Here is a 161,540-nt window from a genome sequence, read left to right as displayed (position 1 = left end):
ATACATGATTTAAGGCATTCTCATGTTTCACTCTTAATTGAACTAGGATTTTCTGCAACTGCAATAGCTGATAGGGTTGGACATGAATCGATTCATATTACCTATAGATATGCTCATCTCTTCCCTAAAAAGCGCAGTAAGTGAGTACACACTTACAAAAAAATCAAAAAATCAATAGCTTTTAAGGCTATATAATTTTATGAATCTTACCTTATTAGGGAGAACCCTAAGACCCCAAAATAAGTGCAAAGGAGAAGAACATGTATAATAGAACAAGAAAAAATCAACTAAAAATATATTTAACAGATGAAGAAAAAGAAATATTTGAAAAGAAAATGAAATTTGCAAATTGTAAAACCATGTCCCAATTTTAAGAAAATGTGCATTAGAAAAAGAAATTTATATTGTAGACCTAGAACCATTTAGAGATCTCCAATGGCTACTTTCAAGTGCAACAAATAATATAAACCAGATCGCAAAAGCTACTAATACAACTGGTGTTATTTACAAGAAAGATATTGACTATATGAGAGAAAAAATAGAAAAATTGGCAAAAGAAATATGGGATATACATTCCCTTTTATTAAGAAAATAATTATTTAATCAGTTCGAGATAAGAGAATAAAAGCCTATTAAAAGAATGGTTTTAATGGTATAATTAAGACAATATAGATAAATATAGGGAGTTGTTTCGAATATCTTATGTTGAAATTTAGTTATAAAAAATTGTTTAAAAAACTTATAGACTTAGAAATGAAAAGTACTGAACTTATGGACAAAGCACAAATAAGTAAAAGTACATTTTATAAAATAAAAAATGGACAAAATGTTACTACAGATGTCCTTTTAAGAATTTGTAATACATTGAATTGTGATATATCAGATGTTATGGAATGCATAGAGTTTGAAACAGAGGAGATAAAAGATGAAATTGATTAGTTTGTTTTCAGGAGCAGGTGGACTTGACTTAGGATTTCAAAAGGCTGGTTATGAGATAGTAGCAGCCAATGAATTTGATAAAACCATTTGGGAAACATATGAAAAAAACCATGAAGCAAAATTGATAAAAGGCGATATATGTAAAATTCCATCAGATTTTTTTCCAGAATGCGATGGTATAATTGGTGGACCACCTTGCCAATCATGGAGTGAAGCAGGTGCATTAAAAGGAATTGAAGATCCAAGAGGACAGTTATTTTATCAATACATTAGGATTTTAAGAGATAAAAAACCTAAATTTTTCCTTGCTGAAAATGTAAAAGGAATGATGGCGAAAAGACATAATAGTGCTGTTCAAAATATTATTTCTCAATTTGAAGATGCGGGATACGATGTATTTATTCATTTGTTAAATGCTAGTGATTATGGTGTTCCTCAAGATAGAAAAAGAGTTTTTTATGTTGGTTTTAGAAAAGATTTGAAAATAAGTTTTGACTTACCACCTAAACCTTATGATTACAAATTAACTTTTAGAGATGCCATTTATGATTTAAAAGATAATGCAATACCAGCATTAGAGAAAAATAAAACTAATGGGAATAATTGTAAATTTTTAAATCATGAATATTTTATTGGTGCGTATTCCCCTATATTTATGAGTAGAAATAGAGTGAGAGATTGGGATGAACAAGCTTTTACTGTGCAGGCATCAGGTCGTCAATGTCAATTGCACCCTCAAGCTCCAAAAATGATTAAAAAAGAGAAAAATAAACAGATATTTGAACCAGGTAAAGAAAAATTATATAGAAGATTATCAGTTAGAGAATGTGCAAGAATACAAGGATTTCCAGATGATTTTAAATTTTATTATATAAATTTAAATGATGCTTATAAGATGATAGGCAATGCTGTGCCTGTAAACTTGGCATATGAAATGGCAAAAGCCATTGACATAGCATTGAATAAACCTAATATGTTTTCTTGTCCAAAACAATTACAAATGGTTTAGAGGTGTTCTTATGAGTAATAAAAGTAATAATCAAGGTAGAGCTTATGAATTTGCATATCTAAACACTCTACAAGAGGAAATATCAAAATATAGAGTTTCAAAAATCGAAAAAAACTCTAGCTATAAGGCTGCTGAAAAGGCATGGAATACTTTAAAAGAATCTGAAAAAGATATGTATAAAGTAAGTGCTTTGGCAGGAACTAATGCTATTTTAGAATTAGAACCTTTAATTTTAGACGATGGAGAAGATGAGTTAGAATTAAAAATTCAAACTGATGATAAAGGAAAAGATGGAGATGTAAGGGACGTATTAATCATTAGGAAGGGAATAGAATGGGAAATTGGTCTTAGTGTAAAGCATAATCATTTTGCCGTTAAGCACAGTAGATTATCTAAAGGATTAGACTTTGGAGAAAAATGGTATGGAATTAAATGCTCTGATAATTATTGGAAGGATATAAGACCTATTTTTGAGTATTTAGAAGAAGAAAAATCAAAAGGATCAAAATGGAGAGATCTTCCTAGCAAAGAAGACGATGTCTATTTACCACTTCTAAATGCTTTTAAGGATGAAATTGATAGACAAAATAATGTTTATGGTAAAGATATTCCAAAATTAATGGTTGAGTATCTTCTTGGAGAGTTCGATTTTTATAAAGTAATTGGTATTGACAGTAAACAAATGACACAAGTTCAAAGCTATAACCTGAGAGGTACTTTGAATAAAGAGGGTAATGTACGAAAAAGAAGTGCCAAGCTACCAATAGCTTCGTTACCAACAAGAATTGTAAGCTTAGAACTTAGACCAGGAAGTAAAAATACTTTGGAACTATACCTTGATAGAGGTTGGCAATTTAGCTTTAGAATACACAATGCAGCAACAAAGGTAGAAACAAGTTTAAAGTTTGATATACAAATAATAGGTATGCCTACCACTATTATTTCTATAGATTGTAAGTGGAAGTAGAGAGTTTTATGAATAAAATAGCCGAAGAATTAAATAGATATCCTCAAGATTATTGGGACTTCAAAGGGACAACTAAATCAGGCATACACAATATTGGCAAATACCCTGCCACTATGGTTCCAGATATGCAGTATCAACTACTCAGCATTATAAGTGAGCACTTGAATAACGAAAATATTACTTTACTAGATCCTTTTTGTGGTTCTGGAACAACTTTAGTTATCGCACAAGAGTTAGGAATTAATTCTGTGGGGATCGATATAAATCCCTACGCTACATTATTGTCGTTTGTAAAAACTCATAAATATAATAGAACGGATATTTATGATGCTATTTCAAAAGTTAAGAGTAATTTGGGAAAGGAATCAAATTTTCCAATATATGATTTTTATAATATTAAAAAGTGGTTTAGAGAGGATATAATAAGATCTTTGAGCCAAATAAGGCATTGTATACTATTAGAAAAAAATCAAGATATTAGAAAGTTTTTTTGGATTTGTTTATCTGAAGTTATATTCAAATTTAGCAATGATAGGACTAGTACATTTAAATTACACGCCCTTCCAAAGGATAAAATAGATTTAATAGAAGATAGATGTATAGAATATTTCATCAAAATTATTAACGATAATTCAGAATATTTAAATTATAGCAATACAACTAGTTCAAATATAATATACGGTGATTCAAGTAGTATCATCAATAATAAATTAAAAGGGGAATTTGACATTATATGTACTTCCCCACCGTATGGTGATAATCCGACAACAGTAACATACGGACAAGCTTCTATTTTATTCTTAAAATGGATTGACTCAAAAGACTTATATTGCAGTCAGGAGTTATTAGAAAAATATACAACTATAGATAAGATAAGTGTCGGTGGAGAAAAAAGAAAAATAATTAATACTAAAGATATAAAATCATTGAAAGATTTCTTAGACAAAATTTCATTAAAAAAGCAAGCAAAAGTAATTAATTTCTTTGAAGATTATTATATATCACTTAAATGCATGAAGAAATGCTTATCAAAGAGTGGCTATTTAATAATGACGGTTGGCAATAGGAGTGTAGATACAGTAAGGCAACCTTTAGATAACATAACGATAGAAATAGCGGGTAAAATGGGATTACAAGTGGTTTCTAAATTTAATAGAAATATATTATATAAAAAAACACCACTTACACTTTCTATGACTGAGAATGAAAAGGTCGTAAAATCTATATCCGAAGAAACAATTTTAATATTCACAAAGTAGGAGGTAATAATGAGATTATCAGTATCTGGAAAAATAATTAAAGAAATTTCTGAAAAGATTCCGAGTACTACTTATTCGATGGTTGAGTTGATAAAGAACGCTTATGAAGCTATGGCTAGTTATATTGAGATTAATATATATGATGAAATGATTGAAATCATAGATGATGGCGAGGGAATGGACTTAAGTGATATTCGTGATTTATTAATTGTCAGTCACAGCAATAAAGAATATGGTGTAATTAAAAATGGAAGAATTATTTCGGGAGAAAAGGGATTGGGATTTTTTTCTGTTTTTAAATTTGGAAGTAAGGTTACTGTACATACTTCAAAGCAAGAATTAGATTATTCTTTTTCAATAGATATGAATGAGATTGAAAACTTGAAAGATATTTATGATTCAAATGTTGATATCTCTAAAAGTGCAAGTGTTGATGTGAAAAAACACGGAACTAAAATAGTTATTGAAAATTTAAATAGTGAGACTATGGAGATATTTTGCAAGGTCTTAAATAATCCATCGAATTTTTTAAAATTGCAGAATTCAATAATTGATGATTCATTTGAAATAAAATTGAACAATCTTATGAAAAATTCAAAAAACATAAATTCTGATATTAGTAATTTATCACTTAAAAATAAAATTATAGCGGAAGCGTTTTTTGATAGCGACAAAAATTATGCAAATGATTGCTTTTATTATAGGATATGCATAAATAATTCATGGTACGACATAGATATTGATAAAAAATATAATAGAATATTGAAAAATAATAAATTTGGAATTAAATTTCAAATAACGTATTTCAAATTGAGTAAAGGAGGCGTTAAAAATGTTTCTGATTATTATAAAGATCAAAATCTAAAGAAAATTTCACCATTAGTTTATTTTAACAATGTTTATTTTAGTAATGAGCTGTATAATGTTGAAGTTAATGCATCTATGAAATCTAGCAAAGTAATACGACAGCAAGTAGGTATTATTAATGCTTTTTTGATGGAAAAGGGAATTTTGGATTTTAATTCCGATAGAACTATGTTAATAGAATCAAAGAACCAGCTTTTATTTCAGGATTTCCTGAATTACATTTCTTCTGATTCTCAGGTTAGGATAAAAGAAATAGAAGAGTTAGAGATTCAACAAAAACCAAAAAACAGAAATATAAAGATGCTAAAAGGAGAATCGCTAAAAGATAATGAAATAGATGATACAAATATTAGAACAATATATTATCAAAATAATGTTGAAAAAATTTTCAACTCAATGAAGATTGGCGATTGGAAAATAGAATATAACAATGGTGATACAACTAATATAAGTGTACTAGACTATCCTGATGCAAAGATGAGATTTATTTTAAATGAATTAGAAGTAGCCAAGGAGTATCGTTTAGATGATATTTTAGAAGCCACAGATTGTAAAGGAACTAAACAAATAATACCACAACATATAGATATTCAGCCAGCAAAGAATATATCTTTTGATTCAAAAAATGAGAAGCTTATTGTAATGAGTCCTTCAGATATTGTCTTTAATATTAAGTTTATTGATAAAATATCGAGTAAAGAATTTGATTTTAATCAATCAATTCCTTGTGTTAAAAAAACAGTTGATATAAAGGTTAATAAAACAGGATTTTTACATCCATTTATTAAGTTAAATAAAACTTCTGTATTAGATAGAGACTTAGTAAATTTTATAAATGAATTTAATCAAGTTTATGATAATGATAGCTGTAAAATGTTGAGAGTAGCATCTATAAGAACATTGATAGAAGTAATCTGTTGTGAAATTTTGGATTCACTTAATGAAGACAAAAGTGAATATTTGAAAGAAAATTTTAAAAAAATATTTTTTGAAAATGGTATAAAAAATAATTTGTTTTCTAAAGTAACGGATGATAGAGATAGGAGAGCGTTGACTAGCATATACGAAGCAAACAAGCATAGTTTAATAACAGGAACTTTTGTAGATAAATATAACTATTCAACTCATGGATTAACGCGTATTGTTAATGAGGAATTCTATAAAGGGGATCAACCTATATTTAATTTACTTTACTCTTACTTATTGTTTGTATCTCAAGATAAGATGTAATTAATTAGAATGTTTTGCATTAGCAAAAATTTATTTACTTACTTTTTGGATAAATTGTATAGTGAAACATTTATTGAGTTTTTTGGTTAGTTTATTTTTTTGAATCGATATTGTTAATAATAATGGGTATATCTGAAAATTAAATACTGAAATTAAAGATTTATATTTATAATATTAAAAAATAAATTATAAAAACTATCCAATATATTTTGATAAAGATTGAGTGAAAAAAGTTAAATAAAAAATGCCTGATCTAATTGGGAGACTTATAAAAAGACTTAATGAAGTAAATGACGGTTCCTTCGAGATTGATGATAGAGAAACGGAGAGAATTAAAAACTTATAAATTTTTCTCCGGTACTGGGACTGGGACGGGACTAAAAATCTGAAAATGTCCTATAATTAGATGGATTTAGTGATACAAGAAAAATTAGAATGTAGTATTTTGAATGGTTTGGTATATACTGTACGTTTGGAAAAGAAGAATGGGAGTAAAACTCCCCTGTGTGGGAGTTTTACCCGAAAAATAGCGCAGAGCGCGGAGAGTAGTGAAACTGCGATTTTCGGTAGTCGCAAAAAAACAAAAAACCTTGTAAAATCAACGGTTATAGAAGATGAAAAACTGTAACTGGGATTAAAATGGAAACATTTGTAAAAAGAATAAATTGAATAATAGTTCCAAGTGGTTTACATGAGGACAAAAAATAAAGTGATGTTGCAGAATAGAATTATCTATTCTGCAACATCGCCTTAAATTTCTGGATAGATTTATTGAAAACTATTTTTTATAATATAGTTTTATATTTGGTCTAATGCTTGTTTTAAATCTTCTATTATGTCCTCTGCATTTTCAAGTCCAACAGAAAGTCTAATTAGACCTTCAGAGATTCCTGCAGCGGCTCTTTCTTCAGCTGTGTAAGGAGAGTGAGTCATTGAAGCAGGATGTTGGATAAGTGTTTCTGCATCACCAAGTGATACTGCTAATGTACAAAGTTTAACGCTATTCATAAGCTTTGCACCGGCTTCTTTTCCTCCTTCAATTTCAAAGGCAATCATTGCGCCTGGGAGTGCCATTTGTTTTTTAGCTATATCATAGTATTTGAAGGATTTAAGTCCTGGATATTGAATACTTTTAACTTTTGGATTTTTTTCCAAAAATTCTGCAACTTTCATTGCGTTTGAACAGTGTTTATCCATTCTAATTTGTAGAGTTTTCATTCCTCTTAGGATTAGATATGCATTAAAGGGTGCAAGTACAGCACCTGTACAGTCCTTAATGCCAACTAGTCTAACTTGGTCAATTAGCTCTTTTCTACCAATTGCAAAGCCAGCAATAACGTCGCCGTGACCGTTCAAATATTTAGTTGCAGAGTGAACTACAATATCTGCGCCTAGTGTAAGTGGTCTTTGAATATAAGGTGTACAATAAGTGTTGTCTACGATTACTAGACAGTCTTTATTTTTTTCGTGAACTCTCTTAGAAACTTCTTCTATGTCACAGATATCCATATTAGGATTTGCTGGAGTTTCTAAGTAGATAATTTTTGTGTTCTCCTTCATTAAGTTTAAGATATTATCGACATTGGTAATGTCTACAAAATCTACTTCAACGCCCATTTTTGATACTGAGTGTTCTAAAAATGCAAAAGTACATCCATAAAGTGTTTTTGCAGCTATCATGTGATCGCCACATTTAATGAAAGGCCAAATTGATGAAGTAATGGCACCCATTCCTGATGCAGCTGAAACGCAAGCTTCACCTTCTTCTAGAAGAGCAACTTTTTCTTCTACTTGTGCATTAGTAGGGTTTCCAAGTCTTGAATAGATGTAGCCATCTTCTTCTAGTGCAAATCTTCTTCCGCCTTGTTCTGCATTGTCAAAGATAAATGTAGATGTTTGATATATTGGAGTTGCTAGAGCACCATATTTATTTTTTTCGTATCCACCGTGAATTGCTTTAGTTTCAAAATGCATTTTTTTAAGTTCGTCTTTACTATTCATAATTTTCTCCTTTTTAAATAAAATTAAATTCTTTTAATAAAATTACTTTCTTACAATTATTTTGCGTTTATATTATTTTCACTTAGGGGCACGTCATTTTCAAAATCCCATTTATCTTTAGGATCTGCAAATCTAATAAAGATTGAAAGAATTGCAAATACAGCAAGTAGTGCTTGATACCATAAAAATGGAATTATTTGAACAGGGGATACAGCTAGTGTACCAAGTTCTTTAGTAAGTCCAGCTGCGATTAAAATTTGTGCACCATAAGGAATTATACCTTGCATTACGCAAGAGAAGGTATCTAGGAAGGAAGCAGATCTTCTTGGATCAACTTTAAAGTCTCTTGAAATTTCCTTTGCAACAGGACCATCTATAATAATTGCAACAGTGTTGTTTGCAGTAGCGGCATCTGTCAATAGAGTTAAAAGAGCAATTGAAATTTCAGCAGATTTAACATCTTTTGCGAAGCTTCTAATTTTTTCAACAAGCCATTCAATACCACCGTTGCTAGAAACCATATAGGAAAGCCCTCCAGTTAATAGTGATAATAGAAAAATTTCAAACATTCCACTAAATCCTTCAAAAATATTTTGAGCGAAGGTCATCATAGTTAGTCCACCAGTGAATATTCCAATAATTCCTGATAGCACAATTCCACTAGTTAATACCAAAAATACATTCATTCCAGCAAGAGCTGAGATTAATACGAAAAGATATGGAACTATTAAAATAAAATTATAATTCAAATCGTCAAGAACAACTTCGCTTTTAGGCTTTCCTACAATTAATAAAATTACAAAAGTAATTACAGCTGCAGGAATGGCAATTTTAATATTTGCTCTAAACTTGTCTTTCATACCTACATTTTGAGTTCTTGTTGCGGCAATTGTTGTATCAGAGATAACTGATAGATTATCGCCAAACATTGCTCCGCCTACAAGTGCTCCGAGCACAAGTGGTAGAGGAAGATTTCCCTTTGCAGCAACGCCAACTGCGATAGGGCCAACTGCTGAAATAGTCCCTACAGAAGTTCCTGTAGAGATGGAAATAAAACAACTGATTAAAAATATTCCAGCTGTAATATATTGAACAGGAATTAAAGAAAGTGCAAAGTTTACAACAGAGTCAACTCCACCAGATGACTTAGAAACTGTTGCAAATGCTCCAGCTAATATGTAGATAAGACACATTATGATTATGTTTTCGTCTCCACAACCGCGAACAAAATCGTTAAATTTGTCATCAATCGAGCCTTTAAACATAATAAAAGCCAAAATAATAGCTGGCAAAATACATACTGGTGCTGCTACTTGGTAGAATGCCATTTCTACTCCCATTGAATTTAAAATGATTCCAGTAGCAAGATATACAAGCACAAAAACTATAAAAGGAAGAAGTGCTGCACCATTAGCCTTAGGTTTTAAATTTTTGTTTTCCATAAACGCCTCCTTAAAATAAACAAAAATAAAACAAAGATAGTTCTTAAAAATTAATTTAATATCAACCTCCTTTAGGAACTTTAAAACGAGCGATAAGATCGTTTTCAAAGTTAGACAAAAATAAAAAACAAAACTTGATTTATCCTCAGCTTCATTATACTCCAAATAACAAGCTTTGTGAAGATTTTTTATATTAAATTATTAACTAAATAAAAAGATAAAGAAAATAGTAATAACGATTTCATACTAATAAGATATACTAACTTTAATTTATAGAATAAATTTTACAACATGTCTAAATCTCACTGGATTTTGCAGAGAATAGGAAATTATTGTTGATTCATTAAAAAAAATTATATAAAAATTGATTTTTCTTAATATTTTTTAAAGCATTGATGTTATATTATATTTGAGGTGAAATATGAAGGGTTTTATGAATAGAAAATTTTCATACGCAATGTTGATTTTATCCATTGCTTTTATTTTTTTTGGATCTTATAGGTCAGAAGTTGATACTGTGCTTTCAAAGGCTATTAGGATATGTTTGGAGTGTGTTGGGATTGGGTAAACTGAGTAACCTCCTTGAAAAATTTAGAGATAAAAGAAATCTCACACAGGGATTTTTTGCTCTCATTACAAATATACATATTCCAAATTTTCTTAAGGGAACTATTTATACGGGCAAGTTAAAGAGTGTTTGTGTGCCAGGACTAAATTGTTATTCTTGTCCAGGTGCTGCTTTATCTTGTCCAATTGGTTCTTTTCAAGCAGTAGTTGGGTCTTCTAAATTTAATTTTGCCTATTATGTGACAGGTTTAATGCTATTATTTGGGACTATATTTGGTAGATTGATTTGTGGATTTTTGTGCCCCTTTGGATTTTTTCAGGATCTCATTCACAAGATTCCATCGAAAAAATTTAGCACTAGAAGATTTAGTTTTTTAAAGTACACTAAGTATTTTATTTTGCTTTTTGTGGTTTGGCTATTTGGAGTATTTTTGACAGATAAATTAGGTGCAGCTTCTCCATATTTTTGCAAATACATTTGTCCTCAGGGAATACTTGAGGGTGGGATTCCTCTATCATTGGCAAATAAAAGTATTAGGGCTGCACTTGGCAATTTGTTTTTGTTAAAGTCAATTATTCTTATGGCAATAATAATACTTTCCATATTTTTATACAGACCTTTTTGCAAATATGTATGTCCACTGGGTGCATTTTACGCATTAACTAATAAATTTTCTTTTTATCAATATCATGTGAATGACAATTGCATTTCTTGCGGAAAGTGTAAAAGAATTTGTAAGATGGATGTGGATATGTCAAAGAATCAAAGGGCTTTAGAGTGTATAAGATGTGGAGAGTGTATAAAGGTATGTCCAACATCTGCGATTTCCACTTCCTTTAAAAATAATAATTTAGAAGAAGTGAAATATGAATAGAATAAAAAATCTAGTAAGTTTGCACTTTGCTTTTAGTGCTTTAATTCACTCCTTGTGATAATATAATTAAAAATTTTTTTGGAAATCTTATAAAAACTGTTGCAAATGCAACGGAAAGGATATTGTTATAATACTAAAATATTTATAGAAAGATATTTGATTTTTACAAACAAAGGAGAGGAAGAATATGAGTATGTTTTGTTTTCAATGTCAAGAGACATTTAAGAATAGCGGTTGTATAAATAATGGGGTATGTGGCAAGACATCTGAAGTTGCAAACTTGCAAGATTTTTTAATTTGGATTTCAAAGGGTCTATCTGAAATTGCAGTTAAAGGAAAAGATAAAGAAAGTGAAGTTGTTGATAGAGTTATTTTAAATTTATTTACAACTATTACAAATGCAAATTTTGACAACACTGCAATAAAAGAAAGAATTGTTAAAACTGTTGAGCTTATGAATTCTCTAAGAGAAGATAAAGATTATAGCGAAGCGGCAAGATGGTCTTCGGTGGATTTTTCTGAAATCAGTGAAAAAATAAATTCTCAGGAAGTTTCTATTTTAAGTGAAAAAAATGAAGACATAAGAAGTTTAAAGGAACTTATAACTTATGGGTTAAAGGGAATGGCTGCTTACACAAGACATGCAAAAGTCCTTGGCTATGAAAGTGAAAGGGTAAATAATTTTATTATAAAGGCAATGGCAGAACTATTGAAAGAAAAAACTATTGATGAATTAATTTCATTAACACTTGAGACTGGATCTATGGGATATGAAGCTATGGCTACACTTGATTCTGCCAACACTAAAACTTATGGAAATCCTGAAATTTCTGAAGTTAATATTGGAACGAGAAAAAATCCTGGGATTTTAGTTTCAGGGCACGACTTGAAGGATTTTGAAATGCTTTTAGAACAAGCTAAGGACTCTGGAGTTGACATTTATACTCACTCAGAAATGTTGCCTGCAAATTATTATCCAAAGTTTAAAAAATATGAAAACTTTGTTGGAAATTATGGAAACGCATGGTGGAAACAAAGAGATGAGTTTGAAGCCTTTAATGGACCAATCCTAATGACTACAAATTGTATAGTTCCTCCAAAAAATTCTTACAAAGATAAACTATTTACTACTGGGGCAGCAGGTTATCCGGGATGTGAATATATTGAAGAAGACAAAGATGGGTACAAAGATTTTTCAAAAATTATTGAGATGGCAAAAAAATGTGATGCACCAGAAGAAATTGAAAAGGGAAGTATTGTTGGAGGTTTTGCACATAGTCAAGTTATGGAACTTGCCGACAAAGTCATTGAAAATGTAAAAAATGGCGATATAAAAAAATTTATTGTCATGGCAGGCTGCGATGGGCGAATGTCCGATAGAAATTATTATACAGAGTTTGCAAAAAAACTTCCTGATTCAACTATTATTTTAACTGCGGGATGTGCGAAGTATAGGTATAATAAATTAAATTTAGGCGATATTAACGGAATTCCAAGAGTTCTAGATGCAGGTCAATGTAATGATTCCTATTCACTTATTCAAATTGCTCTTGCTCTTGTGGATGCCTTTGGGGTAGAAAGTGTAAATGATCTCCCTATTGTATATAATATTGCTTGGTACGAACAAAAAGCAGTTATAGTTTTGCTTGCACTTTTATCTCTAGGGGTAAAAAATATTCACCTTGGACCAACTCTTCCAGCCTTTCTTTCAGCAAATGTTGTGAAAGTTTTAGTTGATAATTTTGGAATTTCTGGAATTACAAATGTAGAAGATGATTTAAAAACTCTTGTAATGAAATAAAAAATAGTTGACTTTTAATTTAATTACTAATATAATTATAAACAATTCATAAATAAACTTTTGAAAAGAAGAGTACCTTAAAATTTTGAGCAAAGAGAGCTTCGTTGTGGTGAAAGAAGTGGATGAGTTTTTTGGGAACATGGCCTTTTTTAGGAAATACTGATATTAGGTATTTACGGGACTTCCCGTTATAGAAGTAGAGTATGATTGTACTTGAAGAGGTTGCTTTCGTGAGAAAGCGATAAATTAAGGTGGTAACACGAGCTTTCGTCCTTATGGGGCGGAAGCTTTTTTATTTGTAGTGGAGGAAAAATGATAGAAGTAAGAAACTTGGTTAAAGAATTTAAAACTGAGGAGGGAACTTTTAGAGCTATAGATGATATTTCTTTCAAAGTAAAGAGGGGAGAAATTTTTGGAGTAATTGGTCTTTCTGGTGCAGGAAAGTCTACTCTCGTTAGATGTATAAATAGGCTAGAAGAACCTACAAGGGGAGATATTTTAGTTGATGGGAAGTCTATTATAAATTTAAGTGAAAAAGAACTTAGGAGTGCAAGAAAAGATATGGGAATGATCTTTCAACATTTTAATCTCTTTATGCAAAAGACTGTAGCAGAAAATATTGCTTATCCTCTGGAAATCTCTAGTAAAGATAAAGGTGAAATTGAAAAGAGAGTAGAGGAGCTTTTGAATTTCATTGATTTAAGGGAAAAGAAAAACTCCTATCCATCAGAATTATCTGGAGGGCAAAAACAAAGGGTAGCAATAGCAAGAGCCATTGCTACAAATCCTTCTATTTTACTTTCAGATGAAGGAACATCAGCACTTGACCCAGCAAACACAGAATCTGTTTTAAATCTTTTGAAAAAAATTGTAAAAGAATTTAATATGACAATAGTTATGATCACCCATCAAATGGAAGTGGCAAAAGAAATTTGCGACAGAATCGCAGTAATGCAAAATGGAAAAATAATAGAAGAAAATGAAACTAAGGAACTTTTTAGAAATCCAAAATCTTCTGTTACAAGGTCTTTTATAAAAAACTTGGAAGATGAAGTTGAAGAGGGATATGTAAATAGTGATGACTATAAGGGAGATGTTTTGAGACTTTCCTATGCAGATGATAATTATGACAAACCAATTCTTTCAAAATGCGTAAAGAAATTTGATGTAGATGTTTCAATTCTTTCGGGAAATATAAATAAGTTGAATATTTCAAGTGTTGGTTATCTTACAGTTCAAATTCTTGGAAAAGAAGAAGAGAGAGTTAAAGCCATTGATTATTTAAAGGAAAATAATGTAAATGTGGAGGTGCTTTAGATGGATAGAATAATCGATATAGTTTTGCCGGCAATTCCACAGACTCTTGTAATGGTAATAGCATCTACAATCATTGCTCTTGCAATAGGAATTCCACTGGGAATAATTTTGACTACTACAAGACCAGGTGGTCTAACTGAATCAACAAAAATTTATTCGGCATTAGATGGGATAATAAATGTTCTTAGGTCCTTTCCTTTCGTAATCTTAATGATAGTTGTATTTCCTCTATCTAGGCTTATAGTAGGTAAATCCTACGGAACAGCAGCAATGATAATTCCACTTTCACTTTCAGCTGCTCCCTTTGTGGCAAGGTTAATGGAAGGATATTTTATACAAGTGGATCAAGGCGTAATCGAAGCAGCAAAATCTATGGGTTCAACTAAAGGAGAAATTATTTTTAAAGTTTTAATACCAGAAGCAATGCCAATGATCGTTGCGGGAATAACTATGACAATTATTAATGTAATAGGTTATTCAGCAATGGCGGGTGTCATGGGTGGCGGTGGATTAGGAGATATTGCCAACAGATATGGATACCAAAGAAATGAACCATTAATACTTTGGGCAGCAGTAATTGTAATAATAATTCTCGTACAAATTGTACAATTTATTGGAAATAAAATAGCAGATAAAATAGACAAAAGATAGGTGTTTTTTCTAATTTTTTAGAATTAATATAAATAAAAAAATAAAGGAGAGAAAAAAATGAAAAAAGTTATTTTAGCACTTTCACTAGTGCTTGCTCTAACACTTACAGCTTGTGGCGGAGCAAAAAAGGAAGACACAAAGGCAGAGGGCAACAAGGCTGTTGCTGAAGAAGCAAAGGATGGCGATAATAAAATTGTAATTGGCGTATCACCTACACCTCACGGCGAAATAATTGAAGGATTAAAGGATGAATTTGAGAAACAAGGACTTGATGTTGAAGTTGTAAATTTTGATGATTATGTTCAACCAAACCTACAACTTGAAGCAGGAGATCTTGACGCAAACTACTTCCAACACAAACCATACCTTGATAGTTTTGTAGAAGAAAGAGGAATCAAAAATCTTGATGTACTTGGATATGTTCATATCGAACCAATGGCTTTATATTCAGAAAAATATAAATCAGTGGACGAAATTGAAGATGGCTCAGAAATTATCATACCTAATGACCCAAGCAATGGAGCAAGAGCATTAATACTTCTTGAAGATGCTGGTCTTATTAAATTAAAAGACAAGACAAATCTTAATTCAACAGAGAAAGATATTGCAGAAAATTCAAAGAATTTAAAATTCACAGCAATGGATGCACCTTCAATTGTACAAGTTTATAAGGATTCTGGAGCTGCAGTTATAAACTCAAACTTCGCAATTGGAAAGGGTCTTGACCCAACTAAAGACTCAATCTTCATAGAATCAAAGGATTCACCTTATGCAAATTTAGTGGCAATTAGAAAAGAAGATGCTGAAAAAGAAAAATTCAAAAAATTCATTGAAGTTTTAAATTCTGATGCAGCAAAGAAATTAATCGAAGAAAAATTCAAGGGAGCAGTAATTCCTGCCTTTGGAAAATAATTTAAAATAATTTTAGAGACCTTTCGAGGTCTCTTTTTAGTTAGTTGCATGAAAACTGTAAAAACTTTAAAAATTGTTTTAACTTTTCAAAAACCTTTGATAATAAAATCATTAATTTTTCACAAAAAAACTTTAATATATATATATAGAAAGAAAGGAGGAAAATATGGATAATAATAGAAAGGGAAAAAATAAAGGCATGGGAAAAATAATTGTGATAATAGCTTTAGTTTTTTCACTAATTGGTGGAATAATTGGTTCAGCAATCACAACTTATAAAATATTGCCTAATGTCACTTCATCTACATCAAATGAAGGAAATTCTAATATAACAATTTCTGCAAAGGACAATGTTAGTGTTGCATCTGCTGTTGCAAAAAAATCAATGTCTTCAGTTGTAGGAATTACAACTAAGGGAGTACAACAATCTTTCTTTGGTCAAGTTGAAGTTCAAGGTGTGGGCTCAGGTGTAATAGTGGATCCAAAGGGATATATTCTTACGAATGCTCATGTTGTAAAATTAAACAACAAAGTAGTTGAAGATGTAACAGTTAGACTTAATAATGAAAAGGATATTCAAGGTAAAACTATTTGGGCAGACGAAAATGTGGATCTTGCCATTGTAAAAGTTAATACTAATGAAAAATTAAATGTAGCAACTCTTGGAGATTCCGACAAGCTTTCCATTGGAGATGCAGCAATTGCAATTGGAAATCCAATTTCATTGCAATTTTCGCAAACTGTAACTCAAGGAATAATATCTGGACTTGACAGATATGTTGGTGCAGTAAGTGGCGGCGGATACATGACAGGACTTATCCAAACAGATGCATCAATTAATGGTGGTAATTCTGGCGGACCGCTTTTAAATTCAGAGGGCGAAGTCATAGGAATAAACACTGTAAAAGTTCAATCAGCAGAAGGACTTGGATTTTCAATTCCAATTAATTTTATAAAACCAATTGTAAAACAAGTTATAGAAACGGGAAGTTACAAAGAAATGTCAATGGGAATGCTTACGATGAACTTAAATGTTGCAGCACAAGTATTTAATGGAAAAACTGATGTAGAAAAGGGAATTTTTGTATATAAGGTTTATGAAGGGTCACCTGCATCTAAAGCTGGACTTGAGGCTGGTGATATTATTACAAAAATTGGAAAAGACGAAGTAAGTGACAACAATGCTCTAAAGTCAATATTGTACAAATATCAAGAAGGAGATAGTGCTGAAGTTAGCTATGTGAGAAAGGGAAAGGCACAAACTACAGAAGTTAAATTTTCTGATTATTCAATAGAAAATGACAAGGAAGCACAAAAGGATATTAAAGCTCAAGAAGAAGCGAGAGCTAAGGAATATCAACAAAGACAACAGGAACAACAAGATTTATTTAATAAATTTAGACAAGAATTTGAAAATGGATTTTAAACAAAAAGGTAGGTGAAGTTTTATATTTCACCTACTTTTTTGCGATTTTTTCTAATTTTTCTGAATTAATTGAATCAAAGTATTCTTCTAAAAGTTCTACAAATCTCTTTGCATACTTTGTAATATATCTATTTTTATTTTTTATTGCATAGATGCCAAGAGTTACGGGCTTATTTTTTGAATAAAGAGGGAAGATATTAATGTCGTCATCAAATTCGGACATCCATCTTTTTATATTCATTTGAGAAATAAAGACTGCGGCAAGAGCTTTATTACAAATGGAAAGGGCAATTCGTGAATATGCAGTCTCAATATAGTCAATTGGTCTGACACCGGAATCTTTAAAGCTTTTGTTGATCAAGGCTCTTATTCTATTGTCTTGAGTATAAAGAAGGAAAGGAACTTTTTCAAAATCCTGCAAGTTGATTCTTTCAAAGGATTTTTCTTTTAAGGAATCTAAGTTGGGAACATATTTTTCCAAAAGTCTATCACTAACACATAAGTACAATTTTTCGTCTAAGAGAAGGCGAGATTTTAAGTTTTCATTTTTATAATTTTCGTCAATGCTTATAGCAATGTCTATTTTATTTTCTACACACATTTCTTCAAGCTCGTGGGATTGCTTCTCGTGAAGCACTAGACCAACTTGTGGAAATTCTTCAGTAAATTTTTCTATAATTGATGGAATAAAAATATCAGCTCTAGGTGAAGAGGCACCTATTATTAATCTGCCCATATTTTCACTTTCCATATCTCTAATTTTATTTATCATATCGGATTCAGATGTAAGGAGTTTTTCTGCATACTTTAAATATTCCTCGCCAATTGGAGTTAGCATAAGTTTTGGTCTTCTAAAAAATAATTTTGTGCCATAATAATCTTCAAGTCTTTTTATGTGATTAGACAAAGTTTGTTGTGATATGTAAAGTTTGTCGCTAGTTTCATTCATGTTTAAAGTTTTAGCTAGCTCTGTAAAATAGTAAATACTTTCGAAATTCATGTTTTCTCCTATCAAATAAATTTTGTTACAGATACAAATTTTTATAAATTTATTTTATAATAAATTTATTATATACTATGTACAAGATAATTGTGAAATATTTTATTAAGAATCCTTATAGTTTACCAGCTTTTTTCCTTAATATCACAATTACCGGAATCCCCTTGCACCCACCTCCTTGGGTGCATTTTTATTGCAAAATTTTTTATAGCAAGAATGCAGTAATTTTAAAGATGAGCTTTTAATTTTCATAAATTTAAAAAATCAAAAATTTTAAATAAATTCTCGTAAAATAAAAATGATAAAAACTATCAAAAAGACTTTACAAATTAACAAAGACATAATATAATAAGGACAGTTAATGATAGTTAATGTCATTTAACAAAATACTTTGATTTTGGGACACCCCATAACTCCTAAGATTAATAATAAATTATACCAATCTTCACTCTGAAAAGAGAAACTAAGGCTGCTTCGGCAGCCTTTTTACTTTAAGTGAAATTTATTAAAAAGGAGTTAATCAAGTAAAATAATTTATGTTAAAAATATTTAATATAATGGCTAAATATAAAAAGTTTTCAAAAATTTTACAAAAACTTTACGATATATTATATAATAATGCACTAGAAGGTGATTTTTTGTTTAATAAAGAAAAAAATAGTGAAGTTAGAAGCTTTAATATTATAGATTTAGTAAGTCAAATTTTATTTTCTTTGATAATAACTCTCGCAATGTTACTTCTTGCCCCAAGCGATGCGGGAGTTGTTGGAAAAATCGTAAGAAGTCCCGTTGTATTGATTTTGAACTTTCTTCCAGTTTTTCTAACAGGAATTTTATTTCAAGGGATTTTTGGCAGGCGAAGATTTGCACTAATTTTTAATACGATCTTTTACCTAATATTATTTACAGTACATAGGACAAAGGTCTTTTATAGAAGTGCACCCTTTAGAATGTCTGATATAGGATTATCTTTAGAAGCTTTTAAGATGTCCCAAAACTCCTTTCATCCCGATGTTATTTCTATAATAATTTTTGTAACATTTTTTGTTTTTGCAATTTTTATTTCACATTTTTTTAAAAGTGAAAAGTTAAAAGTGAGAGACAGATTATTATCAATTCTTTCTATATTAATTGGATCGGCTTTACTATTTAATTTTGTATATTCAAAGGATACAATATATAATAGCTTGCCACTTATGGGAAATGAATATAATTTAATAGATCATTTTAACTCCAAGGGTTTTAATTTTGCATTTATATTTAATCTAAAAAAATCCTTTGTAAGGGCGCCAGAAGGCTATAATAAAAAGGAAATGGAAAAAATAGATAGAGTTGATCATGGAGAAGAAATTTCTGTAATAAAATACAATCCTCGTCCAAATATTATTTGGATAATGGGAGAGGCCTTTACAGATCTTTCGGAAAATCCACAATTTCATTTTTCTAAAGAAAATGATCCAAACTATAATTTTAAAAGATTAAAGAATAACTCTGTGATGTATGGTAGAATTGTAACTCCGTCCTTTGGTGGAGGAACAGGAGATACTGAATTTGATGTGTTAACAGGTGCCCTTACTATTGATTGTGCACCTGATGAGAGTTTTGCTTTTAATGCAATAAAAAGAGATGTTTCATCACTTCCAAGTATTTTAGATAAAATTGGATACAAGACTATGGCCTTTCACCCAGGATATGCATGGTTTTACGGAAGACAAAATGTATATCCAAAATTATGCTTTAAGGATAATTATTTTTTAGAGGATATCGAAAATCCTGAAATAAAAGGTGGCTATGTTTCTGAGAGACAATTTTCAGAAATTTTTATAAATAGATTTTTAGACGCTGTAAATAATTCAGATGAGCCGATTTTTAGCTATGGATTAGATATTCAAAATCATGGGCCATATTTTTACGATAAATATGGGGAAAATTTGCCTTACGAATGTGATTCTACTTTGTCAAACGATGCTGCAAATAATTTTGGCTCTTATTTTCTGGGAGTAAAGGATATGGACATAATGCTTGGCGAAGTTTACGATATGATGATGAGTTTAGAAGAACCAACTATTATGGTATTTTACGGCGATCACTTGCCAGGACTTGGAAATGATCCAAGTGCCTTTGATGAAATTGGGATAAAACTATCAAATGACGATTTGGGGAAGGAAATTGAATTTTATTCAACGCCCTATGTAATAGTTGCAAATGAAAGTGGAAAGGGATTTTTAAATAGAGAAAAAGTTGAAGTTAAAGATGGCAACGCAATTTCTGCCAATTATCTTTCTTCAATTGTCCTCGATATGTTAAACTACAATAAAGTGGACAATTTCTTTATATACAATTCAGAACTTAGGAAAAAACTTCCAATTATTTCTAGGAATTTTATATTTGATGGAATTAATACTTATCCAAGAAAAGATGTAAAAGGTGAAGCAAAGGAGCTTTACGAAAATTATAAAAAGTACGAGTATTATAGAATAAATGAGTAGGTGAATTATGGAGATATTAAAAAAAGTTGAAGAAATTTCAGAGGAATTAGATGAGCTTAGAAAATTTATTTACGAAAATCCAGAACTCGGATTTGAAGAGTATAAATCTTCAAAGGCACACATTGATTTATTAAAGAAGCATGGCTTTGAAATAGAATGTCCCTACATGGGATGTGAAACTTCTTTTAAGGCTGTGTATGATTCAAAAAAGAAGGGGAGGACAGTTTCCTATTTATCAGAATACGATGCACTTCCAGGTATTGGTCATGGATGTGGTCACAATATTTTGGGAGCAACTGCAACGGGAGCAGGCATTGTCCTTTCTAAACTAATCGGTGAAATTGGTGGAAGAGTAATAGTTTTTGGAACTGCAGCAGAAGAAGTTGGAGGCACGAAAATTGAAATTGCAAATTCAGATGAATTAAAGGATGTAGATGTTGCAATTGAAATGCATCCAGCCTCCTATAATTCACTTACGCCAAATTCACTTGCCCTTTCTACAAGAAGATTTGAATTCTTTGGCAAAACTTCTCACGCATCAGATGCACCTGAAAAGGGAATTAATGCACTAGATGCACAAATAGTCTTATTTTCTGCAATAAATGCTTTAAGACAAGAGACTAAAGACGGCACGAGGATCCACGGAATAATAAAGGATGGTGGCAAAGCTGCTAATATCATCCCAGATTACACGGACTCAAGATTTTACGCAAGAAGTCCAGAGAAAAAAGACTTACTAGAAATTTTAGAAAAATTAGAAAATTGTGCAAAGGGAGCAGCCCTTGCTACTGGTTGTGAAGTTAAAATTTCTGAATACGAAAAGGGAAATGATAATACAGTTAGAAATAATGCCTTTAATGCAGTTTTAAAAGAAAAATTAGAAAAATATCTCGACGAAGAGATAAAGGATATTGAACTCAACAAGGGTTCTACTGACGCTGGGAATTTTTCTCACGAAGTGCCAACTATTCATGGATATTTTAAAATTGCAGATGAAAGTGTAAATGGACATACAGTGGAACTTAGAGATGCAACTATGACAGATTATGCTTTTAGCCAAATGAAGAAAGTAATTGCTGCCATAGTTGAAGTTGGAATTACAATTTTAACTGATGATGAAGCCTTTGAAAAAATAATGGAAGAATTCAAAGAAAATGTGAAAAGTGGAAAAATTATCCCACACAGCAAATTAAATAAGGATTAACTATTAAAAAACACTTCTCTTCTTGGTATAATGTAAAAGATAGAGGTGTTTTTTTGAAAACAGATATTATTAAATTTAAAGGAAATGCAAAAGATAAAATTTATTTAAAGAAAATTAGTGAAACTTTAAGTGATGGAGGTCTAGTTGTTTTCCCAACGGAAACAGTTTATGGACTTGGAGGAAATGGACTCAACAAGAGAGCTTGCAGAAAAATATACGAGGCAAAGGGTAGACCAAGTGACAATCCACTAATACTTCATATTGCAGAAAATTCACAACTTGAGGAATTAGTTTTAGAAATTCCCGATGTGGCAAAAAAGTGCATTGAAAAATTTTGGCCAGGACCTCTTACTATTATTTTTAAGAGATCTGAAATTATACCAGATGAAGCAACTGGTGGACTTGAAACTGTTGCAATAAGAGAGCCTAATAATAAAATTGCTCATGATATTTTAAAATCAGTAAATTTTCCAGTGGCAGCTCCTTCGGCAAATTTATCAGGTAGGCCATCCCCAACTAAAGTTGAACATGTTATAGAAGATTTGGAAGGTCGAGTAGATATAATAGTAGATGGTGGTCATTCTGTAGTTGGAATTGAATCCACTGTGCTTGATGTAACAGTTGATCCGCCAATGATTTTAAGACCAGGGAAAATTACTTTAGAAGATTTAAGAGAAATCGATAAAAACATTACAATAGATAATGCGACAATTGATTCGAAAAGTGGAGTAATCCCAAAATCTCCAGGACAAAAATATAGGCATTATGCACCAAGGGCAGAGGCAATTTGTTTTGGAGGAAGGCTAGATAAAGTTGTAAATGAGATCAAAAAAAATATTGGAGAAAATAAGGACAAAAAGATTGCAGTTCTTGCAACTGATGAAACTTATGACCAGTACAAAAATCTAGATATAAAACTTTTAATAAACCTTGGATCAAGAGAACATCTTGAAGAAGTGGCATCAAATTTATTTGACGCATTAAGAAGATGTGATGAAGAAAATGTAGACATAATTTTTGCAGAGGGTTTTGAACTTAGAGGGATTGGTCTTAGTATTATGAATAGATTATTGAAGGCTTGCAGTGGAAAAGTTGTCATGAGAATTTAGGAGAAAAAATGAAAATAGCAATAGGTTCTGATCATGCAGGATTTTATTTAAAAAAAGATGTAATAAAACACTTAGAAGAAAGAAATATTGAAGTTAAAGACATGGGACCTTTTGATGATAATCGTGTAGATTATCCAGATTATGGGCATGCAGTTGGACACGCCGTTATAGACAATGAAATGGACTTTGGAATAGTTATTTGTGGTTCAGGAATTGGAATTTCAATTTCTGCAAATAAAGTTAAGGGGATAAGAGCCGCACTTTGTTCTGAGCCCTATTCTGCTAAACTTGCAAGGCGACACAATGATGCAAATGTGCTTGCAATGGGAGCAAGGTTAATTGGTCACGACATGGCAATAGAAATAGTAGAAGCATTTTTAAATGAAAAATTTGAAGGTGGAAGACATATCAACAGAGTAAACAAAATTGAGGAGGAATAACATGGGATATACAATAATAAAGCACCCACTTATCGATCACAAGATGACAATAATTAGAAAAAAAGAAACTAGTTCCATGGAATTTAGACAAATTGTAAATGAAATTGCAACATTAATGGGTTATGAAGTAACGAGAGATTTAGAAACAGAAGATATTGAAATTGAAACTCCCATTGGAAAAGCTATTGGAAAAAGAATTTCCGGCAAAAAAATTGGAATAGTGCCTATATTAAGAGCAGGTCTTGGAATGGTGGAAGGACTTCTTACAATAATGCCAGCAGCAAGAGTTGGCCACATTGGAATGTACAGAGATCCCGAAACTTTAAAGCCAGTTACTTATTATTCAAAATTACCTAAAGATGTAGCATCTAGACAAATGATTATTGTCGATCCAATGCTTGCAACAGGCGGATCACTTATAGAAGCTATTGACGAATTAAAGAGAAATGGTGCAAAAAATATTAAATCAATAAATTTATTAGCTGCACCAGAAGGGCTAAAGGCAGTGCAAGAAGCTCATCCTGATGTAGAAATTTATATTGCTGCACTAGATGAGAAATTAAATGAAGATAAGTATATAGTACCTGGACTTGGAGATGCAGGAGATAGATTATTTGGAACAAAGTAAGAGGTAAATATGTATAATTATTTAGTTCCTTTTTTTGCAGCTTTTATTTTGACTTTTTTACAAATGCCCTTTGTTATAAAAATTGCAAAAAAAAATGGGTTTTTAGATGTGCCAAAGGATACAAGAAGAGTTCATAAAAAGCCAATTCCAGTAGGTGGTGGCATTGCAATGGTAATAAGTGTAACTATTTTAATGCTTGTTTTTTTACCTATAAATAAAACACTTATCTTTACTATAATTAGTTCTCTTGTGATCGCATTTTCTGGATTATATGACGACAAATATGACCTTAGTCCAAAATTAAAATTTGGTTATCAAATTATTGCAGCCATAATTCTTGTGGCAGGTGGCATGAAAATTGAATTTTTAACAAACCCCTTTGATTATGAGGATGCATTACTCATTTTAAATATGCTTTCCATACCAGTTACAATTTTTTGGGTGTGTGGAATAACAAATACAATAAACTTGATAGATGGATTAGATGGACTTGCATCGGGAGTATCAATGATATGTGCCATTTCCATGTTTTTTATAACATATCAAATGGGTAGATTTGATGTTAGTTTAGTATGTGTCCTTGTTGCAGGTGCTTGTCTTGGGTTTTTGCCTTATAATTTTAATCCTGCAAAAATATTTATGGGAGATACGGGAGCATTGTATCTTGGATTTATGCTTTCATATATAAGCATTTCCGGATTTTTAAAACAAGCAGCAATACTTATGATTTTTGTGCCAGTATTAATTTTAGGTGTGCCAGTATTTGACACAGCTTTTGCAATGGTAAGGCGTAAACTTTCTGGTAAGTCAATGGTTCAAGCTGACAAGGGACATCTCCATCACAGACTTTTAAAAATGGGCTTAAACCAAAGACAAACCGTTGTGATTTTATATTCAATATCGGCGATATTTGGGATACTTGCAAATGTAATTTCAAAGTTTCATTCATCAATTGCACTTATTATTTCAATAGCAGTTATTTTAATAATACTCCTAACGGGAATAGCTGCTGGAATGCTAAAAAATAAGGAGGAATAAATGAAGGTATTATTTGTATTTGGTACAAGACCTGAGGGCATTAAGATGGCTCCAATTATAAAAGAGATTGAAAAAAGACACGATCTTGAGAGCTACACTTGTGTAACAGGTCAGCACAGAGAAATGCTGGATCAAGTGCTAGAAATTTTTGATATAAAACCAGATTACGATTTAAATATTTTTAAAAAAGGTCAATCCTTAACAGATGTAACAACAAAAACACTTTTGGGACTTGAGGATATTTTAGAAGAATTAAAACCAGACATACTTATGGTGCAAGGGGATACCACTACAGTATTCGCCGCAGCACTTGCAGCTTTTTACAAGAAAATAAAAATAGGACATGTGGAAGCTGGACTAAGATCAGGAAATTTGTACTCACCTTATCCTGAAGAGGCAAACAGAAAACTCACAGGTGTACTTGCAAATTATCATTTTGCACCAACAGAGTCTAATAGAGAAAATCTTTTAAAAGAGGGTTATGATGACAAAAATATTTTCATTACTGGAAACACTGTAATTGATGCACTGAAGTATTCTGTTAAAGAAGATTTTGTATTTGACGATGAAATTTTGAATAATTTAGATTATAATAAAGAAGTAGTATTACTTACTGCACATAGGAGAGAAAATTGGGGAGAACCAATGGAAAATATTTTTTCAGCAATTAGGAGAGTAATCCTTGAAAGAGAAAATGTTGAAATTGTATTTCCAATTCACTTAAATCCAATTGTTAGAAGTACTGCAAAAAAATATTTTTCTGATTTAGACAGAGTTCATCTTATTGAACCACTTTCCTATATGCCTTTTTCAAATTTAATGGCAAGGGTAAAATTTGTAGTTACAGATTCTGGTGGCGTGCAAGAAGAAGCTCCAGCTCTTGGCAAACCTGTTTTAGTTCTTAGAAATGAGACTGAAAGGATGGAAGGAGTAGAAGCAAAGACAGCTAAACTTGTGGGTACAAATTCACAAGATGTCTATGATAGTATAATTAATTTATTAGATGATAAAAATTTGTACGAAAAAATGTCAAAGGCTATAAATCCTTATGGAGATGGTCATGCTGCAAAAAAAATCGTTAATATTTTAGAAGGGATGGATTAATTTTAAAATATTAATTATTTTGTAAAATTATGGGTATAGTTTTACAAAAGGCTTGAGGAGGTAGATCACATGGGAAAAACTATTAAAGAAATTAAAATTGGCGATACAGCTGAATTTACAAAAACAATTTCTGAGTCAGATGTATATCTTTATGCTGGTATTACTGGCGATTTGAATCCTGCCCATATAAACGAAGTTGAAGCTGGAAAGGGCAATTTTAAAACTAGAATTGCACATGGAATGCTAACAGCAGGACTTGTTTCTGCAGTTCTTGGCATGAAACTTCCTGGTCCAGGCACTATTTACATGGGTCAAGAAATGAAATTTACTAAACCTGTTTATTTCGGGGATACAATTACAGCTAAAGTTGAAGTGATTGAGATAATTAAAGAAAAAATATTGAAGCTCAAGACAACTTGCACAAATCAAAAGGGAGAAATTGTTTTAGACGGTGTGGCTACTGTATTGCCACCACGCGATTAATGAGGAGGAAAAAATGGAAGATAGAATTGTTATAGCATCAGCTGCAAGAACGGCTGTAGGAAGTTTTGGAGGTCAATTTAAGACGGTTTCAGCAGTGGAACTTGGAGTAGTGGCAGCAAAAGAAGCACTTAAAAGAGCAAATGTAAAATCTGACATGGTTGATGAAGCTTATATTGGCAATGTTCTTCAAGCAGCTCAAGGACAAAATGTTGCAAGACAAGTTGTTCTAGGAGCAGGAATTGACATTAAGACTCCAGCAGTTACTATTAATGCAGTATGTGGATCTGGTCTTCGTGCAGTAAGTTTAGCAGCTCAAGTTATTAAAGCTGGAGATGCTGAAATTATACTTGCAGGGGGAACAGAATCAATGTCAATGGCACCATACGCTCTTACTAATGAAAGATGGGGAGCAAGAATGGGAGACAAAAAAGTTGTTGACACAATGATTAAAGACGGTCTTTGGGATGCTTTCAACGATTATCACATGGGTATTACAGCTGAAAATGTGGCTGAAAAATATGGTATTACTAGAGAAATGCAAGACGAACTAGCTACAAGATCTCAAAACAATGCAGAAAGAGCAAGAAAAGAAGGAAGATTTAAAGACGAAATCGTTCCTGTAGAAGTTAAAGATAGAAAAGGCAATGTAACAGTTGTTGACACAGATGAACATATTAGAGAAGGAGTAACAGTAGAATCTATAGCAAAATTAAAACCATCTTTCAAAAAAGATGGCGGTACAGTTACAGCAGGTAACGCATCTGGAATCAACGATGGAGCAGCAATGCTTGTAATAATGAAAGAATCAAAGGCAAAGGAACTTGGAGTAGAACCTCTTGCATATATTATTTCTTATGCAACAGCAGGTGTTGATCCTAAGATCATGGGTACGGGACCTATTCCATCATCAACTAAAGCCCTTGAAATTGCAGGACTTAAAGTTGATGACCTTGACTTAATAGAAGCTAATGAAGCTTTTGCAGCTCAAGCTTGTGCAGTTAACCAAGTTATGAAATTTGATATTAATAAAGTAAACGTAAATGGTGGAGCTATTGCAATTGGACACCCTATTGGAGCAAGTGGAGCTAGAATTTTAACAACACTTTTGTTCGAAATGCAAAAGAGAGATGCTAAAAAAGGTTTAGCAACACTTTGTATAGGTGGAGGAATGGGAACTGCTCTTATCGTTGGAAGGGACTAATATGGATTATAAATATTTAATTGTAGAAAAAAAGCCTCATGGAATTCTTCTCTTAACACTTAATAGAGAAAAAAGTCTTAATGCTTTAAATTCTGAAATGTTAAAAGAACTCCATAAATTCTTTGCACGTGTAGAAGACGATGTGAGATGTATCATTGTAACAGGTGCAGGAAAAGCATTTGTAGCTGGTGCTGATATTGGCGAAATGGCAAACTTTTCTGCCAGTGAAGCCTATGACTTTGCAAAACTTGGCATGGACACTTTTATGGAAATAGAAAGATGTAGAGTTCCAGTAATAGCAGCTGTAAATGGGTTTGCACTAGGTGGTGGATGTGAAATTTCCATCGCTTGTGATATTAGACTTGCGTCTACAAAGGCAAAATTTGGTCAACCAGAAGTAGGCCTTGGAATCACACCAGGATTTGGTGGAACACAAAGACTTTCTAGGACAATTGGACCTGGGTATGCAAAGGAATTGATCTACACAGCAGAAACTATTGATGCTAAAAAAGCTTTAGAAATTGGTCTAGTAAATAGCGTGTATGAACCAGATGAATTAATTGACAAAGCTATTGAAATGGCAGAAAAAATTGCTAGGAATGCACCAAAGGCAGTAGAATATTCTAAACAATCAATTGTAAATGGATCTCAAACAGATATTGACACAGCAATGCAAATCGAAAAAACTCACTTTGGATTATGTTTTGCAACAAATGACCAAAAAGAAGGAATGAAGGCATTTTTAAATAAGGGAAAAACTGAATTTAAAGGAAAATAAGGTGAATAAAATGAAAATAGCAGTAGTAGGATCAGGTACTATGGGAGCAGGAATTGCTCAAGTGCTTGCACCATATCATAAAGTAATTGTTAGAGATATTGCACCAGAAGCTCTTGAAAAAGCTATGGAAAAAATAAAAAAAGGTTACGAAAAAAATGTTTCTAAAGAAAGAATGACTAAAGAAGAAATGGAAACTGCTCTTTCTAATCTAACTACATCATCTGACATTAAAGATGTAGCAGATTGCGATCTTATAATAGAAGCAGCAACTGAAAATCCTAAGATTAAAAAAGCGATTTTCACAGAACTTTGTGAAATTTGTGAAGAAAAAACAGTTCTTGCATCAAACACTTCATCTCTTTCAATAACTGATATTGGTGCAGCTACTAAAAGACCTGAAAAAGTTATTGGTATGCACTTCTTTAATCCAGTTCCAGCAATGAAGCTAGTAGAAGTTATTTCAGGAAAGAAAACTGATCCAAAAGTTAAAGATATGATTATTGAACTTTCAAAAGAAATTGGAAAAACTCCAGTAGAAGTTGATGAAGCTCCAGGATTTGTTGTAAATAGAATTTTAATTCCTATGATTAACGAAGCAATTGGAATTTACGCTGAAGGAATTGCATCAGTAGAAGATATAGACACAGCAATGAAACTTGGTGCAAATCACCCAATGGGACCTTTAGCTCTTGGAGATTTAGTAGGACTTGATGTAGTACTTGCAATAATGGAAGTTCTTAATACTGAATTTGCAGATCCTAAATACAGACCACATCCACTTCTTAGAAAAATGGTTAGAGCAGGACTTCTTGGAAGAAAAACAGGCGAAGGATTTTACAAATATTAATTTAAAGAGATTAAGGGAAGGCAATAGCCTTCTCTTTTTTATAAGGTGACGAGATGAATTTTATAAAAATAAAAAATATTTTAATTTCATTTTTAATTTTGTTTCTTAAATTGCAATATCAAATTGAACTAGTTGCCCTAAGTTGTCCATAAGTCCTAAATTATTTAGTTCCTCCACAAAAACCTCTAAAGGGGTTTTGTAATTTAAGATTTTCCTCGGTAAATTATTCATCCAATTCATTATTTTTATATAGTGGTCTTCACAATAGTCTAATAGTGATTTCCCCTTTGGCAGGAACCCTCTTATTAGACTATTGTGTTTTTCATTACTTCCTCTTTCTTGTGGGTTATTAGGATGGCAATAATAAACATCACCAACATATTTTCTTTCTAGTTCTGTTAAACTAGCAAATTCTAATCCATTATCACTTGTTATACTTCTAAATATCGATGTGGAATCCTCTAATTTGCCAAGTAAGTTTTCTAAACTAGCATTAACTAATTTAGATTTTTTGGATTCTATTTTTAGTATGATTTCCATTCTAGTTTTTCTTTCTGTTATAGTGATTAAAGAGGGTTCTTCTTTATTCTTCTTTTGAACTACTGTGTCTATTTCTCAATTTTCGAATGTTGTTTTACTTTCTATTTCTTTTGGCCTTTCTTCTGTGCTTTTACCTAATTGCATTCTATTTCTTTTGACTCTTTTATTAGAAGTTTTTCTTCTTACCTTTAATGGCAGGTCGATTGACTTTATTTTTAATAATCCAAGATCTACATAGTTATATAAAGTTTTTGTACAAAGAGTTTTATTGGGAAAAAGATTATGCCTAATAGCGTATCCGCAGCAAGCGTCCAATGACCATTTTTCATTTATAAATTTATCTATTACATATTCTAAAAAATCAGCGCACTCTAAAGCTTTATATGACTTTTTTTTAGTTTTTTCTATTTTTTTCGTATACGGTTTTTCCTGTATCAGGATAATATTATTTACACCATTTTTTCATTTTTAATTTGAGAAACAGTTCCTCTTTCTAATTCATTTCTAATAGTATTTGCAGCACGTCCGAGTTCTTTTGCTATTCTGTATGGAGAATAACCTTTGTTGTATAAAAGTTCAATTTGTCCTCTTTCAAAATCGTTTAAGTGTTTATTTTTTCTTGAATTTGTTGTAGTATTATTATATTTCATAGTTATCACCTTTTGGTTTTGTTTTGTGGTAAATCAATTATACCAAAGGTGATAGGCTATGGATTTTTTTAGTTCAATTTCATTATACAATTAACCTAATTTTTATATTTTAAATAAATACTATAAATATCTTTTAATTTTATTAATTTTGTAGTAAAATATAGATAACAAAATGAACAATGTTCAAAAAGTAAAATTAAAGTTTTAATACATATAATATTAAACACCAATTCAATATAAAATATTTTGATATTTATAATTATGGAGGTATTAAGTGACTACTGCAATTAAGGAAAGAAAAAGTGAAAAATTATTCTCAATGGCTGTAAATCTTGCCTATAAGAGATTAAAAAAAGATCCACAAAGAGGAATGGTGGAGATAGTAAATGTTTTTGACAAATATTTAATGCCTGAATCAAGTGAAACAAATAGTGGCAAAAATGGGTTGGAAAGAGTAAGAAATGAACTTAATGATCCAAATTCAAAATGGGTTTCTTTTGGGACAGATATTGTAAATGGAATCGACGAAAATATTGTAAAGACCTCTGTGAGAACTATTGGATATAACGCTGCTTACAAGGGAAATGCTCTTCGAAATAAATTACAGAAAGAATATAATTGTAATATTCCTTGGATAATTTTATTTGACCCAACTTCTGCGTGTAATTTAAAATGCACAGGTTGCTGGGCTGCTGAATATGGACATAAAAATAATTTAACTTATGATGAAATGGCAAGTATTGTAAGACAAGGAAATGAACTTGGCACATACTTTTTTATTTTAACTGGAGGAGAACCTCTTGTTAGAAAAGATGACATCATTAAACTTGCTAAAGAATTTAATGAAAGTGCTTTTCATATTTTTACAAATGGCACTTTAATCGATGAAGAATTTTGTGAAGAAGTAAAGAAAGCGGGAAATATTTCTTTTGCACTTAGTATTGAGGGTACTGAAGAATCTACTGACCTTAGAAGGGGCAATGGAGTATTTCAAAAAGTTATGAAGGCAATGGACTTAATGAAGGAACACAAGCTTTTATACGGGGCTTCAATTTGTTACACAAGTCAAAATTATAAATATGTTACAGATGATGACTTTATAAAAATGCTCGTGGATCATGGATGTAGACTTGCTTGGTACTTTCACTACATGCCAGTTGGAAAGGATGCTGATTTAAGTTTATTACTTACCCCAGAAGAAAGGGAGTATGTTTATCATAAGGTTAGAGAAATTAGGTCAAGTGAATATCCACAAAATATTTTTACAATTGATTTTCAAAATGATGGTGAATTTATAAATGGTTGCATTGCTGGAGGCAAAAATTATTTTCACATAAATTCTCTTGGCGACATGGAACCTTGCGTGTTCATTCACTATTCTGATTCAAATATAAGAGAAAAGACTATCAAGGAATGTCTAATGAGTCCACTTTTTATGGGATTTCACAATAATCAACCTTTTAATAAAAATTTGTTGAAGCCATGTCCAATGTTGGAAAATCCTGGTAGACTTACTAAGATTGTAAGGGATTCTGGTGCTAAAAACACAGATATGATTGCACCTGAAAGTGCTGAGGAATTGCAAGTCAAGACTACACCTTATGCAAAAGCATGGAATAAAAAGGCAAATGAACTTTGGGAAGTAAGTAAAGAACAAAGAGAAAAAAGAAGCTTGTAATTAAAAAGGAGGACGCAAAGTCCTCTTTTTTAGTGAAATTTTAAGCTTTTAATAAATTATTGGTTTAAATTTTTATTATTTAATTTTGATGACTATTTTTTTACAAGATATTTAAAATCTCGCTAATGGAATTTATTTTGTAGTCTGCGTTTTTTCCTTCTTCTTGACTGCCAAAGCCATAGCTGCAAAAAATGCTCTTAATATTATTTTTCCTGGCAGCTTCCATGTCGTGATGTCTATCGCCGACAAATATTATTTTTTCTTTTATATAATGCCTTTCTTTTTTTAAAATTTCATCCTTTGGTATGAAGCCAAAAGTTTCTGCGGCAAAACATTTATTGAAATATTTTTTTATTCCATAAACTTTTAACGCTAAGTCAAGATAAGATTCACGACAGTTGGACAAAATGTATAGGTCATAATTTTTAGAAAGCTTGTCAAGAATTTTTATAGAATCATCATAAAGTTCTCCAATGCCATTTTTCATATTTTCATCCATTTTTCTGCCAACGTGTTGCATTACTTTTTCTTTTAAATTTTTGTCTGAACCCTTTGCGATGAGATCGTAGGCAAAATTTGGTTTTTCTCCTAAAAATTTTGACACATTTTTTTCGGTTAAGTTAAAATCTTTTGCAAAGCCATATTCTCTTAAAATTTTAACACCAGATGTAAAGGCAGGATAATAAATTTTTATTGTATTGTGAAGGGTGCCGTCAAAGTCAAAAATTATGCTTTTAATATTTTTTAACTCTTCTTTTTCATTAAAATTAAAATCTTTTTGCTTGCTTAAATTATCCACGGATTTCACCTAGCAAGTTTGCCATTTCAATTGCAGCTGTTGCTGCATCAAAGCCCTTGTTGCCAGATTTTGAGCCAGCTCTTTCAATTGCTTGTTCGATATTTTCTGTTGTGATTACTCCAAAAATAATTGGTACACCAGTTTCAAGTGAGGATGATGCGACTCCCTTTGCAACTTCTGTTGAGACAAGTTCGTAGTGAGTTGTAGCACCTCTTATAACTGCTCCTAGAGCAATTATTGCATCGTATTTTTTTGTAAGAGCGAGAGATTTTGCTGCAAGTGGAATTTCAAAACTTCCTGGAACCCAAATTATTTCTATTTCTTCGTCTTTTACGCCATGTCTTTTTAGTCCATCGATGCATCCATCTAATAATTTTGAAACTATAAATTCGTTAAATCTTGCCAAAACTATTGCGTATTTTTTCCCATCGGATTTTAAATTTGCACTGTAAATTTTCATATTTCCTCCAAATTATTATCTTAAATAAGATATTATTTACTAAATTCAGATAAGATGTGATTCATCTTTTCAGCTTTTGTTCTCAAATAAAATTCATCATGCTCAGTTGAATGAATTTCAATTGGAACTCTTTCTTTTATGATCATTCCAAATTCTTGTAGTGAATAAACTTTGTCGGGGTTATTTGTCAAAAGTCTAAGTTCTTTAACGCCAAGATCTTGTAAAATTTGTGCACCAGTGGAATAATCTCTTGCATCTTCAGGAAAACCAAGTGCCAAGTTTGCCTCAACTGTATCCATACCTTTATCTTGTAGGGCATAGGCTCTAATTTTGTTCACAAGTCCAATACCTCGACCCTCTTGACGCATATAGAGAAGAATTCCCCTTCCTTCTTCATCAATTTTTTTCATTGCAAGGTGAAGTTGATTTCCACAGTCACATCTTGATGAGCCAAAGCAATCTCCAGTTAGGCATTCTGAGTGAACTCTTGTAAGGACATCCATGCCATTGCCAATTTCGCCTTTAACTAGAGCGATGTGGTGTTCACCAGTAACTTTATCGATGTAAGCATGTGCTCTAAAGTCGCCAAATTTTGTTGGAAGTTTTGCTTCGGCAACTTTTTCTACGATTTTTTCATGTCTTTTTCTATAAAGTAAAAGTTCTTCTGTAGTTGTAATTTTCATGTTCAATTTCTCGGCGAGTTTAAATAAATCTTCACCTCGCATCATATGACCATCATCTTGCATAATTTCGCAACATAGTCCAACTTCTTTTAATCCAGCAATCTTTAAAAGGTCAACAGTTGCCTCAGTGTGTCCTCGTCTTACAAAAATACCATCTTTTTTTGCAACTAGAGGAAACATATGACCAGGTCTTCTAAAATCTTCTGGTTTTGCATCATCTTCTGTTAGTTTATAAGCAGTAAGGGCTCTTTCCCAAGCTGATATTCCAGTAGTTGTGTCCCTATGATCCACAGAAACTGTAAAGGCAGTTTCATGATTGTCAGTGTTGTCGGCAACCATTTGATTTAATTTAAATTTTTCGGCGTAGGCCTTTGACATAGGCATACAAATTAGTCCCTTTGCAAGAGATGCCATTGTGTTTAGACTATCTCCAGTAGCAAATTCTGCAGCTTGAATCATGTCGCCCTCATTTTCTCTATCGGGTTCATCTGTTACGATAATTATTTCGCCTTTTTTTAAAGATTCGACAACTTCTTCGATTGTGTTAACTTTCATTTTTTCTCCTCTTAAATTAAAATCCATTTTCTATTAAAAAATTTTTGGTTATTTTGTTTTCGCTTTTTGTATTTATAAAATTGTAGACGTAGCGACCAATTATATCGGTTTCTATATTTATTTTTTCGCCAATTTTTCTGTCTATAAGATTTGTGCATTTTATTGTCGTTGGAATAATTGAAACTTCAAAATAATTTTCACCAACCTTGGAAACTGTTAGGCTAATGCCATCAAGGGCAATGGAACCCTTTTGGACAATGTATTTAAAATTATCTGAAATAAATTTTATTCTATAGACAATTTCATTACCTCTTTTTAAAATATTTATGATTTCTCCAACTCCATCCACATGACCTTGTACTATGTGACCGTCAAGTCTTTTTGATGGACTAAGTGCACGCTCTAGGTTTAAACTTTTACCACTTTTTAAGTCTTTAAAAGTTGTGGAATTTATTGTCTCTACCATGACTTCCGCTTTGTAAAAATCACTTCCAAGTTCTGTTACAGTTAGACAGATGCCATTTGTTGCAATGGAGTCACCTATTTTTGTGCCTTCCAAAACTTTTTTACAAGATACTTTTAGTGTAAATAGGTCATTTTCCTTTTTTACATCCTTAAGTTTTCCAATTTCTTCGATTATTCCCGTGAAAATTTTAATCACACCTTCCAGTAATAAGTATGTCATCAAATAATTTTTCGCATTTCATGTCCCTTATCTTTATCGCATCCTTTAAATTTTCAATTTCTAAATCGCCAATTGCAGGGATGCCCTTTGAACCGAGTAAAATTGGAGCCATGAAAATGTAAAATTTATCCACTAAATTATTTTTTAGCATTTCTGCTGCTAAAGTCCTTCCACCTTCAAGAAGGATGGAGGAGATGTTAAATTTCTTTAACCTTTCCATTAAGTCAATTAAATCAACTTTATTATTTTTTTCTCTGCAAATTAAGACTTCAACATTTTTCATTTTCTTTAGTTTTTCAAATTTTTCTCTATTGAAATTTTTTGTAGTTGCAATTATTGCAATAGAATCTAAATCACTTGACAGCACCTTTGCATCTAGGGGGATTCTAAGTTTTGAATCAGTAATAATTCTTATTGGATTTACCCTGTATTTTCCGTGGCGAACATTTAGTGTTGGATCGTCTACAAGAACTGTTTCAATGCCAACCATTATGGCGTCAAGTTTTCCACGAAGTTCGTGGGAATAGGACCTAGAAAATTCTGATGTAATCCATTTTGATTCACCTTTTTCAGTTGCAATTTTTCCATCGAGGGACATTCCAGATTTAAAAACAACAAAGGGCCTTTTCTTTTTTATATAAGTAAAAAACCTCTCATTTAAACTTAGACATTCTTCAAGACATACGCCTTCTGTTATGGAAATTCCAGCATCTTCCAAAATTTTTATTCCCTTGCCAGAAACTTTTTCAAAGGGGTCTGTGGTTCCAATTACAACTCGCTTGATGCCTTCTTTCACAATTCTCATTGCGCAGGGTGGAGTCTTTCCAAAGTGAGAGCAAGGTTCTAAATTTACATATAGAGTTGCACCTTTTATGTCTTCACCACGATTTTTTGCATCTTCTATTGCATTTATTTCTGCATGGTTTTCGCCAAACTTTAAATGTGCACCTTCTCCAATTATTTTTTCATCTTTTACAATTACACAGCCGACTAGGGGATTAGTTTTTGTATGACCAATGCCCAACTTTGCAAGCTCTATTGCACGTTGCATATAAAAGCTGTCGTTAAAATTTTCTATATACATATTATCTCCTACAAAAAAAGAGCCCACGCAGGGCTCAAAAATTTTAAAATTAATCTTCTTTCATCCAGACTATACTGTCGGTATTGGAATTGCACCAATTCAGCTTTCGCTCGCGGACTTTACCGCCGGTGAGGAATTTCGCCTCGCCCTGAAGAGTTTTATTAACTTATGAATTTATAATATCACTATGAATGCATTTGTCAAGGAAAAGAAAATCACTTTAATACACTATGTTTTTTAATAATTTTTAAAACATCACTTAAAACTATATCCATATCTTTGTCGCTGTCGATTATATAATCCGCATACTCATCTAAATTTTCTAAAACAGAGAGCCTTTTTTCTATAACACTTTCATCTTCACATCTCTTAATCATTCTTTTTTTCAAAATTTCCTTGGAACATTTTAAATAAATTGCAATAACATTTTTAAATTCTTTTTTTATAGCAATGATTCCCTCTTTGTCTACAACAATTACACAATCACTTAAATCATTATTATTTTTTTCTAGGTCTTCTTTTAATGTAGAATAAAAATTTCCAGCATAGCAAGTTGAACCGATAAATAAATTTTTTTCTTCCATTTTTTTAAATTGAGATTTATCAATGAAATTGTAATCTACTCCATTAATTTCCCCTGGTCGAGGAGCTCTCGTGGTATAAGTTATTATTTTATTTAAGCCCTTTTTTGTAAGTTCCTCTCTAAGAGTGCTCTTGCCAGAGCCTGAATGTCCAAATATTAAATAAATCATAGCTTCTCCTTTAAATTTTATTATTACAAGTATAACATATATGTCAAGACACTTTACAAATTATAATTTTTGAAGTAATATAAAAAGGATAAAATATTAGATGGAGGTCAAGATGAAACATTTAATAGAGCCACTAGATTTTACAACTGAAGAATACGAAGAAATTTTTAGTCTGGTTGATGACATTATCGCAAATCCTATTCACTATTCCCATTTTTGCGAAAATAAGTTATTAGCCAGTCTTTTTTTTGAGCCATCGACTAGAACTAGACTTTCCTTCGAGACTGCAATGTTAAGACTTGGAGGAGGAGTAATTGGATTTTCTGACGCAGGAGTTAGCTCATCAACAAAGGGCGAAACTCTCCTTGATACAATAAGAGTAATAGAAAATTACGCCGATATATGTGCTATGAGACATCCCAAAGAAGGTGCTTCCCTTTTGGCATCAAAGGTAGTTACAAAAATGCCAATAATAAATGCCGGAGATGGAGGTCACTTTCATCCAACACAGACATTAGCAGACTTAATAACAATCAGACATTATAAAAAAACCTTTGACAATTTAACTGTGGGACTTTGTGGAGACTTAAAATTTGGAAGGACAATTCACTCACTTGTAAGAGCCTTAAATCGCTACGAAAATGTTAAATTTGTATTTATTTCTCCAGAAGAATTAAAGATGCCAGAGCCTTTTAAAAATTTTATAGAAAAAGAAAATTATTATGAAACTAGAGAACTTACAAGTGCAATTTCTAATTTAGATATTCTTTATATGTCAAGGGTGCAAAAAGAAAGGTTCGTTTCATCAGATGAATATGAAAGATTAAAGGATTACTATGTACTTACAGAAGAAAAATTAAAATCAGCAAAAGATGACATGATAATTCTTCATCCACTTCCAAGAGTAAATGAAATTGCACCTGAAGTGGACAAGGATCCTAGAGCAGTTTACTTTGAGCAGACAAAATTTGGAATGTATGGAAGAATGGCACTTATTATAAAACTTTTGGAGGATGCAAAATGATAAATGTTTCAAAAATAAAAAAGGGCATTGTCCTAGATCACATTGAAGCAGGACGTGCTCACGTACTTTACAAAGCTTTGGAGCTAGAAAAAGTTACTGATGCAGTTGTTCTGATGCAAAATATCTTTTCAACTTCCATGGGCAAAAAAGATTTAATAAAAATAGAAACAGATTACAATTTAGACTTCACAGTATTGGGACTCATTGCACCTCACACTACTGTGAACTTCATAGAAGATGGCGAAAGAGTAAAAAAATTTCGCATGGAAATGCCTAAAGTTGTGGAAGGTGTTTTGAAATGCAAAAACCCAAGATGTATTTCAAATAGCGAAAGAGAATTGGCAGGACATAAATTTTATCTATACAATAGAGATAAAAAGGAATACAAGTGCGAATATTGTGATACAGTAACCATTTATGGAGAGTAAAATGGCAAAGATTTTAGAAAATAGAAGTATATGCAAAGATTATTTTATACTTAGAACAGATTTAGATATTAAAGTTTATCCAGGACAATTTTTTATGATAAGAGCTTGGGATAATTACCCAACACTTTCCAGACCAATTTCTATCTACGATTTTACAGATGGAGTAGATTTTTTAATAGAAAAGAAGGGAATTGGCACAGAAATTCTTGAAAAACTAAAAGTTGGAGACGATATAAAACTCTACGGCCCCTTTGGGAACATTTTTTACACAAATGTCGATGAAGTTGCCTTAGTTGGAGGTGGCGTTGGAGTTGCTCCTTTTCATTATTTAATTAAAGAAATTCAAAAATTAAAACCAAAGTCAAAAATCACATTATATATTGGAGAGAGAGAAGAACTTGAACTTGAAAAGTGCTTTGAAGATGTAAATTGCGACATAAAAGTGAAAAAGGGAAGCTTTATAACTGATATTATTAATTTCGAAAGCCATAAATTAATTTACGCTTGTGGACCAGAAATTATGATGAAAAAAGTTGTAGAGCTTGCAAAAGCTCGCCACATTAAGGCTTATGTTTCTCTTGAAAAAAGAATGGGATGTGGCGTTGGTGCATGTCTTTCTTGTAGCTGTGACACAAAAGAGGGAAGAAAGAGAGCATGTAAAGAAGGGCCTATTTTTGAGGGGAGTGATTTAATTGACTTCTAGAATGGAAATAAATTTAGCAGGTATAAAATTAAAAAATCCAATAATCATGGCAAGTGGAACCTATGGATACGGCGAAGAATTCAAAAATTTTTATGAACCAAAAATTCTCGGAGCAATTTCATCAAAGGGCATTACTAGGCATCCAAAAAGGGGAAATGAAGGCATAAGAATTTGGGAGACACCTTCAGGAATATTAAATTCCATTGGACTTGAAAATCCTGGAGTTGAAGAATTTGTAAAAGAAAAAATTCATTCAATGCAAAAACTTGGGACAGAAATTTTTGTAAATCTAGGTGGAAATACCATTGAAGAATATATTGAATCTACAAAGATCTTAAATAACTATGAATTTGCAGCAATTGAACTTAATATTTCTTGTCCAAATGTAAAAGAAGGCGGAATGGCTTTTGGAATGGATAAAGATTCAGCAGCAAAAGTTGTAAGAGAAGTCATGAAAGTAACAAATAAAAAAGTTTTTGTAAAACTGTCTCCAAATGCAGGCGATATTGTGGGAATTGCAAAGTCTGTGGAAGCGGAAGGTGCAACGGGACTTTCACTTATAAATACAATTCTTGGCATGGCAATCGACTTTGATAGAGAAGAAATTGTATTTAAAAACACTTATGCAGGGCTTTCGGGTGCAGCAGTAAAACCAATTGCACTGAGAATGGTTCACCAAATAGCAAGAGCAGTAGATATTCCAATAATTGGCATGGGTGGAATCACAAATTATAAAGACGTACTTGAATTTTTAATGGCGGGAGCAACAGCAGTTGAAATTGGAACTTATAATTTTATGAATCCAAATGCAGGTGCAGAAATAATAAGTGATCTTGAAAAATATTTAGAAGAGAAAAATAAAAATATAAGGGACTACATTAAAAAATTAGTTTAAAAGGGACTTTCTAGAGTTTAGAAAGTCTTTTTTTGGGTAACTATTTAATATATTAAAGGAGGTGCTAATATGTTTGATTTGTATAAAGATATATATGATGCTCAGATTAATTTATTAAAATCTTTTAATCAGGGAAAGGAAAAAAATGATAAGGAAAAATTAAGCCTTGAAGATTACTTTAGAGAAATGGCAAGAATAAATGAAAAAATGGTAGATAATATTTATGATATCCCTAAAAAATACATGGATGAAGTAACAAAGTTTAATCCTTTTAAAGATAATTTTAGTGAAAGCATGAAGGGACTTTTTGAAGTCAATCCATATTTCGAAAACTTTATGAATTTTCAAAAATTTTTTGCCGACAATTTAAAGGATCCAAAAAAAGTTTATATCGATTTTATGAATAACTTTAAAAATTATTTTCCAATGTTAAGTGCAAATGGAAAATTTATGGAAGATTATAGTAGCGCTGCCAAAGAACTATTTAATAGTTACAATAAGTATCAAGAAAATTATATGAATATTTTTATGCCAGAGTCTATGAGGGAAAGAGCAAAGGAAATTATGAACTTTAACCAAAAGGTTTTTGGCAACTTTAACTTTATGATTCCTAAATTTGGAAACATGCCTTTTATGATAGAAGGCTTCTTTGGTAAAATTGATTATTTCAAAAACATGGAAAAATTTTCTAATCAAATGTTGAAAAATTTGGAAGAGTATGAAAAATTATTTGGCGACAATAATTATTTTGCAAGCACTTCAGGCGTTATAAAATTTCAAAAAGCTTTCATAGAAAAATCTATGAAGTATTTCGAAGTTTATATTAATTATTACAAGGATATTTATACTGAAATCGCAAAAATTTCTGAATTTACTTTTGAAAAATATAGAAGTGATCTAGAAGAATTGGCACTAAAGAAAGATCCACAAGAAGTTTATGACTTTTTTGAAGAAAAAACTAAGGAACAATACAAAAAATTATTTGATGTAGACAAATTTAAAGAAATTTATAAAAAAGCAGAGGAAGACACAAAAGAACTTCGAGAAGAACTATTTAAAATAAATATGGATTATATGAATTTTGTAGAACCATCAAGCAAAGAAGATGTAAAGGATTTAAAAGAACAAATAACAAAAATGTCCAATAAAATTGACAGTTTAAATAAAGAAATAGAAAGACTAAAGAGCGAATAAAGCTTAAAAAACCAACAATAATTATTAAAAATAGATATTTAGTGATCTCGACTTGTGTCGAGATTTTTATTATAGCACAATCACGGAAAAACAAAAAAGTACAACTTAAATAAATTAACAATCTATTTTACTAAAATATTGTTTTAATTTTAGTGAAACTCCGATATAATATTGTCATCTAGTAAAGATTTTTTGGAAAATTTTTATAAGAAATAAATATTAAAAAGGAGATGATTTTATAGATTTATTAGGTATTTTAAATTAAATTATTTTATCTATCGATAGGTGTTTTGCTATTATTTTTTGTAGGTGTATCTTTTTATAAGAGAAAAATAATAGAACTAAGGAGCTAAATATTTTACAAAATAGGCCAATTTACTAATGAGATCTTGTGTTATTTTTTTAATTAATTATTTGCTGCTATAATTTATTTTATTACAATACTGTATAGATAATTATAGTATATAGCTCTAGACTTTAAGTAACAAGCTAGTTTCATTATAAATTTAAAGCCAGCTAACGTATAGTTAAGGGGCTTAATTTATTAGAGTATGAAGGCTTTTGAAATTATAATATTAAGCGTTATTGGAGCAATAATATTTGTCATTAATATTGCAATTATAGCTTGAATTTTTTAAGGTATTTGCACTAAAAAGAATACATACAAACATGCTAAAAGCAAGAAAAAGGGCAAACTTTTTTGACAATTATTGTAAGTATGCTAATAAATGTTATTTGTTTAAAATTAGCTTTAAGTTAAATATAATATTGTTAAATACTTTATCTCGAGCTTTGCACTTGTAGAAATAATGGCAGCAGTTAAACGATGGAAAATTCAAGGGAGCTAGACTTAAATATTTATTAAAAATTAAAAGGAGGAAAATTTATTATGACAGGTGCTATGTTTACAACACTATTTCAAAGCATATGCTTTCTATCACTATTTTTATTAATAGGATTCTTTTTGAGAGCAAAGGTTAAAGCTTTTCAAGAAACATTTATACCAGCAAGTGTAATTGGTGGTTTTATACTTTTATTACTTGGACCTATAGGTTTTGGAATACTCCCAATACCAGAAGAATGGATTAAGATTTGGTCACTTATTCCGGGCATTTTAATTGTGCCAGTTGTTACAGCGACACCACTTGGTTTAGATCTTGGTGGAAAGAATGCGGCGAAGAAATTTAAGCCGGCAATACCATTATTTTTTATAATGTTTGCTACTTATTATCTTCAAAATGCAATTGGATTCGGGACTAATAAATTATTTAGATCAATGGGTCAAGATTTATACGACACATTTGGTTGGGAACTTTGCATAGGTTATACTGGTGGTCACGGAACTGCGGGTATTCTTGGCAATATGCTTAACGAACTAAATATTCCTTATTGGGAAACTGCTCAAGGAGTTGCAGTAACTATGGCAACTTTTGGTCTTGTTGGTGGGATCTTAATAGGTATGGTTTTAATTAACTGGGCAGCTAGAAAGGGAGAAACTGCAATATTAAAAGAGCCTGGAGATATTCCAAAGGATGTTAAAATAGGTTATGAAAGAGATGTAACAAAACAAGGTTCTATTGGTAGAGAAACGACAAAATCTGCATCTATGGATACAGTAACTTTTCACGCTGCAGTAATTTTTTTAGGTTGTCTAATTGCTTATGGAATATTAGCTGTATCTAAAAAATATAATATTCCTGGGCTTAAATCTATTTCAGTTTGGGCATATGGAATTTTAGTAATGTTTATTATTTGGGCAATTATTAAAAAATTAAATCTGGACTTTTTAATCGATAGCAATGTCAAGGGTAAAATTACAGGATCTCTTACTGAATTTGCAGTTATTGGAGCTGTAGCTTCACTTCCACTTAAGACGGTTTTCACATATTTTGTTCCAATAATGGTAATGGTAATCTTAGGATATATTGGAACTGTAGGCATCCTCATGATATTATGTAAGAGATATTTAAAAGTTGATTGGTTTGAGCATATGATAGCAACTCTTGGAATGAGTACTGGTGTATTTTTAACAGGATTATTGCTATTAAAGATTTGTGACCCTGATTCTGAAAGTACTGCACTTGGAAATTATTCAATTTCCTTCTCAATAATTTCAGCTGTTACATTTGCTTTAATGCCATTAGTATTAAATATAATATTAACTAAAGGACCAGGAACTGCATTTATATTAACTTCTGGTCTAACAGTTGTTGGAATAATAGCAACAATGATTTCATCAAAATTACTTTTAAAGGATTGATGAATTGGACTAGTAAAATTTTAAGGAGAATGATATGGATAAATATAACGACGAGCTTATTAAACTCGCTAAAAACATTTGGGAATTTGCGGAAATTAAGTGGAAAGAATATAGATCTGTTGAAGCTCAAAAAGAAATTTTAAAAAAACATGGATTTAAAATAAAAGAAAATTTGGCTGATTTGCCAACTGCTTTTAGTGCAGAATTTGGCGATGAAGGCGGAATAAGCATTGGACTTTTGGGAGAATTTGACGCATTATCTGGTCTTTCTCAAGTTGAAGACTTGGCTGAGAGAAAAGAAAAAGTAAAGGGAGAATGTGGTCACGGCTGTGGTCATCATCTTTTGGGAACGGCATCTATTGGTGCTTCCTTAAAAATTAAAGATTATATAGAAGAAAACAATTTTAAGGCAAAAGTAATTTACTTTGGTTGTCCAGCTGAAGAAGGTGGAAGTGGAAAAGCATTTATGGCAAAGGCTGGTTGTTTCGATGCTCTTGACATTGCAATTACATGGCATCCTTTCACTGGGAATGCAATATTTACTGGTTCGCTACAAGCTAACAAACAAGTGTATGTTAGATTTAGAGGTAAGGGAGCTCATGCGGCAGCATCACCTCATCTTGGAAGATCTGCCCTTGATGGACTTGAACTTGTAAATATTGGAGTTCAATTTTTAAGAGAACATATGCAAAGTTTTGAGAGAATTCACTATTCAATAGTTGATCCAGGTTCTGCGTCCCCAAATGTAGTTCAACCCTATGCAGAAGGATTATACCTAATCAGGTCAAAAAATACCGAACATGTAAATAGACTTTACGAAAGATTTGAAAAAATTGTTGAAGGTGCAGGTCTTATGACTGAAACTGAACCAGAAATAATTTTTGACAAAGCTTGTTCCAATGTAATTCCAAATCCTGTAATCGAAGAAGAACTTTATAAAGCTTTTTTGGAAGAAGGACCAGTTGAATTTACAGAAGAAGAAATAAATTATGCAAGAAAGTTTAGAGAAACTTATCCTCAAGAGAATATTGAAAGCGAAAATACAATTGGCTTTGCTGAGGACAAAAATGCTGAATTAAATTATCTAAAAGAAAATATATTATATGACAAAATTTTAGATTACAAACATTCCAACGAAATAGTAATGGGTTCTTCAGATGTTGGAGATTGCTCTAATGTAGTGCCAACAGCACAAGTAATTACAGCTTGCTTTGCTATTGGAACGGCTGCTCATTCATGGCAAGAAGTAGCTCAAGGAAAATCTTCTATAGCAATGAAAGGAATGCTAAAGGCTGCTGATGTAATGGCAAGGGCAGCTATTAGCTTCATTGAAAATCCTGAACTTGTTAAAAAAGCAAAAGAAGAATTTATAAAGGTGCGTGGAGAAAAATTTATTTCACCAATACTTGATGGATCTAAACCAAGGATGGATTAAGATGAAAAATATTTTAAAAAAGTCAGAAGAAAATCAAAAACTTTTAGTGGATATTCGGAGAGAACTTCATATGAATGCTGAAACCTCACAAAATGAAGTAGAAACTTCAAAGATAATTATGAAATATCTTGACAAGTTTAATATTCCCTATATTAGTGAGGTAGGGGGACATGGCATTATCGCAGAAATTACTGGTTCTGAACCTGGTAAAGTTGTTGCATTAAGAGCCGATATGGATGCTCTTGAAATGGAAGAAGAAAGAGATATAAGCTTTAAATCCAAAAATAAAAATGTAATGCATTCTTGTGGTCATGATTCACATATGACTTTTCTTCTAGGTGCTGCAAAATTGTTAAATGAAAATAAAGATAAAATAAAGGGAAAGGTGAAACTTGTATTTCAACCGGCAGAAGAGTTATCGCCAATTGGTGGTGCACCAAAAATTTTAGAATCAGGTTTATTAAATGATGTCGACGCTATTTTTGGATCTCACGTTTGGCCAGATCTGCCCTTTGGGAAAATTGCAATAAAAGAAGGAGCCATGATGGCAAATTCTGATCACTTTACAATAAAATTTATTGGAGCATCATCTCACGCAGCAAAACCTCACGAAGGTGTCGATGCTATAGTAATGGGTTCCCAATTTATAAATGCTATGCAGACTTTAATTTCAAGAAATACTGATCCAATGAATTCCGTAGTTTTAACTGTTGGAAGATTTATTGCAGGAACTAGATATAATGTAATGGCTGAAGAAGCTTTGATAGATGGTACTTGTAGAACTTTTTCAAAGGAAGATAGAACGAGAATTTTTAAAGATATGGGAAATCTTGCTAGAGCAATTGCTGAAGTTAATCATGGAAATTGTGAATACAATTATGGGTTTGGATATCCAGCTGTTATGAATGAAAAAAATTCTGTGAAATTAGTGAAGAAAAGTGTAGTTGATTTATTTGGAGAAGATTCGCTTTTAGAAATTGATAAACCAGCAATGACAGCAGAAGATTTTGCTTTTTATCTTCAAAAAATTAAAGGAGCTTTCTATTGGGTAGGAATTGGAAAAGAAGGAGAAAAGAATTATCCTCTTCATAGCAAAAAATTCTATCTAAATGAAGATATATTATATAGAGGCGCTGCTCTTATGTGTGTAATTGCATTAAACTTCTTGAATGAGAATTAATATTTTATTCTTTCAAAAAGCTTTAGGTCTCCTTGGAGACCTTTTTATTAATGTAATTTATAAAGGCACTTATATTTTACAAATTTACTGTAGAATATTATAATTTAATAAAGAGTATTGAATTTAAGGTGTTTTACAAAGGAGAAAAAATGGACTACAGAAATGGATATAAAGAAACTATTAAGGCGAGAGAGCGAATAAGAGATTATGTGTATGATACACCTCTTGTAAGGCTTGATTATATTTCTGAAATTTTAGGCACAAGTGTTTATGCAAAGTTAGAAAATATGCAAAGAACAAATTCTTTTAAAATCAGAGGTGCGTTAAATAAAATTAGGAAACTTTCGCATGAAGAGTTACAAAGGGGAGTTGTTACTGCTTCTAGTGGCAATCATGGTAAGGCAATAGCGACTTGTGCAAAGATGCTAGGGATTCCTGCAAAAATTGTTCTTCCAGATACTTCTACTGATATAAAGAGACAGATGATAAGAGATCTTGGTGCTGAAATTGTTATTTCAACTGTGGAAAAAAGATTTATTGTTGCAAAGGAAATTTCTGAAAGGGAAGGAATGACTTTTATTCATCCCTTTGATGATTTAGATGTTGCTGAAGGTCAAGGTACTATTGCTGTTGAAATTTTAAATAAAATGGATCACTTGAAGATGATCGTGCCTATTGGAGGCGGCGGACTTATTTCCGGAATAGCTATGTACACTAAGGGAGTAACTAGATGGGCAAAGGTAATTGGTGTCGAGCCAGAAAATGTAGCAAGATATACAAATTCTTTAAAGGAAGGGAAGCCAACTGAAGTTAATAGAGGCGAGACTCTCGCCGATGGATTGTTATCAGTTAAACCTGGAGAAAGTGTTTTTCCTATTGTAAGAGATTTGGTTGATGATGTTGTAACTTGTGAAGATAAAAGTATTAAAAAAGCTTTGGATTTGTTGTATAATAAAGAAAAATTAATTGTTGAGCCGTCTTCTGCTATTGGACTTGGAGCAATTTTAGAAGGGAAAATAAAATACGATGAAAGAGACAAATTAGTTTTAATCATCACAGGTGGCAATGTGGAAGGTAGCGTAATTGAAAAAATAATCAATTCTTAAGGAGGAAGCTATGAGGGATTTTATTTGTAGTAAATTTAGTAATGTAGAGCCATCTGGAATTAGAAAAATTAACGAAAAAACTCTTGAAATGGAAAGAGAAGGAAAAAAGATCTACCATTTTGAAGTTGGCAGACCTGATTTTGATACTCCAAAGGTTATAAAGGATGCAACTATAAAAAGCATTGAAAGGGGAGATGTTTTTTATACTTCAAATTTTGGAATTATGCCACTGAGAGAAGCTGTTGCTGAAAAATTAAGAGAGGATAATAATTTAGATTATTCTGCAAAGGAAATTCTAATAACGGCAGGTGCATCTGAAGCAATTTTTGACACTTATTCATTAATTTTAGAAGAAGGAGACGAAATCCTAATTCCAAATCCATGTTGGCCAAATTATGTAAATACGGCTCATATCATGAATGCAGTGCCAGTTAGATATAGTTTGTCAGAAGAAAATGATTTTCAAATTGATTTTGATGAGTTAGAAGAACTTGTTACAGAAAAAACTAAGGCAATTGTAATTATCACGCCATCAAATCCAATTGGATCTATGCTTTCAAAGGAAACTTTAGAAAATCTTGCTGATTTTGCAAAAAGGAAAGATATTTTAGTAATTTCTGATGAAATTTATGAAAAAATTGTCTACGGAACTAAGAAGCACTATTCTATAGCATCCTTTGATGAAATGAAAGAAAGAACTATTACTATTAATGGTTTTTCAAAAACATATTCTATGACTGGTTTTCGTCTTGCATATATTGCAGCACCAGAGGAATATATTAGAGTTTTAAATATTATTCACCAACACAATACATCTTGTGCAACATCCTTTGTGCAACATGCAGGTATCGTTGCTCTAAAAGAAGGGCAAGAAGGTGCACAAAAAATGTTGAAAGAATACAAGAGAAGGCGTGATTATATTGTTGAAAAAGTTAATTCAATAGATGGGCTTAGCTTAAATAATCCTGACGGGGCTTTTTATGCTTTTATTAACATCAAGGGAGTTGGAGTTAGTGCAGAAGAATTTTGCAAGTATTTACTTGACGAATTATGTGTTGCACTAGTTCCAGGTAATGTATTTGGAACAGCAGGAGAAGGCTTTGTAAGACTTTCCTATGCAAGTAGTTATGAAGACATTGTTGAAGGTCTAGATAGGATAGAAAAAGCTTGTAAACATTTTATGAATAAGTAGAAAGTTTTTGTCAATATAGAAAAATGGAAAAATTTTTTGTTATTATTTTAAATGTAATTATCTTTGGACTAATGTCAATTTTACTTTCTAGGATTGGTAGAGAGGGGAGTCTACTATTAAAATTGATTTATTCAATAATTTTAGTCATGGCAGGATTTAATATAGCAAATAAAATAGAGTAGGCATCATTATGAAGCCTACTCTATTTTATTTGCGTAAGTTTTTAAAAATATGCCAACGACTTTATGAAATCTTGCGATATTAGTAATATAAGCGTAGTCGTTGCCATAAATTTTTTTGATGTTTAAGCTCTCCGATTCTTCGCCAGTGAATACTCCAAAGGTATTTATGCCCATTAATCTTGTCAAGAGAACTTCCTTTGATGTGTCCATGACTGCTTCGTCATCTTTATAATTTTCGCCGGGAATTTTTGATGTACCCACAACTCCTATGTCAATTTCATCAAAGGGAAGCCCATCAGTTAAAATTATTAAAAATCTCCTTGAATCATAATTTTTTGAAATTAAATGTCGCATGAATTTTATTGCAAGGCCATCTCGGTTAGAGCCACTGGGTGAATACTTGAAGATGTTCATGTTTTTAGTTTGAGGGTCATTGTAATCTCTATATTTTTTTATGACGAGGTAATTGTAAAAATTATTATAAGAAAAAACTCTAGTTTTAATATTCAAGTTTGTTAGAGCTTCTGCAATAATGTAGCTTTCTGTTGCTACAATTTCTTTTCTTTTGTTTTGGGATGCAGAGGAGTCAAGCAGGATGTCGACAAAAATTTCGTTGGAATCCTTGTGATTTATTTTACTAAAAATCTTATACTCGTTAAGTGCCTTTGACTTCCAAATTTCAGAGGCAATAATGTTTCCTTCCTTTGATTTTACTGTTTCATCTTCAGATTCTCTCAGTAGAGAATTTTTTATTATGCTTGAAAGTTCACGAGCTGCACGTTGATTTTGGACTTTGTTGTCTTCGTAAAACTTTAAATTGTCTAGATAATTATTTTTTTCTTCTTTGGCAAAATAAGAATTTTTATTTTTAAATTCGCCACTGGGAAAATAAATTTTAATATCACTGTGAATGTCTGTTGCGATTTTTGAAGCAATTTTATCGGCAACATGCCTTTTTATTTTTTCTATGCCATAGTGTTTTTCTAGTGCTTCGTAAATATTTTGGTCGCCAAAATTATTTTTAAAATTGTCTTCTTTTACATTTATATCTCTGTAATCATCGTTAAAAAAAGTAAATTCAGCAGATTCAATATTGTATCTTTCTAGAAAAGTGTTGTCTACAAATTTTTTTCTATTGTAAGGGCGATTTTTATTTGATGAGGAGTTGGACTTTGCTTCCCTTTTAAAGTCCTCATAACTTTCGTCAATATCATGAGGAAGATTTTTATTAATGTGAAAATACTTTTCAAATAAATATTTTAAAAATTCTAAATATTGGAAGGTGTCTAAGCTTTTAAAAGCATAAATTTCATCTAGCATTTCTTCTAAAACTTTTTGAACCTTTGGGAATTTTCCTCTTTCTTTTCTAATGTATCCAATTTTTAACTCTGTTGTTAAAATTATTTTTTGTCTATTCAAGTGTTTTAAAATTTCTTCATCGTGAGATTTTTTGAAATCCAAAGTGCCAGGTCTTTCTAAAATCATTTCATGTGAAAAAATATTTTCAATAATTAGTTTTGAAATTTCCCATAAATCTTTTTTATTGTTTAAATTATTTATATATCTTTTGAAAAAGTCATCAATTGTATAAAAATAAAAATATTTCGACGCATAGCCAAGGATTGCAGCTTCGTAGGAGTCCTCTGGTTTTAGCGAGAATTTAAAAATATCGAAGTTATAAAGATCTGAAACAGTCCAAAATATATTTTTTAGTCTATTTTTATCCTTCAAATAAATCAGCTCTTTCAATATTTTTTATAAAGAGAGTGTCTATTACATCTGTAACGATTTCTCTCTCGTAGGAGTCAAAGGTTTTATCTACAATTCCAAGTTCAAGGGAATCTCTAATGCCTAATCCTTTATTCATAAGTTCAATGCTAGAAAGGAGTCCGCGAAGATCAATTGCCTTTGAAGAAATTTCTGAGTTAAGGGATTTCTCTTGCAAGTCCAAAAATAATTTTGTGAAAATTTTTATTGCATTTTTATTTAAATTTGTATTTTCTTTAAATAATTTTTCCAAATCGCTTTCTGCTATTGTTGGCATATCAATTACCAAAAACCTTGATACCAAGGCTTCGTTTAAATCACGAGTGCCAATGTAACCGTAATTCATTGTTGCTATAAATCTCGTTGCATCATTTAAGTTTAGTCTTCCATAACCAGAAACATCGATAACTCTCCTGTAATCAAGAGTTGAATGCACAACAGAGAGTGCTTCGTTTTTTGCCATATTTATTTCGTCAAATACTGCAAAGCCACCTTGTTCTGCGGCTTCGTAGACTGGTCCTTTTTTTAGGATAACTTCATTATTTTTAAAAGTATCAGAACCAATAAGACTTGAAGGGTCTGATGTAATGTTTAGAGAAATCGTCCAAAGAGGTCTCTTAAAAAGATAGGCAAGATTTTCTGCTAAAACATTTTTGCCCGTTGCCTTTGGTCCAGATAGAAGGATGTTATCGCCAGATAAAATTGCTGCGATTGCCTTCTCCCAAGTTTTTTTGCCATAATATTTATATTTAATTTTTGGAATTCTATATCTATATTCTTCATTTAATTCATGTTTTTCTATAAATTCATCCACTCCATTGAGTAGATCTTCTGAAACGCCTTGTGAAAGTAAAAACTTTCTCATTTCATCACCTCTAGCATATTATAACAAAAAGAAAAAATTTTATCTTAAATAATAATTTGTAAGAAATTGAAAAATTATTCTATGATATAATAAAATAAAAGGGGGATTATTATGGCTTGTGTGTCTAAATCTATAATAAGTTTAATAATAGGTTTTGGATTTTTTGTTGCAGTTTTTGTCCTTATAATATTGGCAATAATTGCCTTAATAAAATATATAAAAAACAATAGATGAACTAAAAATTAAATATATGACAATGGAAATGTTTTAATTTTACCATAACCTTTTATGATAATTAGTTGTTTTAAATATTTAATTTTACAAGGTTGTATGATATTGTAAATGTTAGGATTTATAACTAGGTTCAAAATATCAACGATTATTTTTATTTACAAAGAAATATTTTGATTAATAATCTTTTAACATAGTATTATTTAATTAGTTGACTTTACTTTACACGCTAAAGACTTGAACTTATTTTTCCTTGTGGTATAATATTAAAAACTAAAAAAGGCGATAATTGAGAATAGTAATTTTAAAAAGTTTTTTAGAGAGCAGGTGGTAGGTGCAAATCTGTAAACATTTAAAGTGAATCCACCTCATAGTCTATGAATTTTTAAGTGAACCATTTGGTTAATTAGGGTGGCAACGCGGGTCTCTCGTCCCTTTAGGGATTGAGGGGCTTTTTTTTATTTTAAGGGAGGATTTATGTTAGACATTAAATTTGTAAGAGAAAACCCAGAAGCAGTTAAGGAAAACATCAAAAAGAAATTCCAAGATGAGAAACTTCCACTAGTTGATGAAGTTATAAAAATCGACGAAGAACTTAGAGAAGCAAAAACTAAGGGAGACAATCTTCGTGCAGAAAAAAATCAAACTTCAAAAGAAATAGGAAGCTTTATACAAAAGGGTGAAAAGGATAAAGCCGAAGAAGCTAAAAAAAGAGTTGCTGAAATAAATAAAGAAATCACAGAATTAGAAGCAGCTGAAAGAGATCTTGGCGAAGAACTTAAAAAAAGGATGCAAATTATTCCACAAATGATTGATGATTCAGTGCCAATAGGAAAAGACGACAGTGAAAATGTGGAAATCGAAAGATTTGGTGAACCAGTTATACCGGATTACGAAGTACCCTATCATGTTGATATCATGGAAACCTTTGATGGAATTGATTTAGATTCAGCTAGAAATACATCAGGAGCAGGATTTTATTATTTAAAGGGCGATATTGCAAGACTTCACTCTGCAATTTTATCCTATGCAAGAGATTTTATGATTGATCGTGGATTTGAATATCACATTCCACCATTTATGATTCGTTCAGATGTTGTTACTGGTGTAATGAGTTTTGCTGAAATGGAAAATATGATGTATAAGATTGAAGGAGAAGACCTTTATCTAATTGGTACATCAGAACACTCAATGATTGGTAAATTTATTAATACAATTACTCCAGAAGAAGATATGCCCCTTGCATTAACTTCTTATTCTCCATGTTTTAGAAAAGAAGTTGGAGCTCATGGAATAGAAGAAAGAGGAGTTTATAGAATTCACCAATTTGAAAAGCAAGAGATGGTTGTAATTTGCAAGCCCGAAGATTCAAAGGATTGGTTTGTAAAATTATGGCAAAATACAGTGGACTTCTTCCGTTCATTAGAAATTCCTGTAAGAACTCTTGAATGTTGTTCTGGCGACTTGGCAGATTTAAAGGTAAAATCTCTTGACGTTGAAGCCTTCTCTCCAAGACAAAATAAATACTTTGAAGTTGGATCTTGTTCAAATCTTGGAGATGCACAAGCAAGAAGACTTAATATTAAACTTCGTGGTAAAAATGGAACATATCTTGCACATACTTTGAACAACACAGTTGTTGCACCGCCAAGAATGTTAATTGCCTTCTTAGAAAATCTTTTACAAGAAGATGGCAGTGTAAAAATTCCAAAACCACTTCAAATGTATATGGGCGGAAAGGAAAAGATTGTTCCAAAAAAATAATTTAAGAGAATATTTTTGGGTAATATTAACTTAGATTGTTTTAGGCAAAATAATTTGATATAATTTATTCACTTAGGGGAGTAACTTTTAAATTTTCAGTCGTCATTACGGCATTGCCCGGCTGGAAAGCTTAGTATTAAGTATGTGAGACCGATGTAACAATCGGTCTCTTTTTTTATTTTATATGAAATTATAAGGAGGAATTATGGAAAAAAATTGGTATAATCAGTCGCCAGATGAGACCTTGAAAAATCTCTCGACAACAAAAGAGAAGGGACTATCTCATGAAGAAGCTCAAAACAGATTGCAAGAGTATGGAGAAAATGCACTTGAGGCAGAAAAGAAAAAATCCTTTGGAGAAAAGCTAAAGGAGCAAATCCTAGACCCAATGATAATTATTTTAATTGCAGCAGCAATTGTATCTGTTTTTGTAGGAGAAGCCCTTGATGCTGGAATTATCATTGCAATTGTAATTGTAAATGCCTTTCTTTCAATTTATCAAGAGGGAAAAGCAGAAGAAGCCATTGAAGCACTACAAAAGATGTCTTCACCAAAGGCAAAGGTAATAAGAGATGGCGAAGATGAAGAAGTTGATTCAAATAAATTAGTTCCAGGAGATATTATTGTCCTTGAAACAGGAGATATTGTCCCAGCAGATTTAAGGCTAATTGAATCATCAAATTTAAAAATCGATGAATCATCACTTACGGGAGAATCCGTTGCTGTAGAAAAACATTATGACGCAGAATATAGTGGCAAAATGGAAATTGGTGATAGAGAAAACTTAGCTTACTCATCAACTATTGTAACTTATGGCAGGGGAATGGGAGTAGTTATTGAAACTGGACACAATACAGAGATTGGCAAGATTGCAACTTCAATTGCAACAGTAGGAGAAGAACAAACTCCGCTACAAAGAAAACTTGCAAAGCTTTCAAAAACTCTTGGAATTTTAGTAATAGTGATTTGTGCAGTTGTAATGGCTGTTGGACTTTTATATAAACACGATCCACTGGACATGTTTATGACAGCAATTTCACTTGCAGTGGCAGCTGTGCCTGAAGGCTTACCTGCCATAGTGACAATTGTACTTTCAATTGGTATGGGCAAGATGGCAGAAAAAAATGCAATTGTCAAAAAACTTTTGGCAGTTGAAACTCTTGGAACAACAACAGTAATTTGTTCCGACAAAACTGGCACTCTAACGCAAAATGAAATGACAGTTGTAAAAGTTTTTACCGATGAAAATGTTTATGATGTTTCAGGAACTGGTTATGTCCCAGAAGGAGATGTAACTAAAAAAGAAGAAGTAATTACAATAGACGATGATGAAAACTTAAAAATTTTATCATCAATTGCAGCTCTTACTAATGATGCAAAATTAAAGGTAAAGGACGGCGAAGCTTCCATTACAGGAGATCCAACTGAAGGTGCACTTCTTACTTTTGCAGAAAAAGCAGGAAATGGATTAGAAAATCTTTATAAAAAATTTGATAGGCTAGAGGAAATTCCCTTTGATTCTGATAGAAAAATGATGACAACTTTTCACGACAAAATTTTTGACGAAATTGCATCTTTCACAAAGGGTGCACCTGATGTAGTCTTAGATAGATGTAGTAAAATTTTAATTGGTGGAAAAGAAGTAGAACTAGACGAAAAACTTAAAAAAGAAGTTTTAGATAAAAATTCAGAATTTGCAAGGTCAGCTCTAAGATGTCTAGGTTATGCTTACAGAAAACACAAAACCCTTCCAAGTAAACTCACATCTGAAATTGTTGAAAAGGATATGGTCTTTGTTGGACTTACTGGAATGATAGACCCATCAAGGCCAGAAGTTAAGGATGCAATAAAAGAATGTAAAAGTGCGGGCATAAGACCAATTATGATAACAGGCGATTATCTTGAAACAGGTCTTGCAATTGCCAAGGACCTTGGTATTGCAAAATCAGATGATGAAGCAATAATGGGCAGAGAATTAAATGAAATGTCTGAAACAGAACTTCGAGAAATAGTAAAGAAAAAATCTGTCTTTACGAGAGTTTCTCCAGAAAATAAAGTTCAAATAGTAACGGCATTGAAAGAAAATGGACATATAACAGCTATGACAGGTGATGGCGTAAATGACGCACCAGCAATTAAAAAGGCAGATATTGGCATTGCAATGGGAATTACGGGGACAGATGTCGCTAAAAACACAGCAGAAGTAATTTTGACAGATGACAATTTCGCAACTATTGTAAATGCAGTTGAAGAAGGAAGAATTATTTATTCCAATATAAAAAAATTTGTAGCATATTTACTTTCGTGTAACTTGGGAGAAGTTTTAATAGTTTTGATTTCTATTTTGATGAACTTGCCAGTTCCACTTATTCCAATTCAACTTCTTTGGCTTAATCTTGTAACAGACTCTTTCCCAGCTCTAGCTCTTGGAGTTGAAAAGGGAGAAGCCGATATAATGAAGGAAAAACCGCGCGACCCTGACGAACCAATCCTCGACACAGAAATAAAAATAACAGTCGCAATTCAATCGATTGCAATAACAGTTGCAACGCTTCTTGCATATTTTATTGGCTTAAAATGGTATGGAATGGGTGAAGGACTTCACCACGCAAGGACGATGGCATTTTCCACACTAATAATTTGTGAACTTCTTAGATCCTATACGGCAAGATCAATCGACAAAACTGTTTTTGAAATTGGAGTATTTACAAATAAAAAATTAGTAATGGCAACAGTATTTTCTTTCTTATTGATGCTAGTAGTAATCTATGTACCAGTGTTAAACGATGCCTTTGGACTAATGGATTTAGGACCAAGAGAAATTGCAGTAGTACTTGGCTCAGCAGTAATACCACTTTTAGCAGGAGAAATCCAAAAGAAAGTAAGATTTAAAAAAGATAAATAAATTATCATTAAATAAAGTTTATAATGAAAAGCCGACAGTGAATTTAAGAGGTCAACTTAAAATTTTGTCGGCTTTTTTATTTTATTTTTTAATTTTTTGAAAGATAAATATACAAAAATTAAAAATAAGTGAAAATATAGAAACACTTAAAAAAGATTTAGAAGTGCTAATTATATTAATTCCTAAAAAATAATTTGAATTTTTAAACTTAGATATAATTAAAAAAATAATAGAAAAAATAATAGAAAAAATAAACATTTTGGTAAGATTTTTTACTACTAGAAAAATACCTCCATTTATGTCTATTTTAGTATAAAATTTTTTTATGTTTTTTTCTAAGATTATATCTAGTCTTTTATATAATGTCATTAGATTTTCCTTTCTACTAACAATTTAGTAGGTTTTAAAAGAACGAGTTGTATCACTTAATACTTCACCATCAGTATTTGTTAAACGCATACGATACAATTCCCATCTTGAATTTAACTGCCTTTTACCAGTTATTTTAGAAGTTTTGTATTGTCTTCTTTCAGATTTCCAAAATTCTACGGTTCCAGCTTCTCCAACATTATTAATTTTTCCAAGTATTGTCATTGTAAATCCTGGAACTAGACCACCAATACCAACAAAGCCTGAAACAATTGAATAAATAAAATTTTGATTTGAAGCCTCTCTTTGGCTTATTTTTCGACTTCCTTGATAAACCCAAGGAATCTTCTTCGGTTTCATAGAAAAAAGGATTATTCATGGGTTTAGCATTATCTTTAAAGTAAAATGTATTTACTTTATTATAATCACGAATACTTTCGTTTTCCAACTTATTAGTTATTGCGAAAGTATTAGCTGTCAATAATGTTGTAAACACTAAAGTTGAAGCTATTAATTTAATTTGTTTTTTCATAGTAAACTCCTAAAATAAAAAACATTATAAATATAAAAAGTATAATTGTGAGTGTAGCTACATTTCACGCCTTATAGATATCATAAAACCTAGAAAAAGTCAATATATAAATTAATTAAATTGGCACAATAATTATAATTATTACTTTTTGTTAACAAGTGTAAAGAAACAAGGGAAAAAATTCATATATTACAAATTATTTTTATAAAGCTATTGACAAAATAAATACACGAGGTTAAAGTGTAGATATAAAACATATACACTTTAGATAAAGGAGTTTGAGAAATTTATGAAAAAAGATTTAAAAATTTATATTTGTGTATCATTTATTCTTCCATATATAATGGGCTTGGCAATTTATTACTGCAAATTGAACAATATAAATACAAATATTTATCCGCTATTTCAAATGTTTATGCCCTTTCTTGGTGTAATTGCCTTATTACACAGTGAAGATAAAAGTATTTTAAAAAATTCTGCCATTAAAATTTACATAATTACAAGTTTTATTTTATTTGCATTTTCAATAATAAATATTTTTTATTCTAATTTTGCTACAAGCTTTTCAGATTTTGTAATCTTGATATCTGCGATCCCAATGATTATAGGTATTTCAACTATGGATAAAAATCTTAAAAGAAAATTATCTTTAGACAATCCAAATAAAAAAACAACATTGTTAATTTGTCTAGTTTTTATAATTATTTATTTGCTAAGATTATTTTTGGGATGTATATTACAGGGAGAAACAAGAGAGATAATAAAAATTTTAAACATTAAAAGTGTAAAATTGCTTGTTTCAATTTTTATTTTTTCTTTTTTTAATATCATGCCTTTTATAGGAGAAGAATATGGTTGGAGGGCATATCTAGCACCAAGACTAAAAGAAATTTATGGATACAAGAAATCTATTTTGCTCACAGGCTTTATTTGGGGTATATGGCATTTACCACTTAATCTTTTCTACTATTCCGATGGACAGTTAGCATCGCAGATTTATTCAATACTTGGACAAATTGTATTTTGTACATTTTTTGGAATATTTTTAACTTATGCCTATAATAGGACAAAATCTATTTGGGCTCCTGTTATGCTACACTACTTAAACAACAATTTGGCATTATTATTTACTACAGATATTTCCAAGGATATTTTTTCGGGACAACATTATGATTTAAAAGGATTTTTATTTACAACTTTAAGCTCAATTATATTTTTTGGAGTCTTTATATTTTTTAATCATGTTAAAGATGAAAGCCTTTGGGAAAAATCTGTATTTGAAAACATAAAAGAAGAATAATTTTTAGACTTTTTTACTTAAATAACAATTGAACTAAATTAAAATAGTTTTAGCATAGAAAAATGTATAATAAATTTAGGGGTTAATTATTGAATTATGAAAGGAAAGATAATTATGAAAAAGAGAGATTTAACAAAGTTTAAAACTCCACATACATATGCAATTATATTTTTCGTGGTAGTTTTATCTTGGATTCTTACTTTTTTAATTCCTGCTGGTAAGTTTTCAACTCATGAAGTTGAATATGAAAATGCAAAGGGAGAAATTAGTTCAAGAACTGTACTGCAAACTGAAACATTTAGATACATGCATCCATTAGACAAAAAATTTTTATCTGAAAATTTAAGTAAGTTATTTGAAGATAAAGAAGCTCTAGAAGAACATGAAATTGACGAAGATGGTTTTGCTCTACTGTTACAAGAGCCAGCAGATTCTTGGACGGTAGAAAGTTTAGCTGAAGTTGGACTAACAGATGATACTTTATATGAAATTTATGGAGAAAGTTTCTATGACACTTCAGTTAAATTAAATAAAACTGCAACTGTATGGGGTACAGAGGACTTTAATGGTTTTGGTTTTCTAAACTTTTTATTTGAAGGATATAATGTCAATTGATAAGATAATAGGAGCAGGAGAAATTGCACTTTCAGATCACAGATCATCACAACCAACTTTCGAAGAATTTATTAGACTTGCTGCAAATGTGAGAGTGGCTGGCATGCTTTCAGGAAAAGCTGGAATAATAAATATCCACATGGGAGATGGAAAGAAAAACTTAGATTATTTAAATAGAGCAGTAGATGAAACTGAACTTCCAATTACACAATTTTTGCCAACACATTGTGGCAGAAATAAGGAGCTTTTTGAAGAAAGTATAAAGTACATGAAACGCGGTGGATATTGTGACTTTACTGGAACGGATGACCCTGATTTGTGGGAAAGAGAGTATGGAGAAGTTAGAATATCGAAGGCAATTAAGAGAATAATCGAAGAAAAAATATCCATAGATAATTTCACATTTACATCTGATGGACAGGGAAGCTTTCCGATGTTTAACGAAAAAAATGAATATATTGGACTTGGCATGGGAAAATCAAGCTGTCTTTTAGAAGCAATAAAAGAATGTGTATTTAAAGAAGACATACCACTTGAAATTGCACTTCGAGGAATAACATCAAATCCTGCAAGGATTTTAGCACTAAATAATAAGGGAAATATAAAAAAAGGATTTGATGCTGATATTAATTTGCTTGACGAAGAAACATTAGATATTGATACAGTAATTGCAAAGGGTAGGATTATGTTAAGAGATAAATTGCCCATAGTATTTGGAACCTTTGAAGAAAATAAATAAATAAATAAATTTAGAAAACCTCGATTGCTCTCGGGGTTTTATATTTATATTATTTTTTAAATATGTTATAATTCTAAAAAACTTTAAGGGGTGAAAAGATGATTAAAAATTTAAAAAAGACCTTTCCCTATACTATTCCAATATTTATTTCTTTTTTATTTATAGGAATTTCTTTTGGGATATTCACTTCATCAAAGGGATATGCACCATGGGTTGCTCCACTTACTTCTGTTGTGATTTTCTCAGGATCAATTCAATTTGTTGTAGTTGAGGCAATGTATGCAGGTATGAATTTACTTTCTTTTGTTTTAATTGTTGCAATGATGAATATTAGACATTTCTTTTATGCACTTACTTGCCTTATAAAGTTTAGAGGTATGAGCGAAGGAAAGAGAATTTATTCAAATTATGCTCTTTGTGATGAAGCTTATTCAATGATAATGGGCGTGCCTGTACCCGATGACATGAAAGAAGAAGATTTTTATTTTTCCATAATAATTTTACTTCAAGCATACTGGTTTTTGGCTACGACACTTGGAGGAGTCCTAGGAAATTTTGTAAAGACAGAAATTCTAGGAATAGATTTTATACTTACGGCTTTATTTTTAGTAATATATTTAAGTCAATGGAATCAAACGACTGACCACTTTCCTGCTATTATTGGAGTTGTGGCTTCGGTATTTTCATTAATTATCTTTGGAGAAAATTTTATTCTCCCCGCAATGATTATAATCCTAATTTTTTTATACATTGACTTTAAGAAAAGAGGGGGAGGAAATAAAAATGCTTAAATATATTTTTATCGCAGGTTTAATAACTGTGATGGCTAGATTTCTTCCTGGAATAATTTTTAGAAAGAAAAAATTAACAACCTTTATTGAATATCTTGGAGAAAAGCTTCCCTATGCATTAATGGGACTTCTCCTCGTATTTTGTATTAGAAAAGTTAATTTTTTAAACCCAACAGAAGTAATACCTGTTGCAACATCCTTTGCAGTGATAATTTTAAGTTTTAAATTTATTAAAAACTTTTTCTTGTCCATTGCACTGGGAACAGCAGTGTATATGGGATTTTTATATTTAATTTAGTTTAAAAACTGTCCTAATGGGCAGTTATTTTTTTACAATTTTTATTGACAAAGATATTTATAAGATATATACTGTAAATATAAAATATATACAGCAGATATTAAGAAATTCGGTGATGATATGAAAATAATTATTTCAAATGACAGTGGTCTTCCAATTTATGAGCAAATAAAAAATCAAATCAAGGCGCAAATTGTATCGGGAGATTTACATGCTGATGCACCTCTTCCAGGGATGAGAACTCTTGCCAGCGATTTAAAGGTTTCTGTTATAACTACAAAACGTGCTTACAACGACTTGGAGCAAGAGGGCTATATTTATTCTATGCCAGGGAAGGGTTCCTTTGTAAAAAAATTAAATGAAGAAGTTGTAAGAGAAAATGCCATGGCTGAAATTGAAAAACATTTTACTGATGCCATGACTATTGCAAAAGTTGCAGGAATAAGTTTAGATGAGTTACAAGAAATTTTAAAGACCTTAAATGAGGTGGACATATTATGAAAAGTATAGAGATAAAAAATTTAAAAAAAGATTTTAAGGATTTTGAACTAAATATTGACAGTTTGGACATACCAGAGGGTGCCGTTATTGGACTTATTGGCGAAAATGGTGCAGGCAAAACAACTCTTTTAAAATGTATTTTAGATTTATATCAATATGATGGCGATATAAAAGTTTTTGGAGAAAAGATCCACAAGGAATCTTTTGAAAAAATTGGGGCAGTTTTGTCAAATTCTTTTTTCAACGAAAGCTTCAAAGTAAAAGATGTTCTTGATATTTTAAAAGTTGCCTACAAAAATTTTGATGAAGAGATGTTTTATGACTGTGCAGATAAATTTAAGATGCCAAGGAATAAAAAATTAAGTGAACTTTCTACAGGTAACTTGATGAAGTTAAAAATAATTTCTGCAATTTGTCACAAGCCAGAATTATTAATTTTAGACGAGCCAACTTCTGGGCTTGATCCAGTTATTCGCGATGAAATTATTGGATTTTTATTCGACTACATGAAAGATGACGACAGGACAATTTTATTTTCTTCTCATATCTTGTCTGACATAGAAAAAATTGCCGACTATATAATTTACATTCACGATGGAAGAGTAATCTTATACGATGAGAAGGATAGCCTTATAGAAAAGTATGGAATCTTAAAAACTTCTGAAGAAAATTTAGAAAAATACGGCGATTTTATTTTAAAGACGAGGAAAAATAAATATTCCACAGAAGCTCTCATAAAAAATGTTGAAGTCTTTAAAGAATTTTATCCAAATGAAGTTGTTGATAAAGTAAGTGTGGAGGACATAATGATATTTTTATCAAGAGGTGGACAATGAAAACAGTTTTATACAATGATTTTAAAGTTATAAAAAAGATTGCACTCCCCATGACAATTTTTGTTGGAGCTATACAGGCAATAGGTTTCTTTTTTACTGGAGAAGTCTTCAACAGATTCTTTATTCAGTGGGCATTTACTATGATATTTATCATGAGAACTCAAATTATCTTTGGGGATAAATTTAATGATTTTGAAAAATTTATTACTATGCCAGTTTCCATAGAAGACTATTCTATCGCTAAAATAATAAAAAATTTTGTAATATTTTTTATTACCTCTATTATTTTTTGGGTTGGATTAATTATTAGCAATCAAGAAGTCAAAGTATCAATTTTAAATATATACCTAAATATATTTATTGCTTTAGACTTTTTGAGTCTAAGTTTAAGTCATATTTTATACGCAAAACTCCAAAAAGGAATTGTGATTTTATTTTACGGCCTATTAGTAATAGGATTTGGCATAGCTACCGCAATGGGATACGGAGCTTATTATGATTATTTAATAGATTACAAATCAATATTTATAATTGCTTCTGTAATAATTTTCGTCTTATCCCTATGGGCAGATTATAAATACTCAACAAAAAACATTAGAGAGGGGCAAATAATATGAAAATACTTTTATTAAATGATTTTAAAATTAGAAAAAAGTTTATTATTGTTTATTTCATATTTATAGGAATAATTTTTGCTTTAAAAAGTCTTGGACTTTTCTCAGAGGAATTTTCTTTCTTTGCAGACAAAGCCTTTGCAGTATTATTTATGTCAGCCCTCCTAATTCACTATGTCTTATATATAATATCCAGCGAAGGAATGATAGTGGACAAGAGCAAGCCTTACCTTTTGACACTTGGTGCATCAAGGAGAGACCTAATAAATGTAAAATTTCTAAAGGTTCTTATTATTTTTATAATAGATTCAATATTAGTTTTTTACATCATGCAAGAGGTTGAAATAAATGGCATGGACTTTAACCTAGGATTTTTTATTGTGCTATTTTTAATGGCCTATTACCTTATAAGTATTCCAATCTATCTTTACTTTGGACAAACAAGTGGTGTGGGAACAATGTTTACATCATCGCCTGCGCTTCTTCCTATATTAGATAAGTTTGGAAAAGATCCAACAGGATTTTTTATTGGAATAATTAAAGGAAGCAGCAACTTAGTCTTATCCTTATCTTTAATTATTTTCATTATAATAATTTATGCCGCAGCTAGAATAATAGCGGAGAAAAAAGATTTTTAAATATTAATAGACTCAAAGGACTTTTGATTTCAAGAGTCCTTTTTAATTTCAAAATTTATAAAATAAAAAGTTTACCATCTTTGTGCCATTTAATCTAATTTGTGATAGAATAAAAACTGAATTTATTAAGGAGGAAAAAGAAAAATGGAAACAAATTCAAGTTTTTTAGAAAAGACTTTTTCTCTTACTGAGAGAAAGACAAATGTCAAGACAGAGTTTTTGGCAGGACTTACAACTTTTATGACCATGTCCTATATATTAGTTGTAAATCCAAATATGTTATCGGAAACTGGAATGGACAAGGGTGGAGTTTTCACTGCGACTATTTTATCGTCAATTATTGCAATGCTCTTTATGGGATTATTTGCAAACTTGCCCTTTGCACTTTCAGCAGGAATGGGACTTAATGCTTTCTTTACTTACACAGTAGTTTTAAGCATGGGTCACGATTGGTCTTACGCACTTACTGCGGTATTTTTGGAAGGTATTATCTTCATAATCATGAGTTTATTTAATGTTCGTGAAGCAATATTTACATCAATACCAATGTCATTAAAGAATGCAGTGTCAGTTGGTATAGGGCTTTTTATAACTTTAGTTGGCTTAATATCTTCAGGAATTATTGTAAATAACGATGCAACATTAATTTCACTTGGAGAAATTGCATCAAGACCTTCAGTTGTATTTATAGTTTCCCTAATGGTTATGGCATTTTTGACAGCTAAAAATGTCAAGGGAGCACTTTTATATGGAATAGTAACGGGAACAATTCTTGCACTTATTTTAGGAGTTACTCATCTTCCAGGAGGATTACTATTCTCACTTCCACCATCAATATCAAGTGTTGCCTTTAAACTTCACTGGGGAGATTTATTTACCTTTGATATGTTCTCTATAATGTTTACATTTTTATTCGTAGACTTATTTGATACAGTGGGAACTTTAACGGGAGTTGCGACAAAGGCAGGATTAATAGACGAAGAAGGAAATTTGCCAGGAGTTGGTCGTGCCCTTTTATCTGATGCCATAGGTACAGTTGTGGGAGCACTTCTTGGAACAAGTACAGTTACAACTTTTGTTGAATCTGCATCAGGAGTAGCAGACGGTGGTAGAACTGGGCTTACATCTCTATCATGTGCTTTCTTTTTCCTATTATCCCTATTTCTATTCCCAATCTTTTCAATAGTACCAGCACAAGCGACATCTGCAGCTCTTGTAATGGTTGGACTTTTTATGATTAGCCCAATTAATCAAATAAAATTAGATGATTACACAGAATCTGTGCCAGCATTTTTGACAATGGTTACAATGCCCTTTGCTTACTCAATTGCAGAAGGAATTTCTGTTGGGATGATTTCTTATGTAATTTTAAAAGTAGCAACAGGTCGTGGAAAAGAAGTATCACCTGTAATGTATATCTTGGCAATTATATTTACGTTAAGATATTTAAGACCAATTTTGCCATTTTAATGAGGAAAGGGACTTTAGTGTTTTAGATGCTAAAGTCTTTTTTACTTGATAAAATATTTTAAAGTATTGTTTAGCTGTAAAAGAGAGAATTTTAAGACAATTTTTTATAATATAAAGAGCCAAGGAAAACCCTTAGCTTTTTATATTATAGGTGTTATTTCAAAAAATCTGCAAAATAATTAAATTTAAATATTAATAAACTATATTGCAATAATAAATATCTTCTAATTTATCCATTTATGTTAAAATATTTGTAGTTATTTTAAATAAACTGATATAATAAATATATTAAGGGGGATTTTATGAAAAAAATGCTTTTATACATAGTTATGACCTTTATACTTTTTGTAAATGTTTTTGCAGCCGAAGACATTCAAGTTGTATTGGAGCAACCTGCAGTTTCTGAGGCGAAGAGTGGAGATACTTTTAAGTATAATTTAATTGTAAATTTGCCAAAAAATTATAAGGAAAAATATTCTTCCTTCTCTGTTACACTTTTATTTGACAGTGCAATTGAAGTTAAAAGTACAAAACTTTTAGATGAAGAAGAGTCAAAGGGTAAACTAGATATTAGAGAAACCTCTATAAAGGGGAAAAATCAAAATATTGTAACTATAAATGCAAATGACCTATCAGTTATAAAGGGATATAAATTAAATCTTGAAATTATCACAAAGATAAAAAAGGATATAGGATCAAGTTCAAATTTAAAAAATTCCTTTGTTCTAAGTTATGTGGACAAGGGTGGAGAAACTAAGAGCGATCAAAAAAATTTAGAGTCGTCAACAAAGACGCAAAATGGAACTCTTTCAATAAAGGATGTATATCAAGATTCAAGCGAAATTGTTGGAAATACTGAAAAAAATGCAAGTGTTAGAGTTGCCATAGACAAAAAAGTTGTTGCTAATGTTAATTCTGATGAGAAGGGAAATTTCAAAGTAGAAAATTTAGACTTAAAAGAGGGTTCTTTAATTAGAATAGTTGCTGAAACTAAGGATAAAGAAGCAAGCTTGGATTACATCGTTAAGCCTAAAGTTGAGTCTAAAAAATCAACCGAGCTTGTAACTGAAAATAATGAAGAAAAAGATTTATATAGTACAATAAAAACTCTTGAAAAATTAACTGACTATGTAGATTTTGCAAAAAATCTTTCCACTGCAAAGGCAAGCAATCAAAATGAAAAGAGAATTCGTGCGGCAATTGCATCAGCTGAATATGTAGTTGTAAAAAGTGAAGTTTCTACAGAAGAAATCAATAAATCTTTAGAAGAGTTGCAAAAATCAATCGAGGTTATTAGGCTTCCCTATATGGCAGGTATCTCTAAGGATAAATTTGCCCCTAACGAAAAAATAACAAGAGCTGAGGCTGCTTCAGTTTTAAAAAGAATAATTGACGACAAGGCAATTGCCAATGACACAAGCTCTTTTAAAGATGTAGAAGAAGGCACATGGTATTACGACAATATAGTTTTTGTTGAAAAGGAAGGTTTAATTTCTGGATATTCTGATGGAACTTTTAGACCAAAGGAGGCAATGACTAGAGCACAATTTGCAAGTATGATGGCAAATTATTTGAAATTAGAAGAAGGAAATAATCCAATATCCTTTAAAGATGTAAAGGAAGGTTTCTGGGCAAGTAAAGCTATAAATACTCTATCAAGTCATGGCATAATGGTTGGAAAATCAAAAAATGAATTTAAACCAAATGATAAAATAACAAGGGCAGAAGCTGCTACAATTTTTAACAAAGTTTTAGACAGAAAGGTAAATAAATCTTTCTTAGATAAATATTCAAAGAACACATTTAAAGATCTTAATAGAGATCATTGGGCTTATTACCAAGTTATAGAAATTACAGCAAAATAGAAAGGATGAAAAAATGTCAGATGTTAAAGTAAGATTTGCGCCATCACCAACAGGCTATTTACACATTGGTGGACTTAGGACTGCATTATACAATTATTTATTTGCAAAAAAAAATGGCGGCAAATTTGTTTTGAGAATTGAAGATACAGATAGAACTAGATATGTTGAAGGTGCCATTGAAAATTTAATAGATTCTCTTGAATGGGCAGGCATTACACATGATGAAGGTGTCTTTGTAAAAGATGGAGAAATAGTAGATATTGGGGACTGTGGACCTTATATTCAATCCAATAGACTTGAAATTTATCAAAAATATGTCGATGAATTAATTGAAAAGGGCTATGCTTATTATTGTTTTTGCTCCAAGGAAAGACTTGATAACCTACGTGAAGAACAAAGAATAAAGGGAAAAGTACCTAAATACGATGGACTTTGCCGTAGTATACCTATTGAAGAAGCGAAAAAGAGAGTTGCAGCAGGTGAAGAATATGTCATAAGACTAAAACTTCCTAAGAACAGGGACATTACATTTCACGATGCAGTTCGTGGCAAAGTTACAATAAATACTGATGAAATTGATGATCAAGTTTTGATGAAATCTGACGGATTTCCAACTTATCACTTGGCTGTAATAGTTGATGATCACCTCATGGGAATTACTCATATTGTAAGAGGAGAAGAATGGCTTCCATCAACTCCAAAGCATGTATTTATGTATGAATGTTTTGGTTGGGATGCACCAGAATTTGTTCACCTTCCAACAGTTTTAAATAAAGATAGAAAAAAACTATCTAAAAGACAGGGCGATGTTTCAGTAGAAGATTTTAGAAAGAGGGGATACCTACCTGAAGGAATTGTAAATTACCTTGCACTTGTTGGTTGGTCTCCTGAAGATGGCGAAGAAATTATGACAATGGATGAATTAATTGAAAAATTCTCTTTTGAAAGAGTGGGAAAGAGCGGAGGAATTTTTGACACAGATAAATTAAATTGGGTCAACTCACATTACATTAAGTCCTACGATTTAGATAAACTATCTGAACTTTCCATACCCTTCGTTACAAAATCTGGACTCTTATCTGAAGAAGAAATTAGAAGAAATTTTGAGTGGTACAAAATTTTAATCGATACAATAAGAGAGGGAATAGACAAATTAGAAGACATTCCTAAGCACATTGACTTTTTATTTGGAGATATTGAAATCACAGAGGACTCTGCTAAAGAAGAATTAGCACAAGATCATGTAAAGGGACTACTTGAATCCTTTATAAAAATTGTAGAATCTCATGATAAAATCGACATGGAAACTGCAAGTGGACTTATGAAAGAAGTGCAAAAGGATTCTGGAGTAAAGGGCAAAAAACTTTATATGCCAATTAGGGCAGCAATCTCTGGAAATGTTCATGGACCAGAAATGCAAAATATTTTATATCTTTTAGGAAAAGATAAATTAATTGAAAGAGCAGAAAAAATAAAAAATGCTCTATAAATTTTAATGAGATAATTAAATTATTTATAAAAATAAGAGGGAAAGAAGTGAATCTTCCCTCTTAAAATTTGCCATAAAAAACTATTCTTTAAAATATTTATACAATTTAGAAATATCACAAATAATAAGTATTCCAATAATTATAGAAATTATTTGTGTGATTAAAATTAAAATATGAATTAAAGTAAAAATAGAAAATCTAAAATTGTAAAATATACTTAAATCTTTTGAACTAATGCCGAGATAATTAATTAATAAATTCCACTTTGGAAAAATTGAAAAATTTTCGGATAATAATCCAAAACTATTTACAAATAACAAGTAATAGAAACACAAAAATCCAATTTTAATTATTTTGTTTTTTTAATCATTTGAGATCAACTACTTTATCAATTTTAATATAATTATAATCATTTTCTTGGAAAAAACATTGTTTATTTGATTTATTATTTTTCATAAAAATTCTCCTGATAAAATTTTAAATGCACTATAAATAAAATTATTTCAGAAAAATATCTCCATTTTTCAACCTTTGAATATATGGAAACATAAAACACACTCCTTATTAAAAAAATAATATCATATTACTCAGATAAAAAAATTTTTCTAAAGCGTATATAAATAGTAAAAATGAAATTATTTATAAAAATAAAGTGGAGTTATTAATCTTAAAATACATATTAATAAGTAATTTCATATTTTTCTTGATTATAGTAGTGGGCAGTTATTTTCTTTAAATCTGTTTTATTTAAAAAAATAAACCAAAAGGAATTTGCTTTATTAAGAGTACAGTCATAGCTATCGTTTATTTTTATATCTTTTATCCTATTATCAAATTTTCCACAAACTACTTTATTGTTTTTATTTAAAGGAATTTCTAAGAAAGAAAATCCTTTTTCTTTATAAAAAGGTTGACAACTTCCTTGATAACCAGACATTTTTTCTTTCATAGTAAGCCTATCATATATGGCGTATGATAAAAATTTAGTTTTCTTATTTTCATATATTTTAATAGTTTCAAAACTATTAGAATTCTTTGACAATAAAATATCTTCACTAGACAATTTGTTTTCCAGATTAAATATATTAGAGTTTCGGAATAATAATAAAAAAGCTAAGCATAATAAAGATATAACCAACAAAAATTTTCTAGTCATAATATTTCTCCTTTTTTTAAAAATCATAATATCACATTATTGTGAAACAGTAAAGCGATTTTTCAAAATCTATAGGACATTAAAAATTAAATATAAGGATGATTGATAAGAAAGGTAAAATATAAATTTATTTTTTAGGGAAAGATAGATTAATTGAAAGAGCAGAAGAAAAAACTCTACAATTTAGAAGCAAAAAAAGGAGACTGTCCACGAAGAACAGTCTTCTTTTTATTTTGAAAAGTTATTTTAAAACTCCAAATTCATAATCTTTATCTTTAAAATATTTTATAATAGAACTTAGAGAATCTACTGTAAGTTGTTTATTTGTCGCATCATGTGCTAGCACAACTGCAATTTTTGCGTTTTTATTTTCATGAAGACTTTTATCTAGATAATTTACGAAGCCTTCAACTGTTGTAGGTCTAACAGATTTTTTCTCTGCATCGCCAACAAGGCAGTTCCAGTCAATCCAGTGAATGCCCTTTGATTCTAGAAGTGCATTACTTGCATCAGTGTTTTGCCAAGACATTTCGCCGCCAGGGTATCTAAATACACTTGAGTGAAAATCTTCTCCAAGAATATTTTTTAACCTTGCATTAGTTTTTTGAATTTCATCATAAACTCTCTCAGGGCTTACAGCTCTACCTGGATATAAATATTCATAGTCATGACTAAAGGAGTGAGTTGCAATAGCATTTCCATTTCTCAGAATTTCACGAACTCGACCTGCCGTTTTATCTCCAATTGATTTTCCAACTAAAAAGAAAGTTGCACGAACATCTTCTTTTTTTAGAATATCTAAAACTTGAGGAGTAATAGTATTATTTGGTCCATCGTCAAAGGTTAGGAATACAATTTTTTTGTCGCCATCATAATTATTTTTCTTAATATATGTGCGTATTTCCTTTGCATCATAGGCGTATTTATCAGCTTTTTTCAAGTGATTAGATCCCTTTACTATAAATTCATCTTCAATTCGAAGTAAGGGATCAAGAGCCACATTAGATATATATTCAGGATCGTAATAATATTTTTTAGGTCTATCCTTATTGATTTCATTTGCGTAGTACCACATAAGTGCTGGGTAAGCTTCATCCTTTGGTTTTTTTATTGCAGAAAACAACCTAGAAAATACAAAAATTATAAGTACTATAAAGATTGAAATTGAAATTATTTGTCTTTTTCTCTTTCTTCTTCTAGCTCTTTGTCTTCTTTGTTTTCGTCTTGCATCGTAATTTGATTGGGTCATAAAAAACCTCCCACTGATAATATACATCAGTGAGAGGCAACTTGCAATTACAAAAGAGTTACAATTACTTTATTGAATTATATATAATGTACAAAATTTCTTCGAGATTTAGCTCTTTATCTGGGTTAATTTCATCGCCGATATAGTCAAAACCCCTTGCAATGATATAATAATTCTCATATTCCTTTAGTGATTTTTGATTTTTAAATAAATCATCTTTAAAAATTCCCTTGGCCTTGGTGAAGTCCTCAAAGCCCTTGTCTATTACTAAAAATTTAATTACATCTTTTTCAGGAATTTTCTTGTCTTTGACCTTGTCCATATCTAAGCCGTAGCGGTCAAAGTCGTAATAATCATCGGAGTAACTTCCATTAAGAAGATTTAAAAATTCCTTGTAAGTTATTTTGTCAGCTAATTTTTTGCCAATAGTTCCAATTTCCATGTCCTTTAAAGAATTAATTGCATCCTTATCCCTTGCCTTGTCAAAGTCTTCATAGGATATTTGGTCTTTAAAGTTAATTATATTTCCAAATTTGTCTCGCAAAATTTTATCTTCGCCAACTAGAGGGACAATATTTTTTATTTTTCCATAGAGAAGCTTAGGACCCTCTTCAGTCATTTCATACTTGAGACCAAAATTTTTAGAATTTAAATAAATTTTATTTGCCTCATCCTTTGTAAGAGCTATATCTTTTGCCTTGCTAAAATCTGCTGTTGAAAAATCTTTTTCATAGATTACAACATTTTTCTCGTCATCGACCGCAATAGTTACGCCTTCACCAAGAACTGGAAGAGAGTTCACGAACCTTGGTATAAAAGGGATAGTAGTGTAGTCAAATTTCTTTACATCAATTTTTTCCAAATTAAGTTCAGTCTTGTCCCCATACTTTTCTAGGAAGTCAAGGGCAATTTTTTTAGCTTCTTCATCAGTGACCTTAGTCTTGACATCCCTTTTGTCATTATAAATATCTAAGCTGACTAATTTTAAAGTCTTGGCATTTAATAGGAGGCTGCCAGGATTTTTTTCATTTTCAAGATTTATTCTGTAATAATAATTATCCTTGTCGGAAGTTAGGGAAATACTTTCAACTGTATAAGACTTGCCAACGATTTCAAGAGCCTTGTCCTTAGCTTCAGATTTTTTCTTTAAATCCTTTAAGCCGTCAATTTTTTTCACTTCAACTTCACTTAAACCAGCTGAATCCTTTGCCTCTTCAGTAGCATAAGGCATGAAAGGATCTCTTAAATTATTTTTAAAAACCTTACCCGTAAGGGCATCAATATCCACTACATCACTTGAAAAAACTTTTTCTACAGACTTGCCGTCCCTAGTCACCTTGTAGGAGAGAGTGAGGGGTGATTTTTCTAAAAATATTTTTTCTGCCTCTTCAGGACTAATTTTTGCCTCCCCCTTAAAGTCCTTGTCCTTTAAAAATGTTATGGCATAGGAATTATCTCCCATGAGCATCATGTCACTTATTTCGCCAGACTCAGTTGAAAAGCTTACATTCAAATAATTATCAGCAAGAGGTATTCCAGCTAAAAGCCTTTGATAAGTTAGGTCTATATAATCACTGCCAGGGCGGATACTATAATCGGATAAAATATATTTCTTGTCAAAATCTTTGATTGCCTTCTTTAAAATATTTTCTGCAGCCTTTAGAGCGTCATCCTTTGAATATTTTTTCTTATTATTTTCTTCATTGGAACTCGTCCACTTGCTATAAGAAATAAATTCTCCATCGCTAGTGTAGGAGACGCTGAGCTCGCCTAATTTTTCGTCAGACCACCTGTAAGTTGTGATGGACTTATTTTTTATGAGCTTGTTTAAGTAATCACTTCCGCTATCACTATTCATTGGGTCACTTAAAATAGTAAAGCTTTCATAATCTCCACTTATATTAAAAATCTTTTTTATTTCTTCAACTTTTTTCTTTTCAGCATCTGTCACTTCTAGGGTTACTGCCTCATCTGTTTCAATATATTTGGAGCTATAATTTACTGCAAGGTCTTTATTTATACTTGCATAGACACTGCCTGTTACTAAAATCAAGGCAAGACCAAAAATTATTTTTTTATTCATATTTACCTCCTTATTAAAGCCTTAAAGTATTTATGTAAAAAAAAGAAGAGGCACTGCCCCTTCTTTAGCTTAAAAATTAAGCATCTGCTTCTTCTTTACTGTCTTTATTAAGTGCAGCTACAAGAATATTAGGATCTATGCCATGAACCATTGCAGCTTCTTCAAGGGATTCCATTTGAGAAGATGGGCACATAATACAACCCATTCCAAAGCTCATTAAAGTTCCAATTGATTCAGGTTTTTTTGAAAGGATTTCTCCAATTAACATATCTTTTTTTATTTCCAAAGTTAACACCTCCTAAATTATTATACCCAAAACTATTTATAATTAAAAGATGAGTATTCAACAAAATTATCACTTATATTTGTTCCAAGGCTAATTTTAAATTCGCTTGTAGGGTCAAAACCCCTTGATGTTAAAGTTTTTGCAACTTCAAAATTACTTTCATAAGGGAAAACTTCAGATTTTTTATCTTGAGTTATTCTTATATAAGGTTTGTATGTGAATTTTCCGTTGAACTTTGTCGATAAAGGAATTACTTCTACTATATTTTCAGATTTTACATATTGAACATTGCCATTGATTTGTCCAGAATCTTTAGTTGCAAGTATATTATTGTTAATATTTTTTAAAAAAACATTGATGTCTAAAATAGGGTCCTTTAGTATGTCCAGTTCTTTGTCTTCGTAACTTGTAGCATATTCGACTATTTTTATGTCCACTTGATTTTTTACAAGAGATTTTGGTTCAATTGCCTTGGAGTCAATTATAACACTATTAGTTTTTTCGTCAAAATTCACGTCAAATCCAATAGTTTGACCTAATTCTCTTAGTTTAAAATAATTATATCCGTCAATAGTGTATACACTAAAGGAATGTCTTATTCCATTCACATATACATTGTGTTTGGAAACCTTAACTTCACTGTCGCTATCCTTTAGTGGAGTTAAATCACCCTCAACTTTTTTATAGTCTGATTTGCTATTTATCATTACAGCAGATCTATCCTCGTCATAACTTACATTGAACTCAGCATCTTTGCCATCTAAAAGTGCAGCAACGTCTCTAAGCTTAAAATAATTATTGTCTTCAATATTGTAACCCTTTATTCCAGTATCCTTTCCATCTAGAACAATACTTTGGCTAGAAACTTTAGCACTGGCAAATACATTTACACTTGAAAACAAAATAAGAGATGCGACAATTGTACCCATAATTTTTTTCATAATATTACCTCCTATTTCTATTGTATTTGAAAAGATGACACTCGACAAGAGAAAAAATTTAACCTATAATTTATATAGGTGATTAAATGGAAAACTTATTAATGGGACTTAATATTGTAACTCCAGTTTTTTTTGTTTTGCTTCTTGGATACTTTGCAAAACAAAGAGGATATATAGATAATAATTTTGTGGACAAGGGTACATGGCTAGTTTTTTATTTAGCTCTGCCCTTTAAATTATTTTATGATATAAAGAGTTCAAGGATTGAATCCTTTCATCTAAAATATGTGGCATATATTTTGTCGGGAATAATTTTTGTAATTTTCATTTCTATTGTTATTGCAAAATCTTTGAGAATTAAGGACAAGAAAAAATTGTCTGCCTTTGTACATTGTGCCTATCGCTCTAATTTTGTCTATGTTGGATTTCCAATTTTAGATATAATTTATAATGGTGCACCTTCAATGGAGCATATGATAATTATAATTTCCTTTGGACTTACTCTTTATAATATTTCAGCAATAATTCTTTTAACTTATTATAGCGAGTCAGAGGAGAAGAGAATTTCAATTATAGATATTGCGATAAAAATTATAAAAAATCCAATGATCATCAGCATAATTGTTGGTGCAATTTTTAATTTTTTACATATTCCAGTTTATCAGGGAGTGGACAAGGCGATAGAAATGGTATCGAAAATTTCTACACCAATGTCCCTTATATTAATTGGTGCTAGTTTAAACTTTGAAAGCTCAAAGAGTGATTTTAAGTTAATGTTTATTTCTGCATTTATTAAGACCATTCTTGCACCAGCAATATTAATTCCAATAGGTGTAAAACTTGGATTTACAAATATGGAACTTGGCATAGCCTTTGTTTTTTGGGCGACACCATGTGCGGCAAATTGTTTCATATTCACAAAGCAGATGAAATCTGATTATGAATTTGCATCAAAGGTAATAACTCTTAGTTTTATAATGAGCATAATTACTTATCCAGTGGGAATATCCCTTATGAATTATTTTAATCTATTGCACTAGATAAATATTAATGCTATAATCTTTTTACAACTAAGAATAATACCTTATTGAGAGTGGTGGAGTGAATGGGCACTTTGAAACCCGGCAACCTAGTTGGTGCTAAATCCCACAGATTTTTATCTGAAAGATGAGGTTTAATGATCCTCACTTTTGCGTGAGGATTTTTTTATGAATGTATTTTTAATTTTCAAAATTATAAACTTTAAATAAAATTCATACATTAAATCAAAGGTATTTAAAATGGAGGAATTAAAAATGAAAAAATGGCAATTTAGTTCAGAATCCGTTACAGAAGGACATCCGGACAAAGTTTGCGACCAAATATCTGATGCTATACTAGATAAAATTTTAGCAGAGGATAAAAATGCGAGAGTGGCTTGCGAAACTATGGCATCCACTGGAATGATAGTAATTACAGGAGAAATTTCAACAGATACTTATGTAGATTTTGAAAAGACAGCAAGAGAAGTATTAGAGGATATTGGATACAATAGAGCTAAATATGGTTTTGACGGAAGAACTTGTGCAGTCTTATCTGCAATAAAAGAGCAATCTTCTGACATTGCCATGGGCGTTGACAGATTTAAACAAGAAGGAGTTGACGAGCTTGATTCCTTTGGAGCTGGAGATCAAGGAATTATGTTTGGATTTGCTTGCAATGATACAGAAGAATTGATGCCACTTCCAATTTCCCTTGCACATAAACTTGCTAGAAGACTTACTGAAGTGAGGAAAAATAAAACTCTTGATTATTTAAGACCTGATGGAAAGACTCAAGTAACTGTTGAATATGAAGAAGACAAACCAATTAGACTTAAAAATGTGGTAGTATCTTCACAACATGCACCAGAGATTCCAATGGAAAAGATTAGAGAAGATATTATTAGAGAAGTTGTAGAAAAAGTTGTGCCTAAAGAATTTATAGATGATGATACAGAATTCTTTATAAATCCAACGGGAAGATTTGTAATTGGTGGACCAATGGCAGATGCAGGGCTTACTGGTAGAAAAATTATTGTAGACACTTATGGAGGCTTTGGAAGACATGGAGGAGGAGCTTTTTCAGGGAAGGATCCAACAAAGGTAGACAGGTCTGGTGCATATTACGCAAGATACATTGCAAAAAACTTAGTGGCAGCAGGACTTGCAGACAAAGTTGAGATTGGACTTGCCTATGCCATTGGAATTGCGAGACCAACTTCTGTATATGTAGATACTTTTGGCACTGGAAAATTATCCAATGAAGAAATTGAAAAAATTATAATGGAAAATTTTGACATGAGACCAGCTGCAATTATACGTGACCTCGATTTATTAAGACCAATTTATAGGCAAACAGCAGCCTATGGACATTTTGGTAGACCTGATTTAGACCTTACTTGGGAAAAAACTGATAGAGCAGAAGAGTTAAAAAAGTATTTAAAATAAATAAAATTTAAAAATCTTGTAATTATAACTATCGAGCAAAAAATACTGACTTAGTATGTTATAATATTTAAGAAGCCAAAACTTTATAGTCGAGAAGGGATTATTATGAAGAAAAATTTTAAATATTTTAGAGCAAATCCTTGCGGAAATATTACAGGATTTGTAATTGCACCAGTGTATCCGGGATATAGAAAAGCTTACACAAAGTGTATCATTGAACAAATAGATAAAGATGTTGAACAAGTTGGTTTTATATCTCCAGCTTACGAAGGTGCACCACTGAGAATGGACATGATGGGTGGAGAATTTTGTGCCAATGCAACTAGAGCCTATGGACTTTATTCAGCAGGATTTTACGATGTAGATGGACTTGTTGATATTGAAGTATATGTAAGTGGTCACGAAGGAACTACTGATGTAATTGCAGATGTAAAAAATCAAAGGGCTTATGTAGCAATGGAAGCTCCTCTTGACAAAAAAAATGTCGAAATTAATGGAAAAGAATACAAATTAATAGAACTTAACGGCATCAGCCATCTAATTGTTGAAGAAAAAGAAGATAAAAAATTTGTAGATGAGGCTTTAAAGGTTTTGAAAGAAAAATACAAAGCTGAAGCCTATGGAATAGTATTTTTTGACAAAGAAAAACTTCAAGCTATTCCCTATGTATTTGTAGAAGGATCAGAAACTCTAGTTAGAGAAGGATCTTGTGGTTCAGGCACTATTGCAGTAGTAAACTATCTCGTAGAGGATATAAACTCTCTTGACGAAGATTACAAAATTTCAATAAAAAATCCAGCAGGAGAACTTGAAGTTTTTGTTTACGAATTTGAAGATGGCAAAAAGTTATGCGTAGGCGGAGAAGTTGAACTTTCAGAAGTGGAAAACAAATCAATTGATATTCCACAGGAAGTTGTAGCACAGGTTATCGCTGAACACGACAAAATTGTAGAAGAAAGAAAAAAACAAAGGGCTGAAGAAGAAAGAGAAAAGCCAGTTGACGAAAATGATTTAACTGATGAAGAACTTGAAATCATGAGAAAAAAGTTTGGATTTGATTAATTTAAAGTTTTAAAGGAGAGGGCGACCTCTCTTTTTTATGCAATAGATTTTCTTATCATTTTTTCAAATAAAGGATTTTTTTAATTACAGCTGATATAATATTAAAGGTGATAAAAATGATAAATGTAGTTGGGCTAGGCTCCACTTCTGCCAAAGATCTCACTCTTGAAGCAGTAAAAATTATGAAAAATGGAAATAAAAATTTTCTCAGGACAGATAGACATGATTCTCTTTCCTTTTTTAAAGAAAATAATATAAAATATAAATCTTTTGACTATCTCTACGATGAGATGGATAGTTTTGATAAAGTTTATTCTAAAGTAGTCGAGATTTTAATCGAAGAATCTAAAAACAAAGACATAAATTATTTTGTACCAGGCACACCTCTTGTAGCAGAAAAAACAGTGAAGATGTTAATAGAAAAAAAGATCGACATAAATATAATAAATGGAATTTCCTTTATTGAACCAGTGCTTGCAGCAGTAGGAAGAGATGCAGTGGACGGGCTATTGTTTTTGGATTCGGATGCCAATAAATTCGACTTTGATACTAGAAGAGATACTATAATAACTCAAGTTTACAACAAGAGAATTGCATCGGATTTATCCTTAGAACTTCAAGAAATTTATGACGAAGAAGATTTAGCTTATGTTATTACAAATGCAGGTATTGAAGATGAAATTGTAAGAGAAATAAAAATTTATGAACTTCCAAGACTTGACGACTACAATCATCAATCCTGTGTTTATATTCCAAGGAGCAAAGGCAAAAATCTTAATATTATTCTAAATAAAATGTCATCTATTATAAATGAAGAAGATTTATATTTAGATGAAGCTAATTTAAATAATATAAAAAATGAAATTATAAAAAAGTCCAATTCAATTTCCATGGATTATGAAAATGAAGAAAATATCTTAGCATTGTCACTTTTATTAATTTTGTTAAAGAGTAATGATGGTCTAATTGATTTACGACAAATTTATAATAAAATCTATAAAAGATTGGATAAAATAGCGGATTTTTTTAAATAAATGTAGAAAATAAAGTCAATATGAGTTATAATTGTAACAGTCTTAGGTTTGCGTGCCCTTTATAAGTGCGTGATGTTTTCTGAAACATGGCAATTCTAAGAAAAGATTAAAGAAAATCTTCAAGGAGGATATTAAATGAACAAATCAGAATTAGTAGCAAATATTGCTGAAAAAGCAGGTCTTACTAAAAAAGACGCTGAACAAGCTTTAAACGGATTTATCTCTTCAGTTCAAGAAGCTCTTGCTAAGGGAGAAAAGGTTCAATTAGTTGGATTTGGAACTTTTGAAGTTAGACAAAGAAAAGCTAGAGAAGGAAGAAACCCTAGAAATCCAGAAGAAGTTATTAAGATTCCTGCATCTAAAGCACCAGTTTTTAGATCAGGTAAAGCTCTTAAAGAAGCTGTTAATAAGTAAGATCTAGTGCTTCTTTAAACTAGGTGATAAAGTAGCATGAGAACTACTTATTTTTAGTACAAAATAGTGTAAGAAGGTGTTAATGCCTATCTTGCACTATTTTTTTATTTATTATAATGAAGAATTAGAAAGAGGATAATTTTTTAAAGCTTAAGTATATGCAAATAAAAGTTAATTTATTTTTCATTATATAGTATTAACAGGTTTGAGAAAAATATTTGCTTTAAGATCTAAAATTAAGAATGGTCAAGGTAACTATATAATAAAAAGAAATAGGTGAATAAAGCATAGTTATATATGTATGTTTCAAAAGAAAAGTGTTTATAAATATAATTGATGGGTATCTTGTTAATAACTAATTACTAGTTTAATGATGAGATAGATTATAGAAAATGGGAGTCTATCCAGTGTGAGAGTTATATTTTAAACTATGATTTCAAAAGGAACTAATTGAAGAACATTATAAGTATGAAATATATGATCCTCAAGGGGGTATATAACTACAGTACACTGGAGTGGAAGAAGGTAAATTTTAATGCCTAGATATTTTTTAACAGACAAGTATACAATTTTATACTTTATACTACAAATCATGTGTCTTCTAGCTATGTATAGAAGTTTCGAAAAAGGTTATAAAAAGTCAGCGATAGTATTTATGTTAATCTTAATAATATTTAATTATCTTTACTTATCAATAAATTACGTAGTTAAGTGGTAAAATTAAAAGGCTTTAGTAAAGATTAAACACTTGCATAGAAATAGATTTTAAAAAGTAATGTAAAAGAAAGGTACTTTTTCGAGCTTTACAATAGCTAATGCTTGGAAGGGAAATTATAAATATATGGTTTAAAGAGAAATCTTAGGCCATATATTTTTTTATGAACAACTCTCTTCTTAGTATTGAAATTTTCTAGTTTTTTTGATATATTCTTATGTGGAGTATATTATGAGATTAGATAAATTTTTAAAAAACTCAAGACTTATTAAAAGAAGAACTATTGCTAAAGAGGCTTGTGAAAAGGGTCTTGTTAAAATCAATGACAAAGTCGCAAAACCATCAGAAGATGTAAATATAGATGATGTTTTGACTTTAAAGCTCGGCGAAAGAGAAATAAATGTAAGAGTCAAGGATATAACTGATGTAAATAGCAAAAAGGATGCACAGACTCTTTATGAGAGAATTGATTAAAAAGTTGAAATTTAAATTGGAGAGATTTTATGAAGGCTAATAGAAAAAAATTTCCAGTGGCACTTGCCATTATTATTTTGTTTTCTGTTTTATATGGGTCTGTGAAAATTGGTAAATCAATTTCCATGAGAAACCAAAAACTAGAGATAATTTCTGAAAATAAAAAAGAAATTTCCAATTTAAAACTTGAAATAGATAATTTAAATTCAGAACTTGAAAATTCTTCTTCTGCTGATTTTGTTGAAAAGGTGGCAAGAGAAGAGTTGGGCATGGTAAAACCTAGAGAGGTTATCTATTTTGACAAGAACAAAGAAAAAGCTTTTGACAAAGATAAAGTTTTAAATAATGAAAAGAAATCTAATGATAAAGAAAATTTTAAATAAAATAGGAGGAAATTATGGATTTATCGCCAGGCGATATTGTTGAAGGTATTGTAAGTAAAGTTACTAAGTTTGGAGCTTTCGTCGATTTAAAAGAAGGCAAAAGTGGTCTAGTACATATTTCAGAGATTGCAGATACTTTTGTTAAAAATATTAATGATCACATTAAAGAGGGCGACGAAGTTAAAGTTAAGGTTCTAAGTATAGACGAAAAGGGGAAAATTGCTCTTTCAATAAAGGATGCGGTTGAAAAAAAGGAAGAACCTAAAGATGAAAAAGTTGATTCGAGATTTGAAGATATTTTGAGCAAGTTCCTAAAGGAAAGCAATACAAAACTTGATGAAGCAAGAGCGAGATATAATCAAAAGACTAAGAAGAGGAATTCTAGAAATTAACAAGTGGTTGACTATCTTTTGATAGTTCTACCACTTTTTTATTATGGATAAATTATTTTGTGAAAATTTAAAAAAATTAAATATTATTAAAAAGGGCGACAAGTTAACTCTAGCAGTTTCTGGTGGTGCAGATTCAATGTATCTTTTCTATAATTTTATGGACATAAAAGATGAATTGGATCTTGATATTATAGTTTGCCATTTAAATCATGGAATCCGTGAAACTGCAAAAAGAGATGAGGATTTTGTAAAAAATATTTGTGAGAGTTACAAGATAAAATGCATAACAAAAACTGTTAACATGGATAAATATGCAAGGGAAAACAAACTTTCTTCTGAAGAAGCGGGAAGGATTTTAAGGTACAATTTTTTTAGAGAAAACTCTAAGAATAGAAAAATTTTAACTGCACATAATGCCAATGACAGAGCAGAAACTCTTTTATTTAATATTATTAGAGGAACGGGAATTTCTGGATTAGTTGGCATTTCTGAAGTCAAGGGCGATATTTTTAGACCTATCCTAGACATAAAGAGAAGGGAAATTGAAGACTATCTGCATAAAAACAATTTAGCTTATGTAGATGATGAGACTAATTTTGAAGAAATTTACACGAGAAATAAAATTCGCCTAAGTTTAATTCCCTATTTAAGCAAGCTAAATCCAAATATAATTGATTCTCTTTTAAGGCTTTCTAAAAATGCCAGGGACGCAGATGATTTTATTAAAGAAATTGTTGAAAAAAATTATAAAAAAGCTGTTAAAGAAAATTATTTTGTAGTAGATGAAATTATAAAAATTCACAAATTTTTGGCTTGTGAAATAATAAAAAAATACTTAATAGAAAATTTTTACGCAGAAAATATTTTAAATCGAGATAATATTTTAAGTATTTACAATTTATTTTTTGGGGAAAGTGGAAAAGTTCTTCAACTTGGCAGCAATATTTCTGCTAGAAAATCCTATGACAAAGTTTTTATTGAAAGAGAAAAAGCTGAAAGAGAAAAAAGATATGCTAAGTTAAAATTGGGTATTAATAAAACTGATTTTGGAGAAATCTTTATTTCAAAAGATGAAAGAAATTCTGAAGCTCCTTCCTTTATAAAAACTATAGACTGTGATAAAATTAAAGGAAAGCTTTTTATTAGGACAAGGCAGAGTGGCGATAGATTTAAGCCTCTTGGCATGAAAAGAAATAAAAAGGTAAAGGACTATTTTATTGATAGAAAAGTCGATAGATTAAAAAGAGATAAAATAGGAATTGTTTGCGATGAAGAGAAAATCATCTATATTATTGGCATGGATATTTCTGAAGATGTCAAAATAGATGAAAATACTTTGAATAAACTCGTCTTGGAGGTTAGAAATGTCAGATATTAAAGAAGTTATTTTTTCGGAAGAAGAAATTCAAAATAAAGTTAAAGAGCTTGGCGAGAAGATTACTGAAGATTACAAGGACAAGGATTTATTTTTGCTTGGAATATTAAAGGGAGCTGTTCCCTTTATGGCAGATATTATGAGAAAAATAGATTTGAATCTTGAATATGATTTTATGGATGTATCAAGTTATCAAGGAACAAGGTCAATGGGCGAAGTTAGAATTTTAAAGGATATTTCTACTTCGATTGTTGGAAAAGATATTTTAATAGTTGAAGACATTATTGATACAGGCATTACTCTTTCTTATCTCACAAAGGTTTTAAAGTCTAGGGGAGCTAATTCTATTGAAATTGTAACTATGCTTTCTAAACCAAGTAGAAGAAAAATTGATTTGCCTGTTAAATACAATGGCTTTGAAATAGAAGATTATTTTGTAATAGGATATGGTATGGATTATAACGAGAAATACAGAGCTCTTCCTTTTATAGGAATATTAGATGAGTCTGTGTATTCAAAACAATGAGGTGATATTATTGAATAAAAAATTTGGGGGAGCTGGATTTTATATTTTACTAATAGTTGTATTAGTGCTTACAATAAAATTTTTTAGTCCACCAGCAAGTGCAGTTGAAGAAAAAAGTTTTACTGAATTTGTAACGGAACTTGACAAGGGAAATGTAAAAAGTGTAACTCTTCAAAATGGAGTGGATTCCGTTGCTAGCGTAAAATTAAAAAATGATGAATCCTTTAGAACTGTAATACCGCAAGAGGCATCAGATACTTTCTATAAAGATTATTTAAAGGAAAAAAGTGATGCAGGAGAGATAAATGTATTGTCTACTCCAACTAAGCAAACTTCTTTTTTAGTTGAGTGGATCCCTACTCTATTGATGTTTGGACTTCTAATTTTTTTCTGGTATAGAATGATGCAACAAGCTGGCGGCGGCGGAGGAAAAGTGAATTCCTTTGGAAAGAGCAAGGCTAAGCTAATTAACAAGGAAGAGGCAAAAAATCTAGTTAAGTTTAAAGATGTTGCAGGACTTGAAGAAGAGAAGGAAGAACTTGGTGAAATAGTTGACTTTCTAAAAAATCCTAAGAAATTTATAAATATGGGCGCAAGAATACCTAAGGGAGTCCTTTTAGTAGGACCTCCAGGGACTGGTAAGACTTACCTTTCTAAAGCAGTTGCGGGTGAGGCTGGAGTTCCCTTCTTTATCATGAGTGGTTCTGACTTTGTAGAAATGTTTGTAGGTGTTGGTGCATCAAGAGTAAGAGATTTATTTGAAAATGCAAAGAAAAACGCACCTTGTATAATTTTTATTGACGAAATTGACGCTGTTGGTAGGAGAAGAGGTGCAGGTCTTGGCGGTGGACATGACGAAAGAGAACAAACTCTTAACCAACTGCTAGTTGAAATGGATGGTTTTGGAACTAATGAAGGTGTAATAGTAATGGCTGCAACTAATAGAGCAGACATACTTGACCCTGCAATATTAAGACCAGGTAGATTTGATAGAACAGTATATGTAGGAAAGCCTGACGTGCGTGCAAGAAAAGCAATCCTTGAAATACACGCAAGGGGCAAAAAGCTTGCAAGCGATGTTGATCTCGAAGTAATTGCAAAGAGAACTCCTGGATTTACTCCAGCAGATCTTGAAAACTTGATGAATGAATCGGCTCTACTTGCTGCAAGGCGTGGCGACAGTGAAATTTCAATGGAAGATGTTGACGAAGCATCTATAAAAGTTCAAGCAGGTCCTGCAAAGAAATCCCGTGTAGTTTCTGAAAAGGAAAGAAAGCTAACAGCAGTTCACGAGTCAGGACATGCAATTGTGTCAAGACTTCTTCCAGAAGAAGATCCTGTGCACATGATTACAATTATTCCAAGGGGAATGGCTGGAGGATTTACAGCCTATCTTCCTGAAGACGACATTTCTTTCATGACAAAGAAAAAAATGGAAGCATCCATAGTTTCACTTCTTGGAGGAAGAGTTGCAGAGTCCTTGGTTTTAGACGATATTTCTACGGGGGCATCCAATGATATTGAGAGAGCTACAAAAATTGCTCGTGCCATGGTTACTCAATATGGAATGAGCGACAGACTTGGTACAATAAACTACGATTCATCTGAAAATGAAGTTTTTATTGGTCGTGACCTTGGCAGATCAAAGGATTATTCTGAAAGGACTGCTGCTGAAATCGACGAAGAAGTTTCTAGAATTGTTAACGAAGCTTATTTAAGGTGTAAAGAACTTTTAAGCGACAACTTAGACAAAATAATTGCACTTTCTGATGCACTTTTGGAAAAGGAAACAATTTATTCAAAGGACTTTGAAAAGATTTTTAACGGTGAAAAGTTAGAAGAGGAATCCATTGATATTGACGATTCAATAAAAATCACCGACCTTTCCGAAGAAGCTCGTGAGATAATTAATAAAAAGGGAAAAGAAAAGAAAACTTCAGAAGATGATAATTAAGTGAAGATAATATTTAAGAATTAAATCTAATAGAGTAAGCCTCTGTAAAAAGAGGCTTTTTTTATATATAGGAGGAATATGGAAACTTTTATACTTTTTAAAAATTTAATGATATTTTTAATTATCATTATGATTGCATTTTTTGTTAGAAAGTTTAATAAAGTTAGCAATAAATTACAAAGGGATATGTCCTATTTACTAACAGATATTACAACTCCATGTATCATAATAACATCAATGACAGTGGAATTTACAGAGGACAAATTAATTCAAGCACGAGATACCTTTTTAATTGCAAATATAATTTTTATTTTTTCTTATTTTTTAATATATTTCATAATGAAATTTTATAAAGTAAAAGAACCTAATAAATCACAAATGATGATGGGAGGAATTTTTACAAATTTAGGATTTTTAGGATTTCCGCTAATACTCGCCATGTTTGGCAAAGATGGTCTTTATATAGCATCTATTGTAAATATGGTTTCAAATTACTTTACTTATACAATGGGCATTGGACTTATTAAGAAAAATTCTACAAAAGAAGGAAAACTAAAATTTCGTGATTTTTTCAACAATGCTAATATTGCTACAATAGCTGGGTTAATTATTTTATTTTCGGGCTTTAAAATTCCAGATTTTATTTATAGCGTACTAGAAATTGTAGGCAATGGCACAGGTTTATTTTCTATGATTATAATTGGTTTAATGCTTGGAGAAATGGATATAAAGGATATTTTTGTAGAAAAAAGAGTTTATGTAATGAGTTTTTATAGACTTATTTTATTTCCAGTAATATTAATAGCTTTATTTTGTATAATGCCTATTAGTATAGACCCCTTTGTGGAAAAAATAATTATAATTTTATTTTCAATGCCAGTTGCATCTATAACGGGAATTTTTTCTACAAAATACGATGTAGATCCTGTTTTTGCAACAAAACTAGTAATGCAGTCGACTATTTTATGTGTTATTACACTTCCTATAATATTATACCTATATAACTTTTTATAAAAATTTTAAGCAATTATTTTTTGAAAAATTAATCGCTCGAAATATTTTAGACATAAAAAATCTCTAAAGCTTAATTAAACTTTAGAGATTTTTACTTTTAATTACAAATTTTATTCCTCATTTTCATCTGTAATTATTGACTTTGAACTAGATTTTTTTCTAGTTTTACTTTCATTTTCATTTGATGATTTCTTCTCATTGTCATTATTTTTGTCATTATCATCTTTTTTATCTTCGCTCTTTTTCTCTTGAGAATCTTTATACCAACCCATTTTATTTGTGTAATGTGGTTTAGTTCCATCGGCAAAGAGTTCTCGCCTTCCGTTAACGTATTTTGTATAAATTCCATCAGGTTCCTCAAATTCCTTTTTATCTAAGTCTTCATGAACAGCTCTCATAATTTGTTTCCAAAGATAAGCTGACTGAGTTGAACCGAAGGATAATTTTTGATTTTTGTCATTGCCAATCCAAACAGAGCAAGTGTAGTAAGGAGTGTAACCGACAAACCAGACATCTTTCTTGTCGTTAGTTGTACCAGTCTTACCTGCAATATCTTGTCCCGCAAAGGATGCATTTCGGCCTGTTCCTCTTTTTACGACATCTCTAAGCATATCTGTTAAAATATATGCATTTTGAGGTGTTGTAATTTCTTCTTCTTTAGGATCAACTTGGTAGATAACTTCACCAGTATTTGATTCGATTTTTGAAACTACATAGGGATTTGCATATTTTCCTTCATTGGCAAGTGTAGTAAAAGCACCCGCCATTTCAAAGGGACTTATGCCGTAGCTCATTCCACCTAAAGTTAATGGAGAATAGTCCATGTCATTCCATGTTGGATTGTCTTTTTTTTCTACAATTGTGCTCACGCCAATGGATTTTAGAGTGTCCACCATTTTATTAATTGATTCTTCATCATTGTATACTTTTGAGTATGTTGAATTTTTATTTGCCTTTGCATCTTTATCAGCAGAAATATCTCTTGCAACTTGAAATGCACCAACATTTGAAGATTGACGAAGGAGATTCCTTATAGTAGTCCAACCTTGATAATAATTTCCTGAATTTCTAGGTGAGTAGCCAAATATTTTTTCTGGCATCTTAGAGTCAAGATAAACATCGCCTGCAGTTGCTCCATTGTTAAAAGCAGTTAAATAAACTGAAATAGGTTTAATAGAAGATCCAGGTTGTCTAGGAACTAGAGCTCTATTTAATAATCTACCGCCACTTACATTTCTACCACCTACAAGAGCTTTAACTTCATGAGTTTTTTGGTCTATTATAACTGATGCAACTTGTGGTTGAATTACTCCATTTTTGTCGGTGAAGCCTCCATAATAATATTTAGGGTTTGAAACCACTTGTTCCAATGTTCTTTGTATATCGATGTCCATGGGAGTGTAAATTTTCAATCCACCGTTAAATAATTTGCTTGTAGCTTCTTCCTTTGTATAGCCTGAGTTCATTAAAATTTTAATAGTATTTTTTTGAACTACATCTGTGTAGAAAGAGGAAATTCCACTCTCTTTACGAGAACCAATGTTGATGTCGATTTTTTCATTTAAAGCATTTTCATATTCTTCATTAGTAATGAGATTTTGTTCATGCATTTTCTTTAAAACTAATTTTTGCCTTTCTTGAGAAGTCTTATTGAAGACAGCCTTCACTGGAACCATTAAATCATTTTGAATTTGAATAAGATCAAAATTATCTATTTGTCCTAGCTCATTTAAACTTTTTGCAATTTCAATGATTTCATCGGAATTAGGTTTTGAATTTTCATTTTTTGGAAGTAAAACTACTTCGATATTTCCAAGGTCATCCTCTGGACTAATCTCTTGAGTATTGTAAGGGGTGTACTTTTCTGGCAAGTTTGTAACGCCTGCTAAAAGTGCACATTCGGCAAGGTCAAGCTCAGATACATTTTTATTAAAAAAAGTTTTAGCAGCAGCTTGTACGCCAACAGTTCCCTTAGAAAAACCTGCAGAGTTTAAGTAAGCTTCAAGTATTTGCTCTTTAGTAAGGTCTTCTTCTATTTGGTAGGAATAATAAACATCTGTAATTTTTCTCACTACGCTTTTAGAGAAAGAAGTGTACAAGTTTTTCGCAAGCTGCATAGTAATAGTTGATGCACCTTGGTCAAAGGATCTGGTTTTTAAGTCGTGGATAAGAGCGCCAACAACTCTTTTATAGTCAACTCCACTGTGTTCGAAAAATCTTTCATCCTCTATCGCCACAATGGCATTTACTAAATTTTTTGGTATATCCTCATAGGGAACAAACTCACTAAACTCATCGGATACCAATGTTTCAATTAGTTTTCCGTCATTTGTATAGATCCTTGAAGTCTCAGAAAGTTGTGATCTGTACTCTGAGGGGTCTATTACGGGAGCTTTTTTAAAAATACCAAGTACAATAGCGGTAGCCATTGAGCCTAAAATAATAATTGCAGCAACAACTATTAATATGAGTATTTTTAATACGCTAGAAAGTTTAATCATTCCACGAGGTTTATTGTTTTTGGAATATTTCATAATAACCTCCTACCAAGATATTATAACAGAATTTTTAATATATAACTATAATTAGAAATGAAAAAATCTCGCACAGAAGCGAGACTTTTCTATTAATTATTCTATTATTTATAAATTATTAAACTTTAAAATTACTTATTTATTACTTTTAAAATTTTTGGTGCAATAATTGCAGCAACAACTGCCTTTACCATATCAGGTATAATAAAAGGTATCATACCTAAAGAAAGTATCTTAGCGACATCCATTGAGTTGCCCATTACATTATTTAATATTAGATACATATAAGGAAGACCTATTGCATAGAAAATTACTTCAGCTAAAATTAATACAAGCATAATTTTTCCAAAGCTTTTTTCACCATGAGCAAATTTAGATATAAATGCAGCCCCTATAATAAAGGCAATTAAAAATCCAAAGCTTGGTTTTAAAAAGGATTCAAAGCCTCCAGTAAAACCTGCAAAAATTGGAATACCAATTAGCCCAAGCAGAACATATATAAAAACTGTAAGTCCCGCATAAAAAGGTGTAAGTAAAAGTCCTGTCATAAATACAAAAAAGTTTTGTAGAGTAAAGGGAACTGGTCCAATTGGAATAGAAATAAATGCTCCTACAGCAATAAGTGCAACTAAAAGTGCAATTTTTGTTATATCTTTTGTTTTAATCTTCATCATTAACCTCCAATTAACATAGTACACAATGTTTACTATATTGTCAATAAGGTTGACGCAAATATTTATCTTAGATTAAAAAAGATTGAGCAAATAATATTTTTTGGGTAAATAATTAGTTGAAAGAGAATATTATAAAATATATAATAAAAACAATTTGTTATATGAGGTGTAAAAATGTTATTAGTGATAGATGTAGGAAATACTTCCATAACTTGGGGAGTTTATAAGGGAGACGAACTTGTAAATGATTTTAGAACTTCTACTGTGAAGACTAGAACATCAGATGAATATGGTTTAATTTTTATAAACACATTAACTCATGCCAATATTGATCCTCAAGATATAGAAGATGTAATTATTTCATCAGTTGTGCCTAATCTTATGCACACACTTCCTTCTATGGTGAAAAAATATTTTAATAAAAATCCAATGATTGTAAACTGTGAATTAGATTTGGGAATTAATATTAAATACGATAATCCCAAAGAAGTTGGTGCCGATAGAATTGTAAATGCTGTGGGAGCATTAGAAATTTATGGCAAAAAATCAATAATCGTAGATATTGGAACGGCAATGACTTTTTGCGTAGTTGATGAAGAAAAAAATTATCTTGGTGGACTTATTATGCCTGGCATAGGAATTTCTGCTGAAGCACTGTTTATGATGACTTCAAAACTTCCAAAGATAGAAATTATTGCACCAGATAAGGTTATTCAAGCAAATACAGTTGGAGCTATGCAATCAGGTTTATATTATGGTTTTAAAGAAATGATCGATGGAATAGTTGCTAAACTTTTAAAAGAACTAAATTGGAAGGAAGAAGACACTAATATTATTTCAACTGGTGGTTTCTCAACAATGCTTACAAGTGATTCAAGGTATAATTTCATAATCAATAGATTTTTAACTCTTGAAGGACTAAAAATTATATATGAAAAAAATAATAAAATAGATTGAGAGTGATTTTTTGTTAAAAATTTTAGCACCAATGGCAGGCTACACCGACATTGCATTTAGAGAAATTGCGACTGAAAAGGGTGCGGACATAACAGTAACAGAAATGGTTTCAGCCATGGCAATTGTCTATGAAAATAAAAAGACAATGGACCTTTTGAAAATATCTCCAAAGGAGAAAAAAGTTTCTGTACAAATTTTTGGAAGTGATCCAAAAATTATGGGCGAGGCTACGTGTATTTTAAATGATTACAATTTTTCTTATGTAGATATAAATATGGGCTGCCCTGCTCCAAAGATTGTAAAAAACAAATCAGGTTCCTATCTTTTAAGTGACCCATCCTTAGTATATGATATTGTAAAATCTGTTGTAGAAAATTCAAAAAAACCTGTTTCTGTAAAAGTAAGGAAGGGAATAAAGGGAATTTCTTCTATGAAAGCTATAAGAAACATTGAAGCAGCTGGAGCATCCTTTGTAACAGTTCACGGCAGAACAAGAGAAGAATATTACACAGGAAGAGCCGATTGGGATTTTATAAAAGAAGTAAAGAAAAATGTAAAAATTCCAGTAATTGGAAATGGCGACATTAAAAGCCCAGAAGATGCAGTTGAAAAGATTAAATATTCGGGAGTAGATGGAGTTGCAATTGGTCGTGGTGCAATTGGAAATCCCTACATTTTTAATCAAATCGAAGAACTTTTAAAAACTGGATCTTATAAAACTCCCACAGATAAAGAAAAACTTCTCTTAATGATCGATGAATTAGAGCGAAAAATAAATTATAGAGGAGAAAAACTTGGCATCCTAGAGATGAGAAAGGTCTACTCAAATTATTTTAGGGGTATGAAGGATTCAAAGGAAATAAGAAATAAATTAAATACTCTAAAGGACAAGGATGAGATAATAGAAGTTATAAGAAATTATATGAATTTTTGATATATCTATTGCTTAATAGTTTTATACTTTGTTATTTTTTAATAAAAAGGGTAAATAGATTAAAGAGAAAAATAAATAGTAAAGTGATATTGGCGGTGATTTCGATGGATAACTGAATTTTTATTTAATTTGTTACATAGTTTAAATGAAAAGAATTAGGAGCAAATATTTATGGAAAAAAGATTTTTATATTTTTTATTGGGATTTATTTTTTCAGAACTAGCTAGATATCATACAGGAGTTGATCTATATCTCACAGAAAGATACCAATATGGTGAATATGAAGGCTTTGGTAAATGGTATTTAATAGATGCTGACTATAGGTTTTGGAACTAATCATATGTTATTAGAAATTTTTAAATTCTTATGGATTATTGTATTTATTTTAAATCATAAGAAAAATGTTATAAAGAGAATACCATTTTTAATTTTTCTACTAATTTTGATAATTCTTTTAATGATTTTGATATTTGATTATTTTTTGGCAGGATTAAGTGATAATACTTTTTTGGAAGACTTAACATACCGTGAAATATATGACTTATTTATTTGTGCTTGCGTAATAGATAATGCAATATATTACACTCAAGAAAAGCGTAAGGCAAAAAAAGAAAAAATTGAAAATAAAGAATGAAATTTACTCTGCAATATAATTTAATATTGCAGAGATTTTTTATTTTGAAGAAAAAGACTAAACAAATTCTCGAAAACTTTAAATTCTTGACATTTAAAGAAGTTTCGACTATAATAGCTTAGATTAAAAGGTTTTTGTTAAGGGCGGCTGACGCCTTATTTTTTATATATTGAGGAGAGAGAATTTTGGCAAAGGATATATTTTTCACACCAGAAGGTTTAGAAAAAATCGAAAATGAAATTGAGTATTTAAAAACAGTTAGAAGAAAAGAAGTTTCTGAAAGAATTAAAGTAGCTCTAGGCTATGGCGATCTTTCAGAAAATTCTGAATATGACGAAGCTAAAAACGAACAAGCACAAGTTGAAGAGAGAATTGCAAAACTTGAAATGATGGTTCGCAATGCAAAAATTATAGATGAAAAAGACTTAAATACAGAAGTTGTCAACATTGGTTCTAGCGTAAGAGTTAGAGAAGTTGATACAATGGAAGAAGACGAATACACGATTGTTGGTTCAGCGGAAGCAGATCCTCTTGAAGGAAAAATTTCAAACGAGTCACCAGTTGGGTCAAAATTAATTGGCAATCGTGTTGGCGATGTAGTTGAAGTTGAAGTTCCAGATGGAATTATTAGGTACGAAATTTGTGGAATAACTATTTAGGAGGCAATTTGTGAAAAAGACAGAAGATGCAAATCTAAATGAGATGCTTTTGTTAAAAAGGCAAAAGCTTGAGGAATTAAAAAGTGAAGGTAAAGATCCCTTTGTAAAGGAAACTTATGATGTAACTGCTCATTCAAAGGATATCAAAGAAGGATTTAATGAAGATGAAGAGAGAGAAGTATCCATTGCTGGTCGTGTAATGAGCAAAAGACGCCATGGCAAAATTTGTTTTTTAGACATTAGAGATTCAGTGGGAACTATCCAAGTATTTGCAAGAAAGGATGTCCTTGAGGATAAATATGAGGAAGTTAAGGGATTAGATATTGGAGATATAGTTGGAGTAAAGGGAGTTGTATTTAAGACAGAAGCTGGTGAAATTACTGTTCGTGCAACTGACTTAACTTTGCTTTCAAAATCACTTCAAATTCTTCCAGAAAAATTCCACGGACTAAAGGATCCTGACCTAAGATATAGACAAAGATATGTGGATCTAATTGTAAATCCAGAAGTAAAAGATGTATTTATTAAGAGAAATAAAATCATAAAAAAAATTAGAGAATTTTTAGATAATAGGGGATTTTTAGAAGTTGAAACTCCAATACTTGGAACTGTGGCAGGTGGAGCAAATGCTAGACCTTTCTACACTCATCACAATACCCTTGACATCGATATGCAACTTAGGATTGCCAATGAATTATTCTTAAAGAGATTAATAGTAGGTGGATTTGAAAAAGTTTATGAAATGGGCAAGATGTTTAGAAATGAAGGAATGGATCCAAAACACAATCCTGAATTTACAAATATTGAACTCTATCAAGCCTATGTTGATTACGAAGAAATGATGAGGATAACTGAAAATTTATTTGAATATGTTGCAACAGAAGTTCTTGGCACAGATACAATAAATTATCAAGGTACAGAAATTTCACTAAAGGCACCTTGGAAGAGAATAACGATGATCGATGCAGTTAAAAAATATGCAGATGTAGACTTTAACAAAATTGATACAGATGAAAAGGCAAGAGAAATCGCTAGAGAAAAGGGACTTGAAGTTTCTGAAAATGATACTTGGGGCAAGCTTCTTTCTGAAATGTTTGAAGAATTCTGTGAAGAACATCTTGTAGAGCCAACATTTGTAATTGGTCACCCAGTAGAAGTTTCTCCACTTGCAAAGAGAAATCCAAAGGATCCAAGACTTACACAAAGGTTTGAAGCTTTTATCAACACTTGGGAATTTGCCAATGCCTTTTCTGAACTTAACGATCCAATTGACCAAAGAGAAAGATTTGAAGCACAAGTTGCAGAAAAAGAAGCAGGAGACGATGAAGCACATCCAATGGATTCAGATTTTATCAATGCAATTGAAGTAGGTCTTCCACCAACAGGAGGACTTGGGATTGGCGTTGACAGAATGGTAGTACTTTTGACAGACCAACCTAGCATAAGAGATGTTCTTTTATTCCCAACAATGAAGCCAATAGGCTTAGAAAAGGCAGAAAATAGGGATTCGTCAAAAGAAACTTACGAAACTTACGACAAACTTACGACAGAAGAAATCGACTTTTCAAAAGTAAAAGTAGAGCCATTATTTGAAGATATGGTAGACTTTGAAACTTTCTCAAAATCTGATTTTAGAGTTGTAAAAGTCAAAAATTGCGAAGAAGTTCCTAAGTCAAAAAAACTATTGAAATTTACATTAGATGATGGTTCTGAAAAAGAAAGAGTTATTTTATCTGGTATTAAGGAATATTACAGTGCAGAGAGCTTAATAGGAAAGACACTACTTGCAATTTGTAATCTTCCTCCTCGTAAGATGATGGGAATCGACTCAGAAGGTATGATTATATCTGCAATTTGTGAGTACGATGGAGAAGAAAAACTTAACTTAATAATGTTGGATGATAATATTCCAGCAGGATCAAAATTATATTAAAGAACACGCTAATTATGAAACTGGGGTTTGTTATGAATCCCAGTTTAATTTTTATTGTTGCAATAATAGAATTATTAAGCTATACAATAAAATCAATTTAAAGAAAAATAAATATTAGATAATCACTGGCGATAGAAATTAAAAACTCTATCGTCTTTTTTATTTGGAAGAACAACAAATGGTAGAAATGTCAATGAATTTACTGCCATGCAGATAATAGCAGCTCATTCATGTGTGAGAGTTTTGGCTGAAACCTTAGTAGGACTTCCCGTTTATTTATATAAAACAGGTTTATCATTTGAAGTAGATAGGATACCAAAAGATAGAAATTTTCAAGGGTAAAAGTCTAGGGAAAAGAACCTAATTCAATATGGAGATTTGTTTATTATACAGCTAAAAATATCATTTGAGTTTAAAATGAGATACGTATTATCTTAGGACTGATTTTTTGTAATTTTTGTTTATATTTAGTCAGTCCTAGGAGTAATACTTTTATATTAATCCCTCTTTTTTCATAAGAGATAACTCTCTTGAAAGGGCAGACCTATTACAAGCTAAAAATTTTGCCAAATCCTCTCTGGATAATTTATTAGAAAATAAGGAGTCTTTACCATATTTATCTATATATTTATTAATTTTCTCCCTAATTTTAGGTTTAGAATATATATCTAATTTGTAGGTTAAGTATGAAGTTTGCTCATTATACAATTTTATAATATTTTCCATAAAAATCGGTCTGCTTGAACAGGACTTTTTATTTTTTTCAAAGATTTTGCTAACATCAAGGGCCAAAACTTTAGAATTTTTTTTTGCAACCATAAATCTATCAGCTAGGGAGGAAAAATTTAAAGAAAAAGAATCTGAAGCCTCATAAATTCTATCTATAATTTCCTTATCATCATCTATTGTAGATAGATCAATTCTTCCCTTCAAAACTATACCAGCCTTAAAGCCCTTAGAAAAATCATATAGATATTCGCCTTTACTAAAAATTAAGATTTTATGATCAATACAAGAGAGTATTTGGTGTATAGTACTTTCGTCTAAACCATAAAATAATTTACTTTTTAAAATATTTTTTTCCATAAAACCCCCCTTTGTTGCTTCTGCAACTGCAACAAAAATTATCTATGCTATAATTATAAACGTAATGATAACTATTATCAAGGAGGAAGGGAAAATGAGAAATAGTAAAATTATTTTTGGACATGATTTTTTAAAGATGCTTGGAAGAACAAGACTCAGACCAGGCGGCGGTCTTATGACCGATTGGTTACTTGATCAGGTACAGATTGATAAAGATATGCAAGTTTTGGAAGTTGCTTGCAATAGAGGAGATAACCTAATAAGAGTTTATACTAAATATAAATGCAAAATAATAGGCATAGATAATGATCAAGTTGCCATAGACCAAGCTTTGGAGAATATAAAGCTTTTAGGCTTAGATAAAGAAATCGAAGTTATAAATATGGATGCCTTAAAGTTAGATTTTGAGGATGAAACATTTGATTTAATAATTAATGAGGCAATGATTACTATGCTTCCAAATGAAGAAAAAGCAAAGGCTCTTAAAAATTATCACAGGGTTTTGAAAAAAGACGGTTATCTATTAACTCATGATGTGGCAGTGGAAAATGAAAGTGAAGATATAAGAAGACAACTTTCAAAATTTACAAATATGAATGTGTATCCTTTAACAGTAGAAAATTGGAACAAACTGTTTATAGAAAATTCTTTTAGACCTTTTTCACAGAGGACTGGCAGGATGATTCTCTTAGACAGGGATACAATTATAAAAGATGAGGGACCAGTTGGGGCTGCAAATTTTTATAAAAAAGCTTATTCAGAAGAAAATAGGGATAGATTTGTAAAAATGTTAGAGAGGTCTAAAAATACAAAAATTTCTTATATAGTTTTAGCAAGTAAAAAGGAGGATTAGATGAAAGTTATTAAAAAAATATCATTAATTTTATGTCTGACAGTGCTTGCCTTAACAGGTATGACTGCTTGTGGCAATACAAAAACTGAACAAAAATCAGAAAACAAGGAAGTGACTCAAACTGAGAAAAAAGAAGAAAAGACAGAAGAAACTAAGGATGAAAATAAAAAAATCAGGATAATCACAGACCACGCAGGTAACACGGTAGAAGTTCCAGAGAAAGTTGAAAGAATAGTAATAGATCAGATTCCTATTTTATCTACTTATATGGCTTATCATTATGGAAAGGCTCCATATATAGTAGGATATGCTGGTTCACTTAAGCAAGTAATTTCAAATACAGTTTTAAAGGACATAGCTCCAGAGCTTCTTGATAGCCAAAATACAGTTCAAGGTCAATCTGACATTAATATTGAAGAAATAATGAAGCTTAAACCAGATGTTATTTTTTACAATGCTTCAAATAAAGAACACTATGAAACTCTTAAAAAGACAGGGATTCCGTGTGTAGGATTTGCTACAGTTGGTACAAATGGACCAGCTGACCCAATAGATAGGTACACACAATGGTTAAAGCTCTTAGAAGATGTATTTGGCGAAAGCGGAAAGACAGATGATTTCATAAAAGCAGGTCAAGATATTGTAAAAGATGTTGAAGAAAGAATTTCAAAAATAGATGAGAGTAAAAAACCAACTGGTGTAATTTTATGGAAGTATGTCCAAGGTGTACCAATGGTTGCTGGTAAGGGGGTATTTGGAGATTTCTGGCTAAAGAGAATTGGTGTTAAAAATTTAGCTGATGAAACAAAAGGTTTTGCCAAAGTTTCCATTGAACAATTTTATCAATGGGATCCAGATATACTTTATCTTGATGGACCTGGTCTTCTTGATATTACAACAAAAGATGTATTTGAAAATTCAGTAGAAGGTATCAATTTTTCAAATATGAAAGCTGTTAAGGATAAAAAAGTTTATAACACTAAGCTTGGTATGTGGAATTGGTTTACACCAAATCCAGACGGACCACTTGTACTAGCTTGGCTTGCAAAATCAACCTACCCAGAAGAATTTAAAGACTATGATCTAAAAGCAATGATTAAAGATTACTACAAAACATGGTATGGTTATGAATTAACAAATGAACAAATTGAGGATATGTTTGATATATGATTAAAGGAATCTTTATCAAAGATAAAAAAATAAAATTAAGCTCATATGTTATCCTCATAAGCCTACCCATATTAATTAGTATTTTGGCACTTGTTATTGGGAGAATGCCTCTAAGCATAAGACAGATTGTAGATTTTTTCAATGCTTATCTAAGCGGTGGGGACTATGACCCTATGCTTGAATCAGTAATAATAAATGTAAGATTACCAAGAATTATTACTGGTCTAATAGTGGGAGCTGGTCTTTCCACAGCAGGTCTTGCCTTTCAAGGGGTTTTTTCAAACCCCTTGGCAACTCCTGATATACTGGGCGTAAGTTCAGCTGCAAGTCTTGGAGCTGTAATCGGAATACTTTTATCAATTTCAACTCTTTCTATCCAGGCCCTCGCTTTAGTTTTTGGATTAATTGGAGTAGTGTTGACCTTATATATCGGTAAGGGTAGAACCGGATCATCAACAATAATGCTTATACTAGCAGGCCTTGTAGTTTCTTCATTATCTAATGCTTTAGCGTCTCTTTTAAAATATACAGCAGACCCGACAGATAAGTTGCCAGCCATTAGTTACTGGCTTATGGGTTCTTTTGCAAGATCATCCTACAAAAACCTGATGCTTTCTGCACCACTAATAATTTTGGGAGTCATCATAATAAGGCTCTTGATATTTAGGCTAAATATTATGAGTCTATCAGAAGATGAAGCGAAAAGTCTTGGAGTTAATGTCAAAAAAACCAGACTTATTTTCATATTTGCATCAACACTAATTACAGCTTCATCTATATCAATGTGTGGCCAGGTCGGATGGATTGGTTTAATAATTCCTCATATGGCAAGGATGATGGTAGGAGCCAACAACACTCATACCCTACCTTTTAGCATATCTTTAGGAGCAAGTCTTATGGTACTAATAGAAGCCTTATCAAGAACAGTTTCTGTAATAGAACTACCAATATCAGTTCTTACAGCAATAATTGGTGCTCCAATTTTTATAAGCCTAATTAGAAAAACTGGGGGTGGTTTCAATTAAATTAGAATTAAAAGATACAGGATTTTATTATGATGAAAATCACGTATTATTTAAGAATTTATCTTTTTGTCTGAATCAAGGTCAGGTTTTATCTATTTTAGGACCCAATGGAGTTGGTAAGACTAGCCTTATAAGATGTATATGTGGTTTTAAAAAATGGAAACTAGGAAAGAGTTTTATGGATGGAAGAGATATTTCAAGTTTTAGTAGAAGAGACTTATGGTCTAACATATCATATGTTCCTCAAAAAAGGTCATTTTCTTTTGAATATTCTGGAATAGATATGGTAGTGTTAGGACTTTCTAGTAAACTTGGACCATTTGCAAAACCAGGCTTAAGAGAATATAAGAAAGCAAATAATATTATGAAAAGCTTAGCTATAGAAAATCTTAAAGATAAGTCGTGTTCAGTGATGAGTGGAGGAGAACTTCAGATGGTTCTAATAGCTAGAGCTTTAATATCAGATCCAAGTTTAATCATATTAGATGAGCCAGAAAGTGGTCTTGATTTTAAAAATCAACTTAAAATAATTTCATTAATCAAAAAACTATCCAAGATAGACAATATTAGTGTTATTATAAATACTCATTACCCAGCCCACGCTCTTGAAATAGCGGATAAATGTTTGATGTTAATGCAAAATGCTAGACATAAAATAGGCAAAACATCTGATATTATCTGTAAGGAAAATATGAAAGAAGCATTTGGCGTAGAGGTCATACTTGAAAAAATAAAAAAAGATAAGAAAGAATATGATACTATAATACCCATTAGCATAGCAGGAGATTAAGATGAAAAATATTAGCAAAGGAAAAATATCGACACCAGAAGAGGTCATACCCATAAAAGACAATCAGACAATAAGCAAGAAACTTGTAGATTTATATGATCTTCACATCTTACTTATGAGTCTTGACCAAGATACCAGCATTTCCCCTGAATTTTATGCTGAAGAAAGAATATATTTTGTCTTAAAAGGCGAAATTAACTTTAACAATGAAAAACTTATAAATAATGAATCAATACTTTTTGAAAAAAACAAACTCTTTGACATAGAGGTAAGTAAAAAAAGTATATTTTTAGAAATCGCAATTAACTTAGAGGAGGAAGAAATGAAAAACATTGACAAAGGAAAGAAAATTAAACTAGTTGACTATTTAGATTATGTAGATGGAGGAATCGCAAACATTGACCTTGTATCAAAAGACGGGTTTAGGCTTGTTTTGATGGCTTTTGATGCAGGGGAAGGTCTAAAACCACATAAGGCTCCTGGAGATGCTCTTGTCTTGGCACTTGAGGGCAAGGCAAAGCTTCTTGTTGGAGATAAAGAAATTGAGATTGAATCCGGAGAACAAATAGTATTTCCGGCAAATGTAATCCATAATGTAACTGCAATTACAAGATTTAAAATGTTATTAATATTATCTGTAGATAAATAAAAAAAGATTGAATGATTTTTCAATCATAAATCTGAACACTAAAAATTGGAACTAATACCAGAGTTAGCATTAAAGCTTGCTCTGGTCTTTATTTGTTATAAAGATGACCTTTCTTGTACATTAAATTCTTAAAATTATTTGAAAATGCAACTTGTAAGTACAGCTTTTGATTTTAATAAAGAGAACAATATTTATTGCTAAGATGCAGACAGAGGTTATAGCCCATATGCTTATATAGGGCTATACAAACAAAAGAGATTAAGATTAATGGGCAAGGTGTGTAATAATTATTGTCGAAAAAAAGGTGGAGAGATTGGGTTAGAGACTTAATTATGTTGTGTAACAAATAAATGCAAGGATACCATTATTAAAGCATGGAAGATGCTTTTTCCTATAGTTGTGATTTGAAACAAAATAACCATAAATATGTTTGTTGATAAATTTTATGAAACAGACTTTAGAAAGTTATCCAAAGTAGGTTCAATGGGTGCAAAAATATTTGATTATACAGAAATATTAAAAAGCGACAGCTTACCAGAAGATAATCAAATAGCGAAAAAATTAAAGAATAAGACATGGGAATAATTATTTAGCATCTACAGTTGTAGGTGCTTTTCCTATGCCTAATTTTAGGAGGTGGTAGTATAAACGCTTTAATTAGAATATTCAAGTCGATGGACAAACCTAAAGATGGAAGAGGATATTTTCATGGCATATTTTATTAGGGAGAACAGTTATATTAAAATAGGTTGGAGAGAAATATAACCGAAAGACACTTCACTCTATTAAATGTCAGTATATCTAAAAACAAGACAAGTTAATCAATATTTTATGAAGAGAGGTTTTAACTAAGTTCAAAATTTAGTATGAAATTAAGTGTAAATTTTCATGAAAGTTTGACAGTTTATTAAAGATGTATAAAAATAAGACAAGCTCCATTCCTATAGGAATGGGTAAATACTGACACAAAAAAATGTATCAACCTTTGCCCTTTTATCAGGATTTAGGTTGATACACAAAATTATTTACAGACCCTAATTATAGGATGACAGTAATTAAAAGTTCTGCAATAGTTAATTTTCCTATTTACGGCTTGATTCCACAAACCAAATTTGTTTGTTGTAGTCCTCTATATGATCCTCCATAGCATTAGCTACAGGAAAATTATCAGCCTCATCCGCTTCTTTTCGAATCTCTAGGGCTAGTTCTTTTTGAAGTTTCATGTCAGATAGGACTATTTCTAATGCTTCTTTAATAGATAATTCTTTAGAAGTTTCAATCTCTTTGATTGTAGAAATTTCTAAATATTCTTTTAGATTAGCAACTGGAAATTCTCCAGACATTCTGATAAGCTCAGCAACTTCATCAAGTCTTTCACCAGCCTTATCATATTCAGATTCAAGATACTCATGTACAGATACAAATTGAGAGCCTACGATATTCCAATGTAGATTATGGATTTTAATGTTTAGTACTGCAAGATTTGCAAGATATGTGTTTAATTTTGTCATTTTATTCCTCACTTTCAAATAATTTTAATTATTAATAATATTATTATATACAATAATAAAAAAAACAAGTCAAGTCCATAATATTGAGTAAAATTTACTAGCAAATATTTATTATTTCATCTATGAAATTATACTTCACGATAAATTATAAATATTAAACTATTCTACAAATATAAACTCTTTTTAATTTATGGTATAATTTAATTGATAATTTTAATGAGAAATCAAAAGTAAGAGGTGTAATGTGAAAAAGACTATTAGGGATTTTGATTTTAATGATAAAACTGCACTAGTTAGAGTTGATTTTAATGTTCCACTAAAGGCTGGCAAAGTTAATGGAGAGGATAGAATTGTAAAAGTCATTCCTACTATTAATTATTTAATAGAAAAGGGTGCAAAAGTTGTGCTTATGAGCCACCTTGGAAGGCCTAAGGGTGAATACAAAGAAGAATTTTCTCTTGCACCAGTGGCAAAAAGAGCTTCTGAACTTTTAAATAAGGATGTTAAATTCATTGCTTCAAGGGAAATTGTTGACGAAAAGGTTCTTGAAGAAGTTAAAAAACTTAAAAAGGGTGAAATAGCTCTTCTTGAAAATCTTAGATTTGTAGAGGGCGAAGAAAAGAATGACGTTGATTTTGCAAAAAAACTTGCTTCTCTTGGAGATATTTTTGTAAATGATGCCTTTGGAATAGCGCACAGAACTCATGCTTCAAATGTTGGTGTTACTAAATTTTTACCATCTTGTGTGGGATTTTTAGTTGAAAAAGAAATAAAATATTTTGACGATGCTCTTAAAAATCCAGAAAAGCCCTTTGCTGCAATTCTTGGAGGATCGAAGGTTTCTGACAAAATTGGTACAATTGAAAATTTGCTAGAAAAAGTTGATGTGCTTGTAATTGTTGGCGCTATGGCAAATACTTTCTTAAAGTCAAAGGGGCTTGAAGTTGGCAAATCTTTGGTTGAAGATGATAAACTAGACCTTGCTAGAGAATTTATGGTAAAGGCAATTGACAAGGGCGTAGATTTAATTTTGCCAAGAGATGTAATTGTTGCTCCAGAGCTTTCTGAAAATGCGAAGGGGACTTTGAAGAATGTAGAAGATGTAAGTGAAGGTGACATGATCCTAGATATTGGAAGCGAGAGCTTAAAAGATATTGAAGCAGCTATAAGAGATGCAAGGACAGTTGTACTAAATGGACCTTGTGGAGTTTTTGAAATAGAAGAATTTTCTCATGGAACTATTGAACTTGCAAAAATCTTAGCAAATCTTGATGCAACAGTAATTGTTGGTGGGGGAGATTCTGTTTCTGCAGTTGAAAAGGCTGGCATTGCAGATAGATTAACTCACATTTCAACTGGTGGTGGCGCAAGTCTTAAAATGCTTGAAGGTAAAAAGCTTCCTGGTATTGAGGCAGTTGAAGAAGCATGAGAAGAAAATATATTTGTGGAAATTGGAAGATGAATAAAACTTCTAGTGAGGCTCTTGCATTTGCAAATAAAATAAATGATTTTGAATTTGAAAATGTAGATGTTCTTATTGCACCAAGCTTTGTTTCTCTCGAAAGTTTAAAAAAAAGTGTAAAAGATAAAATTGAAGTAGCTGCACAAAATGTTTCTGAATTTGACGATGGAGCCTTTACTGGTGAAGTTTCGACTAACATGCTCAAAGATATTGGAGTTAGGAATGTAATCATCGGTCATTCTGAAAGACGAGAAAAATTTTTGGAAAGCGATGAGATTGTAAATGCAAAGATAAAAAGAGCCCTTTCTGATAATTTATTTGTTATTCTTTGCCTTGGTGAATCTCTTGAAATAAAAGAAGAAAATAAAGAATTAGATTTTGTAAAAAATGAACTGCTAAATTCCCTTAGTGGTGTAGAAAATCTTAAAAATATTGCCATTGCCTATGAACCAATTTGGGCAATTGGCACTGGAAAAACTTGTTCTCCTGAAGATGCAGAAAAGATGTGTAGAGAAATTCGAGAAATTATAAATAAAAATTATGGAGAAATTTCTAAAGAAATTAGAATTTTATACGGCGGATCTGTAAAACCATCTAATGCAAAAGAAATTTTGGCAAAAGAAAATATTGACGGAGTCCTTGTTGGAGGCGCAAGCCTTGATGTCAATGATTTCATTGAAATAATAAAGTGTGGTGAAAATTTATGAAGCCAACTATGCTGATAATTTTGGATGGGTTTGGGATAAATGAATCTAAAATAGGGAATGCAGTAAAACTTGCAAAGACTCCTACTCTTGACGAGCTTTATAAAAATTCACCTCATACAGAAATTTTTGCTAGCGAAGAATATGTAGGTCTTCCTCATGGACAAATGGGAAACTCTGAAGTTGGACATTTAAATATAGGTGCAGGAAGGGTAATTTATCAAAATCTTACAAAGATAACTGAGGCGATTAAGTCAGGCGAATTTTTTAAAAATCCTGAATTTAAAAGAGCTATTGATAGCGCAAAGAAAAACAATTCAAAAGTTCATTTAATTGGACTTGTGTCAAAGGGTGGAGTTCACTCACACTTTGATCATCTAAAGGCTCTTATAAAATTAATGGCAAAGGAAGGAATAGAAAAAACTTACATCCACGCAATAACAGATGGTCGTGATGTATCGCCACATGCTGCATTAGAAGATATTAAAGAACTACAAAAGGAAATAGATAAAATAGGAAAGGGAAAAATTGCTACAATTTCCGGTAGATTTTATGCCATGGACCGTGACAACAGATGGGAAAGGATTAAGAGATATTATGACAACCTCGTGTCAAAGGTGGATTTTGTAGATGAAAATATTTTAGATTATATAAAATCTTCTTATGATAAAGATATTACTGATGAATTTTTATTGCCTGCAAAATTCGTAAAAAATTCTGAAATTGAAGAAAAGGATTCAATAATAATTTTTAACTTTAGACCAGATAGAGTTAGACAAATTACAAGAGCCTTAGTTGACGATGATTTTAAAGGATTTGAGAGAGAAAAAATAAATACGACTCTTGTAACTATGACAGAGTATGATAAAAATATTAAAAATAAATTTGTTGCCTTTAAAGATGAAATCCCAAGGGACACTTTGGGTGAAATTTTGGAAAAAAACAAAATAAATCAGCTTAGAATTGCAGAGACAGAAAAATATGCACATGTTACATTTTTCTTCAACGGTGGAAGAGAAAAGCCCTTTGAAGGGGAAGACAGAGTTCTTATTCCATCCCCAAAGGTTGCAACTTATGATCTAAAACCTGAAATGAGTGCCAATGAAGTTACGGATGCTGTAATTGCAAAATTAAAAGAAGATAAATACGGAGCAATAATTTTAAACTTTGCAAATCCCGACATGGTTGGACACACAGGAAATTTAAGGGCGGCAATAAAAGCTGTGGAAACAGTTGATGCAAATTTAGGCAGAATTTTAAGAGTTTTAAAGGAAAAAGATGGTGTTGCAATAATAACTGCCGACCATGGAAATTGTGAGTATATGATTGACAAAGAGGGAAATGCTGTCACAAGTCATAGCACAAATCCTGTTCCACTTTTCCTTTTTAATAAAGATGCAAAACTAAGAAGTGGCGGGGCACTTTGTGATCTTTCGCCAACAATTTTAAAAATCATGGGAATTGAAAAGCCAGAACTTATGACTGGCGAAAGTTTATTTTAAATAGGAGGAATTATGAGTTTAATTGATTATGTTTATGCTAGAGAAGTTCTTGATTCAAGGGGAAATCCAACTGTTGAAGTAGAAATTGGAACAGTTAATGGCGGATTTGGCTCTTCAATTGTTCCAAGTGGTGCATCGACTGGCGTTCACGAAGCTGTTGAACTTCGTGACGGAGAAGAAAGATATAATGGCAAGGGTGTTGAAGAAGCTGTTAAAAATGTAAATGAAAGAATTGCCGAGGAATTAATTTGTTTTGATGTATTCGATCAACTTGGAATCGACAAAATGCTAATAGAACTTGACGGAACTGAAAACAAGGGAGAACTTGGAGCAAATGCAATCCTTGGAGTTTCAATTGCAGTTGCGAAAGCTGCAGCAAATGAAGCAGGACTCCCACTTTATCAATATCTTGGCGGAGTAAACTCAAAGACAATGCCAATTCCAATGATGAATATAATAAATGGTGGCGAACACGCTGATAACAATGTGGATATACAAGAATTTATGATCATGCCAATTGGCGCAGAAACTTTCAAGGAAGCACTTAGAATGGGAGCAGAGGTTTACCACGCACTTAAAAAGGTTTTAAAGGACAAGGGACTTTCAACTGGAGTTGGAGATGAAGGTGGATTTGCACCAAATCTTGAATCCAACAAAAGGGCTTTTGACTGCATACTTGAAGCAGTAAAAGCAGCTGGATATGAACCAGGAAAGGACATTGTACTTGCAATTGACGCAGCGGCTTCAGAATTTTATGATGTAGATAAGAAAAAATATATCCTTGCAGGCGAAGGTCGTGAATTTAGTTCAGAAGAGCTTTCAAAGTTTTATGAAGAACTAGTAAATGAATATCCAATTTATTCAATAGAAGATGGACTTGCAGAAGACGATTGGGATGGTTGGAAGCATATTACAGAACTTCTTGGAGATAAAGTTCAATTAGTTGGCGATGACTTTTTCGTTACAAATACAAAAAGGCTCCAAGAAGGAATTGAAAAGAAATCTGCAAACTCAATTTTAATTAAATTAAATCAAATAGGAACAATCACAGAAACACTAGATGCAATAGAACTTGCAAAAAGACATAATTACACTGCAATAATTTCTCATAGATCGGGAGAAAGTGAAGACTCAACAATTGCAGATTTAGCAGTTGCAACTAATGCAGGATTTATAAAAACTGGAGCACCAGCAAGAAGTGAAAGAGTAGCAAAATATAACGAACTTCTCCGAATAGAAGATGAACTTGGTGATCTTTCAAATTATCCCGGCTTTGATGCCTTTTACAATTTAAAATGAAAATTTATTTTATAAGACATGGCGAAGCAGAAATTTATGCAGATGACGACTTCAAGAGAAAGCTAACTACTATTGGCAAGAGAAAATTGGAAGAATCCTTTAAAGTATTTGCAAATAATTTAGAGGATAAAAGATCTTATAAAATTTATTCATCACCCCTTGAGAGGGCAAAGGAAACTGCAGAAATTTTAGCAAAACATCTTGACTTTACTTATGAGGTCAAGGAATATCTCGCTGGTGGAAAAATAAGAGATATTTTAAAAAGCTTAGATAAAGGGGAAAATTATATATTTGTTTCACATGAGCCCTTTATTTCAAATTGGATTTATCAACTAACAGGCGAAATGAAAATTATTTCGAGAGGAAGTATAAATTTGGTAGAAATTGATTTGTCAAAATTTTTAAATTTAGAATGATTTTGGCAAGTTAGTTAATATAATTATATTATTAAGGAGGACATTATGAAGAAAAAATTTACAATGGCTACAGTTGCAATGTTGTCACTAACACTTGTGGGATGTGGCGGAGCAAAAAACAATGCAAAGGAAAATGCGGCAAAGGAAAACAATAAGAAAGTAGAAGCAACTGCTAATGCAAAAGCTGAAACAGCAGCAATGCTTAAAGATGGAACTTATACAGGAAAATCTTCTGAAGACAAATACGGGGGATATGTTGAAGTTACTATTACAGTTGCTGACGGAAAAATAAGTGATACTGTTGTTAAAAATCTTGACAAAGAAGGAAAAGAAAAGGGCGAAGATTACGGAAAAGAAGCTGGAGAAGATGGATACAAAACTGCTCAAATGACTCTTGAAGCTTCTCAAGAATATGGAAAAGAGCTTACTGAAAAGGGTTCAGTTGAAGAAGTGGAAGCAATAAGTGGTGCAACACAAAGCTACGATCAATTTGTTGAAGCAGCAAATAGCGCTCTAGAACAAGCGAAATAATTTTTTAGGCATTGGGAGACCAGTGCCTTTATTTTTTATTTTTATAAAGATATAGACCTCTAGAAAATTAGAGGTCTATTTTTGTGAAAATCGAGCCACATGTAGTGGGTTATTTGTGCATTTGTTTCGTATTTGCATTTTGTACTTTATATTTATTAATTTTTACTCCGTCTTTATTCATGTTGCAACAATCAAGTCCACCTTCTCCAAAAGTTTCTTTATTTGATTTTGCAAGTTTTCTTATAAAATTTTTAATTTTTCCCATATTATCACCTAATTATTTTTTAACCTAAATGTATTTATTTTAAACAATTTTAATTTAAAATTTTAAAGTTGTATTAATTTCAATACCATTACACTTAAGCAATATAACTATTGTATCTTTGTAAAGATGATGTCAAAATATAAAAATAAACTTACTTGTAATAAAAGTTCAATAAATATATAATGGCTTAGATAAAACTCTTTAAGATTTGAAAGGAAATTTATGAAAACTTCTTATATACTTATGATTATTACAATACTTTCAAAGGTCTTTGGACTTTTGAGGGAGAAGGCACTGGCATACTTTTTTGGAGTGGGCATGGTGGCAGATATTTTTCTAATTGCATTCCAACTCCCCATGACTTTTACAAATGTAATTAGTGGTGCTGTTGCAAATGGATACATACCAATGTACGATAAAATAAAGACGAGAGAAGACAAAAAAAGTGCTGATGCTTTTACTGCCAATCTTTCAAATATTATTTTAATTGTCTTTATTATAGTGACTATATTTTCGATTATTTTTGCAAGACCACTTGTAAAATTAATGGCTGAAGGTTTTGAGGGAGAAAAACTTGAAATGGCAATTTTTGTTTCAAGAGTTGCCATGCTTTCTATTGCAGTTACTGCTGTGAGTTCAATCTACAAGGCTTACTTGCAAATTTATGAAAAATTTATAGTTTCAGTTCTACATTCAATTCTCATGAATATTATTTTAATTGCTTCCATGGGAATCTCTTACAAAATTGGAATAAATTATCTTGCCATAGGAATTTTACTTGCCTTTGTTTTCCAATATGCAATTTTTATTCTGCCAATTAAAAATCTGGGATATAAACATAACTTAAAAATTGATTTTAACAAGGACATGAAGGCGATGTTCCTTTCCATACTTCCAATTTTAATTTCTACTTCAGCAATTGAAATTAATTTTATGATTTCTCGTTCCATTGCATCGGGAGCTTATTCTGGAGGAATTTCAATTTTAAATTATGCTTACAAACTTCAAAGTTTTGTAACGGGAATTGTTGTAACATCAATTATCACTGCGACTTATCCAAAGCTTGCAAATTTTGGCTCAAAAAGAGATTTTAAAAATTTAAAGTTTGCTCTTTCGGAGGGCCTTTCTAATATGTTGCTTTTAGTTGTGCCGGCAGCCTTTGGTTTATACATTTATTCTTTTCCAATTGTAAATCTTTTATTTGTTGGTGGAGAATTTTCTGTTGATGATGCAGAGATTACTGCCACAGTTTTATCTTTTTTTGCCTTTGGTGTAATTGGAATTGGTGTGCGAGAAATTATATCAAGAGTGTTTTATTCTCTTGGCGACAACAAAACTCCAGTAATAAATTCAGTATTAATAGTTGCAATTAATATTTTTCTAGCATTTTTACTTTCAAAAATAATGGGGATAAGAGGAATTGCCCTTGCGACTTCAATTTCTTTTATAGTTGGAGCAATTGCGATTTATCTTCCATCAATCAAATTAATTGGAAATGTATTTAATAAAAAACTTTTTACAAATGTAATTAAAATAACTATTGCGTCAGCTGCAATGGCATTTGGTTCAAAAATATTTTACAATATTTTGACTAAAAATTTGGGGGTTAATTTATCCCTTCTTATTTCTATATTGATTGCTGGAGCAATTTATTTAATTTTATTAATCTTATTTAGAGTTGATGAGATAAAAGAAATTATTAAATTAATATTTAAGAAGCAGTAACAAAGTAATTTGTCTTTTATTTTTCTCTTTAATAGTGTAAAATATTAGCTAATAAGGAGTGATAGATATGAAGGTAATTTTTCACGTAGTAGAAGTAGATAAATGGTCTGCTGTAATTTCAAATGTTAGAGATTTACTAGATAGTTTTGATGATATAAAAATTGAAATAATTGCAATGTCAAAAGCTGCATCTCTTTTCAACAGATACTCTGGCGTTGATTTTGAGGGAGTAATTGGAAATCCTAAAGTAAATATCACAATAGGAAAAAAAGCTTTGGAAGAAAATCGCCTTTCAAAGGAATTAATTCCTGCTGGAATTAATGTAGAGGAATTAGTTATAACAAAACTAGTAAAGCTTCAAAACGAAGGTTATGCTTATATTAGACTATAAAAAAGATTCTGCAAATTAGCAGGATCTTTTTTTGTTTTAAACCTTGCAAGTTGTTATAAAAAATGATAAAATACATATTTGCATAATAACAATTAGAGTGGTGATTTGTACTCTAATTTTGATACACTCATTTGAAAGGCTAGGGTGAGAAAATTAATGGTACATCCTGTTAAATATGGGAAACGTGAGAGAATGAGTTTTTCTCGTGTAGACGAAGTTATGTCACTTCCAAATCTCCTTGACGTGCAGACTTCTTCATATAAATGGTTAATTGAAGAAGGGTTAAAGGAAGTTTTTGATGACGTATCTCCTATCGAGGATTACTCTGGCAATTTAATTTTGGAATTTGTCGATTATCATTTATCTGATGAGATAAAATATGATATTGACGAATCAAAACAGAGAGACACTAATTATTCTGCGCCGCTAAAGGCAAAGGTAAGACTTATCAACACTGAAACTGGCGAAGTAAAGGAACAAGAAGTCTTCATGGGAGACCTTCCTCTTATGACACCAACAGGTACCTTTGTAATTAATGGAGCTGAACGTGTAGTTGTTTCACAACTTGTAAGAAGTCCGGGAGCATATTATAAGGAAGAAAGAGACAAGACTGGCAAAAAAATCTATTCAGCAACACTTATTCCAAATAGAGGAGCTTGGCTTGAATTTGAAACCGATGCTCAAGGCATAATCAATGTAAGAATTGATAGAACTAGAAAACTTCCAATAACAGTTCTATTAAGAGCATTGGGAGTTGAATCTAATCAAGAAATAATTGATGTTCTTGGCGAAAGTGAAGCACTTTTAAAGACACTTGAAAAAGACATTACTACTAATAAGAATGAGGCTTTACTTGAAATTTATAAAAAGTTAAGACCAGGGGAACCACCTACTATTGATTCAGCACAGTCACTTTTTGAAAATATGTTTTTCGATGACAGAAGATACGATCTTGCGAGAGTTGGAAGATATAAATTCAACAAAAAATTAGGGATTAGCGCAAGAATAGAAAATAATATTACTGCAGAAGACATAATAGATCCTATGACTGGCGAAATATTGGCAGAACAAGGGGAACTCCTAACTAGAGAAAAGGCTGAAAGAATTGAAGCAGCTGGAGTAAATCAAGTTCTTATAAAGAATGACGAAAATTTTGAACACGCAACAGAAAATACAATAGTAATAGGAAACAATTTTACTTTTGTCGATGCTTATGGACTTGATTTCGACATGGAAGAGCTTGGTTTTAAAGAAAAAGTTTATAGACCACTTTTCGATGAACTTTACGAAGAATATTCTGAAGATACAGAAAAATTTAAAGAAGAACTTGAAAAAGCACATAAAGAATTATCTCCAAAACATATTTTAATTGACGATATTATTGCAGGAATTAATTATGAATTTGGACTTATGAATAATGTTGGCTCAGTTGACGACATCGATCACCTTGGAAACAGAAGAATTAGATCTGTTGGTGAACTTCTTCAAAATCAATTTAGGATTGGTATTTCAAGAATGGAAAGAGTTATCCGTGAAAGGATGACAGTTCAAGATGTTGATGCAACTACACCACAATCACTTATAAATATTAGACCAGTAACAGCTGCTATAAAAGAATTTTTCGGTTCTTCACAACTTTCACAATTTATGGACCAAAACAATCCTCTATCAGAATTAACTCACAAAAGAAGGTTATCTGCACTTGGACCTGGTGGGTTGAGCAGAGATAGAGCTGGATTTGAAGTGCGTGACGTCCATAACTCACACTATGGAAGAATGTGTCCTATTGAGACACCAGAAGGTCCAAACATTGGACTAATTACATCACTTACAACTTACGCAAGAATTAACGAATATGGTTTTATTGAAACTCCATATCGTAAAGTTGTTGACGGAGTTGTAACTGATCAAATTGATTATTTAACAGCCGATGTTGAGTACGAACAAATCATTGCACAAGCTGATGAAAGGCTTGATGAAAATAATAAATTCGTTGAAGACAGAATTGCAGCCAGAGGTCATGGCGGTAATGCCGATATATTTGACATTAAAGATGTAAACTACATGGACGTTTCGCCTCAACAAATAGTTGCAGTTGGTACTTCTATGATTCCTTTCTTGGAAAATGACGATGCAAATAGAGCTCTTATGGGTGCAAACATGCAGCGTCAAGCAGTGCCTCTACTAAAGACTGAAGCACCTATTGTTGGAACTGGTATTGAATATAGAGCAGCAAAGGATTCAGGCGTTGTAGTAGTTTCTAAAAACAAGGGAACTGTTAAAAAAGTTGATGCCGTACACATAGAAATCGAAAGAGAATCAGACAAGGGCATTGACAATTATAAGTTACACAAATTCATGGGTGGAAACCAAGGAACTACAATTAACCAAAGACCAATAGTTAATGCAGGAGATGTTGTAGAAGCTGGCGAAATTATTGCCGATGGACCAAGTACAGACCAAGGCGAAATGGCGCTTGGTAAAAATATCCTAATAGCATTTATGAACTGGGAAGGATATAATTACGAAGATGCTATGCTTGTAAGCCAAGAACTTGTAATTGACGATGTACTAACTTCACTTCATATTGAAGAGTACGAATCTGAAGCAAGAGATACTAAACTTGGACCTGAAGAAATCACAAGAGATATTCCAAATGTTGGGGAAGATATGTTAAAGGATCTTGACGCAAGAGGAATAATAAGAATTGGTGCAGAAGTTAAACCAGGAGACATCCTTGTTGGAAAAGTAACTCCTAAGGGAGAAACTGAACTTTCTGCAGAAGAAAGACTTCTCCGTTCAATCTTTGGTGAAAAGGCAAGAGAAGTAAGAGATACTTCATTAAGACTTCCTCATGGAGAACAAGGCATTGTTGTCGATGTAAAAACTTTTAATAGATCAGAAGGTGACGAACTTCAGCCAGGCGTAAATGAAATGGTAAGAGTTTTTGTCGCTACAAAGAGAAAGATTCAAGTTGGAGATAAAATGTGTGGTCGCCACGGTAATAAAGGGGTTATTTCAAGGGTTATGCCTAAGGAAGATATGCCTTATATGCCAGATGGTACACCTATACAAATAGTTCTTAACCCACTAGGAGTTCCTTCTCGTATGAATTTAGGACAAGTTCTTGAAGTTCACTTGGGACTTGCTGCTAAAAAACTAGGATGGCATGTTGCTACTCCAGTATTTGACGGTGCAAATGAAAATGACATTTTTGACACTTTGGAAAAAGCGGGATATTCTAGAGATGGAAAAATCCAACTAAGAGATGGAAGAACTGGAGAAGAATTTGACCACCCTGTAACTGTTGGTTATATGTATATGCTAAAGCTTCACCATTTAGTTGATGAAAAAATCCACGCTCGTTCAACAGGTCCTTACTCACTAGTTACACAACAACCACTTGGAGGAAAGGCACAATTTGGTGGACAAAGATTTGGAGAAATGGAAGTTTGGGCTCTTGAAGCTTATGGTGCAAGCTATACTCTACAAGAAATGTTAACAGTTAAATCTGACGACATTGTTGGTCGTGTTAAGACTTACGAAGCGATAGTAAAGGGCGAAAATATTCCACAACCAGGAGTTCCTGAATCCTTTAAAGTTTTAATAAAGGAATTACAGGCACTTGCTCTTGATATTCAAGTGCTTGATGAAAACGGAAATGAAGTTGATCTTGAAGTTGACGAAGACGAGTTGACAAGGATCGACAACATTGACGATAAAAACACTAGATCAGACGATGATATAAAGGAACTTATTGAACACACAGGAACTGCAAATATTGGCATCAGAACAATTTCAAATGATGAAGTTGAGTCTTTTGAAAACAGTCACTTCTATGAAGATGATGAAGATGACGAAGAAGACTATTTTGATGAATCCGATGAATCTGAAGATTAATTAGTTATTTTAATTAATAGGAAAGGAGAAGTGCTCCTTGAGCGAACATGAATTATTCCATTCAATAAAAATTGGACTTGCTTCACCACAAAAGATTAGATCATGGTCTTATGGCGAAGTAAAAAAACCAGAAACTATAAATTACAGGACATTAAAACCTGAAAAGGAAGGCTTATTTTGTGAAAAAATATTTGGACCTACTAAGGATTGGGAATGTTCCTGTGGGAAATATAAGAGAGTAAGATATAAGGGAGTAGTCTGCGAAAAATGTGGCGTTGAAGTTACAAAAGCCAAGGTTCGTCGTGAAAGAATGGGTCATATTGAACTTGCTGCTCCAGTATCACATATTTGGTATTTTAAGGGCATACCTTCAAGAATGGGTCTTGTTTTAGACATGAGTCCTAGAGCTCTTGAAAAAGTTCTTTACTTTGCATCTTATGTAGTAACAGAAGTTGAACCAGGCGAAACAACTTTATATGAAAAACAACTTCTTTCAGAAATTGAATATAGAGAATTTAAAAAAGAATATGGCGATAAATTTACTGCAAAGATGGGTGCAGAAGCTATAAGAGATCTTCTTGTAAAGGTTGACTTACAAAAGGAAAATGACGAACTTACGCAAGAACTTCAAGATGCAACTGGACAAAAGAAAGTTAGAATTACAAGAAGACTTGAAGTAATAGATGCTTTTATTCAGTCAGATAACAAACCTGAGTGGATGATACTAGATGCAATCCCAGTAATCCCACCAGATTTAAGACCAATGGTACAACTTGACGGTGGTAGATTTGCAACAAGCGACTTAAATGATTTATATAGAAGAATTGTAAATAGAAACAACAGACTTAAAAAGTTAATGGATATAAACGCTCCCGACATTATCGTAAGAAATGAAAAGAGAATGCTACAAGAATCTGTTGATGCTCTTATTGACAACGGTAGACGTGGAAGACCTGTAACTGGTCCTGGAAACAGACCACTAAAATCACTTTCAGAGATGTTAAAGGGTAAACAAGGTCGTTTTCGTCAAAACTTGCTTGGAAAGAGAGTTGACTACTCTGGTCGTTCAGTAATCGTAGTTGGACCAGATCTTAAATTCTATCAATGTGGTCTTCCAAAGAATATGGCTCTTGAACTTTTTAAGCCTTTCGTAATGAGAGAACTTGTAAAGAGAGAACTAACTTACAATATTAAGTCTGCGAAAAGAATGGTAGAAAGAGGAAAAGACGAAGTTTGGGATGTACTTGAAGATGTTATTAAGGATCATCCAGTTCTTCTTAACCGTGCACCGACACTTCATAGACTTGGTATTCAAGCCTTTGAACCAGTTTTAGTCGAAGGTAAGGCTATTAAGCTTCATCCACTTTCTTGTACAGCATATAACGCAGACTTTGACGGGGACCAAATGGCAGTCCATTTGCCACTATCTACGGAAGCACAAGCTGAAGCGAGACTATTGATGCTTTCAACAAATAATATCTTGGCACTAAAAGATGGCAAGCCAATTACTACTCCTACTCAAGATATGGTACTTGGTTCTTATTATCTAACATTAGATAGAAAAGACAAATTAAAGGGCGATGGTTCAATTTACAGAAACTTCGACGAAATGTTTCACGCTTACGAATCAGGATTTTTACACCTACAATCTCATGTATCTGTTAGAAGATTTGCTGATGAAAATGACAAAAGAGGTAAAATTGTTTCATCAACAGTGGGCAGATTTATAGTAAATGAATTTATTCCGCAGGATTTAGGTTTTGTAAATAGAGATGAAGACAAGTATTCTCTTGAAATTGATCAAGTTGTAGACAAAAAACTTCTTGGCAAAATAATTGAAAAAACTTATAAAAAACATGGCAACATAAAAACTGCAGAACTTCTTGACAATATTAAGGCAACAGGATATCACTACTCAACTATTGGAGCAATTTCAATTTCAATGGGTGATGTACAAATTCCAGATACTAAGCCAGAAATTTTAGCTAATGCAGAAAAAGAAGTTGCCAAATATGAAAAAGCCTTTAGAAGAGGTCTTATATCAGATGAAGAAAGATATGAAAAAGTAATTGAAATTTGGAACAAAGCAACTGATGACTTAACAGAGGATGTAATGGAAGGATTCGATGCCTTAAATAATATTTACATCATGGCGGACTCAGGAGCCAGAGGTTCTAAGAACCAAATTAGACAACTTGCAGGCATGCGTGGACTTATGGCATCACCTTCAGGTAGAACTATAGAAGTTCCAATTACTTCAAACTTTAGAGAAGGTCTTTCAGTACTTGAATTCTATATGTCAGCTCACGGTTCTAGAAAGGGTCTTGCCGATACAGCACTTAGAACGGCCGACTCTGGATACTTGACAAGAAGACTCGTAGACGTATCACAACAAGTAATAGTGTCTGAAGAAGACTGTGGTACTGATGAATACTTGGTGGCAAGAGCCTTTAAAGATGGCAAAGAATTAATAGAATCACTTGCCGATAGAATTGAAGGAAGATATTCCTTTGAAGATATATTAAACCCAGAAACTGGAGAAATCATTGTAAAGGCAAATGAAGTTATCTCAGACGATGACGCACTTTTAATTGAATCACTTGGAATAGAAGAGGTAAAAGTTAGATCAGTCCTTGGATGTAAGTCTAAAAACGGAGTGTGCGCTCATTGCTACGGCAAAAACCTTGCAACAGGCTCACATATAGGAATTGGAGAAGCAGTTGGCGTAATTGCAGCTCAATCAATTGGTGAACCGGGAACACAACTTACAATGAGAACTTTCCACACTGGTGGAGTAGCTGCAGCAGCTGATATAACTCAAGGTCTTCCAAGAGTTGAAGAACTTTTTGAATCAAGAAAGCCAAAGGGACTTGCAATTATTGCAGAACGTGGCGGAGTTGTCGATATTAAAGAATCAAATAAAAAGAGAGAAGTTCTTATAACAGCAGAAGATGGAACAGTTGATTCTTATAACATCGTCTATGGATCAAGATTAAAAGTTAAACAAGGCGACGAAGTTGAAGCAGGTGACGAACTTACACAAGGTTCAGTATATCCACAAGATTTACTACGTGTAAAAGGTGAAAAGGGTGTACAAGAATATATTGTAAAAGAAGTTCAAAGAGTTTACAGACTTCAAGGGGTAGACATAAACGACAAGCATATTGAAATAATCGTTAGACAAATGCTATCAAAGTGCAAGATAGAAGATGCAGGAGATACAGATTTACTTCCAGGATCACTTGTAAATGTAGTTGATTACAAAGAAGCAAACAAAAAAGCAAAAGAAGAAGGTAAAGAACCAGCAATTGGTCATGTAAACCTTCTTGGAATTACAAAGGCATCCCTTGCAACAGATTCCTTCTTATCAGCAGCATCCTTCCAAGAAACAACTAGAGTTCTTACAGATGCAGCAATAAAGGGCAAGGAAGATAAACTTGAAGGACTAAAAGAAAATATAATAATTGGACAGCTTATCCCAGCAGGTACTGGTGCCCGAATAAATTCCAAAGTACAAATTGGAATCGACGAAAGCCTAAAGGAAGATTACAATATCCTTGAAGACTCTGAAGTAATAACACAAGAAGATGTAAAAGTTGAACTTGAAACTGTAGCAGAAGAAGAATAAAAAATATAAAAATAAATTTTAAGTAGGTTGATTATTCAGCCTACTTTTTTATGTAAAATTTAAGGTTATAAAAAAAGCAGGTTATGTATTAACCTACTTTTTATGAATTATTTAAATTATATTAAGTTTTATTCTATAGTATCGTACAAATCCATTGTATTCCAAAATTCTTCAAGAAATTTGACCTTTTTAGTTGTCGATTTGTTATTAATTCGAGCTACTGAATTTAACATTCCAGTAATTAAACACATAACAGGAATTAAATTATCTGAAAAAGATAATATTTCACTTTTTATTATTAATGGTATAGTAGAATATTGAACTAAAGGTGAAGTAATTGTGTCAGTGATACATACTGTGTTAGCACCAGAATCATAGCCGAATTTTTGAAATTTTACTGTTTGCTTTAGGTATCTCGGTAAACTAATTGAAATAAGAACATCATTAGAAGAAATTTTTGAAAACTGATCAAAATTTCCCCCGATTCCACTTATTACATAAACATTATCTCTTATCCAACTTAGACTAGATCCAAAAAAAGAAATTGCTGAAAATGAATTTCTAAAACCTACTAGATATATATTTTCTGAATTAACTAATAAATTTACTATTTTAGTAAAACTATCTTCATTAATATTATTATAAATCCAATTTATATCTTTAATACTCTTTTCTAATACATCATATAAAGTTTCAACTTCAGAAAAATCTGTCTTAGAAATAGTTTCTATTCTATGTGAGACTGTAATTTTTTCACTAAGAAATTTTTGCAAGTCTTTTTGAAAATCAGTAAATCCATTATAATCTATTGCATTCGAAAAACGAACTATACTTGATTCACTTACAGCACATTCCTTAGCAAGTTTACTTGATGTGAAAAAAACTACTTTCTCATAATTACTAAGAATATAATCAGCAATTTTTTTGTGAGTTTTACTAAAGTCATTATATTTTTTATTTATAAGTTCTAAAACATTGGTATTATTTGTTATTTCATTAAAATTTTTATTCATATTTATTTTCCTCTCTAACTTATAATTATAAATTAAATTGTTAAATAATCAATAAAATGGCTATAAAAGAATAAAATAATCCATATAATAAAAATGGAGGAAAAATTCCATAAAATAAAAGAAATGACTTGACACATTCCAAAACATGTTTTATTATATAACTACATTAGCTAATGAATAAAAACTGAGGTTGATATTATGAAGAAATTAAAAGAATTACCTTCTTATGTCAAAATTTTTATCGGTCTATTTTTAGGGATTATATTTGGTTATATCCTAAATATTATGGGTGGAACAAATAATTTAATAATAAATAATTATTTGCTTCCATTTCTACAATTTTTAGGAGATTTCTTTATAAGACTTATAAAAATGATAGTAGTTCCATTAGTATTTTTTAGTATTATGGATGCCGCCATTTCTCTAAAAGATATTAATAAACTCAAAAGTATAGGAATTAAGACAATATTATGGTTTTTATGTACTTCAGGTATTGCTTGTGCAATAGGATTAGTTTGGGCGAATATAATTAATCCTGGACTTGGAGTAAATCTTTCTGATACACAAGTTGAATTGTCAAAGACAGCAGCTGAATTACCAGGAATATATGAAATATTTCTGAACCTAATTCCTAATAATCCCTTTGAATCTTTAACAAATGGAGAAATGATGCAGGTAATAGTATTTGCGTTGTTTATGGGTTTTTCAATTATTACATTAGGAGAAAAAGCAGAACCTATAGCAAATTTAGTTTCAATAGCTTCTGAAGCAATGTTCAAAATCATAAATATAATAGTTGGTATTATACCAATCGGAGTTTTTGGACTTATGTCAGTTGCTATAGCAAAATTTGGAATGGCAATTTTTGGACCAGTTCTAAAATTTATAATTACAGATTACATAGCTTGTCTAACAATGTTAGGACCTGTCTATTATATATTATTAAGAACTGTTGGAGGAGTAAATCCAAAGATGTTCTACAAGAAAGCTTTTGAGCCATGGATGGTAGCATTTAGTACTTGTACATCATCTGCGGCTTTACCAATTTCTATGGAAGTCGCACCTAAAAAACTAGGTATATCTAGTGAAGTATCAAATTTCATACTTCCATTTGGAGCGACTGCTAATATGAACGGAACTTGTATATATTTTGGAATTATAGTTTTATTTGCTGCTCAGTTATACGGAATGGAATTAACTATAACTCAACAAATATTCTTAGTTATACAAGCAACTTTTTTGAGTGTAGGTTGTGCAGCAACTCCTCAAATTGGATTAATAATAAGTATAACTCTATTAACACAAATGGGATTACCTGTTGAAGCTACAGCACTTGTAGCTGGTGTTTATAGAATAGTAGATCAAATTCACACATCTGCTAACTCTACAGGCGATTTAGTAGCATCTTTATGTATAGCAAAAATAAATGGTGAATTTGATAAGGAAGTTTATTACAACGAAAATCTTTAATAAAAAGTGAAAATTTTGGAGGTAAAAAATGGATAATAGAATTGTTGAATGTATCGAAAGAGCTAATTATATTTTAGGAGATTTAATGGCAGTTAAAAAAGGTGAAGAAGTTCTAATTGTTACTGATCCACAAACTGATATGAGAATGGTGAATGCAATGGCTGGTGCAGCTAGTTCTTTAGGAGCTGAATATGGCGTGTTTATGATGCCAATTAGAGATAAAGATAAAGCAACTATTTTCCCCAAAACTTTGGAATTAGCTATGGATAAATGTGATGTTTTTGTTGGAATGACGACTGCTTCAGGTGCAGCTATTTATAATAACAGATTAAAGGAACTTATAAAAGAAAAAAGTCTTAGAGAAGTATCTATATGCTTAAGAAATGTTGACAACTTCACAAGAGGAGGAGCTTTAGCAGACTACGAAAAACTTTATGAAGATGGTTTAGCGTTACAAAAAGTTTGGAGAGGAAAGAAGTTCGCACATGTAACTACTCCTGCTGGAACTGACCTAACTATGGAAATGAACCAAATGGAACCAATTATCGAATGTGGAATTGCAAGAAACCCAGGAGATGCAATGGCTTGGAGTGATGGTGAAGTTTCTTTAGGACCTGTTGTAGGAACTACTAATGGTATTTTAATGGTTGATGGTCCCATATGCTACTATGGAAATCCAACTGAACCAGTTAAATTAGAAATTAAAAACGGTAAAATCGTTGATGTAGTAAGTGGAGATCCTAAAATTTGTAGAGAAATAAGAAGACAAATTGCAGAAATTAAAGATAGTGATAATATTGCAGAAATTGGAATTGGATTAAACCCTGCTTGTCTATTTAATGGAGACTTTGAAGAAGAAAAGAAAGCAAGAGGTACTTGTCATATTGCTATGGGTAATGGATTTTACTATGGTCAACCAGCTATGTCAACAGTTCACATTGATATGGTTATGTATAATCCTACTATAACATTTGACGATGAACTAATTGTTAAAGATGGAAAAGTTGTTGCAATAGGAGATAAATAATCTTAATTGTTAGTATTTAATATTTTTAACACTGGATGTTATGGACTATAGTCCATAACATCCTATTACTACATGGAAAGGATGATTGGTAATGAAAAAAAGAAAAATTAAAATTGCTATAGGACAATTTGAACAAATTTATGGTGATACGGAAGCTAATTTAAATAAAATCATTAAAATGATAAAAGAAGCATCAGAAGAAAAATGTGACATAGTAATTTTTCCTGAACTCGCTTATTCAGGCTATTCATTATCTTCTGAAAAATTACAGTCTCTTGCAGAACCAATTTCAGGACCCTTTGTACAAACTATACGCAAGAAAGCTAAGGAGCATAGAATTCATGTAATGTGTGGCTATCCAGAAGCAGATGAAAAAATCATAGGAAGAATGTATAATTCTGTAATTTTTGTTGATGATGATGGTAACGTTTTAGAAAACATGAGAAAATTTTATGCCTGGGGACAAGAAAAATTAAAGTTCAGAGAAGGAAGAAGGTTACCTGTTGTTAATACAAAATTAGGTAAAATTGGTATGCTTATTTGTTATGATATGGAGCATCCTGAACCAGCAAGAATTGAAATGCTAAAGGGAGCTGAGCTTATAGTTAACTGCTCTTTTTGGTCAGTTCCTGCTGAAAGAAGATGGCATGTGGACCTATGTGGCAATGCATTATTTAATTTACTTTATATGGCAGGAGCTAATGCTGTTGGTGAAAACCTATGTGGAAGCTCAATGGTAGTTGGTCCAGATGGCGAGGTAGTAATTCAAGCTTCAAGGGATAAAGAAGAGTTATTAATTTCAGAAATTGACTTGGATAAAATTATTGAAATAAGAAGTCGCATACCTTATATTAATGATTTTAAAGACGAACTATTTTCTATAGAAGCTAAAGATAAATTCTGAGGTGAATTATATGAAAAATGAAAACAATGAAATGAATAATGTATATGAAGAAGGCGCTTTAAAAATACAGAAATTGACCTTTGCTGAAGTTGTTTTTGCCGTAGTAGGATGTGGAATTGGATCTGGAGCATTAGGAACAGCTTATTCTGCAAGATTAGGCGGATTTCCAATTATTACATTCTGGCTTGTAGTATCAGGTATTTTAACATTAATATCAATGTATTATGTAGCCGAAGCAACTTTACGAACAAAAAAAATGATTCAATTGCCAGGTTTGGCTGACAAATATGTTGGTAGTTTGGGTAGGATTTTAGTTTTTTTAGCTGTAGTTATAAACTCCCTGAGTTGCTTAATAGCATATTTTAATGGAAGTGGAAGTATAATATCTCAGTTGATAAATGTGCCTGTATGGATGGGAACTTTAATTTTTCTTATACCTTCAGCAATTATTACTTATAAAGGTTTAAAAGCTGTTGGTATTGCAAGTAAATATATGTCAATATTGATGGTAGCACTAATATTAATTTTAACTGTAGCTAGTTTTATGGCTTCTAGTTCTGATGTTTCTAGATTAGTAAATCAAAACTGGAAATATGCAATTCCTATATTTAATATTGCTGCATTTAGTTATATAGGTCAATACCTAGTTCCTGATTTAGCAAGAGGACTTGCTCATGATCCAAAAAAATTAGCACCATCTCTTTTAATAGGACAAATAATAGTAGCGGTACTACTAATTATGATTCCTATGGGAACTTTTATAGTAGCACCAGCAAACGAAATTGAACAAGTAGCAACTATAACATGGGGTAAAGCAATTGGACAATGGGCATTTTTTACTGCTAACATATTTGCATTAATGGCTATGTTTACTTCTTTCTGTCCAATAACACAAACTTTAATATCAAATATTGTAGACTTTTTTAAACTAAAAAGTGATACAGATATAAAAATTAGACTTCCAATTATGGTTGTAGTTCTTGGCATTCCATTTTTCTTAACTGTAACAGGAATGGTAAGTTTTATAGATGCAGTTTATTTTTCAGGAACTTTCGCTGCAGCTATTATGGCAATATTACCAATATTTATGGTAAACAATGCTAGAAAATATGGAGAAATAGAACCTATTTGGAATTGCGGAAAACTTGCAAGTCCAATTATTCAACTAATGATTATTGTGTTGTATGGTGGAACTATAATATATGCAATATTAGGAACTTTAGGCATTTTACCAGCAGGTTGGTAAATTAAAAATTTAGTTTGCCTTTATGTAAATCATCTTTCTATATCGAAAACAAGCAATATAAAACAAATTTTATATTGCTTGTTTTTAAATGTTTAAAAAATAATTTATTATATAAGATAAAAAATAATTTATTTGATATAATTCACTTATAAGGAGTGATAATTTGAAAATTTTTACTGATAGGAAAAAGGGTCCTTTAAATAAAATAACAGATGTTGAGGGCATTAGAGTTGGGCACTCTACAATTAATGATGGCAAAATAAAAACTGGAGTTACTTGCATCATGCCCCATGGTGGCGATATTTTTAAAGAAAAACTAATTGGAGCATCTTACATAATTAATGGCTATGGAAAAAGCCTGGGTTTAATTCAACTTGATGAACTTGGCACACTTGAGTCTCCAATTTTTATGACAAACACTATGAGTATTGGAGAAGTTTTAAATTCATCTATGAAGTGGATGATTGATAAATACAAAGATGTGGGAAATAAAAGCGGTGCTCCAAATATTATTGTTACTGAATGCAATGACGGAGTAATAAACGACATGAGAGGGCTTCATGTAAAAGAAAAAAATGTACTTGAAGCAATTGAAAATATTTCTGAAGATTTTGAAGAAGGATCAGTTGGAGCTGGAACTGGTATGATTTCCTTTAATTTAAAAAGTGGTATTGGTTCATCTTCAAGAATTATTGAAATTAAGGGAAAAAATTATACACTTGGTAGTCTTGTTCTTTCAAATTTTGGAAAGATAAAAGATTTAAAGATAGGAAATAGAGAAATTGGTCGCCAAATGTATTTAAAATCTAAGGAAAAAAAAGAGGGAAAAGACAAGGGTTCAATTATTATAATAATTGCAACAGATATACCTCTAAGTGCAAGGCAGTTAAAAAGAGTAGCCAAGAGATCTGCAATTGGTCTAGGAAATGTTGGATCTTTCTTGGGTCATGGTTCTGGCGATATTGCCATAGCTTTTTCCACTGCCAATAAAATTAAAGATAATACTTTTGAAGATATAAGAATTTTAAGAGAAGATTTATTAGATGAAGTATTTAAAGCTTGTGCAGAATCAGTGGAAGAATCTATTATTAATTCTTTAATTTATTCAAAGTCAGAAATAAGTAAAGATGGTAAAAGAATATTTTCTCTTGAAGATAACTTAAAAAATCTGGGCATTGATTTTTAAATTTTTAACTTCTTTAAAATTTTATGGGGGTGCTAAAATAAATTAAGAAAGAAAAGTTTTTATTTATTAATAAAAGATTTTTGAGGTGAATTAATGAGTGATTTAACAATATATGTATTAGTGGCAATTTTTGCGTCAGCCTTAGTCACTTTTATTTACATAAGAGAAAATAAGAAAGAAGAAAAAGATTCTGAGAATGACATAATATATTCCTTCCTAATAACAAATTTTTTAATCTTAGAATATTACTCTGACATTTATCAAAATATTGGTCTCATAATTATTATCAGTATGTTCGTATATTTTGTGATTTGGGTTATTTATAAACTTTACACAGATAGCTTAAGGGGAAAGAAGTTATTGGAAAATAAAAATGAGCCTAAGTGGAGGATTTTATTTATTTCCATATCTTTTATATTAATAGCAAGCCTTAGCTTTTTAGAATTAAAAGATGGGGATACTATTTTTGGATACAATAAAAGTGACTTTCAAAAAATTTTAATAATTTCAATCTTTTTTCTAACCTACATTAAAATAATTTTAGACATGAGAATTTTAAAAAGTATTTTATTTAAAAGAGATATTTGGAAAAGGGCTTTTATTATTTCAGAGATTATCTTGATTTTAATATTTGCTTTAGGAAGTGCCTACAACATAAAAAATGCCAGCCGTTTTGATTTTTATGTAGAAAGAGAAAATCATCAAGAAATACCAGGAGAGGAATTATGGAATCATTAATTTTATTATTTTTTATACCAGCCATACTTATATCTTCAATAATTCCATTAACTTATAGATATAAAGAAAAAAAAGGAATAGAAATTGAAAGTAGCGTTATAGTGGAAAACTACATATATGCTTTTACTATGATGTCTTTTTGGATTGGCATTGTTTTTAGTCAAAATAAGCCATATATATATTTAGCAGTTTTTGGTCTTGTAGCATATTTTGTTTACAGAACTTACACAGAAGATATTTTGAAAAATAAGTACAAAGACGACCCAAGACTTTATAAAATAACAACAATTATTGCACAAGCTATTCTTATAATTTATCAACTAATATTTTTTATGACACTTGAAGATGGTCATAAAATCAATTCCTTTAAAAAAATTGAGTTTTCAATTGTTTTGTCATGCTGTATATTAGTTATCTTGTGGCTTAGCTATTATTTATCAAAAAAATTACTTTCTAAAATTTTTGTAGAAAAAGATAATTACAGAAAAACTTTTATTAGTTTTCAAATTTTATTTTTATTAATTTTTATTTTCTTTAGTATTTATAATTTTATAAACATTAATAGATTTGATTTTTATTTAGACAGAATTTAGGATAAAAAAATTATAAGGAGTTAAAACTTAAAATAATTTAAAAAAATATGAGAATTTGGCGAATTTCTCATATTTTTTATTGACTTAATTGTTTTGTAATGGTAAAATTGATGAGTATTTGAGATGAAAAGGCTACCTGATACTAGGTAGTCTTTGAAATGTCTAATGCTATTATTAAAATAGGAGGTGCAATTAATGCCTACAATTAACCAATTAGTAAGAAATGGTAGAAAGAAAATTCACAGTAAATCTAAGTCACCAGCTCTTGATGTAAATTATGACACACTTAAAAAAGTTGAAACTGAAGTTAATTCTCCACAAAAAAGAGGAGTATGTGTTGCAGTAAGAACAGTAACACCTAAGAAACCGAATTCAGCTCTTAGAAAAGTTGCCAGAGTTCGTTTGACAAATGGATACGAAGTTATGGCTTATATTCCAGGAATCGGACACAACTTACAAGAACACAGTGTTGTTTTAATCCGTGGTGGAAGAGTTAAGGATTTACCAGGTGTTAGATACCATATTGTTAGAGGTACTCTTGATACAGCTGGAGTTACAGACAGAAAGCAATCTAGATCTAAATATGGTACTAAAAAACCTAAAAATTGATTGAATTTTTTATGAGAATTTATAGATTTTTGGCTTACGGGCTCAACCTGAGTACCAATGAATCGACTGAAAATAGTTAAGGAGGGAAGTTATGCCAAGAAAAGGACATATCCAAAAACGTGAAGTTATGGCTGATCCAATTTATAGTGATGTGGTTATCACTAAACTTATAAATAATGTTATGCTTGATGGGAAAAAAGGTACTGCTCAAAGAATTGTCTATGCAGCACTTGAAAAGATAGCAGAACAAACTGGAGAAGACGCACTTGAAATATTTTATAAGGCACTTAATAATGTAATGCCTGTGCTTGAAGTAAAGGGAAGAAGAATAGGCGGTGCTACTTACCAAGTTCCAATGGAAGTTAGACCGGAAAGACGTCAAACTTTAGGACTTAGATGGTTAGTTAAATATGCAAGAGCCAGAGGCGAAAAGACTATGGATGAAAGACTTGCAAAAGAAATACTTGATGCATCTAATGGATTAGGCGGAAGCGTTAAGAGAAAAGATGAAATGCATAGAACAGCAGAAGCTAACAAGGCCTTTGCTCACTATAGATGGTAATAAGGGGAGGAATTTATGGCTCGCGAAATACCATTAGAAAAATATAGAAATATTGGTATTATGGCCCATATTGATGCTGGAAAGACTACTACTACTGAACGTATTCTTTTTTACGCTGGAAAGATTCACAAAATAGGTGAAACTCACGAAGGTGCAGCACAAATGGACTGGATGGAACAAGAACAAGAAAGAGGTATTACAATTACTTCTGCGGCTACTACTGCTCACTGGAAGGGATACAGACTTAACATTATTGATACTCCAGGACACGTGGACTTTACAGTTGAAGTTGAAAGATCTCTAAGAGTACTTGATGGTGCAGTTGCACTTTTCGATGCGAAAAGTGGTGTAGAACCTCAATCTGAAACTGTTTGGAGACAAGCAGATAAATATCATGTTCCAAGAATTGCTCATATTAACAAGATGGATGTTACAGGAGCTGATTTCTTTAGATCAGTTGACACTATTGATAAAAAATTACATGGCAATCCAATTCCAATTCAAGTTCCAATAGGAGCTGAAGATACATTTATTGGAATGATTGATCTTGTTGAAATGAAAGCGGAAATTTACAAGGATGAGCTAGGAAAAGAAATCGAAATTACTGATGTTCCAGAAGAATACCTAGACCTTGCAAATGAATATAGAGAAAAATTAATTGAAAAAGCTTCAGAGTTTGATGAAGACTTAATGATGGCTTATCTTGAAGGCGAAGAAATCGACAAAGAGCTTCTTAAAAAAGCTATAAGAAAGGGTACACTTGCTGTTGAAATTACTCCAGTATCTTGTGGATCTTCATACAAGAATAAAGGAGTTCAACTTCTTCTTGATGCAATCATCGACTATCTTCCATCTCCAATTGATGTTCCTGCAATCATAGGTACTGACATGGATGGAAATGAAGTAGACAGACATTCATCAGATGATGAACCTTTTTCAGCACTTGCATTTAAAATTGTTACTGACCCATATGTTGGTAAACTTGCCTACTTTAGAGTTTACTCTGGAGTATTACAAGCTGGTTCATATGTAATGAATTCAACTAAGGGCAAGAGAGAAAGAATCGGAAGAATTCTTCAAATGCACGCAAACAAAAGACAAGAAATTGAAGAAGTCCACGCAGGAGAAATTGCTGCAGCTGTAGGTCTTAAAGATACTACTACTGGTGATACTCTTTGTGATGAAAAGAGTTTAGTAATTCTTGAAAACATGGAATTTCCAGAACCAGTTATCTCTGTTGCAATTGAACCAAAGACTAAAGCTTCTCAAGATAAGATGGCTCTTGCATTAGCAAAACTTGCTGAAGAAGATCCAACTTTTAAAACATATACTGATGAAGAAACTGGTCAAACAATTATCGCAGGAATGGGTGAACTTCATCTTGACATAATTGTTGATAGACTTTTAAGAGAATTTAAAGTTGAGGCTAACATTGGTAACCCTCAAGTTTCTTATAGAGAAGGTATTAAGAAGGCTGCTGAAGGCGAAGCTAAATATGCTCGTCAATCAGGTGGTCGTGGACAATATGGTCACGCTAAAATCAGAATTGAACCTAATAAACCAGGCGAAGGTTTTGTATTTGAAAATGCCGTAGTTGGTGGTGCAATTCCTAAAGAATTTATTGGACCTACTCAACAAGGTATTGAAGAAGCATTAAAATCAGGTATTGTCGGCGGATACGAAGTACTTGATGTTAAGGTAACTCTTTATGATGGTTCTTATCACGAAGTTGACTCTTCTGAAATGGCATTTAAGATTGCTGGTTCTATGGCAGTTAGAGATGCACTTGCAAAAGCAGATCCAGTACTTCTTGAACCTATGATGAAGGTTGAAGTTACAACTCCTGAAGAATACATGGGAGATGTAATCGGAGATATTAACTCAAGACGTGGAAGAATGGAAGGTATGGAGCTTGTAGCTGGAGCTCAAATCGTTACAGCTTATGTACCACTAGCAGAAATGTTTGGTTACGCAACTAGCCTTCGTTCAAACACACAAGGAAGAGCAAACTACTCAATGCAATTTGATCACTACGAAGAAGTACCAGCATCAATTGCTGAAGAAGTAGTTGGAGATAAAAAGAAAAACTAATATTTAGGAGGATTAATAATGGCTAAAGCAAAATTTGAAAGAAACAAACCACATGTAAACATTGGAACAATTGGTCACGTTGACCACGGTAAAACAACACTAACAGCAGCAATCACACTTGTAATGAACAAGAGATATGGCAGTGGAGAATTCGTAGATTACGCTCACATTGATAAAGCGCCAGAAGAAAGAGAAAGAGGAATCACAATATCCACATCTCACGTAGAATACGAAACACCAAACAGACACTACGCACACGTAGACTGCCCAGGACACGCTGACTATGTAAAGAACATGATCACAGGAGCAGCACAAATGGACGGAGCTATCCTAGTAGTATCAGCAGCTGACGGTCCAATGCCACAAACAAGAGAACACATTCTACTAGCACGTCAAGTAGGAGTACCAAAGATAGTAGTATTCCTAAACAAAGAAGACCAAGTAGACGATCCAGAACTAATAGAATTAGTAGAAATGGAAGTAAGGGACTTGCTATCAGAATACGATTTTGATGGAGACAACACACCAATCATAGTAGGATCAGCACTAAAAGCATTAGACGATCCAGACGGAGAATGGGGAGACAAAATCGTAAAACTAATGGAAGCAGTAGACGAATACATTCCAACACCAGCAAGAGACACAGAACACCCATTCCTAATGCCAATAGAAGACATCTTCTCAATCACAGGAAGAGGAACAGTAGCAACAGGAAGAGTAGAACAAGGCGTAGTAAAAGTAGGGGACACAGTAGAAGTAGTAGGCTTAACAGAAGAAAAAAGACAAGTAGTAGTAACAGGTGTAGAAATGTTTAGAAAACAACTAGACCAAGCTCAAGCAGGAGACAATATAGGAGCACTACTAAGAGGAGTACAAAGAGAAGAAATCCAAAGAGGACAAGTACTAGCAGCACCAGGAACAATACATCCCCACACAAAATTTGAAGCCGAAGTATACGTACTAACAAAAGAAGAAGGCGGAAGACACACACCATTTTTTAACGGATACAGACCACAATTTTACTTCAGAACAACAGACGTAACAGGAGATATCCAACTAAAAGAAGGAACAGAAATGGTAATGCCAGGAGACAACTCCACATTTACAGTAACACTAATCACACCAATAGCAATGGACGAAGGACTAAGATTTGCCATTCGTGAAGGTGGAAGAACAGTAGCATCAGGAGTAGTATCAAAGATTCTTGACTAATCAATGGGATTAGAAATTAAAAAAATAAAACTTATAAAATGGGGCAGGCAACTGCTCTTATTTTTGTTGTTTTTAGTGCATATAAGAGAAGCTTCTGTAAGATTTATACAGAAGCTTCAAGTACATAATAAAATTATATTGAAATTAAATTAGCTCAGCAATTTTTTCGTCTATTTTTGTCATCTTTTCAGTTGGTTCAAACCTTGCCACAACTTCACCATCTCTATTAACTAAAAATTTAGTAAAATTCCACTTTATGTCGGGGTTATTTTTATAATCTTTGTCAATAGTTTTTAATAGAGTTGACATTGCAATTGCTTTAGGGTCCTTCCCAAAACCTTCAAAACCCTTTTGAGATTTTAAAAATTTATAGAGTTCAATTTCATTTTCACCATTGACATCAGCTTTTTTCATTTGTGGAAATTTAATGTTATAATTGATTTGACAAAAATGTGTAATTTCTGAGTCACTTTCAGGTGCTTGTTCTTTAAATTGATTGCAAGGTATGTCAATTATTTCTAGACCCTTATCGTGATACTTTTCATATAAATTTTCAAGGTCTTCATATTGTGGAGTGAATCCACATTTTGTAGCAGTGTTAACAATTAATATAACCTTACCCTTTAAATCTCTTAATTCCAAAAAACTGCCATCTTGTTTTTCTACTTTATAATCATAAATCATTTTTTAGCCTCCTAATCACCAATAGTTTACCCACAAAATAAAAAAATTAACAAAAAAGATGAGTTTTTTATAATAAAAATTAAACTCAAAAATTTAAAATAAGATGGAGTTTTTTATAATAAAAATTAAACTCAAAAATTTAAAATAAGATGGAGTTTTTTGTGTAAAAATAACAATAAATATTTATCAAACTCAATTCACTTTTTGCATTTATATAAAGAATAATTTTAAAATAGTTTTGTGTTTAGTTTAACTCGTCAAATATCAAAAATGTTAAAATAATAAATTTTTTAAATTTTTCATTTATACAACTTATCTTTTATAAAAATTTATTTATGATATAATAATAAAAATTAAAAGGGTGGCGGGAAAATGAGTATAGAAAAGGTAAAAAATTATTTTAAAAAATATGGCATTGAAGAAAAAATCATTGAATTTAAAACATCAAGTGCAACTGTGGAACTTGCAGCAAAGGCACTTAATTGTGAGCCAGCGAGAATTGCAAAGAGCCTTTCATTTTTAGTAAAGGATAAACCAATATTAATAGTAGCAGCAGGAGATGTTAAAATTGACAATAAAAAGTTTAAAATATTTTTTGGAACAAAGGCAAAGATGATAGATAAAAATAATGTAGAAGAAATAATTGGTCATGAAGTTGGAGGAGTTTGTCCCTTTGGAATTAATGAAAATGTAACAGTTTATTTGGACATATCACTAAAAAGATTTGAGACAGTTTTTCCTGCTTGTGGCAGCAGTAATAGTGCCATTGAATTTTCAATAGAAGAACTTGAAAAATACTCAAACTATAAAGAATGGATAGATGTCTGTAAAAATATGTAAAGCTTTAGCCTATAATTATAAAATTAATACAAGAGATAAAAATCCCACAAAAAAGATGAGTCCGTTATAACTCATCTTTTGTTTTATTATTTATTTTCCTCTATAACTTTTTCAATAGTTGCTGCTAGACCATCTTTATCAGCTTTACCAACAAATCCGCCAAGGATTTTTCCCTCGCTATTTACAAAAAATGTTGTTGGAATTGCAGTAATATTTGCTAAATTATCTTCCATAGTTGGATTAGGCATTATATTTGTGTAATTAACGCCTGATTCCTTTATGATTTTTTGAGCTTCTTCAACATTTGTATCCATGTTGGCATTTGTGTCCGCAACTACGCCAAGAAAATTCACCTTGTCTTTATATGTTTCGTATAACTTTGCTAGATCAGGCATTTCTTCTTTGCAAGGGCCACAAAAAGTTCCCCATACATTTACAAGTGTGATAGGTTTATCTTTATAGAACTCTTCTGATTTTACGATTTTGCCATCCATTATTTCCATAGTTTGAAAATCAAGATTATCAATTGGCATTTCTGTTAGTTTAATTGCACTTGCTGTAGTTTCTTCTGTTTTTTCAATTTTATTTGTATTTGATACATTATTTTTTTTGCTACAAGCAAAAAGCGTAAAAGTTATTGTAGATAAAATTAGTATTTTAAAAAGTTTTTTCATAATAAACACTCCTATTTAAAATTTTAACTTGGTTATTACATTATACTTGATACAAGAAAACTTGTCTATTTAAAAAAAATAATGTATAATAAGCTTCACTTGTTCGGGAACTCCAAGTATAAAAAACTAATTGTTCTCCAAAGAAATGGAGGTTAAAATGAAAAAAATTATTATCGATGCAGATCCCGGAATTGATGATTCAATTGCAATTATTTTATCAAATAATGTAATTGAATATGATATTCTTGGGATTTCTTTAGTTTCAGGTAATGTGCATGTTGAAAAGGGAAGGAAAAATGTACTTAGACTTTCAAAATTTTTAAATCGAGATTTTAAAATCTATATGGGAAGCAAATCTCCTCTCGTTAAAGAATTTATCAACGCAGAGGATACTCATGGAAAAGACGGTCTTGGCGAAACTTATCTAAAATATGATGAGAAAGAGATAGATGGCGATGCAATTAACTTTTTAGTAGAAGAGGCTAAAAAGGGAGATGTAACTATTTTTGCACTGGGGCCACTCACTAACATTGCTAGAGCATTAAAAAAGGATAGAATTGCATTTAAAGACACTAGAATTATTATAATGGGTGGAAACTTTAAGAGTTATGGGAACATGAGTCCAATCGCTGAATTTAATTTTTATGTCGACCCAGAGGCAGCAGACTATGTTATAAAAAATGCACCCAATAAAGTTGAAATAATGCCCCTTGATATTACGAGAAAATTTGTATTGACGCCGAGTATTTTATCCTATATTAAGAGATTAAATCTTGAAATGGGAAATTTTATAGAAAAAATAACAAACTTTTATATGGATTTTCACTGGGAATATGAAAAAATTATTGGTTCAGTGATAAATGATCCACTTACAATTTTAGCTGAAAGAAAGCCAGAATTATTTAAGAAGAGCATTTATAGTGCAGAATGCATAACAGATGGTCCTGCAAGGGGGATGCTCATGGTGGACGAAATGAACTTCATGAAGAGAGAAAAAAATATAATTTTATATGAAGATTTGAATTTGTTAGAAGTGTGGACGGAATTTATAGAGATAATTACAAATTCAAAAGTAGATAAAAATATTTTAGGTGATTTAATATGAAAATGAGTTCAAAAAAAGTCACTTTTATTGCACTTTGTGTCGCAATAAACTCTGTAAGTGCATGGCTTGCCGTAGTATTAAAACTTCCAGTATATCTCGATTCTATTGGAACAATAATGGCTGGTTTTTCTTTTGGACCAGCTTTTGGAATTTTGACTGGAATAATTTCCGCATTTGCAAATAGCATAGGAGATCCAATTGCAATTTATTTTATGCCGACACAAATTATAGTAGGATTTACATCAGGTTACTTTAAATTTTTGAAAAGAGATAAGTTTTTATCAAAATTTTATCTCACACCGGCTATGTCTATTCCAGTTGCAATTTCATCTGCACTTATAGCAACATATCTTTTTGGTACAGTTACAACAGCTGGTTCAAGTTATATTGTTCAAGCTCTTCGTGCTGTCATGGATATTTCAGATTTTGTAATTGTCTTTGTAGTTCAAATTATAACGGATTATGCAGACAAATTATTTTCAGTCTTAATAGTTTCAAAAATTTACAATATGAACGCTTTTCAAAATATTTTGAAAAAATAATAAATTTAATCATAATTTTTAAACCACTTTTTGTAGTGGTTGTTTAAATATTAGTACACTTGTGTGAATTTACAGAATCAAATCTTAAAAAAGTAAAATAAAAAAATTCACTTTTTTTATATTTTTTAAATAAAGATAAATTAATGGGGTATTAAGTAATGTAACTTAAATTAAATTTATTATGATTATTGTTAAATAATAATTTAACAAGTGATATAATTACTCTATAAAAGATTTTACACTGGAGGTGATTTAGTGTCAGATGATGCAGTAAAAAAAGTTAAAGACACTGAAGCTGAGGCAAAAAAAATTATTGACGATGCAGAAGTTAAGGCTAAGGAAATTATTGAAAATGCAAAATCTATTGCAGAGGAGTCCTACGATGCCATTGTTCAAAGAGCAAAGACAAGTAAAGAGGAATTTCTTGAAAGGGCAAGAGAAGAAGGAGAAGAAGCTGTATTGCCAATAAGAGAAGAAGCAAAAAAGAAGATTATTGACATTTCAAAAATTTCTAAAGACCAAGAAGCTGAGATTGTAAAGTCAGTGGTAGAGAGGATTGTGAATAATGGCAATAGTTAACATGAAAAAATTCAAACTCTTTATCTTTGATGGAGATAGAGAGAAATTAATTAATAAATTTCAAAAGTTTAATTATGTTCACATTGAAGAGTCGGATTTTAATGCTGATTTTTCAGAGGATGATTTCTCAAGACCTAGATCTTCAGAAGATTTAATAGAAATTGACGATAAAATTAAAAGGTCAAAGGATGATATTGATCTATTGCTAAAGTTTAAAGAAAAGGAAAGTCCTATTAAAGCAATGAAAGAGGGAGTGGAAGACATTACCTTGGAAGAGCTTACGTCTAGAGCAATTGCTTTTCCCTTTGAAAAAATAGATTCTGAAATAAAAGCTCTTGTAGATGAGAAAGACAAAAACAATAGCAAAATTCAAAATATCGAATCCAAAATAGGTGAACTTAAACCTTGGGAAAATCTTTTATCTTCTTTGAAAGATCTTAATTCCACGAATTCTGTAAACATTTACACAGGTACTATATCGACAAGCTATGCGGTTGAATTTGAGAGTGAATTTATCAAAAATGATCTTGTGTATATTGAAAGGGTCTCAAAGGATAAAAACTTTTATTATTATCTCATAATAGTTGAAAAATCTGTGGAAAATGAGGCAAAAACTCTATTTTCAAAATTTGGTTTTACACCTATAAATGTCAAAGCAGATGGCAAAGTTAGGGACAAGATAGAGGCCTACGAAAGAGAAAAAGAGCTTCTTTTTGAAAATAATAAAAACATAGAAGAAGAATTAAAGACTTATTTAAAATATTTAGAAGATTTTAAATTTGCCTATGAATATTATCGAAATGAAAAAATTAAGATAATGTCGGAGAGAAAATTTTTAAAAACAACGCAGCTTAACTTAATTGAAGGTTACGTTCCAAGTGAAAAATTAGATAAATTTGAAGATGAAGTAAAAAAAGTATGTGGCGATGATTATTATCTAAATGCTGAAGATGCAAATAGAAATTCAAGCAAGGTTCCGATTTTACTAAAAAACAATTCCTTTGTAAGACCCTTTGAACTTATGACGGAAATGTATTCAATGCCAAAGTACAATGAAATTGATCCAACACCTTTCTTTGCACCCTTTTATTTTATATTTGCAGGTATAATGGTTGGCGATTTTGGATATGGACTTTTAGTATTTTTAGCTACACTTTTTGCACTTAAAACTTTTAAATTGACGGAAAAAAAGAGAAACTTTATAAAATTTTTCAATTACCTTTCCATATCTACAATGATATTTGGACTTGTATTTGGTTCCTTCTTCGGAGGAATAATCGAGCTTCCAAGCCTAATAGATACAGCAGAAGATTCAACACTTTTGATAATTCTTTCATTAATACTAGGTGGTATTCACATATTCTTTGCTCTTGGAATCAAGGCTTATATGGATATTCGTGACGGCAAACCAAAGGATGCATTATATGATGTTGGATTTTGGTACATGGCAGTACTAGGTGCAATTGGATTTATTTTAAGTAAAGTTCTTCCACAAGTTGAACCCTTTGGAAGGGTATTATTAGTAATAATGGTGCTTGGAATGATTGGCATAGTTGCAACTGGAGGACGTGAAGAAAAAACTACGGCAGGAAAGATTGGTTGGGGAATTTATTCCTTATATGGAATCTCATCTTATCTTGGAGATTTTGTATCTTACCTAAGACTTATGGCATTAGTTTTATCTGGTTCTTTCTTGGGACTTGCTATAAATATGATTGCTGGAATGCTTTTTGGTTCAAATATAATTGGAAAAATATTTGCAATAGTAATTTTTGTGGTATTCCAATTGTTTAATGCCTTTCTTTCTTATTTGTCAGCTTATGTTCATACAGCAAGGCTTACTTATGTAGAAATGTTTAATAAATTTTATGAAGGTGGAGGCATACCTTTCAAAAAAATGATAGAAAATTCAGATTACTTTAATATAGACTAGGAGGATTAAAATGTTAAATGGATTAATGGGAGAATATGGTGGATTGATTTTAGGATCAATTGGAATTTTCTTTGCAGTTGCACTTTCAGGTGCAGGATCTGCTAAGGGAGTAGGTATGGCAGGAGAAGCTGCTGCAGGAGTAGTAATTGACGAACCAGAAAAATTTGGTAAATCTCTTGTACTTCAACTACTTCCAGGAACACAAGGTCTTTACGGATTTGTAATTGGACTACTTATTTTATTTAGACTTTCAACTGAAACCCCAGTAAATACTGGATTCATGTACATGGCAAGTGGTGCCGTAATTGGGCTTGCTGGACTTGTATCAGCAGTTGCACAAGGTAAAGTTTCTGTTGCTGGTATTAATATTTTGGCAAAAAACGAAGAACAACAAGCAAAGGGTATTATCTTTGCAGTAATGGTTGAACTTTATGCAATTCTTGCCTTTGCAATTTCATTCTTTATCCTATTTAGAGCCTAGGTGATACTATGGCAGGACTTGAAAATATTTTAAATAAAATTATTGAGGATGCAAAAACAAAGGCAGATGAAATTATAGTAGAGGCTGAAGATAAAAAAAACACCATTGTAGAAAATAGAAAAGATGATGCAAAATTTTTAGCTGATAAAATTAATGAAATCTCAAAAAGAGAAAGAGAAGACATTTTAAAAAGAGTAAAATCAAGTGCCGAACTAAAGGCGAGAGATGATATTTTAGCGGAAAAGCACAAGGTCATCGATAGAGTTCTTGAAAAAGCAATTGTAGAACTTGAAAATTTATCAGAAGAAGATTTTGTAAAATTTGTAAAAAACAATGTTGAAGGTGTAGAGGATAAAAACTCTATTTTAGATGTACCAAGTAAATATAGAGAAGCAGTTAAAAATGCAAATCTTGGTTTTAAAGTATCTAACAAGGATGTTGATAGAGGATTTGTCCTACACAATGGAAACTTAATTTACAATGGCGACTTTAGAGCTATTGTAAAATCTGAAAGAGAAGAGTTAGAAAAATTTTTAGCTGAAAAACTTTTCAGTTAAGAGGAAAAGGTGGTTAAATGGATAGAAGTAAATTTATCCAAAGTTCCACAAGACTTAGAGTCTTGGAAAAGGAGCTTTTAAAAAGTGAAAACTTTATAAGGATTTCTGAAGGGGATTCCTTGGAAGACGCACTTAGATCTCTATCTGATACAGTTTATAACAAGTATATAAATAAAATCTCTTCTCCCACAGAATATGAATATATTTTAAAAGAAGAGCTAACAAGGTTTTATGACGAACTTTACGATATTTCTCCTTCCAAAATTCCCATTCTTCTTGTAACATTGAAGTATTTTTATCACAATTTAAAAGTGCTAATAAAAGAAGATATTGGGAAAAAGGACTTAAAAGATCTTTATATGAACATTGGAGATTTTGACTTAAAAGAATATAGAGATGCTTTAATTAAAGGCAGCAAAAAGAATAAATATTTTGAGCTTATAGCAAAAGTTGAGGAGATTTACGAAGAAAAAAAAGATCCACAGCTAATTGATATATATCTCGACAACGCTTATTTCAAGGAATTACTTGAACTTGCAAAAGAGTCTGAAGTTGATCTATTTATAAAATATGCAAAAAATTTAATTGATTTTACAAATATTAGAACACTTCTTAGGGCTAAAAAGCAAAAAAAAGATTCTGAATTCTTGAGAAATGTAATCATAATAGGCGGAAATGTCAGAGAAGAAACTTATATGGATTTATTAAATAGAGATATAAGCTCAGATACAGATGCCTTTAAAAAACTTGATATTTACAAGTATATTAAAGAGGCCTTAGATTCTTTTAAGGAGAAAGGAAATCTTTCAAACTTTGAAAAAGAGATGGACAATTACTTTATAGATTTGATAAAAGATGTAAAGTACATCACTTATGGTCCAGAAATTATATTTGCTAATGCTTTGGCTAAAGAAATGGAAATTAAAAATCTTAGAATTATTTTAGTTTCTAAATTAAATGGACTAGATAGTGAATTTATTAGAGAAAAGTTGCGTGATAGTTATGTATAAAATAGCGGTTATTGGCGATAAGGATTCAGTTCTATCCTTTAAAGCTATTGGAATAGATGTATTCGTGAGTTACGAAGAAAAAGATGCAAGAGCCAAGGTTGACGCCCTTGCCAAAAAAGATTATGGTGTAATTTATATAACAGAAGAACTTGCAGAAAAAATACCTAATACCATTGATAGATATAATGACAAATTATTGCCTGCCATTATAGTAATTCCTTCTAACAAGGGAACTCTTGGTATTGGCATGAATAACTTAAATAAAAATGTTGAAAAGGCAGTTGGAGCAAATATATTAGGTGATTAATCACCTTTTTATGAGGAGGAGCTTTATTGAAATCAGGAAAGATAATTAAAGTATCCGGACCACTAGTCGTGGCAAGTGGCATGGAAGATGCCAATGTCTATGACGTAGTAGAAGTTTCTAAAGACAAACTTATTGGCGAAGTAATTGAAATGAGAGGCGACAAGGCTTCCATTCAAGTTTACGAAGAAACAACAGGCATTGGCCCTGGAGATGAAGTATATACAACAGGAGCGCCACTTTCCGTTGAGCTTGGTCCTGGAATGATTGAGCAAATGTTTGACGGAATTCAAAGACCTCTTGTTGGACTTAGAAATGAAGCCGGAGATTTTTTAAAAAGAGGAGTTGTAGTAAATCCTTTAAATAGAGAAAAAAAATGGGAATTTAAAAAAGTTGCAAATGTTGGAGATGAAGTTGAAGCAGGAGATATTCTCGGTACAGTTGAAGAAACAGCAGTTGTAACGCATAAAATCATGGTACCCAATGGGATAAAGGGCAAGATAAAAGATATTAAAGAAGGCTCTTTTACAGTAGAAGAAACTATTGCAACAATAGAAACAGAAATAGGCGACAAAAATCTTACGATGATACAAAAATGGCCAGTAAGAAAGGGAAGACCTTATAAGAAAAAAATCGATCCAAAAGAACCCCTAGTTACTGGACAAAGAGTAATAGATACATTTTTCCCAATTACAAAGGGAGGTACTGCTGCCATTCCAGGACCCTTTGGTTCAGGCAAAACAGTTGTACAACATCAACTTGCAAAATGGGCAGATGCACAAATAGTTGTCTATGTAGGTTGCGGCGAACGTGGAAATGAAATGACAGATGTACTTATGGAATTTCCAGAGCTAATGGACCCTACAACTGGCGAATCAATTATGAAGAGGACAGTGCTTATTGCCAACACTTCAAATATGCCAGTAGCAGCTCGTGAAGCATCAATTTACACAGGGATCACAATTTCAGAATATTTTAGAGATATGGGTTATTCCGTTGCAATGATGGCTGACTCAACTTCTCGTTGGGCAGAAGCCCTTCGTGAAATGTCTGGTCGTCTTGAAGAAATGCCTGGCGACGAAGGATATCCAGCATACCTTGGCTCAAGAATTGCAGAGTTTTACGAAAGAGCTGGTCGTGTTATTGTAAATGGCAGCGAAGAAAGAGAAGGAGCGCTTTCTGTAATAGGTGCAGTTTCCCCTCCGGGAGGAGATATTTCTGAACCAGTTACTCAAAACACCCTTAGAATTGTAAAAATATTTTGGAAGCTTGATTATGATTTATCTTACCAAAGACATTTCCCAGCTATAAATTGGATTGATTCCTATTCACTTTATCAAACTAAAATTGATAGGTATTTAGACGAAAATGTAAATAAGAGATTTTCTTTGTTGAGAAAAAGAGCCATGGCACTTTTACAAGAAGAAACTTCATTACTTGAAGTTGTAAGACTTGTAGGTCGTGATACATTATCAGATGAAGACCAAGTTAAGCTTGACACTACAAAGTCAATTCGTGAAGACTTTTTACAACAAAATGCCTTTCACGATGTAGATACTTTCTGTCCTCTTGAAAAGCAATTCAAGATGCTTGATACAATCCTTTACTTCTACGACAAATGTCAAGAAACATTGGAAAAGGGTGCTTACTTTAGTGAAATAGAAAAACTTGATGTAAAAGAAAATATTGCGAGAATGAAGTATATACCTAATGATGAATTAGAAAAAATTGACGCAATAAAAGATAAAATTGACAGTGAACTTAAAGAATTAGAACAGGTCGGTGATGAAGATGCTTAAAGAATATAAATCAGTAACAGAAGTCGTTGGACCTCTTATGACTGTTGAAGGAGTAGAAGGCGCAACCTACGAAGAACTTGTGGACATCGAACTTCAAACCGGCGAAAAAAGACGTGGACGTGTTATAGAAATCGAAGGCGACAAGGCCATGGTTCAAATTTTTGAAGGTTCTAGTGGAATAAATTTAATGGATACAAGTGTAAGATTTTTGGGAAAACCACTTGAACTTGGCGTCTCACCAGATATGATTGGCAGAGTCTTTGATGGACTTGGCGAACCAATTGACGGTGGCCCAAAGATTATTCCTAAAGAAAAAATTGATATCAACGGAACTGCAATAAATCCAGTTTCAAGAGACTATCCCTCTGAATTTATCCAAACAGGTGTATCTGTAATAGATGGACTTAACACTCTTGTTAGAGGGCAAAAGCTTCCAATATTCTCCGAAGCAGGACTTCCACACAACGAACTAGCAGCACAAATCGCAAGACAAGCAACTGTACTTTCTGGTGGAGACTTCGCCGTAGTCTTTGCAGCAATGGGTATTACCTTTGAAGAAGCACAATACTTTATAGATGACTTCACAAAGACTGGTGCCATAGATAGAGCAGTTTTATTCATGAACCTTGCCAATGACCCAGCAATTGAAAGACTTGCAACTCCAAAGATGGCACTTACTGCAGCAGAATATCTAGCATTTGAACTTGGAAAGCACGTTCTTGTAATTTTGACAGATATGACAAACTATGCAGAAGCACTAAGAGAAGTATCTGCAGCGAGAAAGGAAGTTCCAGGCAGACGTGGTTATCCAGGTTATCTATATACAGACCTTGCAGGCATTTATGAAAGAGCAGGAAGAATTAAAGGAAGAGAAGGCTCCATTACACAAATTCCTATTTTGACAATGCCAGAAGGAGATATCACTCACCCTATCCCAGACTTAACGGGCTATATTACTGAAGGACAAATAATTTTATCGACAGATTTATATAAACAAGGATTAGAACCACCAATTAATGCAATTCCATCCCTTTCAAGACTTAAAGATAAGGGAATTGGCGAAGGAAAAACTCGTGAAGACCATGCCGATACAATGAACCAAATTTATGCAGCTTACACCGCAGGTAAAGAAGCAAAGGAACTTTCTGCAATCCTTGGAGAAACAGCACTATCAGAAACTGACAAAGCTTTTGCAAGATTTGCAGACTTATTTGAAAAACAATATGTATCACAGGGTTTTGAAACTAATAGATCAATAGAAGAAACATTAAATTTAGGTTGGGAACTTCTTTCTCTAATACCTAAGACTGAATTAAAGAGAATTGACGATAAATTAATCGAAAAATATTTAGGCGATAAGGAGAAAAATAATAAAGGACCTCAAGATCATAAAAATTTAGAAAATGAGGGATTATAATGACAAGACTTAAAATAAATCCCACTAGAATGAATTTGTCCCTTTTAAAGGGCAAATTAGAAACATCGACTAGAGGTCATAAGCTTTTAAAGGACAAACAAGACGAACTTATGAGACAATTTATAACTCTCATAAAGGAAAATAAAAAGTTAAGACTAGAAGTGGAAGAAAAATTGCAAAATTCCTTTAAAGCATTTTTAATGGCATCAGCTGCCATGAGTCCAGAAATGCTTGAAGAAGCAATTTCCCTTCCAACAATGAAAACACTTGTTGAAATCAAAAAGAAAAATGTAATGTCTGTAGATGTGCCAGAGATGAAATTTATAACAAAAAAAACATCTGAAGACGCATCACGCTATCCCTATGGCTATGCACAAACAACATCGGATCTTGACTCCGCTATTGATGAACTTACAGAGGTAATGGAAGAACTTTTGAAACTTACACAAAAGGAAAAAGCAGCACAACTTTTAGCCAATGAAATTGAAAAGACTAGAAGAAGAGTAAATGCCCTTGAGTACAAGACAATTCCAGACTTGCAAGAAACAATAAAATATATTCGCTCAAAGCTCGACGAAAGCGAAAGAGCAAATATCACAAGGCTAATGAAAGTTAAAGATATTATCTCAAAGGACGAACTTAAAGAAGAAAAAATAGAAAAAGTAAATGCAGAATTAATATAATAAAAAATTATTATATTATAAATAATACCTTTGCACTATTGATGCTAATCTCTATTTTATAGGATATTGTAGTCAAAAATTATTAAATTAATTTGTCGCAAGTAGTGAAATAGTGGATGGACTATAAAGAGATGAATCAAGCTACAATTATAAAAGAAAAGTATAAAAATTTAAAATTGCCTAGAAAAAAATCATCTGATGAAATTTTAAATTGGATAGAAGATAGATATGATGCATATAAAATTGGCTTTTCAGAATATATAAGGGACAATAGGGTAAGATTTAAATTTATCTTAATGAATTGGATAAATGATTGTGAAATTGAAAAATTTTGCAACGAAATATTAGAACTTGTGATATATAAAATACCAAAAAATAAAAAGACAGAAATATACTTTTTAGGCAACGAAGATTCTAACAAGTTAGATTATTATTATCTATTGTTTGAAAAGAAGACGCAGCTTTTTAGCGTAGATCAACATATTATTTTTGAAGAAGTTTTTTTATATGGAGGAATAACAGAAAAAGACAAAAAAGAAGATAGCCTAAAATATTTAGACTATTTAACTAATATTGATTTTTTTTACAACTATATAGAAAAAATTTAATTGTTGAAAAACATATAAACTTTATCAAAATGGGAATGGAATATGAAGTGTAAAAAAACTAATGTGTATGATTATATGAAGGGGCTATATAAAACCTTAGATCTTCCTAGAAAAAAATCATCTGATGAAATTTTAAATTGGATAGAAGATAGATATGATGCATATAAAATTGGCTTTTCAGAATATATAAGGGACAATAGAGTAAGATTTAAATTTATCTTAATGAATTGGATAAATGATTGTGAAATTGAAAAATTTTGCAACGAAATATTAGAACTTGTGATATATAAAATACCAAAAAATAAAAAGACAGAAATATACTTTTTAGGCAACGAAGATTCTAACAAGTTAGATTATTATTATCTATTATTTGAAAAAAAGACGCAGCTTTTTAGCGTAGATCAACATATTATTTTTGAAGAAATTTCTCTATATAGAGGAATAAAAGAAGAAGATAAAAAAGAAGATAGCCTAAAATATTTAGACTATTTAGCTAATATTTTAAGTCGCTATCATTATATGTAAAGATAAGGATATCTATTGATTAGTAAAATTTTCAATGGATATTTTTATGGAAATTGTGTATTAGTGGTAAATATTGGTATAAATAAATTGGAGGAATGCTATGAAATTTTTACACACGATGATTAGAGTAAAGGACTTAGAAAGATCTGAAAAGTTTTAGAGAAGAACTAAAAAATAAGGGCTACGATGTAACAGAATTAAAAGCACTTTCAGACAAGTCAGATCATTATTTCTTCATAAAAGATCCAGATGGATATAAAATTGAAGTAATTGGAGAAAAATAAAATTTTATAAAAGTAGAAAAGCACGCTATTGAAAAGCATAGAGTGCTTTTTTATTATACTCATTGTTTATATTATTTTATTTTTGCGTTTAATTTTTCAACTTCTTTTTTATAAATAAAATATTGTATTGCCCAAATAACTAGATAAATTAATATATATATTATAAAGAAAAAGGCAAAAGATGCACTAGACCTTCCAAACCAAAACAACTTATATCCGACAAAAGACATAGAAGAACTTGTCAATAGAAAATGAATTATTGTTCTTTTGAGAAGGGAAAACTTTTCTTCCTCCCAAACAACAGATGCAATTCCAAAAACCATACCGAGAAGGGCAGAAAGATAAACAGAAGTAAAACTTGCGTTAAACACTGAACTTGAATTTTTTAACAGTGCAGGATTAGCAAGAGAAAAATCGCCCTTTAAAAATAAATAAGAAAAAGCTAAAGATAAAATAAGGAGTATAAATTCGCAAATTAAAATACCAAGCAGACCTTTTGTAATAAATTTTTTCATAATCTCACCTCAAACACCAAGAATATTTTTAATTTTTTTCACATATCTTCTAGAAACAAAGGTTGTAGAGTTATTTCTCATCTTAACTGAAATAGTTCCAGAATAGGAAAGATCAAAACTTTCAACTAAGTTTAAGTTTATAAGTTCAGAATTTGAAATTCTAACAAATTTTTTTGATTTTAACTCATCCTCCAGTTGATAGATTCTTTTCTTTATCAAATATTTTTCCTCAATAGATTCAGCAAATATTTTAGAATCTTCTGTATAAATTCTATATATCTTTGAAGGCTTTAAAATTTTTATTTTAGAACAAAAAAAACCAATTAATAAATTATCAGAATTTTCCAAAACAAAATTTTTAACTCTGAGCACATCTTCAGTAATTTCATTAGTATAAATTACGGTTTTTGGCTCGTGAAAATTTTCATCAATTATAATTTCAAAATCCATTTTTGCCCCTTTCATTTTTATCTTCTTTATTTAATATATAAAAATTAAAAGAAAAGTAAAGAAATTTTAATTAACTGGTCAAAAATTGAGCCTAGAAGGCGATAAAAAACTGCATGAAAGAACATGCAGTAAATCATTAATCTAATAATATTCCCTTTAAAAATCCATGGAGAAGGTGGTCGCCATTTTCGTCATATACATCTGAAGTTATATCGATAAAATTTTTGCCACGCTTATTTTCCACACTATCGACTATATTAACACATTTAATTTTTCTTCCCGTATAAGCTTTTTTCAAAAAATCAAATTCCATTCTATACATCAAAATATCGTAGTCGCCGCCAATTTTATTAGTTAGACTTGCAGTTAAAAGTCCCTGCAAAAGATATTCTCCCTTATCGTTTGGGCTTTCGTGGTGCTTGCCCCAAAAGTTTGCATTTTCTGCGTAATCTCTTAAATCCTTTTCAGTAAAAGTTCTTTCGTAAATAACTTCATCGCCCTTATTTAGCCTCATAAAATCACCTCAAAAATAATATACCCAATAAATAAAAAAAATTTGGGTAAATTAAAATAGAGGTGTTAAAGTGAAAAAAATTTTATTATATGGACTAGAAAAAGAAAAGACGGAAATCACAGAAAAAGTTGCAAGAGAATATGAAATTGAAATAAATAAAATATCAGAAAAAGAATTAGAAAAAAAAGTTGGCGAACTCTTTAATTTAGATTTGAGAAAAAATGAAAGCCTAGAAGACGAAAATAAATTAATGGTGTTTTCTAACTTCGATAGAAATATTTTGCGCGACTTTTTAATTGCACTAAAGAATGAAGGCGTAATGGTTGACAATAAGTGCGTCCTCACAGAAACAAATTCAGATTGGACTTTTGAATTTTTAATGGAACACATTGCAGATGAACACAGAGTAGTCATGAAGTTTAAAGAACTTGGCAAACTTGTAAAGATGTCCCTAGACAAATTAGAAAAAGAAGAGGACGACGAACTGAGAGATCTAGTGGAAAGGGCAATTGAGAATAAAAATAGAGAATTAGACGAAGAAAAACTAGATAGTGCCATAGAGGAGCTAAAAGAAAAATTAAATATTAAATAGTTAGGAAATTTAAAAACCTCAGCACTATTATGCTGAGGCTTTCTTCTTTATAAGAAATTTTAATAAATTCAAAATCAAAATCTTAAATTATACTTAAAGATAAAGTAAAGGCTAATTAAAATTCTGATATTTCGTAGATATCCATGTTTTCTTCGTGGAACTTTTTATTTTTTACAGCTACTCTTGCTGCTAATGTGTCGAGGCTTGTAACTATGTCGATACCGTATTCTGTTGCCATTCTTCTAATTTTGAAGCCATCTCTTGTTGAGTCGCCGCCCCTTGTTGGAGTGTTAACTACAATGTCGATTTCGCCCTTTCTTATTACATCTAGGATATTTGGTCTTGGATCATTAATTTTTCCGATTTCTCTTGCGTCAATGCTCTCTTTCTTAAGAAGTTCACAAGTACCCTTAGTTGCGATGAAATTGTAACCTAAATCCTTCATTGATTTTGCAATTTCAATAAATTCCGCCTTGTCGTTGTCATTTACTGTTGCAAGAACTGTTGAAGCCTTATCTTCAATTGCTGAACCTGATGCCAAAAATCCCTTGAAAAGTGCTTCATCAATGTCTTTGCCAATTCCAAGGACTTCGCCAGTGGATTTCATTTCAGGGCCAAGAGAAATTTCTACTCTATTGAGTTTTGACATAGAGAACACTGGAACTTTAACTGCCATTAGTTTTGGCTCCTTATAAATGTCCACTCCATAGCCAAGATCAGAAAGTTTTTCTCCCAGCATAGTCTTTGTAGCTAGATCAATTATTGGCACGCCAGAAACCTTTGAAATGTAGGGAACAGTTCTTGATGCACGAGGGTTTACTTCAATTATATATAAATCATTTTTGTATTCAATAAATTGAATGTTTATCATTCCCTTTACATGAAGAGCCTTTGCAATTTTCTTTGTGTAATCCAAGATTTTTTCTTTAATTTCATTTGAGATGTTAATACTTGGATAAATTGTAATTGAGTCGCCAGAGTGGACTCCTGCCCTTTCAAGGTGTTCCATTATTCCCGGGATTAGGACGTCCTTGCCATCGGAGATTGCATCAACTTCGATTTCACGACCAACTAAATATTTATCAATTAAAACTGGGTTTTCTGAATCTCTTTCAAAGGCACTTTGCAAATAAGTTTTTAAACTTTCCTCGTCATAAGTTATTTGCATTCCTTGACCGCCAAGCACATAGGATGGTCTAACGAGTAGAGGATAGCCAAGTTCACTAGCTGCGTCAAGTCCTTCTTTAACAGTGAAGACACCACGTCCCTTAGGTCTATTAATTTTCAAATCTTCAAGCATTTCATCAAACTTTTCTCTGTCTTCAGCCCTGTCGATGTCACAGAAGTCTGTTCCCAAGATGTTGATTTTTTGTGAGTGAAGGTATTTTGCAAGCTTAATTGCAGTTTGACCACCAAAGGCGAGGATTACTCCAAGTGGTTTTTCTATCTCAATAATGCTTTTAACCTCTTCCTCAGTAAGTGGTTCAAAGTAAAGTTTGTCAGATGTATCAAAGTCAGTGGAAACAGTTTCTGGATTATTGTTAATAGTAATTGTTTCGATGCCCATTTTTATAAGAGCCTTGATTGCGTGAACGCTACAATAGTCGAATTCAATTCCCTGACCAATTCTAATTGGACCAGAACCAATTACGATTATTTTTTTATTTTCAGAAACAATATTTTCATCTGTCTTTTCATAAGTTGAATAATAGTAGGCGCCGTTTTTTCTAAAAGGAGAAGTATCAACTCTTCTATAATTAGGAAGGATTTTATTTTTCTCACGAAGTTCAATGACATCTTCCATTTCTACGCCTAGAGCCTTAGCAATAGTTTTGTCAGAAAAACCTAACTTTTTAAGTTTTAAAAGTTCCTCAGGTTTAATTGTATCCATGCTTAAATTTTTTAGATTTTCTTCTTCACGAACTATATTTTCGATTTTTTTCAAGAAGTAAAGGTCGATGCCAGTTATATCGTGGATAAGCTCAAGGGAAAGTCCACGTCTAATAATTTCTGCAACATCAAAAAGTCTTTCGTCATCGGGGAACTTAATTCTCTTTTTAAGTTCTTCAGTAGTTCTTTCTTCAGAGAACTTAGACTCAAGTGAGAATTTTGAAATTTCAAGAGACCTAATTCCCTTTAATAGAGCTTCTTCAAAGGAAGAACCAATTGACATAACTTCACCCGTTGCCATCATCTTTGTACCAAGTTTTCTATTTGCAAACTTAAATTTGTCGAAGGGCCATTTAGGAATTTTAACAACTACATAATCACAATTAGGCTCATAATTTTCAATAGTTTCGCCAGTAGTTTCATTTTCGATTTCATTTAAGTTTAATCCAAGGGCAAGCTTTGTCGCAATTCTTGCAATTGGATATCCAGTTGCCTTTGACGCAAGGGCAGAGGAACGAGAAACTCTAGGGTTGATTTCAATAACTGCGTAGTCCAAAGTTTCTGGGTTAAGTGCAAGCTGAACATTACAAGCGCCGATTACATTTACATTTTCAACAATATTTAGCGCAGCATTTTTTAATTTTTGAAGTACATCCCTATCAAGACTTTGGCAAGGAGCAACTACAATAGAGTCGCCTGTGTGAACGCCAACGGGATCCACATTTTCCATGTCGCATACAATAACTTTTTCGCCAGCAGAATCTCTAATAACTTCAAATTCAATTTCCATCCAACCACGAATGGACTTTTCAAGAAGACATTCCTTTACTGGACTAAGGCTCAAGCCGTGAGATAAAACTTCCTCAAGTTCCTCTTCATTATAGGCAAAACCACCGCCAGTTCCACCTAAGGTGAAGGCAGGTCTAATTACTAAAGGATAGCCGATTTTCTTTGCGAGGATTTTTCCTTCTTCAAGTGTATTCGTAATTTCAGATTGGATAATTGGTTCGCCAATTTCTTCCATAGTTTTTCTAAAAATATCTCTATCTTCGCCCTTTTTAATAGCTTCGATGTCAGTTCCTATAATTTTTATTCCATACTTATCTAAAATTCCACGCTTGTCGAGTTCTAGTGTCATGTTAAGACCAGTTTGTCCACCCATACCAGCAATAAGAGAGTCAGGTCTTTCCCTTTCAATAATTTTTTCTATAAAAGAAATAGTTATTGGCTCAATGTAAATTTTATCGGCAATACCTTTGTCAGTCATGATAGTAGCAGGGTTTGAGTTTACAAGAATAGTTTCAACACCATTTTTTTTCAAAGTTTCACAAGCTTGAGTACCTGAGTAGTCAAACTCAGCAGCTTGCCCTATTACAATGGGACCAGATCCTATTACTAGCGTCTTTTTAATCGAATTATCTCTTGGCATTTTTTTCTCCTTTTCCAAATAAAAGATCAAACATTCTTAAAAATGGGCAAAAAAAATTTAAGGTAATTAAATTTGCTCAAAAAAAAATCATGCACAAGGACATGATTTTACTCAGTCCTTGGACTGATTTTCTATTTTTTTATCTTTTTTATTAAATCACTTTTAAAATAAAAAAGCAAGACTTTTTTTATAAAAATTTCAAAGACTATAAAAATAAAATAAAATTAGGCATAAATACACGAAGATAAAAAGCAAAAGACATTCAAATTATCTTGTAATATAAAACTGTTAAAATTATTTAGAATTTATTGTATAATAAGAAAGATAAGGAGGAGAGTTATGACAAAAGTTCTCCATTTAATTAGTGGCGGCGACACAGGCGGTGCAAAGACACATATCTTTACACTAATGAAGGGCCTAAATGGAAAAGTTGAAACAAAAATAATTTGCTTCATCAAAGACACCTTTTATGACGAAGCAAAAAAACGTGGCATAGACATAGAAGTATATCCACAGGAAAAAAGATCTGACCTTTCCGTCGTTTCTAAATTAAGTGACGAAATAAATAATGGCAAATACGACTTAGTCCACGCACACGGTGCGAGAGCTAATTTTATTTGTATGTTTTTAAAAAAGAAAATACATGTCCCCATGATTACGACAATCCATTCAGATTATATGCTTGACTTCAAGGACTCATTTTACAAAAACATAATCTACACAACATTAAACAAAAGAGCACTTAAAAAATTTGATCACTACCTTTGTGTAAGTGATAATTTTAAAAAGATGCTAGAAGACAGAGGTTTTGACAAAAATAAAATTCACGTTCTCTACAATGGAATTGACATAGATGAGAAAATCGACTACATCCCAAAAACTGCTTTTTTGGAAAGACATAAGGTAAATTACAACGGAGAGTTTTTAGTAGGTATAGCAGCAAGATTAGACAAAGTTAAGGATCACGAAACTTTTATAAAAGCTTGCAAAGAAACCCTAGAAGTAAATCCAGACATAATTTTTCTCGTAGCAGGAGAAGGCGATGAAAAGAGAAAATTGCAAGATATGGCAAAATCCTTTAAAATCGACAAAAATATTTACTTCCTTGGCTTTGTAAGAGATAAATATTCTTTCTTCAATGCCATAGATGTAAATGTGCTAACTAGCATTTCAGAGTCCTTTCCCTATGTAATTTTAGAAGCGGCGATGTTAAATGTGCCTACAATTTCCACAAAAACTGGCGGCATTCCTGAAATAATAAAAGAAGATTATACGGGGTATCTATTCCCAATTGGAAACTTTAAGTCCCTTGCAAAATATATTTTAGAACTTTACAACAATAGAGAAAAACTAAAAATACTTGGCGAAAATATAAAAAGAGAAGTAATAGAAAAATATTCTCACAAATCAATGGGCGAGAGACAAAAAGAAATTTACGATGAAATATTAAAAGGAGAAAAACATGAAGATAATTGACAAAAAAGGCAGACTTTTTGGACTAATTAATATAGTGGATCTATTAGTAATAATTTTAATCCTTGCACTTGTTGCAGTGGGAGTAAAAAGATTTGGAACAAAAGCAGCAGTAGGAGAAGCAAGCACAAAAAAGGGCGTTATAACAGCTGAAGTAAAGGATGTAAGAGATGTTACAGCAAATAATATCAAAGTAGGAGATAAAATCTTCGATTACGACAAGGGAACATACCTTGGCAAAATTGTTGCAGCAGAAGTTGAACCCTATAAAGACAAGACCGAATATCAAGGCAAATTTTACAATTCAGAAGTTCCCGGAAAATATAGAGTTATTATGACAATTGATGCAGATGTAAAGGAAACAGAAGATTTTTATCAAGTTGGCACTGAACAAATAAGAATAGGTGCAGAAATGAGAATAAAAAATAAAAATATTACAACATTTATGACAATTCTTGGCATAGAATTAAAGAACTAGGTGATTATTATTAATTCATTAACTATAAGGTTTCTAAATAAAATTCACAAATCCTTTAGTGAATATTATGAAAATTCACTAACAAAAAGGACACAGGATTTTATAACAAAACCAATAGCAAAAACTTTTGCAAATTCAAAGACTAGAAGTGTCCTTGCAGGCGATAAAGTTTTATTTGAACATACCTTTATTTACAAAATATATAGAGGATTATTTAACTTAATAGAAAAATTTATGAACCTACTGGGAAATATTTTTGTACCAATGAAAAAAAACTCCTTTTTTCTTGGTTCTCTAATGACATCCCTTGATGATTTTGACCAAATTGTGGGTATTATCTCAAACATTATGTTTTATACAGGGATCTTTACATTAATTATTTCATTGATAATTAAGGCAAAACTAATATTCCCACTAGCATTTATAGTTTTTGGTTTACTCCTTTCACTACTAAAGGGAAAATACATGGAAATAATTAGAGGATCAAAGTTCATAGAATTTTTCACTAGCTTTTTCAAATTAGATGAAGGCGGTGAAAACTGGTGGTAAAATCAAAAAAAATTAATTTTATATTATTATCAGCACTTTTCTTGACAATAATATATTATTTTCTAGGAACGAAAATTTTCTTGGCAGCCTTTATAGGCATAAGCGGCCTTTTACTTGTAATATATGACATAAAAATTGGACTCTTTGCATCAGCATTTTTATATCCCTTTGTACCAGATGCCTTGGGACTAATAATGCTATTATCCATGGGATTTTTTGTGCTACTTAGAGCAGCACTTTATAAAGAAAAATTCACAGTAGGAGCAAGAACTGTGCCCATTGCAATATTTGCCTTCATAATAGTTTTTTCAACTATAACATCAATTGACCCATCGGGCTCAATTCGAGATTTGGCACTAAATGCAGCAGGGATTTCCTTTTTATTTGCAATGACAAATTCTATAAAGACAAAGGGCGAACTCAATGCCTTTATATCCACACTGCTTTTGTCGGCACTTGTAGTCGCATTACTTGGAGTAATGCAATATTTCACAGGTGTAGAGATGAGGCCAGAGTGGTTAGATACAGAAAATAACACAGACATTGCAGTAAGAGTTTACTCAGTATTTTTCAACCCAAATATTTTGGCAGAATACCTTGTACTAATTACACCAATTGCAGTGGGAATAACTTGGCATACAAAGAGCATGAAGAAAAAATTTCTTTTTGCAGCATCAACGGGTATACTTCTTATATGCATTGTAATGACATTATCGAGAGGTGGCTGGGTAGGAATTGCACTGGCAGCACTTGCCTTTGTCTTATTAGTAGATAGAAGACTTTTATTATTAGGAGTGCCAATAATTTTAGGTGGACTTGCAGTGCTTCCGCAAAAAGTCGTGGATAGAATTACTTCCATAGGCTCAACAGTGGACACATCAAATCTATATAGAATAAAAATTTGGCAAATTACAAAGGAAGTAATAAGAGATAATTTAGTGGCAGGCGTTGGCTTTGGGTATATGCCCTTTAAAGAAACCTTTGAAAAGTATATTAGGACCATGCCCATATACCACGCACACAACACCTATCTTGAAATAGCAGCAGAAATAGGAATAGTTGGATTTATCTTTTTTATGTTACTATTATTAAAAGCATTAAAATACGATTATACAAACCTAGTAAAATCAGAAGACAAGTATTTTAAATACCTTGGAGCAGGACTCTTCGCCAGCATAATAGGCATAATGGGTCATGGACTAGTAGAACACTTTTTATACATTCCAAGAATAATATTTACCTTCTGGATTGTCCTTGGCATAATATTTACAGCAATAAAAATAGAAAAAATAGAAAGAGAAAAAGAATTTACAGAAAAAAGCACAGAAACAATAGAAGAAAATAAAACAGAAAGAGAAGCTATAACAGAGTGATAAAATGAGCGGTATGAAAAAAATTCTAGTATCAGGATACTTTGGATTTGACAACTCTGGCGACGATGCAATATTAAAAGCCATGGTTGAAGATTTTAAAAAATTAAATAAAGAAATAAAAATGACAGCACTCTCAAAAAATCCTGAGAAGACAAAAAAAGTTTACGGCATAGATGCAGTAAATCGATTTTCATTACCCGAACTATTCTCAGCAATAAAAGATGCAGACCTTTTATTGTCGGGAGGAGGATCACTACTTCAGGATATAACATCGACGAGGAGCATTATCTATTATTTATCGGTGATAATAATAGCAAAAATTTTTAGAAAAAAAGTTTACGTATATGCCAATGGAATTGGACCAATTGACAAGAAATTAAATAGAATACTGACAAAAAAAGTATTAAACAAAGTAGACTACATCACATTGCGAGATAAATTGTCCTATGAATTTGTAAAAGAACTAGGAGTAACAAATAAAAATGTAGAAGTTACAGCAGATCCAGTCTTCACCCTAAAACCAGCAGATGAAGAAAGAGTTGACGAAATACTAAAAGCTGAAGACATAAAAATAACAGATAACACAATAGGATTTTGCATAAGAGATCACAAAAAAGACGAATCAATAAAAGAAAAATTTGCAAAAACCATAGATATCTTAATAGAAAGTGGCTACGATATATTACTAGTTCCCTTCCACACACCAAGGGACAATGTCTATTCTCGAGAAGTTGCAGAAAAATGTGTAAATAAAAACAAAGTCATGCTAATAGAAAACACCTATTCAGCAGGAGAACTCATGGGAATATTTAAAAGACTAAAACTCCTCGAAGCAATGAGGCTTCACTCCTTAATTTACGCAGCAAGCGTAAATCTTCCCATGGTGGGAATAATCTATGACCCAAAAGTCGAAGCCATGGTAAAGGAACTTGGAATTGGCGAATATGTAGATGTAGAAAACTTCACATCAGAAGAATTATTCAAAAAAACACTGCGTGCCTTGGACAACTTAGAAGAAAGGCGAGAAAAAGTAATAGAAAACACTGAAAAAATGCGTAGAGAATCAAAGAAAAATATAGAGATAGCACTAGATATAATAGATGAAAAATAAAATATAAGATTAAAAAGACGGCAATAGTCGTCTTTTTTATTGGAAAAAATAAGTTTTCTATAAATTTTATTTAAAGAAAAGCAAATAAAATAAAGGGAAAATCAAAATTAAACCTGACACTAGAGAAAAGTAAAAATAAAAAAAACTCTACAAAAACACAAGTATTCAAAAAAATTTATAGAACAAAAAATCACAATATGAAAAGATTAGCATTTAAGTCAACTATCTATAATAATTCATAGAATATCAAACAAACATGCGTGAAAGGATTGTACATAAAAAGTGCAAAATTTCCGGGGGGGGGGGGGTGAACTAGGAGAAAATGTTGAAATATTAAGAAAAATTAAAAAATTTACACTTGAATGATGCATTTTAATTTTATATAATATTATACATAATAATGCAGTCCTAAACTATGCAAGAAATATAATTGAAACTAACATAGTTGATAGTGTTCTGGACAATGGGAGGCGATAAGAGAAAATTAAGTTTTAAATCCAAAAAAATAGAAAGGAGAAAAAAATGGATAAAAAACAAATGACAAAAAGATATTTATCCCTATTCCTAGCATTAATAATGCTAATAGGAATAATGCCAATGAACATCTTTGCAGAAGTAAAAAAGGCTGATTGGAATATCGAGACTGTTAATAAAACAGCCACTTCAAAAGAATCATGGCCTTTATCTAAAAACAACGAATTAGTACGAGTTAGTGAATTTGAACCTAAGAGAACTCCGTCAATTAGTTATGTAGGAACCTATACCAACTCAGACGGAAGAGAGGTTATAAGACTGACATACAATTTAAAGCAAACTTCAGTAAGTAGCGTTTGGAAGAATTTAGTTTTAAAATTCCCAAAGGAGTTTATTGATGCTGTTGATTGGAAATATTCCAAGACAACAGAAGGAAAGACGCTAAAAACAGGTATGTATAAAGGACTTAACACTGGAGCTAGACACGACTATTACAGAAGTAACCAAGAAATACAACCCTTTAGTCAATTGGCAAATTCAGAATCTGTATTTGGTGCTGAAGGAATATATTATCAAGACTTAAATAATGCCGGAAATAATGCCGTGGCATATAAAACAGAAATTCCTATGGATTTTGTATTAAATGAAGGAAAGTCTATAAAAGATTTTAAAACTCAAATCCTTATACAAGCAAGACTTATGGATGATAGGTTTGAACGAGTGTTTGCAAGAGCATCAGATAAAAACCCAATAGCTTCTTATAACGCATATACCTTTACTACTGTTATTCCGCTAGCAGGTACAGATTACAAAAAAGAATTAAACAACTTTTTTGTTAATAATACTACTCCCTTTGATGCTGCAACATCATATGTAACTTATGACTTGGATGCGGGCATTATTGATGTTATATACAAGCAGTCAAAAGCACCGACGGGTTCATCTTATGGTGGTGCTAGAAATCAAGAAAATCCTCTTGGATTTAGACAATCTGTAGAAGCATCATTTTTAAATATCTTAGATGATACAAGAGCTAACGGTACGGTTGCAGAAGTTACTATCCTTGATAATACTGATAAACCTTATGGAAACAATAATGGTACTGATCCGAGTCGTAATATATTCTTATCAAAAAATGATTTTACTGTAAAAGATGATTTAGCTTTTCTTCAAATTGGTGCTAAAGAATGGAAATCAGATTGGGATTATGCATCCGGAATAAATACTAAGATTATTTCTCAGGATTTTTCAAATACAGTTTTAAATAGTACTCTATCACCTAATTCCGGTTTATCTACTCGTGTTAGATATTATGTAAAAACAGATGTTTTAAATAAAATCATTAAAGAGAATGGTTTAAAATCATATGCATTTTATTCTGCAATTGTAAACCAAGATAGTTATGGAACGACTTGCTGGACTACTCAAGCTGATGAAGATATTATTTTAAAGGCAGGCGAGAAGGTTAACCTTAAATTTAACGACAACCAAGGATATAAGATAGCATTAACATACTATGATCCTTACAAAGAAATTACAATTGGAAAAGATCAATATTCAATTAATTTTAGAGAAAATATTGAGGTACAAGGAGCAGCGACAGGCTCTAATGCCTTTAAGGAATTTATTTGGACAGTACCGGTTGATATAAAGATTCCAAGGGGTGAAACAATCAGCTTGCGTGGAGGATATAATGGAGAACTCAACAAACCGTTATCATCACAAACATTGACAATGGTTATTAATAATCGCAGTATAGAGTTTACAAACCCAGTTCTTGAACACAAACCAAGAGTATTAGATTTCTCACCTACATTAACGGGCGGGGCACTTGTTCAAACAATAATTAGACCACGTGTAGAAGAAGTTTTCACAGATTCAAAAGAAATTATTGGATATTCATACTATGACCGTGCAGAAATGGCATTTAGGATTCCTACAGTTCTTGACAATGAAAATAAATTGCTAAAACAAACAATATCGGCTTCAAATGTCGGAGAGGAAGTTATATTTGTTGAAAATGGTGAAAATGTAAAATATACTGGTTATAAATTTATGACATCAAACCCAAATATTGCAGGAGCGGAACAGTTAAAACAATATGAAAAATTCAAATTGCCTGAGAAGCTTGAAAAAGATATGCCAATTTCTATCAACAATAGATATATATTATCAGGATCTATTGAAGGAGAAGATGTAATTGAACAAGTTCAAGCAAAGGTTACATTTGATTTAAATGGACAAGAATCTAAAGTTGGCGGTTTTGACACAATTGAAAAGATTGCACCATTAAATATAAATTATAAATATGATCCTTCTACTGGAGAAGAAAATCCGGATTATGTTCCAAGTGGATTTACAGGAGACAATGTAAAATTTGATGATCACCGAGGAGAAAAACTTGAAGGTGATGATTTAAAATTAAGACAAATGCCAACTAAGGAAGATATTAATGTTCCACAAGGAAAGAGAATTCTAGGTTGGACAACTAAAAAACTTACTGATATACCTGGTGGAAAGACAGCAGCTGAACAATTTAGAGAACTAGATAAGACAATTAGAGATCTTAATGAGTGGAATAATGTAGATGTTGGTGAAAACTATATCTTTGACGAAAAATCTCCAATAGATAAGGAAAGAACAGTATATGCAGTATATGGAGAGGGAATAAATATTATTCTACACTCAAACAACACAGCTGACTCTAAAAATGAAACAATTGTTAGAATTCCAATTACAGTAGCAGATATTGATGCTACAAATAAGCTTATTGATGCTACAACTTCTCCAACTTTAATGAGTAAAAAGGGCGAATATGTAGCTAAACAAATTCCAAAAGTACCATATGCAAATACAAATGGAAAATTAGAAGGCGACTTTGAAGATTCTATGAAGACTTTTAATATGCCTAATTATTCTTTCATAGGATGGACTGCGGATAGATTTACAAATGATCCTGCGACATCAGTTCTTCGTGCTGGGAACAACAATGAAAGAATAGGTGAAATGGAACAAGGAATCGCAAAAGATAATGGTAAAACAGTAAGCATTTTAAAGAGAACAGAAGCATATTCTATTATTAAACAAAATAAATTTAAGAGTGAAAGATCAATACCTAATGGTTTCTCAGTTTCCTTTGAAGGAAGAGATCAAAACTTTGCAAATCTTAAAGCAATGATTGAAGAGGGTAATGACATTCATCTATATGCAAATTATAGACCATTCTTTGATGTTGAAGTTGTTCATTCATTTAAGAATATTGATCCAAAACAGGATATAACAAAGGATCCAGTAGTAGTTGGAGAATATGTTGACAATGTAGACCAAGCTAAAAAACACGATGTAAAAGTAGGGCTTCTTTACAGAACAGCAGTTACTGACTATGGAACTCCAACAGTTCATGCTGATGCAAACTACTATCCTCTAAAGGGACAAGTAAAGCAATGGACTGTAAACGGACCTAACGAATTAAAATGGAAAGTACCTGGCTTTGATGAAGTAGGTAAGAGAAGATCTTATGTTTCAGCTATAGTAACAGATGAAGATGCATACAACAATTTTACAAAGGACAACTGGGGAGCTTTAGGGATCAAAACCTATGTAAGAGTAGACCAAGCTGATGGTACAGCTTTACGTGATGCAAATGCACCATTAAATATTCACCACGATGCTGGAAATCCTTATGGAGATAAACTTGCAAAGGATCAATCTTACAACATCGGTGTAGATGCCTATACTTCAGCAACTTCAAGAAAGTCTATCACTAAAGAAGTTGAAGGATTAAAAGAAGTAACAGGATATACTATCTACAACACTTCAACACCTGTAGATATTCCAAAACCAGTATTTAACCCTGTAAAAGATACAGACGTTAAATTCGAATTAAAATGGTCTGAATCTGAACAAAACGCAGATATAAAGAAGATAAAACTCAATATTCCAGGTACAGGTGAAGTAGTTCTAGAAAAACAACCTGATGGAACTTATACAAAAGATGGTATAACAGCATCAGTTCAAGACGGAAAATTAGTAGTAGGAGATGTAGATTTAAGCGGACAAGAAGGAAAAGAAATTGTAGCTTCTTATATAGTAGAAAAATCAGGACAAGAAATTGAAGGGCCTACAGGTAGAATAGTAATTGAAGAACAAAAAACTTCAACACCTGTAGATACCATGAGACAAATTGAAAATGATCCAGATGGTAAACCTCAAATTAAATTCTATGTTCCAAATCCTACTTTAAATAAGCCTAATAAGGGAACACAGTATATAGCTGAAGTATTTAATGGTAAGAGTTGGGATGCAGTTGGAGAATACCTTCAAGCTGAAGATAATGAAATTGGCACAGAAAAAGTTATTACTCTTGATGGCGTAAATAATGGAGATATAATCCGTATAACTACTATCCAACCGGGACAAATTCCGGCAGATTCGACATTAGTTGGAAACGGACCATACACTCCTGAAGAAGGTCAAGAAAACAAAAAATATGTTAAACTTGACACACAAGGCCCTGTAACAAACTTTACAGCTAAAGATGAAGAATTCAGAAGATTTATTGACTTAACTGGAACTCTTGATGAAATTACACTTGATAGAAAGATTACTGTTGAAATTGGAACTGCAGGTGATCAAGGAACAGAAGGCAATGAAACTCATGAGTTTGAAATTAAAGTAGAACAAAATAAAGAGATAGTCTCTGACTATATCAATGAAGTTGTAAGAACTGCTGTTGAAAATGGCAATACTCCTCCAACTATGTGGATAATTGCCAAAGACCAATTTGGAAACAAATCTGTTAAAGAAGTAGCTTATACGCCAACTTATGTATGTCAAGTTGAGGTACTAGGTGCAAGAGCAGGAAGAAAATTCGTAAGAGTATTTGGAAATATGGAAAACATTAATGTAGTATTGACAGTAACAGGAAGCGACGGACAAGAAAAAGCTACAGGAAGAGCAACTATTGCAAATACAAGCGATTCTGTTAAATTAACATTTGACAACAATTACAAACTTCAAAGTGGAGACATTGTAAAAGTATTTGGTTCAGTTGAAAAAGACGGAAAACTATATACTACAAACCCTTTACTATTAGATATTGAGTAAGACAACTATTAATTATATGGGGAGGATGACCTCCCCTTATAGGAGGTAAATATATGAAAAACAGCAAAAGATTACTTTCATTTTTGTTAGTCTTTCTAATGATGTTTTCAATTTTTGCGGACACTGCATATGCTTTAAGTAGCAGTGCACTTGAAGGAAAAACTGACGGACAATTAAAAGGAAGAGTTGAAGGTAATCAAGAAGTATTTGAATTCGATTCAAATATTATAAATACAAAGGAAAAAGCAAATTCTAGGCGAAGTAAGAGAAGCACTAATGAAGCACAATCTTCTGGATCAACTGCTTTTAGGTCAATGCCACAACCTATGAGAGCACCTCAAAGTGAATCTGATGACACGACAATTGAGCTAACAACAGTGGGCTTAGACAATCAAGCTTTTGACTGGTCAGTATTCCCTGACAAATCTTTTAAAATTACTGCAAGATGGAATACAAATGATGGAAAGACACATGTAAAAGAAAATTTTGCAACATTAACTGAAGATGGAACTACTACTTATAATGTAGGATGGCCTAAAGACGGTTCAATGACAGGTAGTGCATCAATAGTAGTTGATTTTAATAACAATGTTAAAATCATGGCAGTAGCATCAAGACCTACAAGTACGCAAGATGGAGCAGGTATTAAATTTAGCTTTAGAGTTATGCAACTACCTAATACAATTGCAGAAGTAAAGTATGTAGATCCCTATGGAAATCCATTAAATGAAGGTATGCCACAAGACTCAGATACTATGCCTAATGTTACAATAGATGAACTTCCAGACATTCAAGATATTAAACTTACAAATAAAAGTGAAACATTAAACTTTAGGGAATCTGAAGATTTTGATGAAGTTGAGGCAAATAAACTAGCAAATGGTCTAACATTTAAAGTTGATGGAAAGACAACTGGAGAAAAGGTAACAATAGATGGTAAGGATTATAAACTTGACATTTCCGCACCTAATGCAAAAGAACAAGGAACAATAAAACTTGCATATCAAGCTGATGTTTTAGTACCTCCAGTAGATCCAACACAAGCTGACAGCGGAACACCTGTACCTACACCTGAAGGATATGTAAGACTTACTTTTGATGCTAATGAAAATAAAGCCGATGGTGTAGAAGGTACTTTCACAAATGAAAGTCCTTACCAAGGCAAAGATAAATTATATATAGATGTTAAAAAAGGCCTTCAATATGACAATGAATCATTAACAAACGCTATAAAAGCATTAACAGTACAAGGTACAAAAGATCAAAAAGAATATACTCAAGATTTACAAAACCCATGGACACCAAAAGTTCCGACATCGGGAGCAGTAAGCGAAGCAACATATAATGCAAACTATAAATACTCCATAGCAGAAGAAGTAACAGCACTAGGAGGATTGAAGCCAGTAGACATAGCAGTATGGAAAGGCGATGCAATCACATGGGCAAATGGAGTAGCAGCAAAAGAAGAAGCTAAGAAAGATCAAATAGCAGCA

Annotated in this window: 147 protein-coding genes, 1 pseudogene, 2 riboswitches and 1 other annotated feature; of the genes and pseudogenes, 117 read left to right on the top strand and 31 right to left on the bottom strand. The window is 31.6% G+C overall.

Going from position 1 to position 161,540, the window contains the following annotated elements:
• The 7 genes and pseudogenes from HKO22_RS05690 to HKO22_RS05660 all read left to right on the top strand — a co-directional run.
• A partial coding sequence (locus HKO22_RS05690) for a tyrosine-type recombinase/integrase (protein WP_169969177.1) occupies nucleotides 1-144 on the top strand: 144 nt, incomplete at its 5' end.
• Between the two features lie 116 nt (nucleotides 145-260).
• A pseudogene (locus HKO22_RS05685) lies at nucleotides 261-595 on the top strand (plasmid mobilization protein).
• 107 nt (nucleotides 596-702) lie between these two features.
• A complete protein-coding gene (locus HKO22_RS05680; RefSeq protein WP_169969175.1) occupies nucleotides 703-939 on the top strand; it encodes a helix-turn-helix domain-containing protein in 237 nt (78 codons plus the stop codon).
• A complete protein-coding gene (locus tag HKO22_RS05675; RefSeq protein ID WP_169969173.1) occupies nucleotides 926-1,948 on the top strand; it encodes a DNA cytosine methyltransferase in 1,023 nt (340 codons plus the stop codon). Before HKO22_RS05680 ends, HKO22_RS05675 begins: the two co-directional genes overlap by 14 nt.
• A gap of 10 nt (nucleotides 1,949-1,958) precedes the next feature.
• Entirely contained in the window at nucleotides 1,959-2,915 is a 957-nt protein-coding gene (locus HKO22_RS05670) for a HaeIII family restriction endonuclease (RefSeq protein ID WP_169969171.1), read from the top strand.
• Nucleotides 2,916-2,923: 8 nt separating this feature from the next.
• The gene (locus HKO22_RS05665; protein WP_169969169.1) at nucleotides 2,924-4,174 is read left to right on the top strand and encodes a DNA methyltransferase; all 1,251 of its coding nucleotides are present in this window, start codon (nucleotides 2,924-2,926) and stop codon (nucleotides 4,172-4,174) included.
• Between the two features lie 9 nt (nucleotides 4,175-4,183).
• Nucleotides 4,184-6,271: an ATP-binding protein gene (locus HKO22_RS05660; RefSeq protein WP_169969167.1), complete on the top strand. Its 2,088-nt coding sequence runs from the start codon at nucleotides 4,184-4,186 to the stop codon at nucleotides 6,269-6,271.
• Nucleotides 6,272-7,069: 798 nt separating this feature from the next.
• Here HKO22_RS05660 and megL read toward each other — a convergent pair.
• A complete protein-coding gene (gene megL, locus HKO22_RS05655) occupies nucleotides 7,070-8,272 on the bottom strand; it encodes a methionine gamma-lyase (RefSeq protein WP_075660184.1) in 1,203 nt (400 codons plus the stop codon).
• 56 nt (nucleotides 8,273-8,328) lie between these two features.
• Nucleotides 8,329-9,714, bottom strand: a complete 1,386-nt coding sequence (locus HKO22_RS05650) for a Na+/H+ antiporter NhaC family protein (RefSeq protein ID WP_169969165.1) — start codon at nucleotides 9,712-9,714, stop codon at nucleotides 8,329-8,331.
• A gap of 433 nt (nucleotides 9,715-10,147) precedes the next feature.
• On the opposite strand from HKO22_RS05650, the gene HKO22_RS10995 reads away from it, so the two are divergent.
• The 7 genes from HKO22_RS10995 to HKO22_RS05620 all read left to right on the top strand — a co-directional run bounded on the left by HKO22_RS10995 (nucleotide 10,148) and on the right by HKO22_RS05620 (nucleotide 17,263).
• On the top strand, nucleotides 10,148-10,282 hold the full coding sequence (locus HKO22_RS10995) for a CD1871A family CXXC motif-containing protein (RefSeq protein WP_456238487.1): 135 nt from the start codon (nucleotides 10,148-10,150) through the stop codon (nucleotides 10,280-10,282).
• Nucleotides 10,275-11,156, top strand: coding sequence for a 4Fe-4S binding protein (locus HKO22_RS05645; protein WP_169969163.1), 882 nt, complete (start codon nucleotides 10,275-10,277; stop codon nucleotides 11,154-11,156). The genes HKO22_RS10995 and HKO22_RS05645 overlap by 8 nt, the downstream gene beginning before the upstream one ends.
• A gap of 187 nt (nucleotides 11,157-11,343) precedes the next feature.
• The gene (gene hcp / locus HKO22_RS05640) at nucleotides 11,344-12,957 is read left to right on the top strand and encodes a hydroxylamine reductase (protein WP_169969161.1); all 1,614 of its coding nucleotides are present in this window, start codon (nucleotides 11,344-11,346) and stop codon (nucleotides 12,955-12,957) included.
• A 312-nt stretch (nucleotides 12,958-13,269) separates the two neighbouring features.
• Nucleotides 13,270-14,274: a methionine ABC transporter ATP-binding protein gene (locus tag HKO22_RS05635; protein WP_169969159.1), complete on the top strand. Its 1,005-nt coding sequence runs from the start codon at nucleotides 13,270-13,272 to the stop codon at nucleotides 14,272-14,274.
• Nucleotides 14,275-14,925 carry a methionine ABC transporter permease gene (locus HKO22_RS05630; RefSeq protein ID WP_169969158.1) on the top strand — a complete coding sequence of 217 codons (651 nt, stop codon included), beginning with the start codon at nucleotides 14,275-14,277 and terminating at the stop codon, nucleotides 14,923-14,925.
• A 57-nt stretch (nucleotides 14,926-14,982) separates the two neighbouring features.
• Complete coding sequence (locus tag HKO22_RS05625; RefSeq protein ID WP_169969156.1) at nucleotides 14,983-15,837, top strand: MetQ/NlpA family ABC transporter substrate-binding protein; 855 nt, start codon at nucleotides 14,983-14,985, stop codon at nucleotides 15,835-15,837.
• A 166-nt stretch (nucleotides 15,838-16,003) separates the two neighbouring features.
• Nucleotides 16,004-17,263, top strand: a complete 1,260-nt coding sequence (locus tag HKO22_RS05620; protein ID WP_075660190.1) for a S1C family serine protease — start codon at nucleotides 16,004-16,006, stop codon at nucleotides 17,261-17,263.
• A 31-nt stretch (nucleotides 17,264-17,294) separates the two neighbouring features.
• Here HKO22_RS05620 and HKO22_RS05615 read toward each other — a convergent pair whose 3' ends face one another.
• Nucleotides 17,295-18,263 (bottom strand): LysR family transcriptional regulator, encoded by a 969-nt coding sequence (locus HKO22_RS05615; RefSeq protein ID WP_075660191.1) that lies wholly within the window; start codon nucleotides 18,261-18,263, stop codon nucleotides 17,295-17,297.
• A gap of 638 nt (nucleotides 18,264-18,901) precedes the next feature.
• On the opposite strand from HKO22_RS05615, the gene HKO22_RS05610 reads away from it, so the two are divergent.
• The 11 genes from HKO22_RS05610 (at nucleotide 18,902) to HKO22_RS05560 (ending at nucleotide 29,584) form a co-directional block, all read left to right on the top strand.
• Nucleotides 18,902-20,752: an LTA synthase family protein gene (locus HKO22_RS05610; RefSeq protein WP_169969154.1), complete on the top strand. Its 1,851-nt coding sequence runs from the start codon at nucleotides 18,902-18,904 to the stop codon at nucleotides 20,750-20,752.
• Nucleotides 20,753-20,759: 7 nt separating this feature from the next.
• Complete coding sequence (locus HKO22_RS05605) at nucleotides 20,760-21,956, top strand: M20 family metallopeptidase (protein ID WP_169969152.1); 1,197 nt, start codon at nucleotides 20,760-20,762, stop codon at nucleotides 21,954-21,956.
• A gap of 53 nt (nucleotides 21,957-22,009) precedes the next feature.
• Nucleotides 22,010-23,065: an L-threonylcarbamoyladenylate synthase gene (locus HKO22_RS05600; protein ID WP_075660193.1), complete on the top strand. Its 1,056-nt coding sequence runs from the start codon at nucleotides 22,010-22,012 to the stop codon at nucleotides 23,063-23,065.
• A gap of 8 nt (nucleotides 23,066-23,073) precedes the next feature.
• Complete coding sequence (rpiB, locus tag HKO22_RS05595; protein ID WP_075660194.1) at nucleotides 23,074-23,505, top strand: ribose 5-phosphate isomerase B; 432 nt, start codon at nucleotides 23,074-23,076, stop codon at nucleotides 23,503-23,505.
• 1 nt (nucleotide 23,506) lies between these two features.
• Nucleotides 23,507-24,133 (top strand): uracil phosphoribosyltransferase, encoded by a 627-nt coding sequence (gene upp, locus HKO22_RS05590; protein ID WP_075660195.1) that lies wholly within the window; start codon nucleotides 23,507-23,509, stop codon nucleotides 24,131-24,133.
• A gap of 9 nt (nucleotides 24,134-24,142) precedes the next feature.
• Nucleotides 24,143-25,171 (top strand): glycosyltransferase family 4 protein, encoded by a 1,029-nt coding sequence (locus HKO22_RS05585; protein WP_169969150.1) that lies wholly within the window; start codon nucleotides 24,143-24,145, stop codon nucleotides 25,169-25,171.
• Nucleotides 25,172-26,275 carry a non-hydrolyzing UDP-N-acetylglucosamine 2-epimerase gene (gene wecB, locus HKO22_RS05580; RefSeq protein ID WP_075660197.1) on the top strand — a complete coding sequence of 368 codons (1,104 nt, stop codon included), beginning with the start codon at nucleotides 25,172-25,174 and terminating at the stop codon, nucleotides 26,273-26,275. It abuts the gene before it with no gap.
• Between the two features lie 69 nt (nucleotides 26,276-26,344).
• Nucleotides 26,345-26,758, top strand: a complete 414-nt coding sequence (locus HKO22_RS05575; protein WP_075660198.1) for a MaoC family dehydratase — start codon at nucleotides 26,345-26,347, stop codon at nucleotides 26,756-26,758.
• A 13-nt stretch (nucleotides 26,759-26,771) separates the two neighbouring features.
• Nucleotides 26,772-27,959, top strand: a complete 1,188-nt coding sequence (locus HKO22_RS05570) for an acetyl-CoA C-acetyltransferase (RefSeq protein ID WP_075660199.1) — start codon at nucleotides 26,772-26,774, stop codon at nucleotides 27,957-27,959.
• Nucleotide 27,960: 1 nt separating this feature from the next.
• Nucleotides 27,961-28,737, top strand: coding sequence for an enoyl-CoA hydratase-related protein (locus tag HKO22_RS05565; protein ID WP_169969148.1), 777 nt, complete (start codon nucleotides 27,961-27,963; stop codon nucleotides 28,735-28,737).
• A 10-nt stretch (nucleotides 28,738-28,747) separates the two neighbouring features.
• On the top strand, nucleotides 28,748-29,584 hold the full coding sequence (locus HKO22_RS05560; protein WP_075660201.1) for a 3-hydroxybutyryl-CoA dehydrogenase: 837 nt from the start codon (nucleotides 28,748-28,750) through the stop codon (nucleotides 29,582-29,584).
• Between the two features lie 105 nt (nucleotides 29,585-29,689).
• Here the strand turns inward: HKO22_RS05560 and HKO22_RS10710 are convergent, their stop codons facing one another.
• Together HKO22_RS10710 and HKO22_RS10705 are read right to left on the bottom strand one after the other, a co-directional pair.
• Nucleotides 29,690-30,196, bottom strand: a complete 507-nt coding sequence (locus HKO22_RS10710) for an IS30 family transposase (RefSeq protein ID WP_328818937.1) — start codon at nucleotides 30,194-30,196, stop codon at nucleotides 29,690-29,692.
• 377 nt (nucleotides 30,197-30,573) lie between these two features.
• Nucleotides 30,574-30,774: a helix-turn-helix domain-containing protein gene (locus HKO22_RS10705; RefSeq protein WP_211660215.1), complete on the bottom strand. Its 201-nt coding sequence runs from the start codon at nucleotides 30,772-30,774 to the stop codon at nucleotides 30,574-30,576.
• A gap of 274 nt (nucleotides 30,775-31,048) precedes the next feature.
• Here HKO22_RS10705 and HKO22_RS05550 point away from each other — a divergent pair, with 274 nt between their 5' ends.
• Nucleotides 31,049-32,452, top strand: coding sequence for a radical SAM protein (locus HKO22_RS05550; protein WP_328818923.1), 1,404 nt, complete (start codon nucleotides 31,049-31,051; stop codon nucleotides 32,450-32,452).
• Between the two features lie 100 nt (nucleotides 32,453-32,552).
• Here the strand turns inward: HKO22_RS05550 and HKO22_RS10830 are convergent, their stop codons facing one another.
• From HKO22_RS10830 to HKO22_RS05520, 6 genes are all read right to left on the bottom strand, one after another.
• Entirely contained in the window at nucleotides 32,553-33,251 is a 699-nt protein-coding gene (locus HKO22_RS10830) for an HAD family hydrolase (RefSeq protein WP_169969146.1), read from the bottom strand.
• Entirely contained in the window at nucleotides 33,244-33,711 is a 468-nt protein-coding gene (gene ribH / locus HKO22_RS05540) for a 6,7-dimethyl-8-ribityllumazine synthase (protein WP_169969144.1), read from the bottom strand. Before ribH ends, HKO22_RS10830 begins: the two co-directional genes overlap by 8 nt.
• A gap of 32 nt (nucleotides 33,712-33,743) precedes the next feature.
• Nucleotides 33,744-34,949 (bottom strand): bifunctional 3,4-dihydroxy-2-butanone-4-phosphate synthase/GTP cyclohydrolase II, encoded by a 1,206-nt coding sequence (locus HKO22_RS05535; protein WP_169969142.1) that lies wholly within the window; start codon nucleotides 34,947-34,949, stop codon nucleotides 33,744-33,746.
• Between the two features lie 16 nt (nucleotides 34,950-34,965).
• Nucleotides 34,966-35,610, bottom strand: coding sequence for a riboflavin synthase (gene ribE / locus HKO22_RS05530; protein WP_328818919.1), 645 nt, complete (start codon nucleotides 35,608-35,610; stop codon nucleotides 34,966-34,968).
• Nucleotides 35,603-36,718: a bifunctional diaminohydroxyphosphoribosylaminopyrimidine deaminase/5-amino-6-(5-phosphoribosylamino)uracil reductase RibD gene (gene ribD, locus HKO22_RS05525; protein WP_169969140.1), complete on the bottom strand. Its 1,116-nt coding sequence runs from the start codon at nucleotides 36,716-36,718 to the stop codon at nucleotides 35,603-35,605. Before ribD ends, ribE begins: the two co-directional genes overlap by 8 nt.
• 48 nt (nucleotides 36,719-36,766) lie before the next feature.
• Nucleotides 36,767-36,878: riboswitch (FMN riboswitch) on the bottom strand.
• Nucleotides 36,879-36,933: 55 nt separating this feature from the next.
• Nucleotides 36,934-37,470 carry a guanylate kinase gene (locus HKO22_RS05520; RefSeq protein WP_169969139.1) on the bottom strand — a complete coding sequence of 179 codons (537 nt, stop codon included), beginning with the start codon at nucleotides 37,468-37,470 and terminating at the stop codon, nucleotides 36,934-36,936.
• A 112-nt stretch (nucleotides 37,471-37,582) separates the two neighbouring features.
• Between HKO22_RS05520 and pyrB the strand changes: the two genes are divergently transcribed.
• The 10 genes from pyrB to HKO22_RS05470 all read left to right on the top strand — a co-directional run bounded on the left by pyrB (nucleotide 37,583) and on the right by HKO22_RS05470 (nucleotide 48,887).
• Nucleotides 37,583-38,494 carry an aspartate carbamoyltransferase gene (gene pyrB, locus HKO22_RS05515; RefSeq protein ID WP_169969137.1) on the top strand — a complete coding sequence of 304 codons (912 nt, stop codon included), beginning with the start codon at nucleotides 37,583-37,585 and terminating at the stop codon, nucleotides 38,492-38,494.
• On the top strand, nucleotides 38,491-38,922 hold the full coding sequence (locus HKO22_RS05510) for an aspartate carbamoyltransferase regulatory subunit (protein WP_169969135.1): 432 nt from the start codon (nucleotides 38,491-38,493) through the stop codon (nucleotides 38,920-38,922). Before pyrB ends, HKO22_RS05510 begins: the two co-directional genes overlap by 4 nt.
• 1 nt (nucleotide 38,923) lies before the next feature.
• Nucleotides 38,924-39,625 (top strand): dihydroorotate dehydrogenase electron transfer subunit, encoded by a 702-nt coding sequence (locus HKO22_RS05505; RefSeq protein ID WP_169969133.1) that lies wholly within the window; start codon nucleotides 38,924-38,926, stop codon nucleotides 39,623-39,625.
• Nucleotides 39,615-40,520: a dihydroorotate dehydrogenase gene (locus HKO22_RS05500; protein ID WP_169969131.1), complete on the top strand. Its 906-nt coding sequence runs from the start codon at nucleotides 39,615-39,617 to the stop codon at nucleotides 40,518-40,520. The genes HKO22_RS05505 and HKO22_RS05500 overlap by 11 nt, the downstream gene beginning before the upstream one ends.
• A gap of 69 nt (nucleotides 40,521-40,589) precedes the next feature.
• On the top strand, nucleotides 40,590-41,714 hold the full coding sequence (locus tag HKO22_RS05495; RefSeq protein WP_169969123.1) for a hypothetical protein: 1,125 nt from the start codon (nucleotides 40,590-40,592) through the stop codon (nucleotides 41,712-41,714).
• An 889-nt stretch (nucleotides 41,715-42,603) separates the two neighbouring features.
• A complete protein-coding gene (locus tag HKO22_RS05490) occupies nucleotides 42,604-43,974 on the top strand; it encodes a sodium/glutamate symporter (RefSeq protein ID WP_075660218.1) in 1,371 nt (456 codons plus the stop codon).
• Between the two features lie 34 nt (nucleotides 43,975-44,008).
• Nucleotides 44,009-45,409 (top strand): amidohydrolase, encoded by a 1,401-nt coding sequence (locus HKO22_RS05485; protein WP_169969121.1) that lies wholly within the window; start codon nucleotides 44,009-44,011, stop codon nucleotides 45,407-45,409.
• 1 nt (nucleotide 45,410) lies between these two features.
• Nucleotides 45,411-46,589, top strand: coding sequence for a M20 metallopeptidase family protein (locus HKO22_RS05480; protein WP_169969119.1), 1,179 nt, complete (start codon nucleotides 45,411-45,413; stop codon nucleotides 46,587-46,589).
• Between the two features lie 149 nt (nucleotides 46,590-46,738).
• Nucleotides 46,739-47,695 carry a threonine ammonia-lyase gene (locus HKO22_RS05475; RefSeq protein ID WP_169969117.1) on the top strand — a complete coding sequence of 319 codons (957 nt, stop codon included), beginning with the start codon at nucleotides 46,739-46,741 and terminating at the stop codon, nucleotides 47,693-47,695.
• 10 nt (nucleotides 47,696-47,705) lie between these two features.
• Complete coding sequence (locus HKO22_RS05470; RefSeq protein ID WP_169969115.1) at nucleotides 47,706-48,887, top strand: pyridoxal phosphate-dependent aminotransferase; 1,182 nt, start codon at nucleotides 47,706-47,708, stop codon at nucleotides 48,885-48,887.
• 197 nt (nucleotides 48,888-49,084) lie between these two features.
• Here the strand turns inward: HKO22_RS05470 and HKO22_RS05465 are convergent, their stop codons facing one another.
• Nucleotides 49,085-50,800, bottom strand: a complete 1,716-nt coding sequence (locus HKO22_RS05465; RefSeq protein WP_169969113.1) for a hypothetical protein — start codon at nucleotides 50,798-50,800, stop codon at nucleotides 49,085-49,087.
• Complete coding sequence (locus HKO22_RS05460; RefSeq protein WP_075660224.1) at nucleotides 50,790-51,701, bottom strand: AAA family ATPase; 912 nt, start codon at nucleotides 51,699-51,701, stop codon at nucleotides 50,790-50,792. The genes HKO22_RS05465 and HKO22_RS05460 overlap by 11 nt, the downstream gene beginning before the upstream one ends.
• Nucleotides 51,702-51,812: 111 nt before the next feature.
• Here HKO22_RS05460 and HKO22_RS10990 point away from each other — a divergent pair, with 111 nt between their 5' ends.
• The 3 genes from HKO22_RS10990 to HKO22_RS05450 all read left to right on the top strand — a co-directional run bounded on the left by HKO22_RS10990 (nucleotide 51,813) and on the right by HKO22_RS05450 (nucleotide 56,601).
• Nucleotides 51,813-51,935, top strand: a complete 123-nt coding sequence (locus tag HKO22_RS10990; protein ID WP_268875154.1) for a hypothetical protein — start codon at nucleotides 51,813-51,815, stop codon at nucleotides 51,933-51,935.
• A gap of 273 nt (nucleotides 51,936-52,208) precedes the next feature.
• Nucleotides 52,209-52,371, top strand: a binding site (T-box leader).
• A gap of 38 nt (nucleotides 52,372-52,409) precedes the next feature.
• Nucleotides 52,410-53,696 (top strand): serine--tRNA ligase, encoded by a 1,287-nt coding sequence (gene serS / locus HKO22_RS05455; RefSeq protein ID WP_075660225.1) that lies wholly within the window; start codon nucleotides 52,410-52,412, stop codon nucleotides 53,694-53,696.
• 205 nt (nucleotides 53,697-53,901) lie between these two features.
• Nucleotides 53,902-56,601: a calcium-translocating P-type ATPase, PMCA-type gene (locus HKO22_RS05450; RefSeq protein WP_169969111.1), complete on the top strand. Its 2,700-nt coding sequence runs from the start codon at nucleotides 53,902-53,904 to the stop codon at nucleotides 56,599-56,601.
• Nucleotides 56,602-56,994: 393 nt separating this feature from the next.
• Here the strand turns inward: HKO22_RS05450 and HKO22_RS05445 are convergent, their stop codons facing one another.
• The gene (locus tag HKO22_RS05445) at nucleotides 56,995-57,330 is read right to left on the bottom strand and encodes a hypothetical protein (protein ID WP_169969101.1); all 336 of its coding nucleotides are present in this window, start codon (nucleotides 57,328-57,330) and stop codon (nucleotides 56,995-56,997) included.
• A gap of 461 nt (nucleotides 57,331-57,791) precedes the next feature.
• Between HKO22_RS05445 and HKO22_RS05440 the strand changes: the two genes are divergently transcribed.
• The 12 genes from HKO22_RS05440 to gltX all read left to right on the top strand — a co-directional run bounded on the left by HKO22_RS05440 (nucleotide 57,792) and on the right by gltX (nucleotide 68,658).
• Nucleotides 57,792-58,802, top strand: coding sequence for a CPBP family intramembrane glutamic endopeptidase (locus HKO22_RS05440; protein WP_169969099.1), 1,011 nt, complete (start codon nucleotides 57,792-57,794; stop codon nucleotides 58,800-58,802).
• Nucleotides 58,803-58,916: 114 nt separating this feature from the next.
• The gene (locus tag HKO22_RS05435) at nucleotides 58,917-59,417 is read left to right on the top strand and encodes a hypothetical protein (RefSeq protein ID WP_211660213.1); all 501 of its coding nucleotides are present in this window, start codon (nucleotides 58,917-58,919) and stop codon (nucleotides 59,415-59,417) included.
• Nucleotides 59,407-60,156 carry an amidohydrolase family protein gene (locus HKO22_RS05430; RefSeq protein WP_268935711.1) on the top strand — a complete coding sequence of 250 codons (750 nt, stop codon included), beginning with the start codon at nucleotides 59,407-59,409 and terminating at the stop codon, nucleotides 60,154-60,156. The genes HKO22_RS05435 and HKO22_RS05430 overlap by 11 nt, the downstream gene beginning before the upstream one ends.
• A gap of 98 nt (nucleotides 60,157-60,254) precedes the next feature.
• Nucleotides 60,255-60,947 (top strand): AzlC family ABC transporter permease, encoded by a 693-nt coding sequence (locus tag HKO22_RS05425; protein ID WP_169969097.1) that lies wholly within the window; start codon nucleotides 60,255-60,257, stop codon nucleotides 60,945-60,947.
• Complete coding sequence (locus HKO22_RS05420; protein ID WP_075660231.1) at nucleotides 60,940-61,245, top strand: branched-chain amino acid transporter permease; 306 nt, start codon at nucleotides 60,940-60,942, stop codon at nucleotides 61,243-61,245. The genes HKO22_RS05425 and HKO22_RS05420 overlap by 8 nt, the downstream gene beginning before the upstream one ends.
• A 120-nt stretch (nucleotides 61,246-61,365) precedes the next feature.
• The gene (locus tag HKO22_RS05415; RefSeq protein ID WP_075660232.1) at nucleotides 61,366-61,746 is read left to right on the top strand and encodes a GntR family transcriptional regulator; all 381 of its coding nucleotides are present in this window, start codon (nucleotides 61,366-61,368) and stop codon (nucleotides 61,744-61,746) included.
• Entirely contained in the window at nucleotides 61,743-62,582 is an 840-nt protein-coding gene (locus HKO22_RS05410) for an ABC transporter ATP-binding protein (RefSeq protein ID WP_169969095.1), read from the top strand. Before HKO22_RS05415 ends, HKO22_RS05410 begins: the two co-directional genes overlap by 4 nt.
• On the top strand, nucleotides 62,579-63,199 hold the full coding sequence (locus HKO22_RS05405) for an ABC-2 transporter permease (protein ID WP_169969093.1): 621 nt from the start codon (nucleotides 62,579-62,581) through the stop codon (nucleotides 63,197-63,199). The genes HKO22_RS05410 and HKO22_RS05405 overlap by 4 nt, the downstream gene beginning before the upstream one ends.
• Nucleotides 63,196-63,834 carry an ABC-2 transporter permease gene (locus HKO22_RS05400; RefSeq protein WP_169969091.1) on the top strand — a complete coding sequence of 213 codons (639 nt, stop codon included), beginning with the start codon at nucleotides 63,196-63,198 and terminating at the stop codon, nucleotides 63,832-63,834. The genes HKO22_RS05405 and HKO22_RS05400 overlap by 4 nt, the downstream gene beginning before the upstream one ends.
• A gap of 144 nt (nucleotides 63,835-63,978) precedes the next feature.
• On the top strand, nucleotides 63,979-65,304 hold the full coding sequence (locus HKO22_RS05395; protein WP_075660236.1) for an NCS2 family permease: 1,326 nt from the start codon (nucleotides 63,979-63,981) through the stop codon (nucleotides 65,302-65,304).
• A 302-nt stretch (nucleotides 65,305-65,606) separates the two neighbouring features.
• The gene (locus HKO22_RS05390; RefSeq protein ID WP_169969089.1) at nucleotides 65,607-67,169 is read left to right on the top strand and encodes an S-layer homology domain-containing protein; all 1,563 of its coding nucleotides are present in this window, start codon (nucleotides 65,607-65,609) and stop codon (nucleotides 67,167-67,169) included.
• A gap of 13 nt (nucleotides 67,170-67,182) precedes the next feature.
• On the top strand, nucleotides 67,183-68,658 hold the full coding sequence (gltX, locus tag HKO22_RS05385) for a glutamate--tRNA ligase (RefSeq protein WP_169969087.1): 1,476 nt from the start codon (nucleotides 67,183-67,185) through the stop codon (nucleotides 68,656-68,658).
• Nucleotides 68,659-69,338: 680 nt separating this feature from the next.
• On the opposite strand, the gene HKO22_RS05380 is transcribed toward gltX, so the two are convergent.
• From HKO22_RS05380 to HKO22_RS05360, 5 genes are all read right to left on the bottom strand, one after another.
• Nucleotides 69,339-69,815 (bottom strand): hypothetical protein, encoded by a 477-nt coding sequence (locus HKO22_RS05380; RefSeq protein ID WP_169969085.1) that lies wholly within the window; start codon nucleotides 69,813-69,815, stop codon nucleotides 69,339-69,341.
• 241 nt (nucleotides 69,816-70,056) lie between these two features.
• Nucleotides 70,057-71,064 carry a polysaccharide deacetylase family protein gene (locus HKO22_RS05375; protein WP_169969083.1) on the bottom strand — a complete coding sequence of 336 codons (1,008 nt, stop codon included), beginning with the start codon at nucleotides 71,062-71,064 and terminating at the stop codon, nucleotides 70,057-70,059.
• Between the two features lie 64 nt (nucleotides 71,065-71,128).
• Nucleotides 71,129-73,147 carry a YcdB/YcdC domain-containing protein gene (locus HKO22_RS05370; protein WP_169969081.1) on the bottom strand — a complete coding sequence of 673 codons (2,019 nt, stop codon included), beginning with the start codon at nucleotides 73,145-73,147 and terminating at the stop codon, nucleotides 71,129-71,131.
• Between the two features lie 76 nt (nucleotides 73,148-73,223).
• Nucleotides 73,224-73,433, bottom strand: coding sequence for a DUF1858 domain-containing protein (locus HKO22_RS05365; protein ID WP_075660241.1), 210 nt, complete (start codon nucleotides 73,431-73,433; stop codon nucleotides 73,224-73,226).
• 32 nt (nucleotides 73,434-73,465) lie between these two features.
• On the bottom strand, nucleotides 73,466-74,374 hold the full coding sequence (locus HKO22_RS05360; RefSeq protein WP_169969079.1) for a stalk domain-containing protein: 909 nt from the start codon (nucleotides 74,372-74,374) through the stop codon (nucleotides 73,466-73,468).
• An 86-nt stretch (nucleotides 74,375-74,460) separates the two neighbouring features.
• On the opposite strand from HKO22_RS05360, the gene HKO22_RS05355 reads away from it, so the two are divergent.
• From HKO22_RS05355 to HKO22_RS05300, 12 genes are all read left to right on the top strand, one after another.
• Nucleotides 74,461-75,414: an AEC family transporter gene (locus HKO22_RS05355; protein WP_169969077.1), complete on the top strand. Its 954-nt coding sequence runs from the start codon at nucleotides 74,461-74,463 to the stop codon at nucleotides 75,412-75,414.
• 41 nt (nucleotides 75,415-75,455) lie between these two features.
• Nucleotides 75,456-75,548: riboswitch (SAM riboswitch) on the top strand.
• A 121-nt stretch (nucleotides 75,549-75,669) separates the two neighbouring features.
• Nucleotides 75,670-76,842, top strand: a complete 1,173-nt coding sequence (gene metK, locus HKO22_RS05350) for a methionine adenosyltransferase (protein ID WP_169969075.1) — start codon at nucleotides 75,670-75,672, stop codon at nucleotides 76,840-76,842.
• Nucleotides 76,843-76,947: 105 nt separating this feature from the next.
• Nucleotides 76,948-77,904, top strand: a complete 957-nt coding sequence (locus HKO22_RS05345; protein WP_169969073.1) for a hypothetical protein — start codon at nucleotides 76,948-76,950, stop codon at nucleotides 77,902-77,904.
• Between the two features lie 116 nt (nucleotides 77,905-78,020).
• Entirely contained in the window at nucleotides 78,021-78,938 is a 918-nt protein-coding gene (locus tag HKO22_RS05340; protein ID WP_169969071.1) for an SAM-dependent methyltransferase, read from the top strand.
• A 135-nt stretch (nucleotides 78,939-79,073) separates the two neighbouring features.
• A complete protein-coding gene (locus HKO22_RS05335) occupies nucleotides 79,074-79,352 on the top strand; it encodes an HU family DNA-binding protein (protein WP_075660247.1) in 279 nt (92 codons plus the stop codon).
• 946 nt (nucleotides 79,353-80,298) lie between these two features.
• Nucleotides 80,299-80,541 carry an RNA-binding S4 domain-containing protein gene (locus HKO22_RS05330; RefSeq protein WP_169969069.1) on the top strand — a complete coding sequence of 81 codons (243 nt, stop codon included), beginning with the start codon at nucleotides 80,299-80,301 and terminating at the stop codon, nucleotides 80,539-80,541.
• A 29-nt stretch (nucleotides 80,542-80,570) separates the two neighbouring features.
• Nucleotides 80,571-80,924: an FtsB family cell division protein gene (locus tag HKO22_RS05325; RefSeq protein WP_169969067.1), complete on the top strand. Its 354-nt coding sequence runs from the start codon at nucleotides 80,571-80,573 to the stop codon at nucleotides 80,922-80,924.
• 14 nt (nucleotides 80,925-80,938) lie between these two features.
• Nucleotides 80,939-81,316: a S1 RNA-binding domain-containing protein gene (locus HKO22_RS05320; protein WP_075660250.1), complete on the top strand. Its 378-nt coding sequence runs from the start codon at nucleotides 80,939-80,941 to the stop codon at nucleotides 81,314-81,316.
• Nucleotides 81,317-81,359: 43 nt separating this feature from the next.
• Nucleotides 81,360-82,694 (top strand): tRNA lysidine(34) synthetase TilS, encoded by a 1,335-nt coding sequence (gene tilS, locus HKO22_RS05315; protein ID WP_169969065.1) that lies wholly within the window; start codon nucleotides 81,360-81,362, stop codon nucleotides 82,692-82,694.
• Nucleotides 82,681-83,217 (top strand): hypoxanthine phosphoribosyltransferase, encoded by a 537-nt coding sequence (hpt, locus tag HKO22_RS05310; RefSeq protein ID WP_075660252.1) that lies wholly within the window; start codon nucleotides 82,681-82,683, stop codon nucleotides 83,215-83,217. Before tilS ends, hpt begins: the two co-directional genes overlap by 14 nt.
• 10 nt (nucleotides 83,218-83,227) lie before the next feature.
• Nucleotides 83,228-85,171 (top strand): ATP-dependent zinc metalloprotease FtsH, encoded by a 1,944-nt coding sequence (ftsH, locus tag HKO22_RS05305; protein ID WP_169969063.1) that lies wholly within the window; start codon nucleotides 83,228-83,230, stop codon nucleotides 85,169-85,171.
• 78 nt (nucleotides 85,172-85,249) lie between these two features.
• Nucleotides 85,250-86,185: an AEC family transporter gene (locus HKO22_RS05300; RefSeq protein ID WP_075660254.1), complete on the top strand. Its 936-nt coding sequence runs from the start codon at nucleotides 85,250-85,252 to the stop codon at nucleotides 86,183-86,185.
• 110 nt (nucleotides 86,186-86,295) lie between these two features.
• Here HKO22_RS05300 and HKO22_RS05295 read toward each other — a convergent pair whose 3' ends face one another.
• Entirely contained in the window at nucleotides 86,296-88,719 is a 2,424-nt protein-coding gene (locus tag HKO22_RS05295) for a transglycosylase domain-containing protein (RefSeq protein WP_169969061.1), read from the bottom strand.
• Nucleotides 88,720-88,850: 131 nt separating this feature from the next.
• A complete protein-coding gene (locus tag HKO22_RS05290) occupies nucleotides 88,851-89,390 on the bottom strand; it encodes a biotin transporter BioY (protein WP_075660257.1) in 540 nt (179 codons plus the stop codon).
• Between the two features lie 177 nt (nucleotides 89,391-89,567).
• On the opposite strand from HKO22_RS05290, the gene HKO22_RS05285 reads away from it, so the two are divergent.
• The 6 genes from HKO22_RS05285 (at nucleotide 89,568) to lysS (ending at nucleotide 94,510) form a co-directional block, all read left to right on the top strand.
• Entirely contained in the window at nucleotides 89,568-90,350 is a 783-nt protein-coding gene (locus tag HKO22_RS05285; protein WP_169969059.1) for a type III pantothenate kinase, read from the top strand.
• Between the two features lie 10 nt (nucleotides 90,351-90,360).
• Complete coding sequence (gene dusB / locus HKO22_RS05280) at nucleotides 90,361-91,284, top strand: tRNA dihydrouridine synthase DusB (protein WP_169969058.1); 924 nt, start codon at nucleotides 90,361-90,363, stop codon at nucleotides 91,282-91,284.
• Nucleotides 91,285-91,455: 171 nt separating this feature from the next.
• On the top strand, nucleotides 91,456-91,620 hold the full coding sequence (locus HKO22_RS05275) for a hypothetical protein (RefSeq protein ID WP_169969056.1): 165 nt from the start codon (nucleotides 91,456-91,458) through the stop codon (nucleotides 91,618-91,620).
• Nucleotides 91,621-91,624: 4 nt separating this feature from the next.
• A complete protein-coding gene (locus tag HKO22_RS05270; protein WP_169969054.1) occupies nucleotides 91,625-91,918 on the top strand; it encodes a hypothetical protein in 294 nt (97 codons plus the stop codon).
• A gap of 185 nt (nucleotides 91,919-92,103) precedes the next feature.
• Entirely contained in the window at nucleotides 92,104-92,577 is a 474-nt protein-coding gene (gene greA / locus HKO22_RS05265) for a transcription elongation factor GreA (RefSeq protein WP_169969052.1), read from the top strand.
• 43 nt (nucleotides 92,578-92,620) lie between these two features.
• Nucleotides 92,621-94,510, top strand: coding sequence for a lysine--tRNA ligase (lysS, locus tag HKO22_RS05260; protein ID WP_169969188.1), 1,890 nt, complete (start codon nucleotides 92,621-92,623; stop codon nucleotides 94,508-94,510).
• 492 nt (nucleotides 94,511-95,002) lie between these two features.
• On the opposite strand, the gene HKO22_RS05255 is transcribed toward lysS, so the two are convergent.
• A complete protein-coding gene (locus tag HKO22_RS05255) occupies nucleotides 95,003-95,596 on the bottom strand; it encodes a Crp/Fnr family transcriptional regulator (RefSeq protein ID WP_169969050.1) in 594 nt (197 codons plus the stop codon).
• A gap of 94 nt (nucleotides 95,597-95,690) precedes the next feature.
• On the opposite strand from HKO22_RS05255, the gene HKO22_RS05250 reads away from it, so the two are divergent.
• From HKO22_RS05250 to HKO22_RS05230, 5 genes are read left to right on the top strand one after another with little or no spacing between them, the layout of a single operon-like run.
• Entirely contained in the window at nucleotides 95,691-96,449 is a 759-nt protein-coding gene (locus tag HKO22_RS05250; protein WP_169969048.1) for a class I SAM-dependent methyltransferase, read from the top strand.
• A complete protein-coding gene (locus HKO22_RS05245; protein ID WP_169969046.1) occupies nucleotides 96,450-97,619 on the top strand; it encodes an ABC transporter substrate-binding protein in 1,170 nt (389 codons plus the stop codon). It abuts the gene before it with no gap.
• Nucleotides 97,616-98,644, top strand: coding sequence for a FecCD family ABC transporter permease (locus HKO22_RS05240; protein ID WP_169969044.1), 1,029 nt, complete (start codon nucleotides 97,616-97,618; stop codon nucleotides 98,642-98,644). The genes HKO22_RS05245 and HKO22_RS05240 overlap by 4 nt, the downstream gene beginning before the upstream one ends.
• Complete coding sequence (locus HKO22_RS05235; RefSeq protein WP_169969041.1) at nucleotides 98,631-99,434, top strand: ABC transporter ATP-binding protein; 804 nt, start codon at nucleotides 98,631-98,633, stop codon at nucleotides 99,432-99,434. Before HKO22_RS05240 ends, HKO22_RS05235 begins: the two co-directional genes overlap by 14 nt.
• A 1-nt stretch (nucleotide 99,435) precedes the next feature.
• Nucleotides 99,436-100,083 (top strand): cupin domain-containing protein, encoded by a 648-nt coding sequence (locus HKO22_RS05230; protein ID WP_169969039.1) that lies wholly within the window; start codon nucleotides 99,436-99,438, stop codon nucleotides 100,081-100,083.
• Between the two features lie 1,082 nt (nucleotides 100,084-101,165).
• Here the strand turns inward: HKO22_RS05230 and HKO22_RS05220 are convergent.
• Nucleotides 101,166-101,594, bottom strand: a complete 429-nt coding sequence (locus HKO22_RS05220) for a Dps family protein (RefSeq protein ID WP_169969037.1) — start codon at nucleotides 101,592-101,594, stop codon at nucleotides 101,166-101,168.
• Nucleotides 101,595-101,838: 244 nt separating this feature from the next.
• On the opposite strand from HKO22_RS05220, the gene HKO22_RS05215 reads away from it, so the two are divergent.
• The 6 genes from HKO22_RS05215 to HKO22_RS05190 are packed head-to-tail and all read left to right on the top strand — an operon-like array spanning nucleotide 101,839 to nucleotide 107,508.
• Nucleotides 101,839-103,023, top strand: coding sequence for a phosphoglycerate kinase (locus HKO22_RS05215; RefSeq protein ID WP_169969035.1), 1,185 nt, complete (start codon nucleotides 101,839-101,841; stop codon nucleotides 103,021-103,023).
• The gene (tpiA, locus tag HKO22_RS05210) at nucleotides 103,020-103,763 is read left to right on the top strand and encodes a triose-phosphate isomerase (protein ID WP_169969033.1); all 744 of its coding nucleotides are present in this window, start codon (nucleotides 103,020-103,022) and stop codon (nucleotides 103,761-103,763) included. Before HKO22_RS05215 ends, tpiA begins: the two co-directional genes overlap by 4 nt.
• Entirely contained in the window at nucleotides 103,760-105,262 is a 1,503-nt protein-coding gene (gene gpmI / locus HKO22_RS05205; RefSeq protein ID WP_169969031.1) for a 2,3-bisphosphoglycerate-independent phosphoglycerate mutase, read from the top strand. Before tpiA ends, gpmI begins: the two co-directional genes overlap by 4 nt.
• A gap of 12 nt (nucleotides 105,263-105,274) precedes the next feature.
• Nucleotides 105,275-106,561 carry a phosphopyruvate hydratase gene (eno, locus tag HKO22_RS05200; protein WP_075660264.1) on the top strand — a complete coding sequence of 429 codons (1,287 nt, stop codon included), beginning with the start codon at nucleotides 105,275-105,277 and terminating at the stop codon, nucleotides 106,559-106,561.
• Nucleotides 106,558-106,977, top strand: coding sequence for a SixA phosphatase family protein (locus HKO22_RS05195; protein WP_075660265.1), 420 nt, complete (start codon nucleotides 106,558-106,560; stop codon nucleotides 106,975-106,977). The genes eno and HKO22_RS05195 overlap by 4 nt, the downstream gene beginning before the upstream one ends.
• A gap of 45 nt (nucleotides 106,978-107,022) precedes the next feature.
• Nucleotides 107,023-107,508, top strand: coding sequence for an FMN-binding protein (locus HKO22_RS05190; protein WP_169969029.1), 486 nt, complete (start codon nucleotides 107,023-107,025; stop codon nucleotides 107,506-107,508).
• Between the two features lie 109 nt (nucleotides 107,509-107,617).
• Here the strand turns inward: HKO22_RS05190 and HKO22_RS05185 are convergent, their stop codons facing one another.
• Nucleotides 107,618-107,773 carry an LDCC motif putative metal-binding protein gene (locus tag HKO22_RS05185; RefSeq protein WP_169968971.1) on the bottom strand — a complete coding sequence of 52 codons (156 nt, stop codon included), beginning with the start codon at nucleotides 107,771-107,773 and terminating at the stop codon, nucleotides 107,618-107,620.
• Between the two features lie 222 nt (nucleotides 107,774-107,995).
• On the opposite strand from HKO22_RS05185, the gene murJ reads away from it, so the two are divergent.
• The 4 genes from murJ (at nucleotide 107,996) to rpoC (ending at nucleotide 117,417) form a co-directional block, all read left to right on the top strand.
• The gene (gene murJ / locus HKO22_RS05180; RefSeq protein WP_169969027.1) at nucleotides 107,996-109,498 is read left to right on the top strand and encodes a murein biosynthesis integral membrane protein MurJ; all 1,503 of its coding nucleotides are present in this window, start codon (nucleotides 107,996-107,998) and stop codon (nucleotides 109,496-109,498) included.
• Nucleotides 109,499-109,565: 67 nt separating this feature from the next.
• Complete coding sequence (locus HKO22_RS05175; RefSeq protein ID WP_169969025.1) at nucleotides 109,566-109,889, top strand: DsrE family protein; 324 nt, start codon at nucleotides 109,566-109,568, stop codon at nucleotides 109,887-109,889.
• A gap of 156 nt (nucleotides 109,890-110,045) precedes the next feature.
• Nucleotides 110,046-113,789, top strand: coding sequence for a DNA-directed RNA polymerase subunit beta (rpoB, locus tag HKO22_RS05170; RefSeq protein WP_169969186.1), 3,744 nt, complete (start codon nucleotides 110,046-110,048; stop codon nucleotides 113,787-113,789).
• 37 nt (nucleotides 113,790-113,826) lie between these two features.
• Nucleotides 113,827-117,417, top strand: a complete 3,591-nt coding sequence (rpoC, locus tag HKO22_RS05165) for a DNA-directed RNA polymerase subunit beta' (RefSeq protein WP_169969023.1) — start codon at nucleotides 113,827-113,829, stop codon at nucleotides 117,415-117,417.
• Nucleotides 117,418-117,545: 128 nt separating this feature from the next.
• On the opposite strand, the gene HKO22_RS05160 is transcribed toward rpoC, so the two are convergent.
• Nucleotides 117,546-118,430, bottom strand: coding sequence for a MurR/RpiR family transcriptional regulator (locus HKO22_RS05160; RefSeq protein WP_169969021.1), 885 nt, complete (start codon nucleotides 118,428-118,430; stop codon nucleotides 117,546-117,548).
• Nucleotides 118,431-118,628: 198 nt separating this feature from the next.
• Between HKO22_RS05160 and HKO22_RS05155 the strand changes: the two genes are divergently transcribed.
• The 11 genes from HKO22_RS05155 (at nucleotide 118,629) to tuf (ending at nucleotide 130,068) form a co-directional block, all read left to right on the top strand.
• A complete protein-coding gene (locus HKO22_RS05155; RefSeq protein ID WP_169969019.1) occupies nucleotides 118,629-119,900 on the top strand; it encodes a dicarboxylate/amino acid:cation symporter in 1,272 nt (423 codons plus the stop codon).
• A gap of 28 nt (nucleotides 119,901-119,928) precedes the next feature.
• Nucleotides 119,929-120,927: an aminopeptidase gene (locus tag HKO22_RS05150; protein WP_169969017.1), complete on the top strand. Its 999-nt coding sequence runs from the start codon at nucleotides 119,929-119,931 to the stop codon at nucleotides 120,925-120,927.
• Nucleotides 120,928-121,018: 91 nt separating this feature from the next.
• A complete protein-coding gene (locus tag HKO22_RS05145; RefSeq protein ID WP_169969015.1) occupies nucleotides 121,019-121,831 on the top strand; it encodes a carbon-nitrogen hydrolase family protein in 813 nt (270 codons plus the stop codon).
• Between the two features lie 10 nt (nucleotides 121,832-121,841).
• Entirely contained in the window at nucleotides 121,842-123,077 is a 1,236-nt protein-coding gene (locus HKO22_RS05140; RefSeq protein ID WP_169969013.1) for an aromatic amino acid transport family protein, read from the top strand.
• A 163-nt stretch (nucleotides 123,078-123,240) separates the two neighbouring features.
• Complete coding sequence (locus HKO22_RS05135; protein ID WP_169969010.1) at nucleotides 123,241-124,263, top strand: P1 family peptidase; 1,023 nt, start codon at nucleotides 123,241-123,243, stop codon at nucleotides 124,261-124,263.
• Nucleotides 124,264-124,356: 93 nt separating this feature from the next.
• Nucleotides 124,357-125,001, top strand: coding sequence for a hypothetical protein (locus HKO22_RS05130; RefSeq protein WP_169969008.1), 645 nt, complete (start codon nucleotides 124,357-124,359; stop codon nucleotides 124,999-125,001).
• Nucleotides 124,989-125,594 (top strand): hypothetical protein, encoded by a 606-nt coding sequence (locus HKO22_RS05125; RefSeq protein ID WP_169969006.1) that lies wholly within the window; start codon nucleotides 124,989-124,991, stop codon nucleotides 125,592-125,594. The genes HKO22_RS05130 and HKO22_RS05125 overlap by 13 nt, the downstream gene beginning before the upstream one ends.
• A 195-nt stretch (nucleotides 125,595-125,789) precedes the next feature.
• A complete protein-coding gene (rpsL, locus tag HKO22_RS05120) occupies nucleotides 125,790-126,203 on the top strand; it encodes a 30S ribosomal protein S12 (protein WP_019124174.1) in 414 nt (137 codons plus the stop codon).
• Nucleotides 126,204-126,294: 91 nt separating this feature from the next.
• Entirely contained in the window at nucleotides 126,295-126,765 is a 471-nt protein-coding gene (rpsG, locus tag HKO22_RS05115; protein WP_075659126.1) for a 30S ribosomal protein S7, read from the top strand.
• Nucleotides 126,766-126,780: 15 nt separating this feature from the next.
• Nucleotides 126,781-128,856 carry an elongation factor G gene (gene fusA, locus HKO22_RS05110; RefSeq protein ID WP_075659125.1) on the top strand — a complete coding sequence of 692 codons (2,076 nt, stop codon included), beginning with the start codon at nucleotides 126,781-126,783 and terminating at the stop codon, nucleotides 128,854-128,856.
• An 18-nt stretch (nucleotides 128,857-128,874) separates the two neighbouring features.
• Nucleotides 128,875-130,068, top strand: a complete 1,194-nt coding sequence (tuf, locus tag HKO22_RS05105; protein WP_075659124.1) for an elongation factor Tu — start codon at nucleotides 128,875-128,877, stop codon at nucleotides 130,066-130,068.
• Nucleotides 130,069-130,212: 144 nt separating this feature from the next.
• Here tuf and HKO22_RS05100 read toward each other — a convergent pair whose 3' ends face one another.
• A complete protein-coding gene (locus tag HKO22_RS05100) occupies nucleotides 130,213-130,752 on the bottom strand; it encodes a glutathione peroxidase (protein ID WP_169969004.1) in 540 nt (179 codons plus the stop codon).
• Between the two features lie 372 nt (nucleotides 130,753-131,124).
• Here HKO22_RS05100 and HKO22_RS05095 point away from each other — a divergent pair, with 372 nt between their 5' ends.
• Nucleotides 131,125-131,592 (top strand): YbaK/EbsC family protein, encoded by a 468-nt coding sequence (locus tag HKO22_RS05095; protein ID WP_075659122.1) that lies wholly within the window; start codon nucleotides 131,125-131,127, stop codon nucleotides 131,590-131,592.
• 86 nt (nucleotides 131,593-131,678) lie between these two features.
• Here HKO22_RS05095 and HKO22_RS05090 read toward each other — a convergent pair whose 3' ends face one another.
• A complete protein-coding gene (locus tag HKO22_RS05090; RefSeq protein ID WP_169969002.1) occupies nucleotides 131,679-132,266 on the bottom strand; it encodes a TlpA family protein disulfide reductase in 588 nt (195 codons plus the stop codon).
• A 157-nt stretch (nucleotides 132,267-132,423) separates the two neighbouring features.
• Here HKO22_RS05090 and HKO22_RS05085 point away from each other — a divergent pair, with 157 nt between their 5' ends.
• From HKO22_RS05085 to HKO22_RS05025, 13 genes are all read left to right on the top strand, one after another.
• The gene (locus HKO22_RS05085) at nucleotides 132,424-133,371 is read left to right on the top strand and encodes a nucleoside hydrolase (protein WP_169969001.1); all 948 of its coding nucleotides are present in this window, start codon (nucleotides 132,424-132,426) and stop codon (nucleotides 133,369-133,371) included.
• Nucleotides 133,368-133,913, top strand: coding sequence for an ECF transporter S component (locus HKO22_RS05080; protein ID WP_169968999.1), 546 nt, complete (start codon nucleotides 133,368-133,370; stop codon nucleotides 133,911-133,913). Before HKO22_RS05085 ends, HKO22_RS05080 begins: the two co-directional genes overlap by 4 nt.
• Nucleotides 133,914-134,168: 255 nt before the next feature.
• Nucleotides 134,169-134,492, top strand: coding sequence for a hypothetical protein (locus HKO22_RS05075; protein ID WP_075659118.1), 324 nt, complete (start codon nucleotides 134,169-134,171; stop codon nucleotides 134,490-134,492).
• Nucleotides 134,479-136,425 carry a V-type ATP synthase subunit I gene (locus tag HKO22_RS05070; protein WP_169968997.1) on the top strand — a complete coding sequence of 649 codons (1,947 nt, stop codon included), beginning with the start codon at nucleotides 134,479-134,481 and terminating at the stop codon, nucleotides 136,423-136,425. Before HKO22_RS05075 ends, HKO22_RS05070 begins: the two co-directional genes overlap by 14 nt.
• A 10-nt stretch (nucleotides 136,426-136,435) precedes the next feature.
• Entirely contained in the window at nucleotides 136,436-136,906 is a 471-nt protein-coding gene (locus HKO22_RS05065) for a V-type ATP synthase subunit K (RefSeq protein ID WP_075659116.1), read from the top strand.
• 8 nt (nucleotides 136,907-136,914) lie between these two features.
• Nucleotides 136,915-137,463 (top strand): V-type ATP synthase subunit E, encoded by a 549-nt coding sequence (locus HKO22_RS05060; protein WP_169968995.1) that lies wholly within the window; start codon nucleotides 136,915-136,917, stop codon nucleotides 137,461-137,463.
• Between the two features lie 17 nt (nucleotides 137,464-137,480).
• Nucleotides 137,481-138,473, top strand: a complete 993-nt coding sequence (locus HKO22_RS05055; RefSeq protein ID WP_075659114.1) for a V-type ATP synthase subunit C — start codon at nucleotides 137,481-137,483, stop codon at nucleotides 138,471-138,473.
• On the top strand, nucleotides 138,466-138,780 hold the full coding sequence (locus tag HKO22_RS05050) for a V-type ATP synthase subunit F (RefSeq protein ID WP_075659113.1): 315 nt from the start codon (nucleotides 138,466-138,468) through the stop codon (nucleotides 138,778-138,780). The genes HKO22_RS05055 and HKO22_RS05050 overlap by 8 nt, the downstream gene beginning before the upstream one ends.
• 26 nt (nucleotides 138,781-138,806) lie before the next feature.
• Nucleotides 138,807-140,576 (top strand): V-type ATP synthase subunit A, encoded by a 1,770-nt coding sequence (locus tag HKO22_RS05045; protein ID WP_075659112.1) that lies wholly within the window; start codon nucleotides 138,807-138,809, stop codon nucleotides 140,574-140,576.
• Nucleotides 140,569-141,993 carry a V-type ATP synthase subunit B gene (locus HKO22_RS05040; RefSeq protein WP_075659111.1) on the top strand — a complete coding sequence of 475 codons (1,425 nt, stop codon included), beginning with the start codon at nucleotides 140,569-140,571 and terminating at the stop codon, nucleotides 141,991-141,993. The genes HKO22_RS05045 and HKO22_RS05040 overlap by 8 nt, the downstream gene beginning before the upstream one ends.
• Complete coding sequence (locus tag HKO22_RS05035) at nucleotides 141,993-142,676, top strand: V-type ATP synthase subunit D (protein WP_075659110.1); 684 nt, start codon at nucleotides 141,993-141,995, stop codon at nucleotides 142,674-142,676. The genes HKO22_RS05040 and HKO22_RS05035 overlap by 1 nt, the downstream gene beginning before the upstream one ends.
• A 116-nt stretch (nucleotides 142,677-142,792) precedes the next feature.
• The gene (locus tag HKO22_RS05030; RefSeq protein ID WP_169968993.1) at nucleotides 142,793-143,284 is read left to right on the top strand and encodes a hypothetical protein; all 492 of its coding nucleotides are present in this window, start codon (nucleotides 142,793-142,795) and stop codon (nucleotides 143,282-143,284) included.
• A 42-nt stretch (nucleotides 143,285-143,326) separates the two neighbouring features.
• Nucleotides 143,327-143,809: a hypothetical protein gene (locus HKO22_RS05025; RefSeq protein ID WP_169968991.1), complete on the top strand. Its 483-nt coding sequence runs from the start codon at nucleotides 143,327-143,329 to the stop codon at nucleotides 143,807-143,809.
• Nucleotides 143,810-144,164: 355 nt separating this feature from the next.
• Here HKO22_RS05025 and HKO22_RS05020 read toward each other — a convergent pair whose 3' ends face one another.
• The 3 genes from HKO22_RS05020 to HKO22_RS05010 form a co-directional block, all read right to left on the bottom strand.
• Nucleotides 144,165-144,608 (bottom strand): DUF3021 domain-containing protein, encoded by a 444-nt coding sequence (locus HKO22_RS05020; RefSeq protein ID WP_169968989.1) that lies wholly within the window; start codon nucleotides 144,606-144,608, stop codon nucleotides 144,165-144,167.
• A 9-nt stretch (nucleotides 144,609-144,617) separates the two neighbouring features.
• Nucleotides 144,618-145,073 carry a LytTR family DNA-binding domain-containing protein gene (locus HKO22_RS05015; RefSeq protein ID WP_235932819.1) on the bottom strand — a complete coding sequence of 152 codons (456 nt, stop codon included), beginning with the start codon at nucleotides 145,071-145,073 and terminating at the stop codon, nucleotides 144,618-144,620.
• A 121-nt stretch (nucleotides 145,074-145,194) separates the two neighbouring features.
• Nucleotides 145,195-145,572: a hotdog family protein gene (locus tag HKO22_RS05010; RefSeq protein WP_075659104.1), complete on the bottom strand. Its 378-nt coding sequence runs from the start codon at nucleotides 145,570-145,572 to the stop codon at nucleotides 145,195-145,197.
• Nucleotides 145,573-145,642: 70 nt separating this feature from the next.
• On the opposite strand from HKO22_RS05010, the gene HKO22_RS05005 reads away from it, so the two are divergent.
• Nucleotides 145,643-146,164 carry a DUF3783 domain-containing protein gene (locus HKO22_RS05005; RefSeq protein ID WP_169968987.1) on the top strand — a complete coding sequence of 174 codons (522 nt, stop codon included), beginning with the start codon at nucleotides 145,643-145,645 and terminating at the stop codon, nucleotides 146,162-146,164.
• A gap of 115 nt (nucleotides 146,165-146,279) precedes the next feature.
• On the opposite strand, the gene carB is transcribed toward HKO22_RS05005, so the two are convergent.
• Nucleotides 146,280-149,483: a carbamoyl-phosphate synthase large subunit gene (gene carB, locus HKO22_RS05000; RefSeq protein ID WP_169968985.1), complete on the bottom strand. Its 3,204-nt coding sequence runs from the start codon at nucleotides 149,481-149,483 to the stop codon at nucleotides 146,280-146,282.
• A gap of 339 nt (nucleotides 149,484-149,822) precedes the next feature.
• Here carB and HKO22_RS04995 point away from each other — a divergent pair, with 339 nt between their 5' ends.
• The 7 genes from HKO22_RS04995 to HKO22_RS04965 form a co-directional block, all read left to right on the top strand.
• Nucleotides 149,823-150,959, top strand: a complete 1,137-nt coding sequence (locus HKO22_RS04995) for a glycosyltransferase family 4 protein (protein ID WP_075659102.1) — start codon at nucleotides 149,823-149,825, stop codon at nucleotides 150,957-150,959.
• Nucleotides 150,946-151,434, top strand: coding sequence for a DUF4330 domain-containing protein (locus HKO22_RS04990; protein WP_075659101.1), 489 nt, complete (start codon nucleotides 150,946-150,948; stop codon nucleotides 151,432-151,434). Before HKO22_RS04995 ends, HKO22_RS04990 begins: the two co-directional genes overlap by 14 nt.
• Nucleotides 151,435-151,983, top strand: coding sequence for a hypothetical protein (locus tag HKO22_RS04985; RefSeq protein WP_075659100.1), 549 nt, complete (start codon nucleotides 151,435-151,437; stop codon nucleotides 151,981-151,983).
• Nucleotides 151,977-153,356, top strand: a complete 1,380-nt coding sequence (locus tag HKO22_RS04980; RefSeq protein ID WP_328818862.1) for an O-antigen ligase family protein — start codon at nucleotides 151,977-151,979, stop codon at nucleotides 153,354-153,356. Before HKO22_RS04985 ends, HKO22_RS04980 begins: the two co-directional genes overlap by 7 nt.
• 4 nt (nucleotides 153,357-153,360) lie before the next feature.
• On the top strand, nucleotides 153,361-154,467 hold the full coding sequence (gene csaB, locus HKO22_RS04975) for a polysaccharide pyruvyl transferase CsaB (protein ID WP_235932818.1): 1,107 nt from the start codon (nucleotides 153,361-153,363) through the stop codon (nucleotides 154,465-154,467).
• Between the two features lie 522 nt (nucleotides 154,468-154,989).
• Nucleotides 154,990-160,047: a hypothetical protein gene (locus HKO22_RS04970; RefSeq protein ID WP_169968975.1), complete on the top strand. Its 5,058-nt coding sequence runs from the start codon at nucleotides 154,990-154,992 to the stop codon at nucleotides 160,045-160,047.
• Nucleotides 160,048-160,100: 53 nt separating this feature from the next.
• The coding region (locus HKO22_RS04965) for a hypothetical protein (RefSeq protein WP_169968973.1) at nucleotides 160,101-161,540 on the top strand (1,440 nt) is incomplete at its 3' end.

It is taken from the genome of Peptoniphilus faecalis, assembly GCF_012976305.1.
Lineage (GTDB): Bacteria > Bacillota > Clostridia > Tissierellales > Peptoniphilaceae > Peptoniphilus_A > Peptoniphilus_A faecalis.
This window is presented reverse-complemented; position numbering and strand designations above follow the sequence as displayed.

Bases quoted from the DNA above. Each gene is read 5' to 3' on its own strand.
- HKO22_RS05680 (WP_169969175.1), top strand. From the start codon at position 703: ATGTTGAAATTTAGTTATAAAAAATTGTTTAAAAAACTTATAGACTTA.
- HKO22_RS05675 (WP_169969173.1), top strand. From the start codon at position 926: ATGAAATTGATTAGTTTGTTTTCAGGAGCAGGTGGACTTGACTTAGGA.
- HKO22_RS05670 (WP_169969171.1), top strand. From the start codon at position 1,959: ATGAGTAATAAAAGTAATAATCAAGGTAGAGCTTATGAATTTGCATAT.
- HKO22_RS05665 (WP_169969169.1), top strand. From the start codon at position 2,924: ATGAATAAAATAGCCGAAGAATTAAATAGATATCCTCAAGATTATTGG.
- HKO22_RS05660 (WP_169969167.1), top strand. From the start codon at position 4,184: ATGAGATTATCAGTATCTGGAAAAATAATTAAAGAAATTTCTGAAAAG.
- megL (WP_075660184.1), bottom strand. From the start codon at position 8,272: ATGAATAGTAAAGACGAACTTAAAAAAATGCATTTTGAAACTAAAGCA.
- HKO22_RS05650 (WP_169969165.1), bottom strand. From the start codon at position 9,714: ATGGAAAACAAAAATTTAAAACCTAAGGCTAATGGTGCAGCACTTCTT.
- HKO22_RS10995 (WP_456238487.1), top strand. From the start codon at position 10,148: ATGAATAGAAAATTTTCATACGCAATGTTGATTTTATCCATTGCTTTT.
- hcp (WP_169969161.1), top strand. From the start codon at position 11,344: ATGAGTATGTTTTGTTTTCAATGTCAAGAGACATTTAAGAATAGCGGT.
- HKO22_RS05635 (WP_169969159.1), top strand. From the start codon at position 13,270: ATGATAGAAGTAAGAAACTTGGTTAAAGAATTTAAAACTGAGGAGGGA.
- HKO22_RS05630 (WP_169969158.1), top strand. From the start codon at position 14,275: ATGGATAGAATAATCGATATAGTTTTGCCGGCAATTCCACAGACTCTT.
- HKO22_RS05625 (WP_169969156.1), top strand. From the start codon at position 14,983: ATGAAAAAAGTTATTTTAGCACTTTCACTAGTGCTTGCTCTAACACTT.
- HKO22_RS05620 (WP_075660190.1), top strand. From the start codon at position 16,004: ATGGATAATAATAGAAAGGGAAAAAATAAAGGCATGGGAAAAATAATT.
- HKO22_RS05615 (WP_075660191.1), bottom strand. From the start codon at position 18,263: ATGAATTTCGAAAGTATTTACTATTTTACAGAGCTAGCTAAAACTTTA.
- HKO22_RS05605 (WP_169969152.1), top strand. From the start codon at position 20,760: ATGGAGATATTAAAAAAAGTTGAAGAAATTTCAGAGGAATTAGATGAG.
- rpiB (WP_075660194.1), top strand. From the start codon at position 23,074: ATGAAAATAGCAATAGGTTCTGATCATGCAGGATTTTATTTAAAAAAA.
- upp (WP_075660195.1), top strand. From the start codon at position 23,507: ATGGGATATACAATAATAAAGCACCCACTTATCGATCACAAGATGACA.
- HKO22_RS05585 (WP_169969150.1), top strand. From the start codon at position 24,143: ATGTATAATTATTTAGTTCCTTTTTTTGCAGCTTTTATTTTGACTTTT.
- wecB (WP_075660197.1), top strand. From the start codon at position 25,172: ATGAAGGTATTATTTGTATTTGGTACAAGACCTGAGGGCATTAAGATG.
- HKO22_RS05575 (WP_075660198.1), top strand. From the start codon at position 26,345: ATGGGAAAAACTATTAAAGAAATTAAAATTGGCGATACAGCTGAATTT.
- HKO22_RS05570 (WP_075660199.1), top strand. From the start codon at position 26,772: ATGGAAGATAGAATTGTTATAGCATCAGCTGCAAGAACGGCTGTAGGA.
- HKO22_RS05565 (WP_169969148.1), top strand. From the start codon at position 27,961: ATGGATTATAAATATTTAATTGTAGAAAAAAAGCCTCATGGAATTCTT.
- HKO22_RS05560 (WP_075660201.1), top strand. From the start codon at position 28,748: ATGAAAATAGCAGTAGTAGGATCAGGTACTATGGGAGCAGGAATTGCT.
- HKO22_RS10705 (WP_211660215.1), bottom strand. From the start codon at position 30,774: ATGAAATATAATAATACTACAACAAATTCAAGAAAAAATAAACACTTA.
- ribH (WP_169969144.1), bottom strand. From the start codon at position 33,711: ATGAAAATTTACAGTGCAAATTTAAAATCCGATGGGAAAAAATACGCA.
- HKO22_RS05535 (WP_169969142.1), bottom strand. From the start codon at position 34,949: ATGAAAGTTAACACAATCGAAGAAGTTGTCGAATCTTTAAAAAAAGGC.
- ribD (WP_169969140.1), bottom strand. From the start codon at position 36,718: ATGTATATAGAAAATTTTAACGACAGCTTTTATATGCAACGTGCAATA.
- HKO22_RS05520 (WP_169969139.1), bottom strand. From the start codon at position 37,470: ATGATTTATTTAATATTTGGACATTCAGGCTCTGGCAAGAGCACTCTT.
- pyrB (WP_169969137.1), top strand. From the start codon at position 37,583: ATGAAACATTTAATAGAGCCACTAGATTTTACAACTGAAGAATACGAA.
- HKO22_RS05510 (WP_169969135.1), top strand. From the start codon at position 38,491: ATGATAAATGTTTCAAAAATAAAAAAGGGCATTGTCCTAGATCACATT.
- HKO22_RS05505 (WP_169969133.1), top strand. From the start codon at position 38,924: ATGGCAAAGATTTTAGAAAATAGAAGTATATGCAAAGATTATTTTATA.
- HKO22_RS05495 (WP_169969123.1), top strand. From the start codon at position 40,590: ATGTTTGATTTGTATAAAGATATATATGATGCTCAGATTAATTTATTA.
- HKO22_RS05490 (WP_075660218.1), top strand. From the start codon at position 42,604: ATGACAGGTGCTATGTTTACAACACTATTTCAAAGCATATGCTTTCTA.
- HKO22_RS05485 (WP_169969121.1), top strand. From the start codon at position 44,009: ATGGATAAATATAACGACGAGCTTATTAAACTCGCTAAAAACATTTGG.
- HKO22_RS05480 (WP_169969119.1), top strand. From the start codon at position 45,411: ATGAAAAATATTTTAAAAAAGTCAGAAGAAAATCAAAAACTTTTAGTG.
- HKO22_RS05475 (WP_169969117.1), top strand. From the start codon at position 46,739: ATGGACTACAGAAATGGATATAAAGAAACTATTAAGGCGAGAGAGCGA.
- HKO22_RS05470 (WP_169969115.1), top strand. From the start codon at position 47,706: ATGAGGGATTTTATTTGTAGTAAATTTAGTAATGTAGAGCCATCTGGA.
- HKO22_RS05460 (WP_075660224.1), bottom strand. From the start codon at position 51,701: ATGAGAAAGTTTTTACTTTCACAAGGCGTTTCAGAAGATCTACTCAAT.
- HKO22_RS10990 (WP_268875154.1), top strand. From the start codon at position 51,813: ATGGCTTGTGTGTCTAAATCTATAATAAGTTTAATAATAGGTTTTGGA.
- serS (WP_075660225.1), top strand. From the start codon at position 52,410: ATGTTAGACATTAAATTTGTAAGAGAAAACCCAGAAGCAGTTAAGGAA.
- HKO22_RS05450 (WP_169969111.1), top strand. From the start codon at position 53,902: ATGGAAAAAAATTGGTATAATCAGTCGCCAGATGAGACCTTGAAAAAT.
- HKO22_RS05445 (WP_169969101.1), bottom strand. From the start codon at position 57,330: ATGAAACCGAAGAAGATTCCTTGGGTTTATCAAGGAAGTCGAAAAATA.
- HKO22_RS05440 (WP_169969099.1), top strand. From the start codon at position 57,792: ATGAAAAAAGATTTAAAAATTTATATTTGTGTATCATTTATTCTTCCA.
- HKO22_RS05435 (WP_211660213.1), top strand. From the start codon at position 58,917: ATGAAAAAGAGAGATTTAACAAAGTTTAAAACTCCACATACATATGCA.
- HKO22_RS05430 (WP_268935711.1), top strand. From the start codon at position 59,407: ATGTCAATTGATAAGATAATAGGAGCAGGAGAAATTGCACTTTCAGAT.
- HKO22_RS05425 (WP_169969097.1), top strand. From the start codon at position 60,255: ATGATTAAAAATTTAAAAAAGACCTTTCCCTATACTATTCCAATATTT.
- HKO22_RS05420 (WP_075660231.1), top strand. From the start codon at position 60,940: ATGCTTAAATATATTTTTATCGCAGGTTTAATAACTGTGATGGCTAGA.
- HKO22_RS05415 (WP_075660232.1), top strand. From the start codon at position 61,366: ATGAAAATAATTATTTCAAATGACAGTGGTCTTCCAATTTATGAGCAA.
- HKO22_RS05410 (WP_169969095.1), top strand. From the start codon at position 61,743: ATGAAAAGTATAGAGATAAAAAATTTAAAAAAAGATTTTAAGGATTTT.
- HKO22_RS05405 (WP_169969093.1), top strand. From the start codon at position 62,579: ATGAAAACAGTTTTATACAATGATTTTAAAGTTATAAAAAAGATTGCA.
- HKO22_RS05400 (WP_169969091.1), top strand. From the start codon at position 63,196: ATGAAAATACTTTTATTAAATGATTTTAAAATTAGAAAAAAGTTTATT.
- HKO22_RS05395 (WP_075660236.1), top strand. From the start codon at position 63,979: ATGGAAACAAATTCAAGTTTTTTAGAAAAGACTTTTTCTCTTACTGAG.
- HKO22_RS05390 (WP_169969089.1), top strand. From the start codon at position 65,607: ATGAAAAAAATGCTTTTATACATAGTTATGACCTTTATACTTTTTGTA.
- gltX (WP_169969087.1), top strand. From the start codon at position 67,183: ATGTCAGATGTTAAAGTAAGATTTGCGCCATCACCAACAGGCTATTTA.
- HKO22_RS05380 (WP_169969085.1), bottom strand. From the start codon at position 69,815: ATGACTAGAAAATTTTTGTTGGTTATATCTTTATTATGCTTAGCTTTT.
- HKO22_RS05375 (WP_169969083.1), bottom strand. From the start codon at position 71,064: ATGACCCAATCAAATTACGATGCAAGACGAAAACAAAGAAGACAAAGA.
- HKO22_RS05370 (WP_169969081.1), bottom strand. From the start codon at position 73,147: ATGAATAAAAAAATAATTTTTGGTCTTGCCTTGATTTTAGTAACAGGC.
- HKO22_RS05360 (WP_169969079.1), bottom strand. From the start codon at position 74,374: ATGAAAAAAATTATGGGTACAATTGTCGCATCTCTTATTTTGTTTTCA.
- HKO22_RS05355 (WP_169969077.1), top strand. From the start codon at position 74,461: ATGGAAAACTTATTAATGGGACTTAATATTGTAACTCCAGTTTTTTTT.
- metK (WP_169969075.1), top strand. From the start codon at position 75,670: ATGAAAAAATGGCAATTTAGTTCAGAATCCGTTACAGAAGGACATCCG.
- HKO22_RS05345 (WP_169969073.1), top strand. From the start codon at position 76,948: ATGAAGAAAAATTTTAAATATTTTAGAGCAAATCCTTGCGGAAATATT.
- HKO22_RS05340 (WP_169969071.1), top strand. From the start codon at position 78,021: ATGATAAATGTAGTTGGGCTAGGCTCCACTTCTGCCAAAGATCTCACT.
- HKO22_RS05335 (WP_075660247.1), top strand. From the start codon at position 79,074: ATGAACAAATCAGAATTAGTAGCAAATATTGCTGAAAAAGCAGGTCTT.
- HKO22_RS05330 (WP_169969069.1), top strand. From the start codon at position 80,299: ATGAGATTAGATAAATTTTTAAAAAACTCAAGACTTATTAAAAGAAGA.
- HKO22_RS05325 (WP_169969067.1), top strand. From the start codon at position 80,571: ATGAAGGCTAATAGAAAAAAATTTCCAGTGGCACTTGCCATTATTATT.
- HKO22_RS05320 (WP_075660250.1), top strand. From the start codon at position 80,939: ATGGATTTATCGCCAGGCGATATTGTTGAAGGTATTGTAAGTAAAGTT.
- tilS (WP_169969065.1), top strand. From the start codon at position 81,360: ATGGATAAATTATTTTGTGAAAATTTAAAAAAATTAAATATTATTAAA.
- hpt (WP_075660252.1), top strand. From the start codon at position 82,681: ATGTCAGATATTAAAGAAGTTATTTTTTCGGAAGAAGAAATTCAAAAT.
- HKO22_RS05300 (WP_075660254.1), top strand. From the start codon at position 85,250: ATGGAAACTTTTATACTTTTTAAAAATTTAATGATATTTTTAATTATC.
- HKO22_RS05295 (WP_169969061.1), bottom strand. From the start codon at position 88,719: ATGAAATATTCCAAAAACAATAAACCTCGTGGAATGATTAAACTTTCT.
- HKO22_RS05290 (WP_075660257.1), bottom strand. From the start codon at position 89,390: ATGAAGATTAAAACAAAAGATATAACAAAAATTGCACTTTTAGTTGCA.
- HKO22_RS05285 (WP_169969059.1), top strand. From the start codon at position 89,568: ATGTTATTAGTGATAGATGTAGGAAATACTTCCATAACTTGGGGAGTT.
- HKO22_RS05275 (WP_169969056.1), top strand. From the start codon at position 91,456: ATGGAAAAAAGATTTTTATATTTTTTATTGGGATTTATTTTTTCAGAA.
- HKO22_RS05270 (WP_169969054.1), top strand. From the start codon at position 91,625: ATGTTATTAGAAATTTTTAAATTCTTATGGATTATTGTATTTATTTTA.
- lysS (WP_169969188.1), top strand. From the start codon at position 92,621: ATGCTTTTGTTAAAAAGGCAAAAGCTTGAGGAATTAAAAAGTGAAGGT.
- HKO22_RS05255 (WP_169969050.1), bottom strand. From the start codon at position 95,596: ATGGAAAAAAATATTTTAAAAAGTAAATTATTTTATGGTTTAGACGAA.
- HKO22_RS05250 (WP_169969048.1), top strand. From the start codon at position 95,691: ATGAGAAATAGTAAAATTATTTTTGGACATGATTTTTTAAAGATGCTT.
- HKO22_RS05245 (WP_169969046.1), top strand. From the start codon at position 96,450: ATGAAAGTTATTAAAAAAATATCATTAATTTTATGTCTGACAGTGCTT.
- HKO22_RS05240 (WP_169969044.1), top strand. From the start codon at position 97,616: ATGATTAAAGGAATCTTTATCAAAGATAAAAAAATAAAATTAAGCTCA.
- HKO22_RS05230 (WP_169969039.1), top strand. From the start codon at position 99,436: ATGAAAAATATTAGCAAAGGAAAAATATCGACACCAGAAGAGGTCATA.
- HKO22_RS05220 (WP_169969037.1), bottom strand. From the start codon at position 101,594: ATGACAAAATTAAACACATATCTTGCAAATCTTGCAGTACTAAACATT.
- tpiA (WP_169969033.1), top strand. From the start codon at position 103,020: ATGAGAAGAAAATATATTTGTGGAAATTGGAAGATGAATAAAACTTCT.
- gpmI (WP_169969031.1), top strand. From the start codon at position 103,760: ATGAAGCCAACTATGCTGATAATTTTGGATGGGTTTGGGATAAATGAA.
- eno (WP_075660264.1), top strand. From the start codon at position 105,275: ATGAGTTTAATTGATTATGTTTATGCTAGAGAAGTTCTTGATTCAAGG.
- HKO22_RS05195 (WP_075660265.1), top strand. From the start codon at position 106,558: ATGAAAATTTATTTTATAAGACATGGCGAAGCAGAAATTTATGCAGAT.
- HKO22_RS05190 (WP_169969029.1), top strand. From the start codon at position 107,023: ATGAAGAAAAAATTTACAATGGCTACAGTTGCAATGTTGTCACTAACA.
- HKO22_RS05185 (WP_169968971.1), bottom strand. From the start codon at position 107,773: ATGGGAAAAATTAAAAATTTTATAAGAAAACTTGCAAAATCAAATAAA.
- murJ (WP_169969027.1), top strand. From the start codon at position 107,996: ATGAAAACTTCTTATATACTTATGATTATTACAATACTTTCAAAGGTC.
- HKO22_RS05175 (WP_169969025.1), top strand. From the start codon at position 109,566: ATGAAGGTAATTTTTCACGTAGTAGAAGTAGATAAATGGTCTGCTGTA.
- rpoB (WP_169969186.1), top strand. From the start codon at position 110,046: ATGGTACATCCTGTTAAATATGGGAAACGTGAGAGAATGAGTTTTTCT.
- HKO22_RS05160 (WP_169969021.1), bottom strand. From the start codon at position 118,430: ATGAATAAAAATTTTAATGAAATAACAAATAATACCAATGTTTTAGAA.
- HKO22_RS05155 (WP_169969019.1), top strand. From the start codon at position 118,629: ATGAAGAAATTAAAAGAATTACCTTCTTATGTCAAAATTTTTATCGGT.
- HKO22_RS05150 (WP_169969017.1), top strand. From the start codon at position 119,929: ATGGATAATAGAATTGTTGAATGTATCGAAAGAGCTAATTATATTTTA.
- HKO22_RS05145 (WP_169969015.1), top strand. From the start codon at position 121,019: ATGAAAAAAAGAAAAATTAAAATTGCTATAGGACAATTTGAACAAATT.
- HKO22_RS05140 (WP_169969013.1), top strand. From the start codon at position 121,842: ATGAAAAATGAAAACAATGAAATGAATAATGTATATGAAGAAGGCGCT.
- HKO22_RS05130 (WP_169969008.1), top strand. From the start codon at position 124,357: ATGAGTGATTTAACAATATATGTATTAGTGGCAATTTTTGCGTCAGCC.
- HKO22_RS05125 (WP_169969006.1), top strand. From the start codon at position 124,989: ATGGAATCATTAATTTTATTATTTTTTATACCAGCCATACTTATATCT.
- rpsL (WP_019124174.1), top strand. From the start codon at position 125,790: ATGCCTACAATTAACCAATTAGTAAGAAATGGTAGAAAGAAAATTCAC.
- rpsG (WP_075659126.1), top strand. From the start codon at position 126,295: ATGCCAAGAAAAGGACATATCCAAAAACGTGAAGTTATGGCTGATCCA.
- fusA (WP_075659125.1), top strand. From the start codon at position 126,781: ATGGCTCGCGAAATACCATTAGAAAAATATAGAAATATTGGTATTATG.
- tuf (WP_075659124.1), top strand. From the start codon at position 128,875: ATGGCTAAAGCAAAATTTGAAAGAAACAAACCACATGTAAACATTGGA.
- HKO22_RS05100 (WP_169969004.1), bottom strand. From the start codon at position 130,752: ATGATTTATGATTATAAAGTAGAAAAACAAGATGGCAGTTTTTTGGAA.
- HKO22_RS05095 (WP_075659122.1), top strand. From the start codon at position 131,125: ATGAGTATAGAAAAGGTAAAAAATTATTTTAAAAAATATGGCATTGAA.
- HKO22_RS05090 (WP_169969002.1), bottom strand. From the start codon at position 132,266: ATGAAAAAACTTTTTAAAATACTAATTTTATCTACAATAACTTTTACG.
- HKO22_RS05085 (WP_169969001.1), top strand. From the start codon at position 132,424: ATGAAAAAAATTATTATCGATGCAGATCCCGGAATTGATGATTCAATT.
- HKO22_RS05080 (WP_169968999.1), top strand. From the start codon at position 133,368: ATGAAAATGAGTTCAAAAAAAGTCACTTTTATTGCACTTTGTGTCGCA.
- HKO22_RS05070 (WP_169968997.1), top strand. From the start codon at position 134,479: ATGGCAATAGTTAACATGAAAAAATTCAAACTCTTTATCTTTGATGGA.
- HKO22_RS05065 (WP_075659116.1), top strand. From the start codon at position 136,436: ATGTTAAATGGATTAATGGGAGAATATGGTGGATTGATTTTAGGATCA.
- HKO22_RS05060 (WP_169968995.1), top strand. From the start codon at position 136,915: ATGGCAGGACTTGAAAATATTTTAAATAAAATTATTGAGGATGCAAAA.
- HKO22_RS05055 (WP_075659114.1), top strand. From the start codon at position 137,481: ATGGATAGAAGTAAATTTATCCAAAGTTCCACAAGACTTAGAGTCTTG.
- HKO22_RS05050 (WP_075659113.1), top strand. From the start codon at position 138,466: ATGTATAAAATAGCGGTTATTGGCGATAAGGATTCAGTTCTATCCTTT.
- HKO22_RS05040 (WP_075659111.1), top strand. From the start codon at position 140,569: ATGCTTAAAGAATATAAATCAGTAACAGAAGTCGTTGGACCTCTTATG.
- HKO22_RS05035 (WP_075659110.1), top strand. From the start codon at position 141,993: ATGACAAGACTTAAAATAAATCCCACTAGAATGAATTTGTCCCTTTTA.
- HKO22_RS05030 (WP_169968993.1), top strand. From the start codon at position 142,793: ATGGACTATAAAGAGATGAATCAAGCTACAATTATAAAAGAAAAGTAT.
- HKO22_RS05025 (WP_169968991.1), top strand. From the start codon at position 143,327: ATGAAGTGTAAAAAAACTAATGTGTATGATTATATGAAGGGGCTATAT.
- HKO22_RS05020 (WP_169968989.1), bottom strand. From the start codon at position 144,608: ATGAAAAAATTTATTACAAAAGGTCTGCTTGGTATTTTAATTTGCGAA.
- HKO22_RS05015 (WP_235932819.1), bottom strand. From the start codon at position 145,073: ATGAAAGGGGCAAAAATGGATTTTGAAATTATAATTGATGAAAATTTT.
- HKO22_RS05010 (WP_075659104.1), bottom strand. From the start codon at position 145,572: ATGAGGCTAAATAAGGGCGATGAAGTTATTTACGAAAGAACTTTTACT.
- carB (WP_169968985.1), bottom strand. From the start codon at position 149,483: ATGCCAAGAGATAATTCGATTAAAAAGACGCTAGTAATAGGATCTGGT.
- HKO22_RS04995 (WP_075659102.1), top strand. From the start codon at position 149,823: ATGACAAAAGTTCTCCATTTAATTAGTGGCGGCGACACAGGCGGTGCA.
- HKO22_RS04990 (WP_075659101.1), top strand. From the start codon at position 150,946: ATGAAGATAATTGACAAAAAAGGCAGACTTTTTGGACTAATTAATATA.
- csaB (WP_235932818.1), top strand. From the start codon at position 153,361: ATGAGCGGTATGAAAAAAATTCTAGTATCAGGATACTTTGGATTTGAC.
- HKO22_RS04970 (WP_169968975.1), top strand. From the start codon at position 154,990: ATGGATAAAAAACAAATGACAAAAAGATATTTATCCCTATTCCTAGCA.